This window comes from Flavobacterium covae (assembly GCF_001534645.1).
In the GTDB taxonomy this organism is placed as follows: Bacteria; Bacteroidota; Bacteroidia; order Flavobacteriales; family Flavobacteriaceae; genus Flavobacterium; species Flavobacterium covae.
On sequence record NZ_CP013992.1, the window covers coordinates 346,029 to 567,500 of the forward strand.

A 221,472-nucleotide genomic window follows, 5' to 3' on the forward strand; every position below is an offset into this window, starting at 1 on the left:
TTTACTTCAGCATCATAATACGGTCTTATTGCATCAAATTTTGGCATTGCAAATACAATTTTCAAATACAAATGAACAAAAAAATAAACAATTTACTATAAAGAAATTTTAAAATACTGATAGATTATCAGTTTTATATTTCGTTATTTATTAAAATGTTAAATACCAAATACTTCCTTGGAGTTTTGAGTTGTTATAGAGGCTATTTCTTCAAGAGTGCAATTGTAAATTGAACTTAATTTTTGAGCAATTAATGAAATATAAGCACTTTCATTTCTTTTTCCTCTATAAGGTGTAGGAGCCAGATAAGGTGCATCGGTTTCTAATACTATATGTTGAAGATCAATTTGATTTAAAAACTGATCAATTTGCCCATTTTTAAAGGTAGCTACTCCTCCAATACCCAATTTTAAACCATAACCGATCGTTTTTAATGCCTGTTCGTAAGTTCCTGTAAAACAATGGAAAATCCCTGAAAGGCCTTCTCCTTTTTCTAAATCTAATATTTCAAATACTTCATCAAACGCATCACGACAATGAATGTTAATAGGAAGTTTGTGTTTTTTTGCTAATCGAATTTGATGTCTAAAGGCTTTTTTTTGAATTTCTAAAGTTGATTTATCCCAGTATAAATCAATTCCAATTTCGCCTATTGCGTAAAATTTTCTTTTGCTTAATTCTTCTTCTATTAAGGCTAATTCTTGTTCGTAACTTTCGGGTTTTACATAGCAAGGATGTAATCCTATCATTAGAAAAACATTTTTAGGGTATTCTTTTTCTAGATCATACATTCTTTGTAAATAGCTAGAATCAATGGCAGGAATAAAAAAACGATTAATACCAAGGTTTATGGCTCTTTGAATGCTTTCAGAGCGGTCTTCAGAAAATTGAGATGAATATAAATGAGTGTGTGTATCAGTAAGAATCATGATTTTGTTTTTTCAATCAGACAAAGTTACTTTTTCTGTGATAAAATGAAAATGGTCATCTTAAAGAATTAATAAAAGAAAAGCCATATTTGAATCCTATTAGGTATTAAACTGAGAATGTACGAAATTTTTTTCCTATATACAATGTGTTGTATTTAGATAAAAGGGTGCGTTTTATTAGAATAAATTTCTATCACATAATTTTACTTTACAATATATTTTTAGATGTTTTTTGATTATAAAAGAAGACAAACTCTAACGGTCATATTAAGGATTTAGAAAGTTGCAGTCAATGTCGAATTTTTTTACACTATATTTACTTTGAAGAAGTTGTTTTTCTATATGATTTCCATTGCCTACAATGATAATCAAGCAATGATCCGCTTGGAAATATTTTTGAGCTACTCGCATAATATCTTCTGGTTGTACAGCATCAATTTGCTGGATATAATTTTGATAAAAATCATTAGAAAGATTTTGAATTTCGCGATTAAGAGCGTAACGAGCCACAGATTCTGGCTTTTGAGATTGCATAATGAAATGACCAATATATTTAGATTTAACCAATGCTAACTCCATTTCATTAACTAATTCATTGCGTAATTTTTGAATTTCTTTTACTATTTCATCAATAGCATTAATTACAATTTCATTACGAACTTGTGTTGAAATTTTGAATTTTGTAACAGTTTTACTTCCTGATATAGAGGAATAGGCTCCATAAGTCCATCCTTTATCTTCTCTTAAATTTAAAAACAAACGACCGTCAGCACCACCTCCTAAAATTTGATTAGCCATTAAGGTAGGAAAATAATCAGCACTATTCATGGGCAAATGAACCGTATTTACTATGCTAATTTCGGTTTGAACAGCATTTGGTAGATCAACCCAATTAATTTCTGTTCTGTCAATTGTTGGGGGAGAGGGTATGTTGTGTATAGGGAAATTGTTTTTAGACCATGTAGAAAATTCAGATATAACCTTTTCTTTTACAAGTTCAAATTGTATATCACCTATAATCACTAAATAGGCATTTTGAGGAGTAAAATAGTTACTGTAATTGTTTTGTATGTCATTAAGTGTTATGTTTTTTAATGTGTTTTCTGTAATAAATTCACCTTTTGGATGAGAAGATCCAAAGATTAGTGCGTTCTCAATTCTATTTAGTATGTTTTGAACATTTTTTTCGTTTGATCTTAATGCCTCTATCATTTTCAAACGTTCTTTTTCTAATTCATCTTGCGTGAAATTAGGAAATAAAACACCTTGTGCAAAGAGTTCTATCATTCGACCAGCATATTTTGATAAACCAATGGCTTTACCTCCAGTAGAATGTAAATAAAATTCCAGCCCTAATAAGTCTGTTTCTTCATAAAAATCTTCTTTTGATATTTTAGTAGATCCTTTTCCTAATAAAGAGGAGGTAAGTGCATCCACTCCTTTTTTGTTTCCTTCAATAAAAAGAGGTCTGTCAATCTGTAAATGTATTGAAACACGAGGGAGTTTATGATTTTTAACGACTAATACTTTTAGACCATTAGAAAGTTCAAAACGGTTAGGTTCTTGAAAATATAATTCAGGAAGTTTACCTGTAGTAGGGGGAGTATTTAGATTTAAATTCATAATATATTTTTAGGCTTGTATACTAATTCTAAACGTTGATGAGGATTTAGATAAAATTGACTAACTAATTGAATTTCATTTTGATTAATGCTATTTAGTAAATCAAATTCGGTGTTAATTAAATGAATATCCTTGTACAATAGATGGAAAGTAGCTAAATCATGTGCAATAGTTTCTAAACTCGTTTTGTTATCAATCAAATGATTCTGATATTTATTTTTTAATTTTAAAAAGTCATGATTAGAAATAGGGGCTTTTTGTAATTGTAGAATTTCTTCATCAATTTCTTTCTTTAAATCATTTAAATCAATTCCAGTCATAGGAAGTGCATAAATAATGTATAAACCATAATCTTCTAAGGAAATATTAAAAGCACCAACTTGAAGAGCCATTTTTTTTTCATCGACTAATTTTTTATAAAGTTTAGAACTTTGTCCATCGCTGAAATAACTAGAAATAAAGTCTAATATTCTTGAATCTTTGTCTTTCATAGAAGGTGTGCGATAGGCAAGAACTAACATAGGTATTTGTATGTTAGGATCTTCATATTCTGCAATAATTGTATCGCTAATGGGAAGTTCTAATATTTTTTTTCGTTCAATTTTAGAACCAGAGGAAATAGATCCAAAATATTTTTGAATCCAATTTTTTGTTTGCTCGATTTCAAAATTACCTGCTATTACTAGAACAGCATTATTAGGGATGTAAAATTTTTTGTAAAAATTTTTAAATTCGATTAGAGTGGAAGCATCAATATCTTCGACTTCTCCAATGGTGGTATTTCTATAAGGATGTGAAGGGAAAAGATGTTTTTTAACTTCAGCTAATAAATGACCATAAGGACGATTGTCATAGCGCATTTTTTTTTCTTCTTTTACTACTTCTTTTTGTGTGTCAATACCTATTTGGTTAATTATAGCGTGTCTCAAACGTTCAGCTTCCATCCATATTGCAAGTTCTAGCTGATGTGAAGGAAAAACTTCGTAATAATAAGTTCTATCATCACTAGTGTTAGCATTATTAGTGCCTCCATTAGTTGAAACTAGCTTAAACCATTCTCCTCTTGGTATGTTTTGAGTGCCCTCAAAAAGAAGGTGCTCAAAGAAATGAGCAAATCCTCTCCTGTTTTCTGGATCATCTTTTGAGCCTACATGATACATGATAGAGGTTACTGCTACAGGTATATTGTGGTCAGGATATAAAACAACCTCTAATCCGTTTTCTAAAGTATAGACTGTAAATTTTAATGGAGTGTTCTGAAGCGATCCTCCTAGAGGTGATATATCAGGTGTGCGCATAAGGACGTTTTAAATAAGGTAATACTATAGAATAGTTTGTAATTGATACCAAAAATACATTTTAAATCATTGTGATAAAAGGGATTAATATTTTTTGTAGATATTAATAATTTTTTAAATGATAAGTTGTTGATTTCGAAAGAAATTGTATATTTGCAACCTTGAAAAATTAATAAACATTATTGTTATGTACGCAATCGTAGAGATAGCAGGGCAACAATTTAAAGTAAGCAAAGACCAAAAAGTATTCGTACACCGTCTAGCTAATGAAGAAGGTTCAAAAGTTACTTTTGACAAAGTTCTTTTATTAGATGATAACGGAAACGTAACTCTAGGCGCCCCAGCTATAGAAGGAGCTTCAGTAGAGGCAAAAGTATTACAACACTTAAAAGGTGACAAAGTAATCGTTTTCAAAAAGAAAAGAAGAAAAGGTTACAAAAAAAGAAATGGTCACAGACAGTATCTTACTCAAATTTTAGTAGAAGGTATATCTGCTAGTGGTGCAAAAAAAGCAACTCCTAAAAAAGAAGCAGCTCCTAAAGCAGAAGTAGCTACTGAAGAGGCAGCAGCTCCTAAAAAAAGAGCTACTAAAGCTAAAAAAGAAGATACTAACGAATAATATTAACTTTTAAAACCATTACATCATGGCTCACAAGAAAGGTGTCGGTAGTTCTAAGAATGGTAGAGAATCAGAATCGAAACGTTTAGGCGTTAAGATTTTTGGTGGTCAAGCTGCTATTGCAGGTAACATCATTGTAAGACAAAGAGGTTCAAAACACAATGCTGGTGAAAACGTTTATATGGGTAAAGATCATACTTTACACGCTAAAGTTGACGGTGTTGTAGCATTCCAGAAAAAGAAAGACAACAAGTCTTATGTTTCTGTAGTTCCTTTTGAAGCATAGTCTTAATAGAACAATAAAAAAATCAAAGCGTTCGTATAGCGAACGCTTTTTTTATACCTTTGTTTTTTATTTTTATTATGAGTAAAATTAGAATTACTAAACAGTTTAATTTTGAAACAGGACATGCTCTTTACGGGTATGACGGTAAGTGTAAAAATGTACATGGCCATAGTTATAAACTTTCAGTAACCGTTATAGGAAGCCCTATAACAGATAAAGGAAACGTAAAATATGGAATGGTTATTGATTTTTCGGATTTAAAGAAAATTGTAAAAGAAGAAATTGTAGATCTTTTTGATCATGCCACAGTTTTTAATGCGACTACACCACATATAGAGTTAGCAAATGAATTAAAACAAAGAGGACATCATGTTATATTGGTGGATTATCAGCCCACCAGTGAAAATATGGTGATTGATTTTGCTGCTAAAATTTCAAAACATTTACCTGATCAAATAAAGTTACATTCGTTGCGATTACAAGAAACGGAAAGCTCTTTTGCAGAATGGTACGCAAGTGATAATGTGTAAAAAAAATTCACGGAAACTTTAAGGCTAGAAGAAAAACAAAATGATTTAATTTTAAGCTAGGAAATAAATAATTCAGAAGCTTGAATAAATTAAATGTTGCTTCTTATTCGACTTAAAGTTTCTTGTGATATGCCTAAAAAAGAAGCAATCATACCTAGAGGAACCCTCTGAATAATATCTTTATTCTCGTCTAAAAGTTGTATGTATTTTTCTTTAGCACTCATATATTGTAAAGAAGAAATTCTTTTGGACATTTGAAGCATAAATTTACCTAAAATATATCGACTAAAATTAGCAGCTGTTAGAGAGTTCATACATAATTCTTCTAATTTTTCATAATTGCAAGTCGTGATAACGGAATTCTCTAAAGCCTCTATATTATAACGAGTAGGTTTATTTTCAAAAAGAGTATCAATATTGGCTGTTATTTTTCCTTCCGCATAAAAGTTTGTAGTAATGTCTTTGCCGTTTTCAAAATAGAACATTCTTATTAAGCCTTCGTTAACAAAAAAAACGGTATGATTGAATTGATTGTGCTGACTCAATATATCTCCTTTTTTAAAGGTTTTAGTCTTGCATTCCTCTCTTAAAATACGTTCAATCTCATTGTCAAATTTTATATGTTTCTTTAGCTCTTCAATCAAATCCATATTTACAGCGTTTTTACAAAAATATAAAAAAAAGACGTTCCGATACTTTGAAACGCCTTTACTGTTTAACTCAGATTACGCATTAGAAAAATTAATTTTTATAACTCATTGAAATAAAATGTTTTAATTTTTATCAATTCTAGTTTTTAAAAAAATAAAGTATTAGGGAATCAATAAAGTTTTTTTAAAATTCTCTAATGCGTAATTTGGGTTTAATTTTGATAGAATTTGTGTTAAGAGGAGAAAATCTTACGAAATGTTGAGGTCTTTGAAAACTTTTTTGATTTTTATTCTTAAAACAACCCACCCCAAAAGAAAAAATACTAAACCCAAAATAAATAAATGCCAGAAAAATTTTAAAGTTAAATAATTAGGTCCTTTTTCTATCACCATAATTTTCATTGCTTCTAGGTAAGGAGTTAAAGGAATTATTTTGCTAAAATTTTCTATAAATACAGGCATAGCATTACTAGGCCAAGTAAAACCACTAATGATGAAAGCAGGAGATGCAATTACCATTAAAACTTGAGTTGCCTTAAGAGCATCTGGTATTAAGATACTGAAAAAAACACCTAAATTAGTTGTAGCAATTATAAATGCGCTTGTTAGTAAAAAGAAATTTATAAAGCTATCAGGAATAGGTATTCTAAAATATAAAGCACATAAATAAAAAACAAAAATATTTAAATATGAAAATAACCAAACAGGTAAGCACTTAATAAACATTATCAAAATAGGATATTTATGTTTCCCAGTAAAATCTCTTATAAAGGATTCTCTTTTAAATTCTTCCGAAAAAGTAACTGCCATGGCTAAAAGAATTACTTGTTGTAATACAACAGCCATTATAGCAGGCCACATAAAAAGAAGGTAATTTCCTGTGGTATTAAATAATGAGATATAATTAGTTTTAAAAGACTCTATATTTTCCTTAGCTTGGTTAAAATTCATTCCTTTTTTTTGAAATGACTTGATTTCTGCACCAGCAGAGAATGTTCCTAATGTTAACTGAATGGCTTTTGAAGCAAAATTAGACGTTAGAACATTAGAATTGTTAAAATACACATTTATTTCAGGGTATTTTTTTTGAAGAATATTAGCCTCAAATCGTTTAGGTATAATGATAGCTGCACTTGCTTGTGTTTTTATTATTTCCTCCTTTAAATTAAAAGGCTCATTTACATAATTCAAAACCTTAACAGTCTTGTTGTCTTCAAGCATTTCAATTACTTGGTTTGACATAGGAGATTGATCCTGATTGATCACTATTATAGGAATATCTGTAATTTTTCCTTTTTGATAGGTAAAACCTAATAATAATGCGTAAATAATGGGGCCAATAAAAAATACAGAAAGTATTGTTCGGTTCGTTACAAACAATCGAAACTCTCTTTTTAATAAATATCTTAACTGTGTCATGTTTTTTATGTTAAGATTATTTTAAAATAACTCTTGAGTTGACCAATAAGTTGTTCAGTTTTACTCTATCTGTAGGTATAACTTTTATTTCATATACAGCTTCCCCTGGTTCATAATCTGGATAAGCAGTAGTAATATCAGCATATTTAGCTAATTGCTTTATTGCTACTATATTCCCTGTAAATTCTTGGTTACTATAGGTAGATGCTATGTTTATTTTCATCCCTTTTTTATATTGAGAAATTTTACTCTCTGGTATGGTAAAACGGAAAAAAGTAGAGTTCGGAATATAACCATTAAATAAAGGGTATCCAGCAGTTGCTAGTTCTCCTACATTAAGAGAAATAGTTTCTATTTCCATATCATTAGTGGCTATAATATAACGTTCAGAATAGACCACGTTAGCTTCTTGTAAAGCTCCCTTTGCTTGAGACGCTTGTCCTTCAGCCATATTAATTTTTTCAATTCTTGTGCCAATTTCAACATCATGTAATTCGGCATTCACAGCGTCTAATTGCGCTTTGGCTCCTTGGTATTTTGCAAATACTTCATCGTATTGTTGTTGAGCCATTACACTATCATTAAACATATTTCGTGCTCTATTATATGATTTTTTAGCATATTCAAATTGTTCAGAAAGACCTTTTTGTTTAGATCTTAATTGAATTAGTTGGTCAGATGTTGCGCCATTTTTAGCCATTTGAGCTTGCGCAACCGCTGCCGCTGTAGCTCCTTTTGCTTGTGCAATTTTTGCAGAAACTTCAGGGACATCTAAGAGAGCTAGCGTATCGCCTGCATGAATCATTTGTCCTTCCTCAACATATATTTTTAAGATTCTTCCCGTAACCTTAGGAGCAAAGGATACCGTTTCTTTTTTAGTTTTTCCCTCTACCTCTTTTTCTTTTATTTGATTGTTACAAGCTGCTAGTGTAAAAAGATTAATTACAGCTAATGTTTTTATAATATCGTTTTTCATTATAATAAGTTTGAATTTAAAGTTTTTGAATGTCTAAGCTTTGAGTGGATTTCATCAGTTCAATTGCAGCCCTTCTTTGATTAAAAATAGATGTCTGATATTCTAGTTCAGCCATTTGTAGATCATTTTCAGCTTCAATTAATTGATTTGATTTTATTAATCCATATTTAAACTCCTTTTCTGCTTGATCAAAAGCATTTTGAGCAATCTCTTTTGCCTTTGCCTTCAGATTTATTTGTGCGTTAGCTATGTTGTAAAGAGTTTGGTTATTAGCCAGATTTAATGATAATTTTCGCTCAGCATCTGATTTTTTATTCTCTAAAATTTCTTTCTCTATTTTAGTTTTTTCTATTTCATGACTACTTTCATTACCATCAAAAATTTCCCATTTAAAACCTAAATCAATTCGAAATATAGGAAAAAGATGTTTGTTGGTTAAGTCTGAATTTAACTTGCTGTTAGGGATATTAGGAATCAAATTTTTTGATGAAGATAAATGACCGTTATAAAATCCTAGGTAAGATAAAGATGTTCCAGCTTGAACTTTTGGAATCCACCAAGTTTTATCAGCTTTTATTTTATAATCTAAAGCTTTCATTCCGTGATCTAAAGCTTTTAGTTCAGCTCGATTATTAATGCTATTATCTGAAATTGTATGATTTATTTTTTGTAGAGAGGGTTCTATTAAAGCAATTTTTTCAGTTTCTATTCCAGTTAAAATATGTAATTGTGTTGTCAATAATTCTTTTTTTCCTTCGTATTCGACTATTTTTGAGTTGAGTGTTGCTTCTGCTAAATCTATTTTTTGATAATCATATCTAGTTATAAGGCCATAGCCCAATGCTTTTTCTGCTAGCTTTTTATTAGCTGCTAATCTTTTTAAACCTTCATTCAAAACTTTTTTTGATTCTATTAGTAAAGCAAATTGGTCATAAGATTGTATGATTTGAGTAACGATCTCATCTTTATTTTTTTCATTAAGAACCAATGTTGCTTTGTTTTTTTCCTCAAGAGCTTGTTTGAGATGTTTTATTTTTCCACCTGAATAAACGAGAACTTTTGCATCAATTTTTGCAGCTCCTTCAATTCCTGATAAATTAAAGTTGTTGTCTAGTGCTCCTTCAGGAACTGTTATTCCTGGAAAGATAGGGTTTATAGGTGCAATTTCAATTGCTTTAGAATGTGATATGCTAGTTATGTCAAGATATCCAGCTTTTCCCGATATATCAACTTTAGGTAAGAATAAATCTTTAAGCTTTTGCTGGTTTAAAGTGATTGTTTTGGATTCTAAAAGTTGATTTTTTATTGATGCGTCTCTTTTTAAAGCTTCGTTAATTAAAGTCTCAAGACTTGGAGCTGTTTGAGCACTAAGCATGAGAGGAATTACTAAAAGCAACGCAGAAATGATTTTTTTCTGATGTTTCATTTTTTTCATTTGATTTACGTTACAAAGGTTTGACTAAAAAAAATGAAATCTTTTGATATATATCAAAAAAATAAAGCTAAGCGTTTAAATTAATACCATTTAAATTTTGAAATTTCCTTATAATACTATTTTTTTTAACCTTGAGACTGTTCAAAAAGTTCGTAATCTTTTATTTCGACCAAAGGGAGAAATTGCATAATGCTGATTATGAGTCTCCTGCTTACATCAGAGTGACAAACCGTATCTTGATTTAGGCACTATTTTACAAAAGCAATAAAAATCATCGTTGGTTCTCGATGCGCTTCACGCTCGAACTAACGATGATTTCAATTATATACTCAACCATCCGTTCGAGTTGTTTTTAAAATGAAAAAAAACGTATCGAGAACTTTATTTTTTAATCCAGTATATTTTAAGTTTAAATGGTATAAGATTATTCGTTGGGCTATGAAATGAAGATCTAAAGGATGAAGAAGTCAGAATGCAAGAAAAATTTTCCGCAGATGTAATTTTGCTACATTGAGGACAAAAAAGGAGTGTTTTTTAGATTCAAAGTTATTCGTGTTTATAGAATAAATTTATAATATGTAATTTGGGTAAAATAGATTATTATAAAAAAGTTTAGCTTTAAAGTTTAGTTTGTTGAAAAAAGGTCTGATTTAGTTTACTTCCATTTTAGACTTTCCATTAATATTTTAAGATCATTTTTGATGTAATGAGCAGCTGGTAAAACAGAATCAAAATTAGGTTTTGCATAGAAATAGATAGATCCCATTAAAAAATGTTTTGTGCTATCCGTTACATAAAATTGAGATTGAGAAGCGGCATTTCCTCCTACTTCATAAAACATTCCAAATTTTTTATGTTCTGAGTCAATGTAAGGTTGTTCTGTAATATTGTCTGCTTTTACAACATGCTCATAAGTTAACTTTTGAGCATCTCGTAAAAGAGATTCTATGTTGTTTTGTACGGGACGATAATTAAGGTAGACTGTGGCTCTTAATTTAGGGTAGTTAATATGAAAATTACATTGCCCTTGATCCTTTATATTACTAAGTGAATTGTACTTAAAATCATATCCACAAGCTTTTTTAAAATCAGTATATTGAGGATTAGGGTATTCTAGACTTAAATAAGCTTTGGGTTTAGGCATAGTGTCATCTTTACAACTGATTATGCTTGAGTAACTGATTAGTATTAGTAAAAAACTTTTTATGCTTTTATTCATGTATTTAAAGTTTGTTTTCAGGGATAATGAGGTGTGTTTAGCCGATTTGGTCTTTTGATTTGTTTTTCGTTATTGTTTGCTAAAGTCAAACGATTATTTTACACTGATTTTGTTTTAAAATGGTAAATCGTTTTCTGTTGGAGGGCCAAAATTAGTGCTTTTTGGTGTTTCTGATGGGTTTTTAAATGATTCAGAATCCTTCTTCGTATTTAAAAAAGTAAATTCAGTTACTTGAATTTCAGTAGTATATTTTGTGGAGCCATCTTCCGCTTGCCATTGTCTTGATTTGATGCGTCCTTCAACGTATATTTTATCACCTTTTGTTAAGTACTTTTCGCAAATTTCTGCAGCTTTATTCCGAACGACAACATTATGCCACTCTGTAGAAGTTATTTTTTCTCCAGTAGTTTTATTAATATATATATCGTTTGTAGCTAAAGGAAATCTACCAATACAGTTTCCCCCATCAAAATAGTGCATTTTTAGTTCATCTCCTAAATGCCCAATGAGCATTACTTTATTTAACGTTCCGTTCATAATGGCTTATATTTAATAGTATCAAATATAGTTAAAATTTCAATATAGAGTTCTTTCTAAAAAATTATGAATAACAATAGGAGTAGGTAGCTTTTTTAATTCATTATATATTAAGCCTATTTCATGCTCCTGATCGAGTTCTATTTTCCAAAAATTAATATTTAAATTTTGATGAGACAGCTTGTGATTTATCTGTTCATGTTTTAAAAGAGTAATTGTTTTAATATTAGAATATTGCTCTAATATTTTGTCTTGTATAATACTCGTCTTTTCCTTTTTAGAAACTTCAATTAAAGGTAATTCATATAGATTTAGCCATATATCCTTTTTAATTCTTTGTTGGTATAAAGCCTTTTGATTCTTGTCAATTACCAATAAGTAATGAAAATGTCGATCAGTTGTTTTGTTTTTCTTTGTTTTAATAGGAAGATTAGCAACATTATTCGTACCCAATGCGTAGCAACTACTTTGCAAGGGACAAATAGCACAATTTGGATTTTGAGGCGTACATTGTAAAGCACCAAACTCCATAATAGCTTGATTAAATTCAGCAGGTTTATTGGGGTTAATGACCTCTGAAGCTAAATTAAAAAACGCTTGTTTAGTTTTAGGTAAACTAATATCAAGATCTAATCCAAAATAACGAGCTATAACCCGATATACATTGCCATCTATTACAGGAACACATTCATTAAATGAAAAAGAAGCAATAGCGGCAGCTGTATATTCTCCAATTCCTTTTAATTTTTGAAGATCCTTATAATTATTTGGGAAAATTCCCTTTTTATGTTCCGTTAAAAATTTAGCTGTAGTATGAAGATTTCGAGCCCTAGAATAATAACCTAATCCTTGCCATAATTTAAGTACTTCCTGCTCTTCTGCTTTTGCTAAATCCTGGATTTTTGGGTACTGTTTTATAAAGGCTTGGTAGTAGGGAAGTCCTTGGATTACACGGGTTTGTTGTAATATTATTTCAGATAACCAAATCAAATAAGGGTCTGTTGTTCTGCGCCAAGGAAGATCTCTCTTGTGGTATTGATACCAAGCTATAATTGTATCACTAAAATTCATGCTCTTAAATTGGTGCGCAAAAATAATTCTTTATGTGATTAAATTTTAATCAATTATACTTGAATTATTCTTTTTTTTATTCCTATATTTGCACACTCAAAAAAATGCAATAAACTTAATTATTATATAAAATGACAAAAGCAGATATCGTAGCTAAAATTGCTGATAAATTAGGCTTAGAAAAAGGAGATGTTCAGGCTACAGTAGAGTCTTTTATGGACGAAGTTAAAAATTCGTTAGAAACAGGTGATAATGTTTATTTGAGAGGTTTTGGAAGTTTTATTATTAAAACAAGAGCTGAAAAAACAGGTAGAAATATTTCAAAAAATACAACTATTAAAATTCCAGCTCATAATATACCCGCTTTTAAACCTGCAAAAGTATTTGTTGAAGGAGTGAAAGAAAAAGTTAACGTAGAAATATTAGAAGAATCGAAATAATTATTAACATAAAACCAACAAAGTTATGCCAAGTGGTAAGAAAAGAAAAAGACATAAGGTAGCGACTCACAAACGTAAAAAAAGAGCGAGAGCTAATCGTCATAAAAAGAAAAAGTAGTTCTTAAACTACTTTTTTCTTTTTAAACGTTCATTGAAAATGAGATTTATGATTTTTAAATTTAGGAACATCTTAAAAAGAATACATGAATTTTAAAAATCTTAAATCCTGCGGGTTCATTGCCTGTAAAAGAAATGTTTAATCCATCCTTACAATTAGCGGTAGATAATAGGTGATTTTCCTATTATATATTGCCAAAAAGTTGGGATAAAAATTTACGCCGTGAATAAAGAACTAATTATTAGATCAAGTGAAAGTGCTGTAGATTTTGCCTTATTAAAAGATGGAAAACTAATAGAATTACATAAAGATGAAGATAGTTCAGGTGCATTTCAGGTAGGGGATATCTATATTGCAAAAATTAGAAAACCAGTGGCAGGTCTAAATGCTGCGTTTGTTAATTTAGGTTTTGATAAAGATGCTTTTCTACATTATCACGATTTAGGGCCTAATTTATCTTCTCAATTGAAATTTATTAAACAAGTATGCACAGGTAAATTCAACGATTTTTTCCTAAAAACGTTTCAGTTTGAACCTGAAATAGATAAAAATGGTATTATAACAGATGTGTTAAATGCTAATCAATCAATTTTAGTTCAAGTTGTAAAAGAACCAATATCTACCAAAGGACCACGAATTAGTTCTGAGTTATCCTTAGCAGGTAGGTATATTGTTTTAGTGCCTTTTTCCGAAAGAGTATCTGTTTCGCAAAAAATACACTCAAAAGAAGAAAAAGAACGATTAAAACGTTTGGTTCTATCCATCAAGCCAAAAGGCTTTGGGGTTATTGTTCGTACAGTAGCCGAGGGCAAAAAAGTAGCCGAAATTGACAAAGATTTACAAAATTTGCTAGACAAATGGTCTGCAATGTGTAAACGAATCCCAACGGCTCACCATCCTTCTAGAGTATTAGGTGAATTAAATAGAGCTTCCTCTATTTTAAGAGATGTATTTAATGATACTTTTACCTCAATATTAACAGATGATGAACAGTTGTTGCAGGAAACTAAGGAGTATTTACAAGAAATAGCTCCAGGAAAAGAATCAATCGTTAAACTCTATAATTCAAAAGAAATTCCTCTTTTTGAAAAATATGGGATCGAACGTCAAATTAAAACTTCTTTTGGTAAAACAGTTTCCATGAGTAAAGGGGCTTATCTGATTATTGAACATACAGAAGCTATGCACGTTATTGATGTAAATAGTGGAAATCGTTCAAATAAAGCAACCTCTCAAGAAGATACCGCTCTTGAAGTCAATCTTATAGCAGCAGCAGAAGTTGCGCGACAATTGCGTTTGAGAGATATGGGGGGGATTATTGTAGTCGATTTTATTGATATGCAAAATCCAGACAATCGAAAAGTATTGTTTGATTTCTTAAAAGAAGAAATGAGTGACGATAAAGCGAAACATAAAATCTTACCTCCAAGTAAATTTGGTCTCGTGCAGATAACGCGACAGCGTGTTCGACCAGAGGTGAATATTAAAACTCGAGAAGAAGATCCAAATAATGAAAAAGGAGAAATTGAAGCTCCTATTGTTATTATAGATAAAATAACTTCTGAGTTGGAAAGAATTATTAAGAAGTATAAAAAGGTGCGTTTGCACGTGCACCCGTTTATTGCTGCTTACCTTACAAAAGGTTTTCCATCAATACGTTCAAAATGGTTTTTTGAACATAAAAAATGGGTTAAAATTATACCGCGTGACGCATACACGTACTTAGAATATAGGTTTTTAGATGATACTGGAAATCCTGTAGAAGATTAATAAAAAACGCTTAGATTTCTAGGCGTTTTTTTTTGCCTTTAATAATTGTTTAGAATGAATAAAAATAACGATTATTTAGTCGATTTTCTTCTACAAAAATTGATATTTCGTCCTATGCCATTATCTTTGTAGCTTGGATTAATTATCATAATTATGCAATCGAATCAACTGGATTTTATACCTATTCTAATGCAAGTAGGACTAGCTGTTGGATTTGTAGGAGCTACAATCTTTATCTCTAGTTTATTAGGTCCTAAGCGTCATTCAGCCAATAAAGATAAAAATTTCGAATGTGGTATTGAATCAATAGGTAATGCCCGTATTCCCTTTTCTGTAAAATATTTCTTAGTAGCTATTCTCTTCGTTTTATTTGATGTCGAGGTTATTTTTATGTATCCTTGGGCGGTAAATTTCCGCGAAATGGGCATGGAAGGATTATTGAAAATGGGAATTTTCATGTTTCTTTTAGTCGTAGGTTTTTACTACGTAATTAAGAAAAAAGGATTGGAGTGGGAATAAAAAATTTATTTTAAATGATGAATTTTAAATTATAAATGAATAATTCAAAATTCAAAATTCAAAATTCAAAATAATTTGAAATGAGTGATTCTTCAAAATATACAACGGTAGCTCCTCCAGATGGTTATGCTGGGGAAGGTTTTTTTGCTACCAAATTGAGCGATGTGGTAGGTTTAGCTCGTGCAAATTCGATGTGGCCTTTACCCTTTGCGACTTCTTGTTGTGGTATCGAATTCATGGCAACAGCAGGAGCACATTATGACGTGGCACGTTTCGGTATGGAGCGTATGAGTTTCTCGCCTCGTCAAGCAGATATGCTGTTAGTAATGGGAACTATTTCTAAAAAAATGGCACCTATTTTACGTCAAGTATATGAGCAAATGTCAGAACCTAAATGGGTTATTGCCGTAGGTGCTTGTGCCTCTTCGGGTGGTGTTTTTGATACGTATTCTGTTTTACAAGGTATCGACAAAGTAATTCCTGTAGATGTATATGTGCCAGGATGCCCGCCAAGACCAGAACAAATTTTAGACGGAATTATGCGTTTGCAAGAAATTGTAAAAAATGAATCGGTTCGCCGTCGTAGTTCTGACGAATACAAAGAATTATTAGGTTCTTATAACATCAAATAATATGGCATTAGAGAACGCTGTTATTCAACAAAAATTAATTGACCAATTTGGATTAAAAGTATCTGAATTTGTTCAACTTCATGATATTTTGACTTTCGAAGTAGCTTCTGATGCTATTGTAGAAGTCATGAAATTCTTAAAAGAAGACGCTACTTTGCGTTTCAACTTTTTAACCGATGTGTGTGGGGTACATTACCCAGAATATGAAGCTAATCGTCAACTAGGCGTTGTGTATCACATGCACAACTGGATTGATGGTGTTCGCATCCGCATCAAATGTTTTCTTCCTATCGATAATCCTGAAATTGACTCGGTTACTTCTTTATTCTTAGGAGCTAACTGGCAAGAGCGCGAAACCTTCGATTTCTACGGAATCACTTTCAAAGGACATCCTCAATTAAAACGTATATTGAATATGGACGAAATGACCGTATTCCCAATGCGTAAGGAATTCCCTCTTGAAGATGGTGGACGTACGGATAAAGACGACCGTTTCTTTGGAAGAACTACTCATAATTGTTAATAAAACTGAAAATCAATGTCAGAGTTATTATTAAAACCAGAAGAGCGTTACGCTAGCATCATCGAACAAAGAAGAAACGAAGATGGTAGCGAACTAGCCATATTAAACCTTGGTCCTACTCACCCTGCTACCCACGGTATTTTCCAAAACATCTTATTGATGGATGGAGAAAGAATTATTGATGGAGAAGGAACTGTGGGATACATTCATAGAGCTTTTGAAAAAATTGCAGAAAACCGTCCGTTTTACCAAATCAACGTATTGACTGACCGTATGAACTATTGTTCGTCGCCTATCAATAATATGGGATGGTGGATGACGGTTGAAAAAGCTTTAGGTATAGATGTTCCTAAAAGAGTACAATACATGCGTGTGATTGTAATGGAGTTAGCTCGTATTGCAGACCACATTATTTGTAACTCGATTTTAGGAGTAGATACTGGTGCCATGACAGGTTTCTTCTACGTATTTGAATACCGTGAAAGAATCTACGAAATCTATGAAGAAATTTGTGGTGCTCGTTTAACAACCAATATGGGACGTATCGGTGGTTTTGAAAGAGATTGGTCTGCTGAAGTTTGGAAAAAAATCGACGCTTTCTTAGCGGATTTTCCAGCCGTTTGGGCAGAGTTTGAAAGTCTTTTAAACCGTAACCGTATCTTTATGGATAGAACCATCAATGTGGGACCTATCTCTGCTGAAAAAGCCATGAGCTACGGATTTACTGGACCAAATTTACGTGCCGCAGGTATCGATTATGACTTGCGTGTAGCACAACCTTATTCGTCTTACGAAGATTTCGAATTTAATATTCCAGTTGGAAAATCAGGAGATACCTACGACCGTTTTTGTGTGCGTAACGCAGAAGTTTGGGAAAGTATCAGCATCATCAAGCAAGCATTAGCAAAAATGCCTGAAGGACCTTTCCATGCAGATGTTCCTGAATATTATTTACCTCCAAAAGAAGATGTATATACTACAATGGAATCGCTAATTTGGCATTTCAAAATTGTTATGGGCGAAGTACCTGTTCCATTAACAGAAGTATACCAAGCGGTTGAAGGAGGAAATGGTGAGTTAGGTTTTTATTTAGTTACTGATGGAAGCCGTACCCCATATCGTTTACACTTTAGAAGACCTTGTTTTATATATTACCAAGCATATATCGATATGGTAAGAGGGCAAAATCTATCAGATGCTATTGCTACTTTATCAAGTTTGAATGTTATTGCTGGAGAATTAGACGCTTAATGCTATGGAAAAATACGATTATACCCATTATAAACAAGAAATAAATATTACGCCTGAGCTAATGACTCGCATTAATGAGTTAATCAGTCATTATCCAGAGGACAAACGTAAATCTGCATTAATTCCTGTACTACATGAAGTACAAGATGCACACGACCATTGGTTAAGTTATGCGTTGCAAGACAAAGTAGCGGAGATTTTAGGAATCAAACCCGTGGAAGTTTACGAAGTGGTTTCTTTCTATACCATGTTCAACAGAAGACCTATTGGTAAATACATGTTTGAATTTTGTCAAACGTCTTGTTGTGCAACTCGTGGTGTAGAAAATTTAATGGATTACACTTGCGATAAATTAGGTGTAAAATTAGGTGAAACTACTGCCGACGGATTATTTGAAGTTCGTGGTGTAGAGTGTTTAGGTGCTTGTGGTTATGCTCCTATGTTACAGTTAGGAGATTTTTATCACGAACATTTAACGAAAGAAAAAATTGACCAGCTTATCGACGATTGTAAAGCAGGTAAAGTACAAATGTTAGATAAATAATACTATGGGAAGAAAAATATTATTAGAAAAAATAAATATTCCAGGTATTAAAACCTACGAAGTATACCGTCAGAATGGTGGATATGCTTCGGTGGAAAAAGCGTTAAAACAAATGACCCCTGACGAAGTTACTGAGGAAGTAAAAACTTCAGGAATTCGTGGTCGTGGTGGAGCTGGTTTCCCAGTAGGGATGAAATGGAGCTTCATTGATAAAAAATCAGGAAAACCACGTCATTTAGTTTGTAATGCCGATGAGTCGGAACCAGGAACGTTCAAAGACCGTTTCTTAATGGAATACATTCCGCACTTATTAATCGAAGGGATGATTACCTCTTCGTATGCTTTAGGCGCTAACTTATCTTATATCTACATCCGTGGAGAATATATGTGGGTTTTCAAAACGCTTGAAAGAGCGATTAAGGAAGCTTACGCTGCGGGATGGTTAGGAAAAAATATATTAGGAACTGGATACGATTTAGATTTACACGTTCATTGTGGTGCAGGAGCATACATTTGTGGTGAGGAAACTGCTTTAATCGAATCGTTAGAAGGCAAAAGAGGAAACCCTCGTATCAAACCACCGTTTCCAGCGGTAAGTGGTTTGTGGCAAAATCCGACGGTAGTTAATAACGTAGAATCTATTGCTGCGGTGCCTTGGATTGTTTTAAACAAAGGTGAAGAATACGCTAAAATTGGTATTGGACGTTCTACAGGAACTAAATTGATTTCGGCTTCTGGTCATATTAAAAATCCTGGGGTTTACGAAATTGAATTAGGTCTTTCGGTAGAAGAATTCATGAATTCTGACGAATATCTAGGCGGAATGATGGATGACCGACCTTTAAAAGCGTTAGTACCTGGAGGTTCATCGGTGCCAATTTTACCACAGCATTTAATTTACAAAACTGCCAATGGTGACGACCGTTTAATGACTTACGAATCATTATCAGATGGAGGATTTGCAACAGGTTCCATGTTAGGTTCAGGAGGATTTATAGTGTATAATGATACAACTTGTATTGTTCGCAACACTTGGAATTTCTCTCGATTCTACCACCACGAATCTTGTGGGCAATGTACCCCATGTCGTGAAGGAACAGGATGGTTAGAAAAAATCCTTTGGAGAATTGAAAACGGACAAGGACGCGAAGAAGATATCGAATTGTTGTGGAGTATCCAATCTAAAATTGAAGGAAACACGATTTGTCCATTAGGTGATGCGGCATCGTGGCCGGTGGCTGCGGCGATTCGTCACTTTAGAGAAGAATTTGAGTATCACGTTCGATTCCCTGAAAAAATTAAAAATAGAGACCACTACGTAAATGAGCCTTTCGAAAAAGTAAGACATTTAGTAGCGAAGCAAACTGTATAAAGAGCCCCTCCCAACCTCCCCAAAGGGGAGGAGAAGGAGAATAGATAATATTAATTTTAATTTCCCGATTCCCCCTTTGGGGGTTAGGGGGCTGATAATATGAAAGTAACCATAGACGGACAATCGATAGAAGTCGAACCAGGAACAACCATCCTGCAAGCGGCTCGTATGATAGGAGGCGAGAGTGTGCCCCCTGCGATGTGTTATTATTCGAAGTTAGAAAAAACTGGTGGTAAATGTCGCTGTTGTTTGGTGGAAGTGACCAAAGGTAGTGATGCAAACCCAACTCCTATGCCTAAACTTGTTGCCTCTTGTGTAACAGGTGTTATGGATGGTATGGAAGTGAACAGTAAAAATTCGACTCGTGTGGAAGAAGCACGTAAATCGGTAACGGAATTTTTGTTAATCAACCACCCATTAGACTGTCCTGTTTGTGACCAGGCGGGTGAGTGTGATTTACAAAATTTAAGTTTCCAACACGGTAAATCGGAAACGCGTTTTATTGAAGAAAAACGTACGTTTGAACCAGAAGATATTGGGCCAAACATTCAATTGCACATGAATCGTTGTATTTTATGTCAACGATGTGTGGCAGTTGCTGACCAATTAACAGACCACCGTGTACATGGGGTAATGGACAGAGGTGACCATGCAAATATCTCTACTTGTATTTCTAAAGCTATCGACAATGAAATGTCAGGAAATATGATTGATGTTTGTCCCGTAGGTGCTTTAACTGATAAAACATTCCGTTTCAAATCACGTGTTTGGTTTAGTAAACCTTATGATGCGCACAGAGATTGTGACAAATGTTGTGGAAAAACAACGGTTTGGATGTTTGGTAATGAAATCCAACGTGTAACGGGTCGTAAAGATGAATTCCATGAGGTAGAAGAATTTATCTGCAATACATGTCGTTTTGACAAAAAAGAAGTTAAAGATTGGACAATTGAAGGCCCTCGTAAATTCGAGAAGTTCTCGGTTATCAACCGTAACAAATATGCGCTTAATGCTCCAAAAGTGGAAATCCAAACGGAAGACCACATTTTATTTGGACGTGAGCAAGACCGTAAGAAAATTAGTATGACCAATGTTCCTTTAGAGAACAACGATAATTCAAATCAATAAGCAATGGAACAAGCATTAATTATAGAAAAAGGAATTATCATCGTAGCTGTTTTTGCCATCACTATGTTGGCAGCTATGTACACTACGTTAGCAGAACGTAAAATTGCAGCTTGGTTACAAGACCGTATCGGTCCTAACCGTGCGGGTAAAGGAGGTATTTTACAACCCTTAGCCGATGGTTTAAAACTATTTGCCAAAGAAGAGTTTATGCCTGATACACCTAATAAATTTTTATTCATATTAGGTCCTGCAATCTCTATGAGTATGGCATTAATTACTAGTGCTGTGTTACCTTGGGGGGATTCTATCCAAATTTTTGGAAGAACTGTAGTGCTTCAAGCAGCTGAATTAGATGTGTCCATTTTATACGTATTTGCTGTGTTATCTATCAGTGTTTACGGAATTATGATAGGAGGATGGGCATCAAACAACAAGTATTCTTTAATGTCTGCTTTACGTGCATCATCGCAAATGATTTCTTATGAAGTTGCAATGGGGTTATCCATTATTGCAGTAATTATGATGAATGGAAACTTAAGTTTGAGAGAAATTGCCAATCAGCAACACGGTATGAACTGGAATGTTTTTTACCAACCTTTAGGCTTCATCATTTTCTTAGTATGTTCTTTTGCCGAAACGAACAGAACTCCTTTCGACTTAGCAGAATGTGAAGCTGAACTTATTGGTGGTCACCATACAGAATATTCATCTATGAAAATGGGATTCTATTTATTTGGTGAATATGCGGCTATGTTTGTTTCTTCAGCTATTATTTCTATCTTATATTTTGGAGGATACAATTATCCTTTCATGGATATGGTTGCTGAAGCTTTAGGGCAAAATGCTGCGAACATCATTGGAATCATGGCTTTGTTTGCTAAAATATTATTCTTCATCTTCTTCTATATCTGGGTTCGTTGGACTATTCCTCGTTTCCGTTATGACCAGTTGATGAATTTAGGTTGGAAAATGTTAATTCCTTTAGCGATTGCTAATGTGGCAATAACAGGAATTGTGATTGTCATAGCTGATAATATGTAATTTTTGAGGCTTCTATTTGGCTTCTTAAATTTTAAAAGAAATATTTAATAACGCCAAATATAATAGTATGAGCCAAAATGAGATTACAATTCCAGATGAAATTATTTCTAACAAAATATATTTCATAAGAGGTCAAAAAGTTATGTTAGATAAAGATTTAGCAGAACTTTATCAGGTTGAGACTAAAAATTTAAAACGCCAAGTAAAAAGAAATATTGAACGTTTTCCTGAGGATTTCATGTTCGAACTTAGTGAGGAAGAATTTGAAATCTTGAGGTGCCAAATTGGCACCTCAAGTTGGGGAGGTACAAGATATAGACCGATTGCTTTCACTGAAAATGGCGTTGCGATGTTGTCTAGTGTGCTTAATAGTCCAATAGCTATTAAGATGAATATTCAAATTATTAGAGTGTTCACTAAAATTCGTGAAGCCTTATCAGATAATTTGAACATTAAATTAGAAATAGAAGAGATTAAAAAGAAACTTTCAAATCATAGTAAAAACATCGAGCTAGTATTTAACTATCTAGATGAGTTGATTGAAAAGAAAGATAATACAAAAGAAAGAACCCAAATAGGTTATAAAAAGTGATAAAATGTCAATAGAAACCATTTCATTATCAGGAAGAAAAAAGGAGGTCTCTAATAAGAAGATGACTTTCTGGGAAAGCTTGTATCTGGTTGCGATTGTGAAAGGATTGTTTACAACGATTCGTCACTTGTTCAAAAGAAAGGTTACCATTAAGTATCCAGAACAAGTACGTCCGTTCAGTCCAGTTTATCGTGGACAACACATGTTGAAACGCGATGAGCAAGGTCGTGAAAATTGTACGGCATGTGGTATGTGTGCCGTAGCTTGTCCAGCAGAAGCAATTACCATGACAGCAGCCGAACGTAAAAAAGGAGAAGAGCATTTGTATAGAGAAGAAAAATATGCTTCAACGTATGAAATTAATATGTTGCGTTGTATTTTCTGTGGGTTATGCGAGGAAGCTTGTCCTAAAGATGCGATTTATTTGACAGAATCAAAAGTGATTGTAAAATCAGCATCAAACCGTGAAGACTTTATTTACGGGAAAGATAAATTGGTAATGCCATTAGATATGGCTATTAAGAACTCAAAAACAAACTAAAATGTCGATAATTACACTTTTCTATATTTTAGCGGCGATTACTCTTGCTACGGGTTTCATGACTGTAGTAAGCAAGAATCCTATCCATAGTGCCATTTATTTGGTATTGTGTTTTTTTAGCATTGGTGGGCATTACTTGTTGTTCAATGCGCAATTCTTAGCCTTAGTTCACATCATTGTATATGCGGGAGCTATTATGGTTTTGATATTGTTTACCATCATGTTGATGAATTTGAACAAAGAAAATGAACCCAATAAGGATATGTTATCCAAAATATCCGCTACCCTTGCTTTTGGTTTATTATGCTTTGTGTTGTTAGCTACTTTTGTAAAGGCTATGCCTAAAATTCAGGAGTATAAAAACACAGGAGCGGATTTCCAATCTATCAAAGTTTTGGGTAAAGTATTGTTAAATGAATATATGGTACCTTTTGAATTTGCTTCTGTATTGTTATTAGTTGCTATGATTGGTGCAGTATTATTGTCTAAAAAAGATAAATCAATTCAATAAGATGGAGAGTATTTTATCACAAATAGGAATTGAAAATTACATATACTTAGCAGTATTACTGTTTAGTATTGGAGCTTTTGGTGTGTTGTACCGTCGTAATGCTATTATTATGTTTATGTCGGTTGAAATTATGTTGAATGCGGTTAACTTATTGTTAGTTGCTTTTTCAACCTATCATCAAGATGCACAAGGACAAGTTTTTGTATTTTTCTCCATGGCAGTTGCTGCTGCAGAAGTGGCCGTAGGATTGGCTATCTTGGTTTCTATCTTTAGAAACACAGGTTCGATTGATATTGATAATTTAAAGAATTTAAAAGGGTAAATACTAATGGAAAAAAATTTAGCTTTAGTATTATTGTTAGCACCTTTATTTGGATTTTTAGCCAATATATTTTGGGGTAAAAAAGCAGGTAAAGGATTTGTAGGACTGTTAGGGACATTATCTATTTTAATATCCTTCTTTGCTACCACGTATTTTTTCACGTTAATCCAATCGACTGGAAAAGGAGTGCAAATTGACTTATTCCAATGGATTTCTTTGGAAAAATTCAACATTAACTTTTCGTTCTTGTTAGACCAATTATCTGTTTTATGGTTACTATTCGTAACAGGTATTGGTACACTTATCCACATGTATTCTGCTAGCTATATGCATGGCGATGAGAATATGCATAAGTTTTTTGCATATTTAAATCTATTCGTATTCTTTATGATTACGTTAGTAATGGGTAGCAACTTATTAATTCTTTTCATTGGCTGGGAAGGTGTAGGATTATGTTCTTATTTACTTATCGGATTTTGGTATAAAAACCAAGAGTATAATGATGCTGCTAAAAAGGCATTCATCATGAACCGTGTTGGAGATTTAGGTTTATTAATTGGTATCTTCATCTTAGCTTATGTTTTTGGAAGTTTAGAATATTCAGAAATCGCTAATGGTATTTTTGAAAAAGGATTGGCTGTTAAAAATGCCGGATTACTATCGGTTGCCGCTTTATGTTTGTTCATTGGAGCAACAGGTAAATCAGCGCAGGTGCCTTTATATACATGGTTACCTGATGCGATGGCGGGACCAACTCCTGTTTCAGCCTTAATTCACGCTGCAACCATGGTTACCGCAGGTATTTTTATGGTAACGCGTTTAAACTTTGTGTTTGATTTAGCACCATCGGTTCAACAAATCATTGCTATTATAGGCGCTGCAACAGCAGTTTTAGCCGCAGCTATTGGTTTAGTACAAAACGATATCAAAAAAGTATTAGCTTATTCTACCGTTTCTCAATTGGGATTGATGTTCTTAGCCTTAGGTTTAGGAGCTTATGAAGTAGCCGTTTTCCACGTAATTACACATGCTTTCTTTAAGGCTTGTTTGTTCTTAGGTTCTGGTTCCGTTATTCACGCTTTACATGGTGAGCAAGATATGCGCAATATGGGTGGTTTGAAAAAAGTGATGCCTATTACATATATGACCATGATGATTTCTACCTTAGCCATTTCAGGTATTTTTCCTTTTGCTGGTTTCTGGTCAAAAGACGAAATCTTGATGACCGCTTTCCATGGTAGTAAAGCTTTATGGGTAGTAGGTTCTGTTGCTTCAATAATGACCGCTTTCTATATGTTCCGATTGATGTATTTGACTTTCTTGGGTGAATTTAGAGGAACAGAAGCACAAAAGAAACATTTACATGAAAGTCCAAAGTTAATCACTATTCCTTTGATGATTTTAGCAGCTTTAGCTGTAGTGGGTGGTGCTATTAACTTACCTGGTAGCACTTGGTTATCGCATTATTTAGCTCCATTATTCCACAAAGCACATGAGGCGCATCATTTAGATGGTACTGCTTATATGTTAATGGCAATTGCTACAGTAGGAGCTTTAGTTGGAATTTATTTAGCGTATTCAAAATATATTGCCAAAAAAGAAGTGCCTGTTCAAGACGAGCAGTTACAAGGTTTTGCTAAAGTTGCTTACCATAAGTTCTATGTAGATGAAATCTATGAAGCGGTTATTGTTAAACCTATCTATCAATTATCTCATTTCTTTAGAAAATATACAGAAGTATTTATTTCAGAAATTATATTTAGTTTTGCTAAAATAGCAGAATTATTAGCCAATCAAGGAAAATTAATTCAAAATGGAAATATAGGAGTGTATTTACTAGCCTTTGTAATAGGACTATCTTCCATTTTGATTTATATATTTTTAGTTTAATACAATAGTACAATGAACGTATCATTTTTACTTGTTTTATTATTATTCGGATCAGTTGCAACTTATTTATCAGGAAATAAGTTAGCAAAAAGGGTAGCTCTTACTTTTAGTTTAGTTGCCACCGTATTTTCTTTTTATACATTGAATATTTTTCAAAGTGGTGCAAATCCTAGTTTTATAGAACAATGGATTCAATATCCTAATGTATATGTTGCATTTGAAGTAGATGGTTTGTCACTAGCTATGATTCTATTGTCAACTACACTTACCTCAGTAATTGTGTACTCGTCTTTTGGAAATTCATTTGAAAATAGCAAAGTATTTTATTCTTTAGTCGTTTTTATGAATTTTGCAATGGTAGGTACTTTTTTAAGTGCAGATGGTTTATTATATTATATTTTTTGGGAATTAGCATTATTGCCTATTTATTTCATTGCTTTGTTATGGGGTAATGGAGATTTAGAAGAGCGTAAGCGTGCCATTATGAAATTTTTTGTATTTACTTTAGCGGGCTCTCTGTTTATGTTAGCAGCTTTTGTATATCTATTTCAAAAAGCAGGATCTTTATTATTAGCTGATTTATATGCAATTCGATTGACTGAAAATGAGCAATTTTGGATTTTTTTAGGATTCTTCTTAGCTTATGCTATTAAAATTCCAATTTTCCCTTTTCATACTTGGCAAGCAAATACGTATCAAAAAGCACCTGCTGTAGGTACGATGTTATTGTCAGGTATCATGTTAAAAATGGGATTGTATAGTGTTATCCGTTGGCAATTGCCATTAACACCAATAGCGGCAAAAGGAATGATCAATATATTATTAGTCTTAAGTATTATTGGCGTAGTGTATGGCTCTATTGTTGCTTTAAAACAACGTAATTTGAAGAAATTATTAGCTTATTCTTCGTTAGCACACGTTGGCTTAATCGCTGCATCAGCGTATACACTTTCGTTAGATGGATTAAGAGGGGCTGTTCTGCAAATGATTGCACACGGTTTTGTAGTAGTAGGTTTGTTCTTTGCAGCGGAAGTTATTGAAAGACGTTTTAATACACAAGAAATTGCAGAAATGGGAGGTATTCGTATACAAGATACAAAATTTGCTTCTCTATTTATGATTGTTATGTTAGCATCGGTTGCATTGCCATCAACCTTTAATTTCATTGGTGAATTTACTGCTTTATACAGTATTTATAATGTAAATATTGTATTTGCAGTGACAGCTGGTACAACTATTATATTAGGTGCTTTTTATATGCTTAAAATGTTCCAAAATGTAATGTTAGGTGAAGCAAATACCAAATCTTTTGCCGCTGTAACTACGCAGGAAATTACTGTTTTCGTTATATTGATTGTTGTTTTATTATTTTTTGGTTTATATCCGAAACCAATTAATGATTTAATTACTCCAGCATTAAAAGAGATAGTTTTAAAAATTAATAATATAAATTAAATTGAGGTTTTGTTTTAGTTTTTAAAAATTAAAAACATATATCTTAAATCATTATTATAGATGAATACATTAATTGCTATATCAGGATTAGGAATAATTGTTATGTTAGCTGAAATGCTAAATGCAAGAAAAGCTATTGTGCCTTTAACCATTGTAGGGCTATTGGTTATTTTAGGTTTTAACATTTCTGAGTACAACCTATTAGGTACCTATTTAAACAACATGATGTTTGTAGACCGTTTTTCTGTCGCTTTTTCTAGTTTGTTTATCATAATTACGATCTTTCTTATTGCTATGGGAGGTGAGTTTTATAAAGAAAAAATGACTAGAATTTCTGACTTTGTATCCATAAAAGTTTTTCTTTTGGCAGGTGGTGTAACCATGGTGTCTTTTGGTAATTTAGCAATGTTTTTTCTAGGAATTGAGATTCTTTCTATTTCATTGTACGTTTTAGCAGCAAGTAACCGTACAAATTTACGTAGCAATGAAGCAGGAATGAAATACTTTTTAATGGGAGCCTTTGCTTCTGGAATTATACTTTTTGGAATTGCCTTGATCTATGGTGCTACAGGAAGTTTTGATTTGCAAACAATTTATCAGATTATACATACTACTACTTACCCTCAATGGTATAATATTGGTTTGATATTTGTTTTGATAGGAATGCTTTTTAAAGTAGCAGCAGCTCCTTTTCATTTTTGGTCGCCTGATGTTTATGAAGGCTCTCCTGCACTTACGACAGCCACCATGAGTACTTTGGGAAAAGTGGTTTCTATGGCAGCTCTATTTAAATTAATTACTTTATTAGTCCCTTTTCAAACCTATCATTTTCAGATGTTAGTAGTGGTTGTTTCAATAGCCTCTATGATGATTGGAAATATTATGGCATTACGTCAAAACAATGTAAAACGTATGTTGGCTTTTTCAGGTATATCTCATGCAGGTTTTATGTTAATGACTTTAATTGTGCCTAATTTTGCTGCCAATATACTATTTTATTATGCCACAGCTTATGCTATTTCAGGATTAGCTATTTTTGCTATAATTTTATATGTAACAAAAAGAAAAGAAAATGAAACTATTGATCTTTTTAATGGTTTAGGAAAGACACACCCTGTTGCAGCTTTAATTGTAACAACTTCATTACTCTCTATGGCGGGTATTCCTATTTTTTCAGGTTTTTTTGCTAAATTCTTTCTATTTAATCAGGTTGTAAATTCAGGTTGGATTATTTTGGTTATTATAGCTGTTATTGCATCTATTATTAGTGTTGGGTATTATTTTAAATTAATTTTAGCAATGTATACCAAATCATCAAATAATACGAATGATCAAAAAAATGAGATACCTTTTGTTTATCTTTTTTTAGGAATTATTGGTTTAATTGCAAATTTAATAATCGGTTTCTTTCCAAATATATTACTAAATTTAATTAGGTAAAGGAAAATTAAAATTAAAAAGGGAAATATCTTAAATTCAGATATTTCCCTTTTTTTATATAATAAATTCAGATCATATTTTGGGCTTTGTACTAGAGATAAAAGAGCATACTACCATTTAAACTTTGAAATTTTCTCATAATACTATTTTTTTATCCTTGAGACGGTCCAAAAAGTTCGCAATCTTGTTATTTCGGCCAAAGAGAGAAATCACGTAATTTTGATTATGAGACTCCTCCTTATGGAGTGACAAACTACATGTTGATCTAGACACCATCCTACCAAAAGCAATAAAAATTAGTGTTGGTTCTCGATGTGCTTTGGAATCGAACTAACGATGATTTCAATTATATACTGAACCATCTGTTCGAGTTGTTTTGAAATAAAAAAAATTATCCAGAATTTTACTTTTTAATCCAGTATATTTTAAGTTTAAATGGTATAAAAGTCATAGAAAAATATTTACAGATATAATGAGCTTCATAAAACCAAAAAGATTTAAGAATACTTGATTTTTACGTGGTAATTTGAAACAAGTATTATTGTTTATTAGGTTTAATTAAAAAAGCATTAGGGTATTTTTTCTTTAAATCTGATAATTTTTTTTCAGCTTCTATTCGTGTTTTAAAATTGCCAACCCAAACTTTATAAATAGGAGTATGAAATACAATGGTTCCGTCTAAATTTTTGTTGTTTTTTCGAAATTCAATTAATGTTTTTTTAGCTTCTTCGTTTTCCCCTGTAAAAATTTGAATTTTAAAATAATCATAAAGAGGAATATTGTTGTTTATTTTTCTTTTTTCATTCAAAAGTTGTTCAAATCTTGGATCTTGTTGAATGTTTTTTTGTGGATTTTGTGCATTTATAGATAGACTAAAAAAAGAAGAAATACTGATGTAAAGTGCAGATTTACAAAATGTTAAAATATTCATAATAAGTCATTTTTTAAGCAAATGTAAGATATAATTAAAAAATAATACCTTTTAAATTATTTAGAACAATTATAAATTAATATTTAAGATATATTTAAGGTTTTGAGAATACTTCATAAGTCGTATTTTTGTCAGAGTTTTTTAAATGGTGTATTGTATTCGGTGCAATTTGTACTGTAGAAAATATGCCAAATTTAGATGATAACCATTTAATTTATGAAAAAGGTGGGAAACCATAAATCGTTTTTAAGAGTAGTAGCGTTAAATCTAGCGTTTCTATTATCTGTTTCTTTAAGTTCTTTTGCTCAAGAACCTGCTGCTTCAGCGCCAGCTGATGCTGCTGCGGCTCCAGCTGCTGCCGGAGATGCTGCTGCGGGGAAGGCTTTGTTTAACGCAAATTGTGCAGCATGTCACAAGTTAGATGCTAAAATGACAGGCCCAGCGCTTCGTGGTGTTGCAGAACGTCGTGATAGAGCTTGGTTAGGGCAATGGATTAGAAATTCAAAAGGTTTAATTGCATCAGGAGATGCTGATGCTGTGAAAGTTTTTGAGGAGTTTAATAAGGTTCCAATGACAGCCTTTCCTCAGTTGTCAGATGCTGATATTGATAACATTATAGCCTATACTTCAGAACCTAAAGAGGAAGTTAAAGCACCAGCTGCTGGTTCAGCTGTAAATGCTGGAGCTACAGATTCTTCTGGTGTTTCTAATAACGTAGTGCTAGGATTGTTAGCAGTAGTGTTAGTGGTTTTAGTAGGAATGTTATATATGGTTTACAATACCTTACGTAAAATTTCAGCTGCTAATGGAGTAGAAGTAAAAGATCGTAAGTTGAGTCTGTTGCCTTTATGGAAATCATTTGCTAGAAACCAATTCTTAGTGTTGGTGTCTACCATTTTGTTGATTTTAGTGAGTGCTTATTTCGCTTATGGTTATTTGATGCAAGTGGGTGTAGATCAGGATTATGCGCCAATTCAGCCTATCCACTATTCTCATAAAATTCACGCAGGTGATAATGGTATCGATTGTAAATACTGTCACTCTGCAGCTCGTACAAGTAAAAATGCGGGTATTCCTTCATTGAATGTTTGTATGAACTGTCATAAAAACATTTCTGAATTCCAAGGAGATAAAGATTCTACTTATGTAGAGTATACTAAAGAATTCTATACTGCTGAAATCCAAAAATTATACGATGCAGTAGGATGGGATAAAACAGCTCAAAAATATACAGGAAAACAAAAACCAGTTAAATGGGTTAGAATTCACAATTTACAAGATTTTGTATATTTTAATCACTCTCAACACGTTTCAGTTGCTGGAATTGAATGTCAAAAATGCCATGGTCCTGTAGAGACTTTTGAAATCATGAAGCAGCATTCTCCATTAACTATGGGATGGTGTGTGAACTGTCACCGTGAAACAGCAGTTAAAGTAGAAGGAAATGCTTACTACGAGAAAATCCATGCTGAACTTTCTAAAAAATACGGTGTAGACAAGTTGACTGCCGCGCAAATGGGAGGTTTAGAATGTGGTAAATGTCACTACTAATAATTTATTAAGAAGCTAATTTTTATATATAATATGTCATCAAACAAAAAATACTGGAAAAGTGTTGAGGAGCTAAACGAAAATAGCTCTATTGTTGAGACGCTTAGAAATAACGAGTTTGTTGAAGAAATTCCAACAGATGAGTTTTTAGGTGATGCTGCTACACTTGCATCGTCTAATACAACACGTCGTGATTTTCTTAAGTATGTAGGATTCAGTACAGCTGCTGCAACTTTAGCGGCTTGTGAAGGTCCAGTGCATAAGTCTATCCCTTATGTAGTTCAACCTGAGGAAATCATTCCTGGAATTGCAGATTATTATGCTACTTCATTCTCGGATGGTTTTGATTTTGCTAATATCTTGGTAAAGACCCGTGAAGGGCGCCCTATTAAGATTGAAAATAACAAAATAGAAGGTGCAAACTTCCATGCTAATGCTCGTGTTCATGCGTCTGTGTTATCGTTGTACGATAGCTTACGTCTAAAAACTTCGAAAATAGCTGGAAAAGAATCTTCTTGGACTGAAGCAAATGCTATGATTAAAGCTAGTATTGCTGAAGCAAAAACGAAAGGAGGTAAAGTTGTTCTATTAACTAATACTTCTGCTTCACCATCTACAGATCGTTTAATCGGTCAGTTCCTAACAGCTAACCCTAATGCAAAGCATATAGTATATGATGCAGTATCTTCATCAGAAGCATTAGATGCTTTTCAAATGGTTTATGGTGAAAGAGCTTTAGCAGATTATGATTTCTCTAAAGCAAATGTAATTGTGTCAATTGGTGCTGATTTCTTAGGAGATTGGCAAGGTGGTAGTTTTGATGCAGCTTATGCCCAAGGACGTATTCCTCAAAATGGTAAAATGTCTAAACATTACCAATTTGAAGCAAATATGACATTATCTGGTGCTGCTGCTGATAAGCGCGTTCCAATGACAGTTGCTGCCCAAAAACAAGCATTAGTTCAAATTTATAACATAATCACAGGTGCCTCTATAGGAACTTCAAATAATTCTGAAGTTGCAAAAGCAGCTCAACAATTAAAAGCAGCTGGAAGTAAAGGGGTATTGGTTTGTGGCATCGATGATAAAAATGCACAATTGTTAGTATTAGCAATTAACCGTGCGTTGTCAAGTGAAGCTTTCAATACAGGAAATACACGCCAAATCCGTAAAGGAAATAACGCAGATGTTAAACAATTAATTGCAGATATGAATTCAGGTGCTGTTCATACCTTAATTATGAATGGTGTTAATCCTGTTTATACTTTACACAATACTAAAGAGTTTACAGAGGCATTGAAAAAAGTAAAATTAGTAGTTACTTTTACAATGAAAGAAGATGAAACAGCTTTAAGTTCTACTATTGCTGTACCTACTCCTCATTATTTAGAATCTTGGGGTGATGTAAGCATCGTAAAAGGTAGCTATGCTATCACACAGCCTACTATCCGTCCATTATTTGATACAGTTCAATTCCAAGATGCTTTATTGTCTTGGACTGGAAATGGTCAGTCATACTATGATTATATCCGTGGTGCTTATACTGGTGCTAAAACTTGGAACCAATTAGTACATGATGGTATTGAATTTACAGTTTTACCATCTACTTCTGGTGCAAGTACTGATTTCAATGCAGCAGCAGCAGTTTTAGCAAATGCTAAATCAGCAGGTATGGAATTAGTGTTATACACTAAAACAGGTATGGGTGATGGGCAACAAGCAAACAACCCTTGGTTACAAGAATTCCCAGACCCAATTACACGCGCTTCTTGGGATAACTACATTACTATGTCTAAAGCTGATGCTGAAGGTTTAGGGATTGAAAACTGGAATGTTGCAAATGGTGGTTTGAATGGTCACACCGCTAACATCACTGTCAATAAAGTGAAGTTAGAAAATGTACCTGTTATGATTCAACCAGGTCAAGCTAAAGGAACTATCGGTTTAGCTTTAGGTTATGGTCGTAAAGCTTCTTTAAAAGAAGAAATGCAAGTGGGTGTTAACGCTTATCCTGTTTATACAAATTTTAATACCGTACAAAATATTTCGGTTGAAAAAGGAAATGGCGAACATGAATTTGCTTGTGTACAGCTGCAAAAAACCTTAATGGGTCGTAACGATATCATTAAAGAAACTACTTTAGAAATTTTTAATACAAAAGACGCTGCTGAATGGAATGTGATGCCAATGGTATCTCTAGATCATAAAGAAGTTCCTTCAACTTCAGTAGATTTGTGGGAATCTTTCGATAGAACTATCGGTCACCACTTCAATTTATCAATCGACTTGAATGCTTGTACAGGTTGTGGAGCATGTGTTATTGCGTGTCACGCTGAAAACAACGTTCCAGTGGTAGGTAAGTCAGAAGTAAGAAGAAGCCGTGATATGCACTGGTTACGTATCGACAGATACTATTCTTCTGAAACTACTTTCGAAGGTGATAACGAGAAAAAACATTCAGCTTCTGGTTTATTAGATTCAAGAAACAAATACATCGAGTTAGAATCTGCTTCTGAGAATCCTCAAGTAGTATTCCAACCCGTAATGTGTCAGCACTGTAACCACGCTCCGTGTGAAACAGTATGTCCAGTTGCAGCAACTTCACATGGTCGTCAAGGTCAAAACCACATGGCGTACAACCGTTGTGTAGGTACTCGTTACTGTGCAAACAACTGTCCTTACAAAGTGCGTCGTTTCAACTGGTTCTTATACAATAAGAATGAAGAGTTTAACTACCACATGAATGATGATTTAGGTCGTATGGCATTAAATCCAGACGTAAACTTACGTTCTCGTGGGGTTATGGAAAAATGTTCAATGTGTATCCAAATGACACAAGCTACTATCTTAAAAGCGAAAAATGAAGGTCGTGTAATTCAAGATGGAGAGTTCCAAACAGCGTGTTCTAATGCTTGTACGTCAGGAGCAATGATATTTGGTGATGTAAATGATAAAGAATCTCAGGTGGCTAAATTAGCAGCAGGAGAGCGCTCTTACCATTTGTTAGAACATATTGGTACTCAGCCAAATGTGGTTTACCAAGTTAAAGTTAGAAATTAATATTAATTGAAATAAGATAAAGGATTATGTCGTCTCATTACGAAGCACCTATCAGAAAGCCTTTAGTACTTGGTAGCAAAAGCTACCATGATGTAACGGTAGACGTAGCTCGTCCTGTAGAAGGAAAAGCGAACAAACAATGGTGGACAGTATTTTATATCGCATTAGCTATGTTCCTTTGGGGAGCTAGCTGTATGCTATACACTATAACCGAAGGTATTGGTACCTGGGGGTTAAATAAAACAGTAGGTTGGGCATGGGATATTACCAACTTCGTATGGTGGGTAGGTATCGGTCACGCAGGTACATTAATTTCTGCCGTATTATTATTATTCCGTCAAAAATGGAGAATGGCTATTAACCGTTCAGCCGAAGCAATGACTATATTTTCAGTAGTTCAGGCTGGTCTATTTCCTATTATTCACATGGGACGTCCGTGGTTGGGTTATTGGGTGTTACCTATACCAAATCAATTCGGTTCGTTATGGGTGAACTTCAACTCGCCATTATTATGGGACGTATTTGCAATTTCAACATACTTATCAGTTTCATTAGTTTTCTGGTGGACTGGTTTATTACCTGACTTTGCTATGTTACGCGACCGTGCGGTAACTCCATTTACAAAACACATTTACTCTATATTATCTTTTGGATGGTCAGGTAGAGCTAAAGACTGGCAACGTTTTGAAGAGGTTTCTCTTGTATTAGCTGGTTTAGCTACTCCATTAGTACTTTCGGTACACACGATTGTATCATTTGACTTTGCTACTTCGGTTATCCCAGGATGGCATACAACGATCTTACCTCCGTACTTCGTTGCAGGTGCGATTTTCTCTGGATTCGCGATGGTAAATACGTTGTTGATTATCATGAGAAAAGTTTCTAACTTAGAAGATTATATCACGATCCAACATATTGAGTTAATGAATATCGTTATCATGATTACGGGTTCAATCGTAGGTTGTGCGTACATCACTGAGTTATTCGTTGCTTGGTATTCAGGAGTAGAGTATGAGCAATATGCTTTCTTAAACCGTGCTACAGGTCCTTACTGGTGGTCATACTGGGCAATGATGACTTGTAACGTATTCTCTCCACAGTTCATGTGGTTCAAGAAATTAAGAACGAGCATCATGTTCTCTTTCATTATCTCTATAGTAGTAAACATTGGTATGTGGTTTGAGCGTTTCGTAATCATCGTAACTTCATTACACCGTGATTACTTACCATCTTCATGGACAATGTTCTCTCCAACATTTGTGGATATAGGTATCTTTGTAGGTACAATTGGTTTCTTCTTTGTATTGTTCTTATTATATTCTAGAACATTCCCTGTAGTTGCTCAAGCAGAGGTTAAAACGATCTTGAAAACATCAGGTGATAACTACAAAGCAGATAGAGAAAAAAATGGTCATAATCACGATAATCACTAATAAGTCATGAGTCATAAAGTTATACATGCACTATATAATGATGATGATGTGTTAATGGATGCTGTAAAAGCGACCCGTAAAGCACACCACCATATCGAAGAAGTCTATACTCCATTCCCGGTTCACGGTTTAGATAAAGCAATGGGTTTAGCACCTACAAGAATTGCTATTGCAGCATTCTTATATGGATGTACAGGTTTATCATTTGCTACTTGGTTATTAAATAATATCATGATTAATGATTGGCCTCAAGATATTGGAGGTAAACCAAGTTTTGCATTTTATCAAAATATGCCCGCTTTTGTGCCGGTAATGTTTGAAGAAACTGTATTTTTTGCCGCTCACTTAATGGTAATTACTTTTTATATGAGAAGTAAACTATGGCCATTTAAAGAAGCTGAAAATCCAGATGTACGTACAACAGACGACCATTTTTTAATGGAGGTAGCTGTTAATAATAATGAAGACGAATTAACTTCTTTCTTACAAAGCACGGGTGCTGTGGAAGTGAAAGTGGTAGAAAAGCATTAATAGATTATGAGAAGAGTAGTATATTCCTTAACAGCAATAATGGGGTTATCTTCATTACTGTTTTCATGTAAAAGTGATGATAAGCCAAACTATCAGTTTTTTCCAAATATGTATGAGTCAGTGGCTTATGAGACTTATTCTGAATCAAATGCTTTCAAAAATGGTAAAGAAGGACAATTACCTGCTCAAGGTTCTATCAAGAGAGGTTTTGTTCCTTATGAATTACCTAATACTCCAGCTGGATATGAAGCATCAAAAGCAATGAAATCTCCTTTAGATTCTTCTGCTGTAAACATGGAGAAAGGTAAAGAATTATTTGATATTTACTGTATTTCTTGTCATGGTGAAAAAGGAGATGGTAAAGGTAAATTAGTTCAAAGAGAAAAGTTCTTAGGAGTACCTAGTTATAAAGATCGTGCAATTACTGTAGGTAGTGTTTTTCACGTAGAAACGTATGGTTTAAATGCAATGGGTTCACATGCTAATCAATTAAATAAAAAAGAAAGATGGCAAGTGGCTGAGTACGTAATGAAACTTAAGTCTGAATTAAAATAATAAAATACGCGATTAAGTTATGTATACATTTTCAAGCAAATTAAGAACCTTATCATTTGTTCTAATGGCACTTGGTCTCTTAGGAATAGGGTATGGTTTTTTCAATGCGCCTAAGACTACTGAGGACGTAGAAAAAATATTAGCAGCTGATGCACATGGTGAACACCATGTTGCACCGGCACATGCTGACGCTAAGCATGAAATGACTTCTGAACATAAAGAAGAAACTCATGCAGATAAAACAGTTGCAACTGATTCTGCTGTAGCTACTATGGAAGAATTAGATACTATAGCTGCGGCTAAAGGTGTAAAAGCAACAATGCACACAGAGGCAGCTTCTCACGAAGAAGTAAAACATCAAGAAAAAGCTGTAGAAGGTACTGAAGCAGTTTTACACGATGATCACAAAGAACATATTGAACATGTGTTTCATCAATTGCAAAATAAACCATGGGCTGCATTGTATGTGGGAGCATTATTTGTATTCTTGATCTCGCTGGGCGTATTAGCATTTTATGCTATTCAATGGGCAGCTCAAGTAGGTTGGTCTCCAGCTTTATTTAGAATAATGGAAGCAATTACATCTTATATCGCACCTGGTGGTATAATAGTATTTGTAATTTTAGTATTGGCAGGAGTTCATATCAATCATTTATTTATATGGATGGATCCAGAAGTAGTAGCTCATGATCATTTGATTCAAGGGAAATCAGGATACTTAAATGTACCATTTTTCTTAATAAGAGCAGCTATATTTTTAGGAGGATGGATTTTTTATCGTTATTACACTCGTAAAAATTCGCTAACTTTAGATGAAACAAAAGATTTATCTTACTATAAAAAGAATTTTAAAGCATCTGCGGCATTCTTAGCATTTTTCTTAGTTTCTGAGTCTATGATGTCTTGGGATTGGATTATGTCAGTAGATCCACATTGGTTCTCTACCTTATTTGGATGGTATGTATTTGCCTCTTTCTTTGTAAGTGGTATTACTGTGATTGCTTTAATTACTTTATATTTAAAAACAAACGGATATTTAGAGTTTATCAATAATAGCCATTTTCATGATTTAGCTAAATTTATGTTTGGTGTTTCTGTATTTTGGACTTATTTATGGTTTTCACAGTTCATGTTAATGTGGTATTCTAATATTCCAGAAGAGGTGACTTATTTTAAATTTAGAATTGAAAACTACAATTTACCATTCTTTGGTATGGTTGTTATGAACTTTATTTTTCCATTGTTAATTTTAATTAATTCTGATTTTAAACGAGTACCTTGGATAATAACTATGGCTGGTGTTGTAATCTTATGTGGTCACTATTTAGATTTCCATAATATGATTTTTCCTGCAACTGTAGGTGATCAATGGTTTATCGGTGCAGCAGAAATCGGATCGGTAGCTTTCTTTGCAGGTTTATTTATTTACGTTGTATTTACTGCTTTAACTAAAGCTCCTTTATTAGCAAAAGGTAACCCTTATATCGAAGAAAGTAAACATTTTCATTATTAATAATTAAACAAGAAAACAGATGACAACTTTGTTGGTTCTAACAGTTTTAGTCTTATTATCGATTGCTATATGGCAAATGACTAAAATTTTCGACTTGACTCAAGTGGGTAGAAAGGATGATGATTCACAAATTGCTACCGATAATGATAATAAAGTTCATGGATATTTAATGATTGGTTTTCTTGGATTCCTTTACATTTTTATGATCTATGGATTGTTAAAATGGGGACATTTAGCTTTAGGTACGCCAGCATCTGAACATGGACCTGATTATGATCATTTAATGAGTATTTCATTAGGGATTATATTTTTAGTGCAAGCAATTACACAAGTATTATTACATTATTTTGCCTTCAAATACAGAGGTGAAGAAGGTAGAAAAGCTTTGTATTATGCAGATAATGACAAATTAGAGTTTATTTGGACCATTATTCCTGTAATAACTTTAGCAGGTTTGATCCTTTACGGTCTTTATACGTGGACAAATATCATGTTTGTTGATGAGAATGAAGATGTAATAGTTGTGGAGTTATATGCTAAACAATTTAGTTGGGAGGCTCGTTATGCAGGTAAGGATAATGTGTTAGGTAAAGCAAATGTACGTTTAATTGAAGGAGTTAATACTTTAGGAGTTGATTTAAATGATCCTAATGCACAAGATGATATTGCGGTTCAAGAATTACATATTCCTAAAGGTAAAAAAGTATTATTCAAATTACGTTCACAAGATATTATTCACTCTGCCTATATGCCTCATTTTAGAGCGCAAATGAACTGTGTTCCAGGGATGGTAACTGAATTTGCTTTTACTCCTACTATGACAACAGATGAAATGCGTCAAGATCCTGCAATTGTAGAAAAAGTAGCTGCAATTAATAAAATAAGAGCAAAGAAAAGTGCTGAATTGTTAGCGCAAGGAAAAACAGCTTTAGATCCTTATACTTTTGATTATTTAGTTTTATGTAACAAGATTTGTGGAGCATCTCACTATAATATGCAGATGAAAATAGTGGTGGATACACCAGATCAATTTCAATCATGGTTAAAAGATAAAGGTACTATCGTTAAAGCTGTGAAAGAAGAGCAAGCTGCAAAAGCGGCTGAAGTTGCGGGTGCTAAAAAAGAAGTAGAAGCTCCTAAAAAGGCGGATACTACAGTTGTAGCTGAAGTAGCTGATTCAACAGCTGTTAAAAAATAATATAACCTAATCAAGAAATTTAAATAGAAATATATGGCAGCAGCACATGAACACGATCACGCACACGATCACGATCACGCACACCACCATAAAGATACGTTCATTACTAAATATATTTTTAGTATAGATCATAAGATGATTGCTAAACAATACCTTATTACGGGTATTATAATGGGAATCATTGGGGTAGTAATGTCTTTATTATTCCGTATGCAGATTGCATGGCCTGAAGAGTCTTTTGGGATTTTCAAAATGCTTTTAGGTGAAAAAATGGCTCCAGGAGGGGTAATGCGTAACGATATTTATTTAGCGTTAGTTACAATACATGGTACTATTATGGTATTCTTTGTATTGACAGCTGGATTAAGTGGTACTTTTAGTAATTTACTTATTCCATTACAAATTGGAGCTAGAGATATGGCTTCAGGATTTATGAACATGGTTTCTTATTGGTTGTTTTTCCTGTCTGCTGTAATAATGATTTGTTCTTTATTTGTTGAGTCAGGACCAGCATCTGCGGGTTGGACAATTTATCCGCCATTATCCGCTTTACCACAAGCTATTCCAGGCTCAGGTACAGGTATGACGTTATGGTTAGTTTCTATGGCTATATTTATTGCTTCCTCTTTAATGGGATCTTTGAACTATGTGGTTACAGTTATTAATTTAAGAACTAAAGGGATGTCTATGACTCGTTTACCATTAACAGTTTGGGCTTTCTTTATTACGGCAATTATTGGTATTGTTTCTTTCCCTGTATTGTTATCAGCAGCTTTAATGTTAATAATGGATAGAAGCTTAGGTACTTCTTTCTTCTTATCGGATATATTTATTTCGGGAGAAGTGTTACATTATCAAGGAGGATCACCTGTATTATTTGAGCATTTATTTTGGTTCTTAGGACACCCAGAGGTATACATCGTATTATTACCAGCTTTAGGAATCACTTCAGAAATTATTGCTACCAATGCTCGTAAACCAATTTTTGGTTACCGTGCTATGATTGCTTCAATGTTGGCTATTGCATTCTTATCAACTATTGTTTGGGGACACCACATGTTCTTGTCAGGAATGAATCCTTTTTTAGGATCAGTATTTACCTTTACAACATTGTTGATTGCAATTCCTTCTGCTGTAAAAGCCTTCAACTATATAACTACATTATGGAAAGGTAATTTACAAATGAATCCAGGAATGTTATTTTCTATAGGTTTAGTTTCTACGTTTATTTCAGGAGGTTTGACAGGTATTATCTTAGGTGACTCAACTTTAGATATTAATGTTCATGATACATACTTTGTGGTTGCTCACTTTCACTTAGTAATGGGTATTTCTGCATTATATGGATTCTTTGCTGGTGTTTACCATTGGTTTCCAAGAATGTTTGGTAGAATGATGAATAAAACTTTAGGATATATTCACTTCTGGATTACAGCTGTTTGCGCTTACGGTGTTTTCTATCCGATGCACTTTATTGGTATGGCTGGTTTACCTCGTCGTTATTATACAAATTCTAACTTCCCGTTATTTGATGACTTGGCAGATGTAAATGTATTGATTACTGCTTTTGCATTAATAGGTGCAGCTTTTCAATTAATATTTATGTGGAATTTCTTCTATAGTATTTTCTTTGGTAAAAAAGCAGAACAAAATCCATGGAAATCAAACACATTAGAATGGACCGCTCCAGTAGAGCATGTTCATGGAAATTGGCCAGGTGAATTACCAACTGTACATCGTTGGGCTTATGATTATTCTAAACCAGGACATGAGGATGATTTTGTGCCTCAAACTGTTCCAATGAAAGAAGGAGAACAAGAATTACATCACGCTTAATTATAAAAACTTTCTTTTAAATGCCTCTCAATTGAGAGGCATTTTTTTTATTTTTATCCTTTCCTTTATAATTGGTTTTAAAATTATTTTAGTATTTATGAAACACTTCTTTTTACTTGTCTTTTTTGTTTCGTTTTGTAGCTTTTCTCAAAATTCTCCCGAAATAAAAGTATTAGATTCCTTATATAGAGAGGATCAATTCTATTTAGGAATTACTTATAATATACTTAATAATAGACCGCAAGGAGTTTCTCAAAATTCAACTTCAGGAAGTATTTTTTTGGGTGCTTTAAGAGATATACCTATTAATAAACTAAGAACTTTTGCTTTGGCTCCAGGAATAGGTTTTACGTATTCTAATTTTAAACAAAACTTACTTATTAAAAATATTGGACTTACTATTGATTATTCAATTATTCCCAAAGATGAAATATATGATAAAAATCGTTTTTCGCTCGTAACACTTGATATTCCGTTAGAACTTCGTTGGCGTAACTCTACTCCTCAAAGTCATCGTTTTTGGAGAATTTATGGAGGAATAAAAGCAAGTTATGTACTCTATAATCAGTCTCAGTTTATTAATTCTAAATATGAGTACAAAGTGGTAAATAACCCTGATTTTAATAAATTTCTTTATTCTGTTTATCTTACAGCAGGATATAATAGTGGTAATTTTTATGTGTCGTATGGTTTAAATGATTTTTTTAAGAAATCTCTTTTTACTGAAAGTTCTCAAAAAATTCGTTCATTAAATTTGGGTCTAATGTTTTATATTTTGTAAGAATTAATCCTTTTGATACATATTATTAGTACTGTTGAAAAATATTTCATTGAAACATAAATATAACAAATTGTGGAATAGCTCCAATGATAGAGCCTAATACTAATTCTGATATAGAATGAGCTTTCATGATCCATCTAGATAAAGCAACACAACTGCTAAGTACCATGAGAATAACAAATAGTATCATATAGTGAATTAAATCTAAATTTGTATAATTAAGAATTATCCATGAACTTGTACCTAACATACTAATCATGTGGAGACTAATTTTTTTATTTATTAAAACAAAATAAAAAGCTATAATAGTACTAACACTACTGGCCCAAAAATAATCTGATAATTTTAAGTAATTATTGGGACTTGTTAGAGTAAGTATGATAATAAGATATAAAATTAATTGAAGAATAAGAGGAATCTTCCGCTCTTGTACATTACGGATCATACTATCTTCTATTTTTTTAGTTTGTATTAAAAAATAATATACAATTATAGGTATAAATAAGGTAATGAAAAATGCTTTATAGATATAATGTATACAATTGTTTAAAATTTTATTAATAAAAAATATGTAAAATAGGATGTTATAAAAGGAAATAAATAAAGGATGGAAAATATAAGAGAAAAACGGAAATATCAGATTCATTTTGTCAAAAGATAAAAAATAAAGAGTTAAATATAAAAGTAAATTAAAAATTAAACGATATAAAACTCTTTATTTTTTAAAATTACTATTGTTTTTCTGCATAGCAAAAGGTCAAGATAAAATATTAATTCTAAAGTTTAAATACTAATAAAGTGTAGATTTTTATTTAATTCATATTTTATATTAGACTAGAAGGAGATAGCATAATATTATGATGATTTATTAGTTTAAAAAGAATAAAAATTAGAACCTTTTTATTTTTATTCTTTTTAAACTAATATTTATTTTTTGTTTCTAGCTTTTTTTTTTATTTATTTGTACTGATGAGATTGTTATATATTATATTATCTATTTATTTCCTGGTATTGTCGGGGCTACCTTGCTTGGATATGATAGAACATGATATATCTATGGCTAAAGACCTTCAATCTGATCAGCACAGTAAAAATCACTCTCATAAAGAAGATGATGATTTATGTTCCCCTTTTTGTGTATGTAATTGTTGTGGTATTCAAGTATTAGTTTACCAATCAATTATTTCATACGATTTAGAGACTTTTTCTATCATAAAAACTGAAAATAAAGAATCACTCTACAAGTCCGTTTTTTATACTAATTTTTATAATAATATTTGGCAACCACCTAAAATAGGATAATAAGTTTTATTGCAATGCGTAGTTTTAACTATGCAAATTTTTTTAATAGCAAATAATCTATTTGCTTATTATCAACTTATTATATTATTTTCAATGTTAGATAAAATCATACAATTCAGTATAAAAAATAAGTTTTTTATACTGCTTTTTACTATTATACTATTAGCTTGGGGAAGCTATTCAGTAAAACAACTACCTCTTGATGCTTTACCAGACGTAACGAACAATCAGGTACAAATTATTACTACTGCACCTACTCTTGCGAGTCAAGAAGTAGAACAATTGATTACATATCCATTAGAACAGTCTGTAAAGACAATTCCAAAAATAGTAGAATTACGTAGTATTTCGCGATTTGGATTGTCTGTTGTGACAGTTGTTTTCAAAGATGATGTAGATATTTATTGGGCTCGTGAACAGATTTTTCAACGTTTAAAAGAAGCACAAGAAAACATTCCAGATTATGCGGGTTCTCCTAGTTTAGCTCCTATTTCTACAGGACTTGGTGAAATTTATCAATATGATGTATATGCTAAAAAAGGATATGAAGATAAATATGATGCTATACAATTAAGAACAATTCAAGATTGGATAATTATACCACAATTACAAGGTATAGAAGGTGTAGCTGAAGTAAGTACTTGGGGAGGTAAACTAAAACAATATGAAATAGCAGTTAATCCTAATACCCTTAACAGTTTGGGGGTTACTATTTCAGAAATTTTTCAAGCCCTTGAAAAAAATAACCAAAATACAGGAGGTGCTTATATAGAAAAAGACCAATACGCATATTTTATTCGCGGGGTGGGAATGGCTACAGGTATTCAAGATTTACAAAATGTAGTAGTTAAAAATCGTAATGGAGCGCCTGTTTTAATTCGTGATGTAGCGACTGTTCGAGAAGGTATTGCATTACGTTATGGAGCTTCTACTAAAGATGGAAAAGGAGAAATCGTGAGCGGATTAGCACTCATGCTTAAAGGAGAAAACTCAAGTGCAGTAGTTAATCGTGTGAAAGAAAAAATGAAGCAAATTAACAAAACACTCCCTGAAGGAGTAATAGCGGAAGCCTTTATAGATAGAGGTAAATTAGTAGATAATGCTGTTGGAACAATTACAAAGAATTTAATAGAAGGAGCACTTATTGTAATTTTTGTATTAATACTATTTTTAGGAAATTTAAGAGCAGGACTTATTGTAGCATCTGTAATACCTTTATCTATGTTATTTGCCGTAATTCTTATGAATTATTTCGGAATAAGCGGTAATTTAATGAGTTTAGGAGCAATAGACTTTGGAATTATTGTAGATGGAGCGGTAATTATTGTAGAAGCTACAATGCATCATTTACTCCTTGTGAAAAGGAAAGAACCTCTTACTCAATCAGAAATGGATGAAGAAGTATATCAGTCTGCTTCAAAAATTAGAAGCAGTGCTGCTTTTGGCGAGATAATTATCTTAATAGTCTATTTACCAATCCTTGCTTTGGTAGGCACTGAGGGAAAAATGTTTAGACCAATGGCTATGACTGTTGGATTTGCCATTATAGGAGCATTTACATTATCACTTACATACGTACCCATGATGTCAGCATTATTTTTATCAAAAAATACAGAACATAAAGAAAATTTTAGCGATAAGATGATGCAATGGTTAGAAAAAAAATATACCCCTATATTAGAAAAAGCATTAGCTTTTAAAAAAATAATTTTAGGTATAGCTGTCGGAATATTTTCTTTAGCATTACTGATTTTTCAAAACATGGGAGGAGAATTTATACCTACCATTGAAGAAGGAGATTTAGCTATAAACGCTACTATTATGACAGGAAGTTCCTTATCTCAAACAATAGAAACTACTACAAAATACGAACAAATATTGAAAGCTAAATTTCCCGAAATTAAAACTATTGTAACAAAAATAGGAAGTGGTGAAATTCCAACAGATCCAATGCCTATTGAAAGTGGAGATTTAATCATTGTATTAAAAGATAAAAGTGAATGGGTAACCGCCGATAATTGGGAAGATTTGGCCAATATGATGAAAGAAGAAATGGAAGCCATTCCAGGAGCTAATATTGAAATTTCTCAACCAATTCAAATGCGCTTTAATGAATTAATGACAGGAAGTCGAAGTGATATAGCGATTAAAATTTTTGGTGATGATCTAGAAGTATTAGATGTTAAAGCAAAAGAATTAATCTCCAAAATAAACACAATAGAAGGTATTGGTGATTTAAAAGCAGAAAAAGTCAGCGGTTTACCACAAATAACGATAAAATATGATTATAACAAAATTGCATTATATGGTTTGAATATAACAGATATTAATAAAATTGTACGTTCCTCTTTTGCTGGTGAAAGCGCAGGTAAAATCTACGAAAATAGCAAACGTTTTGATGTTGTAGTTCGACTTGATAAAAACTTTAGGACTGATATAACAGATGTAAATAATTTATTTATTCCATTGAATAGCGGACAACAAGTACCTCTATCACAAGTGGCATCAATAACCTACGAACAAGGTCCAGTACAAGTTTCCAGAGAAAATGGAAAAAGAAGAATAACCGTTGGATTAAATGTTCGAGGACGTGATATAAAAAGTGTAGTAGAAGAAATTCAGTTAAAATTAGATAAGAATTTTAAACTCCCACCAGGTTATTTTATAACGTACGGTGGACAATTTGAAAATTTAGTGGAAGCAAACAAACGATTATCAGTAGCATTACCTATAGCACTTGCTTTAATTATGGTATTGTTGTATTTTACATTTAATAGTATTAAACAATCTTTGTTGATTTTTACAGCCATTCCTCTTTCAGCTATAGGAGGCGTTTTTGCTCTTTGGTTACGAGGAATGCCTTTTAGTATTTCTGCTGGAATTGGTTTCATAGCATTATTTGGCATAGCTGTTTTAAATGGAATAGTACTTATATCATATTTCAATCAACTTAAAAAAGAAGGAATTACGGATCCTGTTAAACGTGTATATCTAGGTACTAAAACAAGGTTACGTCCTGTACTAATGACCGCAGCAGTAGCTTCATTAGGGTTTATGCCAATGGCTCTTTCTACTAGTGGAGGAGCAGAAGTACAAAAACCTTTGGCAACTGTAGTTATTGGAGGTCTAATATCAGCCACTTTATTAACCCTAATCGTTTTGCCTATTCTTTATTTAATATTCGAAAAAGGAATTAGCCATCGTAAAAAAGGAAACACTTCCTTTATTCCTATTATCTTATTGTTCTTTAGTACCCTAAGTTTTGCACAAAATGTAAAAAACATCACACTACAAGAAGCAATTGAGTTAGCCAAAAAAAATAATAACGAATTAAAAATTGCAGATAAAGAAATTGAAAAACAAAAAAGCTTAAGAAAAGCCGCTTTCCAGCCAGATCCTTTACAAGTTCAGTACCAAGGAGGTCAATTTAATGCGAAAGAATTTGACCACAATATAACAATTCAACAGTATTTCCCTATTGGAGGTATTACTAAAGCAAATAAAGAATTACAAGATGAACTGGCCAAATTAGCCGAAAAGAAGAAAGCAATTACAGAATATGAATTAGAAAAAGCAGTAACACTCACTTTTTATCAATATTTATATGGAGTTGCTACTCAAAAATTAAATGAAGACCTAAATATCATCTATGCTAATTTTTTAAAGAACTCAGAACTTAGACACAAAACGGGTGAAACAGGAAGTATAGAAGTTATCAGTGCTAAAGCCAAAGTAAAAGAAATTGAAACTCAAAAAAAACAAATCATTCATGATTTATCAATCTATCAAAAACAATTACAATTTTTTTTACAAACAGAAGAAATTATTGTACCGAATGCTATGATTCCTTTAGAATATAAAATAACATCAATAAATAAAAATAAAGCAGAAAACCTAGTCGTAGATTTTTATAAACAACAAATTTCCGTAAATCAAAAAGAAACGGCTATTTATAAAGCTTTAAGAATACCTAAAATAGGGATCGGATATTTTTTTCAGACTATTCAATTACAATCACCCTTCCAAGGTTTTACTGTAGGGTTGCAAATCCCTTTATTTGGAAATGTAAACCATTCAAAAATAAAAGCTTCCGAAATTAATGCTGCTCAAACAGCATTATTACTAAATAAAAATAAATTAGTAGTTCAGCTGCAAAATCAAGAATTACTAGAATCTTACGAAAAATATAAAAAAAACTTAGAATATTATCAAAACGAAGGTTTGCAATACGCAGAGCAAATCATTGTGTCAGCACAAAAAAGCTATGCTAATGGAGACTTAAGTTACTGGTCTTATATTAATTTTTTAAATCAAGCAATTGATATTAAAAAACAAAACATAGAAGTAACAAATGCGTATAATCAAAGTGCAATTGCTCTACAATATCCATCAATCCCTAATAACTAATAGATACTAAAATGAATCATATAAAATCACAATTAAAAAAAATTGTATTACTTAATGCCTTAATCTTAATTCTTTTTTCCTCTTGTAATGAAAAGAAAAAAGAAGAAGCTGATGAAACAAAATCCGAAAATGAAATAGCATTAACTAAAACACAATATAAAACGATTGGTATTGAAACAGGTAAAATAGAAAGCAAAAACTTAAACAGTGCTATAAAAGCAAGTGGTTATACAACTGTGCCCCCACAAAACAGAGCCAACGTATCCACCTTGATAAATGGAGTGGTAAAAGATATTTATGTTTTAGAAGGTACTTATGTAACAAAAGGAAAAATTCTCGGAACTATTCAAAACTTAGAAGTAACTAAAATTCAAGAAGATTATCAAACAGCTATAGCAAACATTGAATATTTACAACTAGAATATAATCGCCAAAAAACATTAACAGAAGAAGATGTAAACCCAAAAAAAACTTTTCAAGAAGTAAAATCAAAATTAGCTATTGAAAATGCCAGAGCACAAGTCGCAAAAAACAAGCTACAAGCTTTAAATATAAGTTTAAAGGGAACGACTTCGTTAATCCCTATTTTAGCTCCTATTAGCGGATATGTAGGTAAGATAAATATTACAAAAGGATCGTTTGCAGATACAGGATTAGCTCTGTTTGAAGTTGTTAATAACAGCGAAATGCACCTAGATCTAAATGTGTATGAAAAAGATCTAGATAAAATTGCAATAGGTCAAGAAATTGATTTTATTCTAACAAATCAATCCAATAAAATTATTAAAGGTAAAATATTTGGTATTAACAAATCTTTTTCTAACGAAAGTAAAACGGTTGCTGTACATGCTAAAATTAATTCTAATGATAGCAAAGATCTGATTACTGGAATGTATGTTACTGCAAATATTAACGTAACAAATCAAACCGTTTTAGCCTTACCAAAAGACGCAATAGTTAAAAATGGAGAAAAATATTATATATATATTCAAGAAGATTCTCATAAAGACAGTACAAAAGAAATACATGAAAATGAGAAAGAAGAAGAAAATGAAATTCATTTTAAAGCATTAGAAATTCTTCCCGGTACAACTGACTTAGGATATACTGAAATAAAACTAATTGAACCTGTACCTAATAATGCTAAAATTGTTACAAAAGGAGCATTTTATTTACTATCGCAATCTAAAGGAGGAGGAAAACACGAACATTAAAACCTGTTAAAATGAAAAATCAAGATATTCATAACCCAAATCCGAAAAAAGATCAACATTCCGATAAAAAATCGGGATGTTGTACTACAAAAACAGCACATTCAAATCATGAAGGACATCATCATAATGATAATAGTAGTCCTCTTAAAATGTTTTTTTTTCCTCTAGTTTCCTTTGTTTTACTAATAATAGCAATATGCTTAGAAAATTATATCCCTCAATCATGGTTTTCTGGTTGGGTAAGAATAAGTTGGTACATATTGGCCTATTTGCCTGTAGGAATTCCTGTTTTGAAAGAAGCTTTTCAAAGTAGTATTAAAGGAGATATTTTTTCAGAATTCTTATTAATGTCCATCGCTACAATAGGCGCATTTGCTATAAAAGAATTTCCAGAAGGAGTGGCTGTTATGCTCTTTTATGCGGTAGGAGAAGTATTTCAAACCTTAGCAGTTACTAGAGCTCAATTAAATATAAAATTACTATTAGATCAAAGACCTGACGAAGTAACCATTGTTGAAAACAATATTTTTAAAACAATAAAAGCCTCTCAAGCAAAAATAGGAAATATTATACAATTAAAACCAGGTGAAAAATTAGGTTTAGATGGTGAACTTCTTTCTGAAAAAGCAACTTTTAATACAGCAGCTCTTACTGGCGAAAGCAAACCTGATACAAAAATAAAAGGACAAACCGTTTTAGCTGGAATGATAAATCTAAACACAGTAGTACAAATTAAAGTAACCACAGATTACAAAGATAGTAAATTGTCTAAAATACTTGAATTAATACAAAATGCTACCGAACAAAAAGCACCAACCGAATTATTTATTAGAAAATTTGCTAAAATTTATACTCCAATTGTTGTCGTTCTAGCCATTTTAATTTGTATTATTCCAATTAGTTTTGTTTCTAATTATGTATTTAATGATTGGTTATATAGAGCGTTAGTGTTTTTAGTAATTTCATGTCCTTGCGCTTTAGTTATAAGTATTCCTCTAGGATATTTTGGAGGAATTGGAGCTGCCTCTAAAAATGGAATTTTATTTAAAGGAAGTAATTTTTTGGATACTATAGCTAATATTCAAAATGTGGTAATGGATAAAACAGGAACCATGACAGAAGGGGTTTTTAAAGTGCAAGAAGTATCTTTTAATTCTAAATTCAATAAAAATGAAATTTTAGAAATGGTAAATGCGCTCGAAAGCCAAAGTACACACCCTGTCGCGTCCGCTATTCAACAGTTTGTGGGCAATCCTAATCCTTCTTCTGTTGAGTTAAAAAATGTAGAAGAAATAGCAGGGCATGGCTTGAGAGCATTTGTAAATGAAAAAGAATTATTAGTGGGGAATTTCAAATTAATGGATAGATTTAATATTCAATACGATATAAATCCAGAAAGTATTGTTTATACCCTAATTGCAGTAGCTTATGACAAACATTTTGTAGGTTATCTTACAATAGCTGATGTTATAAAAAAAGATGCGCAAGTCACAATTAATAAATTGAAATCACTCGGTGTAAGAACCACAATGCTTAGTGGGGATAAGAGTACAGTAGTAAAATTCGTAGCCTCTGAATTAAATATTGATCAATCATTTGGCGATTTATTGCCAGAAGATAAAGTAAATAAAGTAAAAGAAATTATAGCTCAAAAAGAAACCGTTGCCTTTGTGGGAGATGGGGTAAATGATGCTCCTGTCATTGCTTTAAGTGATATAGGAATTGCTATGGGAGGTTTAGGAAGTGATGCAACTATAGAAACAGCAGATGTCGTTATTCAAGATGATATGCCAAGTAAAATTCCAATGGCAATAGAAATAGGTAAACAAACCAAAAAAATTGTTTGGCAAAATATTACTTTAGCTTTTTTAGTAAAAGCTATTGTTTTAATTCTTGGAGCAGGAGGAATAGCTACCATGTGGGAAGCCGTTTTTGCAGATGTAGGAGTTGCTTTATTAGCTATTTTAAATGCAATTAGAATTCAACAAATGAAATTTAGAGTATAGAAAACATTCAAATTATTGGTGAAATAATGTAATACCATTTAAACTTTGAAATTTCCTCATAATACTATTTTTTTAACCTTGAGACTATTCAAAAAGTTCGCAATCTTGTCGACCAAAGGAAGAAATTACATAATGTTGATTATGAGACTCTTCCTTCGTCGGAGTGACAAACCGCATGTTGATCCAGGCACTATCCTACAAAAGCAACAAAAATTAGTGTTGGTGTCTCGGTGCGCTTCGTGCTCGAACTACCTGATTTCAATTAATTAGATTCTTGTTTTAAAAAAACATTTGTTAATAATAAGATAAAATGAAATTATTTTTAAAATTTCTATAGATAATAAAAAAAAATAATAGATCTATTTGTAAAAAAAATGGATAAAAAATATTTTAAATAAAAAAAATACATATCTTGTAGAACATAAACAAAAACTAAAAAACATTATTTTTTATTTACTCTATGATAATCGTTAGAATCCCATGGAGGGGGTTTATTAAAAAGTGTATGAAGATGAAAAGAATATTGTTTTTATTAACGACGTTGTTAAATATAGCTATTAGTACTGCTCAATCGGAATCTAAAACTATAGATCCTAGATTTATAGGCTGTTGGGAAGGTACTGAAGTAGAACAATTAGAAAAAGGAATTAGTAATCAATGGAAAACCTGTCGTTTTGCTAATGGAAGTTGCGTGTTTTCTTTGGTTCGTATAGATGAAAAAGATAATGTAAATGAAGCTACTTATAAAGGAAGATGGTGGGTTGAAAATGATAGATTTTATGAAATCATTGATAAATACAAAGAGCCAGAAGTAAATGAATATGAATATGAATTTGTAGGGGAAAGTGTGCGATTTACGAGTACAAAAATATCAGGTTATAAAAACACCTATTATACATTTATGGATCATAAAATAGATTAATTTGTTTCTTTTTTTAGTTTATATGATATAAAAGCAGTCTAAAAAATTATGGAATTAATTGTTTTGATTAGAACAAGAAATTCTATAGGCTAACAGAAAGTTTCTTACAGTTTTAAAGTTAAGGGACGAAATATGATAGGTTTTTCTTAGACAGCTTTTTATAGAGGACTAAATTTTTTTACGCATTCTAGCAACAGGAATATCCAATTGTTCGCGATATTTAGCTACGGTTCTTCTTGCAATAGGATAGCCGCGCTCTTTTAAAATAACAGCTAATTGATCGTCAGGTAAAGGCTTACTTTTTTCTTCTTCTTTAATAACTTGCTGAAGGATTTTTTTGATTTCTATAGTTGAAACTTCTTCACCCTGATCATTCATCATGGCCTCGCTAAAAAAATCTTTGAGTAATTTAGTGCCATAAGGAGTATCTACATATTTGCTATTTGCAACACGAGAAACAGTAGAAATATCTAAACCAATCATATCAGCAATATCTTTTAAAATCATTGGTTTTAATTTCGTTTCATCACCCTCTAAAAAGTATTCTTTTTGAAAAAGCATAATAGCATTCATGGTAACATATAATGTTTCCTGACGTTGTTTGATAGCATCAATAAACCATTTAGCAGAATCTAATTTTTGCTTAATAAATTGAACTGCATCGCGTTGTGCATTGGATTTGTCTTTAGAATCTTTATAGGTTTTCATCATTTCTTGGTAGTCCTTAGAAACATGAAGTTCTGGAGCATTTCTACCATTTAAAGTTAGTTCTAATTCGTCATCATTAATACGGATCACAAAGTCAGGAACTATATGTTCTGTAATTTTGTTATTGCCTGAAAAAGATCCTCCTGGTTTAGGATTTAATTTCTCAATTTCGTCAATTGCTTTTTTTAAATGTTCTTTAGAAATGCTGTACTTTTGGAGTAATTTTTCATAATGTTTTTTAGTAAAGGCATCAAACTGTTCTTCTATTATTTTAATTGCTAATTCAATAGATTCAGTTGGAGTTTTGTGTTTTAATTGGAGTAGTAAGCATTCTTGTAAATCACGAGCCCCTACTCCAGACGGTTCTAATTCATGAATGATAGAGCAAAGAATTTTATTTACACGAGTTTCATCAGTATAAATAGCTTGCGTAAACGCCATATCATCTACAATATCTAAAATACTTCTTCTTAAATAGCCATCATCATCCATACTTCCAATTAAAAATTCGGCTATGTCATTCTCTTCATTAGTTAAAACAAATGTATTAAGCTGATTGATTAGATCCTGATGAAAGCTAACAGAAGCAACAAAAGGGGCTTCATATTCCTCCTCCTCATCACTATAGTTATTACTTTGTGTTTTATAATCAGGTGTTTCGTCGTTGCTTAAATATTCATCTATATTAATATCATTGGCATCAATGCTTTCTGAATCATCAAAGTCATCATATTCATCGGTGTCAAACTCGTCTTTTTCAAACCTTTCTTCATCTTCTACGATTCCTCCTTCTAAAGCGGGATTTTCGTTCATTTCCTCCATTAAACGTTGTTCAAAAGCCTGAGTAGGTAATTGAATTAACTTCATCAACTGAATTTGTTGAGGGGAAAGTTTTTGAGATAATTTTAAGTTTAAATTTTGTTTTAACATTTTTAATTATTCGATTATTTGTTGAATTGGTTATTTCAAAATAAATAGGAATAACCAATTCAACGAATCTGTTATTTATTAAAATTCAGCGTTTTGTGGAGTTCTTGGGAAAGGAATTACGTCGCGAATATTACTCATACCAGTTACAAATAACACTAGGCGTTCAAAACCTAAACCAAAGCCTGAGTGAACAGCAGAGCCAAAACGACGTGTGTCTAAATACCACCATAGTTCTTCTTCATGAATTCCTAATGCTTTCATTTTTTCAGTTAGGACATCTAAACGTTCTTCTCTTTGTGAGCCTCCTACAATTTCTCCAATACCAGGGAATAAAATATCCATAGCACGTACGGTTTCTTTTCCTGGTTCTGTATTTTCATTCAAACGCATATAAAAAGCTTTGATTTTTGCAGGGTAATCAAAAAGGATTACAGGACATTTAAAATGCTTTTCTACTAAGAAACGCTCGTGTTCGCTCTGTAAGTCGGCTCCCCATTCTTCAATTAAATATTGGAATTTTTTCTTTTTATTAGGTGTTGAATCTTTTAAAATATCAATAGCTTCTGTATAAGACACACGTTTGAAATTGTTATCTAAGACAAAACTTAACTTTTCTAAAAGAGCCATTTCACTACGCTCTGCTTGTGGTTTTTGTTTTTCTTCGTCTAACAAACGGGTTTCTAAGAATTTTAGATCTTCTGGACAATTATCAACAGCATATTTGATTACATATTTAATAAAATCTTCTGCTAAATCCATATTATCCGCTAAGTCATTAAATGCTACCTCTGGTTCAATCATCCAGAATTCAGCTAAATGACGTGACGTATTTGAGTTTTCTGCGCGGAATGTAGGACCAAAAGTATAGATTTGACCTAATGCCATTGCGTATGCTTCGCCTTCTAACTGGCCTGATACGGTTAGATTGGTTTCTCTACCAAAAAAATCTTCTTTAAAATTAATGCTTCCATCTTCATTTCTAGGAGTATTTTCAAAAGGTAAAGCGGTTACGCGAAACATTTCACCTGCACCCTCAGCATCAGAACCTGTAATAATAGGTGTGTTTACATAGTAAAACCCTCTTTGTTGAAAATATTGATGTACAGCAAAAGATAAGGCTGAACGTACACGCATGATTGCGCCAAATGTATTCGTACGAATACGTAAATGCGCATTTTCACGTAAAAACTCTAAAGAGTGTTTCTTAGGTTGCATTGGAAATTTTTCAGGATCACTGTCTCCTAAAATTTCCAATTTAGTAACTTGTATTTCGTATTTTTGACCCGAACCACGGCTCTCTACTAATTCACCTGTTACTGCTACAGCAGCTCCTGTTGTAATTCTTTTTAAAGTATTTTCAGCCGTATTTTCAAAATCTACTACACACTGGATATTATGAATCGTTGAACCATCGTTCAAAGCAATAAATTGATTATTTCTAAAAGTTCTTACCCATCCTTTAGCGGTTACTTCATGTAATGTTTTAGTACTGTTTAGTAAGTCCTTAATTTTGGTATGTTTCATTTTATATCTATAGGTTTTAAAAATTAGAATTCAGAATGACTGAATCTAAAAAGATTTTTTAATCTTATAATCTGCAAATATAGTGGATTTGCTCAAAAAGTGAAAGTTATTATCTTTAGTAAAAAATAAAAGAGATGAGAATTGTTTTGGCTTTAGTTATTTCTACTTTGGCTTTATATTTTTGTAAGAAAAAAAGGAAAAATGTGTTATTTCTCAAAAATGGAATAAGTATGCAAATCGTTTAAATATGCCACTAAAGACTCAAAAGAAAATGTTTTGCCTTTTCTATCCCTAAAATACAAATGAAATTGGGAATTAAAACTTTATAGTTGATGTCTATTCTAATTTTATATTACTATCAATTCAGACTAACTTTGCCTAATATGAGGCTGTACAAAAAATAATAAATCAATATACAGTTTATTACTCCGATAAAGAGGAGTTTCATAATCAATATTATGTGATTTCTCCCTTTAGTTGAAATGACAAGATTGCGAACTTTTTGGGCAGTTTCAAGGTTAAAAAAATAGTATTATGAGGAAATTTCAAAGTTTAAATGGTATGATTTTTTCAATTATATAAAATCTAGATTACGCATTAGAGATTTATTATAAATGAAAATGATTTTGAATCAAAAAAGAATTTCGTTTCTTGTTCTCAATGTATTAAAACTGCAATTACGGTAAAAAAATCTATGTATTTTCCTTTTTTATTCTTTTTGTTTTCATCAGAAAGCCTAACAAATACTCTGGGGTAAATGAGATGTTAGGAGAATAGTTTTAAAGTCTTATATTACACCCATTTTTTTCATTAAGAAAGTGGCACTTTTATTTTTACAAACACCTTCTCGTAGTTTATAATCAAAAGATAATTCATTGTTTTGTATTTCTACTTCAAAACATTTGTTAAAAAGTTGGTTTTTATAGGTTTCACTCATTTTACATACTTCTAAATCATGTGTAGCAATGCAACCAATTGCTTTTTGGGAAATGATTTTTTTAATTACCTCAATAGTTCCATTTTGTTTATCATCAGAATTGGTTCCTTTTAAGATTTCATCAAGTAAAACAAAACAAACTTCGTTTTCTAATTTTTCGACAATTTGTTTTAATCTTTTCACTTCAGCAAAAAAGTACGATTCGCCATCTGATAATGAATCTGATTGTCTCATGGAGACTATAACATCGTAAGGGTGTACACTTGCTTTAGTAGAACAAATAGGTGCTCCAATACCTGCCAAAACCATGTTAATACCTAAGGTTCTTAAAAAGGTGCTTTTACCAGCCATATTTGAACCTGTAAGAATAACAAATTCATTAGCTTTTAATACAAATGTATTACATATTCTTTTATTTGATTGTAGTAATGGATGTCCAATGTTTTCAAAATTAATTTCTCCATCTGTATTAATTTCTGGAAATACAAAATTTGAATTGTTATATGAAAAGTTAGCTAAACTATTAAGAGCTTCAAACTCACCTACAATTTGTAGCCAAGTTTTTATTTCCTTTGAAAATTGATTTTTCCATAAATATAATTTTCTTAGTGTATGAATATGATAAAGAAAAAAACCGTTTACAAAAACAGCTCCTAAAACGTTTTGTACACTATTAATATTAGTGACTATAGTAAATAATTTTTGGCTGTTTTGAAAGGCTGATTGATTTTCTTTTTGTAGTTTGGATTGAAGTGCAATGAGTTTTAAATTTTCAAATTTTTCAAATTCAATTACTTTAAGGATAGAAGTATATGATTTTATAGATTGTAAGATTTTATCCGAATTAGCTATTTCTTTCTTAATTTTTTTTAATTGACTTATTGTTATTAATAGATTGACGATGAATAAAGCAGAGGTTAAATTATAAAAGAAAGCATTTTGAAAAAAAAAAGTTGCTAAAGAGGTTAATAGGATGGCTGTGGGCAATAAAAAAGAAATAAAAACAATAGATGATGTAAATGTTTTTTCTTTCTTATTGATCCAATGAATTAGATTTTCATATTTTTCTTGATGATCTTCGCTAAACTGAGCTAGAGCTAATAAATGTTGCCTCCATTCAATTTTTTGAGACAATTCTTTTATTGCATCTTGATTTTCTTTTATTTCTTCATTACTTAATTTTCCTTGAAGTAAGTTAGCTAATTTTTCTTTTCCTACGAAAGTAGCGGTTCTATTAAGATTTTGAAATAATGATTTTCTTCCAAATAAATCCAAATCAAAGGAGCAAAAATGATTCGAGTTTATGTATTCTGTTCCTTCTTCAAAAGGAATGCTTTTTCCTGCTAGATACTGAATTTCATTGTTATTGATTAAAATCAGTTTTTGATGTAATTTTTTCTTCCATTTTATTTTTTGATGTTGATTAACCAAAACAAAAAAAAGGAGAATAGAAAAAAGACCAAGCACAAGAAAAAAAGAATCTTTATTTTTAAAGTAGTTATAACTAAAAAATAGAAAAGAGACAATAAAAAGAAAACGCATTAAGCTTATTACTGTGAATTTTGTATTTAGTTTATTAACAATTAGAGTGTTTTGATCTATAAATTGGTTGTATTTCATTTTTGGTTAATCAATTTTTAATTGAAGAATCTTTATAATATATTTAATCTTAAAAAGAGGATTTTATTAAGAATAGGACTAGATTAAATTTCTTTTTTTTCGAAAGCATCTACCTCTTCATCAGTAGGTTCTAAAATATCAATAATTGGTTCGGGTAATTCTTGTTTGTTAGCTAATGTTTTGTTTAGTGATAGGACTAATGAAGGTAATAAAACGAGGTTAGATAACATTCCAAAACTCAAAGTTAAGGCTACTAATCCTCCAAGAGCTACAGTTCCTCCAAAGCTTGATAACATAAATACGGAAAAACCAAAGAAAAGTACTATTGAGGTGTAAAACATACTAATTCCTGCATCATCAAATGTGGCAAAGACTGATTTTTTAATCTTCCAATCGTTACGAGAAAGTTCTAAACGATACTGAGCTAAAAAACGTAATGTATCATCTACTGACATTCCAAAAGCAATTCCAAAAACTAAAATTGTAGAGGGTTTTAATGGTATGCCTAAAAAGCCCATTAATCCAGCAGTCATTAATAGAGGTAATAAATTAGGTATGATTGATACTAATACCATTTTGAATGAACGAAACATAATAGCTACTAAGCCAGCTGTTAAACCAAAAGCCATTAATAAAGAGGAAAGGAGATTGTCTAATAAATATTGCGTTCCTTTTTGGAATACAGAGGGTTTTCCTGTAATAATAACGTCATAGCGTGGCGATGGAAAAAGTTTGTCAATTTTGGCGCGTAATTGTGTTTCAATTGCCTCCATTTTTTCACCGTTTTCATCTTTAATAAAAGTAGTTATTCGTGCATAGCGACCTGTATTATCTACATAACTTTTCATTAAATTTTCTTTCGAATTTTTAGTTGCATTTTTAGCATACGAAAGGATAAAGGCTTGCTCTTGAGTAGTTGGCAACTCATAAAAATCAGGATTTCCGTTATAGTATGCTTGTTTAGCATATTTTACTAAATTAACAACAGAGAGTGGTTTTGAAAGTTCAGGAATGTCATGAATTGTTTCCTGTAACTCTTCCATGCGCTTAAGCATTGAAAGCTTCATTACTCCTTTTTTACGTTTGGTGTCAATCATAATTTCCAAAGGCATTACACCGTCAAACTCTTTTTCAAAAAAACGAATATCATTAAAAAAAGCCGTTTTTTTAGGCATATCTTCTATTATTGAACCCGATATTTTGATTTTATGAATACCAATCATTCCAATGATTAGTAAACAAACGGAAATGGTGTATACGCCTACTTTGTTATATTTTACGGTATTAACAATCCATTTAAAAAAAGAGGTTAAGTATTCTCTTTCTAAATGTCCTAAGTGTCTTGAAATAGGAGCTGGTATATAGCTAAAAAAAACAGGTATGATAAGTATACATAGTACGTAGATAGCCAAAATATTAATAGATGTAATAATTCCAAATTCAACTAATAAAGTGTTATTTGTGGCAATAAAGGTTGCAAAACCAAAAGCTGTTGTTAGGTTTGTCATTAGGGTAGCAGTACCTGTTTTGGTTATAACGCGTTGTAAGGCTTTTGTTTTATTTTTGTGCTTGTAGTATTCTTGATGATATTTGTTAATTAAAAAAATACAGTTAGGGATGCCAATAACAATTACAAGAGTAGGAACTAGGGCTGTTAAAACCGTTATTTCATAATTTAGTAAACCTAATAATCCGAAGGACCACATAACGCCAATAATTACAATTAAAAGTGAAATTGCAGTAGCTCGAAATGAACGGAAAAAGAAAAAGAAAATGAGTCCTGTGACAAATAAGGCTGCACCTATAAAAAGACCAATTTCATCTATAATGGTTTTAGCGTTTAGTGTGCGAATATAAGGCATACCAGACTTGTGAAGTATGAGTCCTGTATTCTTTTCAAATTTTTCAAATTCAGGAATGAGTTTGTTTAGTACATAATCTTTTCGTTTTTTAGTATTTACTATTTTTTTGTCAATATAAATAGCAGAACGAATAGCTCCTGATTTTTTGTTGTATAACAGACCCTCATAAAAAGGAAGGCTATCTAACAATTGTTTTTTTATATTGTTTAGATAATTTTGTTTATTAGTTTGCTTAATATCAACTAGATTTTTTAATTTAAAAGAGTGTTGTGTTTCGTCTTTTTTAAGTGTTTTTAGATTTTCAGGTGAAATAACTAAATCCACTTCAGGATGTTTTTGAATGTTATGTATCATAACACTCCAAGCTCTAAAAACTTTAGGAGTAAATAATTTAGCATCTTTTGTAGCCACGACTATTAGGTTTCCCTCTTCTCCAAAAGTTTTTAAAAAATGTGTGTAATCAATATTTATTTTATCGTCTTGAGGTATTAGGTTTGCCTCTGTTTGAGTAAAACGAATGTGTTTCCACTGAGTAACCAGTCCTATTGTTAGTATAATAACGATTGATAGGACTGTAATTTTGTTACGTAAAATAAATCGGGCAATTAATTCCCAAAAACCAAGGCTTAATAATTTTCTCATATTCTATAAAAGCGATTACAAATTTAGAAAACCAATTTTATTTTTTAGGTCAATTTGCCTAACTTTTATGGATAAGATATTGTAGAATTATTTTTTAATTAAATCTTGTAGAGATTGTTTTATATGACTGCATAATTTATCATATTTGTAAGCATTATGTATTTACGAAAAAATGAAAAAACTTAAAAACGCTATTTTTTATTTTACTGTTACGGGAGTCTTTACAACCTTAATGTATTGGATTGTACAGCAAGGAAAAAATTTAGAAATAGGTAGAAAAATTATAGCTCCTAATTCGAGTAATACGTTATGGGGGCAATTTTTAGAGTCTCTTATTCATAATGTCAAACATCCTTTAGCAATTTTATTAGCACAGATCATTACAATAGTAATAGTGGCACGTTTTTTTGGTTGGATTTTTAGAAAAATTGGACAACCATCTGTAATAGGCGAAATTATTGCAGGTATATTTTTAGGACCTTCTGTAGTAGGGATGTATTTTCCTGAAATTACAGCTCTTATTTTTCCTTCAGAGTCGTTGGGTAATTTACAATTTTTAAGTCAGATAGGTCTCATTCTTTTTATGTACGTAATAGGAATGGAATTAGATTTAAAAGTATTAAAAAATAAAGCCAATGATGCGGTAGTAATAAGTCATGCTAGTATCATTATTCCTTTTGCTTTAGGAATGGTATTAGCTTATTTTGTATATCATAAATTTGCACCTCAAGGAGTAGAATTCTTATCTTTTGCTTTGTTTTTAGGAATTGCTATGAGTATTACAGCTTTTCCTGTTTTAGCACGTATTGTACAAGAAAGAGGATTGCATAAAACCAAGTTAGGTACAATTGTAATTACTTGTGCAGCAGCTGATGATATAACAGCTTGGTGTTTGTTAGCAGCAGTCATTGCTATTGTTAAAGCGGGGACTTTTGCTAGTTCATTGTATATAATTGCGTTAGCCGCTATTTATGTTTTAATTATGTTGTTTTTCGTAAAACCATTTTTGAAACGAGTAGGGGATTTGTATTCAAAAAGTGAAAGTTTGAGTAAACCTGTAGTAGCAATCTTTTTTTTAACTCTAATTATTTCGTCATACTGTACTGAAATAATAGGAATTCACGCCTTATTTGGCGCATTTATGATGGGAGCTATTATGCCAGATATTGCTAAATTTAGACATATCTTTATTGATAAAGTAGAAGATGTTTCCCTTATACTGCTACTCCCTTTATTTTTTGTTTTTACAGGATTAAGAACACAAATTGGATTAATTAATGAACCTTACTTGTGGAAAGTAACAGGCTTCATTATCTTAGTTGCTGTAACAGGTAAATTCATTGGAGGAGCACTAACATCTAAATTCGTTGGACAAACATGGAAAGACAGCTTTGTAATAGGAGCACTCATGAATACACGTGGTTTAATGGAGTTAGTAGTACTAAATATAGGGTATGATTTAGGAGTGCTTACTTCTGAAATCTTTACTATGATGGTTATTATGGCTTTAGTAACAACCTTCATGACAGGTCCTGCTTTAGATTTAATTAATTTTATTTTTAAAACGAAAGATCAAATACTTCCTGAAATTACAGAAGGATTACATAAATTTAAAATATTAATCTCATTCGGAAATCATGAAAAAGGTAAATCATTACTGAAAGTAGCCAATGCTCTTACCAAAAAACAAAAAGAAAATTCTGCTATTACGGCCATGCACCTTTCTGTAAGTGATGAAATGCACGGTTATAATACAGAAGAATATGAAAAAGAATCATTTGTACCCATTTTAGAAGAATCTAAAAATTTAAACCAAGAAATATTAACTATTTTTAAGGCGACCGTAGATATAGAAACAGATATTGCTGAAGTAGCAGGTAAAGGAGATTACGATTTACTTTTAGTTGGTTTAGGGAAATCTATTTTCGAGGGTTCTCTTTTAGGAAAAGTAATTGGTTTTACAACTCGATTAATAAATCCAGATCGACTATTAGACAAGTTAACAGGAAAAGAAGGTTTGTTTGCTAATTCCATATTTGATGAGAGAACCCAGCAGATAATATCTAAAAATAAAACACCTCTGGGAATATTAGCTGATAATGAATTGCAATCTTTAGATAAGATCTTTGTACCCTTCTTTTGTTCAGAAGATGCTTTTTTAGTAGACTATATTCAAAAGTTTGTATACAATAATAATTCTAAGGTAAATGTAGTAGATCTAAAACATCAACTAGAAAGCAATTATCTGATAAAAAATGCAATCGAATCACTAGATCGAGAATTTCCAGACAATATTTCTATAGTTAAAGAAAGTCAAGTTCAAAAAGCCTTTTTGGTTAAACAAGATTTGATGCTAATTAGTCTTGAAAGTTGGAAGAAATTAGTAGCCTCTAATAATTTATGGTTAAGTAATTTACCATCTGTATTAATTATTAAACCCTAAATCAATTATTAAACTTAGTTTTATAGCCAGATTATCTTTAAAAGTAGGTAACTGATTAGGCCCAAATCTATAAAAGCTTGATATTCCTAAGCCATTATAGATTTGGGTTATTTCTATACCTGACTCCCAATACCCTTTATCTAATGTTTTAAAAGTAATGTCTTTGTGATTCTCTTTTGCATTAAGATTTCCTATTCCATATCTAAGTACAGCGTTAAAAATAGGATTTATTTGTCTATTAATTTCCCATTTTGAAAACTGATACTGAATATGAGTATAAAGTTGTTTATTTGAAAAAAATTCATTGAAAAACATTGTTTCAAAACTATCCCTACCCGCAAAGTTAACTCGTTCAATAATCTTTTCTTTTTGTAAATTATTAGGAGAATGACTATATAGATGGGTAATAGGAACCTTTCCATCTATGTAACCCATTTCTAACTGAAAATCAATTTTATGATTATTAAATACCTTTTTTTGATATTCAAATCGAAAATCAAATCGAGTATATTGAAATACATCATTTAGCGAATTAGGAAACGTTTTTGAAAATTGAAACGTAAATCTAGGATATTCTTTTCTATATTCAATTCTACCACTGGGGGTTTGCATATACTTACTAAAAGGATTCCATTGAGAAGAAAAACAAAAAGTATTTATATTAAATTCTTTATAAGAGTTACCATTCGTCTCATAACGATATTTAAATAAAGGCGTAATATTGCTCTTTGTTATCTGAAGAATAGATTCTGTTTTAGGTATTATTTTGTTTTCTATAAAAGCTCTCAGTGTACGATGATTATAAAAAGTAGTTAAATTAAAAGGTCTTGAATCGTAAATTTTGAAAGCTTTTTTGTTTATTTCGAAGTTATTATTAGCTATTTCTGTTATATCATCTTGATAACCAAAACCCAGCCATGTTTCAGCACTACGATCTAATAATAAAGAAACAGAAGCCCCTTTTTTGAAATCATAATCTTTAGTACCATAGCCAAAATATGCCTCTGTTCTAAAATATTTAGAAAAATGATCATTAGTAATACCTCCTAAGCCTAAGCGTATCCCTTCGTGATTATTGTATCTAAAAAGATACCTTAGATCCAAATCAAAAAAAACTATAGGATAATATCCTTTTATGATTTTACGACCAATTTTTAGCTTGTTTTCATATTTTCGAGCATCTATTAAACTATCTAAAGAAAGATAAGTAGGTAAACTTCGTTTATCAATAGAATCTTGAAAAGATTCAAACCAAGTAGATTCTTTTCTTTTGCTCGCTTTATTTGATAACGATATAGGAAAGTATTTCTTATTTATAACAAAGTCGCCTAAAGTAAATTTAGAATATTGAGTAGTAACGATTATTTCAATAAAATCAGAAGCATATTTTTTTCCTGTAGGATTATATTTCTTTTCAGATCCCTCAAAAGTTATATATTCGCCTAAAATTTTTACTGGATATTTACTATTTCCTTTTTTTAAGATTAATTGCGTGCGCAAAGGAAACCAAGTGTTTACGGTTTTATTATAATTATAATGATGATAAGAATGGCATTCAATCTTTCCTAATGTATAAAAATATGCCCTAGCAATATTAAAATTTTCAGTATCTATAAAATAATCTCCTTTTACTAAATCTGGATTTTTGTTGTTTTTAGGACAAAACGTTATTTGAACCAGTTTACGATTCTGATCAGAAACATAATTAGTAATAGAAAATAAATACTTCGTTAAACCTTTTTCCGAAATGGGATTGATATATTCTTTTTCTGCAATTTCTAATTTAGAATTATATAAATTAAAAGGATGAAGTTGTAAGGTAAAATATTCTACTATCGGTTCCTTAAAACCAGCCATGCGCGTAGCAATTATTTCTTCCTTAATGTTTTTATTATTTTTTGTAATTATAGAAATTTTTTCTGCTTGATATAAATGTTGTTTTGAAATGATCTTTTTAAATTTATAATCAGAAGAATCTATTTCTTTAATGACTTTATTTCCTTTCTTAAACTTATAAATAGTATCTATATGTCCATAAGAATCTTTTGGATCGGCTGTAATGATTAGGTTGTTATAACTTGTTAATTGATATTTAAGCCCTTGGTTTGTATATTGATGAAGTAAAACTTTTCTTATGTAGTAATCAGCACTCTCCTGACCATATAAATATAGGGGGAATAATAAAATAAAGAATATTAGGTAGTTAAGTTTAGGCATTGGGAGCTTTTTACCAAAATTACAAAAAGCTTTTTATATTTTATGATTTTTAGATTACAGTTTTAATTTTAAAGAATAAAAGTCAAACTCTCAATTGTAATAGTATTAGATAATTAAATAAAAGTTAAATTTGTTGTTTCAATAGTAATACTATTATTTTTTTATATATTTGTTCAAAAAAATAAAGATGAAACATCTTCTGTCAAATATGAAAATAGCGGTTAATGACAAATTATATGTCAAGGATCCTGAAACCTCAGAATTGGGAAGGAAGATTATCGAACATAGTATTATCCTTATTGATGAAATAGGTTTCGAATTATTTACGTTTAAAAAATTAGGAGAGCGTATTCAGTCAAATGAGAGTTCTATTTATCGTTATTTCGAAAATAAGCATAAGCTAACCCTGTACTTGTCTTCTTGGTATTGGGCATGGATGGAATATCATATTGTTTTTAAGACAACAAATATTTCAGACTCAATAGAAAAGTTAGAAAAAACTATTAAAATTGTATCTCAAAATATACAAGATGATGCCAGTACATCGTATATAAATGAAACCATTTTAAACAGGATTATCGTTTCTGAGTTTACTAAAACTTTTTTAACTAAAGAAGTAGATGAGGAAAATAAAGAAGGTTATTTTGTGGTATATAAAAGAGTTGTAACGAGAATAGTTGATATTATTAATGAAATAAATCCCTCCTATAAATATGCCAAAACATTAGCCTCCACTATAGTAGAAGGAGCTCTACATCAACAATTCATTAAACAACATTTTAAAACGATTACAGATTTTAATGAAAAAGATGATGTGTCTGAATTTTTTATTGATTTAGCTAAAAAAACTATATTATGACACCCTTTGAACGATTTAAAAAACTCATTTCTTTAGATAAAAAAGATATTTCTCAAATCTTTTTGTACGCTATTTTTTCAGGGATAATAAGTTTATCATTGCCATTGGGTATACAGTCTATCATTAATTTTATACAAGCAGGACAAGTAAGTACTTCTTGGATAGTATTAGTGATGGTTGTAATTATAGGCGTTGCCTTAGTTGGCATTATGAAAATTATGCAATTTAGAATTACCGAAAACTTACAACAAAAAATATTTGTTCGTGCTTCTTTTGAGTTTGCTTATCGATTTCCAAGAATAAAAACAAGCGAATTTCGTGACGAATACCCACCTGAATTAGCCAATCGTTTTTTTGATACCTTAAATATTCAAAAAGGTGTATCCAAATTACTTCTAGACATTTCAACAGCTTTATTACAAATCCTATTTGGAATTGTCTTACTATCCCTATACCATTCATTTTTTATTTTTTTCGGAATTATATTAATGACGCTATTGTACTTAATCTACCGAATGAATTTTACAGCTGGATTAGCAACCAGTCTAAAAGAATCTAAATACAAATACAAAGTAGCACATTGGTTACAAGAAATTGCACGGAATCATATTAGTTTTAAAAATCAAAATTTATTTTTATTCTCCTTAGAAAAAAATGATAAGCTAGTAAATGAATATTTAGAACAAAGAGAAAACCATTTTAAAATCCTTCGTAAACAGTTTATCCAATTAGTAGGTTTTAAAATTTTACTAACAGCAGGATTATTAATAATAGGAGGAGTATTAGTGTTAAATCAACAGATGAATATAGGTCAGTTTGTAGCAGCAGAAATAGTAATCCTAAGTATTGTAGCAGCAGTTGAAAAATTATTTTCAGGTTTAGAACTATTTTACGATGTTCTTACCTCCCTAGAAAAATTAGGAGCAGTTGTTGATAAAGAAGTAGAAATACTGACAACAGAAAAAAGACTATATAAATTAGATAAAATAACTACTATAAAAATAGAAACCAAAGACTTAGCCTTTACATACAAAGGATCTGATATTCCTACTTTATCTAACATTAATATCAAAATAGAATCAAAAGATAAAATACTAATAAAAGGAGATAATGGGGCAGGAAAAACAACACTTATACGTTTGTTAGCACGTTTAATAGAACCCACATCAGGAACCATTTATCTCAATGAAACCAATTATAAAAAATACGCATTAGAAGAATTTAGAACCCAAATAGGTATTATTACACTCAATGAAGCTCCTTTTGAAGGAACTATCCTAGAAAACATTACTTGTAATAATCCTTCTATTACTATAGAACAAGTATTAGATGCCTTAGAAAAAGTAAAATTAACCGAAGTAATTAAAAATCTTCCCAACGGACTAGATACTCAGCTTTTTCCTGAAGGAAAACAAATTAATTCGTCGGTAACCCAAAAAATAGTTTTGGCACGTTGTATTATTCAACAACCTAAGATTTTATTCCTTGAAGATCCAGTAGACAAATCAGATGACAAATCAGCAAAAGAAATAATTGATTATTTAACCAGTAATGAAAATGATTGGACACTAGTAGTGATCAGTAAGAACCCCTATTGGGAACAAAAATGTAATAAAACATTTAAAATAAATAACGGTCATTTAGTATAAGTCATGCTTAATATAACTCACAACAGAATAGAAAAATCAGTTGATTTGACCAAATATAAATCAACTAAAGTATTTGCGGAGAATAAACAATATAAAATAATAAAACGAATTTTTGTAAGTACAGGAATTCTTTTATTATCCTTCCTTTTTCTTCCTTGGACACAAAATATAAAAGGAGGAGGATATGTAACTACACTTAAGCCCAATCAGAGACCTCAAGAAATTCAAACAACCATTGCAGGACGTATAGAAAAATGGTTTGTACAAGAAGGAGATTTCGTCAAAAAAGGAGATACCATTGTTTATATTTCAGAAATTAAAGAAGACTACCTTGATCCTAATTTGGTTCAAAACACAGCTAATCAGGTTAGAGCAAAAGAAAGTGCTGTAGTATCCTATGATCAAAAAGTTAAAGTTCTAGAAAAACAAATAGGAGCCATAGAAACAGAAAAAAAATTAAAATATAAACAAGCTCAAAACAAACTTAAACAATCCTATTTAAAAACAAAAAGTGATAGTATTGATTTAGAAGTTGTAAAAAATCAACTAAAAATTGCTCGTACACAATTTAATCGTTCAGTAAATTTACATAAAGAAGGATTAAAACCTCTAACAGATGTAGAAGAAAAAAGAATGAAACTTCAAGATCTAGAAGCAAAAAACAATACCCAAGAAAATAAATACATTGCCGCTAAAAATGATGTGTTGAATGCCCAGATGGAACTTCATCGTATTCAAGCTGAATATGCTGAAAAAGTAGCTAAAGCAAGTAGTGATAAACAAACAGCTTTGAGTTCGCAATATGATACAGAGGCACAAGTAAATAAATTGAAAAATCAATATACTAATTATAAAATTAGAAATAGACTATACTACATTACAGCACCGCAGGATGGTTATGTAAATAGAGCCTTACAATCAGGCGTAGGAGAAACTATAAAAGAAGGTACCTCCATTGTAAGCATAATGCCTGCTAATTTTGAAATTGCAGTAGAAACATATATTGACCCCATTGACTTTCCTTTAGTTAATAAAGGAGAAAAAGTTAGAGTATGGTTTGATGGATGGCCTACTATTGTATTTAGTGGATGGCCAGGTGTATCTTATGGTACATTTGGAGGTGTTATTGTAGCAAAAGAAAACTTTATTAGTGATAATGGAAAATATAGGGTACTTATAGCACCTAATCCCAAAGATAAGAAGTGGCCTCATTTGTTAAGTATAGGAGCAGGTGCAAAAACTTTAGCACTATTAAATGATGTACCTATTTGGTTTGAAATTTGGAGAACTTTAAATGGTTTTCCCCCTAATTTTTATAAAGTGGATAATAAATCAAAAGAAGAAAAGAAAAAGTAATGAAAAAACTATTTTTAATACTCTTTTTTAGTTCAATAAGAATGGTAGCACAAACCCAAGAACTCAGCTATGACGAGTTCTTAGGATATGTGAAAAAATATCATCCACTCGTAAAACAAGCAAATCTGAACATATCAGAATCACAGGCACAATTAATGCAAGCACGTGGTGCCTTTGATCCTAAAATTGAAATTGATTTTGACAAAAAGAATTTTAAAGAAAAAAATTATTACTCTCTTTTTAATAGCAGTTTTAAAATTCCAACTTGGTATGGAATTGAATTTAAAGCCGCTTTTAACAATAACGAAGGACTTTTTGTAAATCCAGAAATAAAAACACCTAATAAAGGATTGACATCTTTAGGAATTAATGTACCTATCGGACAAGGTTTATTCATAAATCAGCGAATGGCGGATATTCGTAAAGCCAAATTAGCACTTACACTTAATACTGCAGAACGTGATTTGCAAGCTTTAGATCTATTGTATGAGGCATCTATAAGTTATTTTAATTGGAAGCGTGTTTATCACGAAGTACAATTATATGAATCTTACTTAAAAAATGCTTCCATTCGATTTCAAGGAGTTCAAAAGCTTATAGAGCAAGGTGATAAACCCGCCATAGATAGTATAGAAGCCGGAACAATAGTAAAAAATCGTTTGTTAAACTTGGAAGACGCAAAACTAAAATTAACAAAAGCGAAACTAGAAGTATCTAATTATATCTGGACCGAAAATAATATTCCTCTAGAAATTAATGAGAGTATTCATCCCGAAATAGAATTAGAAACAACAATACGAAATACTTTATCCAGAATAGAATCAAATCAGTTAAAAATTGAAAATCATCCCAAAATAAAAGCATTGAATACTAAAATAGAAATGTTAACTATTGAACAACGATTAAAAACCAATGCGCTTTTACCAAAGTTAGATTTTAGCTATAATTATCTTTCTGAACCCGATTATTTTGGGAAGTATCGTTTTCAAGATTACAAGCTAGGTATCAATTTTATAATGCCTTTGTTTTTAAGAAAAGAAAGAGGAAATTTAAAGTTAGCAAGTTTGAAAATACAAGATATACAATTTAGTTTACAATTTGAAAAACAACAATTAAAAAACAAAATAGAAGCATTAAGTCAAGAAAAAAAATCATTAGAAAAACAACTTCAACTTAATAAAAAGCTGGTGTCTGATTTTCAAAAAATGTTGTCAGCAGAAGAACGTTTATTTACAATGGGAGAAAGTTCCTTGTTCTTGATTAACTCAAGAGAAAATTCCTTAATAAGTTCTAAACTTTCTAATATTACTTTAGAAAACAGGTTTTATAATTTATTGATTAGTGTTTATAGATCATGGGGCAGTTATGATTTATAAAAAAGTTGTGAACTAGGTTCTGTATTTCATTTTTTGTTTCGTGTTATTTTTCAATAAAGGATGCCTCAAAAAAGTATTAAAGGGTTGAGGCATACCCGTTAGAAAGAGGAACCTAGTCCAACTTTAATGTAAAGATATTTAAAAATAAATCTTTTCCTATACGAATATATTTTAAAAATAAAATGCACGAAATTTTTTCCTAAATATGCTTTTACATTGAAAACAGAAAAGGAGGTTGTCCAAAAAGTGTAGTTTGTTACCCCGTAAGTAAGAGTCTTATAATCAGTATTGTGTGATTTCACCCTTTGGTAGAGATGAACAAGATTCCGAGCTTTTTGGAAAGTCTCTAGGTTAAAAAAATAGCATTATGAGGAAATTCCAAAGGTAAAATGGTATAAAACGATTTTAAAAAATATTTCGTTTATTACTAAAAAAGGTCTCATTTTTTCTCCTAAAGGCAGCATTTTTATTTAACAGAATTTCCATAACTAAAAATATTGTAGTTTTAGCTATGCTTAAAAATCTTGCCTTGATAAAAAAAGTATCTTATAAAAATTGTTCACTCTATATTGTAACAAACCTCAGCTCTAAAAACTGGATCTATTTCGAGTTGGTTTTTTCTTTACCAGCAAATTTTTCAATTTTATAAGTTAGTGAAAACATCGCATAACGTCTTAAAACAATATTTTCTTCATCACGTATAGCTGCACTGGTTACAACTCTGGTTGCATTTTGATTCTGGTTTAACACATCGTACACTTTTACTTTTGCAATCATCTTTTTATCAAAAAAGCTATAAGACAAACTTGTATTCCATAAATAAAAGTCTTTTTTAAAACCATCAGCAATATTTGAATTGTAATTATAAGAAAAATCATTACCAAACATCCAGTTTTTAGGCCAATAATTAGTGGTTTGCAAACTTAATTTATGAGTAACTATGTTTGCAGAATTTATAAAATAATTAGTATAATTTGTCTTTGAAATTGGCACCGAATAACTTGAATTCATAGAAAAAAGCTCTCCAAAATCATAATTCAAATTAACCCTTGGTGTCATTTTAACCGTCCTTGCTTCAAATTCGAGACCATTGTTAAAACCTTTAGATAAATCATAATTAATATTTGCACCTAAAGTAAACTTAAGGGTATGAGCATCTTTTTTGAATGTTTTATTTCCACTTAATCCTACCCAAGTATTAAATGTACCGCTTGTATTTTTGTATGTAGTGATTCTCTTTCTATCTGCATCAAAATCAGTTGAAATTACAATTTGGTTTTCATATAAATTACTCCCAAAGTAAAAATTATAACCTGCTTTTTTTGAACTATTAAAGTTTCTAAATTGTCCATATATATTATGAGATTTATTTACAGAAACATTCTCATTACCAACAAATGTATTCAATGGATTTGACAAGTCGATAACAGGTAAAATTTGATTTGCTTCTGGAAATTCATTTCTAAAATTATAATTCAAATAAATAAACTTTGTTTTTGAAAAATTATAATCAAAATATATAATAGCATAGGGATAAGCTAACGTTCTCTTAACCTCATTATAGTTTGATAAGTAGAATGAATTTGCAGTGAAATTAGCAACCGTAGTCCCTAAAGAAAAACTCAAACTAACTTTCTTTTTATTAATCGCCAATCCACCAAACACTGAATTTTCACTTAAATTTGATGAAAAAACAGAACTCAACTGATCGTTAAAATTAGTGTACGATTGTGTTAAAGCATTAAAATCAAAACTTTGTGTATCATTTTTCTTATTATTCCTCTCAAAATTATATCCTATACTTAACTGTAAAGAGTCTTTTATAGGTTCAAGATATTCTAAAGTAAAATGATAGTTTTGTTTATTATTTTTAGTTTTAAAAATTTGATTTCTAGGGTCTTCTAAAAGACTTAAATAAAATTTTGTAAATGAATTATTTACTTCATTACCTGACTCATTTGTAATATCATTATCAAAATTCAAACTTAAATTTCGTCCTTTTCTTCTAAATGATTTATTAATTGTTAACGAATTAGTAAAATTATTACTTTCATTCATACTTGTTTTACTACCATTGCTTTCATTTAGAGTTGTCCCTGTTTCATTTCTTGAAACTTCTGAATTTTTATTAGACAAATCATTTTTAGCAAGAAGAAAATTAGGATTAATAGAAATTACAAAAGTAGAATCGATCTTGTATTCAAATTCGGTTCCTAACTTATGTACAAATCTACTTTCATTTGAAACTGATTCAGATTCAGTAATAAATTTGCCGGTAGCTAAAAAATTTTCTAAACGTGTTTTATTCGTATTATTTGAATTAGAACTTGTAAAGAAATAATTTGCATTTACTGAAAAATCTTTTAATGGTTCATCTGTATAATTAATGCCTACTAAATTAGACTGCGTAATTCCTTTATTATTATCAAAATGAATATTACCTATACCCAAAACCCCCGAATCGTTATAATAAATACTGCTCCTACCACCACCCATATTGTCGAAAATTTCGTCCATCGAAAACCCTGCGGCATTTATATTATTTGAAGAAGCTAAAACACTTATTTTTCGTTTATTCTTAAAATAATTCACTAAAGCACTACTTTCATAGCGCTCTTTTGTGCCTAAACCTCCCATGAATTTACCAAATAAGCCTTTTTCCTTATCTTTATCGATAATTAGGTTAATACTTGCTTCATTAGACTTTGCCTTTTGTTTTGACAATTCCTCTTTTTTTGTCTTTGAATCTGTTATTTGAACTTTTTTAATCAATTCAGAGGGTAGGTTTTGAATAGCTATTTTCCCGTCTTTATCAAAAAAAGGTTTTCCGTTAACCAAAATTTTATTTATTTCTTTTCCGTTAACCGTAATCTTCCCATCTGTTCCTACTTCAACGCCTGGCAATTGTTTTAAAAGCGTTTCAACATTTGCATCAGGGCGGACTTTAAAGGAGCTAGCATTAAATTCTAAAGTATCTTTTTTTATCCTAATAGGTGGCGCTTCCGATTTTACTACAATTTCGTCTAAAACTTTTGATGCTTTTGTAATTTCTATACTCTCTAACTTTAAATTTGAGTTTAATTGTTGAAATTTCTTCTTATAATCTTCATATCCTTGATGTGAAACTCTTAAATAAAAAGCCTCTTTAATAGGTTTGAATTTAAATTCAAAAGCTCCCTTAGCATTGGTAATCGTATAATCTATTATTGAGGAGTCTTTTACTTTTGTGACATATACAGTAGCTGCTTCAAGAGCTAATTTACTTTCTGAATCAACAATTTTACCTGTTATATTTACATCTTGAGCAAATGTAAAAAATGGTATAAAGATAAGAAGTACGCGAAAATACAGATTGGGCATGATTTTTTTCGTTTTTTATTTTAAAGCACAAATAAATTCAAAATAAATTATTTTAAAAGTTTAATCAAAAAATATGACACTCTCATATAAGCAGAATTACCTACATACGCTAAAATAGAGCACAATTTGCAAATTTGACATAATTTGTGTTAAATGGTATAAAACGATTTTAAAAAATATTTCGTTTATTACTAAAAAAAAGGTCCCATTTTTTAGGGACAGCTTTCTTTTTATTATTATATATTTTTTAAATATTCTGTATATTCCTTTTCAATGCGTTCTTGATGAGAAGGATGCGCAATTTTTACCATTTCACCTACACGTTGTTTGAGTGTTTTTCCATATAGGTCAGCTATACCATTTTCTGTAATAATATACTGCACATGTGAACGAGTAGTCACTACACCAGCTCCTTGTTTTAAGAAGGGAACAATTCTACTCTCACCTTTTTTCGTAATAGAGGGTAAAGCAATAATTGCTTTTCCTTTTTCGCTAAGTGAAGCCCCACGAATAAAATCCATTTGTCCGCCCACTCCCGAGTACATTTTCATTCCTATAGAATCAGCACAAACTTGTCCTGTTAAATCCACCTCAATAGCTGAATTAATAGCCACCATTCTTTTGTTTTTTCGTATTCTAGCCGTGTCATTTACAAATGAAGATTCTTTCATTTCAATAAAAGGATTGTCATTTACAAAATCGTACAATCGTTGAGAACCTATTAAAAAAGTAGCCAATACTCTTCCTTGTAATATCCCTTTATAATTACAGTTAATAATATCTTTTTCAATCAAGTCAATTACCCCATCACTAAACATTTCAGTATGTAATCCTAAATCTTTATGATTCGTAAGTTTAGATAATACAGCATTAGGTATAGAACCAATGCCCATTTGTAAGGTACTTTTGTTTTCTATTAAACTAGCTACATAACTTCCTATTTTTTCTTCTTCAGCAGAAATAGGAGCTATCTCATGACCAAATATAGGATGATTAACCTCTACCATATAATCTATTTCGGTTTCGTGTAGGATTCCGTCTCCAAAAGTTCTTGGCATTTGAGGATTTACCTGAGCAATAACAATTTTAGCATTTTCTATAGCTGCTAAACTGGCTTCCACAGAGGTACCCAACGAGCAATAACCATGTTTGTCTGGTGGTGATACGTGAATAAAAACAACATCTAATAGAACCACTTTTTTTCGAAACAAATTAGGTAATTCACTTAAAAAAACAGGGGTATAAGAACCATTTCCCTCCTTTAGAGTATGACGCACATTGGCTCCTATAAAAAAAGAGTTAACATGAAAACTATTTGCTAAAGCAGGATCTGCATAAGGAGCTTCCCCTTCTGTATGCAAATGGCAAATTTCTACATTTTTTAACTCCGATGCCCTATCCGTTAAAGCCCTAGTTAATATACTGGGAGCAGCTGCAGCCGCTTGTATATAAACTCGATCACCAGATTTGACCACTTTTACAGCTTCCGCTGCTGATACATATTTACTCATAACCTAAAATTTTATCCCAAATTTAAGTGTTTACTAAGTATCGTAATATGATAAATCTCATGCTTAAAAATAGAGTGTTTATTAAAACTATTATTGTATTTTTGCAAACTTACTTTTAAGAAATGAGTAAAATAATATTAAAAACACGCGAGCAGATAGAATTAATGCGCGAAAGTGCTTTAGTTGTATCCAAAACTTTAGGGATGTTAGCTTCAGAAATCAAGCCTGGAGTAAGTACCCTATATTTAGATAAATTAGCTGAAAATTTTATTCGTGATCACGGAGCAACACCTGCTTTCTTAGGTATGTACGGTTTTCCTAACTCACTATGTATGAGTCCTAATTCGCAGGTAGTTCATGGAATTCCAACGGATAAACCGTTAGAAGAGGGCGATATTATTTCAGTAGATTGTGGAGCCTTAAAAAATGGGTTTTATGGAGATCATGCCTATACTTTTGAAGTAGGAGAGGTGGATCTAGCCACTAAAATGCTTTTAAAAACCACAAAAGAATCACTATATATTGGTATTCGTGAATTAAAAACAGGAAACAGAACAGAAGACGTTGGTCATGCAATCCAAAAATATTGTGAAAGTCATGGTTATGGTGTCGTTCGTGAACTGGTAGGGCACGGTATAGGGCAAACAATGCACGAAGCACCCGAAATGCCTAATTATGGTAAAAAAGGACGTGGAAAATTATTGGAAGAAGGCTTAGTAGTAGCAATTGAACCAATGATTAATATGGGAACTAAAAATATCAAGCAACATAAAGACGGCTGGACCATTACCACTGCTGATGGAAAACCTTCTGCCCATTTTGAGCACGATGTAGCCATAATTGATGGAAAACCAGAACTCCTTTCAACCTTTGCATACATTTATCAAGCGTTAGGCATACAAAGTAATGAAGAGGATGAATTTAGAGCTAATAAATTAGTATTTTGATAATCCTTCAATAGAAAGTGCGGATATAATCATAGATGGAATTACCTTAATAGCTGGACAAAATGATTCTAGTAAAAGTATTGTAAGTAAAGTTACGTACTCAATAATAAAAGGATTTAATCAAAATAAAAATTCTTTTGACGAGGAATTTATGAATAGCAACACATTATTATCAAGAAAATAGTAAAAGAAATTAATAAATTCGATAGCACTTCGTTGAAAGTATCCCAAACAAAATCAATAGATAAAAGTTAGATAGAATTGGTTAGTTTTTTTGATAATTTAGAACTTGATACTGATATTAAGAAAAATATTTCTACAAAAATATTTTTCCTAGAAGATTATTAACACAAAGAAACCAATATCATTCTTAAAAAAAACAACTAATTTTTATTTTGAAGAAAAAATAATCATGAATTAAGTTCGGAAATTATTGATGTAAATAATCAACCTAGTAAAATATATGGATTCATTTCTAATGCCTTTCACATATTAAACAAAATAAAATATGAGGTTCAATAAAAAATAAAATTTATATTAGATGAGATTATTCTTGGTAAAGGGATTTAAGAGGTAAGTTTTAATAAACAATATTAAGACCATACTCGTTTTGTAAAATATCTCGTTGAATAAAAAAATGTTATAAATTGGATAACTTTATCTCTTAACAATAGCAAAGTTGACCCTTTAGATCTTAAAGAAAGTAATATTTTTTTATTGAATTTAAAGATGAAAAGGTTACAATCTGACCCATAATTGAAAAAAAAATGGAAGTTGTTTCTGAAATTTTTCAAACAATCAACAAAAGACTAAACATATATTTAAAAAATAGTGTCTAAACTAATGATTTTTATGAAAGAAAAATAACATTCATACTTGTTCTTAGTTCAAAAAAATGATACCACGATTTTAAATTACCATAAAACAAAAAATGAAAAAAATATTTAAATTCTTTTTAAATGTAATCCCAAGACCAATTCTGATAAGAATTAGTTTTATAGTACGCCCCATATTAGCATTTGTATTAAAAGGAAACCAATTTACAGATCCTATAGACGGAAAAAGTTTCAGAATGTTTCTTCCCTATGGTTATGGTAATCAAAGGAATAATGTTCTTTCACCTAGTACACTTTCATTAGAAAGACACCGTTTGTTGTGGTTATATCTTCAAAATGAAACTGATTTTTTTATAGCTAAGAATAAAAAAAAAGTATTGCATTTTGCTCCAGAACAAGAGTTCTATAAACGGTTTAAAAAACAAATGAATATAGAATATGTTACTACCGATTTATTTTCACCATTAGCTGATGTAAAAGCAGATATATGCAATCTTCCGTTTGAAGATAATTCGTATGACATTATTTTTTGTAATCATGTTTTAGAACATATTCCAGATGACACAAAAGCCATGCAAGAATTATATCGTGTACTTAAACCAGGAGGAATAGGAATTTTTCAGATTCCACAGGATTATTCACGACAAACTACCTTTGCTGATGATACAATAACAGATCCAAAAGAACGTGCAAAAATATTCGGACAATATGATCATGTGCGTGTATATGGACTAGATTATTTTGATAAATTAAGAAGTATAGGTTTTACCGTTAAAGAAGTAGATTATACAAAAATATTGGGAGACTCATTGATTCAAAAATATTGTTTAGCAAAAGGCGAAATTATTCCCGTTTGTTTTAAATAAAAGAAAAATAAATTATCTAAAAGGAGGAGTTTTATTAAAAATGATGAAATTCCTCCTTTTTAAATAAAAAAATAATACCAATTATAAAAATTTAAAAAAATGTCTTTTTCATTAGCACTCGATTTATCATGGAATGAAGTAGAAGAACGTTGGGTTCCCTTTTTGTATTTAATCAATACAAACCAACTCCCTTTGTATGTTTTTAAAACAGCTAATGAAGAAACTTTAAAAAGTATTTCAAAAGAATTAAGTGAGGAAGAAAAAAAAATATGGATTTTAGTAATTGATTTGAAAACAGAAAATATTCTTAAAAAATTTACAAAGAATAAAAAAATAACTTCATTAAAATTACTAAAAGAAGATAAAACTATCAAAAAACTTTTACAAGAGTACTTAAATAGAAAAATAGAAGCTATTCTAAAGGCTATTCAGGATTTAGAACTCCCTTTTAGTGTAAACTTAAATTCAAAAAAAGAATTTTATATTAATCAGGTACATTTTGCCAATAAAACAATACCTGCTCAATTACATTTTACTAAAAATGAAGAAGGAATTATTTATACACTTACTCTTGTTGATAATGAAAAAACAATATACCCAAACCAACATGACATAAAAATACTTACCCAGTTTCCTTGTTGGATTGTTTTAGACAAACATCTAGTTTCAATCTCTGATATAGACGGATTGAAGTTAAAGCCATTTTTAAAAAACCAATCGGTACATATTCCTAAACGAATGGAAACCGAGTATTTCAAAAAATTCATTTATGATATTATAAGAAAAGTAACCATAAAAACAGAAGGTTTTGAAATTCAGACTTTTGATGAGATAGTTGCTTATAGTATAAAAGGAAGTCATGATTTTTTAAACAAACAATTTTTTATTCAGATTCTTTTTGATTACAAAGGATATTCTTTTTTATCCAATACGAATAAAAAACAGCATTCCTTTATAGAATTTGAAGAAGACAATACCGTAAAAGTACTTCAGTACAAAAGAAATCCTTCAAAAGAATTAGCAATAGAAAAAAAACTAATTGATTTTGGATTTGAAAAAAATAGAGAAGGAAACTTTTACTTGTCTAATTCCTCTGCCGAATTAGATAGTATAGAATTTATTTTGAAACAAAAAGAAAATTTACAAGCACTAGGCTTTCTTTTAGATCCATTTTTAATTGATCATAAAAAAATTCAAACCAATAAAACAACACTTTCTTTACAAAGTACTGAGCAAGCTGATTGGTTTGATTTGAAGATGACAATTTCCTGTGGAAACTATAATTTTCCTTTTTTAGATATTGTATCCAATATTAAAAATGGAAACCAATGGTTTTTACTTCCAGATGATACCTATTTTATCATTCCTCAAGAATGGATGAAACACTATAGTGTACTAGCTCAATTTGGGACAAAGCAAACAGATGGAGGAATTAGTTTACCCAAAAGTCATTTCCAGAATTTAAATTTAGAAAACGTTATTTTAGAAACAGAAAAGGATGTAAAACAAACCTTGATTTACGAGCATTCAGACTCGTTAAAAGCCACTCTAAGACCTTATCAAATCCAAGGAGTACAATGGCTTTTAAATCATTATATAAACGGAGTAGGAGCTTGTCTAGCTGATGATATGGGATTGGGTAAAACCTTACAAACATTAGCTTTGCTTATTGCAGTGCAAGAAAATAAACGATTACAAGAATCAGTTGTAACCTCTGAAATAGATCTATTTGCGGAGTCAAAAATAGAAGAAGAGCCATTAAGAGCATTAATTGTAGTGCCTTCTTCATTAGTATTCAACTGGTATAATGAAGCTAAAAAATTTGCACCTCATTTCAAATGTATAAAATACATAGGAACAGATAGAAAGATATTGGGGAAAAAGTTAAATCGTTACGATCTTATATTTACCAGCTTCTCTATATTAAGTAGAGACAACGTATCATTACAAAAAATTCCTTTTCATTATTTAATCGTAGATGAAAGTCAACAAATAAAAAACCGAAATTCTAAAATATTCAAAGCCTTAACAACCTTACAAGTAGAACATAGAATTTCGTTAAGTGGTACACCTATTGAAAATTCATTAGCAGATTTATGGTCACAAATGCAATTTATAAATCCAGCCATATTAGGAGAGTTCCCTTTCTTTGATCAATATTTTAAAAAGCCAATTGAAAAATATAAAGATGAAAGTAAAATAGAAGAACTAAAAAATATCATAAATCCCTATATTCTAAGAAGAACCAAGACAGAAGTGCTAAAAGATCTTCCCGATTTAATAGAACAAGTAGTATACTGTCAAATGGATGAAGAACAAGAAAAACAATACGAAGAAGAAAAATCCAAAGCTCGTAACTACCTCCTTAAATTAGAAGATTCATCTTCTATGATACATATATTAAATGTACTAATGAAACTACGTCAATGGAGTAATCATCCTAAGTTAGTTGATCCCAGTCTAACAATGGCATCGGGTAAGTTTTATGATGTAACTGGATATTTAGATACTTTGGCAAAAGCAAAGAATAAAACCTTAATATTTAGCTCGTTTGTAAGTCATTTAGCTATTTATGAAGATTGGTGTGTTCAAAATAATATTCGTTTTTGTTCATTAACAGGCACTACATCCGTAGAACAAAGAGAAAATAACGTAAGACAATTTCAAACAGATGATGAAATCATATTCTTTTTTATTTCTTTAAAAGCAGGAGGAGTAGGACTTAATTTAACAAAAGCTTCTTATATTATTTTATTAGATCCTTGGTGGAATCCTTTTGCAGAAAAACAAGCCATAGCAAGAGCTCATAGAATCGGACAAGAAAATAAAGTAAATGTGGTTCGTTTTATCACACAAAATACAATCGAAGAAAAAATATTGCAATTACAACAAAATAAAAAAGAATTATCCGACAGTATTATTGATGAAAGTGTTATTCCTGAATCAATAACCGAAAATTTAGCATATTTCTTGCAATAAATTGAACAATAATAGGTTTAAAGTAGTAATTTAGTTTTCAATATGCTAATTAATGTAGTTTTAACTAAGTCATAAACTATGAAATCAATTTACATCTTAATACTCGTACTTTTTAGTCATTATGCTTGGTGTCAATTAGTTGAAAATGCCGCGCCATTTAATATTAAAACCATTGCATTTAAACAAAGTAATCATGTAGTATTTCCTTTTTTTGAATTAGGAGACGAATTTGAATTTAGTTTTGATGATTTATATGGAAATGAGGAGGACTATTATTTTAGCTTAACCCACTGTAATTATGATTGGAACACATCTGATCTAACTAGAAACGAATATTTAACAGGGAATGATAATCAACGAATTCAAGATTATCAAAATTCTTTTAATACCCTGCAAGGTTATTCACATTACCGTTTGAATTTTCCGAATAATTTTTGTCAAATTACAAAAAGTGGAAATTATATACTTTCTATTCTAAATAAAAATAAAGAAATAATCTTTTCAAGAAAGTTTATAATTTATGAAAAAAGAGTAGAAGTACCCATTCAAATCAAACGCTCCAGAACTCTAAATGATATAGCAGAAAAACACAATGTTGAATTTGCTATAAAATCTAAAAACATCCTTTTTCAAAATCCATTACAAAATATAAAAATTGCACTCTTTCAAAATGGACGATGGAATACAGCTAAGTATAATATAAAACCACAATATACGATTGGTAATGATTTGATCTATCGTTATAATACTGAAACACAATTTTGGGCAGGAAATGAATATTATTATTACGATAATAAAGACATAAAAACACCTACTAACAATATAGCAAGAGTAGATTCAAATTCAGGTCTGTATAAAACCTTGTTATATTCCAATGAAGTTAGAAAAGGCAAAGGATATACCTTTTTTCCAGATATTAATGGAATTTTTCAGAATAGAAACATTTTTGCACGAGACAATAATGATGTAGAAACAGATTATACGTGGGTTTATTTTTCCTTATTTGCACCCAATTATCTAAAAGATGTCACTATTTATGTAACAGGTCTATTTAATAATTATCAAATGACAGATGAAAATAAAATGGATTATAATGTAAGTAAAGGAATCTATGAAAAAGCCATTATGATTAAACAAGGATTTATAAACTACAATTATACTTTAGTAAATACAAAAAATCAAATAGATCATCAGAACGCCATTGACGGAAATTATTATCAAACAGAAAATAAATATCAAGCTTTTGTGTATTATCGAGCTAACGGAGAACGTTTTGATCGCATAATAGGAGTAGGAGAAGCAAGTTCACAAAATATTACCAATTAAATTTAACAAATATTAAAAATAAAAATAGCTTTATTTTTCGTTAAATTTGTACTTACAACAAAAGGCAAAATGGTTACTCAAGTTACAAAAGGAATCAAAATTTCGGTAGAGACAATTTTTGAAGGGACTTACTTTAAAAACCAGTCCGTGCATTTTGCATTTTCATATCATATTACCATTGAAAATCATAGTAAAGATCAAGTGCAACTTCTATCACGTCATTGGGACATATATGATGCACTCAACTATCATGAAACCGTAGAAGGAGAAGGAGTAGTTGGAGAAAAGCCCATCCTGAAATCAGGAGAAAAGTATACCTATAGTTCAGGTTGTTTGCTTTCTTCTCCACATGGGAGCATGACAGGGTATTTTACAATGATTAATTTTGCTACTACAAAAAAATTTAATGTTGTAATACCTATCTTTTATCTAAATGCTCCTTTTGCATTAAGTTAGTTCTTTACAACTTAATTGTATAAAATTTAAAAAAAAAGGTATAAGATGCCTTTTTTAAAAGGCATTTTGTATTTTTGTTAGTATTAAATAAAATGAACGTATAATTTAAATAATAACAATACAATGCTTAAAGGATTTTTTAACGTACCAAAAGCGGTTAATGAACCCGTAAAATCGTACGCTCCAAATTCTCCAGAGAGAGCCGCAGTATTAGCAGCTTATCAAGAAATGTGGAATTCAAAAGTAGATGTTCCTCTATATATTGGTAGCGAAGAAATTCGTACAGGGAATACACGTAATATGACTCCACCACATGATCATCAACATGTAGTAGGAACCTATCATTTAGCAGAGAAAGAACATGTACAAAAAGCCATAGCAAATGCTTTAGAAAGTCGTACAAAATGGGCTAACATGGCGTGGGAGCAAAGAGCAGCTATCTTTTTAAAAGCAGCTGAATTGATTGCAGGACCTTATCGTGCAAAAATTAATGCAGCCACTATGATTGCGCAATCTAAAACAATTCATCAAGCTGAAATTGATGCCGCTTGTGAATTAATAGATTTCTTGCGTTATAATGTAGAATTTATGGTGCAAATCTATAAAGACCAACCCGCTTCTGATTCGTCTGTGTGGAACCGAGTAGAGTATCGTCCGTTAGAAGGTTTTGTATATGCAATTACCCCTTTTAACTTTACAGCTATTGCGGCTAATTTGCCTGCAAGTGCAGCTTTAATGGGAAATGTAGTAGTTTGGAAACCATCAGATAGCCAAGTTTTTTCAGCAAAAATAATCATTGATGTTTTTAAAGAAGCAGGTGTTCCAGATGGTGTAATCAATGTCGTTTTTGGTGATCCTGTAATGGTAACAGACACAATATTAGCCTCTCCTGATTTTGCGGGTATTCACTATACAGGTTCTACGTTTATCTTTAAAGAATTATGGAAGAAAATCGGAGAAAACATCCATACCTATAAAACATATCCTAGAATTGTAGGAGAAACTGGAGGTAAAGATTTTGTTCTAGCACATCCTACAGCTAGTGTAAAACAAGTAGTAGCTAATACATTACGTGGTGCTTTTGAATTTCAAGGACAAAAGTGTTCAGCCGCTTCAAGAGCCTATTTTCCAGCTTCTTTATGGCCTGCTATCAAAGAAGAAATGGGCAAAGAATTAGCAACATTCAAGCAAGGTTCGCCAGAAGATTTCTCCAACTTTGTAACAGCAGTTATTCATGAAGGATCATTTGATAAATTAGCTAAATATATTGACCAAGCTAAGACCGATGCCGATGCCGAAGTTATTTTTGGAGGAGGGTATGATAAATCAAAAGGATATTTTGTAGAACCAACCGTAATCTTAACAACTAATCCAAAATACGCAACTATGGAAACCGAATTATTTGGTCCCGTGTTGACTATTTATGTATATGAAGATGGCGCTTGGACAGATACTTTAAAATTAATAGATACTACCTCAGAATATGCGTTAACAGGTGCCGTTTTTAGTGGCTGTCGTTATGCCATTGAAGAAGCTACAATAGCGTTGCAAAACTGTGCGGGTAACTTCTATATTAATGATAAACCAACAGGAGCAGTAGTAGGAATGCAACCATTTGGAGGAGCTAGAGCTTCTGGAACTAATGATAAAGCAGGCTCTGCACAAAACTTATTACGTTGGGTTTCTCCTAGAACAATCAAAGAAACCTTCGTAACACCAATAGATTATAGATATCCTTTCTTAGGATAATCAAATATAAAAAGTCATTCTAAAAAAAGAGGACAAACTTATTATTTCGACCTAAAGGAGAAATTACATAGTACTGATAATGTGTTTCTCCTACCGTCGAAGTTACAAACTATGTCCTGAGCTACTCTTTTATATTTTTAACAACAGTATCAAACGATGTGAATCATCATAAAAATAATAAAAAAGAAGAAAAATTTTATAAAAATATACGAAGTCTACGATTGATTATTAGTAATTCTTGTTAAATAATTTTCTTGTTTCAAAAGCGGTAAAATTATATTATGCCATCTCATCTGTTTTTAATTAATAATCTTAATATTTGTTATAACTGTAATTTATTGGAATGAAAAAGAATAACTCAGGTATTACATAAGTGAACTTATATTTTGTAGCAATTTTTAAGAAATTTTAATTAACACTAGTTTAATAACTAAGGTCTTGTTGGTAGAGAAGTACAAAAATTAAAATTTATAAAAAAAGGGGTATAACCCCCAAAATATATATCATCTGAAAAATTTATATCGGCAAATACACCACCTTTTTGGTTTCAAAAAAATCTTCCGAAAAAAAATCTGATATGTTGTATTGAATTGATTCAGGAAAGTCTTGTAACTCTTCACTTAAATCACCTCCTTTTAAGTATAAAATTCCATTAGCTCTGTCAGGATGACTATTGTTTTTCTTAGTTTTTCCTTTTACCCATTCCACAAAATCAGGCATATTGGTTACCGCACGACTTACAATAAAATCAAATTTATCGTTAACAGTATGCGCTCTTTTTTGTTCAGCCTTTACGTTTTTTAGTCCAATACCTTCTGCAACCGCATTTACTACTTTTATTTTTTTAGCAATTACATCAATTAAATAAAATTGTGTTTCAGGGAACAAAATAGCCAAAGGGATTCCTGGAAATCCTCCGCCTGTTCCAACATCCATAATCTTACTTCCTGCTTTAAATTCTTGAATTTTGGCAATTGCCATAGAATGCAAAATATGTTTTTCATACAGTTCATCAATATCTTTTCTAGAAATTACATTAATTTTAGAGTTCCAATCTTTGTATAATGCCTCTAATGCTCGGAATTGACTAATTTGTGTTTCAGATAAGTCAGGGAAATATGTGAGGATTTGCTCCATTTTTATTTTTTTTACAAAATTAAACAATTTACGGTTTAAAAATTCTCTCTTTTCGTTATCAATTCAATTTATTAATAATTAAATTTGAAAACATTTTTAATAATTATGCAGACAAAAGAACCTATTTTCTCAAGAACTGATTCGATGAAGTTCTTTAGAACCTTAAACACAAGAGTTAATAACTACTTTAAGGAAAATAATATACAAAAAACAGGAAACTGGAAACTTTATTTAAAAACAATTATCATGTTTTCTATTTTCTTAACACCCTATTTCTTTTTAATTGGTATGGAAATGCCTTTTTGGATTTACCTATTATTAAATATAGTTATTGGTATAGGAATGGCAGGGGTAGGAATGAATGTAATGCACGATGGTAATCACGGCTCCTATTCCTCTAAACAATGGTTGAACAAAATAATGGGAGGAAGCATTTATATTTTGGCAGGAAATGTATACAATTGGCAAGTTCAGCACAATGTATTACATCATACCTATACTAATATTCCAGGTCATGATGAGGATTTAGAAGCAGGACGTATTTTGCGTTTTAGTAAGCAAGCAAAATGGCACCGTTTTCATAAATTTCAACATTATTACTCCATTTTTCTTTATGGTTTGTTAACGTTTAATTGGGCTATAACAACAGACTTTCTTCAGATGAAACGTTATTTAAAACGTAAATTATCTTATGGTGAATTTATAAATCCAGCTATTCGTTGGACGACCCTAATCATTACTAAAATTATTTATTTTTCTATTTGGTTGGTCATTCCTATGGTTTTAGGGATTACTTGGTGGAAAGTAGTTTTAGGTTTTGTGGTTATGCACTATACGGCTGGATTAATCTTAAGTGTTATCTTTCAATTAGCTCACGTAATAGAAGACACAGAAACACCTGTACCCAATGTAGAAGGTGAGATGGAAAATACTTGGGCCATCCATCAGTTGTTTACAACTGTTAATTTCGCGCCTAAAAACTGGTTAATAAATTGGTATACAGGTGGTTTGAATCATCAAATAGAACACCATATATTCCCACATATAAGCCATATTCACTATAATAAAATTGCAGAAATAGTAAAACAAACAGCCAAAGAATGTAATTTACCATATTATGAGTATAAAACAACTAGAGCAGCCATTATTTCTCATTTTAGACATTTAAAAGAATTAGGACAAAAACCTCAATTAGCATAAAAAATCTTAGCCTTTAGTTATCAGTTCAAAATGATTGGTAAATAGTTAAGAAAAATAAGAATTGATAATTACATAATATATCAACACAATGAACAACATTTTATCAGAAAGAATTAATAGCCTAGCTGTTTCACAAACTTTAGCAATGGCTGCTTTAGCAAGAGAATTAAAAGCACAAGGTAAAGATATTATCAGTTTAAGCTTAGGTGAACCGGATTTTAATACACCTGATTTTATAAAGGAAGCAGCAAAACAAGCTATTGATGATAATTTTTCAGCATACCCACCAGTAGAGGGATATTTAGATCTAAAAGAAGCTATATGCGCTAAATTTAAAAGAGACAATAATTTACACTATACACCTGCTCAAATTGTAGTTTCTACAGGAGCTAAACAATCATTATACAACATTGCTCAAGTAATGCTAAACGATGGAGATGAGGTCGTTTTGCCAGCTCCTTACTGGGTATCTTATTTTGAAATAATCAAACTTTCTGGAGGTACACCTATAGAAGTACCTACGTCAGTAACCTCTAATTTTAAAATAACTCCAGCTCAACTAGAAGCCGCTATTACCCCTAAAACGAAAATGATGTGGTTTAGTTCACCTTGTAACCCTTCAGGTTCTGTTTACAGTAAAGAAGAATTAGAAGCATTGGCAGAAGTATTAAAAAAATATCCTAATATTTACGTAGTTTCAGATGAAATTTACGAACATATTAATTATACAGGCAACTATTATAGTATAGGTTCTATTCCAGGGATGGAAAATAATGTTATTACGGTAAATGGAGTAGCAAAAGCATTTGCCATGACAGGATGGAGAATGGGGTACATTGGAGCACCCGAATTTATTGCTAAAGCATGTACAAAAATGCAAGGGCAAGTTACTAGTGGAGCTAATACCATAGCACAGCGCGCAACAAAAGCCGCTGTAGAAGCTAATCCCGAAGCTATCAAATATATGGTAGACTCTTTCGAAAAAAGAAGAGGAATTGTATATCAACTATTATCAGAAATTCCAGGATTTAAACTTACAATGCCAGAAGGTGCTTTTTATTTCTTTCCAGATGTTTCTGAATATTTCGGAAAAACCCTAAGAGGAAAAGAAATAAAAGATGCTAATGATTTTGCTATGTATTTATTAGCAGAAGCTAACGTAGCTACCGTAACAGGAGATGCTTTTGGGAATCCAAACTGTATTCGTTTATCTTACGCTACCAGTGAAGAACTCTTAAGAGAAGCAATTAAACGAATAAAAGAAGCTCTAGTTTAAATAAAATAAAAAAGAGTCTGTCCTAAAATATTCAATAGTTAATTAGTCACATGAGCATCATTAATATGATGTAATCGGTTTTGATAAAATACATTGTTTGATCCTACGTTTGGTTAGATAGAAGTAAATCAATAGGATAAATGAAAAAAATGAAATATTTTAAGACAGCCTCTATACTATCTATCCATTTTGAGTTTATTCAGTTTACCTAGAATATAAGATAAAAAAGAAGAATTATGATCCAAATCCTGTTCTATGAACTATTTTGTTACTTCTATGGTAAGGAGATATAACCTCTCAATATTGAGGTGATTTGCTTTTTCTATCCATTCTTTCATCATTTTTCTAATTGGTAAAAGTAAAGCACAAGACGAAGTAAGATAACATAGTTGTTTTGGGGTAAAAAAGGCAATCTCTATATTGTTTTATGAAAAATAGGACAATATGTAAAACAAATTATATAGGCACTAATGAAAAAATCATTCTAAAATAGACGGATAATTTTTAAGTGCTTTTTCTAGAATAAATTTTATTTTTTTTCTCAAACTCTCTGGTTTTAAAACTATTATGCTAGAGCCAAAACCCAAAATAATACGTTCTAATTCAAAATTTTCTTTTAAAAATAAGTTAATGATGATACTGCCATCTTCATTTTGCTGTATTAATCGTTGCGTATTATGAATAGGTTTCGTCATAACATACGGTGCGTTATAGGCATCTATCCAAAGTTGTATCACGCGGGTTTGTATTCCTTCATTCATAGTGACACCCACAATGTTTTTGTAATACATATCAGCATCAAAAGAGTTGCTTAAATAAGGAACTTTAAAATCATAATCAATTTTGATGATCCTATCTAAAGCTAAATTTGAAATAGGTTGATTGTTTTTCTTTTTACCAATTACAAACCAACGGTTGTTAAATTCCTTTAAAATGAAAGGGTGAAAGATAAATGTTTGAGCTTCTCTGGATTTAAATGATTTATAGGTAATAATTAAAACCACTTTTTTTAGAATAGCTTGGTATATTTCATCCAAAAAATACAAGCCTTTTAAATTTTCATTCTTATCGAAATGAATAATAGGTTGTGTATGTGTTTTTTCAGCATAAATTTTGTCTTCAAGACGTTGCAATATATCCGATACATCATTAAATAAAGAAAAGTCTTTAAATTGTTTTAGCATTGAAACAGTTTCTGTTAACACATTAATATCGTTTTCAGTCAAAGGAATATTTGTAATACTAAAATCTTCATCGGCATAGCGATAATATTTCTTATCATATACTTCAATAGGTGCATTATATCCAAGCTTTTCACTTCGCATCATTTGAATATCTAATTGTATGGTTCTTTTACTTACAGGATTTTCTTTTCCTTCATATTCATATAAAGCTTGGGAACAAGCTTCAATTAAATCCTCCAAAGTCCAAGTGCGATATTTGTTTTGTAAACATTTGTCAATGGTTTTGTATCGAATAAGAGCGTTTTTATTTTGAGCCATTTTTTGTATTTAATCTTTAGTTATCAAAGCAGTCCAATTTCTCTTTTAATATTTTCTCTTGCTTGTTTTTCATATTGCGTTCGGAAGGGTTCTGTTTGATAAATAGCTTCTTTGTCTAAGAAATGCAGTAAGGCTTTTTTTCGACCAGGATTATACATAAAGTTAGGATAAATTCGGTATTCTTTTCTTATTTGCTCGCAATAATTCTTATAAATTTTCCAATCTTTACCCAGTATTTGTAAATCAAAATCAACGAGCCATTTTTCATCGTTGGTCGTAGCATTATGAGTTTGCGTGCACAAAATAAGATTGTAAATTATATTTAAATCAATTTCTTTAGATTTTTTAAATTCTTTAAAAATTAGTTGAGCACTTTTTAACTCATTATCTTTTCGAGTACTGACATAAATTACATCGTGATAATAAATGCCAAGAAGTACTTCAATAGGATTTTCTAACTGATTTTTGTACTCCAACCAATTTTTTGTCATAGCTTCAATATGTATCCAATTATGATAGTAACGATTTTTTTTAGAATAATTTTTATCTACTAATTCCCATCTTGTGTTAATTTCCAAGTGATTAAAATTAAGTGAAGAAAGAGTTTCTATAAATAGGTTTCGGATATTCATCAGAATCATTTTCTCAAAAATAAAAAAAAAAATAACTACGTAAAATAACTGCGTAGTTAATTTTGAATCTTTGTTTATCAAAATCAAAAACCCGATGATATAAGAAAAATTGTTGAGTTAAAAAAGAAAAAATGACCTTGTAGCTTAAAAGGAAAAGCCTATAGAAAAATTAACGCACTATAGAGTTTACGGATATTCCGGTTAGACCTGCGCGGACTAATGGGTAGAATTTACAGAAGCACCGAAATTGTTAGGGAAAGTAGGGAAGCGTATTTAGAGCCGTAATGCCCGAGAGGGAATGTGAGTTCGAATCTCACCAAGGTTACAGATAAAAAAAATGAAATAGTGGAGACTAGTAAAATAAACGGAAATGATTTACTTAAATTAGGATACCAGTCAGGTCCAACTTTAGGAGTTGCTCTAAAGATAAATAAAAAGAGATTAGGGTTTACACATGAAGAAATGATTGAAAAATATAAAAAGGTTTTAGAGGCACCAGAAAATTATTTAGACGATAAAAACTTTAGCAAATTAGCTTCTGCTTTAATCGAACAAATGAATGAAAAGCCTGAAGATTTTATTACCCTAAATTCTAATCCAAATGCCTTTGCGCTTTATGGAGAAAAACATATAGAGGACGGAGCAAAGCAACAAATGGAAATCGCTATGAAGCTTCCTGTTACTGTGGCTGGTGCCTTAATGCCTGATGCGCATAAAGGTTACGGATTGCCAATAGGTGGAGTGCTAGCTACAAAAAACGCAATTATTCCTTATGGAGTAGGAGTCGATATAGGTTGTAGAATGGCATTGTCTATTTATGATATTCCTGAATGGTATTATTATGAAAATGAAGCAAAATTTAAAAGAGAATTAATTGCTCATTCTAAATTTGGTGCGGGTCACGGTTATCATGGTCAATATAAGAGTGATCATTTGGTTTTAGAGAACAAAGCTTTTAATGAAAATGTTTTTCTAAATACTCTCAAAGATAAAGCATGGTCTCAATTAGGAACCTCGGGAGGTGGTAATCATTTTGTCGAGTTTGGAATAATAGAATTTGAAAAAGAAGACCTTGATTTAAAAATTCCAAAAGGGAAATACGTTGCCTTACTGACACATTCAGGATCAAGAGGTTTTGGAGCAACTATTGCAGGTCATTACACCAAAATAGCAAAACAAGTATGTAAACTGCCACATGAAGCTCAAAATTTAGCTTATTTAGATTTAAATTCTGAATTAGGTCAAGAATATTGGATTGCTATGAATTTAGCTGGTGATTACGCATCAGCTTGCCATGAAATTATACATGATAAAATGAAAAAAGCGTTAGGAGCAGTTACTTTAGCAAAAATTGAAAATCATCATAATTTTGCTTGGAAAGAAATTTATAACGGAGAAGAAGTTATTGTTCATCGAAAAGGAGCAACACCAGCTGAAAAAAATGTGATGGGAATTATTCCAGGAAGCATGACAGCACCAGGATTTTTGGTTAGAGGAAAAGGAGAAGAAAAAGCTATTAATTCGGCATCTCATGGTGCAGGAAGACAAATGAGTCGAACCCAAGCCATTAAAAATATTACAAGAAATGATATGCAAACCATTTTAAAAGATCATGGTGTAACCCTTATTGGAGCAGGATTAGATGAAGCACCTATGGCGTATAAAGATATTCATCAAGTAATGGTATCACAACAAGATTTAGTAGATGTGGTTGCAAAATTTGTGCCTAAAATGGTTCGTATGGCTGATGATGGGAGTAAAGAAGATTAGAAAATAAGATTAACTTGTTTTTCTGAAGTAAATTTATACACTTGATTTAAGTCGGAGCAATAAGCTATATGACATCCTTGTATGAATTAAAAACAACGTTTTATATCATATCAAAAATGATAACTTAAAACTTTGCATCATCATCATGCTACAAAGAGAAATTTTACCTTTGAAATTTTTTATTTATAACGGTATAAATGTTGTAATCAAAAACGTTCTTTTAATCTACATTTATATTCAACGTCATTTTACTATATTTTTTCTTAAGATATAGTCTAAAAAAACTTTTTATTTATAAAAAATGCTGTGAAATAGAATAAATTTACGCAGTATTTTTTAAATTAAAAAACTTATAAATATTTTTATAACAAAAACTTGTTTTTATAAAACAAGTTTACTATATTTGAATTAATCATATTTCCATAAATGGTCATTATTATTAAAAACAAAATATGTTATGAAAGCACAAAAACCAAACGATCCTACTCAAATTGGTTATTACCTAACAAAACCCACCCCCAAATCATTTTTTAACCTACTCTATACCTTTATAGGTATATCCTTATGTATTTCTTAATTTTTTAAATATTTATAATTATGTCATTTAAAGCAAAATTAGCAGTAGCAGGAAAAGAGTACACAGTATTAAATGTAAACTACGGTTTATTTCAAGAAACAGACGCAACGGGTAGACCTTCTACTGTAACTAGAGGAGGAAAAATTGAATTAACAATTGAAGGTACTGCAGACACTTCATTCTTCGAGTGGATGACCAACTCATTTGAAAGAAAAGACGGAAGTGTAAAATTCTTTAAAAGAGACAGCGAAGCAGTTCTAAAAGAATTAAAATTTTCAGAAGCTTACGTAGTAAAATTCAGAGAAAACTTTGATTCAACAGGCGTAAATCCATTAACAGAAACCTTTACCATTTCAGCTAAAAAAATTGAACTAGGTTCAGGAGCTTACGAAAACGAATGGGTATAATCCCTTCAAAAAGGCGTTCCCTAAAAGCAACTTTTTAACCCCCAGTTCTTTGTTACTTTCCATAAGGAAATGACATTGGCTAGATCAATCATTGTATTACCCCTAGGTTTTACACCGGTCAACCCTAGTCTAAAAAGAACTCCATTAAATGATAGTTGCGATCTTTTGGGATCGCCTTTTTTCTTTTTTCTTTCAAATAAACAACTCTAAAAACAAATAAACATGTCCTTTTTAGCTAAATTAGAACTAGACGGAAACACCTATAACATACTCAGTTGCGACTATAATTTTACACAACAAATAGACGCTACAGGAAAACCCGAAGGAATGCCTCAAGGAGGCGAAATTAATATCCGTATAGAAAGCAACGGAAAATCCAACCTATTACAATGGATGCTCGACCACAGTCAAACCAAAAACGGTACCATTACATTCTTTAGAAGAGATGCCATGAGCAAACTACAAGAGTTAAAATTTGAAAAAGCCTATTGTGTTTCCTTTTCCGAATACTTTGATGCTAAAAACAACGAACCGCTACAAATAGCCCTACGCCTAATGGCCAAACGATTTGTTCTAAACGAAGCTACACACGAAAAGAAATGGAAAGATTAAACAACAACTAAAACACACACACGCTATGGATACTTATAACAGTGACTACGGAAGACTCAATCATCCTGATGATATAGCACAATACGCCTCATTACGTTCCTTTAAAGACTTTTTAGCCGACAAATCCAGTCCATTAGTCTACTGCACCCTTACCATAGAAGGCAAATCCTTCCTAGAAAAATCCCACTTTAACCTACAGTTCCATCAAAAAACCAACGAACACGACACCTTTACCCTAGATACCCGTGCCGATTCCCTAGACAATGAAGAAGCCTACATCATGGAAAATTCTAAAAATTATCTAGGAAAAACCATACACATCCACCTGCACCGATTTGGAGAAATAAAACAAACCTTTACAGGCATTATAACCCATTTAAACCTTTTAAAAAAAGACGGTTACGGCAGGCTATATATTACAGGACACGCTCCTACCATTATGTTAGAACAAGGGCTTGAATCCCAAAGTTTTGAAAACAAAACCCTAGAAGAAATCTTTCAAGACATAACCGCCCAATACCCCAAAGACACCCTTCATACCATTGTCCGAAACAACAACACCCAAAATGTGTTGCCTTACACCGTACAATACAACCAAACAGATTATCAATTTTTACAACAACTTGCCATACGCTATGGCGAATACCTGTATTACAACGGACAGAGCCTAGTATTAGGCAACAAAGTAGGCCCTAAAATCATAGACCTAGACGAAAGTGTAGACCTAGTACATGTATCCTTTGAAATATCAGTAAAACCACAACAATTTACCTACACCACCTACGATGTAGAATCAGGCACCAGCCTACAACGAGATAGCGCCTCGGCTCAACTACAAAACAAAGTCAACCCCTATCAACAAGTAGCCCTAAAAGCCTCAAAAAACGTATTCCATAAAAAACCCAACAAACTCCACAACCCCACGGGTATCAACAACCGAACCGATAGAGAGTTACAAGATGCCGTACGAAAACAAAAAGAACTCAGAGAAAACCTGATGATCGTAAAAGGCAAAAGCAAAGACCCCCAACTCAAACAAGGCGATCTAACCAAACTAGTTGATATAAACGACCGCCCTATGGAAACCTATCGCATCATAGAAATTCAACATTTTCATGATGGCAATAGCTATTACAACGAGTTCGTAGCCATTCCCGATTTATGGACCCCTCCTTATTTTGACGACAACACCTATCCTAATTGCGAAGAACAAACCGCACGGGTAGTAGACAACAACGATCCTATGAGCATGGGGCGTATACGCGTACAATTTCCATGGCAAGAAAGAAAAAACCAAAAAACCCCATGGATTCGCCTAATACAACCCCACTCAGGAGCAGGCAAAGGATTTCATTTTATCCCCGAAATAGGCGAAGAAGTCCTTGTAGGTTTTGAAAGCGGCAATGCAGAAAAACCTTTCGTACTAGGCACTCATTATAACGGAAGCGAAACCAGTGGGTACCATACTAGCGGCAATGATGTAAAAGCCATTCATACCCGATCTGGAACTAAAATTATTCTAAACGATGCCCAAGGTTCTGTTTTTATAGAGGATCCTAGTGGCAACACTTGGACGATGGACGGTCATGGGAATATTAATGTGAATGCGCCAAAAAACTTTACAGTCAATGCTGGAGAAAATATTAGCATGACAGCAGGCATGAATATTACAACCTCCGCTGGTATGAATATAACTGAAAGTGCAGGAATGAACCATAGCACTACAGCAGGAGCCATGATGATACAAAATGCAATAGGCGATTTTAGCTTACTAGCCAAAAACATAAAAAAAATAGCACATGAAAACATACAAACCTCCAGTAATGATATAACAAAACAAGCCTTAAAAGACATAACCGTATCAAGCCAAACCAATATTAATAAACACGCCAAAGACGAGGTATTTGTAAACAGCGGTAAAAACACTAAAAATCATTAATTCTTATGAGCAATAAATCAGGAAATTATATTGAAATTGCAGGTGGATCTATAACAGAACATTGTACAGGAGAATACAATTTATTTGCTCAGAAAATGAGTTTCAATGCCGAGGGTACGGTTTCTATTAACGGTGCCCAAAAAGGCACATCATATAAAACGCCAATAGAGCCTCCCAAAATAGTATTAAACCAAGGAAAAGTAAAAAAAGTAGAACTAGTTACAAATTTAGATCTGGGTTCAAAGAATGATAAATCAGGAGGTACTCAGCTAGGAATGATTTTTGGAAAAGAATATACGTTTCAAGTCACACAATATGATAATGAAACACCTTTAACTCGTAGGCTAACCAAATGGCAAATACGCTACCATAGTCCAAAATACTCACAAAATAAATGGATAGATGTACCGTTAAAAGTTACAGGGGACACTGTTAAAATTACTATGAATGAAGAGGATATGTGTGGCAGATTTATTTATGTTAGAGCTTATATTGACGACCCTAAAAGCGAAGGAGAAACAAAGGTTTGGAAACATAATAGGTTTAGATGGTTTGATAGAGAAATTGTTTATGAGCAAATTGAAGATCGTGTTAAGGATTTTTGGAAAATAAAACAAGGAAGTAGTTCTCTTTGTGGAATGGCGGCATTATATTATGCTATGTTAAAACGAGATTCAAAAGAATATAAAAAGTTAGCACAAAATCTATTTAGAACTGGAGAATATTCTATAGGGAAATATATTATTAAACCACACGAAAAGGCTTTAAGTATGTATGATGTTAAAACTACAGATAATAATTATATTGCTATGGGAATGTTTGAGATAGACTGGATTGTATTAGCCACAACACGAAGCAAAGAAAGTTTAAATGACAAATTTGTTTATAAAGGATTTGAAGATGGTAATATTGATATGCTAAAAGCAGTAAACTGGCCAGATATGTTAACTCGAATGTGTAAAGAGGTTGCAGGATTTAGCAATGCTATTTCACATAATTTAGGTTTTAATGCTATTAACAATAAAAAAAGGCTCATTTCTGCAAGAGTTCACGATTATTTTTCAAATAGTGATTTAGAAGAATTAATAGAAATTGATAAAAGTCATAAATTAGGGCATACAAACTTGATGATGATTGATGCCGATATGATTGATAACAAATCGAGTTACAACTCTCTTGTAGATATTGGAAATGATTCACACTGGGTAGTTTATGAAGGTGGCTTACAGTTTTATGATAAAAATGGGAAAGTAACGTCAGTATTAGATGATGTTGAGTCGTTAACTTTTAGAATTTTTACGTGGGGAAGAAATCCTAAAACTGGAGAATATAAAAGAATGGATGGGAAGACAGATTTTGACAAAGAGGTAATAAACATTCAAACATCGCCAGGCATAGGAGTAAAATCATTTAAATCAAATTATTATGGATATATTGAAGTATATTAGTTTTTTCTTAATTTCTCTTAATTTTTCTTGTAGTGATAATTCTAAAAAACATATAAAAAGTGAAATATGGGTTTCAGATTGGAATAATAAATCAATACCCAAAACTATTTCATTATTATCTTATGATAAAAATAAAACTACAATAAGCTATAAAGTTAATTACACAAGAATTGCTTATGACACATTAAATAAGAATAAATATTTATTAATAAAATTTAAATCAACTCAAAACAAATTATCAACTAGTAATAAATATGAATTAAAAATTAATGATACAATTTATTATAAAATTTATGACTTTAAAACTAGATCTTCTAATCAAGGAGGAGATATAGAAGTGAAAGTAAACAACTGGTATTCTGAAATAGGTGATAGCGAAATACTTGTTTTAGATTTAAAATCTTCAATTATAATAAAAAAGTAATAGGACAAATAAAAGTAATTTGTTATGAGCAAGCAGAAGCAAGAGCAAAAGAACATGGAGAATTGGTCAAGATGGAGCCTCACTATGTGGAATGGCTTCATTATACAATGTATTGATAAAAAAAGATACATCAATTTATCTAAAAATAGCCAAAGAATTGTTTGGAAAGGGTGAAATAACTATTAATAATTTTAAAATTAAACCGCACGAAAAGGCGTATACTATGTATAATATGAACCCTAAAAGCTCAGATTATAAAAATGTGCAAATACCTGAAGTTGATTGGATTGTATTAGCAACGACTAGAAGTCGTGAAGCTTTCTTATTTAACAAACTAGTTTATAAAGGAATTGAAAAAAGCAATATGGATATGATAACCGCGGTAAACTGGCCTGAAATGATGCAACAAATGACAAAAAGTATTGCTAACTTTTCAACCGTGGAATTTTTTGGATTAAACAAATTCTTAATTCAACAAAAGAAGAGACCATTGGGAGGTAGAGTTTACGACTATTTTTCAGATAGTGATTTAGAAAAATTAATAGAAATTGATAAAAGTCATAAATTAGGGCATACAAACTTGATGATGATTGATGCCGATATGATTGATAACAAATCGAGTTACAACTCTCTTGTAGATATTGGAAATGATTCACACTGGGTAGTTTATGAAGGTCGCTTACAGTTTTATGATAAAAATGGAAAAGTAACGTCAGTATTAGATGATGTTGACTCGTTAACTTTTAGAATTTTTACGTGGGGATATAACCCTGTGGATTACAAAAATGAAAAAGGGAAACCAATGTGGGATAAAAATAGTGTTTTTCTTTTGGGTAATAACAGAATTTCAGTTAAATCTTTTAAATCCAACTATTATGGTTATATCGAGGTATATTAAATTTTATTATTTATCATTTTTTTTATTTTATTAAGTTGTGATAATTATGAAACTATAAACGATTCTTTTAATTCTATAATGATAACAAATTGGGATTCTGATGAAGATTCTTTAAAAATTGACTTTTTTAAATACAAAAAAGGAAGTAACTTCAAAATAGTTGAATCTAAAAATTCTGATTTTATTATTGAAAACAATAAATCCCTAAAAATATTATATTTAACTCCAAAATTCAAAAATGAAGGAGAAATAAATTCGGATATTGTTTTAACAATAAACGATAGTTTGAAATATAAGTTTGAAAATATACAATCAATTAGAGACACTACCCATTTATCATTTACTTTAGGAAGACGATATACTATTTTTTATAAAATCAATGCTACAGTAAATAATCAAATTATAAAAGGGGAAGATTCTTTTATTGTATTGGATTCAAAATCTTCATTAAAAATAAAGAAATAACAACACCTAAAAACAGTTAGTACTAGGAGCAATGTACATTGACAGTGAAATTTCTGGTTATGAAACAGGCGGAAATGACAATAAAGTAATACAAACGCGAAGCGGATGTAAAGTCATCATTAACGACGCACAAGGTAGCATTCACCTTGAAGTCCCAAGCGGCAACACTTGGACAATGGATAGACAAGGGAATATTAGTGTGAATGCGCCAAAAAACTTTACAAAAACGAAACCATTGGAGCCATGAAAAATACTACAGTTGCAATGGATATGATGACGATAGTAACAGGTAAGTTGACGGAAGTTATTCAAGGAGATGTGCATAGTGAGACTAAAAAAGGCAAGACCTCCGTTAGCTCAGATAAAGGAATGGATATAACAAGTACAAAAAAATTAAATAAACATTCAGGCGAAGAAGTTCAAATAAATTCAGCTAATAAATCTAAGCAATATTAATTATGAGTAGAACTAGAATTGTTGGAGGGAAAATTACAGAAATTGTTGGAGGTGAATATAACATTTATTCTGAAGGACCTATTACTTTAACTTCTTTAGAAGGAAGTGTTAATATAACCGCCAAAAAAGATATAAAATATGGTGAGCCTGAAAGCCCTCCTATAGGCCCAAACCCCGAGATTAAACCTAAATGTTTAGTCTATTTTAGACCACACGATAATTATGATGGTGAATTTGGTTTTGATTGGCTTCGGACTGGAGATACAAAAAAGAAAGGAGATACTTGGTTTGGTAATATTATGGGAAAATATTATGAAAGCGACAATGTAACCGTTTTTAAAGACACTAATCATTGGAATGTCAATTTTTAAAAAAACCTTCGAATGTATGATCGTTTACTACGTGATTATACCCTTTTTAACATTCCTTGGAAACAAAAAATAGGAAAAAATGCTTTTATATACCCCACACCAATAATAACTTTACTAGAAGGTAAAACGGCAACTTTCAATTTAAAAATAGAAATAGAGGAATTACCCAAAAAACTAACACTTGAGTTTAAAGAAAAAGAAGCCACAAAATATTTGTCATTAAATGTACAGCAAATAAGCGGTTTGAATAAAGGCAAGAACACCAAATCTAATTTTTTAAAAATAACCTGTAACAAAGCCTTTGACACAACGCAAACCTTATATGTAAAAGCAGATGGTGAAATTTGTGGCACTTTAAAAATACACCCCAATACTCCTAAATTTCAAAAGAAGATTAATGTGGTGTTTGTAAAAGTAAAAACGGATATAAACGAGGTTGAAGTTAAGGGAGAACCAATAGCTGGTGGACAAGATTTTTTTAAAAAATGTTTAAATCAAGCATTGATAACCCCTAAAATAGAAACTGCAATTATAGATTGTAAAGGAAACTTACTATGGAATACTTTTAAAAATAAATTTTGTACCTATGGACAAATTAATAAAAACAAAAAAGGGTACAAAGTAACTAAAGATAGTGGGCTTAGAAGTTATTTAGAGCAAAAATTAAAAGATCAATTTGGTAATAAATATAACGGTTATTATACTGTGTTTTTTATAGGCGAAAAAGCGGACTGGAATGGTTTCTCCTATTTCAATAGTACTTTTGGAGTTTATTTTGATGGTCATAACAGAGGTACACTAGCCCACGAATTAATGCACGCTATGAGCCTAGCACATACATTTGATGGGGTATCAGCTTCAGCTAAATTTACTTACCAAGCTAGAACTACTGATAATATTATGGATTATAGTCATCAATTAACTCCTCCCATTGATCGAAAAGTAATCTATCACTGGCAATGGAAAGTATTAAACTCCAAAATTTTATAATATGAAGGCATTCTTAAAAATTTTACTTTTAACTCTCCTAACAAGCCTATTTGCTTGTAAAGGACAAAATAAAAACAAAATGATAGAGAAATTAGATATAAAAGAATTAGAAAAAGAGGGCACAAAAACACCAATAAATAATACGGAATATTCGTATGAGCTTAATAAACAATTTAATGATGGTTCTTCGTATAATTTGTCTGGAAGTAAAACAGAAGGAGGATATGTTAAAAAAGAAAAACTCCCAAATCCATCATTTCTTAAAATTTATAAAGAATTTTATGTGAATGGTAATCTCAAACGTAAAGAAACTTACATAGGAGAAAATGTTAAAATAGGCATTTCTGAATATTATGATGAAGATGGTACTTTAGATAAAAAGATAAATGAAGATGAAAAATTTGGTAAAATTAAATATACAGATTGTTTAGCATTTTTAGAGAAAAAGGGCTATATCGATTTAAAAACAGGTAAAGGAAGAGAAGACAAAGATGGCAGACCACTCTTCGAATTTTATTTCAATGATGAAGAGGGGCATAAATCTTGGGTAATTTCTATTATCAAAGGAAAGCCCAATAATGCGATACCTACAGGTCCAGGGGAACCACTAGATGCTTTACCTTTAGATTTTATAATGGATGGAGAAACAGGAAAAATAACTGAAGAAAAATAATAAATAATTAGGCTTTCAAAATAACTGAAAGCCTTTTTAATGATATTTCATAGCATACATTTGATGGACTTTCTATCACTGCAAAATTTACATATATGGCTGGTCAAACAGATAATATTATGGATTATTCCCATCAGCCACAATTTGGTAATATCAGAAGGAAAATAATTTACCATTGGCAATGGAAACTTTTAAATTCCAAAATTTTATAACGATGAGAACATTTTTAAAAATTTTACTTTTAACTCTCCTAATAAGCTTAGTAACTTGTAAAGGACAAACTAAAAATACTATGATTGAAAAATTTGATTTTGAAGTGTATAAAAAAACAGAATATGGTGAAAATAGATATTTAAAAAATGATGGGTTTGAAATTATTGAAATGGCTTTTATAAAGGATAAAAAAGGTTTTCAAAGAGAATTTGAGCCTAAACCATCTTTTAAAAAAATCTATAAAAGGTTTTATGGTAATGGTAATCTAAATAGTAAAGAAACTTACATAGGAGAAAATGTCAAAATAGGTATTTCTGAATATTATAATGAAGACGGTACTTTAGATAAAAAAGTAAATGAAGACGAAAAATTTGGTAAAATTAAATATACCGATTGTCTAGCTTTTTTAGAGAAAAAGGGCTATATCGATTTAAAAACAGGAAAAGGAAGAGAAGATAAAGATGAAAGACCTTTATTCGAATTATATTTTAATGATGAAAAAGGTCATAAATCTTGGGTAATCTCTATTATCAAAGGAAAACCTAATAATTTACCACCAGATCATATAGGCGAACCATTAGATGCTTTACCTTTAGATTTTATAATGGATGGAGAAACAGGAAAAATAACTGAAGAAAAATAATAAATAATTAGGCTTCCAAAAATAACTGGAAGCCTTTTTAATAATATTTATCAGCATATCTTTATAGGGTGACTGTTGTGGCAAAATTATTTTTATTGGTCTGTACGCGCAGATGCATTTGGACTTAATGAGCGTACAAATGCCTTAGGGATAGAACCTGATCCACAAATTTTTGACAAATGCAAACGAGAAATACAAAATGGAATTAAGTTGTAGCTATTACATATTACATCTAAAAAATGATTCTTCATAAATTCTTCTAGTCAACCCAAAGGAGTAGTTAAATAAATTACAGATAATAATCCTAATTTGTTTGACTTCTCTTTAAGATTGGAAGTTGAAATGTTAATTCGTTTAGAACCTGTTTTATTTTTCTAACGAAAGATTTTTAAAATTAGATACATCTATAACCTCTTCAGTATCCGTATCATAAGTGATTTCTACCTTATCTCCCACGTGTGTAATGGGCAATTGATTAGACAATTGTGAAGAACCAATAAATATTTTGTTTTCTCCTTGTATGGTAAAGTAGTAAAAACTATTGCCATTTTTGACATCGTTTTGTATACGAGTGACTACTGATTTAACCGTTTTTTTATCTGTTGCGGTTTCTAATTTTATCCCATCACCTGACATATTATAAGCATTTTTATAAGCCATTAGGGTTTCACGCATTGTATTTCCTACGCCAACAATAGTATAATCATGAATAGAAACCATAGCAAACATTTTTACTAAACCGCCTCTATCTTTTAACGTCATAACGTAAGTAGGGATATTGTTAATATTATACGGAATAGGTAATGACGCGTTATATCCTTTTTCCTGTACTTTTCCTTGGGCTGAATTTTGTGCTGCAAATTCCGTTGCTCCACTCTGCTTATAAAATGTAGCTTGTTTAGTACGAGTATCTACTAATACAAACCCTACAGATGATTCATCTTTCCCTACAGAAGTTAAACCCGTGTACCAATAAGATTTATTATCTTTACCATATACTAAGCTCATTCCTTCAGTAATTTTTAGTTTATCAGCATTAGAAAAATTCCAATAGCCATGTACGAACTCGCCCCAGTCATTTAACTGATCTTCAATAAAACCAATAGGTTGTATACGATCTACCCATTGAGGAGTATTGGTTATAGCATATTCTTTTATAATGCCTGTCTGTGCATCTACTACCAAGACACCAGTAGCATCATTCCCAGTAAATCCTATTTTTTTATCATATTTAGTTACCACCCAAAATGGTTTTCCTGTATCATCTACTTCAAAAGTAAAATCTGTTAATCCAGTAGACGTATAGCCATTAAAATAAATATGTCTACGTATTTCATCTCCCAAATAGGCACTTGGTTGATATTTAATTTTAATGGATTTTCCACTATTATTTTGTACTAATTGCACATCGCGCTCATTTGTTGCTGAAACCATTACATAACCATCAGTTCCTTCTGTATTATTTAACCATTTAAAAAAACCAGAATGAAGTAAAGGAGCAACCCAGTACAATTTATTGTTTATTTTTTGAATATAAAATTCGCCTAAATGCACTTGACTCCCTAAAGCAGGTTGCGAACCTAGTATTTTTTCGCCTAATAAATAAGCAAGATCTTCATCTACTACACGAATTTCATTTAATGAAATAGGTGCTATATGTTTTGAAATTTTATCGCCATTACTTACTTTACCTATTAATTCTTGATGTTTTTCAGTTTGTATCAAACGGGAACTAAAAATAGGGAATATAAATATATATACTAATAATATTCCTATAATATACAACCATATACTTGAAGGTAGATTTATCATTTTAACTTGCTTTCCATCGCGAGAAATCTGAAGTTTTGTAGAAAGAATCATCCATACAAAAACTAGAATTAAAAGTAAAAAAGGAAGTTCAACAAAACCGTAATTTAATACCGGTAAATTAAAATAAACAAGTAGGCAGCCCAATACAATTAGGATAAATCCTTTTATAAAATAATTCATACACATTTTTTTGATTAGCCGTTAGACGCAATTCATAGAGAATAGTTACAAAAATTGGTTTCAATAATTTTATGTATTTTTGTTTCGAATTATTTTCAATAATTCTACATTTAAACATAAAAAAATATTTTAATGAAAGCATACGTTTTCCCAGGTCAAGGAGCACAATTTACCGGAATGGGTAAAGATTTATACGAATCTTCCGAATTAGCGAAAGAATTATTTGAAAAAGCGAATCAAATTTTAGGCTTCCGTATTACAGACATTATGTTTGAAGGGACTACAGAAGAATTAAAAGAAACGAAAGTAACGCAACCTGCTGTTTTTTTACATTCAGTCATTTTAGCCAGAGTTTTAGATGTAAAACCTGATATGGTAGCAGGGCATTCATTAGGCGAATTTTCTGCTTTAGTAGCTAATGGAACATTGTCATTTGAAGATGGATTAAAATTAGTTTCGCAACGTGCCTTAGCTATGCAAGAAGCGTGTGAAATTACTCCTTCTACAATGGCAGCAGTTTTAAATCTAGAAGATACCGTTGTTGAGGATATTTGTGCTTCTATAGACGGTGTGGTAGTTGCTGCTAATTACAACTGTCCTGGGCAGTTGGTTATTTCAGGCGAATTAAAAGCAGTAGAAATGGCCTGTGAGAAAATGAAAGAAGCAGGTGCAAAACGAGCCTTAATTTTACCTGTAGGAGGAGCTTTTCACTCTCCTATGATGGAACCTGCAAGAGAAAAATTAGCCGCAGCTATTGAGGCAACTCCTTTTAACACTCCTTCTTGTCCTGTATATCAAAATGTAACGGCTAATGCGGTAAGCGATCCAACTGAAATTAAGAAGAATTTAATTGCTCAGTTAACAGGTGCTGTCAAATGGACTCAGTCTGTAAACCAGATGATTGCAGATGGGGCAACTAGTTTTACGGAAGTAGGGCCAGGCAAAGTATTAGTAGGATTAGTAAACAAAATCAATAAAGAAATGACTACTCTTTCTGCTTAATCGTATTCTTTTATATAAAAAAGCTTATGTGTTTTATCTTGATTAAAATAACAAATAATTAAGAGAGCTTAATTATAGTATTTTGTGTAAAAACTCTTACTTTATTTAGAATTAGGGTAAAACATATTAGACAGAAATGGTCTTATATTAAAAAAGTAGGGGTTTAAAAGGTTGTAATCTTCTATTTTCGATCAAAGGGATCTTTGAAGGAATTAAACAGGTAAAGAAAATCAGATAGTATTAATAATGTGATTTCTCTTGTCATTGAAGAAACAGGCTAAACGTTGAGTTACTACTTTTTAACCCCCTACTTTTTTATCAATGAAAATGATCTTCTTCAATTTCAAATTCGGCATCTTTTTCCCAAATTTCCATTTCACAAGGTTTGCAGTTGAATTTTAATTTATATTCTAATTCGCCTTGTTTTAAGACTAAAGGTTCTTTAAGTTTTTGATCCATGTTTTCCCGATGGTATTTAGGACAACGTTCTAATTCGTATTTAATACAATATTTTGTTGTCATTACACGTGATTTTCCTGGATCCCATTGTAGTTCAAATGCTTTTTCTATTTCAGTAACTCCATGACGTTCATAAAACTTACGAGCGGTTTTGTTTGCTACATTATACGTGAAATCTAATTTAGTTTCAGGATAAGGATGTGATGTTTTTTCTAATTGAAATTCTTTACGATTGTAGTTTTCTAAACGAATTGTTGATAATTGTTCGTATACATTTCTGCGCATCTCATTGATTTTAGAAATAGGAAGAAACCAGTTTTCAGAGAACTCAATAGTTATTTCATCTGCTGTATAAGGGGTAAATCCTGTTTTGGCTAAATTTATTTTAAAATTTTCTTCTATTGATTCACCATTTTTAGTCTTTTCTTTAGGATGTACTAATTGAACGGTGCTTATGTTACCGTCTTCATCGGTAGCAATTAATTCAAAACCATTTTCATTTTCTTTTAATAGTAATGAAGTACTGATTTTTCTGATTGCGCTGTCTTCTCTTTCTACTAATTTGATAAAGGCAGCATCATTATTACGATAAATTTCGGTTCCAGGAGGTATTTCCTTTAGTACATTAGGGTATATGATACCATTTTCAGCCTTATTTACATAGATACCTTCTGCTATTTTATCTTCGTTGATATAACAAAGACCATCGCCGTTATTTAATAATTCGCCATTTTCAATAATATAGGAATTGCCAACGGTTTTAATAAGCTTGCCAATGTATTGTCCTTTAGATTTTGGACTGTCCCAAGAACCAATGGATTGGTGTCTTTCGTTTACAAAATAGTCTGTATAACCACGATTAAAGGTACGTGTTAGTTCTGAATCAAAAGTATAGGTGCAACTTCCAGAAGAAGCTTTTGTGTATTTTTCGTTATTTTCAGCCAAGAAAGTATCTAATTTTTTACGTAAAAAAGAAACATTATTTTTTACATACACAACATCTTTTAGACGACCTTCGATTTTAAAGGAGCAAATTCCTGCTTCTACTAAATTAGGTATTTGGTTTGTTACATCAAAATCTTTAATAGATAATAGATGACTATTACGAATTAAAGTTTCTCCATGACCATCAATTAAATTATAAGGTAAACGGCAGTTTTGTGCGCAGGATCCTCTATTGGCTGAACGTTCTCCATTTGCTACACTCATATAACAATTTCCGCTAAATGAAACGCACAAAGCACCTGTTACGAAAAACTCTAACTCAACATCAGTGGCTTCACTGATTTCTTTAATTTGATGTAAATTTAATTCGCGTGCTAAAACTACACGTTGAATACCAGCATCGGCTAAAAATTTAATTTTTTTAGGATCTCGATTGTTGGCTTGTGTACTTGCATGAAGAGGTATAGGAGGGAGATCAAGTTCTAATACGCCCATATCTTGAACAATAAGTGCGTCAACACCTATTTCATATAGTTTCCAAATTAATTGACGACAAGTTTCTAATTCACCATCATAAATGATGGTATTGATTACCACAAAAACTTGCACATTATAAAGATGTGCGTACTGAACCAAAGCAGCTACATCTTCAATAGAGTTATTTGCGTTAGAACGTGCACCAAATTGCGGAGCACCTACATACACAGCATCAGCACCAGCATTTATGGCGGCAATACCCGTAGTTAAATCTTTTGCGGGAGCTAAAATTTCAATCTTTCTTTTCATTGCTAAAAACATATCTTTCGGGAATTATACCGAAAAAAGGTGTGCAAAGTTCTGAAAAAAAAGTAACATTTAAATATAGATTCTGTTTTTTAGATTTTAAAAAATAATTGAAGGTCTATTAACTAGAGTTTATTCTGGATTATGTGTTATAAATTTGTTCAGGATAAAAATAACTTTGAATTTTTAAAAATACTCTATTTTTTGTACTTAGTGCATCTGTGGAGTTTTTTATGTATTTTTATTTTTATTACAAAGGCTAACGAATAATTTGGGTTAAATTGAATTTTTTTGCTAGAAATTTTCCTTGGTGTAATGTTCCTGAAACTTTGGCTTTTCTTATTGTGTTACAAAACCCATTGCTAGCATGTGCATCTCCATGATCATCTATGTGAGAGCCAACAACAGTGTATACTTTGTTTTGATAACGAATGGTTAGGATGCAGTCTTTGTCTTTTGTCCCAAATTGGCATAGTCCACAAGACGCATCTACTTCTTGGTCTTTTAATTTTTCTTTTTTCTCTTGTGCGGATAGGCTAAATATAAAGAGTATTATAGTAAGAAAGAGTGTTTTTTTCATTAAAAATGTTTTTAGTTTTTTGAATTTCACAGCGTTTGGGTCCACATTTGAGTCTTTTAGGACCACAAGAAGAAACCATCGTTAGAAGTGCTAATAATAATAAATGTTTCATAATAAAATGAATTGCTTTTAATATCAAATATAAGAAATATTGGTGTAAAAAAAGCCACCTCATTTGAGGTGACTTTAAAAAGTTTTTAGAATCTAATTAGCTTTTGAATAAACAGGAACCTAAAAAATACAAAAATCTTACCTATAGTCATTTAAAAGCAATTTGAAAGTAAGGTAATTAGCTAAAAAGTTGCTTTCTAAAAACCCTTTTTTCTTATATAATTTTATGGCAGGAAAATTATCTCTAGTCGTATACAAGGACAATTCGTTTGCTTTAGTTGATAAAGCAAATTGTATAGTATGATCTAATAAAGATTCTCCTATTTTTTCTCTTCTCTTATTTTCATCAACATACAAATAAGCAATATGCCAATCGTATGCTAGTTTTGATATGATACTTCTTTTTGTTAATAACAAAATGAAACCAACAATTTGTTCATCAATTTTAGAGATATAAATCTTGCATTGATTTCGTTCTAATTTGTATTGAAGTAAAGGCAGAGACCCATTGCCTCCTCCTAGAAACTCATCGAGAACAAGCCCTGATTTTAAAATAATATTTTCAACTTTGGCAAATTCTTGAATCCCTACTTCGTGGATTGCCCCAAGCATAACAGTTTGTTTAAAGCATTATTTAAAGAATGAATTTACAATGGCTGCTTTCTTATCTCTTCGTTCCTTTATAACTAAGTTAATCAAAAAATAAGAAAGTATTGCTCCTGTTATTCCTAATACAATGTTTAAAAAGAAATTTGTGTTATATCCCAATTTATGAATTATGAATAAACTTAATTTGGCACTTAAAAACTGAGCTATCCCATAACACATTTGAAAATAAGATAAAAATTTAGCTTCCATTTTTTTATAAGAACGCTCAAGAACAAAGTCAGCAGCAAAAGGGAAGGTGAGCATAACACCAAAACTAATAAACAATAAGGCAAGAAAAACACCTATGGTTTGTTGTAAAAGAACTAAGATTAAATAACCAAAAACCATTAAAATTAATCCGTAAAGAATAGCATTTAGTGTTTTTATACCCTTGTTTTTAATGTATGAAACAACCGCTACTTCTAGTAAGAATAAAATTAATCCATAAAATACTAATGTATAGGTATTGAACGTAGGGGATTGTTTTAGAATATCTGTATAGTATAATGGTAAAACAGAAAATATTTGAAAAAATATGATGCCTGTAATAACGGTTATCAAACAATGTATTAATAATAATTTATCTTTTAGGAAAACAAATTTTTCTTCATTTAAATTAGAGAAAGTTAATTTGTGTAATAGCTTTTTTTCTTTTACAAAAGTTACAAAAAATAATACAGCAGCAATAGATGATAAACCATCAATATAAAATAATAAGTAATAACCAATAGTAGCAATAGAGATACCTGCAATGATAGGAGATATTATAAAACCAAAATTAGAAGCTGTTCTCATAAGAGAAAAAGCTTTAATTCGGTCTTCTTTTTTAACAAAATCTTTTAATGTAGCCATCATAGAAGGTCTAAACATATCTGCGACAACATTTAAAAGAAAAACAGTAAAACATAAAGAATAAAAATTCTTTACAAATTGTAAGCTAAATAGAATTACACCATTAAAAAACATACTGCAAATCATGAGTTTGTAGCTGCTGATGTTTTTTGAAATTTTTCCCACAAGAAAAGTACCGACGATAGAACCAGCACCAAAGCACATCATAATGGTTCCTATTTCTGTATAGCTAAATTTTAAATCTTCATATAGATATTTAGACATGAAAGGAACAACCATTGCACCCATTCTATTGATTAATATCATAAAGAAAAAAAACCAAACTTCTCTTGGTAAAGTTTTGAAGTCCTTTAAAATTGAATTCATATACAAGTTAAGTTTAAATGTTACGCAAATTTAAAAAGTAAATGGTGTAAAATCCTATAAAAACCATAGAAATATTTCTACTTTTATTTTTGCTTTTGTATCTAAAAATGCTTAAAATTGAGCATGAAATTCAAGAGTATGAAAATTAAAAAATTAATTACACATTTTTTTTTGTTTGCAAGTGTTACTTTGTCTATTGCTCAGAGTAAGAACCTTTATGGAGGAATAGAAATTGGGGGCAAAGGAGTTAAGGTATCTGTTATAGATGTTGATAATATTAAAAAAGGCGATTATGAAATAAAATCCTTTTGGACAGATAATATTGGTATAGCAAAAGGAATATCAATAGATGGAAAATTACTTAATGAAGACATTGCAAAAGCTGTTGAAATTGTAACAGCGGATTTTTTAAAAATAAAAAATGAATTTCATGTACCAGTAGAAAATATTTTTGTAGTAGGATCTTCTGGAGTAGCACAAGCAAAGAATACAAACGAATTAACAGAAAAAATAAAAACAGTCATCAATAAAGATTTAGAATTTATTACAGCAAATAATGAAGGTAAAATGTTGATGAGAGGATTAATTCCTGCTGAAAACTATGCTACTTCTATGGTGTTAGATATTGGAGGAGGAAATACAAAAGGAGGTTATATAGATGTTCTTAACAACGAAAACTTCGTGTTCTTTCCTATTAATTTAAATTATGGAACGATAACCCTTACTGAGGCAATTAACAAAAGAACAAAATCAAGCTCCCTTTCTGATTTTACTGAGAAAGCATTTGGTTTTCTACCAGAATTACGAGATCAAGTAAGAGCTATGTATAATTCAGGTAAAAATGCTTTAGATAAACCTAATATATATCTTTCAGGAGGATCCGTTTGGGCCTTTTATACACTGTATAATGGTTTAGCTAAAGAAAATTTTAATGAATTTAAATTAGAAGATGTTATTAATTACGATGCAATCTTAAAAAATAATTTTAAAAAGTTTGAAGAATTAGCTAAAAAAGATCCAGAAATAGATAAAGTGTTAAAAACATATTCACAAAAGCATTTAATATCGGGAAGTAATATATTAATAGTCGCTCTTGAAGCAATTCCTAACATAGATGAAAAGAAATTATATTTTGCAAAACAAGGACATATTGCTTGGCTAGTTTCTTATGTAGCAGAATATTCAAAAAAAGTAAAAAAAATTTGGTAATCTTTAGATTGCCAAATTTTTTTGTTTAATTAGAAATTATAGATTTTCTTATATATGTTTAAGAATCGAGAACAACTTTTATTTACCATTTTAGCAGGTATATTTATAACGAATGCCGTAGTTGCAGAATTAATAGGAGGCAAATTAATCCAGATAGGTCCTTTTGTGATGAGTATTGGTATATTGCCTTGGCCTATTGTTTTTTTAACAACAGATTTAATTAATGAATATTTTGGAGAAAAAGGAGTTCGTAAACTTTCATACATAACAGCAAGTCTTATTGTTTATTCGTTTGTAGTACTTTTTATGGCTATTTCAATTCCGTCTGCAAAAGGAATTAGCCCTGTTGATGATGCTCAGTTTATTGCTGTTTTTGGGCAAAGTATGTGGATTATTGTAGGGAGTGTTGTAGCTTTTATTTGCTCTCAATTAATAGATGTCAGTATTTTTCATCTTGTAAAACAAAAAACTGGAAATTCTAAAATTTGGCTACGAGCAACAGGGTCAACAATGATATCTCAGCTAGTAGATTCTTTTGTAGTTTTAGGAATTGCATTCTGGTTGCCAGGGAAAATAAATTTCGAAACCTTTATATCTTCTGCCTTAACAGGTTATACAATTAAATTGAGTTTGGCTATCTTGTTAACTCCCCTGATATATTTAAGTCACTACCTAATTAAAAAATATCTTAAAGAAGATTCATGAAAAATGATTAAAAACTTTAGTCCCCAAAAAAATCATATTCCTTACATTTGCTACCCAAAAAAAATAATTTAAAATGGCTGATCTACTTACAGAATTTGGTGATTCTATCGCTAAAAATTTACCAGGCTTTATAGCGGTTAGTATTCTTGATATTCATAAAGGAATCATTTATCATTCAAAATCCGTTTTAAAGGATTATAATATAGATCTTGATTCTAATTATATTTTAGAAATGGTTCGTGCTAAACTAAACGGAATTCATGCACTAAAACAAAATCAATACGTTCAAGATATAACAATTACGTTAACTTCACAATATCATGTTATTGATATTTCAAATAATCATGAGTTTTTAATTTATCTTGTGGTAGATGCCTCTGAAGCGAATTTAACTATGACAAAGGCATTGTTGAATAAATATAAGAAAAGTATTAGTTTGTAAAATCAAAACCCAAGTATACGTTATTATATTTTGTAATGAAAGGGAAAATATAAGGAAATAAAAAAACTAGATCTTTTCTGGAGATGTATTGAGAACAAAAAAAGAGTGTTTTTTTAGATTCAATGCCTTTTTTTGTAAGAAAATTTTATTACGCAATTTGGGACAAAAGAAGGCACATTCAGAAGTAACCTCACTTTTGTAAAAAAATAAAACAATGACCCATTTTGATTTACAAATTTGGGTCATTTTTGTTTTTTAAAGGATTCAAATGTTTAAAAATAGGTTTTTGGGTCGCAACACGACGCACGTTCCCCTATGATGCTGGTCTTACATTTTTTTTATGCTACTAAAGTTTGCTGTTGTAGATAAATCCGTCTCCCTATTTCTAATGCATTGGCTGTGTGAATGCCAAAGAAAATCCAAAGGATCTCACTTTTTTGGGTTTTGGCTTTGATTTTCTTGAGATGGTAATGTTCCTTCTCCTTGCCAAAACTTCCTTCTAGTCGAGTAGCTCGTTCTTTCTTGATGTGTTGCGCTAAAATTTTGCGTTGTTCTTCATTTTTTCCAGCTTTTCCTTTACGTACAAAATCGGTTTGGATAGTATTGGTAGACGTGAAGGTTCGATTTTTATTGGTAGCATAAATGGCATCGGCTCCAAGTATTTTTACTTTTGTTTTAGTTAAATTCTGAGCGCAAAAAACACTGCTTTGCAGACGAGTTCCTTCGTTGAAAGCTCGATATTGAATGTGTTCGATGAAGTTAATGCCATCGATTTGAATTTTGTTTACTTTGGCTCCAAATTCAACTTGCTTTACTTCTTTCCCGCGAACAATTGGGCGGATATAACTTTTGCTAATACTTACAATCCTGTCTGGAACACTTTTACCAGTTTTAAATATCTGAATTTGTTGTTTGTATACTTGTTTGATAATCAGGCGCTGTTTGCTATATTTTGTAGTGGCTTCAAACGGATTTTGTGCTTCAATACGGCTAAGTTCGCCATTGAGTTTGTATAATAATTTAAGTAAACCTCGGGTAACTTTTGTGCGATGTTTTGATTGTTTTTTTCTCTTTTTTGAATATTGATTGTATCGCTTACACCAATCTAAATATTTAGTTCTTGGTAGTTTTATTTTAAACAAATGACACAAAGCTTCCATTTGCTTATAATTCCACTGTACACACTCCCAAAGCAATTTCTGGTTCGTAGGAAAGCGCACTTCACTCTCGTAACAAGTAGCATCCGTAAGCATTTTATCTAAATCTCCCATATAAGGAATCCAGTTCTTAGCTAGTACTTCTTGAGCTTTGCCAATGGTTAAAGTCTTGGATAGCTCCATTCTGATTTGACTCACGATTTTAAAGTTTTTCAAAGGTTTATCAATCGGAATCAGAATATCACAAAAAAATTGCATAAAGATATTTCCATTGAGAAGTTCAATCAACTTTTTATCCGAACAACCGTAGTAGTTTTTAAGCATCATCAGAGCAATTTTGCCTTTAGGACTAAAATAACAATGAGTCCCTTTTTGAGAATCTTTCAGTTTGAAGGCTTGAGCAAGCTCTGAAAAAGGCATCGAAAGATAAATTTTACCCAAATCTGTTTTTAAAAATTGGGCGTAAAAACCATCAAAATCTTTATTGATAGTAAAAAATGGAATTTGGTATTGAAATTCGCTTAAACGTATTATTTTTGGCATAGCATTTAAAGAAAAACCCCGTTTTTGACTCTTTTTGAGCAATTTCGGGGTTTGTTTCTTCTAAAATAACACTTATTTTGTTGATATGCAAGTGTTTGGGTAATTATGAATGTGCCAAAGAAGTCCTAAAATAAAAGAAGTTCTATATTAAAGAGTATAAATGGTTTCTTTAATTGATACTTCTTTTTTTAGGACTTCTAACAAACAATCACATGGTATTAATATAATGTTTAATTAAATAATTGCTTTGCTATTTTTTCTTTAAGAGAAATTTGTTCTTTTTTTAATGTTAAATACAATAAGTAGGTTAATCCAACTCCAATTATAGATATGATTGAATTTATTAACCAGTTTGCTTCATAGCCAAGATATTGAACTATAGATAGACCTGTTTTTGAACTTAGAACGTGAGCAAAACCATAACTCATCTGAAATACTGACATGAATATTCCTTCATGATTTTTATGGCTTCTTTTTAGTACTAGACCACTTGCGTAGGAAAAAGTAAGCATATTTCCAAAAGTCATGAGAGCCATAAAAAACCATAAAACAGTACTGTTATGAATACAGTATAAAGAAAAATATCCTAAAGAAAAGAGTATAAGTCCAATTATAATAGCTAAAGTTTCATTTATTCTTTTTACTTGCATCTTATTAATTAAACGTACTTCAAATAGTATAAAAAGGATTCCGCTAAATCCAAAAAGCATTCCAGTTGTTACATCTTTTAGTTGAAAAGAATTTTTTTGAAACAAAGGTAAAATAGTAAAAACTTGAAAGAATAGATAACCTGTAATCATTGCAATAATCCAATTTAACACAAAAGGAATATCTTTTATAGGTGCTAATCTATCCAAAGTAGTTTTTGTTAGATTTAGATCAAACGGAACTTTGCGTTCTTTTACTAATAATGAAAAAACGGAAATTGCTAAAAGACAAGTTATACCATCTACCCAAAAAAGAACGTCATAATTCCAGTATGATATAACTAATCCTCCAATTACAGGGCCAAACACAAGACCTAAATTAGAAGCTGATCGAATTAAAGATAAGGATTGTAATTTCATATCTTTACTTACATAGCTATTAACTGTTAGCATCATTGCAGGACGGTACATATCTGCAATGGTGGTGAGCAAAAAAACAGTAAAACAAATGGCCTCAAAGCTTTTTACATATTTGAGAATAAAAAAAACAATACCGCTGGTAAAAAGACTGAAAATCATTACTTTGTAAGATCCTATAATGTCTGATAGACGACCGCTAGTAAAAGTTCCTACTAAAGAGCCAATCCCAAAGCAAACCATTATCCAACCTATTTGAGAATAGGTGAAACCTAGGGTTTCGTTAAGGTATTTTGATAAAAAGGGAACCACTACGGCTCCCATTCTATTAATTAATGTGATTAAGGCAATTACTTTTATTTCTAAGTTAAAATGTATTCGATTTTTTTTTATAAATTCCATAAAACATTAGAATAGGTTAAGTTTAGTTGCAAAAAATTTAGAGAAAAACCCACTGCGAACATGCTCTAAGTCATCATTTGTTTTTGCTACTTCTAATTCTTGTTTTTCTTCTACTTCATTAGTTTCATCTACCATTATTTTGGTTATGAGCTGAACGTAGGTCATACCCAATTCTTCAAGATATCCTGTTAGAAATTTTTCACTTCCATCAATTCCTCTTACTTGTTCTATTTGTAATAATTTTTTATACAAATCATCTACTTTTTTAACTACTTCGCTAGGTACAGCTTTTCTTCTTGCAATATATTTAGTGATATTGGTATTTTCATCCACTACATAATCAAAATCAGTTATCACCCAATAATAACGACCTGATTTGGAAAGATTTTTGATAATTCCATGGAATTTATGCCCTTTTTTGATGTTATCCCACATTACCTTGAAGATGATCTGAGGTGTGTCTGGGTGTCTAACAATATTATGAGGTTGGCCTACCAATTCATACTCTTGATAGCCCGAAACTTCTGCAAATACTTCATTTACATACTCAATAGTTCCATAAATGTCAGTTTTACTCATAATAGTTTTAGTAGTATCCCAAACAACCTCTTCATTTAGAGGTAATGGTCTTTTAATTTCTAAATCCATATTTAATCCAAATTTGCTTATTTACAACAGTAAAGTTACGGCGAAAAAAAATACAAAAACTGATTTTTGTCATAAAAAAATAAAAAAAACATCTTTTAAGTTATTTTAATTGGAATTGCTTTCGTTTATAAAGGAGAAAATAAAGATTTAATTTTTATATTTGCATAGCAAATTAACGCGTAATGAAATATAAAAGAATACTCTTAAAATTAAGTGGAGAAGCCTTAATGGGCGAACGACAGTATGGAATAGAACCAAAAAGATTAGCAGAATACGCTGAGGAAATAAAAAAAATACATGACCTAGGTGTAGAAATAGCAATTGTTATAGGAGGAGGAAATATCTTCAGAGGTGTTGCAGGGGCAAGTAATGGTATGGATAGAGTACAAGGAGATTATATGGGAATGTTGGCAACTATCATTAACGGTATGGCGTTGCAAAGTGCTCTAGAAGAAAAAGGAATGTTAACGCGTTTGCAAACTGCGTTAAAAATAGAAGCCATAGCAGAACCCTATATAAAAAGAAGAGCTGTTAGACACCTTGAAAAAGGAAGAATTGTAATTTTTGGAGCAGGTACTGGAAATCCTTATTTTACAACTGATACAGCTGCTGTGTTGAGAGGAATAGAGGTAGATGCAGATGTAATACTAAAAGGAACTCGAGTAGATGGGGTGTATAATGCAGATCCAGAAAAAAATCCAGACGCAGTAAAATTTGATTATATTTCTTTTGACGACGTATTGGCAAAAGGGTTAAATGTAATGGATACTACAGCATTTACCCTAAGTCAGGAAAATAAATTACCTATAATTGTATTTGATATGAATAAAGAAGGTAATTTACTTAAAATATGCCAAGGAGAAAATATAGGAACCGTTGTTAATATTTAGTATTAAGATTCATTTATTCAGAAAAATTTGAATTAATATAACGTATAGAGAAATGACAGAAGAAATTAATTTTATATTAGATAGTACTAAAGAATCAATGGAAGGTTCTTTAATTCACTTAGAAAAAGAATTTTTAAATATTAGAGCAGGTAAAGCATCTCCACAAATGTTAGGAGGTGTTTTTGTAGACTATTATGGCTCTCAAACGCCTCTTTCTCAGGTAGCCAATATTAATACTCCAGATGCACGTACAATAACCGTAACACCTTGGGAAAAAAGCATGCTTCAACCAATAGAAAGAGCTATTATGATTGCAAACATTGGCTTTAATCCTATGAATAACGGAGATAATATTATTATATCCGTTCCTCCTCTAACAGAAGAACGCCGTCGTGAATTAGCAAAACAAGCAAAATCAGAGGCAGAAGATGCTAAAATAGGTGTTAGAAATGCACGTAAGGAAGCAAATAATGATATTAAAAAATTAGAAAAAGAAGGAACATCAGAAGATGTTTGTAAAACAGCAGAAGAAAATGTTCAAAAGTTAACAGATGCCTACATTAAAAAAGTAGATGAACTTTATGCCGTAAAAGAGGCAGAAATAATGAAAGTTTAAAAATTAGAAAAGCAATGATTTTTAGGGAAATAAAAAACATTGCTTTTTTAACAGATTGGTTTTTGTAGATTTCTTTCTACATTGTTTTTTGAATAAAGGCGCGTAAATTGCGTTCTGTTTTTCTAATATAAATAACACATAATATTTTTACTATGAAAGTGAAAAAAATATTTTTATTACTATCGTTTGTTTTCGCTCAATTTGCGTCAGCATCTTATGATGATAGCCTTTTCGGAGGAATTGAAATAGGAAGTAAAGGAATTAAAATTTCAGTTCTAGATGTAGATAACATCAAAAAAGGGAGTTATGAAATTAAATCCTTTTGGACAGAAAATGTAGGTATTGCACGTGGAATAGCTATTGATGGTAAATTGGCAGCTGAAGATATAAAGATAGCTTCAGAAGTAGTTTATAGAAGTTATTTAAGAGTTAAAAATGAGTTTAAAGTTACCGAACAAAATATTTTTATTGTTGGATCTTCTGGAGTAGCCATGGCATCTAATACAAAGGAACTGGTTGATGCAGTTAAAAAATTGACGAACAAAGAACTTGATTTTATAGACGCACAAGCAGAAGGGAAAATGTTATTGAAAGGATGTATTCCACCTGTTAATTACTTGAATTCGACAGTTCTAGATATTGGAGGAGGGAACACAAAAGGAGGTTATGTAGATACTTTTAATAACGATAATTTCGTTTTTTTTCCTCTTTCATTCGATTATGGAAGTATAACATTAACAGAAACAGTTAAAAAGAAGACTAAAAGCGAAAGTATAGGAGAGTATAACGAAAAATTATTTGGTCTAACACCTATGTTAAGAGAACAAATAAAAGCAATGTACAATTCTAAACCCCAAGCCTTAGAAAAGCAAAATGTTTATATGTCAGGAGGGGCAGTATGGGCTTTCTATACACTTTATAATGGAGGTGAGGCAAAAGATAATTTTAATGGCTTTACATTGGAAGATGTAATCAACTATGATGCTGTTGTAAAAAATAATTTTCAAAAATTTGAAGAATTAGCTAAGAAAAACAAAGAAGTAGAACGCGTTTTGAAAACATATTCTCAAAAACATTTAATATCAGGTTCTGCTCTTCTGTTAGTTTGTTTAGAAGATATTCCGAATATTAATGATAAAAAATTATTCTTTGCAAAACAAGGACAAACCGCATGGTTAGTTTCTTATATAGTTGATAGGTCAAACAAGATAAAAAAAATATGGTAATTAATTAAAGAAAGAATGTCTAGTTTCGTAAGCTTATTTTTAAGTTTGCATTCTATTGTCAAATGTGAAAATCTGTACTAAAATATCAAACAAAAATAAATTATTATAGAATATTTTACATAGCCTTTTCGTTTCTATTATGATCAAAAAAAACCTTTTTTTAATTATTTTATTTTTAGCAGCATTCGTAGGATTTGCTCAAAAAAAAATAGTAGGTCTAGAGTTCAATAACAAGGAGGTAAAAGTACTTGTTATTGAATCTAAACCTGATGTAGCGGATGAGTTTAAACTTAAAAGTTTTTGGTCAGACCCCATAGTGCCAGATCCTAATGAGGATCGTTTAAGTTTGGTAAAAAAAATAACCGCAGCTATAATCGCTAATGTTCAGAAAATCAAATTAGAACAAAATGTAGAATCAGATAAAACATTTTTGATTAGCGATTCAGATTTGTTTTCTGAGGCTGAAATGATTGCTATCCAAAAAGAGCTTTTGAGCAAAAAAATAGCAAAGATTGATTTTTTAAATAATCAAAAAAGTTGTGAATATATTTTTGAAGGATTGCTTAAAAAAGAAGATAAAGATGAAGCAGCATTAATCAATATTAATGAAAAAGAAACAACTTTTTCTAGCTATACCAAAAAAGATGGTTTCAAAGTAACCGTTATACCCAATAGTGATTTCCAAAAGTTAGAATTTTTAAATGATGATTCTAAAAAAGCAGAAATTTCCAAATTAAATGAAAATATCAAACAACTTTATTACTACAATGATGAAATGAGAGATAAAAAAAATATTTATCTCACAGGAGAATCAGCTTGGGCATCTTATGCTTTGTTTAATGGAGGAGCTATTGATTTAGAGTTCAATCCAGTGAAAATTGAAGATCTTGAAAATCATCAAATTAGTTTAGATAAAAAATTTGATCGTTATCAAGTATTAGCATCAGCTAATATTGAAGCAGATAAAGTACTCACATACTATTCAAAATATGAACTCTCAATTGGGAATAAATTTCTAACATTAATTTTGAAAAATTTAGAAACAAATTCGAAGAAAAAGATTTTATATTGTAAAAATACTAATAAAGCAAAGTTGGTTAATTATTTAGCCAATAAGCTTATTGACTAACCCATTAATTTTTTGTAAAAAACAAACTTATGAATAAAAAAATACAACTTCTTCTCTTTTTGAGTTTAATATTTCATCAAGCCAATTTTGCTCAATTCAAAGTTTTTGGCAATATCAGAAATGGTAACGATGATAATCTTTTTTCCGTAAAAGTAATTTTAGCTAGTGCAGATGAAAAGAAATATATTCATCAAGTTCATACAGATAAATCAGGTAATTTTATCTTGAACTCAAAAGAAAAGACAGGTAAATTAATACTAAAATTACCAGGCTATAAGACTACTTATAAATTTATAGAATTTACCAAAAGTAAGTTAGATGTAGGTATTATTTATTTAGAAGAAGATTTATTAAAAAATTTAGAAACAGAATCGGCTTTAGTCGACTTAGCATTTTTGAGAAAATCGCCAACAGCCACAAATACAATTTTTGAGAGCACTGAATTTAATCACAATAGTAATAAAGATTTTATAGAAAGAGCTGCCCTGTTACCAGGGGTATACACAACACCCTTAGGAGGAAGTTATTCTAAAAGTAGACTTCGTCTTAGAGGATATAATCAAAATAATATAACTCCTTTATTAGACGGTATCTCGTTAAGAGATTTTGAAAGTGGAGAAGTAAACTGGTCATTTATTGCACCAGCAAGCGATGCTTTAGATGCTATTCAAATTCAAAGAGGTTTAGGATCTTCTAAACTTGTAAACGCATCCGTTGCAGGTACAGTTAACTTTATATTACGTGATCCTTTTACAAAATATGATAACTATATATCAGTTGAATCAGGAAATAATGATTATAGAAAATATAGTTTAAGTCTAAACACAGGAAATGTAGATAAAGGATTTGGTCTTAATTTATCATTATCTAATACCTCTAGTAACGGATACTTTCCTGGAACGGCTTTTAATGCTACAGGTTATTACCTAGGTATGGGGTACAAAACAGATCACCATAAATTTATCCTTAAATTGATAGGATCACCAAATTGGATTGATTTTAGAAATAGAATATCTACTATAGATGACAGTACTGATGAGTCAGGACTAGATCCTAAATACAATGTTACCTATAACGAATACAATGGTAAAAATCTTTCGTTAAATAATAATGCTACCCATACACCTTCCTTGAGCTTAGAATGGCAATATAAAATAAATGAAAATAACATATTAGCCTTAAAAGGATATGGCGTTTATGGAAATACCTCTTTCAAAGATTATACAGGAACTGAAATTTTTAATGATTATAGTAAGTTCTTAAATTCTAATAATACAATTGATTACAATTATATTAGAGCTTATAATAGAGGTTTAGCAACAAATATAATAGAACAAAAAATAGGTTCAACCCCGAAATCTTACACTCGTGTTCCTTATATAGTAAATGGAAAACAATTATATTTAAATTCTACTGAGTTTAATACAGAGACTTCTGGTATATCTCAAACAGAGAATTTTGCTAAAAGCAAGGTATATGGAGGATTATTAAACTATTCAACAAACTTGACTTCTAAACTTAAATTTGATATTGGTATTGATATTAGAAAATCCTCTTCTATACATACTAAATATTTAAACGATTTATTTGGAGCTGATGGTTATTTAGTTAATCAATTGCAAAATAAATCAATCTTTACTACAGAAACCTTTTCTTTGAAAGATGATTTATGGAATCCTTTTAAAGTAATTAAGTCTACAAAAATTGATTACTACAAGGAAAATATTATTTCGTATTATGGAGCCTACTCACAGTTACAGTTAAATTTGAAAAAATTCAACTTTTTACTTCAAGGAGGATATAGCGAAAATGATTTCAGCAAGGTAACATACGATATTTTTAATACGAATCTATCGGAGTCTTCACAACATGTAAATTTAGATTCATATAACGTAAAATTTGGTGCAAACTGGAATATGAATGCTAAAAACAATATTTGGTTTAACTGTGGTCTAGTATCGAGAGTTCCAATTTTAAATTATGTTTTTGATTTTCAAACAAACAAAATTAAGAATGGTTTTAAAAATGAAAACTTTAAATCAATTGAAGCAGGGTATACTTTCTTAAGTAAAAGCTTTAATTTAAATTTCGTTGCCTATACAAATTATTTAGATAATTCAACAGAACAATTATTTGAAACAGGTTACGGAGTTACAGGCTTTACACATGATTTAAGTAAAAGAAATTCAGGAATTGAGTTAGACTTTACATACAAACCTTTCCAGAAATTTACAATTTACAGTAGCCATTCTTTCGGAGAAGGAAAATATACTAAAGATGCTTTATATACAGAGTATGATGATAATCAAACAACCACTTTATATATAAAAGATACTAGAATAGGAAGTGTTCCTGAATGGATGAGCAGTCTTTCTTTGTCTTTAGAGCCAATTAGAAGATTATCTTTTACAGTTACAGGGAAATATCATGATAACTTTTATAGTAATACCCCAGCTGAACAATATGATCCTGTTTGGTATCCAGATAGTTATGCTGTACATGATTTAAAATTACCTTCTTTCTTATTATTTGATACAAACTTAAAATACAAAATTAGACTTAATAATGAAGATCTAGTTAATGTAGGTTTATCTATGAACAATATTTTTGATACACTTTACATAACTGAATCTACAAGAAGTTATTTAAATAATCAAAATCTTCCTGGTACGAATACAACTTATGGCAATGCTTTTCCTGCTAATTTTAAAGGGATTAATGGAGCTAATACAGCCTTTTTTGGTCTTGGAAGAACTTGGAATTTTGCTGTCCAATATAGATTTTAAAAATTAGTTTAAAAAATAAAAGGGTATCCGAGAGGATACCCTTTTTTATTGTTAAAATAAATGACCCTTTTATATAAATAATATCATTTAAACTTAAAATATACTGGATTAAAAAGTAGAATTCTCGATCTGTTTTTTTTATTTTAAAACAATTCTAGCAAACAGTTGAGTATATAATTGAAATCATCGTTAGTTAGAGCGCGAAGCGCATCGAGAATCAATACTAATTTTTATTGTTTTTGTAGGATAGTGTCTAAATAAACATGCAGTCTGTTACTCTGACGTAAAGAGGAGTCTCATAATCAATATTATCTGATTTCTCCCTTTGGTCTAAATAACAAGATTGCGAACTTTTTGGAGAGTCTCAAGGTTGAAAAAATATTATCATAAGGAAATTTCAAAGTTTAAATGATATAAATGTAATTTTAACCTTGAATTTATTAATCCTATACCTTTATTTAAAAAAAAGATTATTGTTGCTAAATCATACTTTTATGATTGTTTATAGAGAGATATAAAAGAGGTTTATTCGTATAAGTTAGAGATAGAATTTTAAAAGTTTAAAAAGACACTTTAAATATACTTTTATTAAACTCAGCAACCTTATAATAAGAAATTTTTAAGACTACTGAGTTTAATAAATTTTAAAAATAAATTATTTAGAAGAAATAATTTTCCCATCCATATCAATTCTTAGACTTTCTATACTAGGTTTCTTTTTATCAACGGTGGTGGTAATTTCTATTTTCCCATTTTTATCCATTACTAAAGCAGCTAGTTTTGTTCCTCCCATATAGTCATAATAGTCACAAACTTTTCTAGAATCTATGATTTCACTAGAATTTTCTTTTGTTACATTAGCAAAAGTTGCAATAAAATCACCATCTCCATGATAGAGAGCCGAGAAAAAAGTTATTTTAAAATTTTTAAACTTTCTTTCAGCTATTTTTACAAAACTATAATCATCTAGTAATTTAGGGTTATTATTTAGGGATATAAGTTCCTTTTTATACTTTGGAGTTAATAATTTATTTATAGTATTAATGTCTTTGATAAAAGTATATTGACTATCTGAATTACTTAATTTATCGTAAACTTTTTGATCAATTATAAAAGGAAATGCTTCTTTTTCCGAAGGAATCATATAAGAAATATTTTCTTCTGATTGATTAATATGTGCCAGTGTATCTTCTATTGAAGAAACTTTTTCATCTTTTGTTTTTTCGTTAGAATGCTTGTCGGATTTACAACTAATGATTACTAGAGATGACAAAAGTAAAATCGTTTTTTTCATGTGTTTGTCTAATTTTAAGTCTTATATTCTGTTAATTTTTTTCTAATTCAATTTACGCTTCTTTAAAAATCTTATTTTGAAAAGATTAGGTTAATGCCAATCTTAAAATAGATTATCTTGAAGCCACAATTTTTCCATTTGTATCAATTTTTAAATTTTCCATAGTAGGTTTATCCCTGTCAATCATTGTGGTAATTTCTATTTTTCCATTTTTATCCATTACTAAAGTTACTAACTTACTTTCTCCCACATAAGAATAATAATAACCCACTTTCTTTGAATCTATAATTTTGTTAGAATTTTCCCTTGTTACATTTGCAAAAGTTGTGGTAAAAGCTCCATTTCCGTGGTAGCGAGATACAAAAAAAGTTATTTTAAAATTTTTGATCTTTCTTTCGGCAATTTTTATAAAACTATAATTACTCAATAGATGCGTATCATTATTTATAGATATAAGTTCCTTTTTATATTTTGGGATTAATAAACTATTAACAGTGTTAATGTCTTTGATAGGAGTATATTGACTATCAGCTAATTCATTGTAAACTTTTTGATCAATTATAAAAGGAAATTTACTTTTTTCTGAAGGAATTAAATAAGAAGTGTTTTCTTCTTTCTCTTCAGATGGATTCGTATCTACAAGCATATCTCTTGTTGAAACAAAACCTTGATTTTTGATTTTTTCGTTTGAATATTTATCTGCTTTACAGCTAATGATTATTAATGATGATAAAAATAAAATTGATTTTCTCATGTTTTTGTCCGATTTTAAGTTTATTTTTAGAAGTAGCATTATGCTAAATCAAATTACTTAAAGTAGGTTTTAGAGAATAGTTTGGGATACTACAAAGATACTGAAAAAATGCCTAAAAAGAGAGCTATAGTCTTGAAAAAGAGGCTTAAATGATGTGTTTTAAGAAAAGAGATGCAGAGTGTTTAGATCTTTAAGATTTCAAAAAAAAAAGAGTCTTAATATTAATTAAAGTTTATTTAAATACCTCTTTTGTTGCTTATTAGATAAATTAAGTTTTCTAAAAAAGATTTGCAGAGTTTTTGTATGATATTTTATTATTCTTAGAGGCGGTAAATTAAAGAGAAGTGTCTTAAAGTGCTCTATTTTTTTACAAATAAAAAGAGAAATCTTATGATCTGACTCATATAAGATTTCTCTTTTCTAAAAATAAATAAAAATCAATTTTAAAGAATCTTTCGTTTTGGGAGCCGAAAAATATTTTGAAATTACATTTTTTTAGTAATATCTTTTTTGTACTTGTTTAAAAGAGCTTTAGTCATTCCTAAATTTGCTTTTGTAGAGTCAACAGCTAAATAAATAAAATATTCATTATTCTCTGAAATATCAATAATATGGATCTGAGATTTTAAATTAATCATAATGTCTTCTATCGTTTCGTCTAATCCTAATGCTTGAATAGCATTTAATTTAGCTTTCACCACCTCCAAGTTGTAGGCAGAAGCTAACTCTGGATCAAAATTAGACTCCGAGGATAGAGAATAATATGATATTCCACTTTTTATTTCTGCAACTGCAACTGCTACAAAACCTGGGATGTTGCTTTTTAGATCTTCTCCAAATTGTTTTAAAAAATCTGACATTTTAAATATATATATAGGGGTTAAGTTTATAACACAAAGTTATATAATAATATTGTTTTTATTTGTGCTATTTCTTTAAAATACTTCAATGATGGTTAATTTTTATTATTTCTAAATAATAAAATTAATCTATGTGTTTTAAATTGATGTAAATAAAAATAAGTATATTTTATGTGATTTTTTTATCTAAAAAAGAATAAAAGACTTATAAAACCTTTTTAATGATGATGATCTTAAATAAAATTTCAACTCAAATCATGTGATGACGGGAAAAATATAAAGAGGATAAAATAAACGAAAACTTTTTTTAAGTAGTCTTACTGAATCAAGAGTAAAAATAGATTACTTTTTAGATTTAAAGTTGTTTTATTTATAACGAATTTGTAATGCCTTAATCTGAAGTAAAATAAAAACGATCTATTAAATTAGGGTATAATCTAATGGTATAGATGAAAAGGAATTGTTAAAAAGAAGTTGTCCTAAAAGTACATTTTAATCTTTAAATACTAAAGAAAAGCACAATGTCATAACAAATTACTCTATTTGTGTTGACCTACTTTATTCGAGTCTATGATAAATAACGAAATACAAACTTTGATCTTTTAAGACAACTTTCAATTAAAATGAAATTACATTTTTTTAGTAATATCCTTTTTATATTTGTTTAATAAGGCTTTAGTCATACCTAAATTAGCTCTATTAGAATCCACAGCTAAATAAATGAAATATTCATTGTTTTCAGAAATATCAATGATGTGAATTTGAGATTTCAAGTTAATCATTATGTCTTCAATAGTTTCATTTAAGCCTAAAGCATTAATTGCATTTAATTGAGCTTTTACTACTTCTAGGTTAAAAGCAGAGGCTAATTCAGGGTCAAAATTAGGATTAGCAGAAAGTGTATAATATGATATTCCGCTTTTTATTTCTGAAATGGCAACGGCTATAAATCCAGGTACATTGCTTCTTAAATCTTCTCCAAATTGTTTTAAAAAATCTGACATATTATGAGTATTTAATAATAAAGGTTCTAATAACAAATATACTTAAATATAAAGAAATTTTAAGTTTTTGGTTGTAGAAAGCTTTCTATGAGTATTTTCTTATATTTTAAATAAAAAACCATCTATGTTCTAGATGGCTTTTATAAGATTTGGTTTGATAGGAAAGAGGTATTACATTTTTTTAGTAATATCCTTTTTGTATTTATTTAATAAAGCTTTAGTCATACCTAAATTAGCTCTATTAGAATCCACAGCTAAATAAATAAAATATTCATTGTTTTCAGAAATATCAATAATATGAATTTGAGATTTCAAGTTAATCATTATGTCTTCAATGGTTTCATCTAAACCTAAAGCATTAATGGCATTTAATTTAGCTTTTACTACTTCTAGGTTAAAAGCAGAAGCTAATTCCGGATCAAAATTGGGGTCAGAAGACAAAGTGTAATACGATATTCCACTTTTAATCTCTGCAACTGCAACTGCAACAAATCCTGGGATGTTGCTTTTTAGATCTTCTCCAAATTGTTTTAAAAAATCTGACATTATTAAATAAGTATTAAAGGGTTAAATTTCTATACAAATGTAAATTAGCAGCGTGATTTTTTGAATGCTGGCTGTGTAGAAAAAATTCTACGAATGTTAATTTTTATTTAGAAATAATAAAAATTAATAATTCGTCAATAAATAAATTTTGAGTAATTTTAATCTTGTATTTCTCTTTGTATGCTTTTTTAAAAAATATATTTTTAATTTAATATTCAACCCATTTTAACTCTATTATAATAGACTTTATGCTGAAAATAAGAGAGGAAAGAGGATAGAAATACACAAAAAAAATTGTTACAGCTGTCCTATACTAAGGATAAAAAAAGAAGACTTTTTTAGATTCAAGGTCATTTTTATCTGTATTAAATTTCGAACGTTAGATTTAGATGAAAAGCTTTGTTTTGGATTAAAAGACTTCTTTTAGAATACATTGTAAAAGATATTGAATACTTTTAAATGTTTATTCTTCTTATCTAATAGGGTGACAAACTGATAAGAAAATTTTGAAAAATAAATTACGTAATAGATATTGTTTTTAAAAAAACAGCAAACATAAGACTCACCGAAAACTTTAGTATGAGCTAATAGAATAAAATTAAAATCAATAGATTTCTATTACGTAATTTGGGTTAAAAGGGGGAATTACATTTTTTTGGTTATATCCTTTTTGTATTTGTTTAATAAGGCCTTTGTCATGCCTAAGTTTGCTTTTCTTGAGTCAACAGCTAAATAGATAAAATATTCATTGTTTTCAGAAATATCAATAATGTGTATTTGGCTGTTAAGATTGATCATAATATCTTCTATATGCTCATCAAGACCAAGTGCATTGATAGCATTTAATTTTGCCTTTACCACTTCCAAGTTAAAAGCAGAAGCTAACTCTGGGTCAAAATCTGGATTTGTTGATAAAGTGTAATACGATATTCCACTTTTAATTTCTGCTATTGCTACTGCAATAAAACCTGGGACATTATTTTTTAAGTCTTCACCGAATTGTTGTAAAAAATCTGACATAAGCGTATGTTTTTGGTTAATATGGTATTAAATTTAATAAAAAAATAACACATATTGAAATAAAAGTTAAACAATATATAGTTTTTATTTAATCTTAATTGTTGTTTTGTGACTTAGTAACTGTGTTTATACCTGATTGTTTTATATTGGTTAAACCTAAATCAAGAATTAGGTATCCTTATTGTTGTGAGATAGAAAGTAATAAAATCAAAAAAAATAAAAGATTTAGGAAAAAAGAATGATGAGTTGTTTTATTCTGGCTTGCTTATACTCGAAAGATTTATTGATCTATTTTGTGATTATAGGAATGAGATTTAAATAAGTACATTAATTATTGAAAAATAAATAAACTTATTTTTGGGTTTACCCCTGAGTTAATATAAAAAATAGGTTGAAGTTATATTATCGTTAGCTTTTTAATAAAAATGTAAATTTAGAGATAGGGCTGATTTTATTGTTGAGGGAAAAGGAAAGAGATCTCCTTAGATTTAAGGAGATTGTGAGCAGTAAGCAATCCTTAAAAATCTACTGAACTCATAAAAATAAGTTTAGTCGTAAGAACATATCTTTAAAAAAAATAAAATCGTTATTTTTGTTGATATATCAATTATATTTGTATCAAACAAAATAATATGAATGTTAAAAATCCAACAGGAACAGTACTTTATTTAATTGAGAAAGCAATTAAGGAATATAGGAAAATTTCACAGAAAAATATCACCAAAATTGTAAAAGACATTACTGTAGATCAATGTTTAGTATTAATAATTCTTAATAAGAATACGGAAATTTCTCAAAATTAATTGGCAAATCTTATATTTAAAGACAATGCATCCATTACGAGAATGGTAGAATTAATGGTGAAAAAAGATTTCCTAAATAGAACTATTCATCCAGACGACAGAAGGAAATTTAATCTGGAAATAACCGAAAAAGGGAAAAAAACGCTCAAATTAATAAATCCAATTATACAAATAAATAGGGATACTGCGCTTAATGGTCTGTCGTTAGAAGAAATAAATTTTCTCGATAAAACTTTAAACAAAATAATTAGTAATTGTAAAATCTAAAAAAAATGAAAAAAGTTTTAATCTATTCTTAATTTACGTTGTAATCTCCTTCAACTCAAAAACAAATGCACAAGATGTTACAGAACGGAATAAACAAATATTGGAAATAGCTGACAAAATTAAAGAATATTACATTTTTGAAGATATAGCCAATCAACTATCTAAAAAATTAAAATCAGAAATAAATCTTAAAACTTTTGACAGCCTACCTGATGTAGAATTTGCAAAATCTCTTTCAACCTATTTAACAAAAAACGGGAATGATTTACATTTCAATGTATTATACCGCCCAAGACAAGAAAAAGAAAAAAAAGTAGTCACTGAAAAAGAAATACTGAAAGAATATGATGCCATTAATAAACAATGGAATTATGGTTTTGAAAAAGTGATAAGATTAAATGGAAATATTGGATATATCGAATATACTGGATTTCCAGAAGGAAACCAAGCAGCTCAACAAATTCTTGATGCAACAATGAGTTTTGTATCAAACACTAATACATTAATTATAGATTTAAGAAATAATCAAGGCGGAGATGGTAAAATGGTTGAACTTTTTTTAAGCTACTTTTTTGATAAAAAAATAAAATTAAATGAGGTTTATTCAAGATATAATAATAAAACTACAAAATCCTATACTGCAAAAAAAGTAAAAGGTAAAAAATATTTAGATAAACCAGTATATATTCTTGTAAATAACAAAACCATATCTGCTGCTGAAGCATTCGCATATAATTTACAACAAAATAAAATTGCAACAATAATTGGAGAAAAAACTTATGGTGCTGCAAATCCAGTAAAAGCATTTCTTATTGGAAATAAATATCAGGTATTTATACCTGTTTCATTAGAGAAAAATGCAATCACAAATTCTAATTGGGAGCACATTGGAATTGATGCTGATATAAAAATAAATTCTGAAAAAGCATTAATAAAAGCGCAAATTTTAGCCCTTGAAAATTTGTTAAAATCAAATATAAAAACGGAACTAACAGAAAATGAAATTAAAGAGAATATTTTGAAACTAAAAAGACAGTTGTAGGCAAATTTTACCTATTACTAAGAAGTGTTTGGCAAGATTGTGAATTGTGTAGTAAATTCATGTTTCGCAAGAAAATTTATCTTTAACAGAAAATAATTGGTTTCGAATCTTACAACCTCGCCAAGCGTTAGAACGTTTCTGTGATAATTTTCTAATAGATAATCTGGTTTAAATGAAATTGAATCAAAAGAATATATGAAATTAAATTTGATTCAAATTTTATATAGAAAAGGAATAATACCATTTAAACTTAAAATATATTGGATTAAAAAGTAAAATTCTCGATCTGTTTTTTTATTTTAAAACAACTCGAACAAACAGTTGGGTATATAATTGAAATCATCGTTAGTTTGAGCGCGAAGCACATCGAGAACCAACACTAATATTTATTGTTTTGTAGGATAGTGTCTAAATCAACACACAGTTTGTTACTCCTACGTAAGGAGGAGTCTTATAATCAATATTATCTGATTTCTCCCTTTGGTCGAAATGATATGATTGTGAACTTTTTGGGCAGTTTCAAGGTTAAAAAAATAGTATTATGAGGAAATTTCAAAGTTTAAATGGTATAAGGTAAAAGAAGTTTCCTAGTTAAGAGTTTTTGTATAAGGTAATGTGTTTTTAATAAAAAAAAGGGTATCCATATTTTTGAATACCCCTTTTTTTTGTATGAGATAATTAGATTATCCTAAAGAAACTCTTTTGAAACCAGTGATTTCAACATTGAATCCTTTAACGTAATCGCCTACTTTTTTGCTATCTTCTTTGATGAAGTTTTGATCTAATAAAGCTTTCTCTTGATCTAAAGTAGTGTTATCAGAGATAAAACGTTGGATTTTTCCAGGGATGATTTTGTCCCAAATTTGCTCAGGTTTACCTTCTGCTTTTAATTCCGCTTTAGCATCTTCTTCAGCTTGCTTTAAAACTTCTTCAGTTAATTGAGAGTAAGAGATATATTTAGGAACATTTTTCAATGTTTTTCCTAAACGAGCAGCTTCTTCATTTTCTTTTTCAATGATTGCAATACGAGCAGCTAATTCAGACTCAACAAAAGCAGGATCAAAATCTTTGTAAGATAACGTATCAGCTCCCATTGAAGCAACTTGCATAGAGATGTCTTTAGTTAAAACCTCAGCATTAGCGATCGGAGAAGTAATTGCAGTTAAAGCAGCAATTTTGTTTACGTGAACGTAAGAACCAACGTAAGCACCTTCTAAAATTTCGAAACCACCGATTTCGATTTTCTCTCCAATTACACCAGTTTGCTCGATTAACTTCTCAGCTACAGTGATTCCACCGAAATCTGAAGCTAATAATTCTTCTTTAGTAGAAAAATTAATCGCTCTTTCAACTAAATCTTTAGCTAAAGCTACGAAAGCTTCATTTTTACCTACGAAGTCAGTTTCACAGTTTAAAGTAAGGATGGCTCCTTTAGTGTTATCAGCATTAACAAAAGAAACAGCAGCCCCTTCAGAAGACTCACGGTCAGAACGGTTAGCAGCAACTTTTTGTCCTTTTTCTCTAAGGATTTGTATCGCTCTGTCGAAATCTCCTTCAGCCTCAACTAAAGCTTTTTTACAGTCCATCATTCCGGCACCTGTAGATTGTCTTAATTTATTTACGTCTGCAGCAGTGATTGTTGACATACTATTTTATTTTAATAAATTTAATAATTTTTAAAAGTAAAAAATTCCAATCGACTAATTCTAAATTCTAATTTTATTAAATCATCAAATTTGATGATTTTTTGGAATTTGGAACTGCGACTGGAATTTGAAATATTATTCTTCAGAAGCTGTAGCTGCTTTAGCTGCTTTAGCTTCTTCAGTTGCTTCTACTTCTTTTTCTGAAGTTCTATTAGATAAACCTTCAGTAATAGCAGCAGTTACTAATGATAATACTTTATCAATAGATTTTGAAGCATCATCATTTGCAGGGATAACATAGTCAACTTGACGTGGGTCAGAGTTCGTGTCTACCATTGCAAATACAGGAATGTTTAATTTTTGAGCTTCTTTTACTGCGATGTGTTCAGCTTTAATATCTACTACAAATAATGCAGCTGGTAATCTTGACATATCAGCGATAGATCCTAAGTTTTTTTCTAACTTAGCACGTAAACGATCGATTTGTAATTTCTCTTTTTTAGATAAAGTGTCAAATGTACCGTCTTTCTTCATTCTGTCGATAGAAGCCATTTTTTTAACAGCTTTACGAATCGTAACGAAGTTGGTTAACATACCACCTGGCCATCTTTCAGTGATGTAAGGCATGTTTGCTGCTTTAGCTTTTTCAGCTACAATATCTTTTGCTTGTTTTTTGGTAGCAACGAATAAAATTTTTCTACCAGACGCAGCAATTTTCTTTAAAGCTTCATTAGCTTCTTCAATTTTAGCTGCAGTTTTGTATAGGTTGATAATGTGGATACCATTACGCTCCATGTAGATGTAAGGAGCCATGTTTGGATCCCACTTTCTAGTCATGTGTCCGAAATGAACACCTGCCTCTAGTAATTCTTTAACTTCTACTTTATTTGCCATTTTAGAAATAGTTTACGTTCTGTTGAATTAGCAATGTGTCTTTAAATTTAGATTGGAAAATAAATTTTCTAATCTCAACCCATTTAGATGCTAAACTAATCTCCGGCCTCAGCACGGAAAAGCAACATAACTTAGTTTTTTTTAATAAATAATAATAAATATTAACGTTTAGAGAATTGGAATCTCTTACGAGCTTTCTTCTGACCGAATTTTTTACGCTCAACCATACGAGGGTCACGAGTTAGTAATCCTTCAGGTTTTAAGATAGCTCTGTTTCCTTCTCCTACTTCACACATAGCGCGAGCAATAGCCATACGTACAGCTTCTGCTTGACCTGTTGTACCACCTCCATAAACATTGATTTTTACGTCAAAGTTTGAAGCGTTTTCAGTCATTGCTAGTGGTTGCATAACTTTATACTGTAAAGTTGCAGTAGGGAAGTAAGTTTCAAATGCTTTTTTGTTTACAGTAATGTTTCCTGTACCTTCTGATACATAAACACGTGCCACAGCACATTTTCTTCTACCGATTTTGTGAATAACTCCCATTACTTAAGATCGTTTAGATTAACGGTTTTAGGTGTTTGAGCAGCATGTTTGTGCTCTGAACCTACATTTACACTCAAATTACGGAATAATTGAGCGCCTAATTTATTTTTAGGCAACATTCCTTTTACAGCTTTTTCTACTAATAATGCAGGGTTTTTTTGTTGCATTACTTTAGCTGTTAATGTTCTTTGACCTCCAGGGTAACCTGTATGACGAACATAAGTTTTGTCCTCTAACTTGTTACCTGTAAGGTTGATTTTTTCCGCGTTGATAATAATTACATTATCTCCACAGTCCACGTGTGGTGTATAACTTGGCTTGTACTTACCTCTTAAAAGCATCGCAACTTTTGAAGCAAGACGACCTAAGTTATGACCTTCAGCGTCTACAACAATCCACTGTTTGTCTGCAGTGGCTTTGTTTGCTGATACTGTCTTGTAGCTTAATGTGTTCACAATAATTACTTTTTAATTAAACATTCCATTCCCAATTAAGGGAGTGCAAAAGTACAATTATTTATTTATAAAGCAAATAGGTTTAATATATTTTCTTTTTTATTGCTTTTCAGTAAGTTATCCTTTTTATCTATTTCTTCTTTTTTTATTGTTTGCTATAATATTAGATAGACGAGTTTTTTGATGAAGATGAAAAAGATTAAGCGGGGAAAATATTCGGAAGTTTTTTGTAAATAATAGGTTTGTTACGTTTTTTGCCAGCAATGAATTTCTATTATGTAAAGTTATGTTAAAGTTAAGAAAGGCTTTTGCTAATAAATCTGATTGTATAAAAAAACACAGATATATTTGTTGTGTGATTTTTTTGAAGAAATAAGATAAAAACTTTCATTCTGTCAAATAAGAGTATTTGTAGTTGAAATATTTTCTTTGATAGAATGAAAGTTTATTTTTTTAAAATAAAGATATTTTTTAATGTGCTTCTAGCCAATCTTTACCTAATCCTATTTCTACTTCTAGTGGTACGATTAGTTTAAAAGCGTTTTCCATTTCCTCTTTTATCAAAGGTTGTATCTTTTCTAGTTCTGAGTTATGTACATCAAAGACTAATTCGTCGTGAACTTGGAGTAGCATTTTTGATTGGTATTTTTCTTCTTTTAAGCGTTTATGAATATTAATCATGGCTATTTTAATAATGTCAGCTGCACTTCCTTGTATGGGAGCATTTACAGCATTTCGTTCTGCTGCGCCTCGAACGACAGCATTGGCTGAGTTAATATCTTTTAAATAACGACGACGTCCTGATATGGTTTCTACAAATCCATTTTCTCGAGCAAAATCAATTTGAGTGGTAATGTATGATTTTAGTTTAGGGTAGGTTTTATAGTAAGCTTCAATGAGTTCTGCACTTTCTTTTCTTGATAATGAAGTTTGGTTGCTCAAACCAAATGCCGAAACACCGTAAATAATTCCAAAGTTAACCGTTTTTGCATTGCTACGTTGTTCCTTTGTTACTTCGTTCAGAGGAACGTTGAAAACCTTTGCGGCAGTACTTTTGTGTATATCTTCGTTGTTTTGAAATGCAGAAATCATAGTGTCTTCTCCAGAGAGAGCAGCTATAATACGTAATTCGATTTGTGAATAATCGGCAGACAGAAGGGTGTGATTTTCATCGCGAGCAATAAATGCTTTGCGTATTTGACGACCCCTTTCAGTTCTAATAGGAATGTTTTGTAAGTTGGGATTGTTAGAACTTAATCTTCCTGTAGCTGCTACAGTTTGCATATAGTCAGTATGTACACGAGTGGTTTTATTGTTAACCTGTAATGGTAGAGCATCTACATAAGTGCTTTTTAGTTTTACAAGTTGACGCCATTCTAATATATCCTGTACTATTTTGTGATCGTTTGCGAGATTGCTTAAAATTTCTTCACCTGTAGCGTATTGCCCTGTTTTGGTCTTTTTTTGTTTTGTTCCGCCAATTTGGAGTTTTTCGAATAAGATGTCTCCTAATTGTTTAGGAGATGCTAGATTGAATTTTTCTCCTGCTTGTTCGTATATATTGTTCTCTATGGTTTCAATTTCTTTCTGCATATCTATTGACATGGATTTTAAGAAGTTTTTGTCTAGATTAATTCCTTCTCTTTCCATATCTGCTAAAACTTGCACTAATGGGATTTCTATTTCATCAAATAGCTTTTTTGTGCCTACTCGTTCTAAAATAGGTTGAAAATGTTCCTTTAATTGATATGTAATATCTGCATCTTCTACCGCATATTCTTTGATTTCTTCTAATGCTACTTGGCGCATTGATAATTGATTTTTCCCTTTTTTTCCAATTAAAGCTTCGATAGATTTAGGGCTGTATTGTAAATAAGTTTCGGACAATACATCCATGTTGTGACGCATATCTGGATTAATCAAATAATGGGCAATCATAGTGTCAAACAAAGGACCTGTTATTTTGATTTCGTAATTGGCAAGAATTTTTAGGTCGTATTTGATGTTTTGTCCTATTTTGGTAATGGATTCGTTTTCAAAAAAAGGCTTAAACTTGTGAATTAAATTTTTTGTTTCTTCTTGATTTTCAGGGAAAGGAATGTAAAAACCTTTTCCTTTTTCCCAAGAAAAAGAAAGACCGACTAATTCTGCATTGTTAGTGTCTATTCCTGTAGTTTCCGTGTCAAAACAAACAGCTGTTTGTTGTAGTAAGTTTTGTAATAATAGATTAATGGGTAAGTTCCCATTTACTATTTGGTAAAAATGAGATGTGTTATTTAGATTTGCATACTGAAAACCAACTGTAGATTGGCTTTCTTCAGGATCAGAAAAACCAAACAAATCCATTTGGTTTTCAGGTGTTTTTTTTGAACTTTTCTTCGAAGAAGAATCAGAAGTATCTATTTCATCATACTCTCTTCCTCCGCTAAAAAGTTTGTCAAATTGAGCTTTCATTTGACGAAATTCTAGTTCTTGGAATAAAATATCAGTTTTTTCTATATCGGGTTTTGAAAGTTCAAAACTTTGTTCATCAAATTCTACAGGGCAGTCTAGTAGGATGGTAGCTAGTTTTTTAGAAAGAATTCCTTTTTCTTTATTGTTTTCAATGTTTTCTCTCATTTTTCCTTTTAGTTTGTCTGTGTTTGCTAAAAGGTTTTCCATAGAACCATATTCAGCCAATAGTTTTTTGGCTGTTTTTTCGCCTACACCAGGTAATCCAGGTATATTATCTACGGCATCTCCCATCATTCCTAAAAAGTCAATAACTTGTAAAGGATCTTGTACTTCAAACTTTGTTTTGACTTCTTCTACTCCCCAAATTTCTATATCATTTCCAGCTCTTGCTGGACGATACATGAAAATATTTTCAGAAACCAACTGACCAAAGTCTTTATCGGGTGTAACCATGAAAACTTGATAACCTTGTTTTTCAGCCTTTTTAGCTAATGTACCTATTAAATCGTCTGCTTCATATCCAGAAACTTCTATGATAGGAATGTGCATAGCACTTAAGATTTCTTGTATATAAGGAACAGCAATCTTAATAGCTTCAGGAGTTTCGTCACGGTTAGCTTTGTATTCGGTAAACATTTCTAAACGATAATTACTGCCTCCTTTGTCAAATGCTACTGCTAAATGGTCTGGTTTTTCGCGCTTAATGACATCCATTAAGGAATTCATAAAACCAATAATAGCAGAAGTATCTAAGCCTTTAGAGTTAATTCGAGGGTTTTTAATAAAAGCATAATAACCTCTAAAGATAAGTGCATAAGCGTCGAGCAGAAATAAACGTTTTTGTGTTGACATGATTATTGTTTTGTAAGCATTCAAAAATACAAAACTTGTTAGATAAAGAACTTGTTAAAAAATAAGATTTCAATAATCTTAATTATTTAGTTAAGATAGGTGTGAAAAAAACAATGTTAAGTTTTGTGTATTGATGGTTAATTGTTTTATTATATTGAAAAAAAAGGTTAATTTTATAGGTAAATTGTAATGTTTAATACCAATTTATATAACAATGAAAAAAAACAAAGCCCCCAAAAAAACATTGTTTGCTTACCTATTGACTTTTTTGCTAACAACGGCTAGTTTGTTAGCTCAGGTAGGTATAGGTACAGTAACGCCTGATGCAAGCTCTATTTTAGATATAGTATCTAATGATAAAGGAATGTTAACACCTAGGATGACAACAGCCCAAAAGTTAGCAATTACTAGTCCCGCAAATGGATTGATGGTGTATGATACAGATTTGAAATCATTTTATTTTTATGATACCACTTCTGTTAGTTGGATTAGAATGAATATAAATTCAGATGGTCGTTTAAAATATAAATTAATAAAATCAACAGATGTATTAGCTACCGTATTAGCGGATGAGCTTACCGCTGGAGGAGGATCTAAATATCTTTTAGATTCAGGAACTTTATATGAGATAAATGGCACAATTAATCTAAATTTTCCTATTGAAATAAATAATGCTTATATAAGCGGACAAGATTCAAGTGAAGATAAATTGGTAAGAATTTCTGGAGATCTTTTTACAGGAGCTACAGGAGGGAGTATTAGAATCTTGACGTTATCAGCTCCTTCAGGAAATGTTTTTAATATAGACGGAGGAGGAACGGCTAGTCTTATTTTTAGAGATTGTATAGTGGCAGGTTCCTCATCTGTAGGTTTATTGAAAAATTTTGCTTTAGTTTTTCTTAGTATCGTACAATATTATGCAAATGCAAATGGCGTAATTTATGAAAATGTAGGAAGATTATTATTGAGCAATACAGGTTGGTTTAGTAATAATACGGGAATATATGAAAAATTAGTTGGAACATTTTCATTAGCGGCTAAACAAGGAGGTTTTAGTGAAGTTAATGGAGCAAGCATAGGATTTGATGTTTCCTCAAACCCTATTATTACAGGCGATGCTATATTAGAATCTACCGGTTTTACAGGTACTCTTACAACAGGAAAGTATGTAAATCCTTACACAGTAGGAGGATACACGGGGTATAATTTTAATAATAATTGGAATGTTCGTTGTCCTGGTATTCCAACCGAAACAGACGCATCAGCCGTAGGAGACTTTGCAGTTGATTACCCAGTAGGGAGTGGTGCTTCTACCTCATTTAATACTTCTAATCCAAGTAATATAGTAAAAGTTCAAGGAGTCTCAACTTCTACTAATTTATTTCGATTTTCTACGGATGGAGGAGTAAGTAATAGATTAAAATATTTAGGTAAAAAGAAAAGAATATTTCAAGTTACGGGCTCAATTTCTTTTCAAGTACCAGCGGCGGGAACATATATAATTTACATTGCGAAAAACGGTACCGTTATATCACAATACAAAATATATGGTAGAGGTTTGACAACTAATGATATTGTGGTTTTGCCTTTAAATGCCTCCGTAGAGTTGTCTAGTAATGATTATGTAGAGGTTTATGCACAGCGTTATACGGGAGGAACAACAGATGCAATAATAACACCTAATATGACTCTAATTATTAAATAAAAGATGTTTTGTAGTTAAAATTATTTTTTCATAGACTATATTATTTTAAAAGAAAGAAATTTGTTTATCAAATAAAAGGCTTTTGATTTTATCCTCTGGATGTTTAAGGTGTATTCAGAAGTAAATAGATGAAAATAATCTTACTTCTGAATATACCGTTAGTGCCTTGTGTTTTTCTTTCGTAAATCTTCATGTATAATACCATTTAAACTTAAAATATGCTGGATTAAAAAATAAAATTCTCGATATGTTTTTTTTGTTTTAAAACAACTCTAACAAACGGTTGAGTATATAATTGAAATCATCGTTAGTTCGAGCGTGAAGCGCATCGAGAACTAACGCTAATTTTTATTGCTTTTGTAGGTAGTGCCTAAATCAGCATTACGCATTAGAAATTTAGTACAGATAAATATTACATTGAATCTAAAAAATAGTTATTTTTTAGATTCAATGTAATATAACTACAATTTTGGTAAAAAATTCAGTCTATTTTTGCTTTTTATTTTTATAATAAAATCTAACGCATAATCTGAGTTTAAGTTTGAAATACAAAAGTTCTGTTAAAAGGTGATATGAACTTGCGCACGATTTTGTTACTTTGCTTGAAAATGATTTAAGATGTTGTTCCGATTTATAGTAATTGCTGTTTTATTATTACTGATAGAAATTTATTCACTGCAAGCTTTTAAAACCTTAGTTCGTTCAAAATGGATATTTTGGATAGGAGTAGGAATAAGCATGTTAATTTATATATTTATATTTTACACTATTTTTAATTTTGATCGTAAAGTAGGACAAACTAAGCAAAGTTTGCTTGCTCTTGGGTTATTGCTTGCCATTTATTTACCAAAAATTGTTTTAACCCTTTTTATGTTTGGAGAAGACGTTTTTCGTTTTTTATCAGGGGTGACCAACTATTTTATTGAGTATGATAATCGAAGTACTTTTTTACCAGAAAGAAGAAAGTTTATTAGTCAAGTAGCCTTTGGTTTAGCCGCAATTCCTTTTTTGTCATTGATTTATGGAGTAACAAAAGGGAAATATAATTTTAAAGTTTTTAAACAAGACTTGTTTTTTGATGATTTACCAGATGCTTTTGATGGATTTAGAATTACTCATATTTCGGATATTCATTCAGGGAGTTTTGATGATTCTGAAAAGATACAATACGCAATTGATTTAATTAATAAGCAAGATTCTGATATTTTACTGTTTACAGGAGATATAGTAAACGCAAAGGCAGAAGAAATGGATCCTTGGATTTCAGTTTTTAAAAGTATTAAAGAACATCGTTTTGGTAAATTTTCTGTTCTAGGAAATCATGATTACGGAGCTTATATAGAATGGGAATCAGAAGAAGCAAAAGTTCAAAACTTTAAAGACATAAAAAAAATACATGAACAGATAAATTTTAGATTATTATTAAACGAATATGTTAAGATTCGCAAGGATGGTGAAGAATTTTCTCTAGTTGGAGTTGAAAACTGGGGAAAACATTTTGGTATGATAGGAGATATAGATAAAGCCTCAGAAGGACTAACGAATCAAGAATTTAAAATTTTAATGAGTCACGATCCTAGTCATTGGGAAGAAATAGTAAAACATCATGATAAAAAATTTCATTTAACACTAAGCGGGCATACTCATGGAATGCAATTTGGGATAGAAATACCAGGGTATTTTAAATGGAGTTTAGCACAATACATGTATAAGCAATGGGCGGGATGTTATGAGCATTTAGGACGCTATATTTATGTAAATAGAGGATTTGGATTTCATGCTTATCCAGGAAGAGTTGGTATTATGCCTGAAATAACGGTTATTCAGTTAAAAAAAACTCAAAAATTAGCATAAATCGCTAAAAACAGTATATTTGTAATGCAAATTGTATTTAAAAAGTACGTATATGTCAAAATTTGGAGAGTTAATAGGTACCCATGTTCCTGTTTTAATTGATTTTTATACTGATTGGAATGAAGCTTCTCAGTTAATGCACCCTGTTATAAAAGATGTAGCGGCGGCACTAGGAGATAAAGCTAAAGTAATAAAGATTGATGTGGATAAAAATCAAGAATTAGCAGAAGCTCTTCGTATCAAAGGATTGCCTACTTTAATGATCTATAAAGAGGGACAGATGAAATGGCGTCAGTCTGGAGAATTAGACGCTAATACTATCATTAATCTTGTAAAAGAGCAGTTTTAAATTTTTATAATATCAAAAGTAAACCCTTTTTCTTTATAAAAAGCTAAGGCTTTTGGGAGAGAATTTTTTAAGAGATGATAAGCTTTTTGACTATCATGAAAAACAATAATGCTGCCTGATTCTACTTTTTGGGTGGCATTTTTTATACACTGCTCAGGGCTTATAGAACTATCAAAATCAGCACTTAATACATCCCACATGATGATCTTATAACCTCTTTTTCTTAAAATTTTAGACTGATTAAATGTTATTTTGCCATAGGGAGGTCTAAAAAAAATAGATTTCTGATTTTTAATTTCTGATTTTTTAAGACCATGATCTAGAATCTTAATATTTTCCTGAATTATCTTCTCACAAGCTATTACATTATTTATATATTCTGTTGTAGATTTTTCCCAACCATTTACATGATTATAGGTGTGGTTTCCTATAGAATGTCCTTCTATTAGAATCCTTTTGAAAATTTCAGGATGCTTTACGATATTTTTTCCAACACAAAAAAAGGTAGCTTTTATCTGGTTTTCTTTTAATATGTCTAAAACCCATTCTGTAATTTCAGGAATAGGACCATCATCAAAAGTTAAGTAAATTGTTTTGGATGTATTAGGAATAGACCAAACATGATTACAAAATAACCATTTGATGAACTTATTTGTTTTGATCCAATAAAACATACTTGAATTTTTTAGTAGGATATATGTTAATGAGTAATTTTTGTTTGTTTAAAAAACGGTTTTATTTATTATTCACAATATAAGAATAAGAGAGTTAAAGAAAAACTTATTTATTGAGAATTAGATATGCAAAAAAATATACTAGTAGGTATCTAAATATTTTAGAAATTAAAGAGGCTGTTCTAAAATTTTTTTAGGACAGCCTCTTTGCTTTTTTTGATGAAATTTAGGTAGTTTTGAAAACCTAAGATCTTATTCTATTTCTACTTCAAAAAAAGGGAAACGCTTGTTTAAATTGTTGAAAGCATCTTTTTCTTGATCGTGAAATTCTTTGTCTTTATACGTTTTTGCTATTTCTAATAAACCTTTGTAGCGCATTAAATCAGTGTAAATGTCACTAGCAAAAAATTGACGTTGATCACTTTGAGGTAATTCGCTATAATAGCGTAGCTCATCTTGATATTTTGAAGTTATTTTCTTTATTATCTCACGTGCCTTTTCTTTTTTACCTAATTTGTAATAACCTTCTGCAAAAGGATCTATAAGACTGTAAAAACCATAATATTCTATAGGTGTTTTAGATAAAACAAGGTCGATTATTTTTTCTGCTTTAGCTGTTTTGCCTTCGTTTATTAGGTTAGTCATAAGACGTGCCATGTGGGTACGGTAAGATATGCAGTTTTTACGTGTTTGAGGATCATGATAGATAGATGAACTATCACCATTGCCCCATTGTAACTTGGTAAAAATGGAGTACATTTTATCGGTGTCTATTTGTCCCATATCAAAGTTATATGCCTCTTTTGGAAGAGGTGTTTTGATTGGAACTAGTTTGTAAATCATACCATCTAATTGAAGGTATTCTTTCATCCAGATATAATCATCATCGCCAAATGCTCCTGTAGAAAAATAAATAGGACGTTTCCAGTTGTTTTTTCTGACAATATCCAACATCATTAAACGATTTTTATATAAAGCACTTCCCTTGATGTCTATGTCTATATAAGGTACAATAGAATCATTTTGTTTTGGATTGATGATTTTATTGGAAATGACTGATTTTTTATCAACAGGAATTCTGATTTTGTTAGTTGGATAGAACTGAACTTTTTGACCATTTCGTAATTCAATTAATGTTCTAGGGTCATCACTATGCGCAAATTCCATAAACTCATCTATGCTAATTCTTTCTTTTGTTCTTTCCTCATAGATTAGATAATCACGTTTGCCATCTACATAATCTTTGTGTTCAAAAGACAGAGGAATAGGGTCTGATTCATACGCTTTTTTACGCATTGAATCAATGTACCAATCGGTCATTAATAAACTGGTGTTTACGATGCGTACATCTGTTCTATAACCTTCTATTTCTTGTATATACCATAAAGGAAATGTGTCATTATCGCCAATAGTAAATAAGATAGCATTTTTGTCGCAAGAATCTAAGTACGCTTTAGCATCTGTAACAGCAGTATATTTACCTGAACGATCATGATCATCCCAGTTTTCAGATGCCATCAAAACAGGTGCGGCTAATAAAGAAGCTAATAGCGTGAGAGGTAATGCTATTTTAGGTTGAAGGTATTTTTGAGCTGATTCGTAAAGAGCGTAAACTCCTAAAGCAATCCAAAGGGCAAATACATAAAAAGAACCAACTAAAGCATAATCGCGTTCGCGTACTTCAAAAGGTCGTTCGTTTAAGTATATTTTAAGTGCTAAACCTGTAAATAAGAAAAGAGAAAGTAAAACATAAAAGGATTTTAGGTCTTTTTTTGAGTGAAAAAAGAATCCCATTAATCCTAAAATAAACGGAATAAAATAATATACATTTCGTCCTTTGTTATTTTTCCAATCTGCTGGAAGGTTTTCTTGTTTGGTAAGACGTGCGCTATCTAGGAATGATATGCCGCTTAGCCAGTTACCGTCTTTAAGGTCATAGTTGCCTTGTTCGTCGTTTTGACGACCTACAAAGTTCCACATTAAATATCTCCAATACATATACCCAAACTGATATTCAACCATGAATCGAAGGTTGTCTAAAGTGCTTGGTTTTTCTATATTCAGGTATTCTCCATAGGATTTTAAGAATTTATCATAATCTTCTAAATCTAATTTTCCAGCTTTAAAAGCATTTCTGAATTCAGATACGATTTGTAATAACTCTTGCTCTTGATTGTATTCTTCTTTGACAGAAAATTCAAGAGGCGATGTGAATTTCATGTAATTCACATTGTGTTCGCTACTCCACATACGTGGTAAAAGAGCCTTATGATTGTCATCCGTATTTTGAATGGCGTTTTTATAGTTGTTTACAATATTATATTTACCCGTTTTGTAATCGCGTTCATAGTTTGGTTTTTCATCTAAATAAGGATTGTCCTCATCTAATCCTGCGTAGGTTTCTGAAAATTGAGGGCCATAGAATAATTTTTGTTCTCCATACTGTTCACGATTATAATATGCTAAAAGTTCACGTGCATCAGATGGTTTATTTTCATTGATAGGAGTGTCTGCATTGGCTCTTATAGGTAACATTAACCAGGTTGAAAATCCTATGAAAATAAACAGAATACTTAATAAAATAGTGTTTAAGAACACTTTTCCTTTTTGTTGAGTGTATTTTAAACCAAAATAGAAAAAAGCAACAAGAAGTATAGTGGCTAGTATGGTTCCTGAGTTGAAAGGCAATCCTATATCGTTTACAATGAAAACTTCAGTGCTTCCAAAAAAAGCCATGGTCCAAGGTAAAAGGAGTTTGAATATGAATAATAGGACTGAAATAACAATAATATTGGCAGCAATAAAGCCTTTTAGTGTTACTTTTTCATAATGTTTAAAATAATATAAAAATCCAATAGAAGGAATTGTTAATAACGCCATAAAATGCACTCCAAATGATAATCCTACAACTAACGCTATTAAGAGAAGCCAGCGATTTCCTTTGGGGGCATTCATGTCGGCTTCCCAGCGAAGTCCGAGCCAAAATAAAATAGCAATTAAAAAAGTAGCCATTGCATATACTTCTGCTTCTACTGCATTAAACCAAAAGCTATCTGAAAAAGTAAAGGCTAATGACCCTACAAAAGCACTGCCTAAAATAGCTGTACTGTTGTATCTATTTAATTCTTTTTCTGATCCAATTAGCTTTCTTAATAAAATTGTAGAAGACCAGAATAAAAATAAAATGGTAAAAGCACTGGATACGACTGACATCATGTTTACCATCAAAGCAATATTTTCTTTGTTAATTGCAAACATAGAAAAGAAAGCTCCGATCATTTGATACAAAGGTGCGCCAGGAGGATGACCTACTTCTAATTTAGCAGATGTGGAAATATATTCGCCACAGTCCCAAAAACTCATAGTAGGTTCTACGGTTAGTGAATAAACAACCAGAGCAATAAAAAAAGTAACCCAACCTAGTAGGGTATTCCATTTTTTGAAATTGAATGACATATTAATAGTTAAGTGTTTTGAATTCTAACACAAAGAAACTGTTTTTTGTTTAAAGAAAAGGTTAAATTTTTTTTTTTTATTTTTTCATTAAAACTTTTGGAGAACTAAAAAAGGTTTGTATATTTGCACTCGCAAAACAAAAGTCTTGCAGGTTTAATGGTCTATGGTGTAACGGTAACACTACTGATTTTGGTTCAGTCATTCAAGGTTCGAATCCTTGTAGACCAACAAGAAAGCTCTGAGAAATCAGGGCTTTTTTTGTTAAATAACCTCGAATCGACGGGGTAATTCAAAATGAGGATTGAGGATAAAGCTTAATCAAGGGCAAAATCTGAGGGTTATGTAAAAAAAAGATAATCTGAATGAGAAGAAATCTGTTTTTCTTGTTCTTTTAGGTTGACTTCTAAAAACTTTTGTTTAAGTAGTTTTTGGTGTTGAAATAGCTTGGTAATCGTTTTGTAGTGTTTCGTGATTTTCTTCTTTAGTTGAGATTGTGTGAAGAGTAAACAATCTGAATGATGAAAAAAAATATGGCTTTCTGGAGATCTTTGAGTATGCGTGTTAATGGTGTTCTTTTTTTAGATTAAGTTTTTTTGAGTATGTGTATTTGCTTTAATGTGGTATTTCTGGGTTTTTAAATGCTTGATTGTTAGTTGATTATTTTTTGTTGGTGTTTTTTTTGTTTGAAAATTTGGAAATAATAAAAAAAAACTTCTATATTTGCACTCGCAAAACGGAAGTATTGCGGTTCTGATGGTCTATGGTGTAACGGTAACACTACTGATTTTGGTTCAGTCATTCAAGGTTCGAATCCTTGTAGACCAACAAAAAAAGCTCTGAGAAATCAGGGCTTTTTTGTTTTATATAGTTTTGGGTGAGTTGGGTTTTTAAGATCTTATGGTCTTAGAGAGTTTTTTAAAATACTTTTTTATGGGTTTTTGGTTCTGTCTTCGGGCTTTGGGTTAGGAAGGCTTGTGTTGGCTGTTTTTAGGGTTTAAAAATGCTTTAGCGAGCTTGTTGTTTAGTTTAATGTTTTTAGGGTTAATATAGGTAAAATTTCTAAGGAAAAAGTTTTAGTCTTGAGGATGGATAGTCTTTGAGGTGTTCTTTTGTTTTTAGGGGTGAAGTTTTTTTTAGGTGTGTATGGCGACTTTTGTGATTAGTAAACGTTTGGATGGTTATTATAAATTTGAATTTGTGTCTAGGAAAGGTAAGACGATTATGACTAGTGATAGTTATGAGTTGCGTTTTGAGTGTGAAGAGGATATAGAAAAGTTGAAGTTGGCTTTGGAAGGAGCTACTATAATGCGTTTTAAAACGTCAAGTGGGAAGTTTTATTTTCGTTTGATTGTTGAGAAAAGAGAGATTGCTACAAGTCGTAAATATACTACTCAATTGTTGATGCAGCGTGGAATAGATGAGATGATGCGTTCTGCCGTTGTTGCTGAGGTATTGGATTTTGCGGCTAATGAATTTGTGTTTCCTGAATTGGAGTTTGTGTAGTGTTTTCTTGTTTTGATTGTGAGGATTTTGCTTTTTGGTAAAAATAAGTTTTTTTTAAAAAAAGATTTAGTAGTGTTTATAAAAGTCAAAAGCCCCGAAAAACGGGGCTTTTTGAAAAATATTAGATTTTATCTAATTATTTTTTTACTTCTTCTTTAACAGCAGCAGCAGTGTCAACAGCAGCAGCAGCAGCAGTGTCAACAGCAGCAGCAGCAGTATCAACAGCTTCTACAGCAGCAGTATCAACAGCTTCTACAGCAGTTTCTTCAGTAGCAGCAGCTTGATCTTTACAAGAAACACTCATCATAGCAACTAAAGCCATAGTTAAAACAACTTTTTTCATCTTACTTAATTATAAAAGGTTAATTATTAATTCGTGTCGCAAAGATATAAATTTTTTATTATGTAAAACTTTTTTCTAAACTTTTTTTTCAAAAAAAAAATCTTTGCCAATGAGATGTTTTTTTATATAATATTTCCCCATTTTTAAAGGGCTTTTTACTATAAAAAAAGCCCTTATAATGAATATTTTTTATTTATTTTTAGAGCTTCCTCCTGATTGTATGATTTTGATTTCTTGGATTAGGTTTTGTGCTCCTGCAAACTTATCAATTATAAATAAAATATAGCGAGCGTCTACCATAATGTTTCTACAGATTTCAGGGCTATAGAAGATGTCACTCATGGTGCCTTCCCAAACACGATCAAAATTACATCCAATTAAGTTACCATTAGCATCTAATGCAGGGGAGCCTGAATTGCCTCCTGTAGTATGATTGGTAGCAATAAATGCGACAGGCATTTTACCGTTTTTATCAGCATATTGACCAAAATCTTTCGAGTTGTATAAGTCAATTAATTTTTTTGGTACATCAAATTCATAATCTCCAGGAATATATTTTTCTACAACACCGTCTAACGTGGTGAAAGGGGAATAGATTACCGCATCAGATGGTTTGTAGCCTTTTACTTTTCCGTAGGTAACCCGAAGGGTGCTGTTAGCATCTGGAAATATGCGGGCAGATTTTGGGCTTAATTCTAATATGGCTTTCATATAAGTACGTTGTAATGCAATATTTTTTAGATTGATTTCATTATACTTAGGAGCTACATTTTTATCATAGGCTTCTATGATTGACTTTGCTAAGATATATCCTTTGTCTTGATTTATTTTTTCAATAATAGATTTAGTATCGCCGCTTAATAGTTCTTTTAAACCGGAAAAAGAGGTTAGTTTTGAATTTTGAAAAACATCAGTAGTTAATTGAGAAGCATTGATATTGTTTAAAGAATTGGGTAAAAATTGTTTAGGAGATTTTGTAGCGTAAAGATGAATTAACTGTTCGAAGACTTTTTCATCTACAGATACATTGAAGTTTTTGTAAGTACCCTCAAAATTAGTGATTAAATTGTTTTTTCTTTCAGTAAAAACTTGTTCGCCTTTTGTGTTTAAAATTTGCTCTAATTGATATAAACGATAACCAAAATTTAATATTTCACAATTACGCATTATTACTTCGGAAAAGTAGTCACGAGCAATGGCGTATTCGCGGATATTTTTATAATTTGTTTTAAATTCATTTAAAAGATTACCATATTCTCTTTGTTTACCTGCTTTGTTAATTTTTTCAGTTAACTCGGTCTCAAATTTTTGTTTAGCTTCAATTGCATTTGCTTTTTTTAATCCTTTTATTTCTCCCATCCATTTTTTCCAAGCGTTAGCAATAGAGGCGTTTTTTGCTGCATATTGTATTTTAATTGCGGGATCTTTACGCATGAAGGTGTTTTGGGTTTTTAGGGTAACATCACGAAGCTCGATACGTGCTGGGTTTAAATCATTTATGATTTGTTCTACAGCATAGCTGGGTAAATATTCTTGTGTACGACCAGGGTATCCCATAACCATGGTAAAATCATTTTCTTGTACTCCTTTTATAGATATAGGGAAGAAATGTTTTGGTTTGTAAGGAACATTGTCTTTTGAATATTCAGTAGGATGATTATTTTTATCTGCATAAATGCGGAATAGTGAAAAATCTCCTGTATGACGAGGCCATACCCAGTTGTCTGTATCTGAACCAAATTTTCCGATAGAACTTGGTGGTGCTCCTACTAGGCGTACATCACGAAATGTTTCGGTTACAAACAAAAGATATTGATTGCCGTCATAAAAAGTTTTGATTTGATTTTCTTGCCAAGATTCTTTAGGTAGCGTTTTTGATAAAATGGTAATGTTTTCCTGAATTTTCTTTTGTTTTTCTAATTCAGATGAAATAGAAGTAGTACCTTCTAAAACTTTAGAGGTTACATCTTCAATGCGAATGATAAAGGTTACAAATAAATTTTTATTCGGAAGTTCTTCTTCCATTTTATAAGCCCAAAAACCATTAGTTAAATAATCATGTTCAACTGTTGAGTGACTTTGAATGTTGTCATATCCACAGTGATGATTAGTTAAGATTAATCCTTTTGAAGAAATTACTTCGGCAGTACAGCCTCCATCAAAGTGAGGAACGGCATCTTTAATGCTGGATTTGTTTACTGAATAAATATCGTCTGCGGATATTTTAATTCCAAGATTTTTCATTTCGGTTTCGTTCATTCCTTTTAGCAAAGAAGGAATCCACATTCCGCCTTGTTGAGCAAAAAAGGGAGAAACCACTAAAATAAGAAGTAGTCGTAAAAATTTCATAATATGTATTTATAACACGTGCAAGTTACAATTTTTAGAGAATTATAAGGTTTTTTTTAGTTTTGATTAAGAAAAACCATTTATCATTTTATTTTACCGCTCATCATTTTTTGATAATCATTGAAAATTATTGCATTATTTTTAGGTTTTTAAATAACTAAATGAAATCTAAGATTCATAAATATCAAAATCAATCAAAAAACGAATAGAAATCATCAATCAAAAAGCGAATGAAATCATTATTAATTTTAAATAGATCTATATGAAAAAATAAATTTGAGAAAATCTTTAAAATTTTCTGTTTTCCTGTTTTTTGGAGAATTTTTTTAGGGAATTGAAACGTTAAAGGATGTGAAAACAGAATATTCTTTGATAGTGATAAAAAAATGTCATAAATAAGTAAGTCTGTAAAGTATGAATAGATTTTTTTAAAACATAAAATATTCTATTATAATAGTTTTAATGTTTTTGGGATAATAGTTTGAAATTTATAGGGAAATACTTTATAATCACTAGGTTTTTAATTCAGTAAGTTTTGTACTATAGCAGACTTATACATTATAAAAAAATATATATTAATGAAATCATCCTTAGTTTAAGTAAGGTTATACTAAAGATTAAAAATAAGAATATGATACAGTTTATATTACATTTGATAACTAAATTAGTAGATTTAATTATTGCAATTTTATTTTAAATGAGATTAATAACAAATTGGAGATATCACATTTTAAACTTTATCGGGTGGCAAATTTATTTGTTATCTATTTTAACTTTTGAAAAATTATCCTACGGACTTTCTCAAGTTGAGAAATGGAATACGTTAGAATGGAGCAAAATGTATTACTTTATTACAGAAGGGTTTTTATGTGGATTACTAGGTTTTTTGCTATCTAATATTATTCTTGCTTATGTAGATTATAAAGTTCAAATTGGTAAGATTTCAAAAAGATCTCTTTGGGGAATTGTCCTTGTTTTTGCTTTATCTCAAATATTATATCATCTTTTATTATGGCCTGTTTTAAGTGTGCCATTAAAGTATTTTTTAGATAGAGAAAATCCCTTAACTTTTCTTATGAAATTGGCAAATATACCTGTATTTGCAGTATCCTTTTTAGTGTGGTTTTTTATTGTGATGGCGTATAAAATTTTTAAATATTTAAAAGAAATTAAAATTAAACAATTAGAACTAGAAACTAACTTAAGAGAAATAACTTTAAATACGCTTAAAGGGCAGATAAATCCACATTTTATGTTTAATAGCTTAAATAATATACGTGGATTAATTCTTGAAAATCCTTCAAAATCTAGAGAAATGCTAACTAGGTTATCTGAAATGTTGCGTTATTCTTTAACCAAAAGCGATACGAATAAAATTATATTAGAAGAAGAACTAGAAATGGTTAGTAATTATATAGCTCTTTCTAAAATACAATTAGAAGATAGGTTAGAATATATTACAGAAATAAATTCTGATACATTGTATTTTTCTATTCCACCTATGATAGTACAAATGTTAGTTGAGAATGCAGTAAAACACGGTGTGTCAAATATAAAAGAAGGAGGTGTTGTAAAATTGATTTCAAAAATTAAAAAAAACGAACTACATTTAATTGTTGAGAATACAGGATTTTTAAAAAAGAGGAGCGCTTCTACTCAGATAGGATTGAAAAATATAAGGGAAAGACTTTTTCTTCTGTACGCTAACAGAGCCACTTTTGAAATTATAGAAGAAAATAAAATGGTAAAAGCTAAAGTTGTAATTCCTTTTAATATATAAAATGATAAAAATTAAAGCTGTTATAGTTGAAGATTCTCGATTGGCTCGAAATGAATTAAAAGAGTTGATTAAAAATTTTCCTGAGATAGAAGTTCTAGGAGAAGCGGAAAACGTAGATAAAGCCTATGAATTAATTAATTCTTTGAATCCTGATTTACTTTTTTTAGATATAAATATGCCAGAAAAAGATGGTTTTGAATTGTTAGAAATGTTAGATGATGTTCCAATAACTGTTTTTACAACAGCGTTTGACGAATATGCTTTAAAATCATTTGAATATAATGCTTTAGATTATTTAATGAAGCCCGTAAGTCCTAATCGGTTTTTAAAAGCAATTGATAAGGTTAAACAAAAGTTAGAAAACAAAGCTGTAAAAAATAGACAAAAAGTAGAAGGATCTAATCAAATTTTTATCAAAGATGGCGAAAAATGTTGGCTCTTAAAAGTTGCAGATATTTATCTTTTTGAAGTAGAGGGGAACTATACTAAAGTTTTTTTTAATGATCAAAAAGCAGTATTAAATAAGTCACTAAATCAGATTGAGAAAAAACTTCCAGAAGATTTTTTTAGAGCTAATCGTAATCAAATAATTAATATAAACTATATAAAAAATATTGATCTATGGTTTAGCGGTAATTTATTGGTAGATCTAAAGGATGATCAAAAAATAGAAATATCAAGAAGGCAATCTAGCTTGTTTAAAGAAAAAATGAGCCTATAAGATTTTGTTCAATAAGGTTTTTATTTATTAGGATCTTACTATTTTGTTTTGTATTTCATTATTTTTCTTTTATGAATGACAAAATCATTAGAAATGTATAGTTTTTGAGCATTATTATTATGTTCTTCAACTTCTAAATAAATCATTTTTATATTAAAAACGAATGCTTGTTCTTTAATAAAATCCAAAGCTTTTTTTCCAATACCTTTTCCTCTTGAAGATTCAATAAGGTATAATTCATCTATAAAAGCCAAAGTACCTTGATATTCAAAACTAAAAATAAAAGTAAGAATAATATATCCTACTATTTTATTTTCATGGTATATAAACCAGCATCGTCCTAAGTTGCTATTAGAAATAAACTCATGAAACAAAGCAGAAGAAGTTTTTGGATTAATAGGATAATTATCAATTGCGTAAAAATCCTGCATCATCTGAACCGCTAAGTCAATTTGATCTTGTTCTATAAGTTTGAAATGTATCATTTAAAAATCGTATTTATAATGGTTTGAGTTGCTCCAGTATTCATTTGAACAAAAGTTTGACAGATATGTCCTTTTTCGTGCCTTTCATCTTCATTTTGAATTAATAAATTAAAAGCTTGAATTAGCTCTGTTTGATCCGAAATGGAAATACATCCTTTTTGATATACTAAAGCAGTAGCTTCTGTAAAATGCGAGTAGTTAGGACCAATTATTACAGGAACGCCAAAAGTAGCTGGTTCTAAAATGTTATGTACGCCAGGATTGCCAAAACCACCTCCTACGTAAGCTATGTCAGCATAAGAATATATTTTAGTCAAAATACCAATAGTGTCTATAATAAATACATTAAATTGAGCTAGATCTTTATTGTTTATTTCAGAATACAATATCACGGACTTATTAATTTGAGACTTAGTTTTTAATATTTGCTCACCTTTAATATTATGGGGTGCGATAATAAATTTTACATCGTCCGAGGATTGATTAATATATGGGATTAACAATTCTTCATCCTTTGGCCAAGAACTACCTATGACAATAGTCGTTTTGTTATCTTTGAATTGTTTTATAAAATCTAACGTATTATTTCTTCCTAAAATAGTGACTACCCGATCAAAACGAGTATCTCCAGAAACAATAGTGTTTTGAAATCCTATAGTTTGTAGTAATTCTTTAGAAGAATCATTCTGAACAAAAAAATAATTAAAGTTTTTTAAAGCATTTCTGTAAAATCCTCCGTACCATTTAAAAAATAACTGTTTTTTTCTAAAAATACCAGAAATTAAGTAAGTGTCAATTTTTCTTTTTCCTAATTCATTTAAATAATTAGGCCAATACTCATATTTAATAAAAAATACCTTTTCAGGATGTACTAATTCTAAAAAAAGATTAGCATTGGCTTTAGTGTCTAAAGGTAAATAGATTGTAATATCTGCAATTGTATTGTTTTTCTTAACCTCATATCCCGAAGGAGAAAAGAATGTTAATACTATTTTATACGAAGGAAAATTTTCTTTAACCTTTTCTATGACAGGTAAACCTTGTTCGTATTCTCCTAAAGATGCCGCGTGAAACCAGATTGTTTTATCTGTTGGATTAATTTTTGAAGCTAAAGTGTTAAATACATCTTTCCGACCTTTAACAAATAACTTAATTTTAGGGTTAACTAAAGCTATGATATTTAGGAAAAATTGTACAAAATGTATAACTGTGTTGTATAGAAAAAGCATAATTAAAATTTGATGATGCTAAAATACATTAGTTTTCTAAAATTTAGTAGAAAAGCTATTAAATTAGTAGATTTGTAACCTAAATTTTACTCGATGAGAAAGATACAAATGGTTGACTTAAAAAGCCAATATGATAAAATAAAAGAGGAAGTTAATACTTCTATTCAAGAAGTTTTAGATACGACAACTTATATCAACGGACCTTTAGTTCATCAATTTCAAGCTGATTTAGAAAAATATTTAGGTGTTAAGCATGTAATTCCGTGTGCAAATGGTACAGACGCTTTGCAAATTGCCATGATGGGATTAGGATTAAAACCAGGAGATGAGGTAATTACGGCTGATTTTACTTTTGCCGCTACTGTGGAAGTAATTGCATTATTACAATTAACACCTGTATTAGTAGATGTAGATATAGATACAATGAATATTTCTATTGAGGCAATTAAAAAGGCAATCACACCTAAAACAAAAGCCATCGTTCCAGTACATTTATTTGGTCGAGCAACAAATATGGAGGCTATAATGGAAATAGCCCGAGAGAATAACTTATATGTTATAGAAGATAATGCACAAGCTATTGGAGCTAATTATACTTTTAAAGATGGTTCAAAATCAAAAGTAGGAGCAATTGGTCATGTGGCAGCTACCTCATTTTTTCCATCTAAAAACTTGGGTTGTTATGGTGATGGTGGGGCTATTTTTACAAATGACGATCAATTAGCTCATAATTTGAGAGGAATTGTAAATCACGGAATGTATGTTCGTTACCATCATGATGTAGTAGGGGTAAACTCTCGTTTAGATAGTATTCAAGCGGGTATATTAAAAACAAAATTACCGCATTTAGATGCGTATAATAAAGCACGTAGAGAAGCGGCTCATAAATATAATCTAGCTCTTGGATCAAACCCAAATATAGTGATACCTCAATTTAATAGTAATACTGATGATCACGTATTTCATCAATATGTATTTAGGGTTATTAATGGTAAACGTGATGCTTTATTAGAACATTTACAATCAAAAGAAATACCATGTGCTATCTACTATCCAATTCCTTTACATAGTCAGAAAGCCTATTCGGACATACGTTATAATGAAGCTGATTTTATGATGACTAATCAGTTAGTTAAGGAAGTAATAGCATTACCAATGCATACTGAATTAGATGATGAACAAATAAAATTTATTACAGATGTAGTTCTAGACTTTATAGGATAGATATTTCTTCGTTAACAATAATCAATAATCAATAATCAATAATCAATAAACAATAATCAATAAACAAATTAATTAATTCTTATGAGAATATTAGTAACTGGAGGCTTGGGGTTTATAGGGTCTCATACTGTAGTAGAATTGCAAAACAAAGGTTTTGAGGTAATTATAATAGATAATTTGTCAAATTCGTCAATAGAAGTTTTACAACGAATTGAAAATATTACAAGTAAGAAACCTATTTTTGAAAAAATTGATTTACGTGATAAAAAATCAGTTCAAGATTTTTTTCAAAAATATCAAGATGTAAATGGAGTTATTCACTTTGCTGCTAGTAAAGCAGTTGGGGAAAGCGTAGAAAATCCATTGTTATACTATGAAAATAACATAAATACTTTAGTGTATCTTTTACAAGAATTACAACAAAAAACAGAAGCACATTTTATTTTTAGTTCTTCATGTACAGTTTATGGACAAGCAGAAGAAATGCCTATAACAGAAGATGCTCCTGTACAGTCAGCTATATCTCCTTATGGTAATACAAAACAAATAGGAGAAGAAATAATTGCAGATGTAACTAAAGTAACTAATATAAATGCTGTTTTACTACGTTATTTCAATCCAATTGGAGCACACCCTTCTACAGAAATAGGAGAATTACCATTAGGAGTTCCCCAAAATCTAATACCTTTTATTACACAAACAGCTATAGGGTTACGAAAAGAATTATCGGTTTTTGGAAATGATTATCCTACAGAAGATGGAACGGCTATTCGTGATTATATTCATGTAGTAGATTTAGCTAAAGCCCACGTTGTTGCCCTAGAACGACTTTTAGCTAAAAAGAATGTAGAAAAAGTAGAGGTGTTTAATGTAGGAACAGGAACAGGAAGCTCCGTGTTAGAAGTTATTTCTACTTTTGAGAAAGTATCAGGTCAAAAATTACCTTATAAAATTGTAGGAAGACGAGAAGGTGACATAACAGAAGCTTACGCCCATACAGCAAAAGCTAATGAGGTTTTGGGCTGGAAATCTCAATCTACCCTAGAAGAAGCATTAACAAGCGCTTGGGAATGGGAACAAAAAATTAGAAGATAATTAAAAAAAGGTTGTCCTAAAAGTAATAATTTAGATTCTTTTGGGCAACCTCTTTTTTGTAAGTATTTATAATAGAGATCTTCCAGTCATTACCTCGGGTTTAGAAATGCCCATTAATTCTAAAATAGTAGGGGCAATATCAGCTAAAACACCATCGTTTATATTTTTTAATTCTGGATCTATTAAAATAATAGGAACGGGATTTGTTGTATGAGCAGTATTGGGACTTCCGTCAGGATTTATCATAGTATCACAGTTGCCATGGTCAGCAATGAGTATTGTTGTGTAATTATTTTCTAAAGCAGTTGTTATAACCTCTTTAACACATTGATCCACTGCTTCACATGCTTTGATCGCTGCTTGCATATTTCCCGTGTGACCTACCATATCACCATTTGCAAAGTTAAGACACACAAAATCTACTGTTTCTTTTTTTAATTCTGGAATTAATGCGTTTTTTAGGTCAAATGCACTCATTTCAGGCTGTAAATCATAAGTGGCTACTTTAGGAGATGAACATAAAATTCGATTTTCACCTTCAAAAGGCTCCTCTCGCCCTCCAGAAAAGAAGAAAGTAACATGTGGATATTTTTCAGTTTCGGCTATTCTAATTTGTTTTTTATCAGTTTTAGATATTACTTCACCTAAGGTTTCTGTAATATTGTCCTTGTCATAAATAACGTATACATTTTTATAGGTTTCATCATAGTTGGTCATTGTCACATAATACAAGTCTAGATGATTCATCTTTTGTTCCTGAAGATCTTTTTGAGAAAGAACCTCTGTTAGTTCACGACCTCTATCTGTTCTAAAATTAAAGAAAATAACTACGTCGCCATTTTGTATTGTTGTTAAAGGTTCTTGATGAGCATCAACTAATACAATTGGTTCAATAAATTCATCTGTTATGTTATTAAAATAACTCTCTCTAATAGCGGTTACAGGGTCAGTAGCTTTTTTTCCTATGCCTTCTACCATAACGGAATACGCTTTTTTTACCCGTTCCCAACGCTTGTCACGATCCATAGCAAAATAACGTCCTGTTATAGTGGCAATTTTAGCTGCTGAACGTGTACAATACTGCGCTAAATCATCTATATGTTTTTCACCAGATTTAGGATCTACATCGCGACCGTCCGTAAAAGCATGAACGAAAACTTTTTTTAAACCATAATCATTTGCAGCATCCAATAGTCCTTTTAAATGATCTGTATGTGAGTGAACCCCTCCATCTGATACTAATCCTAAAAAATGTACAGGTTTATTGTTTTTTTTAGCGTACTCGTAGGCATTTAGCAGGACTTTTTCGTTATTAAGAGTCTTGTTTTGAACAGCTAGATTAATTTTAGCTAAATCCTGATATACTATCCTTCCAGCACCTAAGTTCATGTGACCTACTTCACTATTTCCCATTTGTCCATCAGGTAGGCCTACATTAAGTCCATCAGTTCGTAATGTAGCATTTGGAAATTGTGTATAAAGGGTATCTATAAAAGGAGTATTGGCTTGGTCAATAGCAGATACTTTAGGATCAGGTGATTTTCCCCAACCATCAAGAATCATTAGAATTACTTTTTTATTCATTTTTAGAAGTGTTATGTAAAACCTCAAAATTAGGAATTTGAAATCAAATATGATCTTTTAATTCGAACAGATTATAAAGCGGGGTTATCAAACGTTATTTTTTGTGAATTAGAGATCAAATTATGGATACAAATAAATAACTGTAATTATTGTAATTTTATTGATATAGGGTAAACTAAAAGAATGAAATAGTTTTTAATAAAAGGTAGTTAGACTATGAAATTAGACTGTTATTATCAACTATTTTTGTTTTTGTAAAAAAATGTTTAGAAAAGAGGATGATTATCACGTAGATTTTATTAAAAAACATTTTTAAAAGGGGATAAAAGATCTTAGACAAAGGTGTATTTCATCTGATAAATAAGTATTTCATCAAATTGTAAAAATAATACTTTCTGTAAATCAAATCTTTATTCTTAGAGAATTAAAGGGGTTTTGGGATAAGATCTGTTTTTGTTATACTTTTGTAGTGAATTTTAAAGAAATAAGGTTTTATGAGAAGTTATTTTGGTGTTTTTTTTATTTCTTATAAGGATTTGTTATGCTTAAGATTTAAGTAAGCTACTTTTTGAATATGATGAGGTAGGCAACCAGATTAAACGTTCTATTTGTATAAACTGCCCTAGTTTAAATAAAATAGATATAAAGTTAGTTGAGGAATTGGTATCGTCTGATTTACATCTGGTTTCGAGGGTGTAGTAATTCTCTTATTATTTCAATCCAGTTTACTAGCAGTCGTATTTACATAGGCAATCCATTCAAGGTAAATCAATTTGGTTATTCTGTTTAATTTTATTTTCGGGACAAGTATTACGTGCATCAACAAAAGTAGAACAAATGAATACCACGCTGTTTGAGTTTGGAAAATTGCCCAGAGAAATATATATATAATAGTGATGGAATACATCACAGGAGATGAAGAAAATACAATAATCACAAAGGAATGAGTTTTTGTAATTGAAATTAGGTTAAGAAGTAAAAATGAGATAATTATTAGAAATCAATTTTTTACTTTTCGTTCATAACCTTTAAACAAAATGAAAATTAAGATTTAAAAGAACAAAATGAAAATAAAAATTAAAGATTTAAGAACTGTATGTTTTGGACTAGTAGCTTCTTTAGGATACGGACAACAAGTTATTGATAATGTAGGTATTGGGTTAGGAGGTCCCAATTATGGTGCTAGAATAGATGTTAGTTCATTAAAAGGATGGAATGGAGCATGGAGTAGAGGTTTTCAAATAGGAGAAAACTCGGATCCAAACAATCTTAATTTAATTATGTTTGGAGGTAAGGGAACTACTTCAATAAATGGTGCTCCAACTTTAGATTATGGATTTATTGGTAAAGACTGGAACAAGGCATATATGACTTTTTTACCTAATGGTAATGTAGGACTAGGAAGTTATACCCCTGCAGAACGATTACATATTGTTTCTGGTAATTTTAGAATGGATGGAGGAGATCTAATGATTTTTAATAATGTTAACCGTTTAGTGGGGTATGATGATCGTATAAATTATTACATAGGAACTTACCCTGTATCAGGAAGTTCAGGGCTTGATTTACATTGGTTTGGAGGTATAAAATTTGGTACAGCTGTTGGTGATGCTATGCAGATTGCTGAAAATGGAAGTGTTGGAATAGGTACTGCTAAGCCTAGTGCTAAATTAGATGTTCAAGGGAATATTAAGTTTAGAGATGTCTTATCAACAGATGGTAGAATGCATATTAATGGAGGAGAGAAGTTATTCATTTTAAATAAAGAAGGGGTAATAATAGGAAAAGAGTGGGGAGGTAATGGAAATTTATATGTAGAAGGGCAAACTATTCTTACTGGAAACGTAGGAGTCGGTACAGATAATCCTTCGGAAAAAATGGAAGTCAATGGAGGATATATTAGAATTACAAATTCAGGTAAAGAAGGACCTGCTTTATCTTTATATAATCCAGAAAAAACAGAAGCAGGAGCAGTATGGAGAATGTATAATATGACAGGTCCCTATGGTAATAGCTTACAGTTTTGGAATTATCCTAATAATTTTTCAAATTCAAATCAGCGTTTAGTTTTACACGATAATGGAGATATGAATGTAAATGGGAATGTTACTTTAAGTAAAAATTTATATGCGAGCGATCTTGTATCAGGAGGAACTAATTCATGGATTTTTCATACGCCTGATGACGGTAGAAATACATTGCATATAGCACCCAATTCTGAAAACAATTGGAAATGGGATAAAGGTATGGTTATTAAAGCAGATGGTAATGTCGCACTACAAGGAAAATTAGAAGCCAAAGAAATAAAAGTAACCACTACCCCTACAGCGGATTTTGTTTTTGCCGACGATTATAACCTGCCCAAATTAGAAGAAGTAGAAAAACATGTAAAAGAAAAAAGACATCTACCCGAAATAGCATCAGCAAAAGAAATGGAAAAAGAAGGTGTGAACGTCGGAGCGTTTCAGATAAAATTATTACAAAAAATTGAAGAATTAACATTATATGTAATTCAACAAAAAAAACAATTGGAAATACAAAATAAGCGCATAGAAGAATTGGAGAAAAAAAACAGGAAGTAATAAGTTTTTTTAAAAATAATATAAAATTCTTCGCTTAATCCAGCACAATAACTATCTAGGAGCCATATTAGTAATAATTGATTGAAAAAGGGAAACTATTAGAAGAACGTGATTTTGACGCTTGGGGAAATTTAACACGTGGTATCATGCAATTATTGGATAGAGAGTATACCGGCATGAATATTTCGAAGAGGAAGGGTTGATTCACATGAACGGTAGGTTGTATGATCCTATTTTACGTTGATTTTTGAATACGGACAAAAATAGACAAGATCAGACCCATATATAGTGTTATAACAAGTATGGATACGTAATGAATAACTCATTGATATTCAATGAACCGAGTAGAGAGATTATGCCATTGCTTATTGCAGCGGGAATAGCAGCTACAATAGTTTTGTTTAGTTGTACCGCAATAACGTATTTTAAAGATGGAAGTTTAAAATATTAGAGTATAGGTAGTGCTTTAAAAGCAGCTTCTTTAAGAGCAGTTAGTGGAGCTATTACTTTTGGAGTAGGAAGTATTTTTTCTAGTGCAGTCTATTTTAGGACAGCCTTCTTATTTTACATCTTGTAGTAACTCCAAAAAAGTGTATCTGCATTTTTTCTTGGGAACAAAATCATCAAGATATTAAACAAGGTTCTTTTATTTCCCTTCAACCAAAAAGAATTGGATCATAAAAAAGAATAATAAATCGACAAAATGCAAAAAAAATCGACAAAATGCAAAAATAATTTGCTATGTCGATTTTTTTTTATGAAATTTGTATTATAGTAATAACAATATAAATAAAAGATTGTCAATGGTTTACAGATTTTTACCCCTTGTTTTGTTATTCTTAATGTCTTTTTCCCCAAAGACTACTAATAACGTGAGTTCTGACTTGGTAACGAGTAAAAGTAATTTTGCTATGTTAGCCAAAATTGAGATGATCTATTTTTCTTTAGACGCAAATCATTTGGCATTACCGCCTATGGAATGTTTTAAGAAAGCAATGTTTGGATATTATTCATTAAAAGAAAAAGGATTAATAGAAAAAGATGTATTAACGGTAATTGATTTTAGTTTATCATCAACTAAAAAAAGAATGTGGGTTATTGATTTGATTTCGAACAGAATTTTGTTTAATAATTTAGTTACACACGGAATGAAATCGGGAGTTGAGTTTGCTAGTAGTTTTTCAAATGAATTAAATTCTAGTAAAAGTAGTTTAGGGTTTTATATAACAGGAGAAACATATATAGGTAAACATGGTTTGTCTTTGAAGTTAGACGGTCAAGAAAGAGGAATTAATGATAACGCAAGAAACCGTTCCGTTGTAATGCACGGAGCCGAATATGCTAACCTAATAACAATAAAAAGGCAAGGTTATTTAGGAAGAAGTCAAGGTTGTCCAGCTATACCAGAATCTATTAAATACGATGTTATAAATGTTGTGAAAGATAAGACATGTTTATTTATTTATCATCCTACTAGGGCTTATGATATTGCTAGTAAATTGATCGCTTAATCGTAAGTATAAGTCAGGATCATATTCATAAATATCGTTTCTAAATTGTAATATTTCTTTATCATACCAAGCTGTAAAGTATAGAAAATGAATTCCAAAATTCTGACTTACTCTTACAGCTTTTGTTTCTTTTTTCTGAAGAATTGTGTCGATCTCTGCTAGTGAATAAGTTGGTACTTCTATTAATTTCTTCTTGTATATAGGAATTGTATTTTTTGTTTTATTTTTTTGAATGATTTCCTCTTTTACATACTTCTTTTTAAATTTGTCTTTTAATAAATATTCCGCTAATGGTAGTGGTTTTTCTATTCTAACACAGCCAGAACTCAAAGCACGGTATTGATTGATAAAAAGTTCTCTATGATTTGTATCATGCATATAAACAAGGTGTTTATTGCTGAAGTTTATTTTTACTAACCCCAAAGAATTATTATAGCCAGGATCTTGAACGTATTTATAACTTAATGCGTCTTCAGACTTCCACGAGTATGGAGGTATTTCCTTATTCTTAGAATTAAAAATTTTGATTTTGCTTTTATAAAAATAATTTTTACTTTTTGTAGCAGCAGGAATTAAATCCTCCTTTATAATTGTAGGAGGAACCGTCCATGTAGGATTAAAGACAATATTGTCAACTTTTGAAGACAGAATAGGCGTTTTACGTTTAGGTTGACCAATCACTACCTTATATGTTTTTATAGTATCGTTGTTCTCTACGAGTTGTAGTTGAAAATCAGTAAGATTAACGGCTAAAAAATTATTACCCAAATCTACAGGGAACCATCGCCATCTTTCAAGATTTACAAGTATTTGCTGTCTGCGATACTCCTTGCTGTAATTCAATGCTTTCAGTGTGCCTAAGCCTATTTTACCATCTGTTTGCAATCCGTGACGATTTTGAAATAAGATGATTGCTTTTTTTAAATTTTCATCAAATGTTTTATTAAAAAGAGTATCATTAGGTTTTAAATCGCCCCATAATCTTAGTCTTTTTTTAATTTTAGCAATTGTACTGCTATTTTTTAATCCAAAGTATAGTTTTTCATTTGGTTTAGGTTTTATAGTGTCAAAAACTTCATTCGGCATAGTATTAATTTTTAATAAAGCCTTTTTGAGTTGTTTGTAGATATGATGTTGTGGTTTGCTTACGTTAATTAAACTATCTATTTGCTTTTTTGCTAAAACGAAAGTTAATATTGAATCTGTTACTATAGGTTTAGGGATTATTTCCCAATCAGAATAGATTTCGTTAGCATTAAGCTTTCCATTTTTTAAATGAGAGCTATATTTAATCAGCGCGATAGTAAGTAGTTTATGATAACTTTCTTTCTGGTCAGAGGTTAGTATTATTGAGTCCTCGTATCTTAATAATTCAGAATAATGATAATCTTCTGGATTTAGTCCTTCTTCCGTAGATTTCCTAATAGCCTCTAATAATGCTATTCTATTTTTATCTAAATCCCAATTTTCTAATAAAGTTTCATTTTTTAAAGCATTTTGAATACTTTCTTCTGTTGAGAAAAGATTGGGATTTGTGTTGTTAGCACAACCTAAGTAGATCAAAACAGAAATAAATACGGGGTAAAAACTTTTCATAACTGTAAAATTTATTTATCATAGGTTATATTATACTTTACTAGTTTAACTTTGTTTATGTATGGTTTATAAAAAAATATAATGCTTATTTCACTATTAAGATAAACTTTTCTTAGAGGTTTTCTTTTCAAAAATTGTTCCAAATGGTGTCGTAATAATTCCCTGTAAAATTTTATTTTAGTAATAGTATTAAAAAAAGTAAAGTTTCTTGTAGGAAAGGAATGAGCGTGGTTTAATAAATTATTTTGAAAAGGAAAGATCAAAAAGACTGTTTTAAAAAAATAAATACAAAATAAATTGAAATCAACTTTTTTAGATAATTGTGAAATTGTAAGAAAAGTATTTCTTAATATTTTTTTTCTTATAAACACTTTATTTGTAATAAAGTAAGCTCGTTTTTTTAAAAGAATTTCTATGCTGATCATGATATACAAAAGTACAGTTTTATTAATAAGAGACTCATTTTAAAGCAAAATTTTTATCGAATAAATAAGTTGATGATCAAATTTTTTTAAAAAAAATAGATTTAAAATTTGCAGAAACAAAAAACATGCTTATATTTGCACTCGCAATGCGGAAGTAGCTCAGTTGGTAGAGCTCCAGCCTTCCAAGCTGGTTGTCGCGAGTTCGAGCCTCGTCTTCCGCTCAAAGCCTTGAAGAAATTCAAGGCTTTTTTTTTGGAATCAACTCTAAAATCCCTAGATTAGGGATCAAGTCCAAAATCTGAGGTTAAGAACAAAAGTGGGATTATGCAAAAAGATTGGATAATCCGAATAAGAAGAAATCCAGAATCAAGACTAAAAGTTGTGAGATAGATTAAGTATACAAATTTGTTAATCTAAAAAGTGCAAAATTTATATTTTGATGAATCGGATTCTGTATTTAAGAATCCGATCCATTCTGTTTTTTAAAATTTAAAAGATTATTTTAAAAAATTTAGATTCTCCCCAGGAGCCATTTCTACTGCAAACTCACCTGATCGGAAAAGTCTTGCTGTAAGTTCACCTCTTAAAAAAATATCAGAATTATAAACTTCTAACCAGCTTCCTTCTCGTAATCCTAAAACAGGAATTGTACTTAGCTTGTGAAATTCATTAATGCGGGTTTCTCTAGTCTCGCCCATGTGTGTAGAGCCTTCGATAGGATCTAGATAATGCGGGTTTAAATTAAAAGAAATTAGACCTAATGTGTCAAAACTAGGAGGTAAAATGATGGGCATATCGTTTGTTGTGTTCATTGTTTTTCCTCCAATATTACTTCCCGCGCTAGTTCCTAAATAAGGTGTTCCATTTTTAATGACCTCCTTTAAGATAGGAATTAGATTTTTTTCGTAAAGTTTATTTACTAACAAAAAAGTATTACCACCGCCTGTAAAAATAGCTTCAGCATTTTTTACTGCTTCTATTGCGTTTTCAAATTCGTGAATTCCATTTACAACAATTCCAATTTTTAAAAAAACTTCTTTTACTTTTGTAGTATATTCTTCATAGCTTATTCCATTCGGTTGTGCGTAAGGTATAAAAAGTAAAGATTTTACTTCATTAAAATGGTTGTTTAAGGTTGGAAGTAAATATTCTAAATAACCACCGTTGTATAAGGTGGATGTGCTTGCTAAAATAACTTTTTTCATTTCTTATAATTTGATTCAAATATACAGAATTAACAAAATTTTACTATTTCATTAATACTTTATTGACCAAAAAGTCAATTACTTTTACAAAAAATAAGCGAGTCTTGTATGAAAAAGAAATAAGATAGAGATTGTTAAAATCTTGATTTAAGAAAAACACGACAAATAAAAATAAAATACTTTATAATATAGTAAATACATGATAGGTGATTTTTTCTTTTTGTATTAAAGATTAAGAGAAAATATTTTAAAAAAAAATGCTCAGTCTTGGTATCTGAATATTTTTTGATAGATAAAAAATAAAAAAATGTAGACTTAAGATTTTTGCTTCTAACACTTGTCTTAAAGTTAATAAACCTAATAATAGTGAAAAATAAAATTATAATATTTCTTTTATTGGCCATTTTTCAAATAGGATTTTCACAGAACAAAACAATCTTAGAAGGAACAATTGTATCTGATTTAGGTGTTTTAGAATCCATTTTAGTAGTAAATCAAACCACTAAAAAAATAACCCAAACAATGGCAGGAGGGCAATTTCGTATAGAAGCAATGTTGGGAGATATATTGCTTTTTACTTCTACCAATATAGAACCTCTAGAAATTAAACTTAATAAAAATTCCTTTATACAAACTCCTTTAATTATAAAAGTAAAAGTAAAATCAATAGAAATAAAAGAAGTGCTAGTTAAAACACTTTCAGCTAAAGATTTAAGGATTATTAATAGTGAAGTGAAAAGTTATACTCCAGCAGAGAGAAAACTCCTTGAAGCAGGTACTTTTAAGTGGTATAGTCCGTTGTTGATTCCTTTAGGAGGAATGAGTATAACAGGTTTGATTAATAAAATATCAGGTAGAACAGCTCTCTTAAAAAAAGAATTGAAAATAGAACAAAATGAAATTAATCGCAAACAGTTGAAATCTATTTTTTCAAAAGATTTTTATGAAAAGGTATTAAAAATACCAGATGATTATTTAGAAGGTTTTTTAATTTATTGTTCTGAAAATCCAAATGTAATTGAAAAAATAAAAGCAAAAAATTATGGAGATTTGCGTTTTACATTAATTGATTTAACATTTAAGTACAAAGAAATAATAGCCGTTCAAAAATAATATTTTATAAAATGATCAAGAAAATAACATTCGTTTTGATAACTTTTTTGCTTTTAAGTTCCTTTATAGTTCATAAATTTTATGTATCTATATATCAAATTCATTACATACCCGAAAAAAAAAGACTTCAGATAACAAGTCGAATTTTTATAGATGATTTAAATCAAGCATTATCATCTAAATACCATGTGAAAACCGCATTAGGAGAAAAAGAAGAAACGGATAAAGACGTAGAGCTAATGAAGAAATATTTAGAAGAAACATTTAAAATTAAAATAAATGGAAAATTAAAACCTTTTCAGTTTGTGCAAAAAGAAATAGAAGCAAATGTGTTAATTGGGTATTATAAAATAGAAAATATATCAAAATTTAAAAGCCTTGAAATACAAAATAATGCCTTATTAGAGCTTAATGATGAACAGCAAAATATTATTCATGTAAATAATAAAGGAGTTAAAAATAGCTTTTTGTTTTCAGGTAATAATATGAATGGAATGTTAAAGTATTGATAAAAATTTAAAAAAAAATAAAAAAAGAATTTATTTTAGCTTTTAATTTTTTACAATTAAAAATTAAAGTACGAACAAATTTGTAATAGTATAGATGAAAAAACTAACGTCTCTAGTAGTTGTGTTATTTTCTACTTTTTTAGGAATGGCTCAAGAATCACAGAGTAAGTCTAAATCCGAAACCCATACCGATCAAAGTAAGTTTCGTCAAATGTATGATTTGATGGCTACTCCTAATATGTATCGTACCGCATCAGGAGCTCCAGGACCTGAATATTATCAGCAGCGTGCAGATTATAAAATGGATATTGAATTAGATGATAAAAAAGCACGTTTGTACGGAACAGAAACTATTACTTACACAAATAATGCAAAAGAATCATTAGATTATTTATGGTTGCAATTAGATCAAAACTTATTTGCTAAAACCTCTAAAGCACCCTTAGTAAGGAATGAAAAGTTAGATCCAGCTATAAGCGCAAGGGCATTTTCGCGTACTTATATGGAAGAAAAATTTGATGGAGGTTTTAAAATAGAATACGTAAAAGATGCTGTTGGACAGCCTATTTCTTATACTGTAAACGAAACCATGATGCGTATTAACCTAAAAACCCCTTTAGTAAAAGGACAAAAATTTGTCTTTACCATAAAATGGTGGTACAATATAGCAGATTATATGGTTGATGGAGGGCGTAGTGGTTATGAGCAATTTCCCGACGGGAATAGACTGTATGTTCTAGCCCAATTCTTTCCTCGTATGGCTGTATACAATGATGTAGAAGGTTGGCAAAATATGCAATTTTGGGGACAAGGAGAATTTGCTCTGCCTTTTGGGGATTATGAGGTAAATATAACTGTACCAGCCGATCATATTATGGAAGCTACAGGTACTTTACAAAACAAAGCAGAAGTTTTAACACCTGCTCAGTTACAGCGTTATCTACAAGCAGAAAAAATGTTTGATAAACCTGTGATTATAGCCACACAAGAAGAAGCAATAGAAAGAGAAAAATCTTGGTCTGATAAAAAGAAAGTATGGCGTTTTAAAGCAGAAAATGTACGTGATTTTGGTATATCTACTTCACGAAAATTTATTCTTGATGCTATGGCGGTTCAGCTAGGAGACAAAAAAGTAATGGCAACTTCTATCTATCCTAAGGAAGGAAATCCTTTATGGGAAAAATATTCTACTAAAATCGTAGCACATACCCTAAAAAGTTATTCAGCTAAAACATTTGATTATCCTTATCCTAAAGCCGTTTCAGTTAACGCGCAAGATCAAGGAATGGAATATCCTATGATTTGTTGGAATTTTGGAAGACCAGATGAAAAAGGAAACTACTCAGATCATCTAAAATACGGTATGATGGGCGTTATAATTCATGAAGTAGGACACAATTTTTTTCCTATGATTGTCAATTCAGATGAACGTCAATGGACATGGATGGACGAAGGGTTGAATACATTTTTAGAATATTTAGCAGAAATTGAATGGGATCCTAATTTTCCAACAGATCGTGGTCCAGCTAAAATGATTGTTCCCTATATGAGTGGTGATCAAAATGGAATAGAACCCATTATGTCTAATTCAGAAGTAATAAAACAATTTGGTAATAATGCTTATGGAAAACCAGCAACAGGGTTGAATATTTTAAGGGAAACCATTATGGGACGCGAACTTTTTGATTATGCGTTTAAGACCTATGCAAATCGTTGGAAGTTTAAACATCCTACACCAGAAGATTTTTTTAGAACAATGGAAGATGCTTCAGGGGTTGATTTAGATTGGTTTTGGCGAGGATGGTTTTATACAACAGATTATACTGATATAGGAATAAAAGAAGTCAAACAGTTTTTTGTAACGAATGATGAACCAGTAGGATTTAAAGTGCAAGAAGTAACACGAAGAAATCGTTTTAGAGCTTCAGGACCTAAGGTATACATGGTTGAAAAAGCAAGTCGAGATTTTAAATCAGAAATGAATAAACCTTTTGAAACAAAAGAAATTAAAGCCCTAGAAGATTTTGTTAATGCAAATTTTACAACTGAAGAAAAAGCGAAATTAGTAACGCCTAAGTATTTTTATCAAGTAACTTTTGATAAACCAGGAGGTTTAGTAATGCCATTGTTAGTTGAAATTACCTATGAAGATGGAACAATGGAAAATCATAGATTTCCAGCACAAATTTGGTTGAAAAATGAAAAGGAAGTTTCGCGTATTTTTGCGACTCAAAAAATTATTAAAAAAATAAAAGTAGATCCTAAAGAAGAAACAGCAGATATAGATGTATCTAATAATAGTTGGCCTAAAGAAGAAATTAAATCTAAATTTGATTAAAAAAGGTGTATTCGTCCTAAACTTGTCATTTTTGTGTATAGTACAGAATGACAAGTTTTTTTATTTCTTTTAACGTATATTGTTTTAATTTCTATTTACCTTTGTGAAAAGTAAAAAAATAATCTTATGTTCGGAATTGGCGGAGGCGAATTGATATTTATCATCTTTATTGCTTTAATGCTCTTTGGAGCAGATAAAATACCAGATATAGCACGTACTCTAGGTAAAGGAATGGCACAGTTGAAGAATGCAACAAATGACCTCAAATCAGAAATTCAAAACAGTACTACTGGAAAAGAAATTACGCAAATGACTACTGATTTTTCGAAAGAAGTAGAAAATATAAAACAAAATGTTCAAGAGCGTATAATGAAAGAAGCTCCTGTTCAAGATCCCTTGGATATTACGAAAGAAATAAATGAAGTAAAAGAAAAATTTGAAGATTTAACAGGTCCCATAAAACGTCAAATGTAATGTTAGAGCACGTAATAGAATTAGATAAACAACTTTTTATTTTTTTAAACAGTCTAGGATCTCAGCCATTTGATGGTTTTTGGTTGTTTATTACTAAACAATTTCATTGGACTCCTTTTTTTATTTTTATTTTATATTTAGTGTACAAAAAAGTAGGTGGATGGAAACCTTTTCTATTCATTATAATAAACATTGCTTTACTAGTTGCTGTAACAGATCAATTTACTAATTTAGTAAAAGAAACATTTCAACGTTTACGTCCTTGCAGTACACCTGAATTAAGAGGGATTATACGGATAGTAAAAAGTAGTGAGACTTTCAGTTTCTTTTCTGGGCATGCCGCTAATTCTATGGCAACTACCGTTTTTGTGTATTTAATACTTAAAGAAAATTATAAATATGCGTATTTACTTTTCTTCTTTCCACTGGTTTTTGCTTATAGTCGTATCTATTTAGGATTACATTATCCAGGAGATATTTTAACGGGTTATATAGTAGGAATTATTCTAGGAATATGTTGTAACGGGTTATACCGTACATTAAGAATAAAAATGAGCAGTAGTTTATAAAACTCTGCTCACAGTTAGTCCGTCTCTTATTGGAAGTAAAACGGTTTCTACTCTAGGATCATCTTTTAGGAGCTGATTGTATTTTAAGAGGATTTGGGTGCTTTTATCATTAGTTTTTACTTCGTCAAGTACCTTACCACTCCATAAGACATTATCGGATAAAATAATACCTCCTGGATTCATCATAGGAATAATGAGATGAAAATAGTTGATGTAATTTTCTTTGTCAGCATCTATAAAAACCAAATCAAATGTCTTGTTTAAAGTAGGAATGATTTCTAAGGCATTGCCTAAATGCTGCTGTATTTGGTTAGCCCAAACAGATTGATCAAAATATTTTTTTTGAAAATCATATAATTCTTCGTTGTTGTCTATGGTGTCAAGGGTGCCATTTTTGTTAAGTCCTTCTGCCAAGCATAAAGAAGCATAGCCAGTATAAGTGCCTATTTCAAGAACAGTATTAGGTCTAATTAGTTTGGATAACATACTTAAGACACGTCCTTGGAAATGACCACTTAACATACGTGGTTGTAATATCTTTTGATGAGTTTCTTTATTTAAACGAGCTAATAATTCAGGTTCATTTTCGCTGTGATTAGCTATATAATTTTCTAAATCTTCTGAAATGAAATGCATAATTTTTTTAATTGTCAAAAAAGTAAATAAAATACGAAGTATTATAAAAGCAGATGTCCTAAAAGTTTAATATTAAGTAACTACTTTTTAGACACCTGCCAGATCTTATTTAACTAGGTCGTCTATAATTTTTTGTACAGGCTGAATAGATTTTGCATACTCTATAGTGGGACCTGCAACCCATACAGTTTTATAGGTAGCCTGAGTAGCTGCTTTTGTTACAGCATTATTTCCAATCATAAAACGAATTAATTTAGCCCATTTTTTTAAACGTTTATTGGTGTTTAGAAATCGTTCTAACCAATTTAGTTTAGTGCCTATTTTTTGTACATAAGGAGTGTTGATAACGGTACAAGGTGTTCCTGAAATTTTTTCAGTCATTACAATATCTTTTGCTCCATAATCCACACAAGCTTGTTTGTATTCTTGTGATACTCCCGCTTCGGTAGAAGGAATGAAAAGACTCCCTATTGAAACACCAATAGCACCATAACCAAGCATTTTATCTAAATCTTTTTTACATCCTACTCCACCAGCAGAAATTACAGGTAAAGAAGTATTTTCATCTAATAATTTAATTAGCTTGTCAGGATCTATGTCACCTCTGTGTCCACCAGCCTGATTGTTTACAGCTATAATGGCATCTGCTTTTAAACTTTCTACTTTTTTAGCAAATTTAAGATCTGTAACATCACAAAAAACCTTAACACCTGCTTTATGAGCTTCCTGTATAGTTTCTTCAGGGCTGCCTAAAGAAGTAATGATAAAATCTACCTTTTCTTCGCAAAGAACTCTAAGTTGTTCTTTGTATTTTATGTTTGATTTGTTTACGATTAGGTTAAAACCAAAACTTCCCCCTTTTACTTTAGCCGCTTTTAGTTCTTGTATAGCTGCTCTAAGTTCTTCAAGTGTACGATAGTTTAAGGCAGGTATACAGCCCGCAACTCCTGCTTTCATACCTTCTATTATCATTGATGTATTAGAAACTAAAAACATAGGAGCCATTATAATAGGGTATTTTATATCTAATAATTCTGTTAATGTAGTCTTTGCCATAATTGTAAATTTGACCAAATATAAGAAAAAAAAATATTATGCTTGCATATAAAAAAACAGCTAAAAACTTTGTAAATACTCTATGAAGATTTAATATTTGAAAAAAATAAGAATTATTATCTTTGCCTTATGCAAACAGAAAAAAGAGATATAAGAGCATTAAGTAAAGAAGAACTAAGAACTTTTTTTGTTTCTAATGGCGATAAAGCGTTTAGAGGGAATCAAGTTTATGAATGGTTGTGGCAAAAAAAAGCACACAAATTTGAAGATATGACAAGCCTTTCGAAAGCTACTCGAGAAATGTTAGAACAAAACTTTATAATTCAGCATATAGAGGTAGATCAAATGCAAAGGAGTGAGGATGGAACTGTAAAAAATGCAGTTCGTTTGCATGACGGATTAGTGGTCGAATCAGTATTAATTCCTACAGAAACCCGGACAACAGCTTGTGTTTCTAGTCAAGTAGGATGTAGCTTAGATTGTAATTTTTGTGCAACAGCTCGTTTAAAGAGAATGCGCAACTTAGAACCTGGTGAAATTTATGATCAAGTAGCCGCTATAGACTCGGAAAGTCGTTTGTATTATAATCGTCCGTTATCAAATATTGTTTTTATGGGAATGGGAGAACCTTTAATGAACTATCCTAATGTCATGAAAGCAATTGATAAAATAACATCTCCAGAAGGGTTAGGTATGTCCCCTAAACGTATTACGGTTTCTACATCAGGAATTTCTAAAATGATAAAAAAGATGGCTGATGATCAAGTAAAATTTAAATTAGCTGTTTCTTTACATTCCGCTGTTGAAGAAATCAGAAATAAAATCATGCCTTTTACTAAAAATTTTCCTTTAACTGATTTGAGAGAAGCTCTAGAATATTGGTATAAAAAGACAAAGAGTAAAGTAACTTATGAATATGTTGTTTGGAAAGGGATTAATGACGACAAGCAATCAATAGAAGCCTTAGTTAAATTTTGCAAATACGTTCCTTGCAAAGTTAATTTAATAGAATATAACCCAATAGATGACGGTGTCTTTCAACAAGCTTCAGAACAATCTATTAATCAATATATAAAAGCTCTAGAAATGGTTGATGTAGTGGTAAAAGTGCGTAGGAGTAGAGGAAAAGATATAGATGCAGCATGCGGCCAACTAGCGAATAAAGAAATTTAAAAAAGGAGACTGTCCAAAAAGTTCACAATCTTGTCATTCGACCAAAGGGAGAAATCACATAATGTTGATTTATTACTTTTAGGACAGCCTTTTTTGAAATTACTTTGTTTTTTCTCTGAAAATGCTTTCTAAATTTTTATTTTTTTGGGAAAGTTGTAATGTTTTTAATCCATTAATTTGAGCAAAATCAAAAAGAACCGGTCGCATATCTTGCTCAGAATGAAAAGTTAATACCCAATGATTATCATTTTTAGTATAAGAACTAATATTAGGTATTTGAAGAAGTAGCGTTTCTTGGATTTCTTTATCAAACTCAACTTCTATTACTTGTTCATTTGTTTCGGTTATTAAACGGTCAATTTGGTTGTCTGCCACAATTTTTCCATGATTAATAATAATAACACGATCACAAATAGCTTCCACTTCTTGCATGATATGAGTAGATAGAAAAACTGTTTTGTCTTTTCCAATATTTTTAATTAAATCACGAATTTCAATGATTTGATTAGGATCTAATCCTGTTGTTGGCTCATCTAAAATAAGGACTTCTGGATTGTGTAATAAAGCAGTTGCCAGCCCTACACGTTGTCTATATCCTTTAGAAAGTTGACTGATTTTTTTATGACTTTCAGGTTTTAATCCAGTAAGATTAATTACCTCCTCTACACGAGAACCACTTACATTATATATGTTAGCATTAAAACCTAAGTACTCACGAACATAAAGATCTAAATATAACGGATTGTGTTCCGGTAAATAGCCCACGGATTTTTGAACATCAAATGATTGAGTATCTACATTAAACCCGTTTACTTTTGCAGAACCTTCGTCAGCGCATATATAAGTGGTTAAGATCTTCATTAAAGTAGATTTTCCAGCACCATTAGGACCTAAAAAACCAACAATTTCGCCCTTGTTTACTTTAAATGAAACAGTATCTAAGGCTTTTTGAGCACCATAATTTTTAGAAATATTTTGAACCTCTATAGACATAAATCTAAGTATTTACAGCAAAAATAAGAAAAACACTTAAAAACACTCAAATAGTTTTCTGTTTTAAAAAAAAATACTAATTTAGCCAAACGCAAAAAAAAACGTATGAACCATTTGGTAACATTATACAACAATTCTTTTTATTACTTCTTTTGGAAAGGAGAGGGATTGTTATGGTGTTAACTGAATAAGTTTAGATTTACAATACTATACAATCCCGAAGTAGAAACTTCGGGATTTTTTTTATTAAATTTTTATCAAAAGATATGAAAGTTACAGTCGCTATTCAAGGTATAAGAGGATCGTTTCACCAACAAGTTGCGCAGAATTATTTTGGAGAAAATATTGAAATAGTTGAGTGTAAAACTTTTAAAGAAGTAACAAAACGACTAAAAAAAGGAATGGTAGATTATGGCGTGATGGCTATAGAAAATTCAATAGCAGGGAGTTTAATTCCTAATTATGCTTTGATAGATGAAAATCAACTAAACGTGTTAGGTGAGTACTTTTTAAAAATAAGTCTTAATCTAATGACACTTTCTGGTCAAAAAATAGAAGATATAAAAGAGGTACATTCACATCCTATTGCTTTATTACAATGTGCTAAATTTTTAGAAAAGAATAAACATATTAAAGTGATTGAAAGCTCAGATACAGCTATTGCAGCAAAAAGAATAAGTGAAGAAAAACTAAAAGGAATAGCTGCTTTAGCGGGACCAATAGCCTCTGAAGTATATGGATTAGAAATTTTAGCTAAAGAAATACAATCAGTGGAAAGTAGTATTACTCGTTTTATGATTTTAAGAAAAATTAAAACCGATATAAAAAAAGATAAGGTAAATAAAGCTTCTGTTAAATTTGAATTAGACAATACACCAGGAGGTTTAGCAACTGTTTTGAATGTGATGAACAATTGTAAATTAAATTTAACAAAAATTCAATCAATGCCAATTATAGAAAAACCCTTTCAGTATTCTTTTTTTGTAGATGTGGTTTTTGAAAAATACAATGATTTTGAAAAAGCCAAAAATATTTTAGAATTAATGACAACACATTTTAAACTTTTGGGAGAGTATGAATCAGGATACATGCCTTTGAATGAAAACACATATAATCATGATTTAATTTTAATGAACGTATAATGGAAATAAAAAAAGAAAATAGAAAATGGTTAGATGATCTAAAATTAAATCATCCCCTTGTAATTGCAGGCCCTTGCAGTGCTGAAACAGAAGAACAGGTTTTGGCTGTAGCTCACCAATTAAAAAATAGTGATGTAAGTATTTTTAGAGCAGGTATATGGAAACCTCGCACTAGGCCAGGAGGGTTTGAAGGAGTAGGAGAAATAGGGTTAAAATGGTTAAAAAGAGCTAAAGAAGAAACTGGAATGCTGATTGCAACTGAAGTAGCAACTGCTCAACATGTAAAATTAGCATTAGAATATGATGTAGACCTTCTTTGGATAGGAGCTCGTACAACCGTTAACCCGTTTGCGGTTCAAGAAATAGCAGATGCACTACAAAATACAGATAAAATGGTGTTGCTTAAAAACCCAGTTAATCCAGATTTATCACTTTGGATAGGTGGTTTAGAAAGATTATATCAAGCAGGTATAAAAAAAATAGGCGTTATTCATAGAGGTTTTTCTACTTATGAAAAAACGAAATACCGTAATAATCCAGAGTGGCAAATAGCAATTGATTTACAAAACAAATTTCCAGAATTAGTTATTATTTGTGATCCATCTCATATTACAGGAAAACGAGATATGATTCAAGATGTTTCACAGCAAGCTCTTGATATGAATTTTGACGGGTTAATGATAGAAACACATTGTAATCCTGATCAGGCATGGAGCGATGCACCACAACAAGTAACACCCCTAACTTTAAAACAGATGTTTGTTGATTTAAGAGTTCGTAAAATAGATGAAAATTCAGATGATTATCATAAACGTATTTCTAAGTTTAGAGCGCAAATTGATGATTTTGATGAAAAATTATTAGAAATTTTAAGTAAACGCATGAAAATAGTAGATCAAATAGGGTTGCTTAAAAAAGAAAAAAATGTAGCCATATTACAAAACAATCGTTGGAATGAAATTCTTGAAAAAATAATTTCAGAAGGAGAAGAAAAAGGACTAAGTGAAGAATTTGTATTAAAAATATTCAAATCAATTCACCAAGAAAGTATTGCCCATCAAGAGAAAGTGTATAAATCTTAACATATTACAATAAGGATTCATGATTTTTGATTTTTGATTTGCCTACATTTGTATCCGTTTTTAAATCTAAAATCATTAATCCTCAATCGTTAATCTAAATGACAGGAATTGTTTATAAATCTACTGGAAGTTGGTATACGGTAAAAACCGGAGAAAATCAATTTTTAGAATGCCGTATAAAAGGGAAATTTCGGATAAAAGGAATTAAAAGTACCAATCCTATAGCAGTAGGAGATATTGTAGATTATGAATTAGATACCTCTGCTGATCAAACGGTTGGAGTTATAACAAAGATTCATGATAGAAAAAATTATATTGTTCGTAAGTCTGTAAATCTTTCTAAGCAAACCCATATTATTGCATCCAATATAGATGTCGTATTTTTATTAGTTACCATTAATAATCCCGTAACAACAACCAGTTTTATTGATCGGTTTCTAGTAACAGCAGAAGCTTATGGAATTGAAGCCGTTTTGGTATTTAATAAGATAGATACCTATGATGATAAAACCCTTGATGATCAATTGTATCTTCAATATATATATGCTAATATTGGCTATCAATGCTTACGCGTTTCTGCTAAACAAAATAAAGGAATAGAAGATTTAAAAGTATTAATGAAAGATAGAGTTTCTATGTTTTCAGGACATTCAGGAGTAGGTAAATCAACGTTAGTAAATGCTTTAGAACCTACATTAAATCTAAAAACAAAAGAAATTTCGGAGCAACATCAACAGGGACAACATACCACTACTTTTGCTGAAATGTTTGATTTAGAGTTTGGAGCTAAAATTATAGATACACCTGGTATTCGAGGCTTTGGGGTAGTAGACATGGAAAAACAAGAAATAGGAGATTACTTCCCTGAATTTTTTGCTCTAAAAGAGCAGTGTAAATTTAATAATTGTTTGCATAAAGAAGAACCCCATTGTGCTGTAAAAGAAGCTTTAGATGCTGATGAAATAGCTTGGTCAAGATATAATTCATATTTGCAAATATTAGAGGGAGATGATGAAACATATAGAAATGATATTTATAAAAATAATGAGGAATTATACTAGATAATAAATACTCCCCTTTAGGGGTATGCCTTACAAATAATAGAATCTATCAAAATACAAGTAAATATTTTTTTTAACCGAAAGAATTATTAATAAACAATACAGTTGATAGTACATTTGTTAGGAAATAAAGAATCTGTAAACGATATTTTATTTAAAACATACATGAAAGTTGTAATTCAGCGTGTTTCAGAAGCCTCTGTAACCATAGAAAACGAAATTGTTGCAAAAATTAAGCAAGGACTTTTAATATTAGTTGGAATTCAAGATTTAGATAATCAAGAAGACTCCATCTGGTTAAGTTCAAAAATTGTAAACCTCCGAATTTTTGATGATGAGGAAGGTATTATGAATTGTTCTATTAAAGACATTAATGGAGAAATAATTGTAGTAAGCCAATTTACATTATATGCTCAAACCAAAAAGGGAAATAGACCTAGTTATATAAAAGCTTCCAAACCAGATGTGGCCATTCCTCTCTACGAATCATTCGTTAAACAAATTGAAACGGATCTAGGAAAACCAATTCAAACAGGAAGATTCGGAGCAGATATGAAAGTTAGCTTAGTAAATGATGGTCCTGTAACCATACTAATAGACACAAAAAATAAAGAATAATTAATAAAAAATTAAAAGAAATAATAAAAGGTTTTATAGATGTTTATAATTAAAATAAATACTTGTCTTAAAACCATGTTATGTTTTTCTTTAAAACTTAAAAAATGTAATTATGAATATAAAAAACGCTCAGGAAGAAGTAGATAATTGGATTAAAAATCACGGTGTACGTTATTTTAACGAATTAACGAATATGGCTCAGCTTACAGAAGAGGTAGGAGAAGTAGCCAGAATTATAGCGCGTAGATATGGAGAGCAGTCAGAAAAAGAAAGTGATAAAAATAAAGACTTAGGTGAAGAATTAGCAGATGTTGTATTTGTTGTTTTATGTTTAGCTAACCAAACAGGGGTTGATTTGCAAACCGCTTTTGATAAAAAAATGGATCTAAAAACAAAACGAGATCACGATCGTCACCATAATAACGAAAAATTGAAATAGTATAAGCTTTAATTTGTTCTAATACTTTATAGCTTATATGTACACAAAGATTTTCGAATCAAGAAGAACTGTTAAGAAAGTTATACAAGAAAGATAATAGATCTACATTTTACCATCTGAATACTAAGAATAAAGATTTGAACAGTGGAAATAAAACTTCAAAAATCAGTTGTAAATAATGAACAACAGCCCATTAAAATAACAGGTAGCAAATCAGAAACCAATAGGTTATTACTATTACAAGCTCTGTATCCAAATATTGCAGTAGAAAATATTTCTAATTCAGACGATTCGGACGTAATGCAAAAAGCTTTAAACGGTTCTTTTGAGGGAGTGGTAGACGTGCATCATGCTGGAACAGCTATGCGTTTTTTAACTGCCTTTTTTGCCATTCAAGAAGGAAAAGAAATAATACTAACGGGGTCTTCTCGTATGAAAGAGCGACCTATTAAAATTTTAGTAGAAGCGTTACAACAACTAGATGTTGAAATTTCATATTTAGAAAGCGAAGGTTTTCCGCCTATTAAAATTAAAGGAAAAAAAATAACCCAAAATAAAGTAATATTGCCCGCTCATGTAAGCAGTCAGTATATATCTGCATTGCTCTTAATTGCTCCAACATTAGAGAAAGGATTAGAGCTAACGTTAGAAGGACAGATTACTTCTATTCCGTATATACAAATGACTTTATCATTGTTAAACGAAATGGGAGTTCAAACATCTTTTGAAGAAAATAATATTAAAGTCAATCCGAAATCCGAAATCCAAAATCCAAAATTTACAGTTGAGTCTGATTGGAGTTCTGCATCTTATTGGTATTCTATTGTAGCACTTTCGGAATTAGGTACACAATTAACACTTTGTAGTTACAAAAAAAATAGCTTACAAGGAGATGCCGTTCTAGCAGAAATTTATCAGTATTTTGGTGTCGAAACTATTTTTAAAAGCAATACAATAATATTAAAAAAAAGAACACTTCATTCAGAATTTATAACTTATAACCTGAATACTTGCCCAGATATAGCCCAAACAATTGCAGTAACTTGTTTGGGACTTAGAATAGGATGTGATTTACATGGTTTACATACTCTAAAGATTAAAGAAACAGACCGTTTAGAAGCCTTGAAATTAGAGTTAACTAAACTAGGAGCTGAAGTAATGGTTACTGCCGAATCGTTACATTTAAAACCTTCTATGTTTATTAATCAAAATATCACCATAAAAACTTATCAAGATCACAGAATGGCAATGGCTTTTGCCCCGCTTGCACTTCAAGTACCTATTACAATAGAAAATGCTGAGGTAGTGAGTAAATCATATCCTGATTTTTGGAATGATCTTAAAAAAATGGGTTTTCTTTATACTAACGTTTGATAATTTCTATAGCTCTTAAAATGGTTTGTATTTTATCTGCGGCAATAGGTAAATGTAAACCATTTTGAATCTCAATACTTCCACCGTCTGATTTGTTATATGATTTTATATAATTCGTGTTTAGAATAAATGATTTGTGAATACGAATAAAATTTTTTTGCTCACAAATAATGTCTTCAAAGTTTTTGAGGTTTCGGCTTACAAGTAATTTATCATTATTGGTAAAAGATATTTCGGAATAAGCACCTTCTCCTTTTATAAATAAAATATCATTAATTTCAATAAAAACTAGACTATTACCCGATGGAACCGCAATTTTTCTAAAAGTATCTTCTTTTAAGTTTTCTTTCAGAATTTGATAGTTATTAATTTTTTCTTTCTCTTTAGAAAAACGAGTTGTAGCATCTACCAATTCTTTTGGATTTATGGGTTTAAGAAGATAATCTATGGCCGAAAATTTAAAAGCTTGTATAGCATATTCTTGATAGGCTGTAGTAAAAATAATTTTAAAATTTATTTCATTTTCATCAAAAAAATCCAATAATTCAAGACCACTATGTCCAGGCATTTCTATATCTAAAAAAATTAAATCAGGTTTGTTTTTCCGAATAGACTTTACACCTTCAGGCAAGTTCTCACATTCAGCTATAATATTTATTTCAGGACAATATTCCTTGAGCAAAATCGACAGATTTAATCGAGCTCTCTTTTCATCATCTATAATAATTGCATTAATCATAATTTTTTATAAAGGGATTTGAATAACTATAAGAGTGCCATTTGGCAGTTTGTTGTCCGTTAATTTATCTATGATTTCTATTGAAATGTTTTTTTGATTATACTCGTTTAATAAATCAATTCGGTTTTGTAAGGCATTAGTAGCAAATGATTGATGTTTTTTATTTTTAATTTGATTAAGTTCCTGACTTTTTTTTCTGCCAATTCCATTATCTTCAATTAAAATGCTTAATATTTTATCCTTTATAGTAAAATTTATATATAACTCCTTTATTCCAAATTTATGTAATAACCCATGTTTGAGGGCATTTTCTACATAGGGTTGAAGTAGCATAGACGGAATTTTTATAGCCTCTACATCAAGATCAGCTTGTGTTTTAATAGAAAATAAAAAATCTTCCTCAAAACGAGCTTTTTCAATTTCTAAATATAATTTTAAGGTTTTGACTTCATCTGCTATACTGATCCAGTCTTTATCGGTCATTTCTAAAATAATACGTGTAAGATTTGAAAATTTTGATAAATATTCAATAGCTTCATTTTTTTCATTGGCTACAATATAAGATTGTAGAGTATTTAGCGCATTAAAGAAAAAATGAGGATTCATTTGAGATTTTAACGCTCTTAAATTAGACTGGTTTACATTCTTTTCTAAATTAATTTTATCTAAAATTAATTGATTTCTTTTTTTTATTTTAGTCAATTGCCATTTTAAAAAACAATAAATCAATCCTATAAAAACAATGATCATCAGCAAAATAAAGTAACAAGACAACCAAAAAGGCTTTTTAATGTTTAAAGTCATCCGAGTTATATCAGATTTTTTACCATTAATTATTGTTTGAAACTTTATAAAATACTTGCCAGAAGGTAAAGAGTTTAAAGACAAACTACGTGCATCCTCATCTGCTAAGATCCAAGAAGAATTATTTATGGAATAATATAATTTACCTTTCTGATTAGGAATATAAGATAAAATAGAGTAGATTATACGAATGTTATTTTCAGTATAATGTAAATTTTTTAAACTTTTTAAATCTCTAGTTTTTCCATTTACCAGAGCTGAATTGAGAATTAATTTAATAGGAAAAATTTTTCTCTTTTTTTCTTTTAAAATATAGAGAAACCCTTTTGGGGTTACACCTATTATATGGCGGTTTAATTCAATTAAATCTGAAATTTCATGATCAGGAGTTATAGAAACTATTTTTTTTATATTATGAGTATCTAAATCAAATGAATAAAGACTAAAAGGAGTAATAATGTATAATTTTGAATTTAAAAATTTAATCTTATTGATGGGCTCATTATTAATGTATCGTTGTAAACGTATTTGTTTTACATAATTATCGGAAGTTATGACATATAATTTTTCAGTACTAGTTATAGCATAGGTTTTATCTCCTATGCTTTTTATTCTGGAAAAAAATAATTTTTTATTTTTTACTTTTATTTCAAGTATATTATTTTTAGTAACAGCAAATAAACCATTATTAGTAGCATAATAAATAGTATTATTAAAAGCATTATAGGAAGTTGATTTGCCCTGAACACCATTTATAATAGGTATAATGGTTTGTATACTATCTTTAGCCCAAACATCCCATTCGTTTTTAATAGTTGTATTTTTTAACAAACCGCAAACGCCACTTGCAGCAAAAACGTAATATTTTTCATTTAGTTTTTGAGCATCTTTTAAAGCAATTATACTTTCTTCTTCTGTTTTATTTTTTAAATTGATTTTTTTAAAAGTATTCGACGTAAAATAAAGATGTTGTAAATCTGATGATAAAAAATATATTTCATGATTACTTTTTCCATCAAATATTTTTTCAAAATTCTTTAAAAAAAGATCGCTTTTATACAGTTTATCATCAGTAGATCCAATAAAAATAGACCGACCATTTGTTGAAATCGTCAGAGGTTTTTTATCAAAAGAAACAAAATTATTGCAAAGGTTAGGAACTAATAAAAGACCATCGTTGATAGTAGAAAACCAGTAGTTTTCCTCTTGATCTTTAAAAACAAATGAAATATTGAAATTTTTTAAATATGTATTCAATGTATTAATACCTCCTTTAACATATTTAATAGCACCTTGTGTCGTACAAATCCAATTAAAATCTTTATCAAAAGCTAAATTTTGAATAAATGTAAAATCACCAGTTATCTTTCTTTTATAAAATTTATTCTTTTTAATTTCATAAAAATAGTTAGCATATTTAGAGACAAGTAATAAACCATTTGTGCTTTTTTGTAAAATAGGAGCAGGATAATTTTCATAAACTTCTTTCGGAATAGAAAAATGTTTGATAGATAAATCAGGCTCTATTATTGTAAAATCATTTCCTAATAGATAAAATTTAGAGTTAGAAAAATGAGTAGCAAATAAATTTTCAGTATTAAATGCTACTTTCTTACGAATATTTAAGTCTTTTAAATCATAAAATAAAATATGATTTTTTTGCAAAACAATAAGATACTTATCTGTAATTCCAAATTTCACAAAACCAATTGTATTCGTATTATTAAGACATTTTAGCTGGTTGTTTTCAACATAATACAAATAACCATCAAAATTACTATACCATATCCTACCATACAAATCCTCTTGTATACAAGATCCGGAAATAGAGGTTTGATTTTCATTAGTGTAAGTTAAAAAATATTTACCATCATATCTACAAAGCCCTTTGTTAGTTGCAAACCACATAAAACCTTTTTGATCTTGAAAAATATCATATACACTATTAGAAGGTAACCCTTTTGATTGATCAATTTTATAATAAAAAGGATTTTGCCCCTCGAATGATATAGGAGAAAGTAAAATGACAATTATAAAAAGTCTAATAGGAAACATAAACACAAAAATAAATTTTTTAAGATTATCATACTTTATGAGTTAACCAAAAGGACTTAAGAGTTAACGATTTTTATTAGTTAACCGAAAAACAGGTTTGCTAAACTCCTACAAAAGGGAAGTATCTACACAAGGTATTTTTGCTTTATAAAAAACAAAAATGCTATGAATACAAAATTAGTTAAGATGATATTGTTGTTTTTATTGATAGGCAATATCCCGATGAGTCGCGCCCAGTTTGGAAAATTGTTAAATAAAGTAGCCGAAAAAGCTTTAGGATCACCAGAAAATGATGCAAAGAAAGCTATTACGCCAGATAAAAAAGACTTAAAAGCTCTAGAAGAAGATGAAACCGATTCTTTTTTAGAAAATCAAAATTTTAAAAAAGAAGGACCAAGCGGAATTTATTATGCCTCTGTTCCATTAGGAATAAAAAGTTTAGTTGATGACAAAATATTAGCCATAAAAAAAGTGTATTTAGAATTTGATGAACCCAATTTTAAGGCTAATCTGTATACTCGATACCATTTTCAAAAGAAAAATGGAAATCCAATAATAGATACACAATACACAAGCTGGATTAGCTCTGGAATTAGTGGAAAAGCTAAAGCAATGCTTTTGCAGCAAATGCGATCTAAAGGAATTATACATTATAGAGAATGTTACATGCCCGATATAGCCTATGTACAATATCAGAGTAAAAATCTGGCAGAAGGCGTGAAAAAAGGAGAAGTAAAAGGATTATTACAACTAGAACCAGGATTGTTTTATGCTGCGGATGAACCTTATGCTGCTTCGGGAGCAAATCCTTTTGGAAATAACTTATTTGAAGGACAACCTTATTTATTCTTTTACAAAAAAGGAATGGAAGACCAAATTAAAAAGTATCCACCAACAAAAATAATTCAAATTTTTCGAGATATAGAAAAGAAAAAAGAAGAAGCCTATACTGCTCAAAACTCTTTGCCTAAAAAAATAAATCCTGTACAAGCTCCTACTCAAAAAGAAATAATAGAAACAATAAAAAAACGCACCGCTGATTATGCTTGGAAAGAAACCCCTATTTACGGATACCCTATTAGTGAATGGGTCTCTCAGTATAAAAATATACAAAATGGAAATGGAGAATATCTAAAAACACTGACCTCTAGGATAATGTCCATTGTAGCTGTATTTAAAAAAACAGATGGGACCTGTGCATTTATGAGCATGCAAATAGAACAACAAAATTCATTCTCAAAAGCAGGTGATCTAAAGGAAAATTATCTTACTCCACCAACTGATTATGCTAATTCAGGAATGGATCCTATTTCCTGTGATAAAGCAAATATGTATAAAACTAAATAAATTATAAAAATGAAAAATCTATTAAAAAGTATACTCCTATTAGCAATAACCATCCTTTTAGATGCCTGTTCTAAAAAAGAAGAAATAACTGAAGTTTTTGAGCCAACAATAGTAGGGAAATGGGAATTTTTTAAAAAAATAGAATACAACGAGTCAGGACAAGAACTTTTTAGTGATTATGTTAACAAATGTATTGACTTAAAAGATCATTTATTAATAGAAGCTAATAATACTTATACAGAAAAAATTATGCCTTCAAACTGCCAATCCGAAGATAATAAAACAAGTTACATTTATGAAAACAATGAATTGAAATTAAGGGGGTTTTCATATAAACTAAAAGTAATTTCTATAACGACTAATCAATTAAAAATAGAATTTTTAAACAATACAAAAGAACGAGCGAGAGTTGATACCTATTTGTTAATAAGAAAATAAATATACAACAATCTGATATATGATTTTTGAAAACATAAAGAATACTTCCCACATGAAAACATATTTAATAGACACTATATTATCATTGAAAAACAAAAATTAAAAACGTGAGAATAATAAATAAAAACAAACTAGAAATTTTTCTAACCCTTTTCTATGCCATCATTTTTATTGGAATCTTTTATTCCTGTAATCAGACAAAAATAAATAAGCAAAAAATAAATATAATAAAGACTTATGATCTAGTTGAGCAATTCTTACAGAAAATAGATAGATAGTTTAAAACTTTATAAAAGTAAAAAAAAACATTTTTATTGACCAAACCACATTTTATATCAATTTGCTAATAGCGACACTGAAACTTGAAAAATAATTAGATTAAATAATAAAAAAGACTATAATTTTCTTTTTTGTATAAAAAAAAATGTTTTGATAAATAATTGATTTTAAATAGATTATGTTGTAAAAATAAATACATAATACAAAATGTCACAGTTTATAATAAATTAAAAAAAAACTAATAAATGAAAATAAAAACAAAAATATTCATTATAATAGCACTATTCTTTTATATAGTGATTATGGCACAAACTCATGGTGCAATTGGTTATATAAAAGCTGGAGCTACAGGAAACGGAACCTCCTGGTCAGACGCATCAGGAGATCTTCAATCCTTAATAAATAGTAGACGTTATTCTCAAATTTGGGTTGCAGGAGGAACATACAAACCCAATAGAAAAGCAGACGATTTAAATACAATTACACCCAATAATCAACACAATGCTTTTGTCATATCAAGTACAATTAGCATTTATGGTGGCTTTGCAGGAACTGAAGCCAGTTTAGACGAAAGGAATTTGTCTTTAACATCCAATGAAAGTATACTAAGTGGAGATTTAGGTGTCGAACAAATGTCTAGAGATAATGCTTATCATGTGGTTATTCTTTCTGGTTGTTCAACTCTTGATGGTCTTACAATTGCAAATGGTGTTGCATCGTGTTATGGAAGCTGTACTACAGTAGAAGGAAATAATATAGATGGAAGAAGAGGAGGAGGGATATATATCATTCAATCAAAAAATACGTTCTCTAATGTAACCATTAAAAATAATTGGGCAGAAGCAGAAGGAGGAGGGATGTATATAGGAAGAAGTTCCGATATAGGAACATACTTAAGATTAATCAATACCGTTTTCTGGAACAACTCTACAACTGGCAAAGGAGGTGCTATTTTTGCGTTATCCTCTCAGCCTAAAATTACAAATTGCGTATTCTCAGGTAATTATGCGCAAAATGGAGGAGGAGGGATTTGTGCCAGAGAATCTTTGGCTAGTATTTACAATACCATATTCCATAATAATAATGCCCGATTGGACGAATTAGGACACGATATCTTTGTAGATGATTATAATTATCCCGTTGGAACCGTTTTTATATACCCAGATGTACATTATTCTATTTTACAAAACTATAGACTAAATGCGTATTATAACAATAATTATGTAGGGAAATATGAACCATTTAAAGATCCCTTAAATGGCGATTTTACATTAATTAAATCATCTTTTGCTGCTTATGATACAGGAACTAATTTAGTACCTGGTATAACTTTACCTAGTAGAGATAAAGCAGGGAATCTAAGAATAGTGAACCAAACCATTGATAGAGGAGCTTATGAGTATAAAAGTTACAGAGTAACAAAGCAAGCCAATATCGAAAAAAACAAAATATATTGATTTTTCTCAATCCTGCTGTAGATAAATTAAATATAGAAATGGAAGAAGAAATAAAAGGAATGGAAATATATAATCAACGAGGACAAAAAGTTTTTTCTGGCAACCAAAAACAAGAGAATATAAATAGATTAAAAAAGGGAATTTACAATATAAAAATAGAAGACCAAAAAGGGAAAACAAGTACCGCAATATTTTTAAAAGAATAAATTTTTTAACTTATCATAATCAAAAAAATACTAAATACAAGAATTTCATATCCTTTAGAAATAAGATACCATTTAAACTTTGAATTTTCTTTTTAAAAATAGTACATCTACAAAAGCAATAAAAATTAGTGTTGGTTCTCGATACGTTTCGCGCTCAAACTAACGATGATTTCAATTATATACTCAACTATTTGTTCGAGTTGTTTTTAAAATGAAAAAACGTATCGAGAACTTTATTTTTTAATCCAGTATATTTTAAGTTTAAATGGTATTAAACAAAATAAGCAACTAAGAAATATCTTATGATTGTTAAATTAAAGGCTTTATGTTAAAAATTTTGTTTATTCGAGTAACTTTTTTACACCCTAATTGTGACTGATAAATTAAACAAGACCCGAACAGGTTTTCCATCTTGGTCTCCAGGTGTCCATTTAGGACATGTTTGAAGCACTCTTATTATTTCTTGTGCTGTTCCATATCCCAAATCATTGATTACTTTAATATCTGAAATACTTCCATTTGTTTCGATTATAAAAGTTACTTGAAGAACTCCTCCTGTAAAATTTTCATCACTTGGTGGTGAAAAGTTCTTTCCTATAAACTTCATTAGTTCATTGTTTCCTCCTGGAAAAATAGGTTGATTTTCTACATTATCAAATGGTATTGGAGCGGATTTAGCTGTACCATTTGAGGGAGATTGAGCCAATGTTATTTGACAAAACCAGAGAATAATAAATAAGATTAATTTCTTCATAGTAATAGTTTTTGGGATTAATATTTCATTACATTTTTCTCAGATCTGTTCGAAAATGGCAACTCTTTGTTTGGTTTATCTTTTCGATAGTTGGAGAAATTTGATTATTAACATTATACAATTTACTTTCTTTATACCTTACGTTTAAACCTATCTCAGATTGGCTATAATAAAGTAACTAAGTAAAGAAATGACAGGATCAAAATCATTTAGGATTTCTGTTTTTTTGTTGTAATAAAAAAATAGAACCTTTTGATGACAAAAATATAATTGTTTTATTAAATTCCCAAATACTAATTAATTTTAAAACAAAATAATTACGGAATATTTAAATATTTATGTGTTTGTAATGAAATTTTCCATTTTGGATTTTTCATTACATAGTCTATTATAAGATTTAACACTTCTTCTTTCTTACTCCATTCTGGTTGTAAGTATAATTTGGCATTAGGATTTGTTCTTAGAGCTTGTTCTTCTGCAAAGAGAAAATCGTGTTTATTATAAATTATAATCTTAAGTTCATGTGCTTTATCGTAGGCTTCTTGAACAGGTAATTTTGTTTTTTTAGGAGATAGACAAAACCAATCCCATTGCCCTGTAACGGGATAGGCTCCTGATGTTTCGATATGTACACGGAGTCCTGCTTGTTTTAATTTTCTCGTCAGAGGTTCCATATTCCAGGTTAATGGTTCTCCTCCTGTAACGACAACGGTATTTGCATATTTTTTTGCATTTTCAACTATTATTGAAGTTTGAGTTGGAGGATGTAATTCTGCATTCCAACTTTCTTTGACATCACACCAATGACAGCCTACATCACAACCGCCAATTCTCACAAAATAGGCGGCAGTACCTGTGTAGGCTCCCTCGCCTTGTATTGTATAAAACTCTTCCATCAAAGGAAGCATATCTCCTTTATTTACAGCTAACTGTATTTCTTTACTCAACATAATTATTTTCTAAAAAAGAGGGTTGCAAATATACATAAATTTAATAGGTTATCTCTAATAAAAAAACCGACAACTATTTTTAAATTGTCGGTTTTTTATTGTGATATCCAAATAACAATTATTTGGCAATACTTTTTTTAATATTTATAGCATCTGCATCTGCTGGATCTAATGCTAATGATTTGGCAATATATTCATTTGCTTTTACTTTATCTGTTTTTATATAAAAACGAGCTATTTCGTTGTAAGATTCAATTAATTTTGCCTTATTTTTTTCTATTAGATCTCCTCCTTTATTCAAAACTATTTTGGCAAACTCATCATAGCTAGCGACCATTTGATTTTTAGCATTTGGATCTGTTAATAAAGCATTTACACGTGCTCTATATATATGTGCATCTTGTGTTGTTGGTGATTTTACTATTACTGCTGCAAATGCTTTATCTGCTTTTTGCAATTGCGTTGTATCATATCCTTTTACTCCTTCTGCCACATTATGAAAATATAATGAATATCCTAAGAAGAAATTATCATATAAATAATTTTTAGAGCTTGTATTATTAATTGCTACTTCGTACACTCCTGAAGCATATTTATATAATTTTCTATCAAAATAGATTTTTCCTATCTCATTTAATCTTTCTGACATTGATTTATCAAGCTCGACTGCTTTATTTAAATTAAGTAATGCTTGTGTGTATAAAGCTTCATCAACATTGGGTTTAACTCCATCAGCAACAACTGGTATTGCTTTTTTTAATTGAGCCATTCCTAGATATAGATAGTCAATAGCAATCAATCTACTAGATGGGTTTGTGGTAAATGTGGTTAAAGCGTCAACTGCTGAGTCTATATTTTCGTTTTCATAAGCTGAATAGCCTAAATAACGAAAAATTTTAGGATTAACTTTATCCATTTTAGCCATTTCATTTGCTTCTTTTTCTAAAGTTTTATAATCTTTAGCTATTACAAGAAAATCTGCGTGACGCATACGAGAGGCTAATGAATAGTCTGTTAAGCTCATATATTTTTCATAATATTCTAAAGATTTATCTGTATATTCTTTAAATTTTGCTTTATCGTTTTGTTGTAATGCCCATCCAAAATAGATTTCTGCTAGTTCTCTATAAGCTGGACCATACGATGTATTAATAGCTAATACTTCATCTATGGCTGCTTTTGCTTCATTAAATGCTTTAGCTCCTTTTAATAAAACGCCCAATTGCATTTTAGCTCTCAACAAGCTATTGTCTGCTTCATACGCTCCTCTATATGCTGCATACGCTTCATTTTGGCTTTTTAATCCATAATAGGCATCACCTAGAGCTAATAAAGTTTGTGCGTCATTCATATTAATTGCCTTTGCTTTATTTAATACTTCAATAGCCTTAGTGTAATTAGGGTTTATTGAATTAGTATAAGCTTTACCAATATGAACAAATTGCTCTAAATCTTTCTTTTTCATATTAGCTGTAGCTTGATCAAAATTAAATTGAGCTGCTTGGATATTAGTATTATCTAGATCAATCTGACCTAAACCAATATAATTTAACATACCTCCTTCTTTTTTAGTCAAAGCCGATTGGAAAACAGCTTTTGCTGAGTCTTGATATGTTTGACGTAAATAAACATTTCCTAATAAAAAAGCTGCTTTACCATTTTCTGGATTTGATTTAACAACGGCTTTTAATATTGATTTTGCCTTTTCATATTGTTCTGCATCAATTGCCTTTTTAGCGCTTTCTATATCTTGTGCAAAAACTCCTGTGCTTATTGCAAAAAAAGCCGTACTAAAAATTTTTATTTTATTCATTTCTTTCACAATTAATTATTTTTTTCTTTTTCTTCTACTTCTTTTCGGATTATTATATTTCTACTAGGCATTCTAACGGGAACTAATCCTGATTTTAATACTATTCGTTGTCCTAATTCTCCTGCTATAAATGAAGCAAATCCCATGCCTAAACCTGTGGTTCCTTGATAATTTAATATTTTTATTTTTCGACTATAAGGATAGTTACCAGAAGCTAATAAATCTTGGCTTGGGGTAACAAATGTACCATTCTTAGTTTTTAATTCCAAAACCTTAATATTTTCTACTGTTTTTTGAAAATCAGGCATTGGTTGTGTTATCCAGTTTATCCCAACAACTCCTATTGCATCTGGTGTTTTGGATATGAAAGTAATTACCTCATTATTTGTTGCAAGAGCGAAAATATTATCCTTGGGTAGATTTTTTACTTTAGCAAATTCCATTAAATATCTAACTGTACTTGAATTAGCGTTATCAAAAATTAATTTTTTAATTTTTGATGGTTTCCCATTTAAAAAATTAACTAATTCTGTTTCTTCTATTTTGAAATTTGAATTAGAAGGATGTCCAATAAATGCTATACCGTCTATTGCAAAATCGGTTATTTTTCCTTTAATATTATTTTTAGCAACTTTTTTTGTTTCACCTAGAGTTAATTCACGTGTTAAAATTGCTAAATTATTTTTGCCTTCTGATAAAAGTTTAATTATTTCTTTTTCTGGTTTTGGTATTAATTTAATTTTTGCTTGGTATTGATTTTCAAAAATCATCTGATGATCTTCTACTAATGGAAAAACGGTTTCATCTACTAATATAGTGGCTGTACCTGTTAGTATGGTTTCTTTTTCATCTTTATTACCAAAGTAGCAACTAACAAAAAAAACAGCAGTAAGTAATAAACCTAGAACTAAGTGTTTTAATTTCATGTGTTTAAGTTTTATTTATTACAAATTACGAATGGCATATTTTTTTAATCATTTTGTATTTAATCAATACTCATATTTTTAGTTCTTTAAATTGCATATCCTTTCGTTTTTTTTGGGATTATGGTGATATGCTATTCTTTTTTTGAGATAATTTTAAGAGAATAAAAATTCAAATAAGATTATTTTCTAAAATAACGTATAAAACGAAAAAAAGCATATATAATAATTGCTATTCCTAGAGTTATACGATAGCCTGTTGATAATGGGAGGCGATCTATTAAGTGATCCCAAAACAGTATCATTAATCCCATACATAAATAAACACAAAAAAAGAGGATACCTAAAACAAGAAGAAACCGCTCTTGGAGCGATTTCTTCTCTTGCTTATTGGAATATTTTATATTCATCTATTCAGCTCTAATATCTAGTAAGATAGGCAAACTATATCTTACACGGATTTTTTTACCGTTTTGCTCACCTGGTCTCCATTTAGGAGCACTCTTTAGCATACGAATAGCTTCCGCTCCCGTTCCATATCCTAAGTCTCTGACTACTTTAATATCTGTTAAGCTTCCATCTTTTTCTACTACGAATTCAACAAAAACTCTTCCTTTTAAATCAGTATCAACCTCTGGAGTACGGTAATTACGTTGTACGTATTTCATGAATCCTTCATTTCCTCCTGGAAATTCAGGTTGTGCTTCAATACCCGCAGCACTATAGACTTGGTTGTCTTCTTCTACTACTTTTACAACTTCATCGTTATTACCTGTTGGAGCATCAATTTGAACTTGTGCATCTTTATCTCCTTTTTGGTCTTTTTCTGCAATGTTCTTATCTTTTAACTCTTCAATGGTTTTAATTTCTTCTGTTACCTTTTTAGCCTCCACGACTTTAGGTTCGACAAATTTTACTTCATCTACCTTAGGTTTTGGTGGTTCAGGTTTTTTTTCAGGTGGCGGCGGTGGTGGTGTATTTTCTTTTGGTTTAGTCATATCCACCAATACTACTTTTTCATCTAAAGTGGTATCATCCTCACCTTTTGGGATCATACTTATAAGCAAGGGAGATGCTACTGCTAACGCAAAGAAAGAACCTCCGATGATTAATGCTCTCAATGATGTTTTAGGATTTTCTTTACGTAACTCATAAGCACCATACTTCTTGTTACGCCCTTCAAAAACTAACTCTAACCATTGCGATTTATATAAATCTAATTTCATGCTTCAATTATTAGAATTTAGTTAATTACTTTTTTAATATAGCCTTCTCTTGCGGGGTAATATCTACTACTGCATAAGTTGGCACTTTACATATTGCCATCTCATCTAGGATGTCTACCATATTTCTATAGTTAGCTTTTTTATCCATTTTGATGATTACAATCAATCCTTTTGTCGGGTCATTGTATTTTGCTGGAACTGACTGTACTTTTTTAGCAATTTCTTGACGAATACCTGCTTTTCCGTAAGTAGCTTCTTTAGGACCTTCAAAAGGTGCATCTATTCTACCGTAGTACCATTTAATTTTATTATTTTCACCTAATAAAACCGTCATTGTACGATCATCAGCTACTTCAATATTATCCTTTTTTTCTTCAGGCTTATCATTTTTATCCGGCATTCCTAAGTTCATAGACTGAGGTTTAGACAATGACGTAGTCAACATGAAGAAAGTAATTAATAAGAAAGCTAAGTCCACCATGGCTGTTAAATCTACTTTTGCATTAGATTTTTTACTTCTTACCTTACCACCTTCTTTTTTGCCACCTCCACCGGAGTCGTTTAATTCTGCCATTTCTTTTTCTTATATTATATTAGAAATCACTACTACGTAAACCAGTTACAAGATTAAAACTATTTACATCTTGTTTCTGTAATACATCCATTACTCTTTTGATAGCTGGGTACTCTAATTTAGCATCTCCTTTGATTGCAAATTTTAAGTCCTCGTTTCTCAACTCAGCACTAGCTGAACGAGCATTAAATATCCATCTAGCCAATTCATCTTTCTTTTCATCTATAGAATCCATTGGTACACCTGGTTGTAAACCTTCTTTGTTTCTGTCAGAACTTGACATAGCAATGATTTGTTTTAAATTCCCCATTGGCACTCCGAAACCATCAATTAAAGAAAAACGTTGTTTTTCTGCATCGGTAAAGTTTATTCCGTATTCTTGTCCCATTAATTCTAAGGATCTTAAACGGATTTCACGATCTTTCATACCTATGAACACTTTACCTTTACCTACTGTTAAGGTTACTAAACCAGTTTCAGGTAATTTAGTTTGCACCGTAGAGTTAGGTGTATCTACCTGTAAGGGTTCTGGTTGTTTAGCTGTAGCAGTAAGTATAAAGAACGTAAGCAATAGGAAGGCTACGTCACACATTGCTGTCATGTCGATTGCTCCTGCTGATTTACGTGATTTTCCTTTTGCCATAATTATTTTTTATTATGTCTTTAAATTATTTTAAAGAACCTTTAAATCTTCTGTAAGTATTAACGATAGTATTAGCTGCTTCATCAATTGAATATGTTAAAGTATCAATTTTAGAAGTAAAATAGTTATAAGTTACAATTGCTAAGGCAGAGGTAGAGATACCAGTTGCTGTATTGATAAGAGCCTCAGAGATACCTACTGCTAAAGCGGCTTGGTCAGGAGTACCAGAAGTAGCCAAAGCACTAAACGCTTTAATCATACCTGATACAGTACCTAATAATCCTCCTAGGGTACCTAAAGCAACCATAGTAGAGATGATAGTCATGTTTTTTTCTAACATTGGCATTTCTAAAGCTGTAACTTCTTCAATTTCTTTATGAATTGTTTCAGTAGCTTCTTCAGAAGTAAATCCTTCTGCTTTTACTTGGTTATATTTTACTAAACCTGCTTTGATTGCATTAGCAACAGAACCTTGTTGTTTGTCACAAGCTTCAATAGCTCCGTTAATGTCACCTTGGTTAACACTAGCTTGTACATTTTTCATGAAAGCATCTAAATTTCCTTTACCTGCAGCTTTGGAAATAACCATTAAACGCTCGAAAGAGAAAACAACCACCATTAATAACATTCCTAATAATACTGGTACGATGAAACCTCCTTTATAAACTGTTCCTAAAAAGTTATGAGGGTGACCTGTTTCTGAATTACCTCCTTCAAAGTTCCCAGAAGCTCCCATTATAAATTTCCACACAAAAACACCTACTGCAATACATGCAAGAATAATGATTCCTGAGAATGAAGCACCACCTTTAGATTTCTCTTCTTTTTTTACATTAACGTTGTTTGCCATTTTTTTAAAATTTAAATTTTTCTAATTGATTAATTAAATCTCGTATTATTTTTGAGTAATAATGGAGGCAAATTTAATTTTTTAGCTGATATAAAAAAACTTTTTTTACTTTTCTAAGTTCTCATCAACTTACATTTCATCAAACAAAAGAGCGAAATAATAACAATAATTCATCAAATAAGCACAAAAAAACCAGTTTTTAAATAATAATCAGTAATATTATCTATTTTTTAAATATTTTTCAAAAATTAAACTTTATAATAAAAATTCAAAAAAAACACTTATTTCTTAATAAATAGATATAAACAAAGAGTTTAAAAAAGTCTATCACATTGACTTTTGATGTAAAAAAAAGAATAACTTGCACTGTATTAATAGTTCAATTATGAGTGTTTTAGACAATTTCAAAGAAGATATTACAAATGGTTATCAGTGTAAAGGAGGATATATTACTCTTGGAGGATCTATTTTAGACAAAGAATCTTATCCTATTCCGGTAAATATTCCTTTAAAAACTCTAAATAGACATGGTTTGATAGCGGGTGCAACAGGTACTGGAAAAACGAAAACCATACAGCTTTTATCTGAACAATTATCCCAAAATGGCATTCCTGTTTTAATGATGGATATAAAAGGGGATTTTTCTGGAATTGCAAAAAAGGGGGAACTAAAAGATTTTATTAAGGAACGACATGATAAAATTAACATTCCTTTTGATCCAAAAGCATTTCCCGTAGAATTATTAACTCTTTCTACACAAGAAGGTGTTCGGCTACGAGCTACTGTTTCGGAATTTGGTCCTGTTTTATTTTCTAGAATTTTAGATTTAAATGAAACTCAAACAGGAGTTATATCGGTCATCTTTAAATATTGTGATGATAAAAAAATGGCTTTATTAGATTTGAAAGATATAAAAAAGGTCATGAATTTTATTACGGAGGAAGGAAAAGAGGAAATAGCAAAAGAATATGGTAAAATATCTGCTGCAACTACAGGTACTATTCTTCGTAAAATTATAGAGTTAGAGCAGCAAGGAGCTGATATTTTCTTTGGTGAAAAATCTTTTGAAATTGATGATTTGATGCGTATCAACGAAGAAGGTTTAGGGTACATTAATATTGTTCGTTTGAATGACATTCAGGACAAGCCTAAACTTTTCTCGACATTTATGATGAATCTTTTAGCTGAAATCTATAATAATATGCCCGAAAAAGGAGATATTGAACAACCTGAATTAGTGGTTTTTATAGACGAAGCGCATCTTTTATTTAATGAAGCGAGCAAAACTTTATTAGATCAGATAGAAACCATCATAAAATTAATTCGTTCAAAAGGTGTTGGGATTTATTTTATTACGCAAAACCCTACTGATATTCCTAAAGGTGTTTTGGCTCAATTAGGATTAAAAATCCAACATGCACTAAGAGCTTTTACAGCTAATGATCGTCAAGCTATTAAGCAAACATCTGAAAATTATCCAGAATCTAAATATTATCAAACAGATGAAGTGATTACTTCATTAGGAATAGGCGAAGCTCTTATAACCGCCTTAAATGAAAAAGGTATCCCTACACCTTTAGTTGCCTGTATGTTGCGTGCTCCTGAAAGCCGAATGGATGTATTGAGTAACGAGGAAATTAAAGAAATTAATTCTAAATCAAAATTAGTTGAAAAGTATTCAGAGGAAATTGATCGGGAAAGTGCGTATGAAATTTTGACTCAAAAGTTAGAAACTATTACAGAGGAGGTCATTGAAAAAGAAAAAACGTCATCTAATAAGGACTCCAACATAGGGGAAGTTGTTGCTAAATCAGTATTAAAAGTCGTAACAAGTGCTACTTTTATAAGAGGTGCTTTTAATGTTTTGATGAAGGTTCTAAAGAAATAATATTTTTTAACCCAAGTTATTCTGAATAAAAATTTATTTTATCGATCAAATAGTTCTTTATTCTAAAGGTTTCCAAAACTTTTGAATTTATCAAATTGTTTGATTTTAAAATAAATTTGTTGTTTAATTTGAGATAAACTAAAAATGTGACTGTTTACTTTTAATTAATTTTTGAAGTTTTATTAGAATTACGTCAATAACTTATAATTTAATTAGCATTATAGATCAACTTTTATGAAAGGATATATTACAATAGGTTTGCTTATACTTTCGAACATCTTTATGACGTTGGCTTGGTATGGTCACTTAAAATTTAAGGAATTAAAATGGTTTGAAAACGCAGGATTAATCAGTATTATATTAATTAGTTGGGGAATGGCTTTATTTGAATATTTTTTTCAAGTACCTGCTAACAGAATTGGCTTTCAAGGGAATGGAGGTCCTTTTAGTTTGCTTCAACTAAAGGTAATTCAAGAGGTTATAACCTTAATTATTTTTGTGCTTTTTTCGTTCTTTTTTTTTAAGAATGAAAGTTTTCGATGGAATCATTTAATAGGTATGTGTTTTTTAGTACTTGCCGTATATTTCATTTTTAAGAAGTGAATCTTTGTGTAATGAAATACTAAATAAAATTCAAATTATGGGAAAGAAAAATTTTTTAATACAAAAAAATCCGTTTGTTGTTCCTACTACAGATGGTAAAATAATTGAAGAGCATCATGGATTAATAGCAACTCATAATGCTAAAATTTCAATTGCACACATGATAGCTCCTCCTGGTTGGAGTGAACCTTTTCAAAAACCTGATTTTGAAGAATATACTTATATTATTTCTGGAAAAAAACAATTTATTATTGAAAATGAAACTATTGTCTTAGAAGCTGGACAATCTATTAAAATTGAAAAAAACATACGGGTTCAATATTCTAATCCTTTTCAAGAGCCTTGTGAGTATATTGCTATTTGTAAGCCTGCTTTTTCAATGGAGAAAGTGCATCGAGAAGATAAATAAGGGCAATTTTATATTTTTTTTTGAATATTAGTTATGAGATCTAAAGAGGTTTTTAGATCTAATTATCTAATAAAATTTTATTATAGATAAAAAGATCTGAAGATAAAAAGATCTGAAGATAAAAAGATCTGAAGATAAAAAGTAGTTGTTTTTCATATCATCACAAAGTCTAATGTAAAACAGCATTAATTTGTTTGTAAATGATTTTAATATGAATGGTAAATCTTAAAATATTCTGTAAAATTTTTATTTATTTTTGTTTGAATCGAAATAAAAATGACCTCTAAATAAAACATAAATAGGCTGTTCAAAAAATTCGCAATCTTGTTGTTGATTTATTACTTTTAGGACAGCCTCTTTCTTTATTTTCATTGTATTTGTCTAAAGAGAAATCTTACCTAGAAAATACTTTTCTTCTAAAATTGCCGTGAGCATTAATTTTTGAAAAAATATTTTGTAGATGTTTTGTTATTTAAGCTAATTTTATTAAAAACTGAAAGAGGCTTTCCTAAAAGATTACTTTGTTTTATTATTATACTCTGATCGAGAAAGAGTGGTATCCTGTCAGCGAAGCGATTAGAATACCTGTTTAAATATTTATTTTTTAAAAACTTCTTTAACTAATTCTAAAAAAATAATTTTCTTACGTATTTAACAAGAAAATTATTTTTTGTTCTACTTCTTCTGTATTCCATTTACTTTCAATATCGGGTATAGACATTATCTCTTCCATTATTTTATTTTGTAAATCGCCTAATGCTAATGCTTCTGAATAAGGGTGTGTACTAAAGGTTACTCTACTATATAATGGTAGCCATTTGTCTGGATGTTTATCTGAAAACCATTTTTCTATTTTCTTTTGTAGTAAAAATTTTTCGTCAGCTGTTTTAGTACTCATTTCTATAAAATTCCGAAGAGATAATTCTGCTATAGCGTCTGCATTTGGTTTTCTTTCATTTTGATATTCTTCGAATATTGTTTTCCAATCATCTCCATATTTAGCAATCATTTCTGCTAAAATTGTTATATCTTCGAATCCTACATTCATTCCTTGTCCGTAAAAAGGCACGATGGCATGGGCAGAATCTCCTATTAAGGCTACTTTATCTTTGTAAGTCCAAGGAAAACATTTCATCATTACAAGATAACTAGTTGGATTTTTGAAGAAGTCTTCTACTAAATCAGGGATGACTTCTTTTGTATCGGGGAAATATTTGGCAAAAAAGTCGACTAATTTTTTTTCTTCCGTTAAGGATTGAAATGAATTTTCTCCTTCAAAAGGCATAAATAGCGTACATGTGAAACTTCCATCTAAATTAGCTAATGCCATCAGCATAAACTGTCCACGAGGCCATATATGTAGGGAGTTTTTATCAATTTTATGTGTTCCATCTGAATTTGCGGGTATATGTAGTTCTTTATAGCCTAACTTCATAAATTCTTGAGCATAATCAAACATGCTTTGACGCTGCATACGATGACGAATACGAGAGAACGCACCATCTGCACCAAAAACTTTATCATATTTTAATTCTTGCCAATCACCTCGTTCTGTTTCTCCTATATACAGTGTTGCATCCGCTAGAGAGACATCCCAAATTTTATGTTCAAATTTAAATTGGACTCCCTCTTTTTCTGCTAAGTCAATCATTTTACGATTTAAGACTCCTCTTGAAAGGGAAAAAATGGCTTCTCCATCTTTTCCGTAATATTGATAATTAAGTTTTCCATCTTGTAAATGGATGGCTCTTTTATCTACTGGTATTCCTATTTTTTGTATTTCTTCCTCTATACCAATATTTTCTAAAGCTTTCCAGCCTCTATTTGACATTACTAAATTAATTGAACGTCCTGAGAACTCCACGGTTCTAATATCTGGGCTACGATCTAATACATGAACAGTATGTCCCTTTTTTTTTAGATAGATTGCCAATAATGTCCCAACTAAGCCAGAACCTACTACAGCAATTTTTTGAGTTGTTTGCATTTATAATTTTATAAGCAGTTGTGCAAATTTATGTTTTTTATTTTCAATTATTGTTTTCTTTTTCTGATCCTATGATTAGAATGAGAGTCAATATAATTTATTTTATTTTGAATAATAATTTGGTTGATGTGGTTTGAATTTCTTTCTTATTCATCTTCATTTTTCGAAATTGTCCGTCTATATACATTTGAGCTTGATCTTTGTAATGCTTGCTCATCGGGTTTCCTGATTGTCCTGTTGGTAAAATGCTAATTGAATTTTCTATATCGCTAAAATCTATAATTCTTCTGGTAGATGGTCCAGCAGAAATCTCGTAATGGTTTTCATCTGTATAATAAAACATTACATTGTTAATTACTTCGTTACTTCCTGGTGCTTCAAATATTCCGACGTTAAGGAATGGACGGAATATGGCTAATGATCCTATTGGGTGTTTGTATTCTACTTGATGTACCTTACCCCATGTCCAGCTATTAACATCTGTTCCAAGTTGATTTGTTAAATGGTTAATAGTTTCTTTAAATGATTGTGTTAAGATAGTTGATCGGTTCTCTTTAATATTTTTAGTTTTTATATTATCCCACCATAAAGAATTGGTTATCCTACTTTGTTTATCAATACACTGTTTCATCACGTGGGTTTTTAAAAATTGTTTGAATCCTAATTCTCCCATTTCGTCTTGAAAAGTAGATTTTAAATAAAAATACAACCACTTGTTGTAAATAGTAGGTGGAACTTCTTGGGTTTTGTTACTTCCTTTCCAATTTTTTAATATGTCTAAGGCTTTTTTTTCTGTAGAGTTTAATTGAGAGACATCAAGCCAATTACTAAAATTATGGGCTACTTGTGCGCTTACTATAGATGTGTCATCATAAATCATTTTTTTAAAATCTTCTTTTGACCATTTCTGTTTAGATTCTAATAATGAAACAATTCTTTTCGCTCTGTCTTCGGGTAAATAATATCCAGGATAAGAATAATCATCAATTTTATGTGTCATATTATTTGCTGAATAGACGTAATTCCAAGAGGGGTTAATTGCCCTTGGGTTTTTATTAAATTCTAAAAATTGAAGTTTATCGTCTATTCCGTTAGCTCCATTTAAAATATAATTTGGATTTAATCCTTTTTTTATTTTATATAATTTTCCTGAAGTTTGCCATGCAAAATTATTTTGTTTATCAGCATACATTACATTGAGTCCCGGAGCGCTTATATATGAAATTCCTTTACGAAATTCATTTAAATTTTTAGCATGGCTTAGGGTATAAATGGCATCTAAAATTTTATTTTCTTGTTGAGTGTAAATCCAATAGAAAGATACGGGTTGTTTAGGATTAAAATCTTTTAATATTCCATTCATAACGGGACCGTGTTTACCCTCTTTAATTGTTAAGGAAATTGTTGTGCTATCTTTTATTTTTATTTCTTTTTTACGAATTATAAATTCTTTGTAGTTATCTGTATCTTTATATTGATTACTATTATTAGGGTTTATTTCTTCTTGATAAAAATCTGCATCATCATTTTCAAACATTGTCAATCCATAAGCATATTGATGATTATGTCCTAATAAAGGAAAAGGTACTCCTGCTAAATAATAACCATAAATTTCTTGTTCTGGAGAGTCTATATGGGCTTCATACCAAGTTCCTGGTTGTGAATAAGAGATATGTGGGTCGTTAGCAAATAATACTTTTCCCGAAGTACTTTTTTTGGAACCCACAATCCAAGCATTACTGCCTATAAACGGCGGAAAAGGGGAACTATCTAATAAATCGGCTACTGCTTTTGATGCTGCTACATAAGTTTCTGTAGTTTTGTTATTATTTGAATTTATTTGGGTTGAATTATATGACAAATCAATCCCTAATTCTTTCATATAAGTGTTTCCTAATTTATTTTTTAAATCAGTCATTAACGGATCTGTACGCTGAGCACATGCGAAACTAAATGCCATATATCCCATTGTATTATATACATCTTTTAGAGTAAAAGGTTTTTTCTTGATGCCTAATAGAGTAAACTCAATAGGTGTTCCTCCTTTTTCTAAATATTGGTTGATACCATCTAAGTAGGCCATTGCCAGTTTATATGTTTTATTTTTTTTATCTAGTTTGGCAATTGCTTTTTCTGAATTTTCATCTATTCCTAACGCTAAGAATAATTTATCATTATCTAATGCTTTTGAACCAAAAATTTCAGACAATTTACCTGGTGCAATACGACGTAACAACTCCATTTGCCATAAACGTTCTTGGGCGTGTACATAACCTAACACGGTTAAAGCATCTTTTTCATTGGAAGCATAAATATGAGGTATTCCGTATTCATCAAAGAATACTTCTGTTTCCTTACTAATATTTTTTATAGTTAATTCGCCTTCATATTTTGGTTTTGTGCTATACAAATACGCATAAATAGAGATAGCTAATATCAAGATTATTCCTAATAAGGTTATCAGTATTTTTTTTACTAATTTCATCTGTATAAGTTTTAATTCATTATGGTTCATTTACCTATCTCTTTTTCATTTATTTTTTACTTATTCAGGTTAAATGATTTTAGAAAGGTTCTTTCTTATTTATAATGATTTTATCAAAGATAAAAAAAGACGAGCAAATTTGCCCGTCTTAAGTCAAGAAATGATTTTTATTATTTTCTAGGAAAAGCAATACGGTTTCCTGTATTCATTCCGTTGTTTTTAGCTAACACACCGCACATGTGAAATAACATACGCGCTCCTACGTTACCATCCCAATCATCTTCACCTGGGGCTACCTCTACTAGATCAAAACCTATAATTTCTTTTCCACTTTCTGCTAATTTATTGAATAAATACGTTGCCTGCTCAAAAGAAAAACCACCAGGAACGGGTGTTCCTGTATTAGGACAATACCATGGGTACATTCCGTCTATATCAAATGAGATACACACTTTTTGAGGTAGTGATGAAATAATGGCATCACATTGTTGTGACCAAGTTTTACCTTCAAATGTTTCAGTTTTTAGATCAGCATCTGTATGTACTAAAACACGACCTTTTGATTTATGAACAACTTCTACTTCTTGTTCACAAAAATCACGGATACCAACTTGTACAATTTTAGAAATTTGTGGGATTTGTAAAGCATTATACATGATAGACGCATGTGAATAGGTAAAACCTTCGTAGGCTATACGTAAATCCATGTGTGCATCTAAATGTAAGATGCCGTATTCTTCATATTTAGAGGCAAGTGCTTCATAATAACCAAGAGGTGTAGAATGATCTCCTCCTAAAAGTACTACTTTCTTTCCTTTAGACATCCAAGAAAGTACTTTTTCTTTTACTTCTGTATGCAATTCTCTACAGGCTTTATTTATTTTATCCAAGTCTGATTGTAGGACAGGAAAGGTTTCTATATCTTCACCTGCTTCTAAAGCTTCAATTATGGGTTGTGCTAATGATTTATATTTATCAGAATTAGATTTCCAATGTTTAGGTGCATCATCCATATAAATTCCTAATTTCCAAAGTTCGGGAAAGTCTTGGTGATTTAAATCTACTTGAAAGGAAGCATCCATAACCGCATCAGGTCCTTCGGAGGCACCTGCTCCATAACTTACGGTTACTTCCCAAGGCACAGGAATTACTATAATCTCGGAATCTTCTGATGAAAAAGGTAAACCAAAAATGGTAGCATCTGCTAATCCTGGTTGCGATGGATCAAAATTGGCTATAATTTGTTGTTTTGTCATATTTTTTAGATTGAAATACGAAAGATTAAAGAATAGAAAAAATAAAGCTTTTCGTTTTAATTATTTCATACGTTTTAAAAGTCCTTTTGTTATTTTTCTTAATCTGTTAACAAAGGTAATAATTCTTCTTTTAAATATCATCTTGATGTGATAAACAAAGAGAAATGTTCAATAGGTATGCGGATTTATTATTTTTTTCTTTTAACCGTTTTTTGTTTACACAGTTTATTTTGTTGGATTAAATTATTTTTTTATAAATTTTTTAGTTCCATTTGTTCCTTGAAACTTTACAAAATAAACGCCTTTATTTAATGATGATATGTCTACTGAGTTTTCATTAGATAACATTTCTTTGCTTATGATTTTTTGTCCTAAAATGTTAAATATTTCCATTTTTTTGTTTATTAATTCTTCTCCACTAAGTGTAATGGTGTTATTTGCTGGATTAGGAGAAATACTAAATTCAAGTTTAACAAATTGATCATTAGATAAACTACTTTCAACTGTTAAATTAAATGTCTTATTTATTGCTGCCATTCCATTTGAAGGGGAAACTGCCGTAATAGTAATTATATGATTTCCTGGAGCTACGTTTGTGTTGGGTAAAGGATTTTGTGTTAAAACAGCATCGCAACCAGCAACTATTGCATTGCATTGTAATCTATAATCAGGTAACACAAAAACATTTCCTCCTCCTGTCTGCTCTTTTTTATTAGCTGGTACATTTAATGTAAATGGTACATTTCTTAGTCCATAACCTGTATCATTGAAGATTCTTGTTATAGTATCAATATCAGAACATGGGTAATTCATATTTATTGCGGCTTGACGAAATGCGTTAGCAGCTTGTGCCTGACCTGATGCAGAATTTGTTAAAGCTAGTCCTTCCAAAAAAGCAGTATCTGTTTTTTTTCTTCCCATTATATCATAAATTTTCATCAATGCTGTAGCCCAAATTTGACCATCTGTATGAATAGCTCCTTTTAATCCTTGAGGATATTTTTCAGGATAATTTGTTGTTCTTCCTTCCCAATATTCGTTATGTCCGTCCCAATTAAATAAAAAATGATATTCTTGATCTGTTGGTAACCATTGATTTAAGCTTCTACTATATGATTGTGCCCAATAATCGCCACATCCTTCTCCAAGACCTTCAACGAATGAACTACGTCCTCCTGTAATCCAATGATGTACCCCGTGTCCTAACTCATGTAAAATAATGTCTGCATCTTCTCCTCCATCTATTTCGTTTATTCCTAGAGCTATCTTCTCAGAAGATTCTAAATAATGGGAAGTATCTCCATGAGGATCAAAAATAACTAAGCCATTATTTTTTCTTGGCACACAGACAATTCCTAAAGTATTTCGTATATATCTTAAGTTTTTATCTATATGATAGAAGGCATTAACAGCTTCAAACCCTTCTTGATCACGTGTGAAATTAAAAAAATTAGATTTTTGTTCGAAAAATCCATTTTTGGGTTGTTCAAAATCTCCAATATCACAATAAGAACTTTTTAGTCTATAATTACCAGAAGCAAAACTTATTTCTGGTAATTCAACGTTAACTCTTGCATTATTTAAACTTTCATTTGTATTATCTCCATTATCTATATAATCTCCTACTCCATAGGTATTTCTACCAACTGAAAGGGGATCAGGATTAAACACCATGGCTCTTCCGCTTCTAAAAGCGTATGGTATTTTAGATTCATTTATTTTTTTAGTGTTTGGGGTCTCTTTTTTATGGTGATAAACCGCTACATCTTTTAAACTTATGATTTCCCCTGTATGAGCATCAACAAATATTTCCCAATCTCCTGGTTTATCATCGTATTGGAGGTTAATTTTATAAGCTAATCTAGTGGGCTTCGTAAGATTATAAACAAAAAGTTTAGATTCTTCAAAATGTAAATTTCCTTTAGCTTCTAGGGTTTTCTTTGCTTTTTTTAAAGCTGTTTCTGTATCTAGAGTTGGGGTTACATTAATTTTTTCTACTGTAGCGTCATAACTATTTGTTGAAAAGGCTATTTTTTCGTCGTTATCAAAGTTTACTACATATTCCGCTCCAAATACAGGGATTCCTTTTAATTCTTGCTGAAAACGTAGGGTTTCTCCTGATTTTCCTTTTCTTACATTTTTTAATTTAAATTCTTCTCGCGTTTTCCGCTCATTACTATTGGCTTTACCATGAATAAAGTCTAATGCTATTTTCTCTTTGTTTGTTGTTTGTGCATTTAAAAATACACTACTGAACATCAATAACACAATAGGATACAATTCTTTCTTCATATATAATCAATTTTTGTTGAAATGAACTCTCTAGAGACAATTCATAAACAACCTATTATTTTAAAAATTGAATTAGAATTTCACCAAATCTATACATGTCTTCGTATGAACAATAGAAAGGTGCAGGTGCCAACCGGATTACATTAGGTTCGCGCCAATCAGCAATTACGCCATTAGCCATTAAATAATCAAAAAGGTTTCTCCCTTGTCCGTGTAAATAGACTGACAATTGGCATGCTCTTTCTTTTGGGTTGTTTGGTGTAATTATTTCAAATTGGGTTCCTGGGATATTTTGACTAATTTCACGCAGGATAAATTCTAAATAAGCAGTTAATTGGTTACGTTTTTTTATTAATTTTTCCATTCCTACTTCGGCAAAGATTTCAACGGAAGCTAGATAGGGTGCTAAGGATAATACGGGCAAATTACTTACTTGCCAACCATCTGCTCCAAGAATAGGATCAAAATGAGGTTCCATTTTAAATCTTCTTTCCTTATTATGTCCCCACCAACCAGCAAAACGGGGTAAATTAGCCTGATGATGTTTTTCGTGTATAAAACATCCAGAAGCATTTCCTGGTCCTGAATTCATATATTTATAAGAGCACCAAGCTGCAAAATCTACATTCCATTCGTTAAGTTTTAATTCTACATTTCCAGCGGCATGTGCTAAGTCAAAGCCTACTTTGGCTCCTACTTTATGTCCTGCTTCTGTAATAGATTGCATATCAAAAACTTGACCTGTGTAATAATTAACACCTCCCCATAAAACTAATGCTAGCTCATTTCCTGTTTCCTTTATTTTTTCTATAATATCTTCTAACCGAATTGTGTGTTCTCCTTCTCTTCGTTTGATTTCTATTAGGGTGTCTTTAGGTTCAAACCCATGGAATTTTATTTGGCTTTGAAGCATATATTGATCTGAGGGAAATGCCTTTTCTTCGCAAATAATTTTGTACCTTTTTTGAGTGGGTTGATAAAAGGATACCATTAAGAGGTGTAAGTTTACTGTTAAGGTATTCATAACCGTTATTTCGTTGGGTTTTGCTCCCACTATTTTACTTAGAGGTTCAGCAAAACGTTCTTGATAATCCCACCAAGGTTTTTTTGCATAAAAGTGTCCTTCAACGGCAAGACTGGCCCAATCATTCATTATTTCATCTACATATTTTTTTGCTCTTTTGGGTTGTAAGCCTAGTGAATTTCCTGTAAAATAAATTACATTTTTTTTGTTGTGTTGGGGAAATATAAATTCAGAACGATAGTTTTTTAATTCATCCTGTATATCTAATTGTTGTGCGAAGTCAAGTGTATTTTGAAAAGTCATTTTGAAGAATTTCAGCTTGTAAATATACGGAAAGTAAGAAGAACAAAAAAAGCCACTTGTTTAAACAAGTGGCTTTTTAACATTTTTTATGATAGTATTATTTTCCTGAATACATCTTAGCTTTTAATTTTTTAGCTATAGTATCATTTAATTCTGAGAAAAATCTATAACCTGTTTTTGTCTCTAAATCAGAAACTTTAACAATATATTTTTTCCAATCTTTATCTATATTTTGATTGTTAGGAACTTCAATTGCAATTACTTCTGTATCAGTATTAATTCTATTTAAATCGTTTGTTCCTTCATCTAACAATAATGCTACTTTCCAAGTACTTGCAGGAACACATATTTTACCATTTGCTAAGAATGTTGTAGTACCTCCTTTTCTACCTGTACCTCCTTGTCCATAAACACCTGCTACAATGTATACTTCTTTTTGGTTATTACGCACAAATTGTCTTAAACGCTCTTCAAAACCACCCCAAGTTTGTTGATTATTCTTAGGTGATTGAGGTACCATATTGGTCATTAAGAACGTTTCTGAATTTGCTTGAAAGGTGTTTGTTCTATCTGCTGAAGGACACATGTGACCACGATCAAAACCACTATCTTTGTAATGGTTAGGAGAAACTAAAAAGAAATTAGATGAAGATAATGTATTATCTGATCTAAAATCATCTGTACGATCTGTATTACCAAAATTTCTATAGTCTAAATGCCAGCTCACCCAGTTAGGTGTACCTTTTTTGTTATTATAAGAAATAACATAATTATTTTTTGGTGATAAATAATTATTTACATCATCTTGATTAGCATTAGATGGGTTTCCTAATAATAGATCTCCGTTATCGGTGCTTGATGCCTTTTGGATTTTACGCAGATTTTCTGCTTTTAAAGTTTCTGTGTTTGAGCTAATTTCTTCTTCATGGGAACAAAATACTAGTGTTTGGCAAGCTAAAATAAGACAGGTTAGTCTTTTAATTTTCTTCATTTTTTATTGTTTTTTTAAAATTCCGGCAAAGGTACTTTTTATAAAATGATTAAATGTTAAGTTAATGTTATAAAAGGAAATAAATACAAATCAAAAACGACAAGATGTTTTAGATTTCTTTTGCTTTTTTAGTAAAACGCTATTTTTTTAACTACATCTTGTTTTGAAAATCTAAAATTTAGGAAAACAACTTTTCAATCTTGTGCGGATTGTATCTCATAAGTGAATATCATTTCAAATGCTAAGGAGTATGATATATAGGGGTGGTATTTATAATTTTTACATTTAAAATGAAGCTTGTTCTTTTTAATGTTTAGGGGGTATATCATTTAAACTTAAAATATACTGGATTAAAAAGAAAAATTCTCGATCTGTTTTTTTTGTTATTTTAAAACAACTCGAATAAATAGTTGAGTATATAATTGAAATCATGATTAGTTCGAGTGCGAAGCACATCGAGAACCAACGCCAATTTTTATTGCTTTTGTAGGGTAGTGCCTAAATCAACGTGCGGTTTGTCACTCCGGTAAGGAGGAGTATTATGATGAACATTATGTGATTTCTCCCTTTGGTTGAAATGAAAGATTGCGAACTTTTTGGACAATCTCAAGGTTAAAAAAAGTATTATGAGGAAATTTCAAAGCTTAAATGGTATTATTTATAATAAAGTAGTTGGAAGTTATAATAGATTTTAATTTCTAGGAGTTTTAATAGAATAATTGAAGAGTTCTTTAAATTGAATTTAAAGTTGACTTTTTTTGAAGTAAGTATGTTGTTAATTACAAAAGAGTTATCTAAAAATGATATTTTTTAACAGATTAAGTCAATTTTTTATTTAAAATAATTGTTCTTAATCCGATTTTTAGATAACTCTTTTGAAGTGTAAGTGATATGTATTATAAGATTAACATAGCGTCACCGTATGAATAGAATCGGTATTTTTGTTCTACTGCTTCTTTATAAGCTTTCATCATAAGGTCATGACCACAGAAAGCAGAGATCATCATTAATAAAGTTGATTTGGGTGTATGAAAATTCGTAACCATACAATCTGCAACGGAAAAATCATAAGGAGGGAAAATAAATTTATTAGTCCATCCTTGATAAGGATTTAATGTTTTATTAGATGAAACAGAGCTTTCCATAGCGCGCATGGTAGTAGTTCCTATAGCACATACTCTCTTTTTATTTGATTTAGCTTTATTAACGGTTTCACAAGCTTCTTCTGAAATTAAGACTTCTTCTGAATCCATTTTATGTTTTGATAAATCTTCTACTTCAACTGGATTAAAAGTTCCTAAACCTACATGTAGAGTTACTTCAGCAAAATTAATACCTTTTATTTCCAAACGTTTCATTAGGTGTTTTGAGAAGTGTAAACCTGCGGTAGGTGCTGCAACGGCTCCTTCTTCTTTAGCGTAAATGGTTTGATAACGTTCCGCATCTTCTTCTGTTACTTCTCGGTTAATGTACTTCGGAATTGGCGTTTCTCCTAAATCTACTAATTTCTGGCGAAATTCTTCATAGGATCCATCGTACAAGAAACGTAATGTTCTTCCACGAGAAGTTGTATTATCAATTACTTCTGCTACTAATGAATCATCATCACCAAAGTATAATTTGTTTCCAATACGAATTTTACGAGCTGGATCTACCAATACATCCCACAAACGTTGTTCTGCATTTAACTCTCTTAACAAGAATACCTCAATACGAGCACCTGTTTTTTCTTTATTTCCATAAAGACGTGCAGGGAATACTTTAGTATTATTTACAACCATTACATCCCCTTCATCAAAATATTCAATAATATCTTTGAATAATTTGTGTTCAATTTCACCTGTTTTACGGTGTACTACCATTAAACGAGATTCATCACGATTTTCCGCAGGGTATTCAGCTAATAATTCAGCTGGTAAATTAAAATTGAAATTGGATAACTTCATACTTTATTTTAAATTTTAGAAATTAAATTTCAGAAGTCTTCTGAAAATCAAGGGTGCAAATATACAATTGCAAAAGAGGGGTTGTCAAGTAAATTAAGATTTATTTTTTTATTTCCTTTTATTTATTCCTTCTCAAATGATTTATATGTAATATTTTTACTTTTTAATGATTGGTTTTACAACAACTTTTTCATTTATATCTTCTACTCGCAGTATATATATTCCTTCTTTAAAATCTGTCATATCTATTTGTTTATTACTAGACTTGTATATTTTTTTTCCTTGTAGATTATATATTTGAGCGGATTTTATTTCATTTTCAATATCTATATTTAGAATTTGATTAACGGGATTAGGATAAAGTGTAATTTTTAGGTCTTTTTGATTAAATTCAGGCGAAGATAAGGACGTATAATTTAATGCGTTTTGATGCTGATCTTTAATTAAATTTATTTCATATTCTTTTAGAACTCTATTGTAAATAAAAAACTTATCAATAGAGAGGTTTGCATTTTTAACGTTCATAAAGTTTCCATTTGAATCTGTCCCACTTCCTATAGTAAATTTATCATTAAATTTATACAGATTTGCTGCCTGATTTATATTTGTTGAAGTTTTAAAAATTCCATCTTCGTAAACCGCTATGTTAGTACTGGATCCTAATTTTGAGAAAGTAATTGCATAATGTTTCCATAACCCTAAAAAAGTAGTGTTTCTTAATTCAATTTCTGGTAAGCCATTAGTGGCATTATATGCTGCTGAAATTCTTAAGCTTCCTTGTCTTTCTCTAAAATATTGAGAACCAAAAATTTCGTAACTTGTACTATACAATGTTGTGGCGTTTCTTGGTCTATATTCCCAAAAACAGATTGTGTAATTTTGTTGGCTTAATGCGGTATTTAAACTTGTATTATATACTAACCCTGTTTCGTTAAAAGAAACTGCTTTTCCTCCATCTGTACTTGTAGTATATCCAATTGTTCCATTAGGTTGAAGATCATGTAATCCGTTGTGGCTATTTAAGTTATTTTCAAAATCATAAAAAGCTACTAATCCATTGTTTAAATCGGAATTATATACGTATTCTTTGCTAATTTGACCTATTGTTAGACAGTCATTAAATATTTTTAAATCATCTATTCTAAACCCAACGGAATTATAAGTGGTTGTATCTTGTAAAAATTGTCCTATTTTAAAAAGGGTTCCATTTGTATTCAAATTTATAGCGTATGAAAATAATTGTTTTGAATTTCTATACATCTTAATATTTGAGCCATCATACGTTACGGTCAATAAATAAAATTGATTTGTATCCATTCCATCAGAAGTAATGGTCATCTCATTTCCATTACCTCCACAAAAGCTGGTTATATTTCCGGTACTAACCTTGTCGTGTTTTAATCCAAACGATTCTAAAGGAGCTGTGGAACCATATTGAAAAAGAGGATTTTCTACTCCATTTAAAGGAAATGAACGAACTCTCATCATAATTGTTCTGGGATTATTTCCTTGTGGTAAATTAGGCAGATTTGCTTGAATATTAAAAGTACCACTTATATTTACTCCTATTGATCCATTATAACCACTCAAATAAGTAGGATTTGCGGTACTTGCAACTCCTGGGTTACGAACAAAACTAACCGAATTACTAACATCTGATAATGTATTATCAAAATTAAAATGATAAATGGGACTTTGGGCATTGACTAAAAAAGTGGTCCCTAAAACTAAAATTTGTAAAATTCTTTTCATGATAATTAAAACTTTTAGTCAAAAGTAAATGGATGCTAAAAAGAAATAAGGTTTGAGTTTACCAAACCTTATTTTTAGTTAACAAAATAATAATGCTGAAAAAAATTCCTTTTAATCAATATGGCAATAATATTTCTCTTAATCCAAACTGTATTTTTTGATTTTTCAATGGTGTTTATAGAGTATGTTTTTTTGTTTATTTATTCAGCTTTATTTTATTATTTTCTGTGTAATCTTTTTGGTTATACCATTTAAGTTTTAAAAATACTGTAAAAAGCTTTATGTAAAACTCATAGCCTGCTTTAAGTAATCTTAATAATTCTATATAAGTGTTTTTGAATCAGTCAATTTCTGCTCAACAGACTTCGCCATTTTATCTGATATTTGCTTAGTATTGTTTCCTCCACTTCTAACGTATAACATTTCAGAAATATCATTTTTTAAATAGTCTTGAACCCAAACTCTTACTGTCTTTTAAGTTCTCCCAAGCTTCTTAGCTATATCACTATAATAAACATATTTCCCTTTCTTAATTAGGATCAAGGTCTTTACTCGGTCTTTCTTCAAAGAGCCTGATGTCTTTGTTAGTAATTTTTCTAAAAAATCAAAATCTTCATTTATCACTATTTGAATTTTTTTCGGCATGCCTAAAATCAAAAAATATTCTAGTAAATTCAAAATTAAAATGGGATAACTCTTTTTCGGAGTTAAATAAAAATAACTACCAGAGAAAATATATAAACTAATTTTTTCTATCACAATACTCTTTGTAGAACAAAAAAAATATCTTTCTAAATAATTTAAGCCCTCAGATTATGCGTTAGACTTTGTGATGAAAACAAAAGGATAAAGAATAAATGTACAGAAATTTTTCTTATAGACATAGTCTTCTAGATTAAAAGAGAGGAACCCTTTTTTATATTAAAAGTAACCTTTATCTGTAGTGAAATTATAAAGCATAATCTGGGGTAAAAAATCCACTAAGAAACTTCTCTAATATTAATTTTACTTCAAAATAAAAAAGGACTCTGTTTTAGATTACAACCAATAAAAGCAAATTCTAAAAAAATCTTTTAAAAAAAACAAAGTTATAGACACTAAAAACAATATAAAATTATTTTGTAATTCTTGCTAAATAATCAAAATGGTCTCCCTCTTCTATTAATTCACATACCAAACCATTGGCATGACAAGCATTCTGTAGTGTATTATAGTCCATATAGAGCCAAGGAAAAGAAACCTCCGTTTCTCCTTTATAATGTATGGTAAACACTAATTCTCCATAATAACTACCAGCAGGAACCTCAAAAGCACCATCTTCGTCTTGATCAAACATATAAATAATATCTGAAGAATCAATAATAATTTGACCATTATCACTTAGCAAGTTTTTTAATTTTTGAAGATACTTAGAAGTCTCTTTTAGTGTGCCAAAAATACCTGTACCATTCATTAAAAGTAAAATGGTATCAAACTTTTCTTCCGTTTCAAAATGAATTAAACTTTCAGTAATTGTATTCTGAAGACCTCTTAATTTACAAGTTTCTATTGCATTTTTTGAAATATCCATAGACTTTACATAGAAACCTTTTTCCTGTAAATACAAACTATGACTACCAGCTCCACAACCAACATCTAATATTTTTCCTTTACTTAACTTAAGAGCTTTTCTTTCTAATTTAGGCATTTCTTCAAACGTTCTGAAAAGATACGATACCTCCATTTCATCCTCTTCAGAGATGTTAGTCTCTGTAATAATAGGTTCTGAATTGTTATTGTGATAATAATCTAATAAAGCCTTTCCAAATAAATCAAGCATTTTATATAAAGTTTCAGGTTTAACGTTTTAACTTTGTAGTTTAACTTGAAACTCGAAATTTGAAACCAGAATTAAACCAACTTAGTAAACTTGCCAAAGATAAGCATAATGAAAACAAAAAGTATTTCGATAAGCTAAAAAAGAAAACCCCAAAAAATCTAGACTATCTAATGCAAGAATTGCATGATGCCGAATTTAGAAAAAGTAATTGTTTGAAATGTGCTAATTGTTGTAAGACCACAGGCCCTTTATTTACTACAGCAGATATAGAGCGAATTGCCAAATACTTTCGATTAAAACCACAACAATTTATTCAGCAATATCTCAAAATAGATGAAGATAATGATTACATCTTACAAAATTTACCATGTACTTTCTTAGACACTGAAAATTATTGTATGATATACGAAGTACGACCTAAAGCATGTCGTGAATTTCCTCATACAGATCGAAAAAAATTTCAACAAATAACAAATCTCACATTAAAAAACATTGCCATCTGCCCAGCAGCTTATAATATAGTAGAAGAAATGAAAAAAAAATTACCATTATAAAATAAAAACATAGGAAATTTCTGAATTTATTTATGAAATTCTTTTTTATTTATATTTTTTTTTATTAATATGATATTTGTCATGTTTTTTGTTTCTCGTTTTTTTGAACATTTGCCCGTTTTTTTAAAAAAATACGAATGTTAGATAAAGCAAAGCCCGTTCCTATTGATAGAGAAGTTAATTGGAATAAAACAAGAACAATTATTAGTAAAACAGACCAATATGGAACCATAGTTTCAGTAAACGATGTCTTTTTAGAAGTTTCGGGATATACCGAAAAAGAATTATTAAAACAACCACATAATTTAATTAGGCATCCAGATACACCTAAAGCCATTTTTAAAATCCTATGGGATAATCTAAAAAAAGGAGAAAACTTTTATGGTATTGTAAAGAATATGGCTAAATCAGGTGAATATTATTGGGTTTTGACAGATTTTGATATTGTTGACGGAAATAAAGGATATCAAGCAAGAAGAGTTGCAGTTCCTGAAGATTTAATAAAAAAAGAAATAGAACCATTATATCATAGAATTAGAAAATTAGAAGAATTTTACGGTGCAGATGGAGGAGAAAACTATTTAAAAGGATTTTTAGAAAAAGAAGGTAAAACCTATGTAGAATACATTAGATATGTAATAGATAAATATTCAAACTCTAATTTTGAAGAAAAAAGAATGACAGAGGAAGAAAGTAGAAGTTTTTTAAGAAAACTATTTGGATAGATAAAATAAACGTAAATGCAAAATTAAAAGATAGAAAGTGTCCTAAGAAAAGATTAAAATTAAATTTGTTACTTCAGTATAAACAAGAGAATATTACAAGCAATACTTGCAAATTACTCCTTTGACTCATTAGAACAAATTTAAATAATAATGTAGCTTTTGGACACCTTCTTGTGAAAAAAAAGCGAAAAATCAATATTCCTTATTTAAATATTTGGATCTAATATTCTTAAAATTTAATAAACCCTTCTTCCAAGATTTACGAATTTCACTTTCAGAAACGCCATTTTCTATTTGCTCTTGAAGTTGTCTATTTCCAGCTAGTTTTGTGAAAAAATCATTAAAGAAAGGATTCATAGTTTGAGAATTTTCCTTATACGCCTTTATTAACCATTTAAGCTCAAGTTGTCTTACTTTTTTTATTTGAGTCAAATCCTCTCCATAACAAGTTCTTCCATTCCAAATAGGATCCTTGGCACCTAAATTTGGTAAAGGAGTAAAAATAAAATTATTTCCAATCAAATAAGGAGAACCATAAATTTGAAATTGTTTTTCAGTACCACGTCCTACACTTACATTCGTTCCCTCAAAAAAACAAAGAGACGCATATAGATTAATAGCTTGTGCATTAGGCAAATTAGGAGAAGGCTTTATAGGTAAATCATAAAACATCTCGCGATTATAATTTTTACACGAAATAATTTTTAAATTACATACAATTCCATTTTTAAGCCATTTTTCACCATTAATCATTTTCGCATATTCCCCTATAGTCATTCCATGTAATACAGGTACGGGGTGCATACCAACGAAACTTTTAAACTGAAGATCTAAAGTCGGACCATCTATTATACCGCCGTTAGGATTAGGCCTGTCCAAAACCAACAAAGGAATATTATTTTCAGCACAAGCTTCCATAACATAATGTAAAGAAGAAATATAAGTATAAAAACGAACACCCACATCCTGTAAGTCAAAAACCATAATCTCAATTCCTGTCAATTGATCTGAGTTAGGTTTTTTGTTACTGCCATAAAGAGAAATAATAGGTAACCCTGTTTTAATATCCTTACCATCCTTAATTAATTCTCCAGCATCAGCTGTACCTCTAAACCCATGCTCAGGAGCGTATATTTTTTGTAAATTAATATTATTACCTATTAAAAAGTCAACTAAATGAGTTTTATCCTGTAAAATTCCCGTCTGATTAGTTACAATGCCTACTTTTTTATCTCTTAATAAAGGTAAATAAACAGAACTGTTGTCAGCACCAGTTAAAATACTTCTATTTTGTATGTTAGCATCAAAAGAAGTAGTAAATTCTCTAATAAAAAACTTTTTATATTCCCTCTCTTCTGTTTTATTTTTGCAATTTCCACAAACAACTATTGTTAAAAGCAAGAATAAAAATGTATTTTTGAAAACCAATTTGTAAACCATTATCAATTGAATTTAGAATTTTTTATCGCTGATAGACTAATACGAACTAAAGAACGTAAAAGTAATATTTCTGCTCCAATAATAAAAATAGCTATAGCAGCTATCGCAATTGGTCTGGTAATGATGATTGTTTCAGTAGCAACAGGTGTTGGATTACAAAATAAAATACGACAGAAAGTATCCGCTTTTAATGGTCATATCATAATATCTAATTTTGATGATAATAAATCACAAGTAAGTCTTGATCCCATATCAACCAATCAAGATTTCTATCCAAAATTTAACTCCGTTGAAGGAATTAAACACATACAAGCAGTAGCAACCAAAGCAGGCATTGTTAGAACTGAAAAATCTTTTGAAGGTATTGTTTTCAAAGGAGTAGGAAAAGAATATGATTGGGAAAATATTAAAGAATACCTAGTGCAAGGAAAATTGCCCAATGTAAAATCCAAACTTAATAACGAAGTTATTATTTCCGAATATTTAGCAAATCGCCTCCTGCTAAAAATAGGAAATAAATGCAATACCTTTTTTATGAAAGAAGAAGGAAAACTACCTAACCTTCGTTCTTTTAAAATAGTAGGTATTTATAATTCAGGTTTTCAAGAATTTGATGCAGTATACATTTTAGGAGACATTCGTCATATCCAACGAATAAATAAATGGAAAAACACAGAAGTAGGAGCTTTTGAAGTTTTTCTTCATAATTTTAATCAAATAGAAGCAAAAGGAGTAGAAGTCTATAATAACACAATAAATAAAGAAGATCCCACTAAAGCATTAGACACCCAAACGATTGCTCAAAAATATTACTATATTTTTGAATGGCTCAAATTATTCGATTTTAACATAGTAGTTATTCTTGTTATTATGATTGTTGTAGCCACCATAAATATGATAGTTGCCTTATTAGTCCTAATTTTAGAGCGAACTCAAATGATTGGAATCTTAAAATCAATAGGAGCTGATAATTGGACCATTAGAAAAATATTTTTATACAATGCAATCCATTTAATTGTAAAAGGATTGTTGTGGGGTAATGTTATAGGAATCGGACTCTTATTTATTCAACAAAAATTAGGAATAATAAAACTCAATCCAGAAAATTATTACGTAACCACAGCACCCGTAGATATCAATTGGTTTGCCATTATTTCCTTAAATATAGGCACCGTCTTAATTTGTCTTCTAGTAATGCTTATCCCGTCCTATGTAGTTACTAAAATTTCTCCTGTAAAAGCTATAAAATTTATGTAAAAGGAAAGAACTTTTAGAATCAAAAAACTCCTTTTAAAAAAATATACAATACTAAATACTAAAAGAATAACAAAGGAAAACAAACCCCGTTTTTTAGAACCAAACACGACCCAAAATAACAAATAAAAAACCCAAAACAATCCAAAACAAATAAAAAACAAAGTTAAATATTTGAAAAACAGCAACTAAAAAACAAAAAACAAAAAAAGCAAAAAAAGACTAGGAAAAAACAAAAAAAAGAACGTACCTTTGCAGCCGCAACAGCGAAGTTCTTTAACAAAACCTTAAGATAAATTTTAGAAGCTTACTTCAAAAAAAGTTTTCAAAAAAAATCTTGCGAATTTAAAAAGAAGTTTTACCTTTGCAGCCGCTAAGACAATAAGTCAAAAGCGAAAAACAAAAGAAACAAGTTCATAGACATATTGGATTGACAGCACGTTTTAATAGTAATATTAAAACAAAAAAAATAAGAGAGTAAGAAAACTAGCATTCTTTGTCAAAAATATTTAGTTCAAAAGCTATAAAAAACATACGATGAAGAGTTTGATCCTGGCTCAGGATGAACGCTAGCGGCAGGCTTAACACATGCAAGTCGAGGGGTAGAAGGAGCTTGCTCCTTTGAGACCGGCGCACGGGTGCGTAACGCGTATGCAATCTACCTTGTACAGGGGGATAGCCCAGAGAAATTTGGATTAATACCCCATAGTATTATTAAATGGCATCATTTAATTATTAAAGTTCCAACGGTACAAGATGAGCATGCGTCCCATTAGCTAGTTGGTGTGGTAACGGCACACCAAGGCGACGATGGGTAGGGGTCCTGAGAGGGAGATCCCCCACACTGGTACTGAGACACGGACCAGACTCCTACGGGAGGCAGCAGTGAGGAATATTGGTCAATGGACGCAAGTCTGAACCAGCCATGCCGCGTGCAGGATGACGGTCCTATGGATTGTAAACTGCTTTTGTACAGGAAGAAACACTCCCTTGCGAGGGAGCTTGACGGTACTGTAAGAATAAGGATCGGCTAACTCCGTGCCAGCAGCCGCGGTAATACGGAGGATCCAAGCGTTATCCGGAATCATTGGGTTTAAAGGGTCCGTAGGCGGTTTTATAAGTCAGTGGTGAAATCTGGTCGCTCAACGATCAAACGGCCATTGATACTGTAAGACTTGAATTACTTGGAAGTAACTAGAATATGTAGTGTAGCGGTGAAATGCTTAGAGATTACATGGAATACCAATTGCGAAGGCAGGTTACTACGAGTACATTGACGCTGATGGACGAAAGCGTGGGGAGCGAACAGGATTAGATACCCTGGTAGTCCACGCCGTAAACGATGGATACTAGCTGTTTGGAGCAATCTGAGTGGCTAAGCGAAAGTGATAAGTATCCCACCTGGGGAGTACGCTCGCAAGAGTGAAACTCAAAGGAATTGACGGGGGCCCGCACAAGCGGAGGAGCATGTGGTTTAATTCGATGATACGCGAGGAACCTTACCAAGGCTTAAATGGGAAACGACAGATTTGGAAACAGATCTTTCTTCGGACGTTTTTCAAGGTGCTGCATGGTTGTCGTCAGCTCGTGCCGTGAGGTGTCAGGTTAAGTCCTATAACGAGCGCAACCCCTGTTGCTAGTTGCCAGCGAGTCAAGTCGGGAACTCTAGCAAGACTGCCGGTGCAAACCGTGAGGAAGGTGGGGATGACGTCAAATCATCACGGCCCTTACGCCTTGGGCTACACACGTGCTACAATGGACGGTACAGAGAGCAGCCACTACGCAAGTAGGCGCGAATCTACAAAACCGTTCTCAGTTCGGATCGGAGTCTGCAACTCGACTCCGTGAAGCTGGATTCGCTAGTAATCGCAGATCAGCCATGCTGCGGTGAATACGTTCCCGGGCCTTGTACACACCGCCCGTCAAGCCATGGAAGCTGGGGGTACCTGAAGTCGGTGACCGCAAGGAGCTGCCTAGGGTAAAACTGGTAACTAGGGCTAAGTCGTAACAAGGTAGCCGTACCGGAAGGTGCGGCTGGAACACCTCCTTTCTAGAGACAAAAAAAAGAAAATAGACCCTTACTCTCGCTGTTAATTCAAAAAAAAAAAAGACTTAAAATACAGAGTCTCGTAGCTCAGCTGGTTAGAGTACTACACTGATAATGTAGGGGTCGGCAGTTCGAGTCTGCCCGGGACTACAAACAAATTTGAAAATTGATTAATTTGAAAATTTAAAAAAATTAAGTTTAAAAGGAAATTCTAGAAGCGAATTTTGAATTATAAATTTTAAATCATGAATTTGAAAAATAATTCAAAATATATAAATCAACATTCAAAATAGAAAAAGAATGGGGGATTAGCTCAGCTGGCTAGAGCGCCTGCCTTGCACGCAGGAGGTCATCGGTTCGACTCCGATATTCTCCACCAAATTGATTTGAAAATGAATTGATTTGAAAATTTGAAAATGAATAACATCTTCAAATTAACGAATCATCAAATCTTCAAATTGAATAAAGTTCATTGACATATTGAGATAAACATACAAACAAGTAGAAAGAACACTTTAGTAATTAGTACAGAGTGAATAGTAATTAGTCTTAGGGCTAGTCACTAATTACTAAGAACTAATCACTAAAAAAAAGAAAACAATAAGCAAAATAAGGGCGTATGGGGGATGCCTAGGCTCTCAGAGGCGAAGAAGGACGTGATAAGCTGCGAAAAGCTACGGGGATTGGCACACACGAATAGATCCGTAGATATCCCAATGGGGCAACCCAATGCATTGAAGATGCATTATCCAATAGGAGGCAAACCCGCTGAACTGAAACATCTAAGTAGGCGGAGGAGAAGAAAACAAAAGTGATTCCGTAAGTAGTGGCGAGCGAACGCGGAATAGCCCAAACCGTTGTTGTTACGGCAATAACGGGGTTGTAGGACCACAATATTTCTTATAAACAGAATTAGAATAACCTGGAAAGGTTAACCAAAGAAGGTGAAAGTCCCGTATAAGCAAAGAATATAAAGAATAGTGGTATCCTGAGTAGGGCGGGGCACGAGAAACCCTGTCTGAATCTGGCGGGACCATCCGCTAAGGCTAAATACTCCTGAGAGACCGATAGTGAACCAGTACCGTGAGGGAAAGGTGAAAAGAACCGTGAATAACGGAGTGAAAAAGAACCTGAAACCATACGCCTACAAGCGGTCGGAGCAGCATAAGCTGTGACGGCGTGCCTTTTGCATAATGAGCCTACGAGTTACCGTTACTGGCAAGGTTAAGTGATTAAGTCACGGATCCGTAGCGAAAGCGAGTCTGAATAGGGCGCTATAGTCAGTAGTGGTAGACGCGAAACCGTGTGATCTACCCATGGGCAGGATGAAGCTGTGGTAACACACAGTGGAGGTCCGAACCGGTTGACGTTGAAAAGTCTTCGGATGACCTGTGGGTAGGGGTGAAAGGCCAATCAAACTCGGAAATAGCTCGTACTCCCCGAAATGCATTTAGGTGCAGCGCTGTGGTAGAGTTATATAGAGGTAGAGCTACTGATTGGATGCGGGGGCTTCACCGCCTACCAATTCCTGACAAACTCCGAATGCTATATAATATACACAGCAGTGAGGGCTTGGGTGCTAAGGTCCAAGTCCGAGAGGGAAAGAACCCAGACCATCAGCTAAGGTCCCCAAATGTATGCTAAGTTGAACAAACGCGGTTTGATTGCATCGACAGCTAGGATGTTGGCTTGGAAGCAGCCATTCATTTAAAGAGTGCGTAACAGCTCACTAGTCGAGCGATCGAGCATGGATAATAATCGGGCATAAGCATACTACCGAAGCTATGGATTTGTACACTGTACAAGTGGTAGGGGAGCATTCTAACATCGCCGAAGGTGTCTTGTGAGAGATGCTGGAGAAGTTAGAAAAGAAAATGTAGGCATAAGTAACGATAAGGGGTGCGAGAAACACCCCCGCCGCAAAACTAAGGTTTCCGCAGCTATGCTAATCAGCTGCGGGTTAGTCGGGTCCTAAGGCGAATCCGAAAGGAACAGTCGATGGCCAACGGGTTAATATTCCCGTACTACTTATAATTGTGATGGAGCGACGCAGTGGTGAAAGTACCGCGAACTGACGGAATAGTTCGTTAAAGCACCTAACTATAGGCCCAGTAGGCAAATCCGCTGGGACTGGTGAAATGCGATAGTACTCGGAGTCTTCGGACAAAGGGATAGAGTACCTAAAGGCTGCCAAGAAAACCTTCTAAACATAGATTATAAGTACCCGTACCGTAAACCGACACAGGTAGTTGAGGAGAGTATCCTAAGGCGCTCGAGAGATTCATGGCTAAGGAATTAGGCAAAATAGACCTGTAACTTCGGGAGAAAGGTCGCCAGCGCAAGCTGGCCGCAGTGAAAAGGTCCAGGCGACTGTTTATCAAAAACACAGGGCTCTGCAAAATCGTAAGATGACGTATAGGGCCTGACACCTGCCCGGTGCTGGAAGGTTAAGAGGAGATGTTATGAGCAATCAGAAGCATTGAATTGAAGCCCCAGTAAACGGCGGCCGTAACTATAACGGTCCTAAGGTAGCGAAATTCCTTGTCGGGTAAGTTCCGACCTGCACGAATGGTGTAACGATCTGGACACTGTCTCAGCCATGAGCTCGGTGAAATTGTAGTATCGGTGAAGATGCCGATTACCCGCAGTGGGACGAAAAGACCCTGTGCACCTTTACTATAGCTTAGTATT

At 30.8% G+C, this 221,472-nt stretch carries 178 protein-coding genes, 5 tRNA genes and 2 rRNA genes (2 of these 185 running past the window's edge); 111 read left to right on the top strand and 74 right to left on the bottom strand.

Features of this window, described 5'->3' with window-relative positions:
- The 4 genes from AWN65_RS01450 to AWN65_RS01465 form a co-directional block, all read right to left on the bottom strand.
- On the bottom strand, positions 1-47 hold the 5' end (the start) of the coding sequence (locus AWN65_RS01450; protein WP_060381540.1) for a 1-acyl-sn-glycerol-3-phosphate acyltransferase. The gene continues 1,090 nt to the left of window position 1, outside the view; only the first 47 of its 1,137 coding nucleotides appear in the window; the start codon lies at positions 45-47; its stop codon lies beyond the left edge, outside the window.
- 111 nt (positions 48-158) lie between these two features.
- Positions 159-929, bottom strand: a complete 771-nt coding sequence (locus AWN65_RS01455; RefSeq protein WP_060381541.1) for a TatD family hydrolase — start codon at positions 927-929, stop codon at positions 159-161.
- A 267-nt stretch (positions 930-1,196) separates the two neighbouring features.
- Complete coding sequence (locus AWN65_RS01460) at positions 1,197-2,552, bottom strand: M16 family metallopeptidase (protein ID WP_060381542.1); 1,356 nt, start codon at positions 2,550-2,552, stop codon at positions 1,197-1,199.
- On the bottom strand, positions 2,549-3,850 hold the full coding sequence (locus tag AWN65_RS01465; protein WP_060381543.1) for a M16 family metallopeptidase: 1,302 nt from the start codon (positions 3,848-3,850) through the stop codon (positions 2,549-2,551). Before AWN65_RS01465 ends, AWN65_RS01460 begins: the two co-directional genes overlap by 4 nt.
- 187 nt (positions 3,851-4,037) lie before the next feature.
- On the opposite strand from AWN65_RS01465, the gene rplU reads away from it, so the two are divergent.
- The 3 genes from rplU to AWN65_RS01480 all read left to right on the top strand — a co-directional run bounded on the left by rplU (position 4,038) and on the right by AWN65_RS01480 (position 5,285).
- Entirely contained in the window at positions 4,038-4,469 is a 432-nt protein-coding gene (gene rplU / locus AWN65_RS01470) for a 50S ribosomal protein L21 (RefSeq protein ID WP_060381544.1), read from the top strand.
- Positions 4,470-4,494: 25 nt separating this feature from the next.
- Positions 4,495-4,755 carry a 50S ribosomal protein L27 gene (rpmA, locus tag AWN65_RS01475; RefSeq protein ID WP_060381545.1) on the top strand — a complete coding sequence of 87 codons (261 nt, stop codon included), beginning with the start codon at positions 4,495-4,497 and terminating at the stop codon, positions 4,753-4,755.
- Positions 4,756-4,832: 77 nt separating this feature from the next.
- Complete coding sequence (locus AWN65_RS01480) at positions 4,833-5,285, top strand: 6-pyruvoyl trahydropterin synthase family protein (protein WP_060381546.1); 453 nt, start codon at positions 4,833-4,835, stop codon at positions 5,283-5,285.
- A gap of 89 nt (positions 5,286-5,374) precedes the next feature.
- Here AWN65_RS01480 and AWN65_RS01485 read toward each other — a convergent pair whose 3' ends face one another.
- The 7 genes from AWN65_RS01485 to mutY form a co-directional block, all read right to left on the bottom strand.
- Positions 5,375-5,935, bottom strand: coding sequence for a Crp/Fnr family transcriptional regulator (locus AWN65_RS01485; RefSeq protein WP_060381547.1), 561 nt, complete (start codon positions 5,933-5,935; stop codon positions 5,375-5,377).
- Between the two features lie 249 nt (positions 5,936-6,184).
- Positions 6,185-7,354, bottom strand: coding sequence for an ABC transporter permease (locus AWN65_RS01490; RefSeq protein WP_060381548.1), 1,170 nt, complete (start codon positions 7,352-7,354; stop codon positions 6,185-6,187).
- A gap of 16 nt (positions 7,355-7,370) precedes the next feature.
- Entirely contained in the window at positions 7,371-8,330 is a 960-nt protein-coding gene (locus AWN65_RS01495; RefSeq protein WP_060381549.1) for an HlyD family secretion protein, read from the bottom strand.
- A gap of 16 nt (positions 8,331-8,346) precedes the next feature.
- Positions 8,347-9,756 (bottom strand): TolC family protein, encoded by a 1,410-nt coding sequence (locus AWN65_RS01500; RefSeq protein WP_060383793.1) that lies wholly within the window; start codon positions 9,754-9,756, stop codon positions 8,347-8,349.
- A 664-nt stretch (positions 9,757-10,420) separates the two neighbouring features.
- Positions 10,421-10,984 (bottom strand): gliding motility lipoprotein GldD, encoded by a 564-nt coding sequence (gldD, locus tag AWN65_RS01505; protein ID WP_060381550.1) that lies wholly within the window; start codon positions 10,982-10,984, stop codon positions 10,421-10,423.
- Positions 10,985-11,098: 114 nt separating this feature from the next.
- Complete coding sequence (locus AWN65_RS01510) at positions 11,099-11,521, bottom strand: single-stranded DNA-binding protein (RefSeq protein WP_060381551.1); 423 nt, start codon at positions 11,519-11,521, stop codon at positions 11,099-11,101.
- 39 nt (positions 11,522-11,560) lie between these two features.
- Positions 11,561-12,592 carry an A/G-specific adenine glycosylase gene (mutY, locus tag AWN65_RS01515; RefSeq protein ID WP_060381552.1) on the bottom strand — a complete coding sequence of 344 codons (1,032 nt, stop codon included), beginning with the start codon at positions 12,590-12,592 and terminating at the stop codon, positions 11,561-11,563.
- Between the two features lie 131 nt (positions 12,593-12,723).
- Here mutY and AWN65_RS01520 point away from each other — a divergent pair, with 131 nt between their 5' ends.
- From AWN65_RS01520 to AWN65_RS01600, 17 genes are all read left to right on the top strand, one after another.
- Entirely contained in the window at positions 12,724-13,032 is a 309-nt protein-coding gene (locus AWN65_RS01520; protein ID WP_060381553.1) for an HU family DNA-binding protein, read from the top strand.
- A 340-nt stretch (positions 13,033-13,372) separates the two neighbouring features.
- Positions 13,373-14,920: an Rne/Rng family ribonuclease gene (locus AWN65_RS01525; RefSeq protein ID WP_060381554.1), complete on the top strand. Its 1,548-nt coding sequence runs from the start codon at positions 13,373-13,375 to the stop codon at positions 14,918-14,920.
- Positions 14,921-15,073: 153 nt separating this feature from the next.
- On the top strand, positions 15,074-15,439 hold the full coding sequence (locus AWN65_RS01530) for an NADH-quinone oxidoreductase subunit A (RefSeq protein WP_060381555.1): 366 nt from the start codon (positions 15,074-15,076) through the stop codon (positions 15,437-15,439).
- Positions 15,440-15,519: 80 nt separating this feature from the next.
- A complete protein-coding gene (locus AWN65_RS01535) occupies positions 15,520-16,071 on the top strand; it encodes an NADH-quinone oxidoreductase subunit B (RefSeq protein WP_060381556.1) in 552 nt (183 codons plus the stop codon).
- Between the two features lies 1 nt (position 16,072).
- Positions 16,073-16,594, top strand: coding sequence for an NADH-quinone oxidoreductase subunit C (locus tag AWN65_RS01540; protein WP_060381557.1), 522 nt, complete (start codon positions 16,073-16,075; stop codon positions 16,592-16,594).
- 15 nt (positions 16,595-16,609) lie between these two features.
- Positions 16,610-17,845, top strand: a complete 1,236-nt coding sequence (locus tag AWN65_RS01545) for an NADH-quinone oxidoreductase subunit D (RefSeq protein WP_060381558.1) — start codon at positions 16,610-16,612, stop codon at positions 17,843-17,845.
- 4 nt (positions 17,846-17,849) lie between these two features.
- On the top strand, positions 17,850-18,389 hold the full coding sequence (locus tag AWN65_RS01550) for an NADH-quinone oxidoreductase subunit NuoE family protein (RefSeq protein ID WP_060381559.1): 540 nt from the start codon (positions 17,850-17,852) through the stop codon (positions 18,387-18,389).
- 4 nt (positions 18,390-18,393) lie between these two features.
- The gene (gene nuoF / locus AWN65_RS01555) at positions 18,394-19,761 is read left to right on the top strand and encodes an NADH-quinone oxidoreductase subunit NuoF (RefSeq protein ID WP_060381560.1); all 1,368 of its coding nucleotides are present in this window, start codon (positions 18,394-18,396) and stop codon (positions 19,759-19,761) included.
- 99 nt (positions 19,762-19,860) lie between these two features.
- Positions 19,861-20,889, top strand: coding sequence for a 2Fe-2S iron-sulfur cluster-binding protein (locus tag AWN65_RS01560; protein ID WP_060381561.1), 1,029 nt, complete (start codon positions 19,861-19,863; stop codon positions 20,887-20,889).
- 3 nt (positions 20,890-20,892) lie between these two features.
- Positions 20,893-21,930 carry an NADH-quinone oxidoreductase subunit NuoH gene (nuoH, locus tag AWN65_RS01565; protein WP_060381562.1) on the top strand — a complete coding sequence of 346 codons (1,038 nt, stop codon included), beginning with the start codon at positions 20,893-20,895 and terminating at the stop codon, positions 21,928-21,930.
- A gap of 67 nt (positions 21,931-21,997) precedes the next feature.
- Positions 21,998-22,522, top strand: a complete 525-nt coding sequence (locus AWN65_RS01570) for an ORF6N domain-containing protein (RefSeq protein ID WP_060381563.1) — start codon at positions 21,998-22,000, stop codon at positions 22,520-22,522.
- A 4-nt stretch (positions 22,523-22,526) separates the two neighbouring features.
- Positions 22,527-23,063, top strand: a complete 537-nt coding sequence (gene nuoI / locus AWN65_RS01575) for an NADH-quinone oxidoreductase subunit NuoI (protein ID WP_014164161.1) — start codon at positions 22,527-22,529, stop codon at positions 23,061-23,063.
- A gap of 1 nt (position 23,064) precedes the next feature.
- Complete coding sequence (locus AWN65_RS01580) at positions 23,065-23,574, top strand: NADH-quinone oxidoreductase subunit J family protein (RefSeq protein WP_060381564.1); 510 nt, start codon at positions 23,065-23,067, stop codon at positions 23,572-23,574.
- A gap of 1 nt (position 23,575) precedes the next feature.
- Positions 23,576-23,896, top strand: a complete 321-nt coding sequence (gene nuoK, locus AWN65_RS01585) for an NADH-quinone oxidoreductase subunit NuoK (RefSeq protein WP_060381565.1) — start codon at positions 23,576-23,578, stop codon at positions 23,894-23,896.
- 6 nt (positions 23,897-23,902) lie between these two features.
- Positions 23,903-25,786, top strand: a complete 1,884-nt coding sequence (gene nuoL, locus AWN65_RS01590) for an NADH-quinone oxidoreductase subunit L (protein ID WP_060381566.1) — start codon at positions 23,903-23,905, stop codon at positions 25,784-25,786.
- A 12-nt stretch (positions 25,787-25,798) separates the two neighbouring features.
- Entirely contained in the window at positions 25,799-27,241 is a 1,443-nt protein-coding gene (locus AWN65_RS01595; RefSeq protein ID WP_060381567.1) for a complex I subunit 4 family protein, read from the top strand.
- Between the two features lie 60 nt (positions 27,242-27,301).
- On the top strand, positions 27,302-28,681 hold the full coding sequence (locus tag AWN65_RS01600) for an NADH-quinone oxidoreductase subunit N (RefSeq protein ID WP_060381568.1): 1,380 nt from the start codon (positions 27,302-27,304) through the stop codon (positions 28,679-28,681).
- Positions 28,682-29,219: 538 nt separating this feature from the next.
- Here the strand turns inward: AWN65_RS01600 and AWN65_RS01605 are convergent.
- On the bottom strand, positions 29,220-29,612 hold the full coding sequence (locus AWN65_RS01605) for an SPOR domain-containing protein (protein ID WP_060381569.1): 393 nt from the start codon (positions 29,610-29,612) through the stop codon (positions 29,220-29,222).
- Positions 29,613-29,828: 216 nt separating this feature from the next.
- Between AWN65_RS01605 and AWN65_RS01610 the strand changes: the two genes are divergently transcribed.
- From AWN65_RS01610 to AWN65_RS01650, 9 genes are all read left to right on the top strand, one after another.
- Positions 29,829-31,163 (top strand): c-type cytochrome, encoded by a 1,335-nt coding sequence (locus AWN65_RS01610; RefSeq protein WP_060381570.1) that lies wholly within the window; start codon positions 29,829-29,831, stop codon positions 31,161-31,163.
- A gap of 33 nt (positions 31,164-31,196) precedes the next feature.
- Positions 31,197-34,223 carry a TAT-variant-translocated molybdopterin oxidoreductase gene (locus AWN65_RS01615; protein WP_060381571.1) on the top strand — a complete coding sequence of 1,009 codons (3,027 nt, stop codon included), beginning with the start codon at positions 31,197-31,199 and terminating at the stop codon, positions 34,221-34,223.
- Positions 34,224-34,249: 26 nt separating this feature from the next.
- Positions 34,250-35,656: an NrfD/PsrC family molybdoenzyme membrane anchor subunit gene (gene nrfD / locus AWN65_RS01620; RefSeq protein ID WP_060381572.1), complete on the top strand. Its 1,407-nt coding sequence runs from the start codon at positions 34,250-34,252 to the stop codon at positions 35,654-35,656.
- 6 nt (positions 35,657-35,662) lie between these two features.
- The gene (locus AWN65_RS01625; RefSeq protein WP_060381573.1) at positions 35,663-36,187 is read left to right on the top strand and encodes a DUF3341 domain-containing protein; all 525 of its coding nucleotides are present in this window, start codon (positions 35,663-35,665) and stop codon (positions 36,185-36,187) included.
- Between the two features lie 6 nt (positions 36,188-36,193).
- A complete protein-coding gene (locus AWN65_RS01630; RefSeq protein WP_060381574.1) occupies positions 36,194-36,742 on the top strand; it encodes a c-type cytochrome in 549 nt (182 codons plus the stop codon).
- Positions 36,743-36,761: 19 nt separating this feature from the next.
- Complete coding sequence (locus tag AWN65_RS01635; RefSeq protein WP_060381575.1) at positions 36,762-38,255, top strand: cation-translocating P-type ATPase; 1,494 nt, start codon at positions 36,762-36,764, stop codon at positions 38,253-38,255.
- Between the two features lie 19 nt (positions 38,256-38,274).
- Entirely contained in the window at positions 38,275-39,453 is a 1,179-nt protein-coding gene (locus tag AWN65_RS01640; RefSeq protein WP_060381576.1) for a cytochrome c oxidase subunit II, read from the top strand.
- A gap of 33 nt (positions 39,454-39,486) precedes the next feature.
- Positions 39,487-41,289, top strand: coding sequence for a cytochrome c oxidase subunit I (locus AWN65_RS01645; protein ID WP_060381577.1), 1,803 nt, complete (start codon positions 39,487-39,489; stop codon positions 41,287-41,289).
- A gap of 97 nt (positions 41,290-41,386) precedes the next feature.
- Positions 41,387-42,070, top strand: a complete 684-nt coding sequence (locus tag AWN65_RS01650; RefSeq protein WP_063743270.1) for a porin family protein — start codon at positions 41,387-41,389, stop codon at positions 42,068-42,070.
- Positions 42,071-42,116: 46 nt separating this feature from the next.
- Here the strand turns inward: AWN65_RS01650 and AWN65_RS01655 are convergent, their stop codons facing one another.
- Positions 42,117-42,515 carry a phosphatase PAP2 family protein gene (locus AWN65_RS01655; RefSeq protein WP_060381579.1) on the bottom strand — a complete coding sequence of 133 codons (399 nt, stop codon included), beginning with the start codon at positions 42,513-42,515 and terminating at the stop codon, positions 42,117-42,119.
- 524 nt (positions 42,516-43,039) lie between these two features.
- On the opposite strand from AWN65_RS01655, the gene AWN65_RS01660 reads away from it, so the two are divergent.
- The 5 genes from AWN65_RS01660 (at position 43,040) to AWN65_RS01680 (ending at position 51,921) form a co-directional block, all read left to right on the top strand.
- Positions 43,040-43,372 (top strand): DUF6660 family protein, encoded by a 333-nt coding sequence (locus AWN65_RS01660; RefSeq protein ID WP_063743268.1) that lies wholly within the window; start codon positions 43,040-43,042, stop codon positions 43,370-43,372.
- A gap of 93 nt (positions 43,373-43,465) precedes the next feature.
- The gene (locus AWN65_RS01665; protein WP_060383794.1) at positions 43,466-47,779 is read left to right on the top strand and encodes a CusA/CzcA family heavy metal efflux RND transporter; all 4,314 of its coding nucleotides are present in this window, start codon (positions 43,466-43,468) and stop codon (positions 47,777-47,779) included.
- Positions 47,780-47,790: 11 nt separating this feature from the next.
- Complete coding sequence (locus tag AWN65_RS01670) at positions 47,791-48,993, top strand: efflux RND transporter periplasmic adaptor subunit (RefSeq protein WP_060381581.1); 1,203 nt, start codon at positions 47,791-47,793, stop codon at positions 48,991-48,993.
- Positions 48,994-49,004: 11 nt separating this feature from the next.
- Positions 49,005-50,999 (top strand): heavy metal translocating P-type ATPase, encoded by a 1,995-nt coding sequence (locus tag AWN65_RS01675; RefSeq protein ID WP_060381582.1) that lies wholly within the window; start codon positions 49,005-49,007, stop codon positions 50,997-50,999.
- Between the two features lie 511 nt (positions 51,000-51,510).
- Positions 51,511-51,921: a hypothetical protein gene (locus AWN65_RS01680; protein ID WP_060381583.1), complete on the top strand. Its 411-nt coding sequence runs from the start codon at positions 51,511-51,513 to the stop codon at positions 51,919-51,921.
- A gap of 168 nt (positions 51,922-52,089) precedes the next feature.
- Here AWN65_RS01680 and rpoN read toward each other — a convergent pair whose 3' ends face one another.
- The 4 genes from rpoN to AWN65_RS01700 form a co-directional block, all read right to left on the bottom strand.
- Complete coding sequence (rpoN, locus tag AWN65_RS01685; RefSeq protein ID WP_060381584.1) at positions 52,090-53,559, bottom strand: RNA polymerase factor sigma-54; 1,470 nt, start codon at positions 53,557-53,559, stop codon at positions 52,090-52,092.
- Positions 53,560-53,637: 78 nt separating this feature from the next.
- Positions 53,638-55,083: an asparagine--tRNA ligase gene (gene asnS, locus AWN65_RS01690; RefSeq protein WP_060381585.1), complete on the bottom strand. Its 1,446-nt coding sequence runs from the start codon at positions 55,081-55,083 to the stop codon at positions 53,638-53,640.
- Between the two features lie 787 nt (positions 55,084-55,870).
- Positions 55,871-57,640, bottom strand: coding sequence for a MutS-related protein (locus AWN65_RS01695; RefSeq protein ID WP_060381586.1), 1,770 nt, complete (start codon positions 57,638-57,640; stop codon positions 55,871-55,873).
- Positions 57,641-57,723: 83 nt separating this feature from the next.
- Complete coding sequence (locus tag AWN65_RS01700; protein WP_060381587.1) at positions 57,724-60,144, bottom strand: efflux RND transporter permease subunit; 2,421 nt, start codon at positions 60,142-60,144, stop codon at positions 57,724-57,726.
- 172 nt (positions 60,145-60,316) lie between these two features.
- Between AWN65_RS01700 and AWN65_RS01705 the strand changes: the two genes are divergently transcribed.
- Complete coding sequence (locus AWN65_RS01705) at positions 60,317-62,587, top strand: cation:proton antiporter domain-containing protein (protein ID WP_060381588.1); 2,271 nt, start codon at positions 60,317-60,319, stop codon at positions 62,585-62,587.
- Here the strand turns inward: AWN65_RS01705 and AWN65_RS01710 are convergent.
- Positions 62,570-64,804, bottom strand: coding sequence for a DUF5686 family protein (locus AWN65_RS01710; protein WP_060381589.1), 2,235 nt, complete (start codon positions 64,802-64,804; stop codon positions 62,570-62,572). The genes AWN65_RS01705 and AWN65_RS01710 overlap by 18 nt on opposite strands.
- A gap of 187 nt (positions 64,805-64,991) precedes the next feature.
- Here AWN65_RS01710 and AWN65_RS01715 point away from each other — a divergent pair, with 187 nt between their 5' ends.
- Genes AWN65_RS01715 through AWN65_RS01730 form a run of 4 tightly spaced genes read left to right on the top strand, consistent with a single transcriptional unit; the run spans position 64,992 to position 70,044 of the window.
- Positions 64,992-65,663, top strand: a complete 672-nt coding sequence (locus AWN65_RS01715) for a TetR/AcrR family transcriptional regulator (RefSeq protein WP_060381590.1) — start codon at positions 64,992-64,994, stop codon at positions 65,661-65,663.
- The gene (locus AWN65_RS01720) at positions 65,660-67,312 is read left to right on the top strand and encodes a peptidase domain-containing ABC transporter (RefSeq protein WP_060381591.1); all 1,653 of its coding nucleotides are present in this window, start codon (positions 65,660-65,662) and stop codon (positions 67,310-67,312) included. The genes AWN65_RS01715 and AWN65_RS01720 overlap by 4 nt, the downstream gene beginning before the upstream one ends.
- A gap of 3 nt (positions 67,313-67,315) precedes the next feature.
- Complete coding sequence (locus AWN65_RS01725) at positions 67,316-68,668, top strand: HlyD family secretion protein (RefSeq protein WP_060381592.1); 1,353 nt, start codon at positions 67,316-67,318, stop codon at positions 68,666-68,668.
- Entirely contained in the window at positions 68,668-70,044 is a 1,377-nt protein-coding gene (locus AWN65_RS01730) for a TolC family protein (protein WP_060381593.1), read from the top strand. The genes AWN65_RS01725 and AWN65_RS01730 overlap by 1 nt, the downstream gene beginning before the upstream one ends.
- 600 nt (positions 70,045-70,644) lie before the next feature.
- On the opposite strand, the gene AWN65_RS01735 is transcribed toward AWN65_RS01730, so the two are convergent.
- Entirely contained in the window at positions 70,645-73,404 is a 2,760-nt protein-coding gene (locus AWN65_RS01735) for an outer membrane beta-barrel protein (RefSeq protein ID WP_060381594.1), read from the bottom strand.
- 236 nt (positions 73,405-73,640) lie between these two features.
- Positions 73,641-74,915 (bottom strand): acetyl-CoA hydrolase/transferase family protein, encoded by a 1,275-nt coding sequence (locus tag AWN65_RS01740; RefSeq protein WP_060381595.1) that lies wholly within the window; start codon positions 74,913-74,915, stop codon positions 73,641-73,643.
- A 122-nt stretch (positions 74,916-75,037) separates the two neighbouring features.
- Between AWN65_RS01740 and map the strand changes: the two genes are divergently transcribed.
- The 6 genes from map to pruA all read left to right on the top strand — a co-directional run bounded on the left by map (position 75,038) and on the right by pruA (position 84,074).
- On the top strand, positions 75,038-75,862 hold the full coding sequence (gene map / locus AWN65_RS01745) for a type I methionyl aminopeptidase (RefSeq protein WP_060381596.1): 825 nt from the start codon (positions 75,038-75,040) through the stop codon (positions 75,860-75,862).
- A gap of 931 nt (positions 75,863-76,793) precedes the next feature.
- Positions 76,794-77,564: a class I SAM-dependent methyltransferase gene (locus AWN65_RS01750; RefSeq protein ID WP_060381597.1), complete on the top strand. Its 771-nt coding sequence runs from the start codon at positions 76,794-76,796 to the stop codon at positions 77,562-77,564.
- 99 nt (positions 77,565-77,663) lie between these two features.
- The gene (locus tag AWN65_RS01755; protein WP_060381598.1) at positions 77,664-80,543 is read left to right on the top strand and encodes a DEAD/DEAH box helicase; all 2,880 of its coding nucleotides are present in this window, start codon (positions 77,664-77,666) and stop codon (positions 80,541-80,543) included.
- 78 nt (positions 80,544-80,621) lie between these two features.
- Entirely contained in the window at positions 80,622-81,869 is a 1,248-nt protein-coding gene (locus AWN65_RS01760; RefSeq protein ID WP_060381599.1) for a type IX secretion system plug protein, read from the top strand.
- A 69-nt stretch (positions 81,870-81,938) separates the two neighbouring features.
- A complete protein-coding gene (gene apaG, locus AWN65_RS01765; protein ID WP_060381600.1) occupies positions 81,939-82,325 on the top strand; it encodes a Co2+/Mg2+ efflux protein ApaG in 387 nt (128 codons plus the stop codon).
- A gap of 123 nt (positions 82,326-82,448) precedes the next feature.
- Positions 82,449-84,074 (top strand): L-glutamate gamma-semialdehyde dehydrogenase, encoded by a 1,626-nt coding sequence (pruA, locus tag AWN65_RS01770; RefSeq protein WP_060381601.1) that lies wholly within the window; start codon positions 82,449-82,451, stop codon positions 84,072-84,074.
- Positions 84,075-84,590: 516 nt separating this feature from the next.
- Here pruA and rsmG read toward each other — a convergent pair.
- Positions 84,591-85,211: a 16S rRNA (guanine(527)-N(7))-methyltransferase RsmG gene (gene rsmG / locus AWN65_RS01775; protein ID WP_060381602.1), complete on the bottom strand. Its 621-nt coding sequence runs from the start codon at positions 85,209-85,211 to the stop codon at positions 84,591-84,593.
- 105 nt (positions 85,212-85,316) lie between these two features.
- Here rsmG and AWN65_RS01780 point away from each other — a divergent pair, with 105 nt between their 5' ends.
- On the top strand, positions 85,317-86,411 hold the full coding sequence (locus AWN65_RS01780) for a fatty acid desaturase family protein (RefSeq protein ID WP_060381603.1): 1,095 nt from the start codon (positions 85,317-85,319) through the stop codon (positions 86,409-86,411).
- Between the two features lie 88 nt (positions 86,412-86,499).
- On the top strand, positions 86,500-87,687 hold the full coding sequence (locus AWN65_RS01785) for a pyridoxal phosphate-dependent aminotransferase (protein ID WP_060381604.1): 1,188 nt from the start codon (positions 86,500-86,502) through the stop codon (positions 87,685-87,687).
- A 479-nt stretch (positions 87,688-88,166) separates the two neighbouring features.
- On the opposite strand, the gene AWN65_RS01790 is transcribed toward AWN65_RS01785, so the two are convergent.
- Both AWN65_RS01790 and AWN65_RS01795 read right to left on the bottom strand, forming a co-directional pair.
- Positions 88,167-89,189, bottom strand: a complete 1,023-nt coding sequence (locus tag AWN65_RS01790; protein WP_060381605.1) for a helix-turn-helix transcriptional regulator — start codon at positions 89,187-89,189, stop codon at positions 88,167-88,169.
- 23 nt (positions 89,190-89,212) lie between these two features.
- Positions 89,213-89,821 carry an HD domain-containing protein gene (locus tag AWN65_RS01795; RefSeq protein ID WP_060381606.1) on the bottom strand — a complete coding sequence of 203 codons (609 nt, stop codon included), beginning with the start codon at positions 89,819-89,821 and terminating at the stop codon, positions 89,213-89,215.
- Positions 89,822-90,163: 342 nt separating this feature from the next.
- Here AWN65_RS01795 and AWN65_RS01800 point away from each other — a divergent pair, with 342 nt between their 5' ends.
- The 13 genes from AWN65_RS01800 (at position 90,164) to AWN65_RS01865 (ending at position 101,707) form a co-directional block, all read left to right on the top strand.
- A complete protein-coding gene (locus tag AWN65_RS01800; protein ID WP_060383795.1) occupies positions 90,164-91,591 on the top strand; it encodes an RtcB family protein in 1,428 nt (475 codons plus the stop codon).
- Positions 91,592-92,188: 597 nt separating this feature from the next.
- Entirely contained in the window at positions 92,189-92,575 is a 387-nt protein-coding gene (tssD, locus tag AWN65_RS01805; protein ID WP_060381383.1) for a type VI secretion system tube protein TssD, read from the top strand.
- Positions 92,576-92,797: 222 nt separating this feature from the next.
- Complete coding sequence (gene tssD / locus AWN65_RS01810; RefSeq protein ID WP_060381384.1) at positions 92,798-93,187, top strand: type VI secretion system tube protein TssD; 390 nt, start codon at positions 92,798-92,800, stop codon at positions 93,185-93,187.
- 25 nt (positions 93,188-93,212) lie between these two features.
- Positions 93,213-95,126, top strand: a complete 1,914-nt coding sequence (locus AWN65_RS01815) for a type VI secretion system Vgr family protein (RefSeq protein ID WP_060381607.1) — start codon at positions 93,213-93,215, stop codon at positions 95,124-95,126.
- A 5-nt stretch (positions 95,127-95,131) separates the two neighbouring features.
- Positions 95,132-96,574, top strand: coding sequence for a hypothetical protein (locus AWN65_RS14980; RefSeq protein WP_060381608.1), 1,443 nt, complete (start codon positions 95,132-95,134; stop codon positions 96,572-96,574).
- Complete coding sequence (locus AWN65_RS01825) at positions 96,552-96,998, top strand: hypothetical protein (protein WP_060381609.1); 447 nt, start codon at positions 96,552-96,554, stop codon at positions 96,996-96,998. The genes AWN65_RS14980 and AWN65_RS01825 overlap by 23 nt, the downstream gene beginning before the upstream one ends.
- Positions 96,999-97,089: 91 nt before the next feature.
- Complete coding sequence (locus tag AWN65_RS14985; RefSeq protein WP_060381610.1) at positions 97,090-97,896, top strand: hypothetical protein; 807 nt, start codon at positions 97,090-97,092, stop codon at positions 97,894-97,896.
- Positions 97,897-97,974: 78 nt separating this feature from the next.
- Positions 97,975-98,361, top strand: coding sequence for a hypothetical protein (locus AWN65_RS01835; protein WP_060381392.1), 387 nt, complete (start codon positions 97,975-97,977; stop codon positions 98,359-98,361).
- A gap of 243 nt (positions 98,362-98,604) precedes the next feature.
- A complete protein-coding gene (locus tag AWN65_RS01845) occupies positions 98,605-98,817 on the top strand; it encodes a hypothetical protein (RefSeq protein ID WP_060381394.1) in 213 nt (70 codons plus the stop codon).
- A 2-nt stretch (positions 98,818-98,819) separates the two neighbouring features.
- Positions 98,820-99,188, top strand: a complete 369-nt coding sequence (locus tag AWN65_RS01850; protein WP_060381611.1) for a hypothetical protein — start codon at positions 98,820-98,822, stop codon at positions 99,186-99,188.
- A gap of 12 nt (positions 99,189-99,200) precedes the next feature.
- The gene (locus AWN65_RS01855) at positions 99,201-100,178 is read left to right on the top strand and encodes a zinc metalloprotease (RefSeq protein ID WP_060381612.1); all 978 of its coding nucleotides are present in this window, start codon (positions 99,201-99,203) and stop codon (positions 100,176-100,178) included.
- Between the two features lies 1 nt (position 100,179).
- On the top strand, positions 100,180-100,851 hold the full coding sequence (locus tag AWN65_RS01860; RefSeq protein WP_060381613.1) for a hypothetical protein: 672 nt from the start codon (positions 100,180-100,182) through the stop codon (positions 100,849-100,851).
- A gap of 292 nt (positions 100,852-101,143) precedes the next feature.
- Entirely contained in the window at positions 101,144-101,707 is a 564-nt protein-coding gene (locus AWN65_RS01865) for a hypothetical protein (protein WP_123884577.1), read from the top strand.
- A gap of 366 nt (positions 101,708-102,073) precedes the next feature.
- Here AWN65_RS01865 and AWN65_RS01870 read toward each other — a convergent pair whose 3' ends face one another.
- Positions 102,074-103,699 (bottom strand): hypothetical protein, encoded by a 1,626-nt coding sequence (locus tag AWN65_RS01870; protein ID WP_060381615.1) that lies wholly within the window; start codon positions 103,697-103,699, stop codon positions 102,074-102,076.
- Between the two features lie 132 nt (positions 103,700-103,831).
- Here AWN65_RS01870 and fabD point away from each other — a divergent pair, with 132 nt between their 5' ends.
- The gene (gene fabD, locus AWN65_RS01875) at positions 103,832-104,701 is read left to right on the top strand and encodes an ACP S-malonyltransferase (protein ID WP_060381616.1); all 870 of its coding nucleotides are present in this window, start codon (positions 103,832-103,834) and stop codon (positions 104,699-104,701) included.
- 318 nt (positions 104,702-105,019) lie between these two features.
- On the opposite strand, the gene AWN65_RS01880 is transcribed toward fabD, so the two are convergent.
- The 4 genes from AWN65_RS01880 to AWN65_RS01895 all read right to left on the bottom strand — a co-directional run bounded on the left by AWN65_RS01880 (position 105,020) and on the right by AWN65_RS01895 (position 109,445).
- Complete coding sequence (locus AWN65_RS01880) at positions 105,020-106,891, bottom strand: peptidase U32 family protein (RefSeq protein WP_060383796.1); 1,872 nt, start codon at positions 106,889-106,891, stop codon at positions 105,020-105,022.
- 256 nt (positions 106,892-107,147) lie between these two features.
- Entirely contained in the window at positions 107,148-107,468 is a 321-nt protein-coding gene (locus tag AWN65_RS01885; protein ID WP_060383797.1) for a DUF6370 family protein, read from the bottom strand.
- 249 nt (positions 107,469-107,717) lie between these two features.
- Positions 107,718-108,191 (bottom strand): GNAT family N-acetyltransferase, encoded by a 474-nt coding sequence (locus AWN65_RS01890; protein ID WP_060381617.1) that lies wholly within the window; start codon positions 108,189-108,191, stop codon positions 107,718-107,720.
- Between the two features lie 18 nt (positions 108,192-108,209).
- Positions 108,210-109,445, bottom strand: a complete 1,236-nt coding sequence (locus AWN65_RS01895; RefSeq protein WP_060381618.1) for an MFS transporter — start codon at positions 109,443-109,445, stop codon at positions 108,210-108,212.
- A 138-nt stretch (positions 109,446-109,583) separates the two neighbouring features.
- Between AWN65_RS01895 and AWN65_RS01900 the strand changes: the two genes are divergently transcribed.
- From AWN65_RS01900 to AWN65_RS01910, 3 genes are all read left to right on the top strand, one after another.
- Complete coding sequence (locus AWN65_RS01900) at positions 109,584-110,654, top strand: Ppx/GppA phosphatase family protein (protein ID WP_060383798.1); 1,071 nt, start codon at positions 109,584-109,586, stop codon at positions 110,652-110,654.
- A 54-nt stretch (positions 110,655-110,708) separates the two neighbouring features.
- Entirely contained in the window at positions 110,709-111,359 is a 651-nt protein-coding gene (locus tag AWN65_RS01905; protein ID WP_060381619.1) for a queuosine precursor transporter, read from the top strand.
- 73 nt (positions 111,360-111,432) lie between these two features.
- Complete coding sequence (locus AWN65_RS01910; RefSeq protein WP_060381620.1) at positions 111,433-111,801, top strand: hypothetical protein; 369 nt, start codon at positions 111,433-111,435, stop codon at positions 111,799-111,801.
- A gap of 338 nt (positions 111,802-112,139) precedes the next feature.
- Here the strand turns inward: AWN65_RS01910 and AWN65_RS15125 are convergent, their stop codons facing one another.
- The 3 genes from AWN65_RS15125 to AWN65_RS01930 form a co-directional block, all read right to left on the bottom strand.
- Positions 112,140-113,501 carry a hypothetical protein gene (locus AWN65_RS15125; protein WP_063744209.1) on the bottom strand — a complete coding sequence of 454 codons (1,362 nt, stop codon included), beginning with the start codon at positions 113,499-113,501 and terminating at the stop codon, positions 112,140-112,142.
- 230 nt (positions 113,502-113,731) lie between these two features.
- Entirely contained in the window at positions 113,732-114,967 is a 1,236-nt protein-coding gene (locus tag AWN65_RS01925) for an MFS transporter (protein WP_060381622.1), read from the bottom strand.
- A 6-nt stretch (positions 114,968-114,973) separates the two neighbouring features.
- Positions 114,974-115,615: a PAS domain-containing protein gene (locus AWN65_RS01930; RefSeq protein WP_060381623.1), complete on the bottom strand. Its 642-nt coding sequence runs from the start codon at positions 115,613-115,615 to the stop codon at positions 114,974-114,976.
- Positions 115,616-115,797: 182 nt separating this feature from the next.
- On the opposite strand from AWN65_RS01930, the gene pyrH reads away from it, so the two are divergent.
- From pyrH to AWN65_RS01955, 5 genes are all read left to right on the top strand, one after another.
- Positions 115,798-116,505 carry a UMP kinase gene (gene pyrH, locus AWN65_RS01935; protein WP_060381624.1) on the top strand — a complete coding sequence of 236 codons (708 nt, stop codon included), beginning with the start codon at positions 115,798-115,800 and terminating at the stop codon, positions 116,503-116,505.
- Between the two features lie 52 nt (positions 116,506-116,557).
- Positions 116,558-117,121: a ribosome recycling factor gene (gene frr, locus AWN65_RS01940; RefSeq protein WP_060381625.1), complete on the top strand. Its 564-nt coding sequence runs from the start codon at positions 116,558-116,560 to the stop codon at positions 117,119-117,121.
- Positions 117,122-117,273: 152 nt separating this feature from the next.
- The gene (locus AWN65_RS01945; protein ID WP_060381626.1) at positions 117,274-118,347 is read left to right on the top strand and encodes a Ppx/GppA phosphatase family protein; all 1,074 of its coding nucleotides are present in this window, start codon (positions 117,274-117,276) and stop codon (positions 118,345-118,347) included.
- 139 nt (positions 118,348-118,486) lie between these two features.
- Positions 118,487-119,476: a hypothetical protein gene (locus AWN65_RS01950; RefSeq protein WP_060381627.1), complete on the top strand. Its 990-nt coding sequence runs from the start codon at positions 118,487-118,489 to the stop codon at positions 119,474-119,476.
- 29 nt (positions 119,477-119,505) lie between these two features.
- A complete protein-coding gene (locus AWN65_RS01955; protein ID WP_060381628.1) occupies positions 119,506-122,262 on the top strand; it encodes a TonB-dependent receptor in 2,757 nt (918 codons plus the stop codon).
- 655 nt (positions 122,263-122,917) lie between these two features.
- Here the strand turns inward: AWN65_RS01955 and AWN65_RS01960 are convergent.
- The 6 genes from AWN65_RS01960 to AWN65_RS01985 all read right to left on the bottom strand — a co-directional run bounded on the left by AWN65_RS01960 (position 122,918) and on the right by AWN65_RS01985 (position 127,740).
- Positions 122,918-123,556 (bottom strand): hypothetical protein, encoded by a 639-nt coding sequence (locus AWN65_RS01960; RefSeq protein ID WP_060381629.1) that lies wholly within the window; start codon positions 123,554-123,556, stop codon positions 122,918-122,920.
- Positions 123,557-123,668: 112 nt separating this feature from the next.
- Positions 123,669-124,310, bottom strand: a complete 642-nt coding sequence (locus AWN65_RS01965; protein ID WP_145902534.1) for a hypothetical protein — start codon at positions 124,308-124,310, stop codon at positions 123,669-123,671.
- Between the two features lie 485 nt (positions 124,311-124,795).
- Complete coding sequence (locus tag AWN65_RS01970) at positions 124,796-125,170, bottom strand: hypothetical protein (protein ID WP_060381631.1); 375 nt, start codon at positions 125,168-125,170, stop codon at positions 124,796-124,798.
- A gap of 629 nt (positions 125,171-125,799) precedes the next feature.
- Positions 125,800-126,174, bottom strand: a complete 375-nt coding sequence (locus AWN65_RS01975; protein ID WP_060381632.1) for a hypothetical protein — start codon at positions 126,172-126,174, stop codon at positions 125,800-125,802.
- A 171-nt stretch (positions 126,175-126,345) separates the two neighbouring features.
- A complete protein-coding gene (locus tag AWN65_RS01980) occupies positions 126,346-126,720 on the bottom strand; it encodes a hypothetical protein (protein ID WP_060381633.1) in 375 nt (124 codons plus the stop codon).
- Between the two features lie 645 nt (positions 126,721-127,365).
- A complete protein-coding gene (locus AWN65_RS01985) occupies positions 127,366-127,740 on the bottom strand; it encodes a hypothetical protein (protein WP_060381634.1) in 375 nt (124 codons plus the stop codon).
- Between the two features lie 803 nt (positions 127,741-128,543).
- Between AWN65_RS01985 and AWN65_RS15410 the strand changes: the two genes are divergently transcribed.
- Both AWN65_RS15410 and AWN65_RS01995 read left to right on the top strand, forming a co-directional pair.
- Positions 128,544-128,810, top strand: coding sequence for a MarR family winged helix-turn-helix transcriptional regulator (locus AWN65_RS15410; protein WP_145902535.1), 267 nt, complete (start codon positions 128,544-128,546; stop codon positions 128,808-128,810).
- 100 nt (positions 128,811-128,910) lie between these two features.
- Positions 128,911-129,852: a S41 family peptidase gene (locus AWN65_RS01995; protein WP_060381636.1), complete on the top strand. Its 942-nt coding sequence runs from the start codon at positions 128,911-128,913 to the stop codon at positions 129,850-129,852.
- A 683-nt stretch (positions 129,853-130,535) separates the two neighbouring features.
- Here the strand turns inward: AWN65_RS01995 and tsf are convergent.
- The 5 genes from tsf to polA form a co-directional block, all read right to left on the bottom strand.
- Positions 130,536-131,498: a translation elongation factor Ts gene (gene tsf, locus AWN65_RS02000; RefSeq protein ID WP_060381637.1), complete on the bottom strand. Its 963-nt coding sequence runs from the start codon at positions 131,496-131,498 to the stop codon at positions 130,536-130,538.
- Between the two features lie 135 nt (positions 131,499-131,633).
- A complete protein-coding gene (gene rpsB, locus AWN65_RS02005; RefSeq protein ID WP_060381638.1) occupies positions 131,634-132,392 on the bottom strand; it encodes a 30S ribosomal protein S2 in 759 nt (252 codons plus the stop codon).
- 161 nt (positions 132,393-132,553) lie between these two features.
- On the bottom strand, positions 132,554-132,940 hold the full coding sequence (gene rpsI, locus AWN65_RS02010) for a 30S ribosomal protein S9 (RefSeq protein ID WP_060381639.1): 387 nt from the start codon (positions 132,938-132,940) through the stop codon (positions 132,554-132,556).
- A complete protein-coding gene (gene rplM / locus AWN65_RS02015; RefSeq protein WP_060381640.1) occupies positions 132,940-133,395 on the bottom strand; it encodes a 50S ribosomal protein L13 in 456 nt (151 codons plus the stop codon). The genes rpsI and rplM overlap by 1 nt, the downstream gene beginning before the upstream one ends.
- Before the next feature lie 471 nt (positions 133,396-133,866).
- Complete coding sequence (gene polA / locus AWN65_RS02020; protein WP_060381641.1) at positions 133,867-136,701, bottom strand: DNA polymerase I; 2,835 nt, start codon at positions 136,699-136,701, stop codon at positions 133,867-133,869.
- Positions 136,702-136,915: 214 nt separating this feature from the next.
- Between polA and AWN65_RS02025 the strand changes: the two genes are divergently transcribed.
- From AWN65_RS02025 to AWN65_RS02035, 3 genes are all read left to right on the top strand, one after another.
- Positions 136,916-138,406 carry a hypothetical protein gene (locus AWN65_RS02025; protein WP_060381642.1) on the top strand — a complete coding sequence of 497 codons (1,491 nt, stop codon included), beginning with the start codon at positions 136,916-136,918 and terminating at the stop codon, positions 138,404-138,406.
- Between the two features lie 618 nt (positions 138,407-139,024).
- Entirely contained in the window at positions 139,025-140,260 is a 1,236-nt protein-coding gene (locus AWN65_RS02030) for a metallophosphoesterase (RefSeq protein WP_060381643.1), read from the top strand.
- Positions 140,261-140,312: 52 nt separating this feature from the next.
- Positions 140,313-140,609 carry a thioredoxin family protein gene (locus AWN65_RS02035; RefSeq protein WP_060381644.1) on the top strand — a complete coding sequence of 99 codons (297 nt, stop codon included), beginning with the start codon at positions 140,313-140,315 and terminating at the stop codon, positions 140,607-140,609.
- On the opposite strand, the gene AWN65_RS02040 is transcribed toward AWN65_RS02035, so the two are convergent.
- Both AWN65_RS02040 and AWN65_RS02045 read right to left on the bottom strand, forming a co-directional pair.
- Positions 140,606-141,283, bottom strand: a complete 678-nt coding sequence (locus AWN65_RS02040) for a polysaccharide deacetylase family protein (RefSeq protein ID WP_060381645.1) — start codon at positions 141,281-141,283, stop codon at positions 140,606-140,608. The two genes, AWN65_RS02035 and AWN65_RS02040, sit on opposite strands and share 4 nt — an antisense overlap.
- Positions 141,284-141,535: 252 nt before the next feature.
- A complete protein-coding gene (locus tag AWN65_RS02045) occupies positions 141,536-144,739 on the bottom strand; it encodes a glycosyltransferase family 117 protein (protein WP_145902536.1) in 3,204 nt (1,067 codons plus the stop codon).
- Positions 144,740-144,896: 157 nt separating this feature from the next.
- On the opposite strand from AWN65_RS02045, the gene AWN65_RS02050 reads away from it, so the two are divergent.
- The 3 genes from AWN65_RS02050 to AWN65_RS02060 all read left to right on the top strand — a co-directional run bounded on the left by AWN65_RS02050 (position 144,897) and on the right by AWN65_RS02060 (position 146,242).
- Positions 144,897-144,967 (top strand) — tRNA-Gln (locus tag AWN65_RS02050).
- Positions 144,968-145,493: 526 nt separating this feature from the next.
- Positions 145,494-145,564, top strand: a tRNA-Gln gene (locus AWN65_RS02055).
- Positions 145,565-145,882: 318 nt separating this feature from the next.
- Entirely contained in the window at positions 145,883-146,242 is a 360-nt protein-coding gene (locus tag AWN65_RS02060; RefSeq protein WP_060381647.1) for a YegP family protein, read from the top strand.
- A gap of 136 nt (positions 146,243-146,378) precedes the next feature.
- Here the strand turns inward: AWN65_RS02060 and AWN65_RS02065 are convergent, their stop codons facing one another.
- Together AWN65_RS02065 and AWN65_RS02070 are read right to left on the bottom strand one after the other, a co-directional pair.
- Positions 146,379-146,585, bottom strand: coding sequence for a hypothetical protein (locus tag AWN65_RS02065; RefSeq protein WP_060381648.1), 207 nt, complete (start codon positions 146,583-146,585; stop codon positions 146,379-146,381).
- Between the two features lie 189 nt (positions 146,586-146,774).
- Positions 146,775-148,934, bottom strand: coding sequence for a S46 family peptidase (locus AWN65_RS02070; RefSeq protein ID WP_060381649.1), 2,160 nt, complete (start codon positions 148,932-148,934; stop codon positions 146,775-146,777).
- Between the two features lie 697 nt (positions 148,935-149,631).
- Between AWN65_RS02070 and AWN65_RS02075 the strand changes: the two genes are divergently transcribed.
- Positions 149,632-150,714 carry a sensor histidine kinase gene (locus tag AWN65_RS02075; protein ID WP_060381650.1) on the top strand — a complete coding sequence of 361 codons (1,083 nt, stop codon included), beginning with the start codon at positions 149,632-149,634 and terminating at the stop codon, positions 150,712-150,714.
- Between the two features lies 1 nt (position 150,715).
- The gene (locus AWN65_RS02080) at positions 150,716-151,435 is read left to right on the top strand and encodes a LytR/AlgR family response regulator transcription factor (protein WP_060381651.1); all 720 of its coding nucleotides are present in this window, start codon (positions 150,716-150,718) and stop codon (positions 151,433-151,435) included.
- Between the two features lie 38 nt (positions 151,436-151,473).
- Here the strand turns inward: AWN65_RS02080 and AWN65_RS02085 are convergent, their stop codons facing one another.
- Together AWN65_RS02085 and AWN65_RS02090 are read right to left on the bottom strand one after the other, a co-directional pair.
- Entirely contained in the window at positions 151,474-151,920 is a 447-nt protein-coding gene (locus tag AWN65_RS02085; RefSeq protein ID WP_060381652.1) for a GNAT family N-acetyltransferase, read from the bottom strand.
- On the bottom strand, positions 151,917-153,149 hold the full coding sequence (locus AWN65_RS02090) for a 3-deoxy-D-manno-octulosonic acid transferase (RefSeq protein WP_060381653.1): 1,233 nt from the start codon (positions 153,147-153,149) through the stop codon (positions 151,917-151,919). Before AWN65_RS02090 ends, AWN65_RS02085 begins: the two co-directional genes overlap by 4 nt.
- A 93-nt stretch (positions 153,150-153,242) precedes the next feature.
- Between AWN65_RS02090 and AWN65_RS02095 the strand changes: the two genes are divergently transcribed.
- Both AWN65_RS02095 and galE read left to right on the top strand, forming a co-directional pair.
- Positions 153,243-154,373, top strand: a complete 1,131-nt coding sequence (locus AWN65_RS02095) for a DegT/DnrJ/EryC1/StrS family aminotransferase (RefSeq protein WP_060381654.1) — start codon at positions 153,243-153,245, stop codon at positions 154,371-154,373.
- Between the two features lie 81 nt (positions 154,374-154,454).
- Positions 154,455-155,468, top strand: coding sequence for a UDP-glucose 4-epimerase GalE (gene galE, locus AWN65_RS02100; RefSeq protein WP_060381655.1), 1,014 nt, complete (start codon positions 154,455-154,457; stop codon positions 155,466-155,468).
- A 66-nt stretch (positions 155,469-155,534) separates the two neighbouring features.
- Here galE and gpmI read toward each other — a convergent pair whose 3' ends face one another.
- Positions 155,535-157,052: a 2,3-bisphosphoglycerate-independent phosphoglycerate mutase gene (gpmI, locus tag AWN65_RS02105; protein ID WP_060381656.1), complete on the bottom strand. Its 1,518-nt coding sequence runs from the start codon at positions 157,050-157,052 to the stop codon at positions 155,535-155,537.
- Between the two features lie 1,064 nt (positions 157,053-158,116).
- Between gpmI and AWN65_RS15130 the strand changes: the two genes are divergently transcribed.
- Both AWN65_RS15130 and AWN65_RS02120 read left to right on the top strand, forming a co-directional pair.
- A complete protein-coding gene (locus tag AWN65_RS15130; RefSeq protein ID WP_235588338.1) occupies positions 158,117-159,634 on the top strand; it encodes a hypothetical protein in 1,518 nt (505 codons plus the stop codon).
- Between the two features lie 911 nt (positions 159,635-160,545).
- On the top strand, positions 160,546-161,145 hold the full coding sequence (locus AWN65_RS02120) for a murein L,D-transpeptidase catalytic domain family protein (protein WP_335338727.1): 600 nt from the start codon (positions 160,546-160,548) through the stop codon (positions 161,143-161,145).
- On the opposite strand, the gene AWN65_RS02125 is transcribed toward AWN65_RS02120, so the two are convergent.
- On the bottom strand, positions 161,089-162,741 hold the full coding sequence (locus tag AWN65_RS02125) for a L,D-transpeptidase family protein (RefSeq protein WP_060381659.1): 1,653 nt from the start codon (positions 162,739-162,741) through the stop codon (positions 161,089-161,091). The two genes, AWN65_RS02120 and AWN65_RS02125, sit on opposite strands and share 57 nt — an antisense overlap.
- Before the next feature lie 573 nt (positions 162,742-163,314).
- On the opposite strand from AWN65_RS02125, the gene AWN65_RS02135 reads away from it, so the two are divergent.
- Positions 163,315-163,387: transfer RNA gene (locus AWN65_RS02135), tRNA-Gly, on the top strand.
- A 276-nt stretch (positions 163,388-163,663) separates the two neighbouring features.
- On the opposite strand, the gene pepE is transcribed toward AWN65_RS02135, so the two are convergent.
- Positions 163,664-164,371: a dipeptidase PepE gene (gene pepE, locus AWN65_RS02140; protein WP_060381661.1), complete on the bottom strand. Its 708-nt coding sequence runs from the start codon at positions 164,369-164,371 to the stop codon at positions 163,664-163,666.
- Positions 164,372-164,737: 366 nt separating this feature from the next.
- Here pepE and AWN65_RS02145 point away from each other — a divergent pair, with 366 nt between their 5' ends.
- The 5 genes from AWN65_RS02145 to AWN65_RS02165 all read left to right on the top strand — a co-directional run bounded on the left by AWN65_RS02145 (position 164,738) and on the right by AWN65_RS02165 (position 169,374).
- On the top strand, positions 164,738-165,484 hold the full coding sequence (locus AWN65_RS02145) for a hypothetical protein (RefSeq protein WP_060381662.1): 747 nt from the start codon (positions 164,738-164,740) through the stop codon (positions 165,482-165,484).
- An 11-nt stretch (positions 165,485-165,495) separates the two neighbouring features.
- On the top strand, positions 165,496-165,993 hold the full coding sequence (locus AWN65_RS02150; protein ID WP_060381663.1) for a DUF6702 family protein: 498 nt from the start codon (positions 165,496-165,498) through the stop codon (positions 165,991-165,993).
- 94 nt (positions 165,994-166,087) lie between these two features.
- A complete protein-coding gene (locus AWN65_RS02155; protein WP_060381664.1) occupies positions 166,088-168,331 on the top strand; it encodes a M1 family metallopeptidase in 2,244 nt (747 codons plus the stop codon).
- Between the two features lie 126 nt (positions 168,332-168,457).
- On the top strand, positions 168,458-168,805 hold the full coding sequence (locus AWN65_RS02160) for a Sec-independent protein translocase subunit TatA/TatB (protein ID WP_060381665.1): 348 nt from the start codon (positions 168,458-168,460) through the stop codon (positions 168,803-168,805).
- Positions 168,805-169,374, top strand: coding sequence for a phosphatase PAP2 family protein (locus AWN65_RS02165; RefSeq protein WP_060381666.1), 570 nt, complete (start codon positions 168,805-168,807; stop codon positions 169,372-169,374). The genes AWN65_RS02160 and AWN65_RS02165 overlap by 1 nt, the downstream gene beginning before the upstream one ends.
- Here the strand turns inward: AWN65_RS02165 and AWN65_RS02170 are convergent.
- Together AWN65_RS02170 and AWN65_RS02175 are read right to left on the bottom strand one after the other, a co-directional pair.
- Positions 169,369-170,010 carry an O-methyltransferase gene (locus AWN65_RS02170; RefSeq protein ID WP_060381667.1) on the bottom strand — a complete coding sequence of 214 codons (642 nt, stop codon included), beginning with the start codon at positions 170,008-170,010 and terminating at the stop codon, positions 169,369-169,371. The genes AWN65_RS02165 and AWN65_RS02170 overlap by 6 nt on opposite strands.
- 105 nt (positions 170,011-170,115) lie before the next feature.
- Positions 170,116-171,066: an NAD(P)H-dependent flavin oxidoreductase gene (locus tag AWN65_RS02175; protein ID WP_060381668.1), complete on the bottom strand. Its 951-nt coding sequence runs from the start codon at positions 171,064-171,066 to the stop codon at positions 170,116-170,118.
- 129 nt (positions 171,067-171,195) lie between these two features.
- On the opposite strand from AWN65_RS02175, the gene rlmN reads away from it, so the two are divergent.
- Positions 171,196-172,239 (top strand): 23S rRNA (adenine(2503)-C(2))-methyltransferase RlmN, encoded by a 1,044-nt coding sequence (rlmN, locus tag AWN65_RS02180; RefSeq protein WP_060381669.1) that lies wholly within the window; start codon positions 171,196-171,198, stop codon positions 172,237-172,239.
- Between the two features lie 99 nt (positions 172,240-172,338).
- On the opposite strand, the gene gldA is transcribed toward rlmN, so the two are convergent.
- The gene (gldA, locus tag AWN65_RS02185; RefSeq protein ID WP_060381670.1) at positions 172,339-173,232 is read right to left on the bottom strand and encodes a gliding motility-associated ABC transporter ATP-binding subunit GldA; all 894 of its coding nucleotides are present in this window, start codon (positions 173,230-173,232) and stop codon (positions 172,339-172,341) included.
- A gap of 266 nt (positions 173,233-173,498) precedes the next feature.
- Here gldA and AWN65_RS02190 point away from each other — a divergent pair, with 266 nt between their 5' ends.
- From AWN65_RS02190 to AWN65_RS02215, 6 genes are all read left to right on the top strand, one after another.
- Complete coding sequence (locus tag AWN65_RS02190; RefSeq protein ID WP_060381671.1) at positions 173,499-174,374, top strand: prephenate dehydratase; 876 nt, start codon at positions 173,499-173,501, stop codon at positions 174,372-174,374.
- The gene (locus tag AWN65_RS02195) at positions 174,374-175,456 is read left to right on the top strand and encodes a bifunctional 3-deoxy-7-phosphoheptulonate synthase/chorismate mutase type II (RefSeq protein WP_060381672.1); all 1,083 of its coding nucleotides are present in this window, start codon (positions 174,374-174,376) and stop codon (positions 175,454-175,456) included. Before AWN65_RS02190 ends, AWN65_RS02195 begins: the two co-directional genes overlap by 1 nt.
- Positions 175,457-175,554: 98 nt before the next feature.
- Positions 175,555-176,517: a ribosome small subunit-dependent GTPase A gene (rsgA, locus tag AWN65_RS02200; RefSeq protein ID WP_060381673.1), complete on the top strand. Its 963-nt coding sequence runs from the start codon at positions 175,555-175,557 to the stop codon at positions 176,515-176,517.
- A 165-nt stretch (positions 176,518-176,682) separates the two neighbouring features.
- On the top strand, positions 176,683-177,135 hold the full coding sequence (gene dtd / locus AWN65_RS02205; protein ID WP_060383799.1) for a D-aminoacyl-tRNA deacylase: 453 nt from the start codon (positions 176,683-176,685) through the stop codon (positions 177,133-177,135).
- A gap of 112 nt (positions 177,136-177,247) precedes the next feature.
- Positions 177,248-177,574: a nucleotide pyrophosphohydrolase gene (locus AWN65_RS02210; protein WP_060381674.1), complete on the top strand. Its 327-nt coding sequence runs from the start codon at positions 177,248-177,250 to the stop codon at positions 177,572-177,574.
- 144 nt (positions 177,575-177,718) lie between these two features.
- Positions 177,719-178,948: a 3-phosphoshikimate 1-carboxyvinyltransferase gene (locus AWN65_RS02215; protein ID WP_060381675.1), complete on the top strand. Its 1,230-nt coding sequence runs from the start codon at positions 177,719-177,721 to the stop codon at positions 178,946-178,948.
- On the opposite strand, the gene AWN65_RS02220 is transcribed toward AWN65_RS02215, so the two are convergent.
- Both AWN65_RS02220 and AWN65_RS02225 read right to left on the bottom strand, forming a co-directional pair.
- A complete protein-coding gene (locus AWN65_RS02220) occupies positions 178,938-179,687 on the bottom strand; it encodes a LytR/AlgR family response regulator transcription factor (RefSeq protein ID WP_060381676.1) in 750 nt (249 codons plus the stop codon). The genes AWN65_RS02215 and AWN65_RS02220 overlap by 11 nt on opposite strands.
- Before the next feature lie 6 nt (positions 179,688-179,693).
- Positions 179,694-182,546 (bottom strand): sensor histidine kinase, encoded by a 2,853-nt coding sequence (locus AWN65_RS02225; protein ID WP_060381677.1) that lies wholly within the window; start codon positions 182,544-182,546, stop codon positions 179,694-179,696.
- A gap of 165 nt (positions 182,547-182,711) precedes the next feature.
- Between AWN65_RS02225 and AWN65_RS02230 the strand changes: the two genes are divergently transcribed.
- From AWN65_RS02230 to AWN65_RS02245, 4 genes are all read left to right on the top strand, one after another.
- Entirely contained in the window at positions 182,712-183,893 is a 1,182-nt protein-coding gene (locus tag AWN65_RS02230; protein WP_123867733.1) for a hypothetical protein, read from the top strand.
- 9 nt (positions 183,894-183,902) lie between these two features.
- The gene (locus AWN65_RS02235; protein WP_060381679.1) at positions 183,903-184,331 is read left to right on the top strand and encodes a lipocalin family protein; all 429 of its coding nucleotides are present in this window, start codon (positions 183,903-183,905) and stop codon (positions 184,329-184,331) included.
- 524 nt (positions 184,332-184,855) lie between these two features.
- The gene (locus AWN65_RS02240) at positions 184,856-186,067 is read left to right on the top strand and encodes a hypothetical protein (RefSeq protein ID WP_060381680.1); all 1,212 of its coding nucleotides are present in this window, start codon (positions 184,856-184,858) and stop codon (positions 186,065-186,067) included.
- On the top strand, positions 186,064-186,273 hold the full coding sequence (locus AWN65_RS02245; RefSeq protein ID WP_060381681.1) for a T9SS type A sorting domain-containing protein: 210 nt from the start codon (positions 186,064-186,066) through the stop codon (positions 186,271-186,273). Before AWN65_RS02240 ends, AWN65_RS02245 begins: the two co-directional genes overlap by 4 nt.
- Before the next feature lie 358 nt (positions 186,274-186,631).
- Here the strand turns inward: AWN65_RS02245 and AWN65_RS02250 are convergent, their stop codons facing one another.
- From AWN65_RS02250 to AWN65_RS02265, 4 genes are all read right to left on the bottom strand, one after another.
- The gene (locus tag AWN65_RS02250; protein ID WP_081078375.1) at positions 186,632-187,027 is read right to left on the bottom strand and encodes an energy transducer TonB; all 396 of its coding nucleotides are present in this window, start codon (positions 187,025-187,027) and stop codon (positions 186,632-186,634) included.
- A gap of 317 nt (positions 187,028-187,344) precedes the next feature.
- Positions 187,345-187,977: a 7-carboxy-7-deazaguanine synthase QueE gene (locus AWN65_RS02255; RefSeq protein WP_060381683.1), complete on the bottom strand. Its 633-nt coding sequence runs from the start codon at positions 187,975-187,977 to the stop codon at positions 187,345-187,347.
- Positions 187,978-188,095: 118 nt separating this feature from the next.
- Complete coding sequence (locus AWN65_RS02260; protein WP_060381684.1) at positions 188,096-189,790, bottom strand: tetratricopeptide repeat protein; 1,695 nt, start codon at positions 189,788-189,790, stop codon at positions 188,096-188,098.
- Between the two features lie 11 nt (positions 189,791-189,801).
- Complete coding sequence (locus AWN65_RS02265; RefSeq protein WP_060381685.1) at positions 189,802-190,716, bottom strand: PstS family phosphate ABC transporter substrate-binding protein; 915 nt, start codon at positions 190,714-190,716, stop codon at positions 189,802-189,804.
- A gap of 226 nt (positions 190,717-190,942) precedes the next feature.
- Between AWN65_RS02265 and AWN65_RS15395 the strand changes: the two genes are divergently transcribed.
- The gene (locus AWN65_RS15395; protein ID WP_158447572.1) at positions 190,943-191,137 is read left to right on the top strand and encodes a hypothetical protein; all 195 of its coding nucleotides are present in this window, start codon (positions 190,943-190,945) and stop codon (positions 191,135-191,137) included.
- Here AWN65_RS15395 and AWN65_RS02270 read toward each other — a convergent pair.
- The 4 genes from AWN65_RS02270 to AWN65_RS02285 are packed head-to-tail and all read right to left on the bottom strand — an operon-like array spanning position 191,124 to position 194,006.
- Positions 191,124-191,939, bottom strand: a complete 816-nt coding sequence (locus AWN65_RS02270) for an energy transducer TonB (protein WP_060381686.1) — start codon at positions 191,937-191,939, stop codon at positions 191,124-191,126. The genes AWN65_RS15395 and AWN65_RS02270 overlap by 14 nt on opposite strands.
- Positions 191,940-191,964: 25 nt before the next feature.
- Positions 191,965-192,513 (bottom strand): ExbD/TolR family protein, encoded by a 549-nt coding sequence (locus AWN65_RS02275; RefSeq protein ID WP_060381687.1) that lies wholly within the window; start codon positions 192,511-192,513, stop codon positions 191,965-191,967.
- A 19-nt stretch (positions 192,514-192,532) separates the two neighbouring features.
- A complete protein-coding gene (locus AWN65_RS02280) occupies positions 192,533-193,156 on the bottom strand; it encodes an ExbD/TolR family protein (protein WP_060381688.1) in 624 nt (207 codons plus the stop codon).
- 25 nt (positions 193,157-193,181) lie between these two features.
- Positions 193,182-194,006: a MotA/TolQ/ExbB proton channel family protein gene (locus tag AWN65_RS02285; protein ID WP_060381689.1), complete on the bottom strand. Its 825-nt coding sequence runs from the start codon at positions 194,004-194,006 to the stop codon at positions 193,182-193,184.
- Positions 194,007-194,391: 385 nt separating this feature from the next.
- On the opposite strand from AWN65_RS02285, the gene AWN65_RS02290 reads away from it, so the two are divergent.
- From AWN65_RS02290 to AWN65_RS02300, 3 genes are all read left to right on the top strand, one after another.
- The gene (locus AWN65_RS02290; RefSeq protein WP_060381690.1) at positions 194,392-195,894 is read left to right on the top strand and encodes a helicase HerA-like domain-containing protein; all 1,503 of its coding nucleotides are present in this window, start codon (positions 194,392-194,394) and stop codon (positions 195,892-195,894) included.
- Positions 195,895-196,128: 234 nt separating this feature from the next.
- Positions 196,129-196,497, top strand: coding sequence for a DMT family protein (locus tag AWN65_RS02295; RefSeq protein ID WP_060381691.1), 369 nt, complete (start codon positions 196,129-196,131; stop codon positions 196,495-196,497).
- A gap of 37 nt (positions 196,498-196,534) precedes the next feature.
- Positions 196,535-196,906: a cupin domain-containing protein gene (locus AWN65_RS02300; RefSeq protein ID WP_060381692.1), complete on the top strand. Its 372-nt coding sequence runs from the start codon at positions 196,535-196,537 to the stop codon at positions 196,904-196,906.
- Between the two features lie 643 nt (positions 196,907-197,549).
- Here the strand turns inward: AWN65_RS02300 and AWN65_RS02305 are convergent.
- From AWN65_RS02305 to AWN65_RS02345, 9 genes are all read right to left on the bottom strand, one after another.
- Complete coding sequence (locus AWN65_RS02305) at positions 197,550-198,893, bottom strand: FAD-dependent oxidoreductase (protein ID WP_060381693.1); 1,344 nt, start codon at positions 198,891-198,893, stop codon at positions 197,550-197,552.
- A gap of 97 nt (positions 198,894-198,990) precedes the next feature.
- A complete protein-coding gene (locus AWN65_RS02310; RefSeq protein ID WP_060381694.1) occupies positions 198,991-201,378 on the bottom strand; it encodes a penicillin acylase family protein in 2,388 nt (795 codons plus the stop codon).
- 170 nt (positions 201,379-201,548) lie between these two features.
- Positions 201,549-202,634, bottom strand: a complete 1,086-nt coding sequence (locus AWN65_RS02315; RefSeq protein WP_060381695.1) for an agmatinase family protein — start codon at positions 202,632-202,634, stop codon at positions 201,549-201,551.
- Between the two features lie 243 nt (positions 202,635-202,877).
- Entirely contained in the window at positions 202,878-204,926 is a 2,049-nt protein-coding gene (locus tag AWN65_RS02320; protein ID WP_060381696.1) for a T9SS type A sorting domain-containing protein, read from the bottom strand.
- A 55-nt stretch (positions 204,927-204,981) separates the two neighbouring features.
- Positions 204,982-206,253 carry a kynureninase gene (gene kynU / locus AWN65_RS02325; RefSeq protein WP_060381697.1) on the bottom strand — a complete coding sequence of 424 codons (1,272 nt, stop codon included), beginning with the start codon at positions 206,251-206,253 and terminating at the stop codon, positions 204,982-204,984.
- A 97-nt stretch (positions 206,254-206,350) separates the two neighbouring features.
- Positions 206,351-207,244 carry a DNA/RNA non-specific endonuclease gene (locus AWN65_RS02330; protein ID WP_060381698.1) on the bottom strand — a complete coding sequence of 298 codons (894 nt, stop codon included), beginning with the start codon at positions 207,242-207,244 and terminating at the stop codon, positions 206,351-206,353.
- A gap of 896 nt (positions 207,245-208,140) precedes the next feature.
- Positions 208,141-209,190 (bottom strand): tRNA preQ1(34) S-adenosylmethionine ribosyltransferase-isomerase QueA, encoded by a 1,050-nt coding sequence (gene queA / locus AWN65_RS02335; protein ID WP_060381699.1) that lies wholly within the window; start codon positions 209,188-209,190, stop codon positions 208,141-208,143.
- Between the two features lie 156 nt (positions 209,191-209,346).
- Positions 209,347-210,942, bottom strand: a complete 1,596-nt coding sequence (locus AWN65_RS02340; protein ID WP_060381700.1) for a LamG-like jellyroll fold domain-containing protein — start codon at positions 210,940-210,942, stop codon at positions 209,347-209,349.
- A 1,114-nt stretch (positions 210,943-212,056) separates the two neighbouring features.
- Complete coding sequence (locus AWN65_RS02345) at positions 212,057-212,761, bottom strand: class I SAM-dependent methyltransferase (protein WP_060381701.1); 705 nt, start codon at positions 212,759-212,761, stop codon at positions 212,057-212,059.
- Positions 212,762-212,820: 59 nt separating this feature from the next.
- Here AWN65_RS02345 and AWN65_RS02350 point away from each other — a divergent pair, with 59 nt between their 5' ends.
- Both AWN65_RS02350 and AWN65_RS02355 read left to right on the top strand, forming a co-directional pair.
- Entirely contained in the window at positions 212,821-213,315 is a 495-nt protein-coding gene (locus AWN65_RS02350; protein ID WP_060381702.1) for a YkgJ family cysteine cluster protein, read from the top strand.
- A 137-nt stretch (positions 213,316-213,452) separates the two neighbouring features.
- On the top strand, positions 213,453-214,040 hold the full coding sequence (locus tag AWN65_RS02355; RefSeq protein ID WP_060381703.1) for a PAS domain-containing protein: 588 nt from the start codon (positions 213,453-213,455) through the stop codon (positions 214,038-214,040).
- A gap of 192 nt (positions 214,041-214,232) precedes the next feature.
- Here the strand turns inward: AWN65_RS02355 and AWN65_RS02360 are convergent, their stop codons facing one another.
- Positions 214,233-215,480 carry an exo-beta-N-acetylmuramidase NamZ family protein gene (locus tag AWN65_RS02360; RefSeq protein ID WP_060381704.1) on the bottom strand — a complete coding sequence of 416 codons (1,248 nt, stop codon included), beginning with the start codon at positions 215,478-215,480 and terminating at the stop codon, positions 214,233-214,235.
- A gap of 6 nt (positions 215,481-215,486) precedes the next feature.
- On the opposite strand from AWN65_RS02360, the gene AWN65_RS02365 reads away from it, so the two are divergent.
- The 5 genes from AWN65_RS02365 to AWN65_RS02385 all read left to right on the top strand — a co-directional run.
- Positions 215,487-216,737, top strand: coding sequence for an ABC transporter permease (locus tag AWN65_RS02365; protein WP_060381705.1), 1,251 nt, complete (start codon positions 215,487-215,489; stop codon positions 216,735-216,737).
- Between the two features lie 531 nt (positions 216,738-217,268).
- A 16S ribosomal RNA gene (locus AWN65_RS02370) occupies positions 217,269-218,784 on the top strand.
- Between the two features lie 73 nt (positions 218,785-218,857).
- Positions 218,858-218,931 (top strand) — tRNA-Ile (locus AWN65_RS02375).
- A 152-nt stretch (positions 218,932-219,083) separates the two neighbouring features.
- A tRNA-Ala gene (locus AWN65_RS02380) sits at positions 219,084-219,160 on the top strand.
- A 219-nt stretch (positions 219,161-219,379) separates the two neighbouring features.
- Positions 219,380-221,472: ribosomal RNA gene (locus AWN65_RS02385) — 23S ribosomal RNA — on the top strand; it runs 783 nt beyond the window's last position.
- The 16S and 23S rRNA genes sit together here with 2 tRNA genes alongside, the layout of an rRNA operon.

What these genes read in the sequence shown, in the direction of transcription:
- rlmN (WP_060381669.1), top strand. Translation starts at nt 171,196, where the DNA reads ATGCAAACAGAAAAAAGAGATATAAGAGCATTAAGTAAAGAAGAACTA.
- AWN65_RS02285 (WP_060381689.1), bottom strand. Translation starts at nt 194,006, where the DNA reads ATGGCAAACAACGTTAATGTAAAAAAAGAAGAGAAATCTAAAGGTGGT.
- AWN65_RS01960 (WP_060381629.1), bottom strand. Translation starts at nt 123,556, where the DNA reads ATGAAAAAAACGATTTTACTTTTGTCATCTCTAGTAATCATTAGTTGT.
- AWN65_RS14980 (WP_060381608.1), top strand. Translation starts at nt 95,132, where the DNA reads ATGAGCAATAAATCAGGAAATTATATTGAAATTGCAGGTGGATCTATA.
- AWN65_RS01700 (WP_060381587.1), bottom strand. Translation starts at nt 60,144, where the DNA reads ATGAGAAAATTATTAAGCCTTGGTTTTTGGGAATTAATTGCCCGATTT.
- nuoI (WP_014164161.1), top strand. Translation starts at nt 22,527, where the DNA reads ATGTCAATAGAAACCATTTCATTATCAGGAAGAAAAAAGGAGGTCTCT.
- AWN65_RS02330 (WP_060381698.1), bottom strand. Translation starts at nt 207,244, where the DNA reads ATGAAGAAAATTAAAAGACTAACCTGTCTTATTTTAGCTTGCCAAACA.
- AWN65_RS02155 (WP_060381664.1), top strand. Translation starts at nt 166,088, where the DNA reads ATGAAAAAACTAACGTCTCTAGTAGTTGTGTTATTTTCTACTTTTTTA.
- AWN65_RS02355 (WP_060381703.1), top strand. Translation starts at nt 213,453, where the DNA reads ATGTTAGATAAAGCAAAGCCCGTTCCTATTGATAGAGAAGTTAATTGG.
- AWN65_RS02235 (WP_060381679.1), top strand. Translation starts at nt 183,903, where the DNA reads ATGAAAAATCTATTAAAAAGTATACTCCTATTAGCAATAACCATCCTT.
- AWN65_RS01785 (WP_060381604.1), top strand. Translation starts at nt 86,500, where the DNA reads ATGAACAACATTTTATCAGAAAGAATTAATAGCCTAGCTGTTTCACAA.
- AWN65_RS01615 (WP_060381571.1), top strand. Translation starts at nt 31,197, where the DNA reads ATGTCATCAAACAAAAAATACTGGAAAAGTGTTGAGGAGCTAAACGAA.
- AWN65_RS01925 (WP_060381622.1), bottom strand. Translation starts at nt 114,967, where the DNA reads ATGGAATTTATAAAAAAAAATCGAATACATTTTAACTTAGAAATAAAA.
- gpmI (WP_060381656.1), bottom strand. Translation starts at nt 157,052, where the DNA reads ATGAATAAAAAAGTAATTCTAATGATTCTTGATGGTTGGGGAAAATCA.
- AWN65_RS01780 (WP_060381603.1), top strand. Translation starts at nt 85,317, where the DNA reads ATGCAGACAAAAGAACCTATTTTCTCAAGAACTGATTCGATGAAGTTC.
- rpoN (WP_060381584.1), bottom strand. Translation starts at nt 53,559, where the DNA reads ATGTTAAAACAAAATTTAAACTTAAAATTATCTCAAAAACTTTCCCCT.
- AWN65_RS01845 (WP_060381394.1), top strand. Translation starts at nt 98,605, where the DNA reads ATGAAAAATACTACAGTTGCAATGGATATGATGACGATAGTAACAGGT.
- AWN65_RS01705 (WP_060381588.1), top strand. Translation starts at nt 60,317, where the DNA reads ATGAAAAAACTTAAAAACGCTATTTTTTATTTTACTGTTACGGGAGTC.
- AWN65_RS01895 (WP_060381618.1), bottom strand. Translation starts at nt 109,445, where the DNA reads ATGAATTCAATTTTAAAGGACTTCAAAACTTTACCAAGAGAAGTTTGG.
- AWN65_RS02315 (WP_060381695.1), bottom strand. Translation starts at nt 202,634, where the DNA reads ATGACAAAACAACAAATTATAGCCAATTTTGATCCATCGCAACCAGGA.
- AWN65_RS01910 (WP_060381620.1), top strand. Translation starts at nt 111,433, where the DNA reads ATGGCTGATCTACTTACAGAATTTGGTGATTCTATCGCTAAAAATTTA.
- AWN65_RS01900 (WP_060383798.1), top strand. Translation starts at nt 109,584, where the DNA reads ATGAAAATTAAAAAATTAATTACACATTTTTTTTTGTTTGCAAGTGTT.
- AWN65_RS01655 (WP_060381579.1), bottom strand. Translation starts at nt 42,515, where the DNA reads ATGATCCGTAATGTACAAGAGCGGAAGATTCCTCTTATTCTTCAATTA.
- AWN65_RS01665 (WP_060383794.1), top strand. Translation starts at nt 43,466, where the DNA reads ATGTTAGATAAAATCATACAATTCAGTATAAAAAATAAGTTTTTTATA.
- tssD (WP_060381383.1), top strand. Translation starts at nt 92,189, where the DNA reads ATGTCATTTAAAGCAAAATTAGCAGTAGCAGGAAAAGAGTACACAGTA.
- AWN65_RS01790 (WP_060381605.1), bottom strand. Translation starts at nt 89,189, where the DNA reads ATGGCTCAAAATAAAAACGCTCTTATTCGATACAAAACCATTGACAAA.
- rpmA (WP_060381545.1), top strand. Translation starts at nt 4,495, where the DNA reads ATGGCTCACAAGAAAGGTGTCGGTAGTTCTAAGAATGGTAGAGAATCA.
- nuoF (WP_060381560.1), top strand. Translation starts at nt 18,394, where the DNA reads ATGGGAAGAAAAATATTATTAGAAAAAATAAATATTCCAGGTATTAAA.
- AWN65_RS01650 (WP_063743270.1), top strand. Translation starts at nt 41,387, where the DNA reads ATGAAACACTTCTTTTTACTTGTCTTTTTTGTTTCGTTTTGTAGCTTT.
- AWN65_RS02255 (WP_060381683.1), bottom strand. Translation starts at nt 187,977, where the DNA reads ATGTTGAGTAAAGAAATACAGTTAGCTGTAAATAAAGGAGATATGCTT.
- AWN65_RS01735 (WP_060381594.1), bottom strand. Translation starts at nt 73,404, where the DNA reads ATGCCCAATCTGTATTTTCGCGTACTTCTTATCTTTATACCATTTTTT.
- AWN65_RS01890 (WP_060381617.1), bottom strand. Translation starts at nt 108,191, where the DNA reads ATGCTTGGGGCAATCCACGAAGTAGGGATTCAAGAATTTGCCAAAGTT.
- AWN65_RS01600 (WP_060381568.1), top strand. Translation starts at nt 27,302, where the DNA reads ATGAATACATTAATTGCTATATCAGGATTAGGAATAATTGTTATGTTA.
- AWN65_RS02095 (WP_060381654.1), top strand. Translation starts at nt 153,243, where the DNA reads ATGAGAAAGATACAAATGGTTGACTTAAAAAGCCAATATGATAAAATA.
- mutY (WP_060381552.1), bottom strand. Translation starts at nt 12,592, where the DNA reads ATGAATTTTAGTGATACAATTATAGCTTGGTATCAATACCACAAGAGA.
- AWN65_RS02210 (WP_060381674.1), top strand. Translation starts at nt 177,248, where the DNA reads ATGAATATAAAAAACGCTCAGGAAGAAGTAGATAATTGGATTAAAAAT.
- AWN65_RS01835 (WP_060381392.1), top strand. Translation starts at nt 97,975, where the DNA reads ATGATAACAAATTGGGATTCTGATGAAGATTCTTTAAAAATTGACTTT.
- AWN65_RS01930 (WP_060381623.1), bottom strand. Translation starts at nt 115,615, where the DNA reads ATGGATTTAGAAATTAAAAGACCATTACCTCTAAATGAAGAGGTTGTT.
- AWN65_RS02190 (WP_060381671.1), top strand. Translation starts at nt 173,499, where the DNA reads ATGAAAGTTACAGTCGCTATTCAAGGTATAAGAGGATCGTTTCACCAA.
- queA (WP_060381699.1), bottom strand. Translation starts at nt 209,190, where the DNA reads ATGAAGTTATCCAATTTCAATTTTAATTTACCAGCTGAATTATTAGCT.
- AWN65_RS02340 (WP_060381700.1), bottom strand. Translation starts at nt 210,942, where the DNA reads ATGAAAAGAATTTTACAAATTTTAGTTTTAGGGACCACTTTTTTAGTC.
- AWN65_RS01560 (WP_060381561.1), top strand. Translation starts at nt 19,861, where the DNA reads ATGAAAGTAACCATAGACGGACAATCGATAGAAGTCGAACCAGGAACA.
- map (WP_060381596.1), top strand. Translation starts at nt 75,038, where the DNA reads ATGAGTAAAATAATATTAAAAACACGCGAGCAGATAGAATTAATGCGC.
- AWN65_RS02295 (WP_060381691.1), top strand. Translation starts at nt 196,129, where the DNA reads ATGAAAGGATATATTACAATAGGTTTGCTTATACTTTCGAACATCTTT.
- AWN65_RS01955 (WP_060381628.1), top strand. Translation starts at nt 119,506, where the DNA reads ATGAATAAAAAAATACAACTTCTTCTCTTTTTGAGTTTAATATTTCAT.
- asnS (WP_060381585.1), bottom strand. Translation starts at nt 55,083, where the DNA reads ATGAAACATACCAAAATTAAGGACTTACTAAACAGTACTAAAACATTA.
- AWN65_RS01485 (WP_060381547.1), bottom strand. Translation starts at nt 5,935, where the DNA reads ATGGATTTGATTGAAGAGCTAAAGAAACATATAAAATTTGACAATGAG.
- AWN65_RS02175 (WP_060381668.1), bottom strand. Translation starts at nt 171,066, where the DNA reads ATGGCAAAGACTACATTAACAGAATTATTAGATATAAAATACCCTATT.
- AWN65_RS01460 (WP_060381542.1), bottom strand. Translation starts at nt 2,552, where the DNA reads ATGAATTTAAATCTAAATACTCCCCCTACTACAGGTAAACTTCCTGAA.
- AWN65_RS02025 (WP_060381642.1), top strand. Translation starts at nt 136,916, where the DNA reads ATGAAAAAAAACAAAGCCCCCAAAAAAACATTGTTTGCTTACCTATTG.
- AWN65_RS15125 (WP_063744209.1), bottom strand. Translation starts at nt 113,501, where the DNA reads ATGCCAAAAATAATACGTTTAAGCGAATTTCAATACCAAATTCCATTT.
- AWN65_RS01985 (WP_060381634.1), bottom strand. Translation starts at nt 127,740, where the DNA reads ATGTCAGATTTTTTACAACAATTCGGTGAAGACTTAAAAAATAATGTC.
- AWN65_RS01695 (WP_060381586.1), bottom strand. Translation starts at nt 57,640, where the DNA reads ATGAAATACAACCAATTTATAGATCAAAACACTCTAATTGTTAATAAA.
- nuoK (WP_060381565.1), top strand. Translation starts at nt 23,576, where the DNA reads ATGGAGAGTATTTTATCACAAATAGGAATTGAAAATTACATATACTTA.
- nuoL (WP_060381566.1), top strand. Translation starts at nt 23,903, where the DNA reads ATGGAAAAAAATTTAGCTTTAGTATTATTGTTAGCACCTTTATTTGGA.
- AWN65_RS01540 (WP_060381557.1), top strand. Translation starts at nt 16,073, where the DNA reads ATGGCATTAGAGAACGCTGTTATTCAACAAAAATTAATTGACCAATTT.
- AWN65_RS01545 (WP_060381558.1), top strand. Translation starts at nt 16,610, where the DNA reads ATGTCAGAGTTATTATTAAAACCAGAAGAGCGTTACGCTAGCATCATC.
- AWN65_RS02090 (WP_060381653.1), bottom strand. Translation starts at nt 153,149, where the DNA reads ATGCTTTTTCTATACAACACAGTTATACATTTTGTACAATTTTTCCTA.
- rpsI (WP_060381639.1), bottom strand. Translation starts at nt 132,940, where the DNA reads ATGGGAGTTATTCACAAAATCGGTAGAAGAAAATGTGCTGTGGCACGT.
- AWN65_RS01885 (WP_060383797.1), bottom strand. Translation starts at nt 107,468, where the DNA reads ATGAAAAAAACACTCTTTCTTACTATAATACTCTTTATATTTAGCCTA.
- AWN65_RS01680 (WP_060381583.1), top strand. Translation starts at nt 51,511, where the DNA reads ATGAAAAGAATATTGTTTTTATTAACGACGTTGTTAAATATAGCTATT.
- AWN65_RS01905 (WP_060381619.1), top strand. Translation starts at nt 110,709, where the DNA reads ATGTTTAAGAATCGAGAACAACTTTTATTTACCATTTTAGCAGGTATA.
- AWN65_RS01755 (WP_060381598.1), top strand. Translation starts at nt 77,664, where the DNA reads ATGTCTTTTTCATTAGCACTCGATTTATCATGGAATGAAGTAGAAGAA.
- fabD (WP_060381616.1), top strand. Translation starts at nt 103,832, where the DNA reads ATGAAAGCATACGTTTTCCCAGGTCAAGGAGCACAATTTACCGGAATG.
- kynU (WP_060381697.1), bottom strand. Translation starts at nt 206,253, where the DNA reads ATGACTTTTCAAAATACACTTGACTTCGCACAACAATTAGATATACAG.
- AWN65_RS01750 (WP_060381597.1), top strand. Translation starts at nt 76,794, where the DNA reads ATGAAAAAAATATTTAAATTCTTTTTAAATGTAATCCCAAGACCAATT.
- nuoH (WP_060381562.1), top strand. Translation starts at nt 20,893, where the DNA reads ATGGAACAAGCATTAATTATAGAAAAAGGAATTATCATCGTAGCTGTT.
- AWN65_RS01970 (WP_060381631.1), bottom strand. Translation starts at nt 125,170, where the DNA reads ATGTCAGATTTTTTAAAACAATTTGGAGAAGATCTAAAAAGCAACATC.
- tsf (WP_060381637.1), bottom strand. Translation starts at nt 131,498, where the DNA reads ATGTCAACAATCACTGCTGCAGACGTAAATAAATTAAGACAATCTACA.
- dtd (WP_060383799.1), top strand. Translation starts at nt 176,683, where the DNA reads ATGAAAGTTGTAATTCAGCGTGTTTCAGAAGCCTCTGTAACCATAGAA.
- AWN65_RS02120 (WP_335338727.1), top strand. Translation starts at nt 160,546, where the DNA reads ATGTTAGCCAAAATTGAGATGATCTATTTTTCTTTAGACGCAAATCAT.
- AWN65_RS01535 (WP_060381556.1), top strand. Translation starts at nt 15,520, where the DNA reads ATGAGTGATTCTTCAAAATATACAACGGTAGCTCCTCCAGATGGTTAT.
- AWN65_RS02240 (WP_060381680.1), top strand. Translation starts at nt 184,856, where the DNA reads ATGAAAATAAAAACAAAAATATTCATTATAATAGCACTATTCTTTTAT.
- AWN65_RS02165 (WP_060381666.1), top strand. Translation starts at nt 168,805, where the DNA reads ATGTTAGAGCACGTAATAGAATTAGATAAACAACTTTTTATTTTTTTA.
- AWN65_RS01965 (WP_145902534.1), bottom strand. Translation starts at nt 124,310, where the DNA reads ATGAGAAAATCAATTTTATTTTTATCATCATTAATAATCATTAGCTGT.
- AWN65_RS02270 (WP_060381686.1), bottom strand. Translation starts at nt 191,939, where the DNA reads ATGAAATTAGATTTATATAAATCGCAATGGTTAGAGTTAGTTTTTGAA.
- AWN65_RS15130 (WP_235588338.1), top strand. Translation starts at nt 158,117, where the DNA reads ATGAAAATAAAAATTAAAGATTTAAGAACTGTATGTTTTGGACTAGTA.
- AWN65_RS01850 (WP_060381611.1), top strand. Translation starts at nt 98,820, where the DNA reads ATGAGTAGAACTAGAATTGTTGGAGGGAAAATTACAGAAATTGTTGGA.
- AWN65_RS01550 (WP_060381559.1), top strand. Translation starts at nt 17,850, where the DNA reads ATGGAAAAATACGATTATACCCATTATAAACAAGAAATAAATATTACG.
- AWN65_RS01625 (WP_060381573.1), top strand. Translation starts at nt 35,663, where the DNA reads ATGAGTCATAAAGTTATACATGCACTATATAATGATGATGATGTGTTA.
- rsgA (WP_060381673.1), top strand. Translation starts at nt 175,555, where the DNA reads ATGACAGGAATTGTTTATAAATCTACTGGAAGTTGGTATACGGTAAAA.
- AWN65_RS01860 (WP_060381613.1), top strand. Translation starts at nt 100,180, where the DNA reads ATGAAGGCATTCTTAAAAATTTTACTTTTAACTCTCCTAACAAGCCTA.
- AWN65_RS01520 (WP_060381553.1), top strand. Translation starts at nt 12,724, where the DNA reads ATGACAAAAGCAGATATCGTAGCTAAAATTGCTGATAAATTAGGCTTA.
- AWN65_RS01455 (WP_060381541.1), bottom strand. Translation starts at nt 929, where the DNA reads ATGATTCTTACTGATACACACACTCATTTATATTCATCTCAATTTTCT.
- AWN65_RS02075 (WP_060381650.1), top strand. Translation starts at nt 149,632, where the DNA reads ATGAGATTAATAACAAATTGGAGATATCACATTTTAAACTTTATCGGG.
- AWN65_RS01715 (WP_060381590.1), top strand. Translation starts at nt 64,992, where the DNA reads ATGAAACATCTTCTGTCAAATATGAAAATAGCGGTTAATGACAAATTA.
- AWN65_RS02250 (WP_081078375.1), bottom strand. Translation starts at nt 187,027, where the DNA reads ATGAAGAAATTAATCTTATTTATTATTCTCTGGTTTTGTCAAATAACA.
- AWN65_RS01980 (WP_060381633.1), bottom strand. Translation starts at nt 126,720, where the DNA reads ATGTCAGATTTTTTAAAACAATTTGGAGAAGATCTAAAAAGCAACATC.
- AWN65_RS02035 (WP_060381644.1), top strand. Translation starts at nt 140,313, where the DNA reads ATGTCAAAATTTGGAGAGTTAATAGGTACCCATGTTCCTGTTTTAATT.
- AWN65_RS14985 (WP_060381610.1), top strand. Translation starts at nt 97,090, where the DNA reads ATGGCTTCATTATACAATGTATTGATAAAAAAAGATACATCAATTTAT.
- AWN65_RS01480 (WP_060381546.1), top strand. Translation starts at nt 4,833, where the DNA reads ATGAGTAAAATTAGAATTACTAAACAGTTTAATTTTGAAACAGGACAT.
- gldD (WP_060381550.1), bottom strand. Translation starts at nt 10,984, where the DNA reads ATGAATAAAAGCATAAAAAGTTTTTTACTAATACTAATCAGTTACTCA.
- AWN65_RS02080 (WP_060381651.1), top strand. Translation starts at nt 150,716, where the DNA reads ATGATAAAAATTAAAGCTGTTATAGTTGAAGATTCTCGATTGGCTCGA.
- galE (WP_060381655.1), top strand. Translation starts at nt 154,455, where the DNA reads ATGAGAATATTAGTAACTGGAGGCTTGGGGTTTATAGGGTCTCATACT.
- AWN65_RS02300 (WP_060381692.1), top strand. Translation starts at nt 196,535, where the DNA reads ATGGGAAAGAAAAATTTTTTAATACAAAAAAATCCGTTTGTTGTTCCT.
- AWN65_RS01945 (WP_060381626.1), top strand. Translation starts at nt 117,274, where the DNA reads ATGAAAGTGAAAAAAATATTTTTATTACTATCGTTTGTTTTCGCTCAA.
- AWN65_RS01570 (WP_060381563.1), top strand. Translation starts at nt 21,998, where the DNA reads ATGAGCCAAAATGAGATTACAATTCCAGATGAAATTATTTCTAACAAA.
- AWN65_RS01950 (WP_060381627.1), top strand. Translation starts at nt 118,487, where the DNA reads ATGATCAAAAAAAACCTTTTTTTAATTATTTTATTTTTAGCAGCATTC.
- AWN65_RS02085 (WP_060381652.1), bottom strand. Translation starts at nt 151,920, where the DNA reads ATGATACATTTCAAACTTATAGAACAAGATCAAATTGACTTAGCGGTT.
- AWN65_RS02310 (WP_060381694.1), bottom strand. Translation starts at nt 201,378, where the DNA reads ATGAAATTAGTAAAAAAAATACTGATAACCTTATTAGGAATAATCTTG.
- AWN65_RS01855 (WP_060381612.1), top strand. Translation starts at nt 99,201, where the DNA reads ATGTATGATCGTTTACTACGTGATTATACCCTTTTTAACATTCCTTGG.
- AWN65_RS02030 (WP_060381643.1), top strand. Translation starts at nt 139,025, where the DNA reads ATGTTGTTCCGATTTATAGTAATTGCTGTTTTATTATTACTGATAGAA.
- AWN65_RS02345 (WP_060381701.1), bottom strand. Translation starts at nt 212,761, where the DNA reads ATGCTTGATTTATTTGGAAAGGCTTTATTAGATTATTATCACAATAAC.
- AWN65_RS01975 (WP_060381632.1), bottom strand. Translation starts at nt 126,174, where the DNA reads ATGTCAGATTTTTTAAAACAATTTGGAGAAGATTTAAGAAGCAATGTA.
- AWN65_RS01500 (WP_060383793.1), bottom strand. Translation starts at nt 9,756, where the DNA reads ATGAAACATCAGAAAAAAATCATTTCTGCGTTGCTTTTAGTAATTCCT.
- AWN65_RS02265 (WP_060381685.1), bottom strand. Translation starts at nt 190,716, where the DNA reads ATGAAATTAAAACACTTAGTTCTAGGTTTATTACTTACTGCTGTTTTT.
- tssD (WP_060381384.1), top strand. Translation starts at nt 92,798, where the DNA reads ATGTCCTTTTTAGCTAAATTAGAACTAGACGGAAACACCTATAACATA.
- AWN65_RS01825 (WP_060381609.1), top strand. Translation starts at nt 96,552, where the DNA reads ATGGATATATTGAAGTATATTAGTTTTTTCTTAATTTCTCTTAATTTT.
- AWN65_RS01670 (WP_060381581.1), top strand. Translation starts at nt 47,791, where the DNA reads ATGAATCATATAAAATCACAATTAAAAAAAATTGTATTACTTAATGCC.
- AWN65_RS01795 (WP_060381606.1), bottom strand. Translation starts at nt 89,821, where the DNA reads ATGAATATCCGAAACCTATTTATAGAAACTCTTTCTTCACTTAATTTT.
- AWN65_RS01640 (WP_060381576.1), top strand. Translation starts at nt 38,275, where the DNA reads ATGACAACTTTGTTGGTTCTAACAGTTTTAGTCTTATTATCGATTGCT.
- AWN65_RS01760 (WP_060381599.1), top strand. Translation starts at nt 80,622, where the DNA reads ATGAAATCAATTTACATCTTAATACTCGTACTTTTTAGTCATTATGCT.
- AWN65_RS01490 (WP_060381548.1), bottom strand. Translation starts at nt 7,354, where the DNA reads ATGACACAGTTAAGATATTTATTAAAAAGAGAGTTTCGATTGTTTGTA.
- AWN65_RS02065 (WP_060381648.1), bottom strand. Translation starts at nt 146,585, where the DNA reads ATGAAAAAAGTTGTTTTAACTATGGCTTTAGTTGCTATGATGAGTGTT.
- AWN65_RS02160 (WP_060381665.1), top strand. Translation starts at nt 168,458, where the DNA reads ATGTTCGGAATTGGCGGAGGCGAATTGATATTTATCATCTTTATTGCT.
- AWN65_RS02230 (WP_123867733.1), top strand. Translation starts at nt 182,712, where the DNA reads ATGAATACAAAATTAGTTAAGATGATATTGTTGTTTTTATTGATAGGC.
- apaG (WP_060381600.1), top strand. Translation starts at nt 81,939, where the DNA reads ATGGTTACTCAAGTTACAAAAGGAATCAAAATTTCGGTAGAGACAATT.
- AWN65_RS02280 (WP_060381688.1), bottom strand. Translation starts at nt 193,156, where the DNA reads ATGGCAAAAGGAAAATCACGTAAATCAGCAGGAGCAATCGACATGACA.
- AWN65_RS02320 (WP_060381696.1), bottom strand. Translation starts at nt 204,926, where the DNA reads ATGAAGAAAGAATTGTATCCTATTGTGTTATTGATGTTCAGTAGTGTA.
- AWN65_RS01645 (WP_060381577.1), top strand. Translation starts at nt 39,487, where the DNA reads ATGGCAGCAGCACATGAACACGATCACGCACACGATCACGATCACGCA.
- AWN65_RS01865 (WP_123884577.1), top strand. Translation starts at nt 101,144, where the DNA reads ATGATTGAAAAATTTGATTTTGAAGTGTATAAAAAAACAGAATATGGT.
- AWN65_RS01510 (WP_060381551.1), bottom strand. Translation starts at nt 11,521, where the DNA reads ATGAACGGAACGTTAAATAAAGTAATGCTCATTGGGCATTTAGGAGAT.
- AWN65_RS02070 (WP_060381649.1), bottom strand. Translation starts at nt 148,934, where the DNA reads ATGAAATTTTTACGACTACTTCTTATTTTAGTGGTTTCTCCCTTTTTT.
- AWN65_RS02360 (WP_060381704.1), bottom strand. Translation starts at nt 215,480, where the DNA reads ATGGTTTACAAATTGGTTTTCAAAAATACATTTTTATTCTTGCTTTTA.
- AWN65_RS01725 (WP_060381592.1), top strand. Translation starts at nt 67,316, where the DNA reads ATGCTTAATATAACTCACAACAGAATAGAAAAATCAGTTGATTTGACC.
- AWN65_RS01815 (WP_060381607.1), top strand. Translation starts at nt 93,213, where the DNA reads ATGGATACTTATAACAGTGACTACGGAAGACTCAATCATCCTGATGAT.
- rsmG (WP_060381602.1), bottom strand. Translation starts at nt 85,211, where the DNA reads ATGGAGCAAATCCTCACATATTTCCCTGACTTATCTGAAACACAAATT.
- frr (WP_060381625.1), top strand. Translation starts at nt 116,558, where the DNA reads ATGACAGAAGAAATTAATTTTATATTAGATAGTACTAAAGAATCAATG.
- AWN65_RS02260 (WP_060381684.1), bottom strand. Translation starts at nt 189,790, where the DNA reads ATGAATAAAATAAAAATTTTTAGTACGGCTTTTTTTGCAATAAGCACA.
- AWN65_RS01710 (WP_060381589.1), bottom strand. Translation starts at nt 64,804, where the DNA reads ATGCCTAAACTTAACTACCTAATATTCTTTATTTTATTATTCCCCCTA.
- AWN65_RS02060 (WP_060381647.1), top strand. Translation starts at nt 145,883, where the DNA reads ATGGCGACTTTTGTGATTAGTAAACGTTTGGATGGTTATTATAAATTT.
- AWN65_RS01530 (WP_060381555.1), top strand. Translation starts at nt 15,074, where the DNA reads ATGCAATCGAATCAACTGGATTTTATACCTATTCTAATGCAAGTAGGA.
- pepE (WP_060381661.1), bottom strand. Translation starts at nt 164,371, where the DNA reads ATGAAAAAAGTTATTTTAGCAAGCACATCCACCTTATACAACGGTGGT.
- AWN65_RS01610 (WP_060381570.1), top strand. Translation starts at nt 29,829, where the DNA reads ATGAAAAAGGTGGGAAACCATAAATCGTTTTTAAGAGTAGTAGCGTTA.
- AWN65_RS01495 (WP_060381549.1), bottom strand. Translation starts at nt 8,330, where the DNA reads ATGAAAAACGATATTATAAAAACATTAGCTGTAATTAATCTTTTTACA.
- AWN65_RS02150 (WP_060381663.1), top strand. Translation starts at nt 165,496, where the DNA reads ATGATCAAGAAAATAACATTCGTTTTGATAACTTTTTTGCTTTTAAGT.
- AWN65_RS01580 (WP_060381564.1), top strand. Translation starts at nt 23,065, where the DNA reads ATGTCGATAATTACACTTTTCTATATTTTAGCGGCGATTACTCTTGCT.
- AWN65_RS02305 (WP_060381693.1), bottom strand. Translation starts at nt 198,893, where the DNA reads ATGCAAACAACTCAAAAAATTGCTGTAGTAGGTTCTGGCTTAGTTGGG.
- AWN65_RS02040 (WP_060381645.1), bottom strand. Translation starts at nt 141,283, where the DNA reads ATGTTTTATTGGATCAAAACAAATAAGTTCATCAAATGGTTATTTTGT.
- AWN65_RS01465 (WP_060381543.1), bottom strand. Translation starts at nt 3,850, where the DNA reads ATGCGCACACCTGATATATCACCTCTAGGAGGATCGCTTCAGAACACT.
- pyrH (WP_060381624.1), top strand. Translation starts at nt 115,798, where the DNA reads ATGAAATATAAAAGAATACTCTTAAAATTAAGTGGAGAAGCCTTAATG.
- AWN65_RS01635 (WP_060381575.1), top strand. Translation starts at nt 36,762, where the DNA reads ATGTATACATTTTCAAGCAAATTAAGAACCTTATCATTTGTTCTAATG.
- AWN65_RS02275 (WP_060381687.1), bottom strand. Translation starts at nt 192,513, where the DNA reads ATGGCAGAATTAAACGACTCCGGTGGAGGTGGCAAAAAAGAAGGTGGT.
- AWN65_RS01605 (WP_060381569.1), bottom strand. Translation starts at nt 29,612, where the DNA reads ATGAATATTTTAACATTTTGTAAATCTGCACTTTACATCAGTATTTCT.
- rplU (WP_060381544.1), top strand. Translation starts at nt 4,038, where the DNA reads ATGTACGCAATCGTAGAGATAGCAGGGCAACAATTTAAAGTAAGCAAA.
- AWN65_RS02290 (WP_060381690.1), top strand. Translation starts at nt 194,392, where the DNA reads ATGAGTGTTTTAGACAATTTCAAAGAAGATATTACAAATGGTTATCAG.
- AWN65_RS01660 (WP_063743268.1), top strand. Translation starts at nt 43,040, where the DNA reads ATGAGATTGTTATATATTATATTATCTATTTATTTCCTGGTATTGTCG.
- AWN65_RS01880 (WP_060383796.1), bottom strand. Translation starts at nt 106,891, where the DNA reads ATGAAAAGAAAGATTGAAATTTTAGCTCCCGCAAAAGATTTAACTACG.
- AWN65_RS01595 (WP_060381567.1), top strand. Translation starts at nt 25,799, where the DNA reads ATGAACGTATCATTTTTACTTGTTTTATTATTATTCGGATCAGTTGCA.
- AWN65_RS01730 (WP_060381593.1), top strand. Translation starts at nt 68,668, where the DNA reads ATGAAAAAACTATTTTTAATACTCTTTTTTAGTTCAATAAGAATGGTA.
- AWN65_RS01630 (WP_060381574.1), top strand. Translation starts at nt 36,194, where the DNA reads ATGAGAAGAGTAGTATATTCCTTAACAGCAATAATGGGGTTATCTTCA.
- nrfD (WP_060381572.1), top strand. Translation starts at nt 34,250, where the DNA reads ATGTCGTCTCATTACGAAGCACCTATCAGAAAGCCTTTAGTACTTGGT.
- AWN65_RS01870 (WP_060381615.1), bottom strand. Translation starts at nt 103,699, where the DNA reads ATGAATTATTTTATAAAAGGATTTATCCTAATTGTATTGGGCTGCCTA.
- AWN65_RS02045 (WP_145902536.1), bottom strand. Translation starts at nt 144,739, where the DNA reads ATGTCATTCAATTTCAAAAAATGGAATACCCTACTAGGTTGGGTTACT.
- AWN65_RS02170 (WP_060381667.1), bottom strand. Translation starts at nt 170,010, where the DNA reads ATGCATTTCATTTCAGAAGATTTAGAAAATTATATAGCTAATCACAGC.
- AWN65_RS02225 (WP_060381677.1), bottom strand. Translation starts at nt 182,546, where the DNA reads ATGTTTCCTATTAGACTTTTTATAATTGTCATTTTACTTTCTCCTATA.
- AWN65_RS01675 (WP_060381582.1), top strand. Translation starts at nt 49,005, where the DNA reads ATGAAAAATCAAGATATTCATAACCCAAATCCGAAAAAAGATCAACAT.
- polA (WP_060381641.1), bottom strand. Translation starts at nt 136,701, where the DNA reads ATGTCAACACAAAAACGTTTATTTCTGCTCGACGCTTATGCACTTATC.
- gldA (WP_060381670.1), bottom strand. Translation starts at nt 173,232, where the DNA reads ATGTCTATAGAGGTTCAAAATATTTCTAAAAATTATGGTGCTCAAAAA.
- AWN65_RS01720 (WP_060381591.1), top strand. Translation starts at nt 65,660, where the DNA reads ATGACACCCTTTGAACGATTTAAAAAACTCATTTCTTTAGATAAAAAA.
- rpsB (WP_060381638.1), bottom strand. Translation starts at nt 132,392, where the DNA reads ATGGCAAATAAAGTAGAAGTTAAAGAATTACTAGAGGCAGGTGTTCAT.
- AWN65_RS02125 (WP_060381659.1), bottom strand. Translation starts at nt 162,741, where the DNA reads ATGAAAAGTTTTTACCCCGTATTTATTTCTGTTTTGATCTACTTAGGT.
- AWN65_RS02195 (WP_060381672.1), top strand. Translation starts at nt 174,374, where the DNA reads ATGGAAATAAAAAAAGAAAATAGAAAATGGTTAGATGATCTAAAATTA.
- AWN65_RS02220 (WP_060381676.1), bottom strand. Translation starts at nt 179,687, where the DNA reads ATGATTAATGCAATTATTATAGATGATGAAAAGAGAGCTCGATTAAAT.
- AWN65_RS01740 (WP_060381595.1), bottom strand. Translation starts at nt 74,915, where the DNA reads ATGAGTAAATATGTATCAGCAGCGGAAGCTGTAAAAGTGGTCAAATCT.
- pruA (WP_060381601.1), top strand. Translation starts at nt 82,449, where the DNA reads ATGCTTAAAGGATTTTTTAACGTACCAAAAGCGGTTAATGAACCCGTA.